We start from the raw sequence: 225636 nt of genomic DNA on the forward strand, positions 1-225636 counted from the left end.
ACGCGCCGCTGCTCGCGTCGGCCGACGTCGGCCTCGTGGTCTCCGAGGGGGCGGGGGCGCTGTCCCTGGAGGCCGCCGACGGCGTGCTCACCCGTGACCCGCTCGGCTCGCTGGCCCCCCTGGTCGTGCTGGCCCGGCGGGCTCGGCGGATCGCGCGGGCGAACCTGGCCTTCGCCGCCACGGTGATCGTGGTCCTGGTCGGGTGGGACCTGATCGGGACGTTGCCGCTGGTCGTCGGCGTCGCCGGGCACGAGCTGTCCACGGTGCTGGTGTGCCTGAACGGGCTGCGGCTGCTCGTCGTCGCGCGCCGGGAGGACCGGCGGGCCCGGGCCGCCGTCGCGCCGGTCGCCGTGGATCCCGAACGGGAGCGCGTCGGGGCCTGACGGGTGCTCCGGCCGGTGCTGCTCAGGCCGGGGCGACCGCCAGCGCGGCCAGCGCCATCCGGCGCAGCACCGCGGCCCGGGCGTCCGCCCCGCGCGGGGACGGCTGCTCGGCCCGTGGTGCGTACGGCGTGGAGTTGAGCAGGCCGAACACCCCGTGGGCGACGGTGCGGGCCTCGGCCGGGGCGACGTCGGGGTGCGCCCGGCGCAGCGTGTCCACCCACAGCTCGACGTAGGTGCGCTGCAGCCGCCGCACGGTGCGGCGCGGCTCCTCGGGCAGGTTCGCCAGGTCCCGGTCCTGCACGACGATCAGCTCCGGCTCGCGGGTCGCGAACGCGACGTGGAAGTCGACGAGGTCGGCCAGCGCGGCACGGGGGTCGTCGTGGTGGACGCGGGCGCGGCCGCCGTCGAGCAGGCGCTCGGAGATGTCGATGAGCAGCTCGGCGAGCAGCGCCTCCTTGCCGGGGAAGTGCCGGTAGAGGGCGGGGCCGCTGACGCCGACCGCGGCGCCCAGGTCGGCGATGCTCACCCCGTGGAAGCCGTGCCGGGCGAACAGCCGGGCCGCCTCGGTGAGGATCTGCTCGCGCCGCGACGGGGCCTCCGTGCGCGCGCCCGCGCCGTCCGCGGGGGAGGGGCCTGCTGCGACCATCGGACGATCGTAGCGTCGTCGGTTAACGGTTGTTAACGCGCCGTGCGGTCCGTCTCAGGCTCCGCACAGGTCGGCGGCGATACCCTCGTGGGCGTGATGAGGACCCTGCGCCGGATGCGCGAGCGTCTCGGCGTGCGCGCCGCGTCCGCCCTCGCGGCGGCGACGGCGGTCGCGATGGTGCTCGTCGTCGCCGGTGTGTCGCTGGTGCTGGTCCTCGAGAGCCAGCTGAAGCGCAACACCGAGGAGGCGCTCCTGGCCAACGCCCAGCAGGTGGCCGAGCGCATCCAGGCCAACTTCGCCGACTACCGCCCCGGCGACCCGGCCAAGGAGAACGCGGTGGTGACCACCGCCCGCCGCACCGACCTGGTGCAGGTCGTCACGGCCTGGAGCGACCGGACCGGAGCACCGGACGACCGGGTCGGGTCGAACGGTGAGGGCCGCAACATCGAGGTGTTCGCCTCGTCGGAGCCGCTGGACGGGCAGCCGAAGCTGGTGGACTGGGTCCTCGCCCCGCACGAGACGCGCTCCCAGATGGACGTGCCGGTCACCTTCCACGACGCGGGCGGCCCGGAGCCGGAGCCCGGCCCGCTCGAGACCGAGAACATGATGGTCGTCGGGCTCGGCGTGCGGGCCTTCGACCGGCCGATCACGATCTACTCCGCCCAGCCGACGGACCAGATGCACAGCGCCGTCGACCTCGTCACCTGGCTCGTCGCGGGCGGGGTCCCGCTGCTGGTGCTGGTCGCGGGCGGCTTCACCTACCTGTTCGCCGGCCGCGCGCTGCGCCCGGTGGAGGACATGCGGTCCCGGGTGGCCGGGATGGGCGACAAGGACCTCTCCCAGCGCGTCGACGAGCCGGTCGCCCGCGACGAGGTCGGCCGTCTCGCTCGCACCATGAACCAGATGCTCGGGCGGATCGAGTCCTCCCAGGCGACCCAGCGCCGCTTCGTCGCCGACGCCAGCCACGAGCTGCGCAGCCCGCTCGCGACCGTGTCGACCGGTCTGGAGCTGCTCGGCGCGGGCATGCCGGAGGCGTCCGCGGACCGGGCCACCGTCGACGTCCTGCGCGGGGAGGCCTCCCGGCTGACCGGGCTGGTCGAGAACCTGCTGTTCCTCGCCCGTGCCGACGAGCGCGGCATCGCGCCGCGCCGCGAGGAGGTCGACCTCGACGAGATCGCCGACGCCGAGCGGGAGCGGCCGTCGGCCGAGACCGCCGTCGCGGTCCGGGTGACCAGTGAGCCCGTCCGGGTGGTCGGCGACCGCGGCCAGCTCGTCCGGGTGCTGCGCAACCTGGTCGACAACGCCAAGCGGCACGCGGCGTCGACGGTCGCGGTGTCGGTCCGGGCCGAGGGCGACCTCGCGGTGATCGAGGTCGACGACGACGGCAACGGCGTCCCCGAGGCCGACCGCGCCCGGGTCTTCGAGCGCTTCGTGCGGCTCGACGAGGCCCGTTCCCGCGGCGACGGCGGCTCCGGGCTCGGCCTGGCGATCGTCGCCGAGCTGGTCGCGGCGCACGGCGGGACCGTGGAGGCGACCTCGTCGCCCGCGCTGGGCGGGGCCCGGTTCCGGGTCACCGTGCCCGCCGTGACGGCGCCGCTGCCCGAGGAGGAGACCTCCGGACCGGCCGACGCCGACCACGCCGGGGCCGGGCTCGACGGCGAGCCGGCCGCGGAGCTGTGCGACGACCGGCCCTCCGGCCCGATCCCGCGGGTGACCACGCGGTCGCCGTGGGCACGGGCCGAGGAGCCCGCCGACTTCGGCCCGGACGCATGGCTGGGGCAGGGCGGCGCCGACCACGGGACACCGGAGCACGTCACGGCGCAGAACGGCACGGCGCAGAACGGCACGGCGCAGAACGGCACGGCGCAGAACGGCACGGCGCAGAACGGCACGGCGCAGAACGGCACGGCGCAGAACGGCACGGCGCAGAACGGCACGGCGCAGAACGGCACGGCGCAGAACGGCACGGCGCAGAACGGCACGGCGCAGAACGGCACGGCGCAGAACGGCACGGCGCAGAACGGCACGGCGCAGAACGGCACGGCGCAGAACGGCACGGCGCAGAACGGCACGGCGCAGAACGGCACGGCGCAGAACGGCACGGCGCCGGTCCGCCCGGTCATGGGCTCCGCGGTCGCTCCCGAGGCCCCGGCCCGCCCGGTGCCCGCGGGCCCCGTGGGGGCGGGCGCGTCGGCGCGCGGGACCGCCGCTCCGGATGGCATGATGCGCACGCCCGGTGACCCGGCCGTCACCCACGGCGCGGGCACGGACGGTCGGACCCCGGACAGCGGTCCGGTGACGACCCCGCCCGACCCGGAGGACCACGTGTCCGCACCACCCGCCCACAGTCGCCTCGACCCGCCGACCGGCCCGCTGCCGATCCGGCCGAACACCGTCGGCAGCCCGTGCGACGAGAACGCCACCCGGCCGTTGCCGGTCGTCACGCCGCGTGGGCAGCGGGGACGTGGCGGCACCGCGGTCGCCGGCCGGGAGACGTCCCGCGACACCCGGGACACCGGGCGCGAGCCCGCCCGGGCCGAGCGGGAGCCGGTCGGGGCGCCGTCGCCGCGGCGGCCGTTCGACCGTCGTCGCTGAGCGGGTCCCCGCAGGTCAGCGGGGCGGCGCGGGCGCGGGCTCGGACATCCGGTAGCCGACGCCGCGCAGCGTCTCGATGCTGTGCGTCCCGAACGGCGCGTCGATCTTGCGGCGCAGGTAGCCGACGTAGACCTCGACGACGTTGACCTCGCCGTCGTAGTGGGCGTCCCAGACCGAGCGCAGGATGTCGGTCTTGGTCACGACCTGCCCGGTGTTCTGCATCAGGTGCTCGAGCACGCCGAACTCGCGCGGGGTCAGCGGGATCTCGGTCTCGCCGCGGTGCACCCGGTGCGTGCCCGGGTCGAGGCTGAGGTCCCCGACCCGCAGCACGGTCGGTGCGGCCTCCCCGGCCCGGCGCAGCAGCGCACGCAGCCGCGCCTGCAACACGACGAACGAGAACGGCTTGGTCAGGTAGTCGTCCGCGCCGAGGTCGAAGGCGTCGGCCTCGTCGTACTCGCCGTCCTTGGCGGTCAGCATGAGCACCGGCGTCCACACGCCGCGGTCGCGCAGGTGCTGCAGGATCCGGTAGCCCGACAGGCCCGGCAGCATGATGTCGAGGATGACCACGTCGTGCCGGCCGGTCAGCGCGAGCTGTAGCCCGGTGGGTCCGTCGTGTGCGATCTCCACCTCGTGCCCCTCCCCGGCGAGGCCGCGGCGGACCAGCTCGGCGAGCGGCTTCTCGTCCTCGACCAGTAGCAGGCGCACGCACCCCAGCGTAGTCCGCGGGATGCCCGCTCTGGACGCCACGTGTTAACAACCGCTAACCTGTTAACGGTCATTAACAGGCAGCGTTACCCGGGAGGTCCGATGACGGCACCGCAGGCCCCACCCGCGCCGGCCCCGGAGGCCCCGCGGCTCGGCACGGCGGTGGATCCGGCCGACCCGCGCGCCGCGGAGAACGACGCCGCTCACCGCGCCCTGGTCGCCGACCTGCGCGACCGGCTGGAGCGGACCCGGCTCGGCGGGCCGGAGCGTTCGCGGGCCCGGCACGTCGAGCGCGGGAAGCTGCTGCCGCGCGACCGGGTGGATGCGCTGGTGGACCCGTCGTCGCCGTTCCTGGAGCTGTCCCCGCTGGCCGCGAACGGCATGTACGACGACCAGGCCCCCGGCGCCGGGATGATCACCGGGGTCGGGCGGGTCGCCGGCCGGGAGGTCGTGGTCGTGGCCAACGACGCGACCGTCAAGGGCGGCACCTACTACCCGATGACGGTCAAGAAGCACCTGCGCGCGCAGGAGGTGGCGCTGCACAACCGGCTGCCGTGCGTGTACCTGGTGGACTCCGGGGGTGCGTACCTGCCCGAGCAGGACGACGTGTTCCCCGACCGCGAGCACTTCGGCCGGATCTTCTACAACCAGGCGCAGATGTCCGGGCAGGGCATCCCGCAGATCGCCGCCGTCCTCGGCTCCTGCACCGCGGGTGGCGCCTACGTCCCCGCGATGAGCGACGAGGCCGTCATCGTCCGCAACCAGGGCACGATCTTCCTGGGCGGCCCGCCGCTGGTGAAGGCCGCGACCGGCGAGGTCGTCACCGCCGAGGAGCTAGGCGGCGGGGACCTGCACGCGAAGGTCTCCGGAGTCACCGACCACCTCGCCGTCGACGACGCCGATGCGCTCGCCCGGGTCCGCGCGATCGTCGCGACGCTCGGCCCGCGTGCCCCGCGGCCGTGGGAGGTGCGCCCCACCGAGGAGCCCGCCGTCGACCCCGCCGGGCTCTACGCCGCGGTGCCCACCGACACCCGCACCCCCTACGACGTGCGTGAGGTCATCGCCCGCGTCGTCGACGGCTCGCGGTTCGCCGAGTTCAAGTCCGAGTACGGCACCACCCTGGTCACCGGGTTCGCCCGGATCCACGGCCACCCCGTCGGGATCGTCGCCAACAACGGGATCCTGTTCTCCGAGTCCGCGACCAAGGGCGCGCACTTCGTCGAGCTGTGCGACCAGCGCGGCATCCCGCTGGTGTTCCTGCAGAACATCTCCGGGTTCATGGTGGGCCGCGAGTACGAGGCGGGCGGCATCGCCCGCAACGGCGCGAAGATGGTCACCGCCGTCGCCTCCACCCGGGTGCCGAAGCTGACCGTCGTCATCGGCGGGTCCTTCGGCGCCGGCAACTACGCGATGTGCGGGCGGGCGTACTCGCCGCGGTTCCTGTTCATGTGGCCCAATGCCCGCATCTCGGTCATGGGCGGCGAGCAGGCCGCCACCGTGCTCGGCACCGTCGGCAACGCCGACCCGGACGCGATCCGCGCCCAGTACGAGGAGCAGGGACACCCCCTCTACTCCACCGCCCGGCTGTGGGACGACGGCGTCATCGACCCCGCCGACACCCGCACCGTCCTCGGGCTGTCCCTGTCCGTCGCCGCCAACGCGCCCCTGGCCGACCCGGCCTTCGGCGTCTTCCGGATGTGAGGGCCCCCATGGGATCGGCACTGTTCGACACCGTCCTGGTCGCGAACCGCGGCGAGATCGCGGTCCGCGTCATCCGCACCCTGCGCTCGCTGGGCGTCCGGTCGGTCGCCGTGTACTCCGACGCCGACGCCGCGGCCCCGCACGTCCGCGCCGCCGACGAGGCCGTCCGGATCGGCCCGGCCGCCGCCGGCGAGTCCTACCTGTCGGTGGAGAACGTGATCGCCGCCGCCCGGGCGACCGGTGCGCAGGCGATCCACCCCGGCTACGGCTTCCTGTCCGAGAACACCGCGTTCGCCGCCGCCTGCGAACAGGCGGGGATCGCCTTCGTCGGGCCGCCGTCGTCGGCGATCGAGGCGATGGGCGACAAGATCCGCGCCAAGCAGACCGTCGCCAAGGCCGGGGTCCCGGTCGTGCCCGGCTCCGACGGCTCCGGCCTCACCGACGACGACCTGGCCTCCGTCGTCGCCGACATCGGCTACCCGGTGCTGCTCAAGCCGTCCGCGGGCGGCGGGGGCAAGGGCATGCGCGAGGTGCACTCCCCGGAGCAGCTGGCCGACGCGATCGCCGGTGCGCGCCGCGAGGCCCGCGGCTCCTTCGGCGACGACACCCTGCTCGTCGAGCGGCTGGTCACCACGCCGCGGCACATCGAGATCCAGGTGATGGCCGACGCGCACGGCGCCGTCGTGCACCTCGGCGAGCGCGAGTGCTCGCTGCAGCGCCGCCACCAGAAGATCATCGAGGAGGCGCCGTCGGCTCTGCTCACCCCCGCGCAGCGCGACGAGATGGGCCGCGCCGCCTGCGAGGCCGCCCGCAGCGTCGGTTACACCGGCGCCGGGACCGTCGAGTTCATCGTGAGCTCGGACCGTCCCGACGAGTTCTTCTTCCTCGAGATGAACACCCGCCTGCAGGTCGAGCACCCGGTCACCGAGGAGGTCACCGGCCTGGACCTGGTCGAGCTGCAGCTGCGCGTCGCCGCGGGGGAGCCGCTGCCGATCACCCAGGACGACGTGGTGCTCACCGGGCACGCGATGGAGGCCCGGGTGTACGCCGAGGCCACCGCGGTGTCCGGCGACGCGCTCACCTTCCTCCCCTCCGGCGGGCCGGTGCTGGACTGGACGCCGCCGCCCGGGGTGCGGGTCGACGCCGGGATCGAGACCGGCACCGTCGTCGGGTCCGACTACGACCCGATGCTGGCCAAGGTCATCGCCCACGGCGCGACCCGCGACGAGGCGCTGCGCCGGCTCGACGCCGCGCTGCGCGACACGGTGCTGCTCGGGCTCGACTCCAACATCGGGTTCCTCCGGGCCCTGCTCGCCGACGACGACGTCCGCGCCGGTGACCTCGACACCGGGCTGATCGCCCGGCGCGGTGCCGCGCTCGTCGACGACGCGGTGCCCGCCGACGTCCTCGGTGCGGTCGCGGGTCTCGGGCTGCTGCGCCGGGAGCCGGCCGGGCCCGTGGTGGACCCCTTCGACGTCCCCGGTGGCTGGCGGGTCGGGGAGCCCGCCTGGACGGTGAGCCGCCTGGTCACCGGTGGCGCCGACGGCGCCGTGGAGGTTCGGGCCCGCGGCCGGGCGGCCGGGTTCGACCTGGCGCTGCCCGGCAGTGGGGACCCGGGCAGCGTGCCCGCGTCCGTCGCACCCGAGGCGGCGGCCGTGCGGTGCCGCACCGTCGCCGTCGCACCGGGGGTCGTGGAGCACACCCAGGACGGCCGCACCCGCCGGTTCGCCGTCGCCGAGGGTGCCGACGGGGTCGTCTGGATCGGCCGTGACGGGCAGGCCTGGGGCGTGCGCGAGCAGGCGCCGACGGAGGCCGCCGCGGCCGCAGGCGGTGCGGGCGGGCCGATCGTCTCGCCGATGCCGGGGACGGTGACGGTCGTCGAGGTCGCCGACGGGGACGCCGTCGTCGCAGGTCAGAAGCTGGTCGTCGTCGAGGCCATGAAGATGGAACACGTGCTCACCGCCCCCGTCGACGGGACGGTGCGCGAGCTGAGGGCCCGGACCGGAGCCACCGTCGCGAAGGACGCGGTGCTGCTCGTGGTCGAGCCCGCCACGCAGGAGGAGCAGGCATGACCACCGCCCAGGACGTCACCACCGCCGAGGAGTACGAGGCGCTGCGCGCCTCGGTCGAGGAGTTCGCGCGCAAGGAGGTCGCGCCCGTCATCGGCGACCTCTACATCCGCGAGGAGTTCCCCTACGACATCACCGCCAAGATGGGCGAGATGGGGTTGTTCGGCCTGCCCGTCCCCGAGTCCTACGGCGGGATGGGCGGCGACTACCACGCCCTCTGCCTGGCCCTGGAGGAGCTCGCCCGGGTCGACTCCTCGGTCGCGATCACCGTGGAGGCCGGCGTCGGGCTCGGTGCCATGCCGATCCTGCGCTTCGGCACCGACGAGCAGAAGGCGCGCTGGCTGCCCGACCTGGCCGCGGGCCGCACGCTCGGCGCGTTCGGCCTCACCGAGCCCGGCGGCGGCTCCGACGCCGGCGCCACCCGCACCACCGCCCGGCTCGACGGCGACGAGTGGGTGATCAACGGGTCGAAGTGCTTCATCACCAACTCCGGCACCGACATCACCTCGGTCGTCACCGTCACCGCCGTCACCGGCGAGAAGCCCGACGGTCGCAAGGAGATCTCGGCGATCCTCGTCCCGGCGGGCACGCCCGGGTTCACGGTGAGCGAGAAGTACTCCAAGGTCGGCTGGAACTGTTCCGACACCCGCGAGCTCTTCTTCGACGACGTCCGCGTCCCCGAGGCGAACCTGCTCGGCGAGCGCGGCCGCGGCTACGCCCAGTTCCTGTCGATCCTCGACGAGGGCCGGGTCGCGATCGCGGCGCTGGCGACCGGGCTGGCCCAGGGCTGCGTCGACGAGTCCGTCCGCTACGCCGGTGAGCGCGAGGCGTTCGGGAACACCATCGGCAGCTACCAGGCGATCCAGTTCAAGATCGCCGAGATGGAGGCCCGCGCGCACACCGCGCGGCTGGCCTGGCAGCACGCCGCGCGGCTGCTCGTCGCGGGGGAGCCGTTCAAGAAGGAGGCGGCGATCGCCAAGCTCGTCTCGTCGAACGCCGCGATGGACAACGCGCGCGACGCCACCCAGATCTTCGGCGGCTACGGCTTCATGAACGAGTACCCGGTCGGGCGGTTCTACCGCGACGCCAAGATCCTCGAGGTCGGCGAGGGCACCTCCGAGGTGCAGAAGATGCTGATCGCGCGGCACCTGGGCCTGTAGCGACGATCCGTTCGGTCCCCGAACGACATTCCCGTCACGCGCGTGACGACCGTGATGCGGTGCCGCGCGCGTGACGGGGGTAGACCGGTGTCATGAGCAACGAGGTCAACCACCAGGTACGGCTCGCCGCACGCCCGCAGGGCACTCCCGGCCCGGAGGTGTGGGAGCACACCACCGAGCCGGTGCCCGAGCCCGGCGAGGGCCGCATCGTCGTCCGGGTCAGCCACATCTCGCTGGACCCGGCGATGCGCGGCTGGATGAACGAGGGGCGTTCGTACGCGCCCCCGGTCGGGATCGGCGAGGTGATGCGCGCGCTCGGCCTCGGTGAGGTCGTCGCCTCCAGGAACACGGACTTCGCCGTCGGCGACACCGTCACCGGTGTGCTCGGCGTGCAGGAGTACGTGGAGAGCGACGGCCGCGGCCTGCAGAAGGTCTCCCCGACCGCGGACGTGCCGCCGGAGCGCTACCTCGCGCTGCTCGGCATGACCGGCATGACCGCCTACTTCGGGCTGTTCGACGTCGGTGCGCTGAAGGAGGGCGACACGGTCGTCGTCTCGGGTGCGGCCGGGGCCGTCGGGTCGGTGGTCGGGCAGCTCGCGAAGGTCAAGGGCGCCCGGGTCGTCGGCATCGCGGGCGGCCCCGAGAAGTGCGCGTGGATCACCGGCGAGCTCGGGTTCGACGCCGCGATCGACTACCGCTCCGAGAACGTGTCGCAGCGCCTGAAGGAGCTCGCCCCCGAGGGCGTGGACGTGTACTTCGACAACGTCGGCGGGGACATCCTCGACGCCGTGCTCGGCAGGCTCGCGATGCACGCCCGCGTCGTCATCTGCGGTGCGATCAGCCAGTACAACGCCGAGGGCGGCATGACCGGCCCGAAGAACTACATGAACCTGCTGGTCAACCGGGCCCGCATGGAGGGTTTCCTGGTCGGCGACTACCTCCCCCGCTGGGGCGAGGCGGGCACGGAGCTCGCCGGCTGGCTCGCAGAGGGCCGCCTGCGCAGCCGTGAGGACGTCGTCGACGGCACCGTCGCGGACTTCCCGGAGGTCTTCCTCAAGCTCTTCCGCGGTGAGAACACCGGCAAGCTCGTGCTCCGGCTGAGCCGGGCCTGACCCCGGCGGGCACCATGGCGGGGTGCGCCTCGCCATGGCCCGGACCGCCGTCGTCGTCTCGGGGGCGGCGATCCTCGTCGTCGAGACCCTCGCGACCCGGCTCGTCGCGCCCTACGTCGGACTGACGCTCGAGTCGACCACCGCCGTGATCGGGGTGGCCCTCGCCGGGATCGCGGCGGGCGCCTCGCTGGGTGGGCGGTGGGCCGACGAGCGCGACCCGGTGGCGGTCGCCGCGCTGATGATGGTCGTCGGCGGGCTGGGCACGCTGGCCGTGCGGCCGGTGGTCCGGCTGCTCGGGCCGCTGCTCGGGGCCGGGCCGTACGCCGCCGTGGTGCTCGTCGCCGCGTCCACCCTGGTCTCGGTGACGGCGCTCGCCGCGGTCACCCCGGCCGTCACCAAGGCCCGGCTGACCGGGCTGGACCGTTCGGGCGAGGTCGTCGGCGGGCTGTCCGCGGCGGGCACACTCGGGTCGCTCGCCGGGACCTTCCTCACCGGGTTCGTGCTGGTCGCGCTCCTGCCGGTGAGCGCGATCCTGCTGGTCACCGCGGCCGCCTGCCTCGTGCTCGGGCTCGTCCTGGCGCCCCGGCGGCGGCGTTCGGACATCGCGAAGGGTGGTGCCGCGGCACTGCTGCTGGCCGTCGCGCTCGTCGCGCTGCCGGGGCGCTGCGACGCCGACACCACCTACTACTGCGCCGCCGTCCGGACCGACCCCGCGGACCCGGCCGGTCGTTATCTGGTGCTCGACGACCTGCGCCACTCCTACGTCCGCCTCGGCGACCCCGCGCACCTGGAGTTCGCCTACACGAAGCGGTTCGCCGCGGCCGTCGACACCGCGTTCGGTCAGGGTCGCCCGGTCGACGCGGTGCACATCGGCGGCGGCGCGCTGACCATGCCGCGCTGGCTCGCCGCGACCCGCCCCGGCAGCACCTCGACCGTGCTGGAGCTGGACCAGGGCGTGATCGACCTCGGCGTCCGCTCCCTGGACGCGGGCGGGATCCCCGGCACCACCGTGCGCACCGGCGACGCCCGGGTGAACCTCGCCGCGCTGCCCGACGACTCCGCCGACCTCGTCGTCGGCGACGCCTTCGGTGCCCGCTCGGTGCCTTGGCACCTGTCCACCGCGGAGTTCCTCGGCGAGGTGGCGCGGGTACTGCGCCCGGGCGGGATCTACGTCCTCAACGTGATCGACCGGTACCCGCTCGACCTGGTGAAGGCCGCCACCGCGACCGTCGGGTCCCGGTTCGCGACGACGATGCTCCTCGCCCTCCCCGACGAGTTCGCCCCCGGCGGCGGCGGGAACGTCGTGGTCGTCGCCTCGGACCGGCCGCTCGACCCGGCCGCTCTCGGCGCCGCCGTCGCCCGCTCCGAACCGGCCGGCACGGTCCTCGACCCGGCCCGCACCGCCGCGTTCACCGCGGGGACGCCGGTCCTGACCGACGACCGCGCCCCGGTGGACCAGCTGATCACCACTGGGCTGACGGGGTAGGACGCCCCCCCGCGCCCCGGGGTGCCGTGCCCCGCCCAGCTCGGCGTCGCGCTGCGCCGAGATGCAGCTCAGCGGGAATTGTGGATCTCCAGCGCCCGCTCAGCTGCATCTCGTCGGTGGAATCGGTCCGGGCTCGGACGACTCGGGGCGTCGCCGAGCAGCCTCGCGGGAGGCCGGCGCACCGGGAGGCGAGGCTCATCGGGAGGTGAGGCCCGGCCGCGCGGGGTCCGGATCACGCTAGGGTCGGCGACGGGGTCCGGTGGGCCCCGTCGGACGATCGAGGGGGAGACGGGCGTGGCGACCTGGGAGGACCTGAAGGCCTACGTCGTGGTCCGGTACGAGATCGTCCGCCAGGGCGCGGACGAGCTGCGGTTCCGGCTGCCGACGACCGAGGACCGGGACCAGCTCGTCGTCGTGAAGCGGGTGCGGGAGGGCGCGGGCCGCCCCGGCGTCGAGGTCACCGACGCGGCGGCCGCGGTCGCCGACCCGGACCAGGAGTGGGTGCAGATCGAGTCCCCGGTCGCGCGGCTCGGCGAGGTCGACCTCGGCCGCGCCCTGGAGCTCGCGGGGCCGTCGGTGGTCGGTGGGCTGGCCGCGGAGGAGGGCGTCGTGGTGTTCCGGCACTCGATCCCGCTCGGCCCGGCCGCGCTCGACGGCTTCGAGTTCCCGTTCCGCCAGGTCGTCCACCTCGCCGACGAGCTGGAGCACGCGCTGACCGGGCGCGACGAGCACTGAATCGGGGCTACCCGGCCTGCGCGACACCCAGTCCGGCGAGGATCTCGCGCAGACCGGTCCGCGCCCGCGGGTCCAGCTGCCGGGCCGGTGCGCGGACCGTGGCGTCGTCGATGATGCCCCTGGCGACCAGCACCTCCTTGTGGACCGCCCAGGCCGGGCCCGGTTGCAGCCCGAAGACGATCAGCGGGAGCAGCCGGGCGAACCCGTCCCGCGCACGGGCGGTCTCCCCGGCCGCCCAGTCGTCGAGGACCGGCCGGAGGAGATCGGTGAACTCGCAGGCCGGCATGGTCCCGACCGCGCCGCCCGCGTACTCGTCGAGACAGAACTGGGCGTTCTGGCCACCGAGCACGGCGAACCCGGGGTCGTCGACGGCGTCCCGGACCGCGGCCACCTTGGGTGCGGTGGGCGGGGCCTCGACCTTCACCGAGGTGATCCCGGGCAGATCGGCGAGCCGGGCGATCATCTCCGGGGACATCGCCACACCGGTGACACCCGGGGCGTCCTGGACCATCACCTCGCAGGCGGTGGCAGCGGCGACCTCACCGTAGAACTCCACGACCTGCTGGGGCGAGGGCTTGACCATGTAGGGCGGCAGCACCATCAGCGCGGTCGCGCCGTCCTGCTCGGCGGCCAGCGCCTGTTCGACGGCGGTCACCGTCGAGGTGGCGTTCACCCCGCACACCACCGGTACGTCGGCGGCGGCGGCGTTGACGGTCTGCACGACGGTGCGGGTGACGGTGCTGCGCTCGTCGGCGGTGAGCGCGAAGGCCTCGCTCGCCATCCCGGACACCGCGACCCCGTCGGCACCGGACTCGAGCTGGAAGCTCACGAGCCTGCGCAGCGAGTCCGGGTCGAGGGCGCCGTCGGCCCGGAAGGGCGTGGCCAGGATGGGCATCAGTCCGCGGGTGGCGGTCATCGTGTCGTCTCCGATGTGGTGTGGGCGGCCACGGCCTCGGTGTCGATCTCGATCCCGAGACCCGGCCCGTCCGGCAGCTGCATGTGGTCGGCGCCCACCTGCAGCGGCGTGCGCAGGATCCGCTGGCCGACCTCGGTGGAGGTGGGCTGGTACTCGAACGCGAGGAGGTCCTCGACGGCGGCGGCGACGTGCAGTCCCGCGGCCAGCGCGATCCCGAGCGCGACCGAGTGGTGCGGCGCGACCGGGACGTGCCGGGCGGCACAGAGCTCGGCGATGCCGATCGCCTCGGTGATACCGGTGCGGCCGATGTCGGGCTGGGCGATCGCGAGCGCGTCCATCGAGAGCCAGTGCGCGAACTCGAACCGGTTGCGCAGGGTCTCGCCGACCGCGATCGGGATCGGCCCGTCGCGCAGGGCGTGGTGGCCGCGATCGTCCTCCGGGGCGAGCGGGGCCTCCAGGAACCAGGCGTCCCGTGCTGCGAGCCCGCGGGCGAGCCGCCGGGCGTCGTGGCGCCGGTAGGCCCAGTGCCCGTCCACGGCCACCCGCAGCGTCGGTGCTGCTGCACGGACCGCGTCCACGGTGGCCAGGTCCCGTTCGACGCCGTGCCCCAGATGGAGCTTGACGGCGCTCGCGCCACGGGACACCCAGTCGCGGGACAGCTCGGCCCTCTCGGCGTCGCCGGCCCGGGGCAGACCGGAGACGTAGGTCGGGATCCGTTGCCGGTAGGCGCCGCCGAGCAGCGTGGCGACCGGTACCTCCAGGAGCCGGCCGGCCAGGTCCCACAGGGCGATGTCGACGGCGGCGAGCGCGTCGGCCTGGTGTCCGACCAGGTGGCCGCGCTCGCGCATCAGCTCGGCGGCGGCCCGGACGACCGGGCGCGGGCTGCGGGCGTCCGCGCCGACGAGCTGTCCGGCCAGGGTCGTGCGGACGACGGCGGCGACGATCTCGGGACCGACCGGTGCGAGCGCCTCACCCCAGCCGGCCGTGCCGTCCTCGGCGGTCAGCCGGACCAGCACAGTCTCGAAGCGGGGTGAGTACAGGCTGCGCCAGGGCGGCCGGACGGCGTAGCCGTCGGCGGGCCCGGTCCCGTCGGGGAGGACGCCGAGATAGGGCTCGTCGTTGTCGATCTTCAGGACGAAGGTGTCCACTGCGGCTATTCGCATCTACTCATCCACTGACTGGTTGACATCATGCACACAGCGGATATCGTACGTCATCGAGAGCGGATGAGTCGATAACGACGTCGATACGGAGGTGGCGATGGCCGGTGAGCAGCAGGCGACCAACCAGAGCGTCGAGAGGGCCGCGGCGGTGCTCGCCGCGTTCTCCGACACCCGGGCACTGAGGGTCGCCGATGTCGCCAACCGGGCTGGCCTCGGCCAGTCGACGACCTCCCGGATGCTCGCGACCCTGGAGGCACTGGCCTACGTCGAGCGGGATGCGGCGGGCACGTACCGGCTGGGTGCCGCACTGATCGAGCTGTCCGCGGCGGCGCTGAACCAGCACCCGGTGTTCCGGGCCGGTCGCCAGCCTGTGCAGGACCTGGCCGGGCGCACCGGGCTCGGGGCGAACCTGTCGGTGCTGCGCGACTGGTCGGTGTTCTACCTCGCCAACTTCGAGGGCCCGGACGCCCCGCGGGCGGCCACCCTGGCCGGTCGGCACAATCCGCTGCACGCCACCGGGATGGGCAAGTGCCTGCTGCTCGGCTCCACACCGGAGCAGCGCCGCGACCTGCTCGGTGAGCTGCAGTCCTTCACCCGCCACACGATCACCGGGCACGACGCGCTGGACGACGACCTGGACCGCACCCGGGAACGCGGCTACGCGACCGAGATCGAGGAGCTCGCCTTCGGTCGGGCCTGCGTCGCTGCCCCGGTGCACGACGCGGACGGCCTGGTCGTGGCGGCCGTCTCGATCTCCGGCTCGCTGTCGGTGATCGACCTGGCCCGGCGGGAGCGCGAGCTCTCGGTCCAGGCGATCGAGACGGCGGACGCGATCAGCGTGACGCTGGGCTACACGAGCCCGGCCGAGGTCGGGACCGTGCCGCCGGTGGGACGGTCGTGAGCGCCGCGGCGCTCACCTCCCGCCGGGGTTTCCTCGGGCTCGCCGCGGCGGCGGCGACGGCGTCTCTGGTGGGATGCGGCCGACCGCAGGCCGGCACCGGCGACCTGGTCCTGGAGTTCCCGTCCTGGCAGGCGGAGGAGGGCAGCTTCGCGCCGTGGTGGCGGGAGCTCGTCGCAGCCTACGAGCAGCGGAACCCGGGGATCCGGATCAACCTCTACCCGATGCCGTTCGACAGCTACGCCGACCAGCTGACGATCCGGTTCGCGGCCAACCAGCGCCCGGACATCCTGCACCTGCCCGCCCGCAATGCCGCCGAGTTCGCCGGGCGCGGCTGGCTGGAGTCACTGCAGACCCGGCTCGACGACACCGACATCGTGTCGTCGTGGACTCCGCTGCAGGAGGAGATGGCCACCGGTGGTGACCACTACGGGGTGCTGCTGCTCGGTTACGGCTACAGCCTCTACTGCAACGAGTCCCTGCTCCGCGCTGCCGGGCACACCGTGCCGCGCACCACCGAGGAGCTGCTCGCGGCGGCCGAGGCGGTGACCGGCGACGGCATCTACGGCTTCGGCGCGACCACCACCCAGAACCCGGACAACTACACCGAGCTGGCGGCCTTCGTCGTCGGCACGGGCGGCAGCCTGTTCGACGGCGACCGGGTCACCGCGACCACCCCCGAGACGATCCGCGGTCTGGACGCCTACCGCCGGGCGGTCGCGCAGGCGCCACGCGGGATCCAGAGCCAGCAGCGCAACGAGCTCTTCCGCACCGGCAAGATCGCGATGCTGCTGGAGGGCCCGTTCTTCGCCTCCGAGCTGGAGGACGCCGAGGAACGGGTGCGGCCGTCCCTCACCGTCGCCCGGGCCCCCTTCGTTCGTACGCCGGGGGGCACCTCGAACAGCATCCACATCCCCGAGGGCACCGACCCCCGGCGGGCCGACGCGGCCTGGGAGCTCATCCGGCTCGCCTGCTCGCCGGAGTGGCAGCGCCGCTACCGGGAGCTGACCGGGAACCCGGTACCGCGCCGCAACCTCGGCGACGAGCCGCCCGCGGGCAGCGAGCTCGCACTCGTCCAGGAGCTCGCCGACGAGGCGATCTCGATCTTTCCCGACAGCGAGGCGCAGCGGGAACGGTTCGGCCGGATCAGCGACATCGTGGCGGCCGCCGCCGTCTCGCTCATCACCGGCCGGGAACCGACCACAGCGATCGCCGGCACGCTGCAGGATCAGCTCGAGGAGGCGGTCCGCCCATGACCTCATCGGCCACCGGAAGCACCACCGCGGACCCACCGGGTCCGCCTGCCGGTCCCGATCGCCGGCCGCGTCCGCTCCAGCGGCGCGCCCGGCGGCGCCGAGGGCTGTTCGCCTACGGCACGCTCGCTCCCACCCTGCTGGTCGTCGCGGTACTGATGGCCTACCCGCTCTACGTCGCCCTCGACCTGAGCCTGCGCGGCGGTCAGATCTCCGACCTGCTGGACCTGAGCGGCAATCCCTACACGCTCGGCAATTACGCCGAGGTGCTGGGCTCGTCCGGGCTGTTCGCCGACGTCGTCCGGTCGGTCGTCTACACGCTCGGGGTGGTGGTGCCGGCCTTCGCGATCGGGCTCGGCCTCGCGCTGCTGCTCAACCGGGCCTTCCCCGGCCGGCGGATCATCCGGCCGCTCGTGCTGCTGCCGTGGGCGGTTCCCGGGGTGGTCGTCGCCGCCGCGTTCAGCTGGATGCTGGACTCGTCCTACGGCGTGGTGAACTACCTGCTGCGCACGGTCGGGCTGATCGACCAGAACGTCGCCTGGCTCGCCGACGGCCGGACCGCGCTCGCCGCGGTGATCGTCCCGACGGTGTGGAAGTACTACCCGTTCTTCACCCTGATCCTGCTCGCGCAGCTGCAGTCGATCCCGGCCGAGCTGTACGAGGCGGCCCGGGTGGACGGTGCCTCGCCGGTGCGGCAGTTCCGGCACATCACCTGGCCGGCGATCGCCGGGGCGTCCACCCTCGCCGTCGTGATCACCGCTATCGGTGTGTTCCGCGAGTTCGACTTCATCTTCCCGCTCACCGGGGGCGGTCCGAACGAGGCCACGCAGACCCTGGCCGTGCGGATCTACACCGAGGCGTTCCAGTACTTCGAGATGGGTACCGCGACCGCACTGGGCATCGTCACGATGGCGATCTGCGGGTTCTTCCTGCTGGCCGGTGGCCGCTCGATCCGACGGGAGTTCTCATGAGTGCCACGGCGCCGGCCGACGGCCGTCGGTGGAGCCTGCTCGCGCTGGCCGTCGTCGTGACCGGTGTGCTGATGTTCCCGGTGTACTGGATGATCATGACGTCGCTGGTCCCCAGCAGCGACCTGCTCGTCGCCGATCCACCGCTGGTGCCACCCGCGGACTCGGCGACGACCGAGGCGTGGACCGGGGTGATCGACGACCAGCCGGTCGGCCGCTGGCTGTGGAACTCGACGGTGACGACGATCGGCGCCGCGACCATCTCGACCGCGGTGAGCACCCTCGGCGGGTACAGCCTGTCCCGGTTCCGGACCGCGGGCCAGCAGGCGATGGGATTCACCCTCCTGTTCAGCCGCATGCTTCCGGGCACCCTGTTGATCATCCCGTTGTTCGTGCTGTTCGCCGGGCTCGGGATGGTGAACAACCTCTGGTCGGTGACACTGGTCAACATCGCGGCCACCGTTCCGTTCACCACCTGGTTGATGAAGGGGTTCGTCGACTCGGTACCCGCCGAGCTCGAGCAGTCCGCGATGATCGACGGCTGCGGCCGGCTGCGCGCGCTCTGGTACGTGGTGGTCCCGCTGCTCAAGCCGGGCATCGCCGCGACCTTCGTCTACGCGTCCATCCTGACCTGGGGCGACTTCCTGTTCGCCCGCACGCTGATGGGCGATCCGCAGGGCTGGACGGTGACCGTCGGTATCGCGACCTTCATCGGTGAGTTCAGCATCGACTGGTCCGGCCTGATGGCGATCGGTCTCATGTCGACGGTTCCGATGGTGCTGCTGTTCATCGTGCTCGAACCGTTCCTGTCCCGCGGGATGACGGCCGGGGCGGTGAAGGGATGAGCGCCGCACAGGACCTGATGACGACCCTGCGCCGGACCGGGCTGCTGGCGATCGTCCGCGGCGCGGACCGCGAGGCGAGCGTGGCCACCGCGCTCGCGCTGGCCGAGGAGGGTGTGCAGGCACTGGAGATCTCGCTGAGCGGCCACGAGCCGCTCGCGGTGATCGAGGAGGTGGCGGCGCGCACGGCGGGCCGGGTCGCGCTCGGCGCCGGCACCGTGCTCACCCCCGGTCAGGTGGACGACGCGGTCGCGGCCGGTGCCCGGTTCGTGGTCACGCCCGCGCTGGCCGGTTCCGTTCCGCACGCCGTCGCGGCCGGGCTGCCGGTGCTCTGCGGCGCGCTCACCCCGACCGAGGTGGCGACCGCGGTCGGGCACGGTGTCACCGCGGTGAAGATCTTCCCGGCATCGACCGTCGGCCCCGGCTACCTGGACGCGCTGGCCGGGCCGTTCCCCGCCCTGGACACCGTGCCGGTCGGCGGGATCGGCAAGGACCAGGCCGTCGAGTACCTCGCCCACGGCGCCTGCGCGGTCGGGGTCGCCGGTCCGCTGTGCGGTGACGCCCCGGACGGCGGTGACCTGGCGGCCCTGCGCCGCCGCGCCCGTGACTTCCTGCGGGCGGTGCAGCCGTGATCGATCTCCTGGTCGCCGGTGAGGTGATGACCGCGGTCCGCTGCGACGGCCCGCTGCGCCTCGGCGGGAGCGCGACGGTGTCGGTGGTCGGCGCCGAGGCGGGCGTCGCGATCGGCGCCGCCCGGCTCGGACACTCCACGGCGCTCGGTGGCCGGGTCGGCGCCGACGAGTCCGGGGCCCTGGTCCGGCGGACGCTGGCCGCCGAGCAGGTGGCCGTCGACGCCGTCGTCACCGATCCGGACGCCACGACCGGGCTGGTGCTCTTCGAGCGCCGCACGCCCGACCTGACCCGGGTCGAGTACCACCGGCGCGGCTCCGCCGGATCCCGGTGGGGCACCACCGACCTCGCTCCGGCGCTCGCGCTCCGGCCACGGGCCGTGCACCTCTCCGGGGTCACCGCGGCCCTGTCCGAGTCCTGTCGCACGGCCTGCGCCGAGCTCGCCCGCCGGGCCCGGCTGCTCGGGGCGGTGGTGTCGGTCGATCTCAACCATCGCCCGGCCCTGTGGCCCGACGACGTGGCGGGCCCGGCACTGGCCGCACTCGCCGGGCAGGCCGACGTCGTGATCGGATCCCCCGAGGAGTTCGCCCTGATCGGCGCCGCGGACCCGGCCGAGCTGCTGGCCGGGACCCCGGGCGAGGTCGTGGTCAAGAACGGCGTGCACGGCGCGACCAGCCACGACGCCGACGGGCCCCGGCACCGGCCCGCGCTGCGGGTCCGGGCGGTGGACCCGGTCGGGGCCGGTGACGCCTTCTGCGCCGGCTGGCTCTCGGCCCTGCTGGACGGCGCCGACCGGACCGAGCGGCTCGACCGGGCGGTCACCGTCGGGGCCTTCGCGGTCACCGCCCGCGGCGACTGGGAGGGACTGCCCCGCCGTGACGAGCTGTCCCTGCTGGACCTGCCCGACGGCGCCGTCGTGCGCTGAGCACCGCCGCCCCGATCTCGCACGAACCCGACGAGGAGACCCCATGGCAGCCGTCAGCTTCGACAAGGCATCCCGGATCTACCCGGGGACCCCGCCGGTGCGCGCGGTCGACACCCTGGACCTGAGCATCGCCGACGGCGAGTTCCTGGTCCTGGTCGGCCCGTCCGGCTCCGGCAAGTCCACCGCGTTGCGGATGCTCGCCGGGTTGGAGGACACCGACGAGGGCGCGATCCACATCGGCGGCCGGGACGTCACCGACGCGGCGCCGAAGGACCGGGACATCGCGATGGTCTTCCAGTCGTACGCGCTCTACCCGCACATGACCGTCGCCGAGAACATGGGGTTCGCGCTGCGCCTGCAGAAGGTGCAGCCGGCGCAGCGCCGCGCCCGGGTGGAGACGGCCGCCGAGCTGCTCGATCTCACCCGCTACCTCGACCGCAGACCACGGGCCCTGTCCGGTGGGCAGCGCCAACGGGTCGCCATGGGCCGGGCCATCGTGCGGGAGCCATCGGTCTTCCTGATGGACGAGCCGCTGTCCAACCTCGATGCCAAGCTGCGGGTCGAGACCCGGGCCAACATCGCCGCGCTCCAGCAGCGGCTGGGCACGACCACCGTCTACGTCACGCACGACCAGACCGAGGCGATGACGATGGGCGACCGGGTCGCCGTGCTGCGCGACGGGCGCCTGCAACAGTGCGCCCCGCCCCGCGAGCTCTACGACCGGCCGGTCAACGCGTTCGTCGCCGGGTTCATCGGGTCACCGGCGATGAACCTGCTGCCCGGCCGGATCGACGACGACGGGATCGTCATCGACACGCACCGGATCGGCGACGCGCTCGGACGGGAACTCGACGGACTCGACGCCGATCGCGCGGTCCGGGTCGGGGTGCGGCCCGAGGGGCTGCGGCTCGCCGGGAACGGCCTGCCGATCGTCGTCGCCCTGGTCGAGGAGCTCGGATCGGACAGCTACCTGCACGGCCGGTACACCGCGGCCGACGGCGGCGACCACCGGCTGACCGTCCGGCTGCCCGCGTCGACGCCGTCGCCGACCATCGGGGCTGTCGTCCGGGTCGCCGTCGATCCCGCTGCGGTCCACCTGTTCCATCCCGGCACGGACGAGCGGCTGGACTGACGACGCAGCTCACCCTTGACCTCAACCGGGGTCGAGGTCGTTGGCTGGGCCGCATGGCCGACTACACGCTCCCGGACCTGCCCTACGACTACTCCGCGCTCGCCCCGCACATCGCGCCCGAGATCATGGAGCTGCACCACTCCAAGCACCACAACACCTACGTCCAGGGCCTCAACACCACCCTCGACAAGCTCGCCGAGGCCCGCGACAAGAACGACTTCGGCGCCGTCGTCGGACTCGAGAAGACCCTCGCGTTCAACCTCGGCGGCCACGTCAACCACTCCGCCTTCTGGAACAACCTCTCCCCCGACGGCGGCGACAAGCCCACCGGCGACCTCGCCACCGCCATCGACGCCGACTTCGGCTCCTTCGACAAGTTCCAGGCCCACTTCACCGCCGCCGCCACCACCATCCAGGGCTCCGGCTGGGCCATCCTCGGTCACGACCGGCTCGGCGACCGCCTGCTCATCCACCAGCTCTACGACCAGCAGTCCCAGCTCCCCGCAGGCCAGACCCCCATCGTCCTGCTCGACATGTGGGAGCACGCCTTCTACCTGCAGTACAAGAACGTCAAGCCCGACTACGTCAAGGCCTGGTGGAACGTCGTCAACTGGGCCGACGCCGCCGAGCGGTTCGCCCGGGCGCGGGCGTGACGGTCGCCGATCCGGCCGGGGGCCTGCGGGCGGCGTTCCGTGGGCACCCCGCCGGGGTCGCCGTGCTCACCACGACCGGGCCCGACGGGCCGGTCGGGATGACGGCGTCGTCGGTCGCCTCGGTCGGGGTGGACCCGCCCGCAGTGTCGTTCTCGACCGCCCGTGACTCGCGGCTGGCCGGTGCGCTCGCCGGGGGCGGGACGGTCGTCGTGCACCTGCTCGACGGCACCGACACCGGTCTCGCGGCGGCGTTCGCGGTCCCGGGCGCGGAGCGGTTCGGAGCGGGTGTCCGGTGGATGGCCCTGCCGACCGGGGAGCCGTGGCTGGTCGACGTGGGCACCGCGCTGCGCTGCCGGGTCCTGTCGGTCTCCGAGGTCGGCGCGTCGCTGCTGGTCGCGGCCGAGGTCGTCGAGCTGCTCGGGCTGCGCCGTCGCGGCCGACCCCTGGTGTGGGTGGGACGGGCCTACCGCGGCGTCCCCGTCGAGGACACGGACGCGGTCACAGCGGCTGCGGATGCACGTCCAGCGCCTGGTCGATGACCGTGCGCAGGCGGTTGAGCAGCTCGTCGGCCTCGCTCCAGGTGACCGCGCCGGTCGCGACGCCGTGGCGCAGCTCCTCGGCGATGGTGCGGGCGAATCCGGTGGACCAGGCGTGACGGGGGTCGATGCTCCGCATGGACGAATTTTGCCCTACGCGACGTGCTGCGTTCACCCCGGGTGCTCGTTTCGTTCACAGTGCGTGTGCGACAGGGTGGGCGAAACCGGTGACGTCCGGCGATGCACACCGCAAGGACGCGGGGCGGTCCGCGGGCCGGCCGGTGACGCATCGGCGACGACGATGGTCCGATCGGCGGGACTCGGCGCACCCGCGGGTGGTCCCGCGGCGCCGTTCCCGGGGGTCGGATCGACGATTCGCCCGGTGTGCGTCACGATGATCGCCCGGCCCCCGGGCGAATCGATCCAGACGGAGTGTGCGCGTGACCACCTCGGAGTACAGCAGCATCACGCCCGGGGACCTGGCCATCGACACGCTCGGCCCGGCCCGCATCACCTCGCCGCTGGCGCCGCTGCTCGACGCCCGCCGCACCACCGAGCACTACGTGGACGCCGGTGACCGGGTCCTGCTCGACGACACCGCCGCCGGGATCCGCGCCCGCGGCGTCGAACCGGAGGAGCTGCCGGGCCTGGAACCGTGCGGGCCGCGCCGGCAGATCTACTTCGACCCGTCGAAGACCCGCGCCGGGATCGTCACCTGCGGCGGTCTGTGCCCGGGGCTCAACGACGTCATCTCCGGCCTGGTCCGCACCCTGACCTACCACTACGGCGTGCGCCGGGTCGTCGGGTTCCGCAACGGCTACCGCGGCTTCGTCTCCTCCTACGGTCACGACGTCGTCGAGCTGAGCCCGGAGTCGGTGCGCGACATCCCGGTCGACGGCGGCACCTTCCTCGGCACCTCACGCGGCCCGCAGGACCCCGAGGAGATCGTCGACTGCCTCGAGCAGATGCACCTCAACGTGCTGTTCGTGATCGGCGGCGACGGCACCATGCGTGGCGCGATGGAGATCGCCAGGGTGGTGGGGGAGCGGGGGCTGCGGATCGCCGTCGTCGGGATCCCGAAGACGATCGACAACGACATCCCGTTCATCGACCAGTCCTTCGGCTTCCAGACGGCGTTCTCCCAGGCCAGCGAGGCCATCCGGTCGGTCACGGTGGAGGCCAAGTCCACCCCCGGCGGCGTCGGCCTGGTCAAGCTGATGGGCCGGCACTCCGGCTTCATCGCCTGCTACGCCTCGCTCGTGCGTTCCGACGCCGACGCCGTCCTGATCCCCGAGGTGCCCTTCGAGCTGGACGGCGAGACCGGTCTGTTGAACCACCTGCGACGACGGGTGTCCCAGCGCGGGCACGCGGTCGTCGTCGTCGCGGAGGGGGCGGGGCAGGAGATGCTGCCGCCGGTCGGGCGCACCGACGCCTCCGGCAACGCGAAGCTCTCCGACGTCGGCCCCTGGCTCAAGGATCGCATCGCCGACTCCTTCGCCGACGCCGGGATGGAGACCACCGTCCGCTACGTCGACCCGAGCTACATCATCCGTAGCGTCCCCGCGAACCCCTATGACAGCGTCTACACCGTCCGGCTGTCCCAGGCGGCGGTGCACGCCGCCATGTCCGGGCGCACCGCGATGGTGGTCGGACGGGTGCGGCGTCGGTTCGTGCACATCCCGATGAGCCTGGCCGTCAGCCGTCGCAACCAGGTGGACCCGCACGGTGACCTGTGGATGGCCGTGCTGGAGTCGACCGGCCAGCCGTGGCGCTTCGGCGAGGACTCCGGCGCGCCGACCCGGGCCCCGCACACCTGACCGACGTCCTAGTTGAGGTGGGCCCGGTGCTTCATCGCCTCGGTGCGCACCTCGTCCAGCACCTCGGCGCCCGAGCGCGACCCGCGCCCCGGACCGTCCACCCAGGACTCCATCAGCCGGGCCGCCTCGTCCCAGCGGGCCTGCGCGGCGAGCACCTCGCCGAGCTCGCGGATGAGCTCCGGGCCCTGGTGGCGCAGGCCCAGCCGCATCCGGAGCACCCACTCCAAGCCGTCGTGGTCGCGGGAGCGGCCGTAGGTCGCCCGCAGGTTCTCCAGCATCCGGGCGAGGATCTGGCGGGTCGAGGTGCGCGGCAGCATGCCCGAGTCGAAGGGCACCTCCGGGCCGGCGCCCGTCGTCGCGCGGAAGAGCTCCTCGCAGCCCGCCGGGTCGAGCCGCCTGCCGCCGCCGAAGGCGTCGACGAGGCGCTGGGTGCCGGGCACCCGCACCAGGAAGTGCCCGGGCATGCCGACGCCCTCCAGCGGCACCCCGGCCCGGCGGCCCACCTCGATCGCGACGACCGACAGGGTGATCGGGATGCCGGTGCGGCGTTCGAGGACGTCGGGCAGGAAGGAGTTGCGCGGGTCGGCGTAGTCGGTGGAGTTGCCGCGGAACCCGGCCTCGGTGAACAGCCGGTGCAGCAGCGACTCGAACCCGGTGACACCCTCGGCGAGCTCGTCGAGCGTCGCGCGGGCCCGTGCGGTGGACACCGCCGCGACCTCCGGATCCGGGGCGGCGCCGGCGGCGATCGCCAGTGCGGCCTCGTCGAGCGGCGGTTCGGGCCCGGTCACCATCCGTAGGAAGCGGGTCACCGGGTCGGCGCGGTCGTGCCGGGTCACCCCGGGACCGTACCGGGATTCACGGGGGCGACATCGTGACGCGCACGACCGTGCCCGTCACCTGACCGGGATCGTCCTCCGCGGTCCACACCTGCAGCACGTCCGACAGCTCCGAGGCCAGCCACATCCCCCGGCCACGGTTCCCGGCGACCGGAGGCGCGGCGAGCCCGGGGAACGCGAGCCGGCACGTCGCGGCGTCGCTCATCTCGGAGACCAGCCCCGCCTCGGTGCGCCACATCCGCAGGACCGGGTGACCCGACCCGTGCTCGACGCCGTTGCTGATCAGCTCGTTGACCGCCAGCACGAGGTCGGAGATCCGGCTGGGCCCCAGCCCGGACAGCTCGGCCTGCCGCTCGACGACGCGCCGCATCGACCCGAGGTCGTCCAGGGTCACCGGCAGCGTCACGATCGCCGGCCCCAGCTCATCCGGCGGGCACTGCGGGTTCTCGGCCAGCAGATCGTGGTCGTCGCGCCGGCAGCCGCTCGGGACCGGGGCGCCGTCGACGAGGAACTCGTCGTGCAGGGCCCCGGCGTGCGCGCGGTCGGGCTCGACGTCGGGGAAGCAGCACAGCAGCTCGACGGGGAGTTCACGCAGGGCGTGCGAGAGGGCGAGATCGAGGCGGGTCCAGTAGGCGGCGTCCGCGCCGGGCAGCTCGACCGGCTGGCCGACCGTGCACACCCCGGACGCGCCGTCGGCCAGCGCCCCGCGCACCGCGCGGCTCCAGCGTCCCGCGACCGTGAACGGCGGGGCCGAGTGCATCCTGTCCGGCGTGCGGAACTCCACCCCGGCGTCGTGGCCGAGGGAGCGGCGCAGCACCGCGGCACACCGCGGGTCGACCACCACGAGCGCACGACGGCCCGCCTCCAGTGCCCCGGCCACCGGTGCGGTGAGGGCGGCGGCCTGGTGTTCGGGATCCCGGTACGGCACGGCCCGGTGGACGAGGCCGTCCGGGTCGGGACGCGAGGTGGTGGTGGCGGTCATCGGCGGTCGGGGGCGGTCGGGGTCATGGGGCGTAGGCCTTCCACGTCGAAGCTGTGCCCATCTGCTCAAGGCGGCTCCTGACGAGGTGACCTTAACCAAGCCGCACCGGTCGTGTGGTGCGGGGCGTGTGTGTTCGACGACGTCGCACCCCCCCGGCGGCCCGCGGTGCGGTAGGGAAAGCTGGAAACGGATCACCCATCACGCACCACGAACGGAGTGACAGATGCGCGTCTTCGACGGAGTGGACGAGCTGCGGGCGGCCAAGGGGACCGAGATCGGGACCTCGCCCTGGCTGACCGTCACGCAGGAGCGGATCGACGGTTTCGCCGACGCCACCGACGACCACCAGTGGATCCACGTCGACGCCGAGCGGGCCGCGTCCGGACCGTTCGGCGCCACGATCGCCCACGGCTTCCTGTCGCTGTCGCTGCTGCCCAAGCTGGTCCAGTCCGTCTACAAGGTGGACGGGGTCAAGATGGGCGTGAACTACGGCCTCAACAAGGTCCGGTTCACCAGCCCGCTGCCGGTGGGCAGCCGGATCCGCGCCCGGGTCGAGCTGACCGACGTCAGCGACGTCTCCGGTGGCGTCCAGCTCACCATCGGCGTGACCGTCGAGGTCGAGGGATCCGAGAAGCCCGCCCTGGTCGCCGAATGGCTGACCCGGCAGTTCGTCTAGGAGGAGAGAACCCATGCGTGATGCGGTGATCTGCGAGCCGCTGCGGACCCCGGTCGGCGGGTTCGGGGGGTCGCTGCGCGACGTCCCGGCCCACACCCTCGCCGCGACCGTGATCCGCGCCCTGATGGAGCGGACCGGGCTGGACCCCGACGTCGTCGAGGACGTCGTGCTGGGCCACTGCTACCCGACGATGGACGCCCCGGCGATCGGACGGGTCGCCGCGCTCGACGCCGGCCTGCCGGTGACCGCGGGCGGCATCCAGATCGACCGCCGCTGCGGCTCGGGCCTGCAGGCCGTGCTCTACGCGGCCGGCCAGGTCCGGACGGGCGCGGCGGAGGTCGTGCTGGCCGGTGGCGCCGAGTCGATGTCGGGCGCGTCGTTCTACTCCACCGGGATGCGCTGGGGTGTCAAGGGCGGCGGGGTGATGCTGAACGATTCGCTGGCGCGCGGCCGCGTCACCGCCGGCGGGAAGAACTTCCCGGTGCCGGGCGGGATGCTGGAGACCGCGGAGAACCTGCGCCGCGACTACGCGATCGGTCGCGCCGAGCAGGACGAGTACGCCGTCCGCTCGCACCACCGGGCCGCGGCCGCGCAGGAGTCCGGGGTGTTCGCCGAGGAGATCGTCCCGGTGACCGTGCCCGGCCGGAAGGGCGACACCGTCGTCGAGCGCGACGAGCACGTCCGCCCCGACTCGACGGTCGAGAAGCTGGCGACGCTGCGCCCGATCCTGGGCAAGGACGACCCGGACGCCACCGTGACCGCGGGCAACGCGTCGGGCCAGAACGACGGCGCCGCGATCTGCGTGGTGACCAGCCCGGAGAAGGCCGCCGAGCTGGGACTGCGCCCGCTGGCGAAGGTCGTGTCCTGGGGCCTGGGCGGGGTCCCGCCCACGACGATGGGCATCGGCCCGGTCCCGGCGACGGCCAAGGCCCTGGACGTGGCCGGGCTGACCCTGGCCGACGTCGACCTGATCGAGCTGAACGAGGCGTTCGCCGCGCAGGTGCTGGCCTGCACGCGGGAGTGGAAGTTCACCGACGCCGACTTCGAGCGCACCAACGTGCACGGCTCGGGGATCTCGATGGGGCACCCGGTCGGTGCCACCGGCGGCCGCATCCTGGCCACCCTCACCCGCGAGATGGCGCGTCGCGACGCCCGTTACGGGCTGGAGACGATGTGCATCGGCGGCGGCCAGGGCCTCGCCGCGGTGTTCGAGAAGGTGTGACCCGTAGCCGGGGCGGCCGTGCACGGCCGCCCCGGCGAGATCGGTCAGTGCCCGGCGTTCTTCGCGCGCTCGTAGGACGCCTTGATCTCGCGCTCGGCGTCGGCCCGGCCGACCCAGGACGCACCCTCGACGCTCTTGCCCGGCTCGAGGGTCTTGTAGATCTCGAAGAAGTGCTGGATCTCCGCCCGGTCGAACTCGGCCAGGTGGTGGATGTCGCGCAGGTGCTCCTGGCGGGGGTCGTCCGAGGGGACGCAGAGGACCTTGTCGTCGCCGCCCTTCTCGTCCTTCATCCGGAACATGCCGATCGCGCGGGAGCGGATGACGCACCCGGGGAAGGTCGGCTCCTGCACCAGGACCAGGGCGTCCAGCGGGTCCCCGTCCTCGCCCAGGGTGTCGTCGATGAACCCGTAGTCGGCGGGGTACTGGGTGGCGGTGAACAGGGTGCGGTCGAGCCGGATACGTCCGGTCTCGTGATCGACCTCGTACTTGTTCCGGCCGCCCTTGGGGATTTCGATGGTGACGTCGAAGTCCACGGTTCGTTGCTCCTTGAAGAGGGTCAGCGGTCTTGTGTCACGGCTCCACCGGATCCGGGGCGGGGCCGCTGGCCCGCCCGCTCCGGCGGTGTCGGTGCTGCCCCCTAGTGTGAGGGACCGGGTGGGCGCGGGTGCACGCCGGTGAGGGCGGAGCGGGCCGATGTGGCCCGCGTCGCACCACCGTGCGGGCAGGTCGGTCGCCGGACGAGCAGGTACAGGAGGGTCCGTGGGACGCAGGCATCGCCGGCCGGAGCGCAGCTACCGGCGGTTCGCCGTGGTCGCGGTCGCGGTGATGGCACTGGCCTCGCTGTTCGGCGCCGTCGCCCTGGCCGGGCCGGACGCCCGCAGCTCGTTCGGGCTCGGCACCACCGCCACCCAGTACCCGCCGGTCCCGATGCCCGCGCTGCGCCCCCTCACGCCGACGGCGCCGGTGCCGAGCGCCGCCGGGATCACCCAGGCCCTGTCCTCCCAGCTCGACGCGCCCGAGCTCGGCGAGGTCACCGGGGTGGTCATGGACTCCGCGGCCCCGCGCGGGGTGAAGCCGATCTGGGAGCGTGACGGCGACCGCGGCATGGTCCCCGGCTCCACGACGAAGCTGCTCACCGCCGCGGCCGCGCTGCTGTCGCTGAACCCGACCGACCGGCTCGCGACCCGGGTCGTGCCCGGTCCGTCCCCGGACTCGGTCGTCCTCGTCGGGTCCGGCGACCCGTCGCTGACCGCGCTGCCCGACGGGCAGGACGGGCTCTACCCGGAGCCCGCGCGGATCGCCGACCTCGCCGAGCAGGTGAAGAAGGCCGTCGGCCGCCCGATCACGACGGTCTACACCGACGCGAGCCTCTGGACGGGCCCGGCCGAGTCCCCGGGCTGGGGGCCCACCGATGTCGCGGACGGCTACGTCGCCCCGATGTCGGCGCTGATGCTCGACGGCGGCCGCACCGACCCGCTGCAGCAGGACGGCCCGCGCAGCACCGACCCCGCCGCGGCCGCCGGGAAGGCGCTGGCCCGCGCGCTCGGCGCCTCCGACGTCCTCGAGGGCGTCGCCGCTGCGAACGCGCCGGTGCTGGGCAGCGTGTCCTCCCCGCCGATCGCGAGCCTGATCGAGTACATGCTCACCGCCTCGGACAACGTCACCGCCGAGGCGATGGCCCGCCAGGTCGCGGTGTCCAAGGACGGCGAGGCCTCGTTCGACGGCGCCTCGAAGGCCGTCACCGAGGCGCTGGTCCAGGCCGGTTACGACGTGTCCGGGCTGGAGCTCGCCGACGGCAGCGGCCTGTCCCGGGACAACCTGATCCCGGCCCGGCTGCTCGGCGCGGTGCTGTCCTCGGCCGCCGCCCAGTCCGACAGCCCGACCGACGTGCAGTTCCTGCGCCCGATCCTCACCGGGCTCCCGGTCGCCGGCGGTGGCGGGACGCTCGCCGACCGGTTCGGCGACCCACGGTCGGTCGCCGGGCGCGGTGTCGTGCGCGCCAAGACCGGCACGCTGTCCGGCGCCTCCAGCCTCGCCGGGGTCGTCACCGACGTCGACGGCAGGCTGCTGGTGTTCGCGCTGCTGTCCAACGGCACCTCGCCCGCCGACGCCCGGCCCGCGCTGGACCGCATCGCGGCGACGCTGTCGCGCTGCGGCTGCCGCGGCTGACCCGGTCTCGCGCACCCGTCGTCGCGGGTAGCGTGGGACGCATGGAGACCGACACGACCGGCCCGGTCACCGGCCGCCCCCGGCCCGACCGCACCGGCGCCGGACTGCCGGTGAACTGGTCCCTGGCCGCGTCGACGGCGGCATCGCTGATGCCCGCCGGGCCCCGCACCACCCCCGCGGTGGCGGGCGCGCTGGTGGAGCGCCTGCGCACCGACTCCGCCCGCGCCGAGGGACACGTCCGCGAGGTCACCGGCCTCGGGGCGGACCTGCCGCTGCTGCCCGCCGACGTGCTGGACCGGCCCGCCTGGGCGCGTGCCGCCGTCGGGGGGATGGAGGCGCTGACCTCCGGCGCCCGGCTGCCCGACTCGCCGTGGCCGCTGCGCACGGTCACCGCGGCGGGCTCGGGAGTGCAGCTCGGCGCGCTGCTCGCCTACATGGGTGCCCGCGTGCTCGGCCAGTACGACCCGTTCGGCGGGCCCGGCGGGGAGGGGCGGCTCATCGTCGTCGCCCCGAACGTCTACGCCGCCTCGCGCTCGCTCGACGTCGACGGCGACCAGTTCGGCCTCTGGGTCTGCCTGCACGAGGCCACCCACCGGCTCCAGTTCACCGCGGTGCCGTGGCTGCGCGACCACTTCGCCGGGCTGGTGACCGAGCTGCTGTCGCTGCAGGAACCGGACACCGCGCGGCTCGCCCGGCTGCCCGACGCGATCCGCGCGCTGCGCGGCGAGGACGGCCGCAAGGCCGACGTGCTCGCGCTGGTCGAGCTTCTGCAGGGCCCCGAGCAGCGGGCCGTGCTCGACCGGCTGCTCGCCCTGTCGACCCTGCTGGAGGGGCACGCCGACCACGTCATGGACGCCGTCGGGCCGGACGTGGTCCCCGACGTCGCGCTCATCCGGCGCCGGTTCACCGAGCGCCGCCGCGGCGGCGGGCTGATCGACCGGATCCTGCGCGCGCTCCTCGGGGTCGAGGCCAAGATGCGCCAGTACGCCGTCGGCGCCGCGTTCTGCCGGGCCGTCGAGCGCGAGGCCGGGATGGCCGGGATCAACCGGGTCTGGGAGTCGCCGGAGACGCTGCCGACCCGCGCCGAGCTGGACGACCCCGCCGCGTGGCTGCGCCGCGTCGCCTGACGGGTCACGGGCTCGCCGCGGCCGGCCGGGTCCGGCGTGCCGTGCGGGCTGCACTGGACCGGCTGCCCGGTGACGTGGCGGCCGCCCCGCCGCTGGTCGCCTGCTCCGGCGGGGCCGACTCCACCGCGCTGGTGCTCGCCGTCCGGGAGGCGGTCGAGGGGCCGGTGCACGCCGCCGTCGTCGACCACGGGCTGCAGGGCGGGTCCGCGGAGCGCTCGGCGGGGCTCGCCACGCTGCTGCGCGGGCTCGGGGTGACGGCGACGGTGCACCCGGTCGTCGTCGGCGCCGCGGGCGGCCCCGAGGCCGCGGCCCGGGCCGCCCGGTACACGGCGCTGCGGGCGGCGCGGCCGACGCCGTCGTCGCCGGTGCTGCTCGGGCACACCCTCGACGACCAGGCCGAGACGGTCCTGCTGGGCCTCGGCCGGGGCTCCGGGGCCCGGTCGCTGTCCGGGATGCGCGAGTGGACCGAGCCGTGGCTGCGCCCGCTGCTCGGGGTGCGCCGGGCCGACACCGTCGCCGCCTGCGCGGCCGCCGGCGTCGCGGCCTGGGCCGACCCGCACAACGCCGACCCCCGCTTCGTCCGCTCCCGGCTGCGCCACGAGGTGCTGCCGCTGCTGGAGGACGTCCTGGGCGGCGGGGTCGCGGCCGCGCTCGCCCGCACCGCGGACCAGCTCCACGACGACGACGCCGCCCTCTCCGTCGCCGCGGCCCGGCTGCTGTCCGCGGCCCGCGTGACCACGGACGGTGAGCGGAATGCACCGGCGGGGGGGACCGGGCCGGGTGATTCCGGCGACAACGGCTCACCACCGGGTACCGCCGCGACCGACCCGACCGGGGCCACGGCGGGGGTCGGGGAGGCCGTCGGCACCGCGCTCGACACCGGTGTACTGGCCGCTGCCGAGCCCGCCGTACGGCGCCGGGTCCTGCGGGAATGGCTCGCCGGAGCGGGCGCGCGGGCCCTCACCGACGCGCAGCTGCGGGCGGCCGACGACCTCGTCGGAGCCTGGCGCGGGCAGGGCGGACCGGCGGTGGGCGGCGGCTTGGTGCTGACCCGCGCCCGTGGCAGGCTCGTGCTGCGCCGCCGCAGCCGGCCGCGTGACCGGGCGTGACCGCGGGTCCGGTGGAGGCGTCGACCGGGCCGTCACACGGTCCGTGCGAGGGGGTCGGGTGTACGACGGGGACATCTCCTCGGTGCTGGTCACCGAGGAGCAGGTGCGCGAGAAGACCGCGGAGCTGGCGCAGCAGGTCGCCGGTGACTACGCCGACCTCGTGCGCGACGGCCGCGAGTCCGACCTCGTGCTGATCGGCGTCCTCAAGGGCGCCGTCATGTTCATGACCGACTTCGCCCGCGCGCTGCCCATCCCGGCCCAGCTCGAGTTCATGGCGGTCAGCTCCTACGGCTCGTCGACCTCGTCGTCGGGTGTCGTGCGGATCCTCAAGGACCTCGACCGCGACATCGCCGGGCGGCACGTTCTGATCGTCGAGGACATCATCGACTCGGGGCTGACCCTGAACTGGCTGCTGGGCAACCTGCAGACCCGCTCGCCCGCGTCGCTGGAGGTCGTGACGCTCCTCCGCAAGCCGGACGCGGTGAAGGTCGACGTCCCGGTCCGGTATGTCGGCTTCGACATCCCGAACGAGTTCGTCGTCGGCTACGGCCTCGACTACGCCGAGCGCTACCGCGACCTGCCCTACATCGGCACGCTCGACCCGTCGGTCTACGCCTGAGCGCGGCTCAGCCGAGCCCGGGCCCGGCGGGTGTGGCCAGCGCGCGCGGGTCCACCCCGGCCGGGGCCGCGGTGAACGCGGGCCCGCCGGCGAGCGTCAGACCGGCCGGACCGTCGGTGCGGGCTGCGTAGTCCAACGCCCTCGCCAGGTCGGTGTACTCGATGCTGGGCAGGTCCTCGGTGGTGGTGAGGCTGGACAGCACGCCGATCGCGCGGCCCTGCGCGTCGAGCAGCGGGCTGCCCGACTCCCCGGCGACGCCGTCCTGCACGGCGAACACCGCGTGCCCCCACCCGCCACCGACCTCGGCGGCGGCCGCACCGGCGCGCACCCCGACCGTGCGGACGCCGCCGGCGCCGGGTGGGTTGGTCAGGCCGTAGACCGGGGTGCCGGCGGGCAGCGGCGCGGTGCGGACCGCGCCGGGACCTCCGAAGAACGGCACCGCGGCACCCACCGACGGGCGGGCGCCCGCGGGCAGCTCGACGAGTGCGAGGTCGTTGTAGGCGCAGACGTCGGGGTCGCGCTCCCCGCGGGCCTGCATGGTGTTCCACGAGCTCCACGCCAGCGTCCCGGTGACCGTGCCGTCGCGGCCGTGCACCAGCACCGGGGTGCCCAGCGGCACCGCGTCGGAGGTGCAGCCGTCGGTCTCGGTCTCGCCGCCGGTGCCGCCGCAGTGCGCGGCCTGCCCGAGGAAGGTGCGCTCGCCCGCGGTGAACACGAACCCGGCCGTGCACAGGCCCGCGCCGGTGGTCTCGGTGACGGTCCCCGGACCGATCGACCCCGGCCCCGCGACGACGGCCGGGTGCGGCACGAGGTCGCCCGCCTCGGCCCGGGCGGTGGTCGCCGGCGGCGCGGGCGCGGTCACGACCGGCGGCGTCGGTGCGGCGGCCACGGGCGCCGGGATGACGGGCACGGCGACGGCCGTCCCCACCGGCACGGTGAACACCGCCAGTGCCGCCGCCGCGGCGAGACCGGCGGCGAGCACCGACACCGTCCGCCGGGGTCCGGCCACCGCGTGCAGCGCCATCCGATCGTCCCTCCCGACCCGCAGACCATCGCCGCTGGACCGGACGGAGCAGGGCGCCGCTGCCCTCCGCCGCCGTCCGGGTACCGAGCGTGCTGCACAGTTGTCCCACACCACGGTGTCGAGGTGTGCGTCGGGACACCCCTGTGGGGGAACCGGGCAGGTCGCCGGTTCGTTCTCGGATCGGCCGCCCGCTCACCGGGCGGTCCGGCCAGGTCCGTCCGGAGCACTCCACCCACCGTGGGGCTATCCTGGCGGGTCAGGGCCCTCCGGCGGGGCGGTACACCGTCCGCCGCCGCTGCCGAGAACCACTCCCGGGAAGGTGAAGGCCACCCAGGCCGACGTTGCATGGACCGCAAGCGCCTGCTCCGCAACCCGCTGATCTGGATCCTCGTCGCACTCCTGATCTATCTCGGGTTCAGCCAGCTGTTCGACGACACCCGCGGATACACCGAGGTCACGACGTCGGTCGCGCTCTCCCAGGTGCAGTCGGGGAACGTCAAGGACGCCCTCGTCGAGGACCGTGAGCAGCAGCTCCGCCTCACGCTGGACCGCCCGATCGAGGTCGACGGCAACGAGACGACCCAGATCCTCACCCAGTACCCCGCGCAGATCTCCGGTCAGATCTTCGACCAGGTCCGCCAGGTCCCCGGGATCGCCGAGTACGACACCGTCGTCCGCCAGGACTCCTTCCTCTCCACGCTGCTGATCACGATGATCCCGCTGGCGCTGGTCCTGATCCTGCTGTTCTGGTTCCTGAACAACGCCCAGGGCGGCGGGAACCGGGTCATGAGCTTCGGCAAGTCCAAGGCCAAGCAGCTGAACAAGGACATGCCGAAGAACACGTTCGCGGACGTGGCGGGCGCCGACGAGGCGGTCGAGGAGCTCTACGAGATCAAGGACTTCCTGCAGAACCCGGGCCGTTACCAGGCCCTGGGCGCGAAGATCCCCAAGGGTGTGCTGCTCTACGGCCCGCCCGGCACCGGCAAGACGCTGCTGGCCCGTGCGGTCGCCGGTGAGGCGGGCGTGCCGTTCTACACGATCTCCGGGTCCGACTTCGTCGAGATGTTCGTCGGTGTCGGTGCCTCCCGGGTGCGCGACCTGTTCGAGCAGGCCAAGCAGAACGCGCCCTGCATCATCTTCGTCGACGAGATCGACGCGGTCGGCCGCCAGCGCGGCGCCGGCCTCGGCGGCGGGCACGACGAGCGCGAGCAGACCCTGAACCAGCTGCTCGTCGAGATGGACGGCTTCGACGCCCGCGGCGGCATCATCCTGATCGCCGCGACGAACCGGCCGGACATCCTGGACCCGGCGCTGCTGCGCCCGGGCCGGTTCGACCGGCAGATCCCGGTCGGCGCCCCCGACCTGGCGGGTCGCCGCGCGATCCTGTCGGTGCACTCCAAGGGCAAGCCCTTCGCCGACGACGTCGACCTCGAGTCGCTGGCCAAACGCACCGTGGGCATGTCCGGCGCCGACCTGGCCAACGTGATCAACGAGGCCGCGCTGCTGACCGCCCGCGAGCACGGGACGCTGATCAACGGCGCCGCGCTGGAGGAGTCGGTCGACCGCGTCGTCGGCGGCCCCCGGCGCAAGTCGAAGATCGTCTCCGAGCGCGAGAAGAAGATCACCGCATACCACGAGGGCGGGCACGCGCTGGCCGCGTGGGCGATGCCGGACCTGGAGCCGGTCTACAAGCTCACGATCCTGCCGCGCGGGCGCACCGGCGGGCACGCGCTCGTCGTCCCGGAGGACGACAAGGGCCTCATGACCCGCGCCGAGATGATCGCGAGGCTGGTGTTCGCGATGGGTGGGCGTTCGGCCGAGGAGCTCGTCTTCCACGAGCCCACGACGGGCGCGTCCTCCGACATCGACCAGGCCACCAAGATCGCCCGCGCGATGGTCACCGAGTACGGCATGAGCGCCAAGCTCGGCGCCGTCCGCTACGGCCGCGAGCAGGGCGACCCGTTCCTCGGTCGCTCGATGGGCAACCAGGCCGACTACTCGCTCGAGGTCGCCCACGAGATCGACGAGGAGGTGCGCAAGCTCATCGAGGCCGCGCACACCGAGGCGTGGGAGATCCTCAACACCTACCGCGACGTGCTCGACAACCTGGTGCTCGAGCTCCTGGACAAGGAGACCCTGAACCGCAAGGACCTCGAGCGGATCTTCGGGTCGGTGGAGAAGCGGCCGCGGATCACCGCGTTCGACGACTTCGGCGTGCGCACGCCCTCGGAGAAGCCGCCGATCAAGACCCGGCGCGAGCTGGCGCACGAGCGCGGTGAGGTCCTGCCGCCCGAGGAGGACGAGCTCACCCCGGCCGAGGTCGGCTCGGGCGTCGCCAACGGCTACGGAGACGCGCCCGGCACCCCCGGCGCCTCCCCGTTCCCGGCGGGCGGCTCGGTCCCGAGCCGCCCGGACGCCCCCAACGACGGCGGCTACGCCCCCGGCGACGGCGGCCCGGGCCACGGCGGCGGCAACGGCGGGAACGGGAACGGGAACGGCTACGGCGCGCCCGGCAACGGGCACGGCGCCCCGGTCCACGGCCACGGCCGGGCCGGGTCCTACGGCGGACCGGGACAGCCCCCGCCGCCCGCCGTCGCCCCGAACTACGGCGCCCCGCCGGACTGGCGGCCCGCGACGACCCCGCAGGGGCAGAGCTGGCCGCCGCCGAACTGGGCGCAGCCGCCGCAGCAGGGCGGGCCGCAGGGCCCCGCCCAGGGCGGTCCCTGGCCCGGTCGCGGACCGGGCGGCGGCAACGGCAACGGCGCTCACGGCAACGGCGCGCCGGGCGGTGCGAACGACCCCGGCGCCGGCGAGCAGCGACGCGGACACGACCCGGAGGCAGGACACTGAGCACGTCGACGACGGACGGACGCTCCGGACCGGTGGAGTCCGCCGCGGTGGCGGCCGGGGTGACTCGGGCCGTACCCGGCGGGATCGACCTGGACCGTGCGGAGCGCGCCGTCCGCGAGCTGCTGATCGCGGTCGGGGAGGACCCGGACCGCGAGGGTCTCAAGGAGACCCCGGCCCGGGTCGCGCGCGCCTACGGCGAGATCTTCGCCGGGCTGTTCGTCGACCCGGACACGGTGCTGGAGAAGACCTTCGACGAGGGCCACGGCGAGCTCGTGCTGGTCAAGGACATCCCGATGTTCTCCACCTGCGAGCACCACCTCGTGCCCTTCCACGGGGTGGCCCACGTCGGCTACATCCCGGCCGTCGACGGCCAGGTCACCGGCCTGTCCAAGCTGGCCCGGGTGGTCGACCTGTACGCCAAGCGACCGCAGGTCCAGGAGCGGCTGACCGCGCAGATCGCCGACGCCCTGGTGCGCAAGCTGAACCCGCGCGCGGTGATCGTCGTGCTGGAGGCCGAGCACCTGTGCATGGCCATGCGCGGCATCCGCAAGCCGGGGTCGCGCACCACCACCTCGGCGGTGCGCGGGCTGTTCAAGAGCTCGGCTACCTCCCGCGCGGAGGCGCTCTCGCTGATCAGGGGGCGGTGACGTGGTCGCCCCCGGTGGAGCGTTGCCGGAGCTCGGCCGCTGCGCGGTCATGGGGATCCTGAACGTCACCCCCGACTCGTTCTCCGACGGCGGCCGCTACGTCGACCGGTCGCACGCCGTCGCGCACGGTGTCGCGATGCGCGACGCCGGGGCCGACCTCGTCGACGTCGGCGGGGAGTCGACCCGGCCCGGCGCGCAGCGGATCGACGCCGCGACCGAGCGGGACCGCGTCCTGCCGGTGGTGCGCGAGCTCGTCGCCGCGGGCGTGCGGGTCAGCGTCGACACGACCCGGTCCGCGGTCGCCGAGGCCTGCGTCGAGGCCGGTGCGGCGATGGTCAACGACGTCTCCGGCGGCCTGGCCGACCCGCGGATGGCCGCGGTCGTCGCCGAGTCGCGGACGCCCTGGGTGATCATGCACTGGCGCGGGCACAGCGCCGGCATGCAGCAGCTCGCGGGCTACGAGGACGTGATCGGCGAGGTCCGGTCCGAGCTCGTCGCCCGGGTCGACCACGCCGTGATGGCCGGGGTCGATCCCGGCCGCATCGTGCTCGACCCCGGTCTCGGGTTCGCCAAGAACGCCTCGCACAACTGGGCGCTGCTGCGCCGGCTCGACGTGTTCGTCGACCTGGGGTTCCCGGTGCTGGTCGGGGCCTCGCGCAAGCGGTTCCTCGGCGAGCTCCTGGCCTCGGCCGAGGGCGAGCCGCGCACCCCGCCGGGCCGCGACATCGCGACCGCCGCGGTCAGCGCGCTCGCCGCCAACGCGGGCGCCTGGGGCGTGCGGGTGCACGACGTCGAGTCCACGATGGACGCCATCGCGGTCGCCGCCGCCTGCCGGCTCGGTGCCTCGCGCCCCCGCACCCCGCGGGAGACCGGGCGGTGAGCGACCGGATCGAGCTACGGGGTCTGCGGGTCCGCGGGAACCACGGCGTGTTCGACCACGAGCGTCGCGACGGCCAGGAGTTCGTCGTCGACCTGGTGGTGCACGCCGACCTCGCGCCCGCCGCCGCCTCGGACGACCTGGCCGACACGCTGCACTACGGCGAGCTCGCCGAGCTGGCTGCGGGCATCGTCGGCGGTCCGGCCCGGGATCTCATCGAGGCCGTCGCCGGGGAGATCGCACAGGCCGTACTGGACTCCGACGCCCGGGTCGCCGCCGTCGAGGTGACGCTGCACAAGCCGTCGGCGCCGATCCCGCTGACCTTCGACGACGTCGCGGTCGTCCTGACCCGGAGCCGGGCGTGACCCGCGCGATCCTGTCCCTCGGCTCCAACCTGGGCGACCGGGCCGCGCACCTGCGCACGGTCGTCGCGGACCTGGGGGCGGCCGTCGTGGCGGTGTCGCCGGTGTTCGAGACGGCGCCGTGGGGCGTGACCGACCAGCCGGACTTCCTCAACGCGGTGCTGGTCGCGGAGGACCCGGAGCTCGATGCGTGGGGCTGGCTGCGCCGGGGGCAGGCACTCGAGGACGCCTCGGGCCGGGTCCGCGAGCAGCGGTGGGGGCCGCGCACCCTCGACGTCGACGTCGTCCAGGTGACCGACGACGGCGCCCCGGTCACCTCGGACGACCCGGAGCTGCTCCTGCCGCACCCGGGCACCCCCGACCGGGCCACCGTGCTGCTGCCGTGGCTGCTCGCCGAGCCCGGGGCCGTCCTGCACGGGCACGGGCCGGTCGCCGACCTGCTGGACCGTCTCGGCCCGGACGGCCGTGCCGGCGTGCACCGCCGCGACGACGTCGTCCTGCGGGACCCGGCATGACCGCGCCCGGACCGGGCGGACGGCGCTCGGGCCGCGGCCCGGACGACGACCCGCGCCCGACCGTGCGCCCGACCCGGGTCCGCGACGTCGCCGCGATCGCCGTGGTCGCGGCCCTGCTCGGCAACATTCTCGTCCAGCTGACCTACGGGTCGCTGCCGACGCTGCCGGTCGCCGCGGCGGTCGTCGTCACGGTCCTCGCCGCCGCCGAGGCCGCGGGCGGGGTCGTGCTGCGGCGCCGGATCGAGCGCCGGAACGGCGCCGTCCCGGTACCGCCGCTCGTCGCGGCCCGGGCGGTGCTGCTCGCCAAGGCCTCCGCGGTCGGCGGCGCGGTGGTCGCCGGGCTGTGGGTGGCCGTGCTGATGCACACGCTGCCGCGGGCCGCGGTCGTGGTGGCGGCGTTCCGGGACAGCGTCGTCGCCGGGATCGGTGTGGTCAGCGCGCTGCTGCTGATCGGCGCCGCGTTCTGGCTGGAGTACTGCTGCCGGGCCCCCGACGACCCGGACGACACCGACGGTGGGATCCGCTCGACCTGAGGCGCGTCCCCCGCGCGGACGGGGCCGGTTCTCTACGCTGGACGGTCATGACGTCCCCGACGCTCGGCCGCCCGTACACACCGGTGCCGGCGCCGTCGGCCAAGCGACGGGGCGTGCTGCTGCCGGTCGTCGGCCTGGTGGTGCTGGCCCTGCTCGCGGTGATCACGATCGGGGTGCTGCAACGCGCGATCGGGACGCCGGGGGTGATCGTCGGGACCCTGGCCGCGCTGCTGCCGGTCGTGCCGGTGGTGGCGGCGTTCCTCTGGGTGGACCGCTGGGAGCCCGAGCCGCCGCGGATGCTGATGGGCGCGTTCCTCTGGGGCGCCGGGTTCGCCGCGCTGGTCGCCCTGCTGATCAACACGAGCGCCTCGGCGGTGCTCGACGCGGCCGCCGGGCGCGGCGCGGGCGACCTGTTCGGCCCGGTCGTGGTCGCCCCGGTCGTGGAGGAGTTCACCAAGGGCCTGTTCCTGGTCGGGCTGCTGCTGTTCCGGCGCCGCGAGTTCGACGGGATCGTCGACGGCGTCGTCTACGCCGGGATCGTCGCCGCCGGGTTCGCGTTCAGCGAGAACATCCTCTACCTCGGCCGCGCGGTGTCCGAGCCGGAGTCGGCCGGCGTGCTCGCGACGCTGTTCGTCCGCGGCGTCGCCTCGCCGTTCGCGCATCCACTGTTCACCTGCATGATCGGCATCGCCGCCGGGATCGCGGTGACCAGCCGCAGCATCGGGGTGCGGGTGCTGGCGATGATCGCCGGCTACGTCGCCGCGGTGGTGCTGCACGCGCTGTGGAACGGCGCGTCGGTGCTGGCCGCGACGCCCGGCGGCTTCTTCCAGATCTACCTGTTCGTGATGGTCCCGATCTTCGTCGGGCTGATCCTGCTCGTGGTGTTCGCCCGTCGCCGCGAGGCGCGGATCGTCGCCGCGCAGCTGCCCGGCTTCGCCGCCGCGGGCTGGATCGCGCCGAGCGAGGTGACCCTGCTGGCCCGGCTGTCCCGGCGGAAGGGCTGGCGCACGCTGGTGCGGCGCCGCTCCGGCCCGGCCGCGGCGAAGGCCGTCGCCGAGTACCAGTCCGCGGTCACCGAGCTGGCGTTCATGCGGAACCGGATCGCGCGCGGCGCGGTGAAGGAGAGCGCCCACGCCCTGCACGACGAGAAGCTGGCCGCGGTGCTGCGGGCCCGTGCCGTCGCCGTCGGGGTGCCGGAGGCGCTGGTCGCGGCCTGGGCGCGGAAGCGTCCGTCGGACTGGGAGCCGCCGCCCCCGGCCGCGCCGGACGGCAGCTTCTCCGGCCAGTTCCGGATCCCGACCTTCCCCGACGGCGGCGGCGCGTCCGCCTCCGCGGGGCCCGCCGTACCGCCGCTCCCGCCCGGCCCGGACACACTCATGACCGCGGCGCCCTGGGGGCGCCCCGAGGGACCACGGATCGCTCCGTGGTCGGGCGCGTCGCGGACGCCGGCCCCGCAGCCCCCGGCTCCGCCGACACCCGCCCAGCACACCCCGGCCCCGCACGCCTCCGCCGCGCCCGAGGGCGGTGCCCGTCCCGCCGGCCCCCGCGGACCCGGGGAGCCCCGGGTGGCCGATGCCCGTTCCGGTGGTCCGGGCGTGGCCGGCCGTCCGGATGCCCCGGCCCGCCGTCCCGGCCCCGCTCAGGGCCCCGGCCCCTCGGGGACGGGGCCCGGGGCGGTCTCCGGCGGCCGGGCGGCGGGCTCGCCGGCGCCCGGGCATCCGCCGTTCGGTGCCCCGGTGTCCGGCCCCGCCGGACCCGCCCCCGGGGGTGGCGACGAGCACCTCACGCGTGCCGTCCGCCGTCCGGACCCACCCGCCGGCGGGACCCACGGCCGCCACCACGACGACCCGTCGGACCCCGGCCCCACCCGCCCGATGCTCCGTCCGGACGACGACCCGGACCACCCCGCGACCCGGTGATCACCGGTTGTGGAGCGCAGCGTCCGCCCGGTGGGCGCCGGACTCCACAACCGGTGATCATCGTCGTACCGGGACGGGTGAGGCCGGTCTCAGGACCACCCGTCGCCACCCGGCGCGCGTCTACCCTCGCGTCCGGCGCGCGGCCACCGGAGGTCGCGCCACCCGCGGATTGCCCGACCGGTACCCCACCAGGACCGGAACGGGAGGAAACGGATTCTCGTGATGGACTCTGCGATCGATGGCGGTCGCCCCGCGCGGCTCGCGGTCGGGGTGGTCTCGGCCGGTCGGGTCGGTGCGGTGCTGGGCGCCGCGCTCGCCCGCGCGGGCCACCACGTCGTCGCCGCCTCCGGGGTCTCGCAGGCCTCGGTGCGCCGGGCGGAGACCCTGCTCCCCGACGTCCCCCTGCTCCCGCCGGACGAGGTCTGCTCGCGCGCCGACCTGGTCCTGCTCGCCGTCCCCGACGACGTGCTGCCCGGCCTGGTCCGTGGCCTCGCCGCCGCCGGGTGCTTCCGCCCGGGCCAGATCGCCGTCCACACGGCGGGGTCGCGCGGCGTCGCGGTGCTGGACCCGGCGACGGAGCAGGGTGTGCTGCCGCTGGCGCTGCACCCGGCGATGACGGTGACCGGCCGCCCCGAGGACGTCGACCGGCTCGCCGCCTGCTGCATCGGCGTCACCGCCCCCGGCGACCCGGAGCACGGCGACCCGCGCGACGCCGTCGGCTGGAGCGTCGCTGAGGCACTCGTGCTGGAGATGTCGGCCGAGCCCGTCCGCATCCCCGAGGCGATGCGCCCGCTCTACCACGCCGCGCTCGCCCACGGCGCCAACCATCTGACCACTCTGGTCGGGGACTGCGTGCAGTTGCTGGAGACCGCCGGCATCCGGCCCGCGGAGCGGCTCGTCGCGCCGCTGCTGTCGGCCGCGCTGGACAACGCGCTGCGCCACGGCGACCGCGCGCTGACCGGACCGGTCGCCCGCGGCGACGCCGGCACCGTCCGGACCCACCTGGAGCACATCGGTGACGCCGACGCCGACCTGGCCGCCGTCTACCGGGCGCTGGCCGGGCGCACCGCCCACCGCGCCGCCGCCGCCGGGCTCCTCGGCCCCGACGGCGTCCGCGACATCGAGACCGCACTGGAGGAGAAGTGAGCACCCCCGGCTCCACCCGGAACGGCTACGGCACCGGCCGGCTGACCGTGCACGCCGACCCCGCGAAGCTCGCCGCGGTCACCCGCGCGCTGCGCGGTGCGGGCCGCAAGGTCGTCCTCATCCCCACGATGGGCGCCCTGCACGAGGGCCACCGCGAGCTGATCCGGCATGCGAAGCGGATCCCCGGCGCCGTCGTCCCGGTCGTGTCGATCTTCGTGAACCCGCTGCAGTTCGGCGCGGGCGAGGACCTCGACCGCTACCCGCGCCCGATCGAGGCCGACCTCGACGCCTGCCGCGAGGAGGGCGTCGAGCTGGTGTTCACCCCGCAGGTCGAGCACATGTACCCGCCGGGCTCGCAGACCCGCGTCACCGCCGGGCCGCTCGGCGACGAGCTGGAGGGTGCCTCCCGGAAGGGCCACTTCGACGGCGTCCTGACCGTCGTGTCCAAGCTGTTCCACATCGTCGGCCCGGACGTCGCGCTGTTCGGCGAGAAGGACTACCAGCAGCTGACGCTGATCCGCCGGATGGTGCGCGACCTGGACTTCCCGACCCGGGTCGTCGGCGTCCCGACCGTCCGCGAGGACGACGGCCTGGCCCTGTCCTCGCGCAACGTCTACCTCGACCCCGGGCAGCGCCGCGCCGCCGCCGTGCTGTCGCGCGCGCTCGCGGCCGGGGCCGCGGTGTCGGTCCGCGGGCACGACGCCGTGCTGGACGCCGCCCGCGCCGAGCTGGCGACCGAGCCGGAGGTCGACGTCGACTACCTCGAGCTGCGCGACACCGACCTCGGACCGGCCCCCGCCCCGGGCGCCGGGGACGGCCGCCTGCTCGTCGCCGCCCGGGTCGGCGCCACCCGTCTGATCGACAACGCCCCCATCGCGTTCTGACCGCGTCCCGAGGAGAACCGCCGTGAACCGCACGATGATGAAGTCCAAGATCCACCGCGCCACCGTGACGCAGGCCGACCTGCACTACGTCGGCTCGGTCACCGTCGACGCCGACCTGATGGCGGCCGCCGACCTGCTCGAGGGCGAGCAGGTCAGCATCGTCGACATCACCAACGGCGCCCGCCTGGAGACCTACGTGATCACCGGCGAGCCCGGCTCCGGGGTGATCGGCATCAACGGCGCCGCCGCGCACCTGGTGCACCCCGGTGACCTGGTCATCCTGATCTCCTACGGCTCCTACGACGAGGCCGAGCTGCGCGACTACAGCCCGCGCGTCGTCTTCGTCGACGCCGACAACCGGATCGCCGACCTGGGCGCCGACCCGGGGCACGCCCCGGAGGGTTCGGGCCTGCTGACCAGCGCGGCCCGCTGAGGACGACACGGTGCTGCTCTGCATCGATGTGGGGAACACCCACGTCTCGCTGGGGCTCTACCCCGACACCGGGACGGGTGCGGAGGCGCTCGACCCGGAGCCGGACCGGCGCTGGCGGCTGCGCACCGACACCAGTGCCACCGCCGACGAGCTGGACCTGACCGTCACCGGGATGCTCGGCGCGCACTTCCCCGAGGTCACCGCGGTCGCCGCGCTGTCCACGGTGCCCGGGCCGTCGCGGGAGCTGCGCACGCTGCTCTCGCGCTGGTCGGACCGGATGCGGACGCTCGTCGTCGGGCCGGGGGTACGGACGGGCGTGCCGCTGCTGGTGGACCACCCGCGCGAGGTGGGCGCGGACCGGGTCGTGAACTCGCTCGCCGCGCACCACCTGTTCGGCACCACCTGCGTCTGCGTCGACCTCGGGACCTGCACGAACATCGACGTGGTCACCGCGAAGGGTGAGTTCCTCGGCGGAGCGCTGGCCCCGGGCATCGACATCGCGATGCAGGCGCTGGCCGAGCGGGCGTCGTCGCTGCGGCCGGTGGACCTGGTCGAGCCGCGCTCGGTGATCGGCCGGACGACGGTCGAGGCCGTCCAGGCCGGGGTGCTCTACGGCGCCGCCGGGCAGGTCGACGGGCTGGTCCGCCGGATCCTCGCCGAGCTGGGCCCGGACGCGCTGCCGGTCACCGTGATCGTCACCGGTGGGCTCGCGGAGCTCGTCCACGGCCGTGCCGACACCGTCACCCACCACGTCCCGGACCTGACGCTGCACGGGCTGCGGCTGACCCACCTGCGCCACCACCGGCCCCGCTGACCGGGCCCGTGGACCGCGCCCGCCGGCCGGGCTCAGAGCGTGCGGGACCGCCGCACGATCGTGCGCATCGGCATGGTGAAGCGGCCGTCGGCGTCGGCGACCTGCCCGGTCAGGAACTCCCGGGCGGCGGCGAACACCGCGTCCCGGTCCTGCGGGGTGCTCCGCAGCGCCCAGGAGTGCGTGGCGATGTCGGCGAGGTGCTCGTCGACGGTGGTCGGGCGGTCCCAGGTGACGCGGTCCTCCCCGTCGTCGACGAACCAGGGGGAGCCCGGGTGCGGCGTCGCGTCGCCGCCACCGGCCGGGTTGTCGGGCACCCGCCGACCGCGCACGGTGAGCTCGCCGAACTCGCGGATCCAGGCGACGTCGTCGTCCCCGCCGTTCCACAGCCCGGCCAGCACCCCGCCGGGCCGCAGCACCCGCGCCATCTCCGGGGCGGCCCGGTCGAGGTCGAACCAGTGCAGCGCCTGCCCGACCAGGACGGCATCGAGGTGGCCGTCGGGCAGCGGGATGCGTTCCGCGGACCCGGTCCGGGCCTCGACGCCGGGGGAGCGCTCGCGCAGCACCGCGAGCATCGCCGGGTCCGGCTCCACTGCGACGACGTCGAGCCCGCGGGCGGTCAGGACGCGCGTCAGCTTCCCGGTCCCCGCGCCCAGGTCGAGCACGCGGGGCCGTTCCGGGGTCCCGGCCAGTGCCGCGTCGACGGCGGCGTCGGGGTAGGCGGGGCGGTGGTCGTCGTAGGCGCGCGCGACGGCACCGAACGTGCGGCCGCGGTCCACCTCGTCGTCGGGCACCTCCGCACGGTAGGCCGGTGGCCGACCACCGCGCGAGGCCTCGCCGCGGAGGTGGGGGGTGACGACGGGCGCTCCCGGGTACCGCCGATAGCCTGACCTGCCGTGAACACTCCCGGCACACCGTCCGACCCGGCGACCGAGGCCGACCTCCCCGAGCAGATGCGGGTGCGCCGGGCCAAGCGCGCGGAGCTGATCGCCGCGGGCACCGACCCGTACCCCGTCGAGGTCCCCCGCACGCACTCGCTGCGCCAGGTCCGCGACGCCCACCCGGACCTGCCCGCGGACACCGCGACGGGCGAGACCGTGGCCGTCGCCGGCCGGGTGATCTTCGTGCGGAACACCGGCAAGCTGTGCTTCGCGACGCTGCGCGAGGGCGACGGCACCGAGCTGCAGGCCATGCTCTCGCTCGACCGGGTCGGGGCGGAGGCGCTGGCCGGCTGGAAGTCCGTCGTCGACATGGGTGACTTCGTCGCGGTGCGCGGTGAGGTCATCACCTCGCGACGGGGCGAGCTCTCGGTGATGGTCGACGAGTGGTCGGTCGCCGCGAAGTCGGTCCGGCCGCTGCCGACCGCGCACAAGGAGCTCTCGGAGGAGAACCGGGTCCGGCAGCGCTACGTCGACCTCATCCTGCGCCCGCAGGCCCGCGAGACCGTGCGCGCGCGGTCCACCGTGCTGCGGACCGTCCGCGAGTCGCTCACCGGCCGCGACTTCATCGAGGTGGAGACGCCGATGCTGCAGAACCTGCACGGCGGTGCCACTGCGCGTCCGTTCGTGACGCACGCGAACGCACTCGACTCCGATCTGTATCTGCGGATCGCACCGGAGCTGTTCCTGAAGCGTTGCGTGGTCGGTGGTATCGAGCGCGTCTTCGAGCTGAACCGGGTGTTCCGGAACGAGGGCATCGACTCCACGCATTCCCCGGAGTTCGCGATGCTGGAGGCCTACCAGGCCTACGCGACCTACGACGACATGGCGGTCCTGACGCGGGAGCTGATCCAGTCCTCGGCGCAGGCGCTGTTCGGTTCCACCACGGTGCGCCACCACGACGGCACCGAGCACGATCTCGGTGGCGAGTGGCGATCGGTGACCATCTACGGATCGGTGTCCGAGGCCGTCGGGCGGGACGTGACGCCGGACACGGAACTGTCGGAACTGCAGCGGATCGCGCACGCCCACGACGTCGACATCACCGATTACCCGACGGCCGCACAGATCGTGCTGGAGTTGTTCGAGAAGCTGGTCGAGCACACCCTGCACGAGCCGACCTTCGTGCGCGACTTCCCGGTCGAGGTGCGGCCGCTGACCCGTGCGCACCGCGACGACCCGCGGCTGTCGGAGTCCTGGGACCTCATCGTCTTCGGCGTGGAGCTGGCCACGGCCTACTCCGAGCTGGTGGACCCGGTCGAGCAGCGGGAACGCCTGCACGCCCAGTCGCTCAAGGCCGCGGCGGGCGACCCGGAGGCCATGCAGCTCGACGAGGACTTCCTGCGCGCCATGGAGTACGGCATGCCGCCCACCGGTGGGATGGGAATGGGTATCGACCGTCTCCTGATGACCCTGACCGGCCTCGGAATCCGCGAGACGATCCTGTTCCCGCTGGTCCGCGGCGAGTCCTGAACCGGTTCCGAACGCACATCCGACGACGTCCCCGGCCGCGAACAGCGACCGGGGGCGTCGTGTTTGGCGGACCCGTACGAGTGGTGTCGAACTCGGTTCGCCGTATTTCGCCGTACCCAGGTCGACGACACGAACATTTCTCGGATACTCTCGGATTCGAGTCGGAACCGGTACCCGGTGGCCTCATATTGCGTCCTGCTATTGCATCGCGCAGTCGCCGATGTCCGCCCCGGTCCCTCATCATGAACGTGTTCGGCCATTCAGGGAGGCTGCGGAGATGGCGCAGATCAAGGAAGTCCGGCTCGTCGACGATCTGACCGGTGACGCGGCGGACGAGACGATCGAGTTCGGTCTCGACGGACGCAACTACGAGATCGACCTGTCCGACGGGAATGCGAAGAAGCTGCGCGACGTGCTCGCCGACTACGTCGCGGCCGCCCGTCGCGCCGGTGGCGCGGCCCGTCGGCGCAGCAGCGGCTCGTCGGGCGGGGCGGCCCGCCGCCCGTCGGTCGACCGCGAGCAGAACCAGGCGATCCGCGAGTGGGCCCGCAACCGCGGGATGAAGGTCTCGGACCGCGGCCGCATCCCGGCCGAGGTGCTCGAGGCCTACCACCAGGAGAACTAAGGTCTGCCTTACCCGGCGGGGCGGGGGAGGGGTACCGTCGCGACGGCCCCTTCCCCTCTCGTCGTTGGGAGGCAGCCTGATGGCCCGCCCCGTCACCGATCTCCGGGTGCTCCGCACCGAACGCCTGAGCCCGCACATGGTGCGCGTCGTCGCCGGTGGCGACGGCCTGGCGGCGTTCCCCGTCACGGAGCACACCGACCGCTACGTCAAGATCCTCTTCCCGCTCCCCGGCGTCGACTACCCCGAGCCGCTGGACATGGACCGGGTGCACGCCGAGCTGCCGCGCGACCGGTGGCCCGCCCAGCGGACCTACACCGTCCGCTCGCTCGATCACGCCGCAGGCGAGCTCGTCATCGACTTCGTCCACCACGGCGACACCGGCCTCGCCGGCCCGTGGGCGGCCGCCGCCCGCCCGGGCGACCGGCTGCGGATGCTCGGCCCGGGCGGCGCCTACGCCCCGGACCCGGACGCCGACTGGCACCTGCTCGTCGGCGACGAGGCCGCGCTGCCCGCGATCTGCGCCGCGCTCGAGCGGATCCCGGCCGGGCGACCGGTCGTCGCCGTCCTGCAGGTGGACGGTCCCGGCGACGAGATCGACGTGCCGACGGGCCCCGGGGTGGACGTGCGGTGGCTGTACCGCATCGACGCCGGGGGCGACCCGGACTCGGAGCAGCTGCCCGCCGTCGTCGCGGGTCTGGAGTTCCTCCCCGGGCGCGTGCACGCCTTCGTGCACGGTGAGGCGATCGCCGTGCGCGAACTCCGCAGGCACCTCACCCGCGAGCGCGGCGTCGCCAAGGACGACCTGTCGATCTCCGGGTACTGGCGCCGCGGGCGCGACGAGGAGGGGTTCCGGCAGTTCAAGGCGGCCGAGCGGGAGCGCGAGGAGGCCGCTGCCGCGACCGGCTGACGTCCGTCGGGAACACGGCAGGTGTCACCCGTGTTACTGCGGGCACGTACCCCGGTGCACGTCAGGTGGAGGCGCCGGGGCCCCTTCGACCGATACAGTGGTATGTGGTCTCCCGTGAGGGTGGCCTGGCGCGGTGTCACGCGAGGGCGCAGTGTCGGTTCGGGCGAGCCCGGACCGTACGGAGATGCTGGTCGCGCCGTCAGTGAGGCGCAGCAGGCAAGGAGTGCGAATTGTTCGAGAGGTTCACCGACCGAGCGCGACGTGTTGTCGTCCTGGCCCAGGAAGAGGCCCGGATGCTCAACCACAACTACATCGGGACCGAGCACATCCTCCTTGGCCTGATCCACGAGGGAGAGGGCGTCGCCGCGAAGGCGCTCGAGTCCCTCGGTATCGCTCTGGAGGGCGTGCGACAGCAGGTCGAGGAGATCATCGGCCAGGGGCAGCAGGCCCCGTCCGGGCACATCCCCTTCACCCCCCGGGCGAAGAAGGTGCTGGAGCTGTCGCTGCGCGAGGCGCTGCAGCTCGGCCACAACTACATCGGGACCGAGCACATCCTGCTCGGCCTCATCCGCGAGGGCGAGGGCGTCGCGGCCCAGGTGCTGGTCAAGCTGGGCGCCGACCTCAACCGTGTCCGTCAGCAGGTGCTCCAGCTGCTGTCCGGCTACCAGGGCAAGGAGCCGCAGGAGAGCGGCACCGGTGGCCGTGGCGAGGGCACGCCGTCCTCGTCGCTGGTGCTGGACCAGTTCGGTCGCAACCTCACCCAGCAGGCCCGTGAGGGCAAGCTGGACCCGGTCATCGGCCGGGAGAAGGAGATCGAGCGGATCATGCAGGTCCTCTCGCGGAGGACCAAGAACAACCCGGTGCTGATCGGCGAGGCCGGCGTCGGCAAGACCGCCGCCGTCGAGGGCCTCGGCCAGGCGATCGTCAAGGGCGAGGTCCCGGAGACGCTGAAGGACAAGCAGCTCTACACCCTCGACCTGGGCTCGCTGGTCGCCGGTTCCCGCTACCGCGGTGACTTCGAGGAGCGCCTCAAGAAGGTGCTCAAGGAGATCCGCACCCGCGGTGACATCATCCTGTTCATCGACGAGATCCACACCCTGGTGGGTGCGGGTGCGGCCGAGGGCGCGATCGACGCCGCCTCGATCCTCAAGCCGATGCTTGCCCGCGGCGAGCTGCAGACCATCGGTGCGACGACGCTCGACGAGTACCGCAAGTACGTCGAGAAGGACCCCGCGCTGGAGCGCCGCTTCCAGCCGATCCAGGTGTCCGAGCCGTCGGTCGAGCACACGATCGAGATCCTTCGTGGTCTGCGTGACCGGTACGAGGCGCACCACCGCGTCACGATCACCGACGACGCACTGGCCTCGGCCGCGACGCTGGCCGACCGCTACATCAACGACCGCTTCCTGCCGGACAAGGCGATCGACCTGATCGACGAGGCCGGCGCCCGGATGCGCATCCGCCGGATGACGGCTCCGCCGGACCTGCGGGAGTTCGACGAGAAGATCGCGAACGTCCGCCGGGACAAGGAGTCGGCGATCGACGCCCAGGACTTCGAGCGGGCCGCGCACCTGCGCGACCAGGAGAAGACCCTGCTCGGCGAGAAGGCCGAGCGCGAGAAGCAGTGGAAGTCGGGCGACCTCGACGTCGTCGCGGAGGTCGACGGTGAGCAGATCGCCGAGGTGCTGGGCAACTGGACCGGCATCCCGGTGTTCAAGCTGACCGAGGAGGAGACGACCCGTCTGCTCAAGATGGAGGACGAGGTCCACAAGCGGATCATCGGCCAGGAGGACGCGGTCCGCTCCGTCTCGCAGGCGATCCGTCGTACCCGCGCCGGCCTGAAGGACCCGAAGCGCCCGTCCGGCTCGTTCATCTTCGCCGGCCCGTCCGGTGTCGGTAAGACCGAGCTGTCCAAGGCGCTCGCCAACTTCCTGTTCGGCGAGGACGACGCCCTCATCCAGATCGACATGGGTGAGTTCCACGACCGCTACACCGCCTCGCGGCTGTTCGGTGCCCCTCCCGGGTACGTCGGCTACGAGGAGGGCGGCCAGCTCACCGAGAAGGTGCGGCGCAAGCCGTTCTCGGTGGTGCTGTTCGACGAGATCGAGAAGGCGCACCAGGAGATCTACAACACGCTCCTGCAGGTGCTCGAGGACGGCCGTCTCACCGACGGCCAGGGCCGCACGGTCGACTTCAAGAACACCGTGCTGATCTTCACCTCGAACCTGGGTACCCAGGACATCTCGAAGGCCGTGGGACTGGGCTTCTCCTCCGGTGGCGACGAGAAGTCGAACTACGAGCGGATGAAGACGAAGGTCAACGACGAGCTGAAGAAGCACTTCAGGCCGGAGTTCCTCAACCGCATCGACGACATCATCGTCTTCCACCAGCTCAACCAGGAACAGATCATCCAGATGGTCGACCTGATGATCGGGCGGGTGGAGAAGCAGCTGGCGAACAAGGACATGGGCATCGAGCTCACCGACAACGCCAAGAAGCTGCTGGCCCACCGCGGGTTCGACCCGGTCCTGGGCGCCCGGCCGCTGCGCCGGACGATCCAGCGGGAGATCGAGGACCAGCTGTCGGAGAAGATCCTGTTCGGCGAGATCGAGGCCGGGCAGATCGTCATCGTCGACGTCGAGGGCCTCGACACCTCCGCGGAGGAGGGCTCCAACGCCTGGTCGGACAAGGCCAAGTTCACCTTCCGCGGTGAGCGCAAGCCGTCCGAGCCGGTGCCGGACACCCCGCCCACCGCGCTGGCCGGCGAGGAGTGAGACAGACCCACGCATGACGGCGGCGGGCCGTCCCGGGAACTCCCGGGGCGGCCCGCCGTTGTCGGTCCGGAGCCCGGTTCCGACCCCGGCCCGGTGGCCCCCAGGGGAACTTTCGAGGCGTAGAGCGCTACGAAGGTTCCCCTGGGAGCGGGCCGGGGGGGTGGTCGGGCAGCGCGACGACCAGGTCGGCCCGGTGCCGGGACGCCTCGACGAGTCGGGCGTTCGGCTCGTCGGTGCGCTCGACCCACACCCGGGCCGCCTCCAGGGTCTTGCCGAAGCGCACGTGCCGCGCGACCAGGCGCTCCAGCCGGAGCGCCTCGTCGGTCTCGTGGAACCACACGGCGTCGAACCCTGCCCGCACCGCCCGCCAGCGGGGGGTGTCGAGGAGCAGGTAGTTGCCCTCGCTGACCACGAGCCGGCACTGCGGGTGCACCGGGACCGACCCGGCGACGGGCTGCTCGATCTCCCGGTCGAACGCCGGGGCGTACACCGGGCCCGCGCCGTCGTCGGGGGTGAGCCGCAGCCGGGCGAGCAGCGCGGCGTAGCCGTCGGCGTCGAAGGTGTCGGGGGCGCCCTTGCGATGACGTCGGCCCAGCCGGTCCAGCTCGACGTCGGCGAGATGGAAGCCGTCCATCGGGACATGGGCGACCCAGCCGGGGCCGAGCCCGTCCGGGGGCGTGGCGGCGAGCGCCCGGACCAGGGCCAGCGCGACGGTCGTCTTCCCGGCCCCGGGGGCCCCCGCGATGCCGAGCACCGCCCGTCGTCGTCCGGCGGCGAGCGCCCGGGCGCGCTCCACCAGCTCGTCGAAGCGGTCGGTCCGTGCCGGGGTGTCCACGAGCGTCATTCTTTCCGCCTGCGGCTAGGTTCTGCGCATGAGCTCGGTGCGCCCGGTCCCCGAGACCCGGCTGATGACCGGCGAGGAGCTCTCCGCCGACGACGCCGCCCACACGCTGCGCCGCTACGGCCTCGGGCACCTGCTGTCCGCGGGCTTCCTGCGCTTCCGCTACGGCGACGGCTTCTCCCACGCCCGCGCGTTCGGCCTGCAGCTGGCGCTCGCCGCCGTCCCGCTGATCATCGCCGGGGTCGGGCTGTCCGCCGCGGCGGGCGCCGAGGGCGCCTCGGAGGTCGTCGCCCGCACGGTGCTGGCGCTGTCCCCCGGGACCAGCGACGAGCTGGTCGCCGAGGCGGTCCGCGGTGCCGGAGCGGGGGAGGCCGACCCGGACGACCCCGGTGAGCAGGCCGAGCGTGACGACACCCCCACCGGGGAACGCGGTGAGCTGGTCCTCGCGCTCGGCCTGCTCACCGCGTTCGCCGCGGCGACCTCGGCGTTCGCGCAGCTGGAGCGGGGCGCGAACCGGATCTACGGCACCGAGCGGGACCGGCCCGCGCTCGCCAAGTACGCGCGTGCCGCGGCGCTGACCGCCACCGCGGGCGTCGCCATGGCGACCGGGCTGCTGCTGATCGTGGCGGGGGAGCCGTTCGGGGACGCGGTGCGCGAGGTGTACCGGTGGGGTGCGGTCGCCGAGACGGTGTGGGACGTCGTGCGCTGGCCGGTCGGGCTCGCGCTGCTCGTCGTCGCGGTGACGGTGCTGCTGCGGTTCGCGCCGCGCCGTCGCCAGCCGGGACTGTCCTGGCTGGGCGCCGGGGCCGCGGTCACGGTGCTGCTGTGGCTGGTCGCGTCCGGACTGCTGGGTCTCTACGTCGCCGTCGCGGACACCTTCGGTGAGACCTACGGGCCGCTGACGGCGGTGATGGCCCTGCTGATCTGGGCGAACATCAGCGGGGTCGCGTTGCTGGCCGGGGTGGCGCTGTCCGCGCAGCTGGAGGCGGTGCGTGCCGGTGAGGAGGACCCGCGGCTGCCCGACTCCGACGACGACGGCATCCCCGACCACACCGACCCGGACTGAGCGCTCAGCCGAGCTCGTCGTGCCGCGGGTCCGACGACGGCAGCAGCGCTCGCAGCCGGTGGCGCAGCTCCTCGTCGTCGGTGCCGTCGCCCCGGCCGGCCCGGACCAGGGTCCACAGCGCGTCCGGGTCGTCGGCCCGCAGCAGCGCCGACCGGACGGCGACGGCGAGCTGCTCGCGGGCCCGGCGGATCTCCGGTGCGTCGGAGGTCGGCAGCAGCGGCCCACGGGCGGCCTCGGCCGCGGCGTCGCGGACCCGACCCTCCCGCAGCGCCGCGCGCAGCCGGAGGAAGTCGGCGTCGACGTCGGCGACGAGCCGGTAGGGCTGGGTCCGCACCGTGTCCTCGCCGACGGCGCGCCGCAGCCGGTGCACCTCGGCGCGCACGGTGATGGCGCGGCCGCCGTCGCCGTAGAGGGCGGCGGCGAGCTGGTCGGCGGTCAGACCCTCCGGGTGCAGCGCCAGCAGCGCGAGGACCTCGGCGTGCCGCAGGCCCAGGCGCGCCGGGCGCCCGTCCCGCCGGGCGACGACGGGGGTACGCGCCCCGAGCAGCGGCAGTGTCAGGGCCGTCCGGACGGGTCCGCCCGGGGGCAGCCGCAGCAGCCAGCCCTCGCCGAGCGGCTCCAGCACCCCCGCGACGGGCCCGCCACCCAGCGGCACCCCGCCGACCGCGACGCCGTCGACGACGACCCGGTCCCCGCCGTCGGGCAGGGCGATCCGCTCCGGGAACTCACTGCCCGGCGACGCGGCCAGCACCCGCCCGTGCGCGGACAACAGCGCGCCCGGGGTGCCGCCGAGTCGGGTCAGGTGCGGCCAGTACTCCTCGCGCAGCCGCCGGTCATGGGCCTCGGCGATGGCCAGCAGCCGGTGCTCGGCCAGCCGCGCGGCCGCGGTGACCAGGGCCAGCGTCGTCGGGTGGAAGCTCTCCTCCGGCCCGGTGACGTCGACGGTGCCCACCACGCGTCCGGTCGCCGGGTCGCGCACCGGGGCGGCCGCGCAGGTCCACGGGTGGTAGGCGCTGACCAGGTGCTCGGCGGAGTGGATGCGGACCGGCGCGGCGCCGGCCAGCGCGGTGCCCATCGCGTTGGTCCCGACGGTGTCCTCGCTCCACCGGGTGCCCTCCACCAGGTCGACCCGCTCGGCCCGGGTCAGCACCGCGCGGGCGCCCTCGCGCCACAGGATCCGGCCCTTCCCGTCGGTCACGATCATCATGTGCCGGGCCTGCTCGGCGGCGTCGGTCAGCGTGTCGCGCAGCACCGGCAGCACGGACGCGAGGGGGTGCGCCGCCCGCCGGTCGGTGAGCTCGGCGCGGTCGTAGTCGTGCGGGGGACGGGCGCGTTCCGGGTCGACCGCCGCGGCCAGCGAGCGGGCCCAGGAGGCGCGGACCTCGGGCCGGACCCCGGCGCCGCGCGCACCGGGGGAGCCGCCGAGCACGGCGTCCCGTGCCTGCTCGTACACCCGGCGATCCGCGTGCTGCGCTGCCACGTCCTCACCATACGGTCAGCTTTGCCTTACCTGAATCGAATCCGCGTCATCGGCACTCACCGGAGGGTCAGGTTCCGCATCTGCGTGCAACTTCCGTGCAACCCCCACCTTCCTAGTGTCGGCGGTCACGCGCAACGTGCGTTCCGCACCGCGCCCTCGGTTCGACGAAGCACCTCAGGGAAGGACCATTCATGGCCGTCTACGCCAACCCCGGTCAGCCGGGCAGCGTCGTCTCCTTCAAGCCGCGCTACGAGCACTTCATCGGCGGCGAGTACGTCGCTCCGGTGAAGGGCCAGTACTTCGAGAACCCCACCCCGATCACCGGTGAGAACTTCACCGAGGTCGCCCGGGGCACCGCGGAGGACGTCGAGAAGGCGCTCGACGCCGCGCACGCCGCCGCACCGGCGTGGGGGAAGACCTCCGCGGGTGAGCGGGCGAACATCCTGAACAAGATCGCCGACCGGGTCGAGGCCAACCTCGAGCTGATCGCCATCGCCGAGTCCTGGGACAACGGCAAGGCCTGCCGCGAGACCCTCGCCGCCGACATCCCGCTCGCCGTCGACCACCTGCGCTACTTCGCCGGTGCGATCCGGGCGCAGGAGGGCACGTCGTCGGAGATCGACGCCGACACCATCGCCTACCACTTCCACGAGCCGCTGGGCGTCGTCGGCCAGATCATCCCGTGGAACTTCCCGATCCTGATGGCGATCTGGAAGCTCGCCCCTGCGCTCGCCGCCGGCAACGCGATCGTCCTGAAGCCCGCCGAGCAGACCCCGGTCTCGATCCACGTGCTGCTCGAGCTGGTCGCCGACCTGCTCCCGCCGGGCGTGCTGAACGTCGTCAACGGCTTCGGCGTCGAGGCAGGCAAGCCGCTGGCGTCGAACAAGCGCATCCGCAAGATCGCCTTCACCGGTGAGACCACCACCGGCCGGCTGATCATGCAGTACGCCTCGGAGAACCTGATCCCGGTCACCCTGGAGCTGGGTGGCAAGAGCCCCAACATCTTCTTCGACGACGTCGCCTCGCAGCAGGACGCCTTCTACGACAAGGCGCTCGAGGGCTTCGCGATGTTCGCCCTCAACCAGGGCGAGGTCTGCACCTGCCCGTCGCGCGCCCTCGTCCAGGGCGGCATCTACGACGAGTTCATCGAGCAGGCCGTCAAGCGCGTCGAGCAGATCAAGCAGGGCAACCCGCTCGACACCGACGTCATGATGGGTGCGCAGGCCTCGAACGACCAGTTCGAGAAGATCCTCTCCTACATCGACATCGGCCGGCAGGAGGGCGCCAAGGTCCTCGCCGGTGGCGAGAAGGCCGAGCTGGGCGGCGACCTCGCGGGCGGCTACTACATCAAGCCGACCGTGTTCGAGGGCAACAACCAGATGCGGATCTTCCAGGAGGAGATCTTCGGCCCGGTCGTGTCGGTCGCGCGTTTCAGCGACTACGACGACGCCATGAAGATCGCCAACGACACGCTCTACGGCCTCGGCGCCGGCGTGTGGAGCCGCGACGCGAACACCACCTACCGCGCGGGCCGCGAGATCCAGGCCGGCCGGGTGTGGGTGAACAACTACCACGCCTACCCGGCGCACGCGGCCTTCGGTGGCTACAAGCAGTCCGGCATCGGGCGCGAGAACCACAAGATGATGCTGGACCACTACCAGCAGACCAAGAACATCCTGCAGAGCTACTCGCCGAACGCGCTGGGCTTCTTCTGATGGGTGAGCCGGACGTCGGCGCCACCCCGACCGAGCGGGTGACGCTGACGCCGGCCGCCGCCGATCTGCTGGTCAGGCTCACCGACCTGCACGGTCCGCTGATGTTCCACCAGTCCGGTGGGTGCTGCGACGGCAGCGCCCCGATGTGCTTCCCGGACGGGGACTTCAGGACCGGCGACTCGGACGTCCACCTGGGAGACCTGCAGGTGGACGGTGTCGGGAAGCCGATCGGCTTCTGGATGTCGGCATCGCAGTACGAGTACTGGAAGCACACGCATCTCACGGTCGATGTCGTCAAAGGACGCGGCAGCGGGTTCTCGGTCGAGGCGCCGGAGGGCGTCCGGTTCCTGATCCGCTCGCGGCTGTTCACCGACGACGAGTACCGGGCGATGCAGGACTGACCACCCCACCACGGCCCGGGACGACCGTCCCGGGCCGTGGTCGTCCCGGCCGAGGAGCACCGATGACGCACACCCTGCGCGGACTGATGGGCCTGCCGGCGGAACCGGCCCCGTTGTCCCGCTCCGCACTCATCATGATCGACCTGCAGAACACCTACACCGAGGGCGTGATGCGGCTGGAGAACGTCGAGCCGGCCCTCGGGGAGGCGGCCGAGCTGCTCGACCGCGCCCGCTCCGCCGGGTCCCGGATCATCCACATCCGGCACGACGCCGGCGAGGGGAGCCCGTACGACGTCACCGCGTCGATCGGCGCCATCCACGACTCGGTCGCCCCGCGCGACGGCGAGGCCGTGGTGACCAAGAACTTCCCCAGCGCGTTCGTCCACACCGGGCTGGCAGAGCTGCTGGAGGGCTACCAGGACCTGGTGCTCGCCGGGTTCATGACGCACATGTGCGTGAACTCCACCGCGCGCAGCGCGTTCTCCGGCGGCTACGTGCCGACCGTCGTCGCGGCGGCCACGGCCACCCGGGCCCTGCCCGGCGTGCACGGCACCGTCCCGGCGTCCGAGGTCCACGACGCGGCGCTGGCCGGCCTCGCCGACCTGCCCGCGATCGTCGTCCCGGACCATAAGGCCGTCCCCTCCTGAGTCCTGCCCCGCCCCGCGGCACGCAGGTGCGCGGGGCGGGTCGGCTCAGAGGGCGGCGTCGATCGCGGCGAGGGTCGCGGCCGCGGGGGCCGCGATGCCGACCCCGCGGCCGTGGCGCACCTGCGGCTCGCGGACGTTGATCCGCACCAGCGCGCCGGTCGCGGCCGAGGCGAGCTCCGAGCGGCGACGCACCGTGGGCAGGGCACCGCCCGCCCCCAGCTCGACGACGACCACACCGGTCCGGTGCGCCGCCAGCCAGTCCACGTGCCGCTGCAGCGCCGTCGCGGCGTGCGCGTCGTCCCAGCCGCCGTCGCCGAACATCAGGATCGCCGGACGGGCGGTGCCGCCGCAGCCCGGGCAGCGGGGCAGCTCGCCGACGGCACGCATGGTGGTCTCGTCGATCGGCACCTCGACGCCGTCGGCGGGCCACACGCCGTGACCGCAGAGCCGCAGGCACTGCAGGTGGTGGATGGAGCCGTGCACCTCGGCGACGTCGTCCGGGGCGAAGCCGGCCCGCTGGAACTGGCCGTCGACGTTCGAGGTGAACACGTTCGAGGGCACCCGGCCGGCCCAGCGGCGCAGCACCGCGAACCCGGGGTGCGGCACGGTGTCCCGGTAGAGGTGCAGGCGGTGGCCGTAGAAGCCCCAGGCCAGCGCCGGGTCGTCGGCGAAGTGCTCCGGGTCGGCGAGCTCCTCGAAACGCAGGCCGAGCCGCGCGTAGGGCGGGTAGGCCCGCCAGAAGCCCTCGCCGCCGCGGAAGTCCGGCAGCCCGGAGTCGACACCCATCCCGGCGCCGGCGGTGATCAGCAGCGCGCCCGCGTCGCGGACCAGGCGGGCCGCCGCGGCGATCTCGTCGGAGAAGGCCGCAGCGACCTCGCGGGCGTCGATCAGGACCCCGCCGCGATCTGCTGCAGGTCGACGACCTCGAACTCCAGCAGTGACGCGCCCTTGGCGACCGGCTGCGGCGAGCGCTGACCGGCGTGCGCCTCGGCGGCCGGGCCCTCGCGCCACGCCTGGAAGTCGGCCTCGGTCTCCCAGCGGGTCACGACGAAGTACCGGTCGTCGCCGGAGACGGGGCGCAGCAGCTCGAACCCGAGGAACCCGGGCTGCCCGTCGACGGCGTGCAGGCGGTTCGCGAACCGCTTCTCCAGCTCGGGGCCCGCGTTCTCCGGGACCTCGATCGCGTTGATCTTCACAATGGCCATGTCCGCCACGTTATCCCTGCCCGGCGTCGTCGATGCGCATGCGCCGGGCGTCGCCGACCAGTTCGGCGAGGCGGGCCTCGTCCACCTGGTCCAGGCGGACGAGCACCAGCGGCCACGGTTCGTGCCCGGGGTCGGTGAAGAACAGGTCGGGCTCGCCGCGCAGCAGGGCCTGCTTCTCCGCCTCGTCGCCGACGTACAGCACCGCGACGTCGGTGCGGATGACCCGCCGACGCCCGGGCACCCGCTCCGGCCAGGACCACACGAAGCCCTTGCCGCGCACCCGGAAGTCGAACCCCTCGCTCGGGTTCTCGACGACGCCGTCGAGGGCGAGCGCGATCCGCCGCACGTCCTGTTCGTCCGCCACGGGGCAAGCCTAGAGTCGGGGCGCACCACAGGGGACGGGCCGCCGCCGTGCAGGTATACGACCAGCCGCGCGGGCTCCGACCCCGGCCGGTACAACCGACCCGGACGGGACCGGACAGATGATGCTCGGCTGGCTCGCCGCGCCCGGGCCGGTCCGGCACCGGACGACCGCGGCCCGGCGGCCGGCGGAGTGGATCGAGCGGGGCCGCGACGGCGGGGACCGACCCGGCCACCGACCCGGACGTCGCCGCCCTCCTGTTCGACGGCTACCTCGGGCCGTCCTGCGCCGGTGTGCGATCCCGGCCGACCGCCGCGGCGCGCTCACCCCCATGGTGGAGGGGCTGGTCGAGCAGGCCCTCGCGGGGCTCAGCCCGCGCTGAGGGCCACCGTCTCCCCGGTGCGCGAGTCGTGCAGCTCGACGGCGGTGATCCGCGCCCGCACCGGCTCGACCGGGTGCAGCAACGCGAACGCCTCGGCGGGCCGCCCGGTCGCCAGCACCACGTGCGGCAGCCAGGATCCCGGCAGGTGCGCGGCGTGCGCGCCCCGCACCCGTCCGGCCAGCGCGTCGTGCGCCGCCGTGTGCACGGCCAGCACCTGGGGGTCGGTGACGGCGGTCAGCGCCAGCACGTCCGGCGCGTCCGGGCCGACCGAGCCGAGACCGGCCAGCCACAGCACCGGCAGCGCGACCAGGCGCAGCTGGGCGGTCAGCTCCCGCACGGCGGGCGGCGGGACCGTGCCCGCCGCGGCGACGGTCACGTGCGGCGTCCCGGCCGCGACCGGGATCCCGGCCGCGGCGAGCCGGTCGCGCAGCGCGGTGAGCGCGGCGGCGCCGTCGTCGTCGAGCCGGAAGCGGACGGTGCTGGGCATCGGTCCCCCGCTCAGACGGGGAGGGCGAAGCGGCCGTCGTCGGTCTGCTCGGCCAGGCCGTCGACCAGCAGCGAGTGCAGGCACCGGTCCCGCTGGCCCGCGTCGGACCAGACGGCGTCCAGCGCGGCCCGCTCGACCGGTCCGGGCGCGGTGCGCAGCACGTCCATGAGCTTGCCGCGTACCTGGCGGTCGGTGCCGGCGAAGCCCTGGACCGGTTTGCGCGGGCCGTCGTAGGCGGGCCTGCCGGCCGCCACCCAGGCGCAGCGGGCCGCGACCGGGCAGTCCGCGCAGCGCGGCGAGCGGGCGGTGCAGACGACCGCGCCCAGCTCCATCAGCCCGGCCGAGACGACGGCGGCCTCGGCGTCGTCGTCGGGCAGCAGTGCGTCCACGTCGGCCAGATCCGCCCGGGTGCGGGCCGGTCCGGCGTCGCCCTGACCGTGCACCGCGCGGGCCACGACCCGGCGGACGTTGGTGTCGACGACGGCGGCGCGCAGCCCGAAGCCGAACGCCGCCACCGCCCGCGCCGTGTAGGAGCCGACACCGGGCAGGGCCTCGAGCGCTTCGACGTCGGAGGGGACGGCGTCGCCGTGCCGGGCGGCGATCGCCGCGGCCGCGTCGTGCAGCCGGATCGCGCGGCGCGGGTAGCCGAGCTTGCCCCAGGCCCGCAGCACGTCCGCGCGCGGCGCGGCGGCCAGCGACGACGGCGCCGGCCAGCGCTCCAGCCAGTCCCGCCAGACCGGTTCGACCCGGGCGACCGGGGTCTGCTGGAGCATGAACTCGCTGACCAGCACGCCCCACGGGGTGGTCTCCGGGCGCCGCCACGGCAGGTCGCGGGCATGCGCCCGGAACCACGGGAAGATCAGGTCGGCCACCACCGTCCCAGTGTCCCGCGCCCCGGCCGGGCCCCCGGCGACGGCCCCGCCGTGATCACGGACCGGGCACCGTCGGCGTCGCCCGCGGCCGTCCCGTGGATCACGGTCCCTACCGCGCCCGCCACCGGGGCGCGCGCCACGACCGGGGTGGTTCCCGTCCGCGGGTGACCGGGCGGGCCCTGTCACCGGACGACGCCGGTCACCGCGGGTCGGTGCGCCACTCGCCCGGGGGTCGGGCGATCCGGGTCATCGACCCCGTCCGGGCCGGCCCGGGGGGCGCGCGGGCGGCCGTTCCGCCACTGCACTCACCCGGTCGGGACGCGCGGGTCGCCCCGCCGGGTGGACCTCGCCGGACATGTCCGTTCCCGGCGCGGCGGCGGCGACTTCGTGTAACCGGAGATCTACCGTCGGTGACATGCACCCGGTGGGTCCCCTGCCGGCGTCGGTCTACTGGCGTCGGCGCGCGTGCGCGGTCGGCGTCGCGCTGCTCGCGCTCTTCGCGCTGCTGTGGCTCACCACCTGGCTGCTGATCCCACGGGGCTCCGACGAGCCCGCCGGGACGGCCGCACGGACGACCCCCCAGTCGTCGCAGACCACACCGGACACAGGGACGGCCGCACCTGCGGCGCCCCCGGGGTCCCCGTCCCCGGCATCCCCAGCCCCGGGGACGGGGGCACCCGCGTCCGTGCCGCTCCCCGACCCCGCCGCGCCCGGACCCCCGCCGGCCGCCGCGACGGGGACGTCCGCCGGGCCCGCGACCCCGAACGCGGGCCCGGCGGACGAGACGGTCCGCCCCGACGACACACCACGCCCGTCCGTCCAGGTGCCGCAGGCCGCACCCTCCCCGCCGACCGGTCCGGTGCCCTGCACCGACGCGATGATCGAGGTGCGCGCCGAGACCGGGCAGCCGACCTACCCCTCCGGCGCGCGGCCCGAGCTGCGGCTGGTCGTCACCAACGTCTCCGGCCAGCCCTGCGTGCGCGACCTCGACGGCGCCCAGCAGGAGATCGCCGTCTGGAGCGGCGACGGGGCGACCAAGCTCTGGTCGTCCAACGACTGCTCCAACCCGTCGTCGGACGACCTGCGCACCCTGGTGCCCGGCCAGCCGGTGGCCTTCGCCGTGACCTGGACCGGGCTCGCCTCGGAGCCCGGCTGTGCGGGCGAGCGCACCCGGGTGGGCCCGGGGGGCTACCGGGTGCTGGCCCGGCTCGACCGGGTCGTGAGCGAGCCCGTCCCGCTGCTCATGAGCTGAGGCTCAGCGGATGCGGGCCATGATCTCGCGCAGCGACGACGCCTCGGTGATCTGCATCCCGGTCCGCCCGACCTCGGCCCCGGTGGGGACGATCGCCCGGGTGAAGCCCAGCCGTGCGGCCTCCGCGAGGCGCCGGTCGACCCCGTGCACCCGGCGCAGCTCGCCGGCCAGCCCGAGCTCGCCCAGCACGACGAGGTCCGCGGGCAGCGCCGCGTCCCGCTTCGCCGAGACGACCGCCAGCGCGATGGCGAGGTCGGCCGCGGGCTCGGTGATCCGCATCCCGCCGACGGTGGCGGTGTAGACCTCGGCGTCGTGCAGCTTGAGCCCGCCCCGCCGTTCGACGACGGCGAGCAGCATCGGCACCCGCGACGAGTCCAGCCCGGTCACCGCACGGCGCGGGCTCGGGATGTTCGCCCCCGCGACGAGCGCCTGCACCTCGGCCAGCAGTGGCCGTCGCCCGTCCATCACGACGGTCACCGCGGTCCCCGGCTGCACCGTGTCGGCGCCCTGGCCGAACCGGCCGAGGAACAGCCCCGAGGGGTCGGCGAGACCGACGATGCCGGAGTCGCGCAGCTCGAAGCAGCCGACCTCGTCGGCCGGACCGAACCGGTTCTTCACCCCGCGGACCATCCGCAGCGCCGAGTGCTTGTCGCCCTCGAAGTGCAGCACCACGTCGACCAGGTGCTCCAGCACCCGCGGGCCCGCGATGCCGCCGTCCTTGGTGACGTGGCCGACGAGCAGCACGGCCAGGCCGCGTTCCTTCGCCAGCGCGGTCAGCCCCACGGTGACGGCGCGGGTCTGGGTCACCCCGCCGGGGCTGCCGTCGACCGAGGCGGTGGACATGGTCTGGATCGAGTCCACCACCAGCAGCGACGGCCGCAGCGCGTCGACATGGCCGAGCACCGACTCGAGGTCGGACTCGGCGGCGAGGTAGAGCTCGTCGTGGACGCCGCCGGTGCGCTCGGCCCGCAACCGGACCTGGCCCGCGGACTCCTCACCGGAGACGTAGAGGACCCGGGACCGGGCCGCGGCCTGTGCGGCGACCTCCAGGAGCAGCGTGGACTTGCCGACGCCCGGCTCACCGGCCAGCAGCACCACCGCGCCCGGGACGAGCCCGCCACCGAGGACCCGGTCCAGCTCGTCGACGCCGGTCGGCCGGGCCCGGGCGGAGTCCAGCTCCACCTCGGCGATCCGCCGGGCCGGGGTGCTGGGCGCCCCGGCGACGACGGTCCGGCCGCCCCCGCCGGTGCGCACCGGCTCGACCTGCTCGAGCGACCCCCAGGCCTGGCAGCCCGGACAGCGCCCCACCCACTGCGCCGTGCGGTGGTCGCACTCGGTGCAGCGGTAGCCGCCCGAGCGGGCGGCGCGGGACCGGGGGGTCAGTTGCCGGCGGCGCCGCCGGCGCCGCTGCCCTCGTTGCCGGGCGCGACGGGGGCGCCCTCACCGGCCGGGACCGGGTTCGGCTGATCCACCGACGGGGCCTCGGCCTGGCCGCCGGTCTCGGAGTTGACGCCGGTCTCGGCGCCGTTGGCGCCCTCCTCGCCGTCGGCGAACGACGCGCGCTCCGGGGCGTGCCCCGGGGAACCCTCGACGGTCGGCACGCCGGTCGGGACGGTGAGGGTCACCGAGCCGGCCTTCTCGAACACGAACGTCATCGGGATCTGCGCGCCGGCCGGGACCGGACGGGTCAGGCCCTCGGCGACGAGCTGCACGCGCTTGGCGTTGGTCGGGGTCAGCTGCAGGTTGCCCGGCGAGACCAGCGCGATGTCCTGCGGCATGGTCGCGTCGCCCTGGATCTGCACCGACGCGGCGGCGGGCGAGGTGACCGACACCAGACGATCGGCGACCGATCCGGTGTTGACCAGGGTGGCGACGAGCGGAGCGGCGCCGCCCTGGCGGTAGAGCGCGTCCGGGCCCGCGGGCGTGGTCGGGTAGGCGACCTGGACGTCACGCAGGTCGACCGAGCCGACCGTGGCGTTGGCGCCGTTGACGGCGGCGACCTGCTCTGCGGTCTGCGCGATCTGCCCGGCTCCACAGCCGCTGATCAGCAGGCCGGTCAGGGCGACGGCGCCGGCGACCCCGGCCAGGGTCCGGGCGGAACGGCGGGTGCGGCTCACGGTCGTCGTGTCCTTCCTTGCCGGTGCCCCGAAGTGCCCCCGGCGCACATGCTGGGTCTGTCGGGAGGCAGCCTAGTCGCGCGCTCCGGCGCGTTGCGCGGTCGGGCACCCGGGTGTGACGACCGCGTCCCCGCCGGACGGTGGGGCGGCAGACCCGGTGGTCCGGGGCGTGACGCGGCGGCGACCGGCACGTGGCCGGGCCGGTCCGGATGGGCGCCACGCCCGCGGAAACACGTTCCTCCGCCGTTGTCAACCCCCTGACCTGCGACGACGGTGAAAGCCGGTCGCCGTCCCGCCCGGGCGACGTGTTAATCTGGACTCAGCGAAAGGGGCCAGAGGACACATGGTTTTCAAGGTCGGAGAGACCGTCGTCTACCCGCACCACGGTGCCGCGCTCATCGAGGCGATCGAGACCCGGACGATCAAGGGCGAGGAAGTGCAGTACCTCGTCCTGAAGGTCCAGCAGGGCGATCTGACGGTGCGCATCCCCGCCGACAACGTCGAGGTGGTCGGTGTTCGTGACGTCGTGGGCCAGGAGGGGCTGGATCGGGTCTTCGAGGTGTTGCGCGCGCCGCACACCGAGGAGCCCACGAACTGGTCGCGCCGGTACAAGGCGAACTGGGAGAAGCTCACGTCCGGTGACGTGAACAAGGTCGCCGAGGTCGTCCGCGACCTCTGGCGGCGGGAGAAGGACCGGGGCCTGTCCGCCGGTGAGAAGCGGATGCTGGCCAAGGCGAGGCAGATACTGGTCAGCGAGCTCGCGCTGGCCGAGGGCACCGACGAGGAGCGGGCCGAGGTCCTGCTCGACGAGGTGCTCGCCACCGCGAACGCCTGACCGGCGTGCACGGACCGTCCTCCGGGGCGGGTGTCGTCGCGGTGCTTCCCGCGGCCGGTTCCGGGGTGCGTCTGGGTGCAGGTGTGCCCAAGGCGTTCGTCGGACTGGCCGGGGTTCCCATGCTGGTACGCGCGGTCGACGGCCTTCTCGCGTCCGACGTCGTCGGGCACGTGGTGGTCGTCGTCCCCGCGGACCAGGTGGACGCCGCCGCCGCCATGCTGCCCGGACGTCCGGCGACCGTCGTCGCCGGCGGTGCCGACCGCACCGCCTCCGTCGCGGCGGGTCTCGCTGCGACCGGGACGGACGCCGAGGTCGTGCTGGTGCACGACGCCGCGCGCCCGCTCACCCCACCCGACGTCGTCCGCCGGGTGGTCGGCGCCGTGCGCGCGGGCGCGCCCGCGGTGATCCCGGTGCTCCCTGTGGCCGACACGGTCAAACGGGTCGACGGCGCAGGGACCGTCGTGTCCACCGTGGACCGTTCCGAGCTGCGTGCGGTGCAGACGCCGCAGGGGTTCCGCGCGGCCGACCTGCGCCGCGCCCACGCGGGCACACCCGACCCCCGCACCGACGACGCCGGGCTGGTCGAGGCGCTCGGCGACCCGGTCACCACCGTCGCCGGGGACCCGCTCGCGTTCAAGATCACCACCGCGTGGGACCTGCGCATCGCCGAACTGCTGCTCGCCGGGGCGGGCCGCGTCACCGAGCACGAGGAACACGCATGAGGGTCGGGATCGGTACCGACGTGCACCCGGTCGAGCCGGGCCGCGACTGCTGGGTCGCGGGTCTGCTGTGGCCCGGGGCCGACGGCTGCGCCGGGCACTCCGACGGCGACGTCGCCGCACACGCCCTGTGCGACGCCCTGCTGTCCGCGGCGGGGCTGGGCGACCTGGGCGCGGTGTTCGGCACCGGCCGTCCGGAGTGGACGGGTGCGAGCGGGGCGACCCTGCTCGCCGAGGTCCGCCGCCTGCTCACCCGCGACGGCTGGACCGTCGGCAACGCCGCCGTCCAGGTGATCGGGAACGACCCGAAGATCGGGAAGCGCCGGGCCGAGGCCGAACGGGTGCTCTCGGAGGTGGTGGGCGGCCCGGTGTCGGTGTCCGGTACGACGACCGACGGGCTGGGGCTGACCGGGCGCGGCGAGGGCCGCGCCTCCGTCGCGACGGCGCTGTTGCTGCCCGCGGGCTAGAGACGCCCGGTCCGTTCCTGGATCTGCTCCGGGGTGAGGTCGTCGGCGTGGGCCGCCACCATCCAGGCGTGGCCGAACGGGTCGGCGAGCCGGCCGCCGCGCTGCCCGTAGTCGTGGTCGGTCACCGGGAACAGCACCCGGCCGCCGTGCTCCACCATCGCCGCGGCGACCGCGTCCGGGTCGTCGACCTCCAGGGCCAGGATCACCGCGCCGGGCCCCGACGGCGCGGGGTCGACGTCGTCGCCGTCCTTGACGGCCCACTCCGCGCCGCCGGCCCGCAGCAGGGCGTGCACCACGGCGCCGGAGCCGTCGGTGTAGCGCTCCACGAGCTCCGCGCCGAACGCGGCGCGGTAGAAGTCGATCGCGGCGTCGGCGTCGGGCACGACCAGCCGCGGGTACATCCGCTGAACAGCCATGCCGGACACCTTGCCGCAGCCCCACCGCGCGTGTAGTGGACGAATCGGAGGCCCGTACCCTGGTGACGTGAGCCTCAGACTTCTCGACTCAGCGACCAGGGAGCAGCGTGCGTTCACGCCGCTGCGGGCCGGAGCAGTGTCGATGTACGTCTGTGGGGCGACGGTGCAGGGCCTGCCGCACATCGGCCACGTCCGCTCGGGCCTGAACTACGACGTGCTGCGCCGCTGGCTGGCCCGGTCCGGGTACGACGTCACGCTGGTCCGCAACGTCACCGACATCGACGACAAGATCCTGCGCAAGGCGCAGGCCGCGGGCCGTCCGTGGTGGGAGTGGGCGGCCACGCACGAGCGGGCCTTCACCGCCGCGTACGACGCGCTGGGCTGCCTGCCGCCGTCGGTGGAGCCCCGGGCGACCGGGCACATCACGCAGATGGTCGAGCTGGTCGAGCGGCTGATCGAGCGCGGCCACGCCTACGCCGCGGGCGGAGACGTGTACTTCGCCGTGCGCACCCTGCCCGACTACGGCGCGCTGTCCGGTCAGCGCGTCGACGACGTCCACCAGGGTGAGGGCGAGGGCGGCGCCAAGCGCGACGCCCTGGACTTCACGCTGTGGAAGGCCGCCAAGCCCGGCGAGCCCAGCTGGCCCACCCCCTGGGGGAACGGGCGTCCCGGCTGGCACCTGGAGTGCTCGGCGATGGCGACCGCCTACCTCGGCCCGGAGTTCGACATCCACGGCGGCGGCCTGGACCTGGTGTTCCCGCACCACGAGAACGAGCGCGCCCAGAGTCACGCGGCCGGGGACGGGTTCGCCCGGTTCTGGCTGCACAACGCCTGGGTGACCATGGGCGGGGAGAAGATGTCGAAGTCGCTGGGGAACACCCTGGCGATCGAGAACCTGCTCGAGCGGGTACGCCCGGCCGAGCTGCGCTACTACCTGGTCGGCCCGCACTACCGATCGGCGATCGAGTACTCCGACGCCGCGCTGGACGAGGCCGTCGCCGCGTACCGGCGGATCGAGTCGTTCGTGCACCGGGTGCGCGAGCGGCACGGCCTGCCCGAGGTCGCCGCCGAGCTGCCCGGTGCGTTCACCGCCGCACTCGACGACGACCTGGGCACCCCGCTCGCGCTCGGCACCGTGCACACCCTGGTGCGCGAGGGCAACACCGCCCTCGACGCCGGGGACGTCACCGGCGCGCTGCGGGCCGCGTCCGCGGTCCGTGCGACGACCGAGGTGCTCGGCCTGGACCCGCTGGCAGCCGGCGGCGTGGCCGAGGAGTCGGGCGACGCCGCCCGGCAGGCACTGGGCACCCTGGTGGAGACGATGCTCGAGCGCCGCCGGGCCGCGCGCGCCGAGCGCGACTTCGCCACCGCGGACCGGCTCCGCGACGAGCTGCTCGCCGCCGGGATCGCCGTCGAGGACGGCGCCGACGGCTCCACCTGGACTCTCAAAGACAACTAGGACTCGTAGAACTCATGGCAGGCAATTCCAAGCGCCGCGGTGCGATCCGTAAGGACGGCACCAAGAAGGGCATGGTCGTCGGATCCGGCGGCCAGCCCCGGCGCGCACTGAAGGGCAAGGGCCCGACCCCGCCCGGCGAGATGCGACCCGGCCACCCGAAGGCGAGGGCGGCCGCGCGCCGCGCCGCCCAGGACCAGCAGCAGCGCCGACGCCCGGTCGCGGGCCGTCGCGGTGACGGGGAGACCCCGGAGACCGTGCTCGGCCGCAACCCGGTCGTCGAGTGCCTGCGGGCCGGCGTCCCGGCGACGGCGCTGCAGGTGGCCACCGGCATGTCCGCCGACGACCGCGTCACCGAGGCCGTCGCGCTGGCTGCGGAGCGGGGCATCTCCATCCTGGAGGTGCCGCGCAACGACCTCGACCGGATCAGCGGCGGAGCGCTGCACCAGGGCCTCGCCCTGCAGGTGCCGCCGTACGCCTACGCCCACCCCGACGAGGTGCTGGAGGCCGCGTCGCACTCCGGGCGCCCGGCACTGGCCGTCGCCCTGGACGGGGTGACCGACCCGCGCAACCTGGGTGCGGTCGTCCGGTCGGTGGGGGCGTTCGGCGGGCACGGCGTCGTCGTGCCGCAGCGGCGCGCCGCGGGCATGACCGCGGTGGCCTGGCGGACCTCGGCGGGCACCGCGGCCCGGGTCCCGGTCGCGCGCGCGACGAACCTGACCCGCACCCTGCAGGAGTACGCCTCCGCAGGGCTGATGGTCGCCGGTCTGGCCGCCGACGGCGACGTCTCCCTCGACGACTTCGACCTGGCCTCCGGGCCGCTGGTGATCGTCACCGGGTCGGAGGGGAAGGGCCTGTCCCGGCTGGTCCGCGAGACCTGCGACGTGACCGTCTCGATCCCCCTGGCCGGTCGCGTGGAGTCCCTGAACGCCTCGGTCGCCACCGGCGTCGTTCTGGCCGAGGTGGCCCGCCGCCGTCGCGTCGGCCGCTGACCCGACGCGTGATCGCCGCGACGCGCGGTGATCCGCTCCCCGCGCGCGTCCGGACGCACGCGACGGGCGGATCACCGCGCGGACAGCGGATCAGGCGCGGACCGGGCCCCGGCCGCGCAGCCGGCCCACCAGCCGGCAGAGCAGGTAGGCGACGAACCCGATGGTCGCCACGTAGGCCGAGATCGGCAGCCCCGGCGCCAGCGACAGGATCGTCCCGCCGACCAGCGCGACCTCCGCGATGACGATCGCGAGGACGGTCGCCAGCAGCGGGTTCGCGGTGACCCGGTTCGCCGCGGCGCCGGGCACGATCAGCACCGACAGCACCAGGATCGCTCCGACGATCGGCACGGCCAGCGCCGTCACCAGGCCGATCAGCACGCCGAACACCAGGGTCAGCGCGCGGACGGGCACACCGCGCGCCAGCGCGACGTCGGGGTCGGTGCTGGCGAACAGCAGCGGCCGGTAGAGCAGCGCCAGGGTCGCGAGCACGACGACGGCGACGACCCCCAGCACCCACAGGTTCTGCTGGTCGACCGACACGATGGAGCCGGTCAGCAGGCCGAACCGGTTGGAGGAGCGGCCGTCGTAGAGGGCCAGGAACAGCACGCCCAGGCCGAGCCCGAACGCCATCACCACGCCGATCGCCGAGTCCCGCTCGCGTTGGCGCAGGCCCAGCACGCCGAAGATCACTGCGGCGACGACGGCGCCCACCACCGCCCCCACCCCGACGGCGACGCCGAGCAGCAGCCCGGCTGCGGCCCCGGTGAAGGCCAGCTCGGCGGTGCCGTGCACGGCGAAGGCCATCCCGCGGCTGACGACCAGCGGGGCGAGCAGCCCGGCGACCAGCCCGAGCACCGCGCAGGCGATGAGCGCGTTGCGGACGAACGGGTAGCCCAGCAACGTGCCGGTGCCGGACAGGTCGAGGATCCGGGCCAGGAACTCGGTCACGCGCCACCCCCGACCGCGACGCCGTGCTCGGCGTGCTCGTCCCGGGGGACCGGGGAGTCCTCGGCCCCGACGACGACCAGCCGGTCGCGGACCCGCAGCACGTCGACGTCGGTGCGGTAGAGCCGCGACAGCGTCTCCGAGGTCATGACCTCGTCGGTGGTGCCGATCGAGAACCGGCCGTCGACGAGGTAGAGGACCCGGTCCACCAGCGGCAGCACCGGGTTGATCTCGTGGGTCACGAACAGCACCGCGGTGCCCGCGGCGCGGCGGCGCTCGTCGATCAGTCGGGTCACGATCCGCTGGTGGGACAGGTCCAGGCTGAGCAGGGGTTCGTCGCACAGCAGCACCGCCGGGTCCCCGACGAGTGCCTGCGCGACCCGCAGCCGCTGCTGCTCGCCGCCGGACAGCCGCCCCACGGGGGCGTCGGCGTACCCGGTGCCGCCGACCTGGGCGAGCGCGCGGTCGACGCGCTCGCGCCGCTCGCGTCGCCGGCCCAGGCCGAGACCGAAGCGGTGCCCGTCGAGCCCGAGGCCGACGAGGTCGCGCCCGCGCAGCGGCAGGTCCGGGTCGAGCGGCTGCTGCTGCGGGACGTAGCCGATCTCCGGGCTGCCGCGCCGCGGGGTGTGCCCGCCGACGGTCACGGTGCCGTCGGAGAGCGGGAGCAGCCCCAGCAGGACGCGCATCAGCGTCGTCTTGCCGGAGCCGTTCGGGCCGAGGACGGCGACGAACTCGCCGGGGGCGACGTCCAGGTCGAGGCCGGACCACAGGGTCCGGGCCCCGAACCGGAGGCCCGCCCCGCGCAGTGACAGCGCGGACTGTTGCGAGGAACCCATGTCAGCGGTTCAGCGCCGCGGAGAGCTCGTCCAGGTTGGCGTTCATCCACTGCACCCAGTCGGTGGTGCCCGCGGGCAGCGTCTCGGACATCTGGACCACCGGGACGCCTCCCTTCTGGGCGGCGTCGCGGACCTGGTCGGTGGTCGGCGAGGTCGTCTGGCTGTTGAGGATCAGCGCGTCGACCGGCGGCTGCGCGGTGAACAGCCCGAGCATCTGCGCGACGACGGCGGCCGGCGGGTCGGTGCCCTCCTCGACGGCCGAGGAGAACTCCTGCGGGGTCGCGTTCGCGATCCCGGCGGCCTGCAGCAGGTAGGCGGGCACCGGCTCGGTGACGGCGACCCGGGCCCCCGGGTGCGCGCGGCCGATCTCGGTGGCCTTCGACGTCAGCTGGGCGACGCCGCCCTCGAGGGTCTGGGCGTTGGTGCGGAAGTACTCCGCGGCGCTCGGGTCGATGCGGCCGAGCTGGTCGGCGAGCTGCTCGGCGACGCGGCCGACCGCGGCCGGGTCGTACCAGACGTGCTCGTTGAACGAGCCGTGCTCGTGCTCCGCCTCGCCCGCGGGCTCGGGAGTGGCCCCGGCGTCGTGGTCGTGGCCGTGGTCGTCGGCGGCGGCCTCCTGGGCCCCCTCGATGCCGGAGACCTCGACGGCGTCGACCAGCGGTGCCGCGTTGCCGGACGCGGCGACGAGATCGGTCATGAACGCGTCGTAGCCGCCGCCGTTCATGACCAGCAGCTGGGCCTCGCCGACGGTCGCCGCGTTCTGCGGGGTCGGCTCGTAGCCGTGCGGGTCGACGTCGGGGGAGCTGATGACCGACTCGACCCTGGCGTAGTTGCCGCCCACGGCGCGGGCGACCGCGCCCCAGGCGTCGGTGGAGGTGACGATCTTCACCTGCGGGGTGTCGGCGCTGGTGGGGGCGTCGACCTGGCCGGAGCCGCAGGCGGTCAGACCCAGGGCGAGTGCGGCCAGCCCGGCCACGAGCGCGGCCGGGCGGAGCGGGGATCGGGACACGGACGGAACTCCCATCAACATATCGGCATACATTTATTGGAAATCATTCTCAGATTCACTCTACCGCTGTACGGGGAGCCGGGAACGCGCGCGGCGTGTGATCCCGTCGTGGCCGGTCGGGGCGGACTTTCACGTGCGTGACCGCGCCGCTACCGTTCGGGGAATGACCGGCCCCCAGCACCCGCGGCGTCCGGCGACGCTCGCGTCGCTGGCCGCCGAGCTCGGGGTCTCCCGGACGACCGTGTCGAACGCCTACAACCGCCCCGACCAGCTGTCCGCGCCGCTGCGCGAGCGTGTCCTGGAGGCGGCCCGGCGGCTCGGCTACCCGGGCCCGGACCCGGTCGCCCGCTCGCTGCGCACCCGGCGCGCCGGAGCGGTGGGCCTGCTGCTCACCGAGGCGCTCAGCTACGCCTTCCGCGACCCGGGCGCCACCGGCTTCCTGGAGGGGCTCGCGCTGGCCTGTGAGAAGGCGGGCACCGGCCTGCTGCTGATCCCGGTCAGCCCCGAGCACTCCGACGTTGACTCCGTCTACCAGGCCGGGGTCGACGGCTTCGTCGTCTACTCGGTCAGTGAGGACGACCCGCACTTCCGGGCCGTCCTGCAGCGCCCGGTGCCGACGGTCGTCTGCGACCAGCCCACCGGGATCACCGGGGTGGACCGCGTCGGCGTCGACGACCGCGCCGGGACCCTCGCGCTCGGGCGGCACCTCGTCGAGCTCGGCCACCGCCGCGTCGGTGTGCTCTGCATGCGCCTGTCCTCGCACCGGCACGACGGCAGGGCCGACGTCGCCCGGCAGGAGGGCAGCTCCTACGCCGTGCAGCGGGAGCGCCTCGCCGGGCTGCGCGCGGCGCTCGCCGAGGCCGGTGTCGACTGGGCCGACGTCCCGGTCATCGAGCGGTTCGAGCACTCCCTCGACGCCGGCGCGGACGGCGCCGCCACCCTGCTGGACTCCCACCCCGGGATCACCGCGCTGGTGTGCACCTCCGACATCCTCGCCCTCGGCGCGCTGCGCGAGGCCCGCGACCGCGGCCTGCGGGTGCCCGAGGACCTCTCGGTCGCCGGGTTCGACGGCGTGCCCGAGGCCGAGCGCGTCGGCCTGACCACGGTCCGCCAGCCGTTCCGCGAGAAGGGCCTCGAGGCCGGACGGCTGCTGCTCGAACGCGGCGACCGCCACGTCCCCGAGCACGTCACGCTCCCGACGGAGCTGATCGTCGGGGCGACCACCCGCGGGCTGCGCCAGTCCGGGGAGTTCTTCTCCGGATGGTGAGCCTGACCGGGCTGCGCCGCTACCCGGTCAAGTCCTGCCGGGGCGCGGACGTCGCCCGCGCGGTCGTCGAACGGGCCGGTCTCGCCGGGGACCGGCGCTGGATGCTGGTCCGCTACGACGGCGCCGTGGTCACCGCGCGCACCCACCCGCGGCTCGTGCTCGTCGCGCCCACCCCCGCCGACGACGGGCTCCGCCTGACCGGACCGGGGCTGCCGCCGTTCACCGTCCCCGTGCCCGACGGCGAGCCGGTGCCGGCCCGCGTGCACCGCTGGGACACCGCCGGCGTCCCGGCCGGCCCGGCGGCCGACGCCTGGTTCTCCGAGCTGCTCGGCGACCCGGTGCGGCTGATCCACCTCGACGACCCGGCCCGACGCCGTCCCGACCCCGACTTCTCCCACGACGAGGACCGCGTCTCCTACGCCGACGGCTACCCGCTGCTGCTCGCCTCCACGGCCTCGCTGCACGCGCTGGACGCGCTGGTCGCCGACGGCCCGGACGCGGCCGAGGCGCCGCTGCCGATGACCCGGTTCCGGCCGAACGCCGTCGTCGACGGCGCACCGGCCTGGGCCGAGGACGGCTGGCGGCGCATCCGGATCGGCGCCGCGGAGTTCCGGGTGGCCAAGGGCTGCGCCCGCTGCGTGCTCACCACCGTCGACCCGGACACGGCCGTCACGGGCCGCGAGCCGATGGCCACCCTGGCCCGGCACCGGCGGTTCGACGGCAAGGTGTGGTTCGGGGTCAACCTGATCCCGGACGACCCGGGCGCGGAGATCGCCGTCGGCGACGAGGTCGAGGTGCTCGCTGCCGTCGACCCGGCCTGCGGTCCGCCGCGCTGACCCGTACCGGCCACGGTTCCTCCCGCCCCGTCGGTATCGTCGGGTTCGGGTCGCCCGTCCGGGTGGCCGGACCGGGGCGAGGGGGAGGTTGCGCTGAACGACGAGCGCGACCCACGTCGCCGTCCGCCACCACCGCCCCCGGGCCCCGCCGGGCGGCGCCCCCCGATGCCGCCTCCCACGCCGCGTCCCGGGGCCGGGACGCCACGTGTCGGGCCGCCCCCGCCTCCCGGACGTCCGCCGGCGGGCGGGCGGCCGGCCCGCGCCGTGCCACCCCCGCCGGCCCCGCGGCCCTCCGCGCCGCCCGACCGCCCCGACGGCCTGCGTCGGGCCCCGCGCCCCGCACCGTCCGACTCCCCGGACGCCCTGCGCCCGATCCCGCGCCCCGTGGCGTCCGACCGCCCGGACGTGCTCCACCCGGCCCAGCGGCCACTGCCCACGCGTCGCGGCGCCCGCCGGACCGGCCCCCCGCCGCGTCGCGGAGCGGCCCCCGTGCCCCGTCCCGAGGAGCCCCGCGCTCCGCGTCGCCCGATCGGGCCGCAGGTCGCGGCGCTGCGGGAACGACTGCGCCGGCTGCGGCCGCAGCGGCCCCCCGGGACCCCGCCGCCGTCGACCCGGGTCCGGCTGCGCAGGCTGCTGCGCTGGGCCCTGGTCGCCCAGGCCGTCCCGCTGGTCCTGGTGCTGCTGTTCACCCTGGTCAACCCGCCGTACACGATGTTCCGGCTGTGGAACTTCGGGCCCACCGTCGCGCAGTGGACCGACGCCGAGCACGTGTCGCGCAACTTCCTGATCGTGGTGATGGGGCAGGAGGACCAGCAGTTCCCGGAGCGCACCCTCGCCGTCGACTACGGGATGCAGTGGGCGCGCGTGCAGGCGTACATGGACGGCACCGACGACCCGTCCGGGTCGACCATCACCCAGCAGACGTCGAAGAACCTGTTCCTGTGGGCCGGGCGCTATCCGCCGCTGGAACCGGTGCGCAAGGCACTGGAGATCCCGCCGGCGGAGACGATGGAGCTCGTCATGTCCAAGCGCCGGATCCTGGAGATCTACGTCAACGTCGCGCAGTTCGCGCCGCGCGTCTACGGCGTCTGCGCCGCCTCCTGGTACTACTTCGGCAAGTCCAGCCGCTCGCTCAGCGTGGACGAGTCCGCGCAGCTCATCGGGCTGCTGCCGTCCCCGCTGCACGTCGAACGCGCCCCCGGCGGCGGCATGCGCTTCCTCGGCGACTCCAACGGCAACGGTGTCGCCGACCCCGGCGAACGCGGTTGGATCAGCGCGAAGGGCTACTGGCACGCCCGCGAGCGCGCCCCGCGCTGGTACAACCAGATGGGTGGGCTCGCCGCCACCGAGGGCCTCGGGATCCCCGGCAACGCCTCCGACCTGCCCGCCGCCGACGACCCGTGCCGCGAGCCCCCGGCCGCGCTGGCCGACCTCGACTGAGCTGCCGCGACCTGGTCAGGACCCGGTCAGGACCTGGTCAGGACCCGCAGCGCAGCGCGGCCAGCCGCTCCAGGACCCCGGCCATCTCCTGCGGGTCGGCGACCCGGAAGCGGGCCGCGGTGTCGCCGTCGCCGACCTTGATGCCGACGTCGCCGTCGCCCAGCACCCGGAACGCGGTCTCGTCGGTGACGTCGTCCCCGGCGAACAGCACCGCGTCCGCGTGCAGGGCCGACCGCAGCGCCTCCACCGCGGAGCCCTTGGTGGTCTCGACGACGGCCAGGTCCAGCACGTCCTTGCCCGCGACGGCGTCGACGCCGTCACCGGCCCACTCGGCGTCGACCCGCTCCAGCAGCGCCGCCCCGGCGGCCGGGTCCATGCCGCGCACGTGCACCGCTCCGCCCGCGGGCTTGGTCTCCAGGCGCGCCCCGGGGGTCCCGTCGACCAGGGTGCGCAGGCCGTCGAGCAGCGCGGTCCGCCGGCGCTCCTGCGCAGGCGTCAGCAGGCCGCCGCGCCCGAGCAGGGCGGCGAGCCCGTCGTCGTACTCGGCGCCGTGGCTGCCCACCAGCCCGACCGGCGGGACGAACCCGGAGACGGTTGCGAGGTCGTCGCGGCCGCGGCCGGACAGCATCACGACGGTCGTCGCGTCGTGCGCCGCGAGGCGCCGGACGGCGTCGGCCGAGGCGGGCAGCGGCCGCGACGCCGACGGGTCGTCGACCAGCGGGGCCAGTACGCCGTCGAAGTCGAGGGCGACGAGCAGCCGCCCCACGCCGGCGAGCTGCTCCACGGCGGCGTCGGGGCTCACTGCTCGACCCGGATGCCGAGCGCCTCCAGGAACCCGGTGGCCCAGCGGTCGACGTCGTGGTCGAGGACCTGGCGGCGCAGCGTGCGCATCCGTTTGCGCCCCTCTTCGGCGTTCATGGTCAGCGCCGCGTAGAGCGCCTCCTTGACGCCGTCGGTGTCGTGCGGGTTGACCAGCAGAGCGCTGGTCAGCTCGATCGCGGCACCGGCGAACTCGGACAGCACGAGACAGCCGCCGTCGTCGGGGCGGCAGGCGACGTACTCCTTGGCGACGAGGTTCATGCCGTCGCGCAGCGGGGTCACGAGCATGACGTCGGCGGCGAGGAAGAACGCGGCGAGCTCCTCGCGCGGCAGCGACCGGTGCAGGTAGTGCACCGCCGGGTGCCCGACGCGGGCGAACTCGCCGTTGATCCGGCCGACGGCCTGCTCGATGTCGGCGCGCATCTGCTGGTAGTGCTCGACCCGCTCCCGCGACGGCGTCGCCAGCTGGATCATCACCGCGTCGTCGACGGACACCCGCTCCTCCTCGAGGAGCTCGTGGAACGCGCGGAGCCGGACGTCGATGCCCTTGGTGTAGTCGAGCCGGTCGACCCCCAGCACGATCTTCTCCGGGCTGCCGAGCTCCGTCCGGATCTCGGCGGCGCGCTTCTCGACCTCGGGGGTCCGGGCCAGCTCGTCGAGCCGGTGCGAGTCGATCGAGATCGGGAACGCGCCGAGCCGGATCCGCCGTCCGCCGTGGTGGAGCACCTCGGGGTCGCGGTCGGGGGAGGCCCCGGCGAGCTCCTGGGCGAGCCAGTGGAAGTTGCGGACGCCGCCGTCGGTGTGGAAGCCGACGAGGTCCGCGCCGAGCAGTCCCTCCATGATCCGGGTCCGCCACGGGAGCTGGCGGAACAGCTCGACCGGCGGGAACGGGATGTGCAGGAAGAAGCCGATCCGCAGGTCCGGGCGCAGCTCGCGCAGCTTCCCCGGGATGAGCTGGAGCTGGTAGTCCTGCACCCAGACCGTCGCGCCCTGCGCGGCGACCTTGGCGACCTCCTCGGCGAAGCGCTGGTTCACCGCGGTGTAGGCCCGCCACCAGTGCCGGTGGAACTGCGGCGGTGCGACGACGTCGTGGTAGAGCGGCCAGAGCGTGCCGTTGGAGAAGCCCTCGTAGTAGTCGGTGACCTCCTGCGCGGTCAGCATCACCGGGAACAGCGACAGGCCGTCCTCGGCGAAGGGCTCGACCTCGGCGTCGGGGACGCCGGGCCAGCCGACCCAAGCACCCTCCCGGGCCCGCAGGGTCGGCTCCAGCGCCGTGACCAGGCCACCCGGGCTGCGACGCCAGGTGGTGCTGCCGTCCGGGTGCCGCTCCAGGTCCACGGGGAGCCTGTTGGCCACCACCACCAGATCCGCTGCGGTCACCGGTTCCCCTGTGGACACATGCCCTCCTCGACGCTCGCCCCGTGGCGACCCTACTTCGGATCGGCCCCGTCGGCCGTGGTGTCGGGCACCGGGGCGCCGACGGCCGCGGCGCCGGTGGGGGAGCTCTCGGCCCCGCCGGGCCGGTCCTCGGGACGGCGGCGCGGGCTGGCCACGAACTGCCCCAGGGCGACGCCCGCGGCCAGCGCCAGACCGACGGCCAGCGCGATCGTGATCGTCACCAATCCCTCGGACGGCCCCTCGATCGCCAGCTGGTAGAAGCCGCGGTAGGCGGCCAGACCGGGCAGCAGCGGGGTGACCCCGGCGAGGGTGACGACCATCGGCGGGGTCTGTGTGCCGCGCCGCAGCAGGCCCGCCGCGAGCCCGACGACCAGGGCCGCGGCCCCGGTCGCGGGTACCTGGCCGAGCCCGGCGTTCTGCGTGAGCAGGCCGTAGACCAGCCAGCTCGACGCGCCGACCGCGCCGGCGATCGGCAACGACCGCAACGGTGCGTACCCGGCGAGCGCGTAGAACGCCGCCGCCAGCGCACCGGCGACCAGCGAGAGCCCGAACTGGCCCGGTCCCGACGGCAGGTCCCCGGACACCTCGATCTGGGTCCCCATCGCGAGCCCGAGCTGCAGGCCGAGCACGACGCCGGTCAGAAGCCCCGCCGACAGCAGTGAGATCTCGACCATGCGGGCGGCCGCGGTCAGGTAGTAGCCGGTCAGGGCGTCCTGCACGGTGGAGACCACGCTCAGCCCGGACAGCAGCACCGTGATGCCCGCGGCGACGATGTAGGACGCCCGGGTGCCCGGCGGGAACACCTCCAGCTGCACCAGGGCGACCGTCGAGGCGGTGACGAGGAAGCCACCGACCACCTGCTGGAAGAACGCTGCGACCCCGCGCCGGGCCAGTACCCGGCCGATCCGGTCGATGATCGCGGTGGTGACGAACGCCGTCGTCGCGGTCAGCGGGCCGCCACCGAGCAGCAGGGCGATCGACGCGGCCAGCGCGGCCCAGCCGAACGTCGCCACCCAGCGGGGGTAGGGGTGCGGGTGCCGCACGACCTCGGAGACCTTCGACGACGCCGCCCGCACGTCGAGCCGACCCGCCTCGACGTCGCGGATGATCGCCTCGGTCTCGGCGAGGCGGGACAGGTCGAGCGTGCGGTAGCGGACCAGCCGCATCGTCGTCACCGGCTGGGCGGCGTTGCCGCGGTGGCAGCACATCGTGATCGAGGTGAACGTGATGTCCACGTCGACCGCCGGCAGACCTGCCAGGTTGGCCAGCCGCAGCATCGTCGCCGTGACCTCGTCGACCGATTCGCCGGAGGACAGCTCGATCTCACCGATCCGCATGCAGAGGTCCAGGACCTCCTGCACACGGGCGTCGTCGGGGACCTGCGGGCCGAGCATGAGCATCGGCACCGTCGACGGACCCGGGGTGAGCAGCCGTTTCGCGTCACGCCGCAGCGCGCCGCGCAGTCGCCGTGCGAACCGGTCGGCCGGCGGCGTCTCCTCGGCCACGATCCCTCCATTCCGTCGTGCGGGTCTGGCGTCGCCCACCAGGCTAGGGGCGGGCCGCCGACCGGCGTCGGGGCGTCGGCCTACCTCACACCGTCCGACGGCCGGGCGGGGTGAGCGGTTGCGACGGAGGGGCGGGTTAGGCTGGGGCCTGCCCGCCGGTGTAGCTCAGTGGTAGAGCAACCGCCTTGTAAGCGGTAGGTCGTCGGTTCGATCCCGACCTCCGGCTCCAGGTCCGATCAGCGGTCCGCTCCGGAACGTCTCCGGCAGGACCGCTCGCACGGCTCCCCGTGGTCGAGGCCGTGCCGGCCGGCCGACAGCGTGACGCAGGGCTATGGACGATTCGCGAGACGCCGGGTGGCAGGACGACCCTCCACTCTCGCCGGCACCGGTCTCCCCCGGTTGCGAGGACCGACCGCTCGGCGATGGTTCACATCACAGCACCGCCGCGTGAGGATCCTGTCCCGATCGTGTCCCACGGCTGTGGAACGGAACGAGACCTTCCGGCAACGGAGGCCTCCTCCGCCGCAGAGGCCCCGGCACACCAGGCGGCCGGGCCCGCGGCACGAAGGGAGACAGGACATGACCACCTCGGACACCCCCACGGCGACGACCCCGGGCCCGGCGGCGTCGGGCGCGCTGTCCTCCGGCCGGGGCAGTACCCGGATCGCCGAGGCAGTCGTCGCCGAGATCGCAGGTCCGGCGGCCCGCGAGGTCCGCGGCGTGTACACCCTCGGCGGCGGAGCGGCCCGCATCGCGTGACGTCCACCCCGGGCCGGCCCTCGCCCCGGCCGCGACCCGGGCGCTGAGCTGCGCTGCCGGAGGGAACTCGCACCCGGGCCCTGCGGCGAGGTCGACGGCCACCTTCCCCGGCCGTCGGACGGACGGCCTGCACGCCCGACGGGATCGCCGCCCTGGTCCGTGCATCCGTTGCCTCCGCCGGACGGGCGGCCGAGATCGTCGTCGTGATCGAGGGCTGCAGGTGCTCTCCGCGGCGCCGCACCGACCGGCTGCCTCTCGTCCGCGTCGACCAGGTGGTGAATCTGCGGGCGATGCGCCCGTCCGCGGTCGGTCCGCCGACGGACCCGGCATCACCCGATCACCGACGACGATGTCGAGGACGACCGAATGAGTGAGCACCATGCCGCTGACGTGCTGGTGGACAGGCCGGGCCCGGGGACCGTGGTGCTGCGGATCGTCGGCGAGGTCGATGCCGCACGCATGCCGGAGCTGCGGCGCACGTCATCGCGCTCGTGCCGGAACCGGTTCTGACCCGGTTGTGCGTGGACCTGGCTGCGATCGCACCTGACACACAGCCGGCGGCGCACGACCGGGCGCCCACCCCCCACACGACCTCGACAGCTCGCGACGACGAGAGAGGAGAGGGCCCATGACCGACCCCCGACCAGTACATCCTGACCACCTCAGTGTCCCACTCGCCGACGCGGTACGGGGCTGTCCGGGCGTCGTCGATCTCCACGGCGGGCCCTTCGGGACCGTCGCCACCCATCTGCCGGGACGGCGAGTCGTGGGTGTCCGCCTCGGCGTCGACCCGGGGAGCGCCGAGCGGACGGGCGCGGACGCTCGACGCTCCACGCATGTCGACGTCCACGTCGTCGGTCGCTACCCCCATCCGATCGCCGAGATCGCCGACCAGGTCAGAGCCGCTGTCCGCTGTGTCATCCCCGACGCGGGAATCACCGTCACCGTCGAGGACTACAGGTGACCCCCGCCCGTTGCGCGCGTGGGCGCACTGCTCCGCCGGGCGGGATGTTCGTGTCTACGCAACGATCGTCCGCATGTCCGTCGCCCCTGTCGCCGGCTCGGGGGCGTCGGCGCACTCGGCACCGCAGCAACGAGTTCCCGAGGCCGACAGGTCGGCGTCGACCATCCCGCCGGAGGTACGGAGCCACGTGGCGCACGACGACAGCCGGCCCCGCCCCGTCCCGGCGCGGCGTGGGCCCCGTCCCGAGCGGCTCGACCACCAGGCCGACGACTGGCTCGTCGGCAAGGCCCAGGAGGGTTCGCTCGACGCCTACGAGGCGCTCGTACGGCGACACCGCGACCGCATCTACCGGATCGCCCTGCGCATGCTCGGCAACCCCGACGACGCCGAGGACGTCGCCCAGGAGGTCGTCATCCAGCTGTGGACGGCGCTGGCCGGATTCGCGGGCACGAGCCTGTTCACCACGTGGCTCTACCGCATCGTGGTGAACCGTTGTCTGGGCACGATCAGGCGTCGCCGTGAGGACACACCCCTGACCGATCCCGACATCGTCAGTTCGCCGGGCGCCGACGCCCAGGTGATGGCCAGGAACAGGCTCTCGGCGATGCTGGCGGCGGTCACCGGTCTCCCACCTGAACAGCGGGCCCCCGTCGTGCTGGTGGACATCGAGCAGCTGGGCTACGACGAGGCCGCCGCCATCCTCGGCGTCTCCGAACCGACCTTGCGCGGCCGTCTGTACCGAGCCCGCCGCCGGCTCGCCGACACCATGCGGGAGTGGGCATGACCGAGCACGACCAGCCCGACCACACCGACCGTCGGGACCGGGACACCCTCACCTGCGGCAGGTCGGTCGACACGCTGCTCACCCAGGTCGCCGACGGCCGCGGTGCCGACCGTGACGTGCACCAGCAGGGCTGCGTGCACTGCCAGGCGGCTCTCGCGGAGTACGACCGGCTGTTGTCACCCCTGCGCGACCTGGCCGCCGAGCAGGTGATCGCGCCCGAGGGGCCGATGGAGGAGGCGCTCGCGCGCATCCGCAGCGCGATCGACGACAGCGACTACGCCACCGTCCGCACTGCCGACGGGCTCACCCGCGTCGCCGCGCGGGTGGTCGTCGCCGCTGCGCGGCACTCCGCCGAAGGTGTTCCCGGTGTCCGCGTCGCCCTGAGCCGTGACCTGTCCGGCCACCGCGACTCGGACTCCGAGGTCACCGCAGGCGTCGCCGGGGCGAGCACGGCCCTGGAGATCACCCTCGCCGCGGACTTCGGACGCCCGCTGCACCAGCTCGCCGACGACGTCCGCCGCGCCGTGGTCGCCACGGTCCGCCACCTCACGGACCTCGAACCCGTCCAGGTCACCGTGCTCATCGACGACGTCTTCACCGAACCCTGAGGATCGCGGTGACGTACGCCGCCCGCCCGATCGCGGGCTCCCCGGTGAGCTGTTCACCGCGAGCGGACGGTCACGTCGTCGTCGCAGGTTCTGCTCACGGGGGTACGGGATCGCGCGAACGGCCCAGCCGAGGAGATACCCCCTTCCACACAGGGGGGCCAGCCGGACTGTGCCGACGCCGGTCACCCGATGTAGTGGAGCCATGACAACACTCGACGCGGCACCGGCTCCCACGAAGAGCGGGCCCGCACCCGTCCTGGACGGGAAGCGCCCGCCGGGGGAGATGTTCCTGGTGGGGCTGTTCGTCGTCCTGCCGACCCTGGCGCTGCTCGCGGCCGTCCCCCTCGCCTGGGGGGCGGGCTTCCTGGGCTGGACCGACGTCGTGCTGGCTGTCGTCTTCTACTACGTGAGCTGCCTCGGCGTCACGGTCGGGTTCCACCGGTACTTCACCCACGGCGCGTTCAAGGCGAAGCGCCCGCTGCGGATCGCGCTGGCGATCGCGGGCAGCCTGTCGCTGCAGGGCAGCGTGCTCGACTGGGTCGGTGACCACCGCCGGCACCACGCGTTCTCCGACAAGGAGGGCGACCCGCACTCGCCGTGGCTCTACGGCACCGGCCCGATGGCCCTGGTCAAGGGCTTCTGGCACGCCCATCTGGGCTGGCTGTTCCAGCGCGACCTGACCAATATGAAGCGGTTCGCCCCGGACCTGCTGGAGGACCGCGACATCGCCCGCGTCGACAAGGCGTTCCCGCTGATCGTCGTCGCGAGCCTGCTCGGCCCGGCACTGCTCGGCGGTCTGATCACGATGTCCTGGTGGGGTGCGCTGACCGCGCTGTTCTGGGCGGGCTTCGTCCGCGTCGCGGTGCTGCACCACGTGACCTGGTCGATCAACTCGATCTGCCACATCTGGGGCGAGCGCCCGTTCGCCGCACGCGACAAGTCCGCCAACGTCTGGTGGCTGGCCGTGCTGTCCTGCGGCGAGTCCTGGCACAACCTGCACCACGCCGACCCGACCTGCGCCCGGCACGGCGTGAAGAAGGGCCAGATCGACATCTCCGCCGTGGTCATCCGCGGTTTCGAGAAGGCGGGCTGGGCGACGAACGTCCGCTGGCCCACCACCCGTCGCCTGGAGCGCCTCGCGGCGAAGTGACGACGGACGACGACGCCGACGGTGGCCCCGTCGGCGTCGCCGCGTGCGAGGATCGCGGTGTGGCCACGACTTTCGCACTGATCTACACCTACACCGACGACACGGAGCTCCGGGACGCCACGCGTCCGGCCCACCGTGACTACCTGCGCCCCCTCGCCGAGGACGGGACGATGCTCGTCGCCGGCGCCTGGGCCCCGGGTGAGGCCCCGGGCGGCCTGCTGATCTTCCGCGTCGAGGACCGGGCCGCCGTGCAGGCGATCGTCGACGCGGACCCGTTCTCCACGGCCGGCGTCGTGGCCCGCGCCGAGATCCGCGAGTGGGCGCCGCCGCTGGGCCCGCTGGCCGGGGCGCTGACCGGGCAGGCGTAGGCACCACTCCCCGCACCACGACGGCGGACGGACCGGGACCACTCCCGGGCCGTCCGCCGTCGGCGTTCCCCACCCCGGTCGGGCAGGAATTCTTGACAACTGTCCAGATTCCCGCCACGGTCGTCGCTGTCCGCAACGGTGCAGATCCGGGGAGCCGCGATGTCGCTGACCTTCTACCTCGACAAGGGCGCCTCCCTCGATCCCGCGGCCCCCTGTCTGACCCTCGACGGCACGACGCTGTCCTACGGCGACGTCGTCGAGCTCTCGCACTCCGTCGCGCGGGCGCTGCGCCGCTCCGGCGTCGCGCCGGGGGACAAGGTCGGCATCCTCTCGGCGAACGACCCGACCGCGTTCTCCTGCGTGTTCGGCATCGCCCGCGCCGGCGCGGTGTGGTGCCCGATCAACCCGCGCAACGCGGCGGGCGAGACCGCCGAACTGCTCGATCTGTTCGACTGCACCACGCTGATCTACCAGCCCTCCTTCGACGGCCTGGTCGCCGAGATCGCCCCGGACCTCCCGCAGCTGACCACCCTCGTGCGTCTCGGTGACCCCGGCCCGGACGGTCGTGCCGAGGCCTTCGACGCCTGGCTCGACGCCGCCCGCGACGACCCGTCCGCCGAGGCGGCACCGCCCGACGAGATCGTGGCGCTGGTCGGCACCGGCGGCACCACCGGGCGTCCCAAGGGCGTGCTGCTGACCGACCGCAACGTCGAGACGATGTCGGCGATCACGCTGATGAGCTATCCGTTCGGCGAGCGGCCCGTGTACCTCGCGCTGGCGCCCCTGACCCACGCCGCGGGCGTCCTGTGCTTCCCGGTGCTGGCTCGCGGCGGCGAGGTCGTGATCATGGCGAAGCCCGACGTCGGCCGGTTCCTGGAGCTGATCGAGGCGCACCGGGTCACGCACACGTTCCTGCCGCCCACGCTGATCTACATGGTCCTCGGCCACGAGGCGCTCGACGCGACGGACCTGTCGTCGCTGCAGTGCTTCTGGTACGGCGCGGCCCCGATGTCGGTGGCCCGGCTGACCGAGGCGCTGGACCGGATCGGGCCGATGGCGCAGCTGTTCGGCCAGTCCGAGGCCCCCATGATGATCTCGACGATGTCGCCCGCCGAGCACCGTCACGCCGACGGGAGCGTCGCCACCGAACGGCTGGCCTCGGCCGGGCGGCCGTCGCCGCTGGTCACCGTCGCGATCCTGGACCAGCAGGGCCACCCGGTCCCGCGTGGTGAGCGCGGCGAGATCTGTGTGCGCGGTTCGCTGGTGATGGCGGGCTACCACCGCAACCCCGAGGCGACCGCGGAGGTGTCGGCGCACGGCTGGCACCACACGGGCGACATCGGCCTGCTCGACGACGACGGGTTCCTGCACATCGTCGACCGGGCCAAGGACATGGTCATCTCCGGTGGGTTCAACGTGTACTCCGCCGAGGTGGAGCAGGCCCTGATGGCGCACGACGCCGTCCGGGACTGCGCGGTCGTCGGGCTGCCCGACGAGAAGTGGGGCGAACGGGTCACCGCGGTGGTCCAGCCCCAGCCCGGTGCCGAGATCGACACCGAGGAACTGGTCGCGTTCGTCAAGGCGCGCATCGGCTCCGTGAAGGCCCCCAAGCAGGTCGAGCTCTGGGCCGATCTTCCGCGCTCGACCGTGGGTAAGGTTCTCAAGAACGAGATCCGCGTCACACTCTCCCGTTAGCGACCCTGTCATGCCGCAAGGAGGCAGCATCACATGAAGCTCGCTCTGTACCTCCCCAACTTCCGCGACCTCGTCACGGTCAAGGAGCTGGAGGACCTCACCGCGCTCGCCGAGGAGCTCGACTTCGACTCGGTCTGGACGCTCGACCGGATCGTCGTCCCCGAGAAGTCCGACCGTCAGGAGCTGCAGTACTCCTTCGGCATGATGGACGGGCTGCCGAACGGGCTGCCGGTGTCCTCGCGCGGTCGGTGGTTCCAGGGCTACCCGCTGATCCCGTGGCTCGCCGCGAAGACCACCAAGGTCCGCATCGGCATGAGCATCATCGACACGCCGTTCCGCTCGCCCGGCGTCCTCGCCGCTGAGCTGGCGACCATCGACCACCTCGCCGGCGGCCGGCTCAACGTCGGTGTCGGCTCCGGCTGGATGCCCGAGGAGTTCGCCGCGGCGAGCGCCACGGACATCTTCCCGAGGCGCCACAAGCACGTGCGCGAGTCGATCGAGATCATGCAGGGCATCTGGGACAAGGGCGCCGACCACTACGAGTTCCACGGCGAGTTCGCCGACTTCGACGCCTGCGGCTTCGGGCACAAGCCGCTGCAGGACCCGCGCCCGCCGATCTTCATGAGCGGCCTCAAGGACCCGCTGCGCTCGGCGCGCCGGATCACCAAGTACGACCTCGACGGCTGGATCGGCATCCAGGACTCGCCCGAGCGCCTCGCCCAGTGGATCACCGCCATCGACGAGCAGTTCGAGGAGATCGGCAGCCCGAAGCGGGCCAAGGACCTGGAGATCTGCTCGATGATCTGGACGGTCATCACCGACGAGGAGGTCGACCAGACCGTCAACGGTGTCGCGTCGAACCTGCTGGTGGGCACCGAGAAGCAGCTCACCGACCGGCTCAAGGCGTACAAGGAGGCGGGCATGACCATGCCGCTGATCTGGCCGCCGTTCGCCGACGTCCCGGTGTCCAAGACGCTCGACGACCTCAAGCGGATCAAGAACGACATCATGCCGAAGGTGCTCGCCTCCTGAGCACCCCGAGCCGGGTGTCCCTCGGCGACCCCGCCGAGGGCTGACCGCGGCACCGCACCGCAGCACCGCGTCGGCGGGTCCACCTCCCGGGTGGGCCCGCCGACGCGCGGGACGCCCCACGGAGGAGACACCGATGACCGACGTCCTCTGGAGCCCGTCGGCGGAGCGCATCGAGCAGTCCGCGCTGCGCGCCTACCTGGACTGGCTGGCCGAGCGGGAGGGCCGTCCGTTCGACGACCACGACGCCCTGCACACGTGGTCGGTCGCCGACGTCGACCGGTTCTGGCGCTCGGTCGTCGACTACTACGACGTCGCGTTCTCGACGCCGTGGGAACAGGTCCGCACCGCGGACGACATGCCGCACACCCGGTGGTTCACCGGGGCCCGGCTGAACTGGGCCGAGCACGCGCTGCGCCGCGGCGCCGACGACGACCCCGCGCTGGTGTGCGTGCAGGAGGGCGGGGCGCCCGCCCGGGAGATCACCCGTGGCGGGCTCCGCCGGTCGGTCGCGGCCGCCGCCGGCTGGCTGCGCCGGGCCGGGGTGCGCCCCGGGGACCGGGTCTGCGCCTACCTGCCCAACACCGAGCACGCCGTGATCGGGCTGCTGGCCGCGGCCGCGGTCGGCGCGGTCTGGTCGTGCTGCTCGCCGGACTTCGGTGCCGAGGGCACCATCGGCCGGCTCGCCCAGCTCGAACCGACCGTGCTCGTCGTCGCCGACGGCTACCACTGGAACGGCCACGAGGTCGACCGCGCCGACGTCGTCGCGCGGCTGCGGGCCGAGCTGCCGACGGTGCGCCACGTCGTGGCCGTCCCCTCCGTGTTCGACCGGCCGGTGCCGGAGGGCGCGACGCCGTGGGCCGAGCTGCTCGCCGTCGACGCCGAGCCGGAGTTCGCGCAGGTCGAGTTCTCGCACCCGCTGTGGGTGCTGTTCACCTCCGGCACCACCGGCCTGCCGAAGGGCCTCGTGCACGGCCACGGCGGCATCACCCTCGAGGGCCTGAAGTGGTCCGGGCTGTACTGCGGCCTGCGGCCCGGCGAGCGCATGTTCACCTACACCTCCACCGGCTGGGCGCTGTGGAACATGCAGCTCGGGGCGCTCACCCAGGGCGCGAGCATCGTGCTCTACGAGGGCAGCCCCGGCCACCCGCCGGGTGCGGTCTGGGAGGTCGCCGCCCGGACCGGCGCCGACGTCGTCCTGATGGGGGCGGCGGTCGTCACGGCGACGGCGAACACCGGGGTGTCCCCGCGCACCGAGCACGACCTGTCCCGGCTGCGGCACGTCATGGTCAGCGGCTCGGCGCTGCCGCCCGCCGGCTACGACTGGCTGTACTCCCACGTCCGCTCGGACATGCGGATCGACTCGACCAGCGGCGGCACCGACGTCTCCGGCTCCTTCGTCGGCGCGAACGAATACTCGCCGGTGCGGGCCGGGCGGATCGGCGGTCGCCTGGCCGGTGTCGACTGCGCGGCCTGGGACGACGACGGGAACCCCGTCGTCGACGAGGTCGGTGACCTGGTGGTCCTCCAGCCGATGCCGTCGATGCCGGTGCACCTGTGGAACGACCCGGACGCCGAGCGCTACACCGACTCCTACTTCGACACCTGGCCCGGCGTGTGGCGGCACGGGGACTGGGTGACCCTGCACGCCGACGGCAGCGTCGCCATCCACGGCCGCTCGGACTCCACGCTCAACCGGCAGGGCGTCCGGCTGGGCAGCGGCGACTTCTACGACGTCCTCGACACGATGGAGGAGATCGACGAGGCGCTGGTCGTCGGCGTCGATCTCCCCGACGACGAGTACTGGCTGGGCCTGTTCGTCGTCCCCGCGCAGGGTCACACCCTCGACGACGACCTGCGGGCCACGATCGTGTCCGCCCTGCGGTCCCGGCTGACGCCGCGGCACGTCCCGGACGAGATCGTCGAGGCGCCCGCGGTGCCGCACACGCTGAGTGGGAAGCGGCTGGAGGTCCCGATCAAGAAGCTGATGGCGGGCCGTCCGCTGGAGAGGGCCGCGAACCTGGCCTCGGTCGACGATCCGGACGCACTGCGCTGGTACGCCCGGTTCGCCGCGGACCGGCGGGCGTAGCGGTGCGCCTCGGCGCGACGCTCGCGCACCTGTCCGACGCGCCGCCGTACCCGGTCGCCGGGTGGGCCCGGCGACTCGCCGGTGCCGGTTTCGCGCACCTGTGGGCGCCGGAGATCATCGGCCGTGGACGGCTGGTGCCCGACCCGTTCGTCGCGCTGGCCGTCGCGGCCGGGGCCACCGACGGCGTCGGCCTGTCGACGGGCACGGTGCAGGTCCCGCTGCACCACCCGGTCGAACTGGCCCACCGGATGCTGTCGCTGCAGGCGGTCTGCGGGGACCGGCTCGCGTTCGGCATCAGCCCCGGCTCCACCCGCGCCGACTACGCCGCCCTCGGCCGCGACCACCGCGGTCGTTTCCGGATGTTCGACGAGAACGTGGTCCGGCTCCGTGACCTGCTGGAACGTGGTGGTGATGCCGACGCCCGGCTCGCCGACCCGCCGGCCACCCGGCCGCCGCTGCTGCTCGGCTCCTGGGGTGCGAACGTGGAGAAGGCCGCCCGCGGCTTCGACGGTTGGCTCGCCTCCGGCTACCGCACCACGCCCGACGAGATGGTCGAGGCCCTCGGCCGCTTCCGGGCCGCCGGGGGGCGACGTGCGGTCGCCTACGCCCTGCCGGTGCCCGCGGGTGCCGACCTCGGTCGCCTCCGCGACGACCTGGAGCGCTACGCCGATGCGGGGTTCGACGACGCCGTCGTGGTGATCGGGTCGGGCGGCCCGGACCCCGACGAGGTCCGGGCGCTGCTGCCATAGCGCGGTGCCCGCTCAGGCCGACGGCCTGCCGCGGCCCACCTCGTCGAGCCTGCGCTCGCGGACCGCCTGCTCGAACGGGGTGTCGCCCCGTGCCCGCCGGTCGCCGAGCTCGGAGTACAGGCGCGCGATGCGGGCGCTGTCGTGGTGCGAGGCCAGCTCGGCGAGACCCGGGTCGACCTCGGCGAGTACCTGCCGGAACCGGTGCTCCGCCAACGGCCCGAGCCGGTCGTAGACCTCGATGAACAGCCGTTGCGCCTCCGGCCGTGCCCACCCCGCCGGGAGCATGACCGCGGGGAGGTCGGGGTCGCGCTCGGGGAAGGTGCGCCACGCCACCCGCAGCTCGGTGCGGATCCGCAGCGCCTCGGCCGGGCCGATCCGGCCCGCGGCGAGGCCGTCGCGCAGCGGTGCGTAGATCCGGACGAACTCCGCGTACTCGGCGGCCAGGCCCTCCACGTCGAACGCCGACGCGGGCCCCCCGCCGTGCGGGCCGCCGGGCACCTCGGTCGCCCGCAGGACGGTCGCCCGACCGATGCCGAGCTCGGCGACGAGGTCGCGGGCGGGCCCGGCGAGGTCGTGCGGCGAGACCCACAGGCCGTCGTACAGGGCGGCGAGCCCGAGTACCCGCAGCCGGGAGCGCAGCGCCGTGCGGATCTCGCGTTCCTGTTCGGGCACCGAGAACGCGACGACGGTCCACCGGCCGTCCCAGGGCGGCGCGGACGCGCCGAAGACCAGCATCCGGTGGGTCCGGTGCACGATGACGTCGCTGGTCCGGGGCGGGATGCCGTAGGCCGTGGTCCGGCCGGCGCGCGAGGTCGTCAGCAGCCCCTTGGCGGCGAGCCGCCGCATCGCCGCACGGGCGTTCTCCCGGCCGATCCCGAACTCGGCGAGCAGCCGGACCAGCGCGGCGGACGGGATGTGCTCGTCACGCCAGTACCAGTAGTCGCCGAGCAGCGAGGTCAGCAGCAGCTGTGGCTCCGCCCGTGTGCGCCCGTCGTCCGGCATCGACATCCCTCCCGCGGGGGAGCGTACGTGTCGCCCGTCGGTCTTCCGCAGAGCGGAAAGGAGGTGTTGTCATAGGCGACACCTCGTGCGACGCTCGTCGCTGTCGACGTCGGCAATGATCGTGAACCGCCGACCGGCCCACACATGGCACGACCCAACGCAGGGAGTACCTCGCCATGCGCCACACCCGCCCACGCCGTCCCCGTGTCCTGGGCCTCGGCGTCCTGTCCGCCTCGGTGCTGCTGCTCGCCGGCTGTGGGATCGGGGGCTCGGGGGACCCCGCGGAGACCCCGCTGCCACCCGGCGCGAACGCCGAGCTGCACGCCGCACTGCCCGACGCGGTCAAGGAGGCGGGTGTCATCCGGTTCGCCGGCGACTCGCATCCGCCGTACCGCACGGTCGCCGGTGACGGCAGCATCACCGGTATCGACCGGGACTTCCAGGACGCCCTGGCCCGGGTGCTCGGCGTTCGTACCGAGACCGTGGTCGTCGACAGCCTCCCGGCCGCGCTGCAGGGGATGCTGGCGGGCCGCTACGACGCCTTCAACGGACCCGTGAAGGTCACCGCCGAGCGCGAGCGGCAGTTCGACACGGTCACCTGGATGACCACCAGGACCTCCTACGTGGTTCCCGCCGACTCGACCCTGGACGTGCAGGCCGCCGACGACCTGTGCGGCCGGCGGGTCGCCGTGACGACCGCGAGCGTCGTGGAGGAGCAGCTGCGGCTGCTCTCCGGGTACTGCACCCGTACCGGCAGGCCGGAGGTCACCTCGATCGGGCTGGCCGACACCAACGCCACCCTGCTCGCCGCCCGGTCCGGCCGGGCGGACGCCGCCGGGATGACCCAGGCGGCCGCGATCGACGTGACCGCACAACAGCAGGGCGTCTACACCTACGTCACGCAGACCGAGGAGCAGGGCGCCACCGTCGACAAGCTCGCGCTCTACGTCCCGAAGTCCGAGGAGCTCGGGCCGGTGATGCAGCGGGCGTTCGAGGAGCTGTTCCGGGACGGCACCTACGCCGGGATCATGTCCCGCTGGGGCCTCGACGACGTGACCGTCCCGGCGCCGGAGCTGAACGCGGGGACCACGCCGTGACCGTCACCGCGCCGCCGTCGACCAGCGGCCCCGGAACGCACGACGTCGCGACCGCCCGTCCCCGGTCCCGCCCGTGGCGCTGGGTCGCCTCGCTGCTGCTGGCGCTGGTCGTCGTCCGCATCGTCGTCTTCCTGGTCGGCAACGAGCGGTTCCAGTGGGACGTCGTCGCCGCGAACCTGTTCGCTCCCGCGGTGCTCCGGGGCCTGGTCACGACCTTGTTGCTGGCGGTCGCCGCGATGGTGATCGGGTCGTTGCTGGGCGGCCTGCTCGCCGCCGCGCAGCTGTCGGACCTGGGGCCGGTCCGCTGGGCCGCCACCGTCTACGTCGGCGTGTTCCGGGGCATCCCGCCGCTGGTCCAGCTGATCTTCTGGTTCAACCTGGCCTACCTGGTGCCGCGGATCTCGATCGGCCTGCCGTTCGGCCCGACCCTGGTGTCCTGGGACGCCAACGACGTCATCACCCCGCTGACCGCGGCGGTCATCGGGCTCTCGCTCGTCCAGTCCGCCTACATGGCCGAGATCGTGCGCGCCGGGATCCTCGGCGTCGACCACGGGCAGCGCGAGGCCGCGGCCGCGATGGGCTTCACCCCGGCCCAGACGTTCTTCCGGATCGTCCTGCCGCAGGCGATGCGGGTCATCATCCCGCCGTCGGGGAGCCAGTTCATCACGGTCGTGAAGGGCACCGCGCTGGTGTCGGTGATCGCGATGAACGACCTGCTCAACGCGGTGCAGATCATCTACAACCAGACCTACGAGATCGTCCCCAACCTGCTCGTGGCCTGCATCTGGTACCTGGCCGTCGTCACGCTGCTCACGGTGGCGCAGCGACGGCTGGAGCGCCGGTTCGCCCGCGGGCACGTCCGGACGGCCGCGGCCGGAGGTGCCTCGTGAGCCCCGTCCTGCACCTGCACCGTGTGACCAAGCGGTTCGGGTCGCACGCCGCGCTCGACGGCGTCGACCTCGACGTGGCCGAGGGGGAGGTCGTCGTCGTGATCGGACCCTCGGGGTCGGGCAAGTCGACGCTGGTCCGCTGCGTCCACCAGCTCGAGTCCCTCGACGCCGGCGGGATGTACCTCGACGGCGAACTCCTCGGCTACGCCGAGCAGCGCGGGGGGCTGCGCCCGCTCAGCCCGAAGGGCGTCGCCGCCCAGCGCCGCCGGATCGGCATGGTGTTCCAGCAGTTCAACCTGTTCCCGCACTTCGACGCGCTGCGCAACGTCACCGAGGCGCCGCGGCGGGTGCACGGCCGGTCTGCCGCCCGGGCCCACGAGGAGGCGGTCGCGCTGCTGGAGCGGGTCGGTCTCGGCGACCGGTTGCACCACTACCCGCGCCAGCTCTCCGGGGGGCAGCAGCAGCGCGTGGCGATCGCCCGTGCGCTGGCGACCCGGCCGCGGATCCTGCTGTTCGACGAGCCCACCTCCGCGCTCGACCCGGAGCTGGTGGAGGAGGTCCTGGGCGTCCTGCGGACGCTGGCCGCCGACGGCCTGACGATGGTCGTGGTCACCCACGAGATGGCCTTCGCCCGCGAGGTCGCGGACCGCGTCGTGTTCATGGAGGCCGGTCGCGTCGTCGAGATCGGGCCGCCCGCGCAGGTCTTCGGGAACCCGTCGAGCGAACGGCTGCGCGCCTTCCTGTCCCGCCACACCCGGGAGGTCCCCGCATGAGCACACCGGTCACCGTCGCCGCGGTCGGGGACCTGATCCTCGACGAGCCCGACCCCGCGTCGTTCCTCGCGCCGGCCGCCGCGCTGCTCCGCGCCGCCGACCTGACTGTCGGCCACGTCGAGGTCCCGCACTCCACGACCACGGCGCAGGTGTCCACCGACGTCCCGGCCCCGCCGGCCGACCCGGCGGCGCTCGGTGCGCTGGCCGACGCCGGGTTCGACGTCGTCACCCTGGCCGGCAACCACGTGTTCGACGCGGGCGAGGTCGGTGTGACCGACACCGTCGCCCACGCACGCCGGGCCGGGCTGCTCACCGCCGGCGCGGGAGCCGACCTCGCCGAGGCCCGCGCGCCCGCCGTCGTCGAGCGCGGCGGCCTGCGGATCGGGGTGCTGTCCTACAACTGTGTGGGTCCGCGCGAGTCCTGGGCGACCTCCCGCAAGGCGGGCTGCGCCCCGGTGCGGGTGCTCACCCACTACGAGCTCGACCACGCCAGCCCGGGCGGGCCGCCGCGCGTCTACACCTTCGCCGACCCCGACTCGCTGGCGGAGATGACCGACGACGTCGCCCGGCTGCGTGCCGAGGTCGACGTCGTGCTGGTCGCGCTGCACAAGGGCGTCGGCCACACCCCGGCGGCGGTCGCGATGTACGAGTCGCCCGTCGCCAGGGCTGCCGTCGACGCCGGTGCCGACGCCGTGTTCGGCCACCACGCGCACATCCTGCGCGGCATCGAGGTCTGGCGCGGGAAGCCCATCTTCCACGGACTCGGCAACTTCGTGACCGTCACCCACGCGCTGACCCCGGCGTCCGGCGGGGACAGCGCCGAGCGGGACGAGTGGGCCCGGCGCCGCACGGAGCTGTACGGCTTCGCCCCCGACCCGGACATGCCCTTCTACCCCTTCCACCCCGAGAGCCGCGACACCGTCGTCGCGACCTGCCGGTTCGACCGCGGCGGGCTCGTCGAGGCGGGGATCGTCCCCTGCCGGATCGACGACGCCGGTCGTCCCGTCCCGCAGGGACCGGACTCCCCCGTCGTGGACTACGTCCGCGACATCACCACCCGTGCCCGGCTGAATGCCCGCCTGGTCCGCCGGGGCGACGACTGGCTCGTCGCCGGGGCGGGCTCGTCCGAGGAGACAGCGTGACCGAGAACGCGACCGCCCAGCCGCTCGCCGGCCGCACCGTCATCGATCTGACCACCGCACTCGCCGGCCCCTACGCCACCCTGCTGCTCGCCGGGCTGGGCGCGACCGTGATCAAGGTGGAGAACCCCGCCACCGGCGGCGACACCTCCCGCAACAACGCCCCCTACCTCGGCCGGGACGGCCTGGCGCTGTCCCGCCTGCACGACGACGACATGTCGGTGTCCATGCTGCTGCGCGGCCGCGGCAAGCTCAGCGTGACGCTGAACCTGAAGGACCCGCGGTCCAAGACGGTGTTCACCGACCTCGTCCGGCACGCCGACGTGCTGGTCGAGAACTACTCCCCGGGGGTCACCTCGCGGCTGGGGATCGACTACGCCGCGGTCCGCGAGATCAACCCGGCTCTGGTGTACACCTCGATCAGCGGGTTCGGCGCCCAGGGCGGTCCGGGGTCGGGCAAGGCGATGGACGCGATCATCCAGGCCCTGTCCGGGGTGATGATGACCGCGGGCGAGCCCGGCGGTGACCCGGTGCGGTTCGGGCTCCCGGTCGGGGACCTGCTCGCCCCGCTGTACGCCGTGGTCGGGACGGTGTCGGCGCTGCTGCAGACCGAGCGCACCGGACAGGGCCAGCACGTCGACGTGTCCATGCTGGGCGCCCTCACCTCGCTCGTGGCCTGCGAACCCTTCGACGCCTACGACGCCGTCGGGCTGGAGCAGCGCACCGGTGCGATGGTCCCGCGGCTCGCCCCGTTCGGCATCCTCCCCGCCGCGGACGGCCACGTCGCGCTCTGCGCGCCCACCGACGCCTTCGCCCGCGGCGTGCTGCGCGCGATGGGGCGCGCGGACCTCGTCGACGACGAGCGCTACCGCACGCGGGACCGCCGGGTGGAGCGCGCCGACGAGCTGCACGCGCTGATCGCCGCCTGGTGCCGGGACCTGCCCCGGGCCGAGGTGATCGCGCGGCTCACCGCCCAGGGCGTGCCCGCGGCGGAGGTGCGCGACCCCCTGGAGGCCGTCCGGGACCCGCTCGTGCGCGAGCGCCGGGAGGTCGTCCCACTCACCCACCCGCGGCACGGCGCGGTGGCCGACCTGTCCGCCACCGGGATGCCCATCGTGTTCTCCGGCTCCGACGTCGGGCTCGACGGCCCCGCGCCGGAACTCGGCCAGCACAACGACCGCGTGTACCGCGAGCTCCTCGGCTACGACGCCGACGACGTCGCCGCACTCACCGCCGACGCCGTCATCTGACCCGGAGGTTCCCATGTCCGCAGCCCTCGCTGCGTTGCCGGCCCCTGCCCGCCCGGAGGCGGGCGACACCCGCCCGGTCGCCGGCCACGTCGGTGCCGACGTGCCGGTCGAGCTGCTCACCGCCGCCGGCTACCGCCCGCTGCGGCTGTCCGGTTCGCCGGAGGAGGACGCCTCGGCCGGACGACGCCTGCTCGGCGGCGGACTCGACCCGGTCGCCCACTCGGTGCTGACCCGGCTGCTCGACGGGGCGTACGGCCCGCTCGACGTGCTCGTCGTCTCGCGGGACTGCGAGGCCTCGCTGCGGCTGTTCTACGTGCTCCGCGAACTGCGCCGGGTCGAGCCGTCGGTCGCGCTGCCCCCGGTGCACCTGGTCGACGTCCTGCACCTGCCGCACCGCACGACGACCCGCTACGTCCTGGCCAAGGTCCGCGGTCTGCGGACCTGGCTGGGCGAGCGCTCCGGGCGCCCCGTCGGTGACGACGCGCTCGCCGCCGCCGTCGTGGCGCACGACCGGGTACGCGGCCTGCTGCGCGCCGTGGGGGACCTGCGCTCCGCCCGCCGGCTCACGGGCACCGAGTTCCTCCGGGTCGTCGACGCGGCCTGCGCCCTGCCCCCCGGCCGCGCCGCGGAGCTGCTGACGACGCTGGTCGAGGAGCTGCCCACGCGCGACCCGCGCCCCGGGCACCCCGTCCACCTCACCGGGTCCTCCCACGACGGGACCTCGGTCTATGCGGCGCTGGAGTCCGCCGGGCTGGTCGTCGTCGGCGAGGACCACGACCGCGGCGACCTGCTCGTCTCCCGTGACGTCGGCGCTCCCGGCCACCCGGCCGGCCTGGAGCTCGCGCTCGCCGAGCGGTACCAGGCCAACGGGCCGTCGGCGGCACGGTCCTCGATCGCGGAACGGGCCACGCACACCGCCGCCCGGCTCCACGCCCGGGGTGCGGCCGGCCTGCTCGGCTACGTCCGCGAGCACGACGACGCGCCGCCCTGGGACTGGCCCGCGCAACGCGCCGCCGCCGGCGTCCCGGCGGCGCTGCTGGAACGCCAGCCCTACGGCCGGATCGACCCGGAGGACCTCGACCGGGCCCTCGCCGACCTGCGCCGACCGGCGGACGCGGCGTGAGCGCCCCGGCCCGGGCGGACCGGCTTCCCAGCGCGGCCGAGGCGACGGCGTACCAGCGCCGGTGGTTCGCGGAGCTGCAGCGCGACCACCTCCCCGGGGCCCCGATGGCCCTGGTCAACGCGGACGCCCCGCAGGAGGTGTTCCGTGCGATGGGGATCCCGTACGTGGTCAACCAGTGGTGGGCGTCGATCGTGTCCGCCAAGCGGCGCACCCAGGAGCACCTGGCCCGCCTGCGCGAGCGCGGCTATCCGGACTACACCGAGCAGTACAGCTCCACCGCGCTCGGCAGCGCCTTCGACCCGGACCCGGCGAGCGCGCCCTGGGGCGGGCTCCCGATGCCCTCGATCGTGCTCGCCGAGACCACCGGCGACGCATCGCGGAAGATCTTCGACGTCTGGGGCTCCCGGCCCGGCGTCACGTTCTTCCCGTTGGAGAGCGCGGCCGCCGACACCGTCCCGGAGCGCTGGTGGGAGCTGATGCCGCACCGCTGGGAGGAGGCGGTCGGGACCGACCGCCTGGACCTCATGGTCGGTGAGCTGGAGGGACTGATCCGGTTCCTGGAGCAGACCACCGGGCGGCGGTTCTCCGAGCGGCGCTTCGCCGAGGTTCTGGCGCTCACCAACGAGCAGGAGGAGTGGAACCGGCGCACCCGGGACCTGATCGCCGCGGCGCGGCCCTGCCCGGTCGCGGTCACCGACTCCATCCCGGCCGTGATGGTGCCCCAGTGGCACCGGGGCACGGTGTGGGCGCGGGACGCGGCCCGCCGCCTGCACGACGAGGTCGCGGACCGGATCGCCGCCGGGTCGGCCGTCGCCGACCACGAGCGCGCACGGCTCATGTGGGTCGGCCGCGGCCTCTGGTTCGACCTGGACCTGTTCCGCCGGATCCAGGAGCGGTACGGCGCGGTCTTCGTGTGGTCGATGTACCTGGCCATCGCCGCCGACGGCTACCTCCGCTACGGCGACGACCCGCTGCGCACCCTCGCTGCCCGGTTCGCGGCGTTCTCCGACCAGCTCTACACGCCACCCTGGTCGGCCGAGTGGTACGTCAAGGAGGCCCGCGCGCACGGTGTCGACGGGGTCGTCCACCTGGTGTCCGACGACGCCCGGGGCAGCTGGGCGACCACCCGGGCACTGCGCGCGGCCGGGATCCCGGTGCTGGAGTTGCACGCCGACAACGTCGACGACCGCGGCACCGGGCCCGGTCACCTCGACGCGGCGGTCGGCGGGTGGCTGCAGGACGAGGTGCTGCCCCGGACCGATGGCTGAGGCGCCGGCCCCCGCGGCGGCGGGCGTCCGCCGCCCGTCCACCCCCGCGGTGCTCGCCGGCGCCCTGGTCGCGCTGTTCACCGGCTCACTCACGAACACGATCATCGGGATCGCGCTGCCCACGATCGCCGGCGAGCTGGGCGGGCAGGACCGTGCCGCCTGGGTCGCCGCGGCCGCACTGCTCACCATGGCCGCGGCGACGCCGGTGTGGGGCAAGCTCGCGGACCGGCGCGGTCCGCGCCCGGTGCTGCTGGCGGCGATCGCGCTGTTCGTCGTCGCGTCGCTGGCGGCCGGCCTCGCCCCGTCCATGGGGTGGCTGATCGCCGGGCGCGCCGTCCAGGGGGCGGCCTCCGGGGGCATCCTCGCCTGCGCGAACGCACTCGTCGCGGTGCTGGTCCCGGCGCGGGAGCGGGGCCGCTACACCGGCTGGTTCGGGCTGTCGTTCGGCACGGCGTCGGTCGCCGGGCCGCTGCTCGGCGGGCTGCTGGTCGGCCCGGGCGGGCCGGGTTGGCGGTGGTGCTTCCTCGGTGTCGTGCCGGTGACGATCGCCGCCGCGGCCCTCGTCCGCCTCGCGCCGGACCGCCGACCGGCGCGTCGCGAGGCGCCGCTGGACCACCTGGGCGCGGTCCTGCTGGCCGTGACCGCGGGCGGGCTCGTACTGCTCCTGTCGGCCGGCGGGGTGGCCTGGCCGTGGACGTCCCCGGCGACCGCGGTGCTCGGCCTCGCCGTCGTGGCGGCCGGTGCGCTCGCGATGCTGCGCGAGCGCCGCGCCGCCGACCCGATCCTGCCGCCGCGGCTGTTCGGCAGCCGCACGTTCACCCTCGCCTGCGCCGCCAGCCTGCTGGTCGGCACGGTCATGTTCGGCGGCATCATCTACCTGCCCCAGTTCCTGCAGGTCGTCCACGGCCACGACGCCATGACCGCGGGTCTGCTGATGCTGCCCCAGGTCGGGACCATGATCGTCGCCTCGGCCGTGGTCGGGCGGCTCGTCGTCCGCAGCGGCCGGTGGAAACGGTATCCCGCGGCGGGGTGCGCGCTGCTCGTCCTGGGCCTGGCCGTGCTCGCGCCGCTGACCCCGGCGACCCCGGCCTGGCAGGTGGTGACCGGGATGGCGCTGCTCGGCGCCGGGACCGGCCTGACCCAGCAGGTGCTGATGCTGGCCGCACAGGACGCCGTGGGCCCCGGTGACGTGGGGGTCGCCGGGTCCTCGGCCACGTTCGCCCGCACGCTCGGCGGCGCCGTCGGCGTCGCCGCGTTCGGTGCGGTGCTCACCGCCCGGCTGCGCACCGACCTGCCCACCGCGCTCGCGGCCGCGGGCCTGCCCACCGGGGACGACGCGGTCCGCCGGCTGCTCGGTACGCCCGCCGAGGTCGCCGCCCTTCCCGCGCCGCTGGCCGAGGCCGTCCGCGCGTCCTACACCCACGGGCTCCAGCTGGTCGTGCTGGCGACCCTGCCGGTCGCGGTGCTGGCCCTGGCCGCCGTGGCCGGGATCCGCGAGACCCCGCTCGGCGAGGCCGCGCCCGACCCCTGAGCCGCACCGCGTACGCCGCACCCACCACCCGTTGCACCACCGACCGCTGCACGGAGGCCCGTCATGCCCGGACGATCCCGCCGCACCCTGCTCGTGTCCGTACTCGTCGCTCTCGGCCTGGTGGCCGCCGTCGCCCTCGCGGTGCTCGTCGTCCCGCGGCCGGGCGGCAATGCCACGGCGTCCTCGCTCGGCTCCTACCGCCCGGACCCCGGATTCACCGAGCAGGTCAGTGAGTCCTTCCTCCTGCCGATGCGCGACGGGACCCGGCTCGCCGTCCGGCTCGACCGGCCCGCGGTGGACGGCCGCCCGGCGCCGGGACCGTTCCCGGTGCTGTGGCAGCACAGCCTGTCGACCGAGCGCAAGCCGGAGGACGGTGCGGGCCCCGCGACGGGCGGGATCCAGACGATGCCCTCGCTCACCGGGCACGGCTACGTCGTCGCCCAGGTCGCCCGGCGCGGCAACGGCCAGTCCTTCGGGGTGCGCCGCGGCTACAACGACCGGCTGGAGGCCGGCGACGCCTACGAGATCACCGAGTGGCTGGCGGCGCAGCCCTGGTCGGACGGCAACGTCGGGGTCTACGGCTGCTCCAACACCGGCGACGCCGCGATGCACGCCCTGACCGTGCGCCCGCCGCACCTGCGTGCGGTGCTCGCGGGGTGCTTCTCCTGGGGCAAGTACGACGCCTGGCGGGTCGGTGGCATCTCCGCGCAGTGGGGCTTCGGCCCGTCGCGCACCGTCGAGCAGGACCTGGCGAACGCGCCGGTCGACGGGGACGAGGACAAGGTGCTGCTGCGCGAGGCGGCGGTCGAGCACCAGAAGGCCGTACCGCTCGCCGACATGTGGCGCGGCATGCCGTACCGGGACAGCTGGACCGCGGCCACGCAGTCGCGCTTCTGGTCCGAGGGCAGCGTCGGCACCTATGACGACGAGATCCGCTCCACCGGCGTGCCGGTCTACGTCATCGGCGGGTGGCGCGACGAGCTGCGCGGCCAGGGTGTCGCCGCGCTGCTGAACGTGCCCGGCTCGCGGTTGCTGATCGGCCCCTGGAAGCACTGCGAGAACGCCGGGTTCGCGCTGGTCGAACAGGCCCACCGGTTCTTCGACCAGCATCTCAAGGGCATCGACACCGGCATCGCCGACGAGCCGCCGGTGCACTGGGCCACCCCCTCGTCGGACACCGCCGACGCGACCGGCCTGGAGTGGGAGTCCGCGCCGAGCTGGCCGCCCGCCGGGATCACCGCACGGCCCGCCGCCCTCGGCGGGGACGGTGTCCTCGGCTCCGCGGCGCACGGCGTCCGGGGCGTCACGGTCGACACGACCGTCGAGTGCCCCACCGATCCCGGTTCCGGGGCGACCATCCAGCCCTGCCACGTCCCCGGGAGCGGGACGAGCTGGACCGGGCCGGTGCTGGACCGCGACACGGTGTTCACCGGCGCGCCGGTCGCCGACCTCACCGTGCGCACCGACCGGGCCGACGGCGACGTGTTCGCCTACCTGGAGGAGATCGGCCCGGACGGGCGCACGACGGTGATCACCGAGGGCCGGCAGCGGATGTCCCTGCGCGCCGAGCACCCGCCCGCCTACGCGCTGCCCGACGGTGTGCCGTGGCACCGCGCGTACGCCGCCGACGCCGCCCCGGTGGAGCCGGGGGAGGCCGTGCGGCTGCACTTCGCGATGCTGCCGACCTCCTACCGCGTGCCGGCGGGGCACCGGGTCCAGGTCACGGTCACCGGCCACGACCCCCGGGCCACCGGCCCCGTTCCCGGTGCCGACGGTGCGCGGATGGAGGTGCTGTCCGGGCCGGGCACGCCGTCGTCGGTGACCCTGCCACAGCGCTGACGGTGCCCCGGTCATCCGGTGACGCGGGCCGACCCGGGCGGCGGGTCGCGGCCGCGTCACCGGACGGCCGGTAGCGGTGCCCGTGTGTCTCAGGCGCGTTCGACGTGTGCGCGCACCGCCGTGCCGTCGTCGGAGAGCCAGCCCTTGCTCCGGGCGTACCCGAGCATCCCGGCCAGGTCGTCCTCCCAGCCCGGGCCGACCCGACCGGCGGCGAGCCTGCGGACGGCGTCCACCCGGACCAGGACGTGCTCGCCGTCGTCGGAGAGCTCGCCGAGCCCGGTGCGGCGCACGGTGTCGGCGAGCTCCCCCTCGGTCGCTCCCTCGGTGACGACGACGTGGAACGCGCGCACGTCGCCCGGATCGACGAGCTCGACCCCGCCGGGGGTGATCCGGAAGTACATCCGACGAGGCTAACCCGTGCGGGCGTGCGATGGCCGGGTCCGTGCCGCCGCGACCGCGGTCAGCCCGCGAGCTTCCCGGCGACGGTGACCACGCGGGTGGCGAGGTGGTCGAGAGCCGCGTTGTCGGCGTCGCCGAGCGGGGCGTCGTTGTCCGCCCCGGTCACGTGCGAGGCGCCGTAGGGGTTGCCGTCGACGAACTTGGTCGGGTCGGTGTACCCGGGCGCGACGACGATCCCGCCGAAGTGGTGGATCGTGTTGTACAGCGCGAGCAGCGTGGACTCCTGGCCGCCGTGCAGGGTCTGGCTGGCGGTGAACCCGGCGTAGACCTTGTCGGCGAGCAGGCCCTGGCCCCACTGCGGGCCGAGCGAGTCGATGAAGGTCTTGAGCTGGCCCGCGATGTTGCCGTAGCGGGTGGGCGAGCCGAACAGGACGGCGTCGGCCCACACGATGTCGTCGGCGGTCGCGGCGGTGACCTCGGGGGCGGCCTCGGCGTGCGCGGCCTGCGCGTCGGTGGCCTCGCGCTCACCGGTGGTCGCCTCGCGGGCGACGCGGCGCAGGCGCACCTCGGCGCCCGCCTTCTCGCCGGCCTGCGCGGCCCGGTGGGCCATCGCGTCGACGGTGCCGGTGGCGGAGTAGTAGACGACGGCGAGCTTGACGGTGCTCATGGTTCCTCCGGTACATGTGAGGGGAGGAGCCCGGTACGGCACTGGACCCGGCTCGGTACCTCCGTCGCGTTCCCGGTGGGGGCGACCGGCATGCGTCCCGGTCACCCCCGTCACGCCGTCGGCGGACTCAGTCCTTCGAACCGCCGAACGCGTCCTTCACGTTGCCCGCGGCGTCCTTCAGCTTCTCGCCGGCGTCCTTCAGCGACGCCTTCGACTGCTCGGCCTTGCCCTCGGCCTGGAGCTCCCGGTCGCCGGTGGCCGCGCCGGCCTTCTCCTTGGCGACGCCCACGGCGTTCTCGGCCTTGTTCTTGACCTTGTCGGTGAACGACATCGACTGCCTCCTCGATGGACTGGTCGTTCGAGGATGTTCGCCCCGCCGTCCTCACGCGGACGTGACACACGTCACTCAGGACGCGATGCGGTCCACCCGGTCGGGCACCGGGCCGATCCGGCCCCGTCCGTCGGTCCGGTGCAGCGCGGCGACGGCGTCGAGGTCGGCCCCGTCGAGGGTGAACCCGGCGAGATCGCGGTTGGCGGCGATGCGCCCCGCGTCGTCGGACTTCGGAACGGCGACGGTGCCCTGCTGCAGGTGCCAGCGCAGGACCACCTGGGCGGGGGTGACGCCGTGCCGGTCGGCGATCCGGGCCAGGACCGGCTCGCCGAGGACCGCGCCGCGGCCCAGCGGGCTCCAGGCGCCGGTGACGATGCCCAGCGCGGCGTGCACCGCGCGCAGCTCCGGCTGCTGGTGGTGCGGGTGCAGCTCGACCTGGTTGAGCGCCGGGAGCCGACCGCCGAGCGAGCGGAGCCTGCGCAGGTGCGACGGTCGGAAGTTCGACACCCCGACCGCGCGGGTGCGGCCCTCGGCCAGCAGCTGCTCCATCGCCTCCCAGGTCGACAGGCAGTGCCCGAGGTCGTCGTTGGGCCAGTGCACGAGCAGCAGGTCGACGTGGTCGAGCCCCAGCCGGTCCAGGCTGCGCCGTGCCGCGCCCAGCGCGTCGGGGCGGTCGCCGTCGACGTTCCAGACCTTGGTGGTCACGAACAGCTCGGAGCGGGGCAGGCCGGAACCGGCCAGCGCGGCGCCGACGCCGGTCTCGTTCTCGTAGACGGCGGCGGTGTCGATGCTGCGGTAGCCCTGCGCGAGCGCCTCGGCGACGGCGGCGTGGGCGTCGCGGGACTCGGACACACCGAACCCGAGACGGGGCATGGCGACGCCCCCGTCCAGGAGCACGGTGTCGTCGGTGTGGGTCACCGGGAGGGTCCTCTCGACTGCGGATGGCGACGGCGGCGTCGGAGGTGGTCACCCCGTCCAGCGTCCGGCCCGGCGCCGGTGTTCCCCGCGGTGGGCCGCCTCACGGCCCGTCCGGGGCCGCCGCGCGCTCGTCGATCCGGGCCTGGATGCCCGCGTCGGAGCAGAACCCGCGACCGTGCCGCTTGAGGCAGAGCAGCCCGAGCAGCCGGCCGGCGTCGTCGACGACGGCGACCCGCCGCCGCCCGGCGTCGGCCATCGCCGCCCAGGTCGACGCCAGGTCGTCGCCGGCGTGGGCCACCCGCCCGCCGAGCGTCCCGAGGGGCGCGGCGGGCTCGTCCGGTCCGGCCCCGGTCAGGTCGGCCCGGTCGACCACCGCGAGCAGCCGTCCCGCGTCGAGGACCAGCAGCGAGTGCACCTTGGGTCGCTCGAATGCCGCCCACGCCTGCGCGACGGTCGTCGCCGGTCCACAGGTCTTGGGGAAGGTGTGCATGGCCGCGGCCACGCGCACCCCGTCCGGTGCGGTGCTCGGTGCGGTGCTCATCGCGTCCCTCCCCTCTCCGCGCGGGTTACCCGGCCTCACTCCGGCCGGAACACGGCGAGTGCCGTGGCCAGCATCGAGTAGTACCCGGTCAGCCACACCAGCGCCGCGAGGGTGTCCCGTCCCAGCACCCGCAGCGCGGTGGCGAAGGCGTCGTCGCCCAGGTCGTGCCGGGTGAGCAGGGCCCGCACGGTGGTCAGCGCGACCCGCTCGGCCTCGTCGAGGCCGTCGGGGACGCCGCCGTCGAGCAGGGCCTGCAGCTGCGCCCCGGACAGTCCGGTGTCGCGGGCGAGGCCCTCGTGCGCGGACCACTCGAAGGCCGACCCGTGGTGCACGGCGACGGCGAGAACGGCCAGCTCGCGCAGCCGGGGCGGGAGGTCGTCGTCGGTGCGCAGGGCCGCGCCGACCTGCTGCACGGCGTCGCCGATGCGCGGGGAGAACAGCATCGTCGTGAACGGGCCGAGTAGGCGGCCGGCGCCGTCGACCAGCGGGACCCGGGCCTGCGCTCCGCGCGGGCCGGTCGCGATGCGGGCGTGCAGCGCGGCGCGCTCGGGGTCCAGCCCGGCCGGGTCCGACGGCGCGGTCCGCGGGTGGACCGGCGGTCGCGGCCTGCCGCGCAGGTCGGCGGGCGTCGTGGCGTCGCTGGTCGTCACCGGTCCAGGTTACGGACGCCGGCGGCGGGCCCCGGGAGTGACGCCGATCTCCTGGACGATCCGTCCAGGTGGACCGGCACCGCGACCGGGTGACCTGCCGCCGCTGTGCAGCTCGTGATGGGCCGGTTGCGCAGATACCGGGATCGACGGTGTCCTCCCTGCACACCAGCGAGAGGCGATGGAGGCGCGGGATGGCTCTGCCCGAGTGGGACGGCGAACTGACCTCGGTCCGGTACGACCGGGGGACGGGCGCGTGGTTCGTGATCGGGGTGCACTCGACCCGTCTCGGCCCGGCGTCGGGCGGGACCCGCGCGATGGTCTACCCCTCGCCCGGCGACGCCGTCGCCGACGCCCGCCGCCTCGCCGGGGCGATGACGCTGAAGATGGCCGTCGCCGGCCTGCCGATGGGCGGCGGCAAGTCGGTGATCGCGCTCCCGGCGCCGCGCGCCGAGCTCGGCGAGGCGACCTGGCGCCGCATCCTCGAGATCCACGCGGCCAACCTGGAGCTGCTCGGCGGGAACTACACCACCGGCCCGGACGTCGGGACCTGCTCGGCCGACATGGACGTGCTGGCCGGCCTGACCCCGCACGTGTTCGGCCGGTCGGTCGCGGCGGGCGGGCCCGGCTCGTCCGGACCGATGACCGCCCTCGGGGTGTTCGCCGCGATCCGCGCGGGAGTCGCGGAGGCCGGGTTCGACGGCATCGACGGGCTGCGGGTGCTGGTCCAGGGGCTCGGCGCCGTCGGCGCCGACGTCGCCCGGCTCGCCGCCGACGCCGGGGCCAAGCTGATCGTCACCGACGTCGACCCGGCCCGCTGCGCCGCGGTCGCCGACGAGCTGGGCGCCGAGGTGGTCGGCACCGGCGCGGTGACCACCCGCGAGTGCGACGTGCTGGTGCCGTGCGCCACCGGCGGTCTGATCACCGCCGAGGTCGCCGAGACCCTCCCCACCGCGGTCGTCGCAGGCGCGGCGAACAACCTGCTCGCCGACCCGTACGCGGCCGAGGTCCTGCGCCGGCGCGGCATCGTCCACGCCCCGGACTTCGTCGCCAACGCCGGCGGCGCCATCCACCTGGTCGGCCGCGAGGTCCTCGGCTGGAGCGCCGACGCCGTCGCCGACCGGACCCGCGCGATCGGCGACACCCTGACCGGCGTCTTCGCCGACGCCCGCACGCACGGCACCACCACGGTCACCGCGGCGCAGGAGCTGGCCGCCCGCACACTGACGGGAGAGCACTGATGGACATCCTCACCGACTCCGAGAAGCTCGCCGACCTCGACGCCGCCGCCCTGCGACGCCTGGTCGGCCTCGTCGAGCACGACGACTCCGCCGACCCGTTCCCGGTCACCGGCTGGGACGCCGTGGTGTGGGCGGTCGGCAACGCCACCCAGGCCGCGCAGCTCTACCAGGTCGTCTACGGCATGGAGCTCGTCGCGTACTCCGGGCCGGAGACCGGCAACCGCGACCACCACTCCTACGTGCTGCGCTCGGGCGCGGTCCGGTTCGAGCTGCGTGGCGCCGTCGACCCGGACAGCCCGGTCGCCGACCACCACCGCCGGCACGGCGACGGCATCGTCGACATCGCCCTCGAGGTCCCCGACGTCGACCGCTGCCTCGCCCACGCCCGCGCCCAGGGGGCCACCGTGCTGGTCGAGCCGCACGACACGGCCGACGAGCACGGCACCGTGCGCTCCGCCGCGATCGCCACCTACGGCGACACCCGGCACACCCTCGTCGACCGGTCCCGCTACACCGGCCCGTACCTGCCCGGCCACGTCGCCCGCAGCTCCTCGGTGGACCGGCCCGCGGACGCGCCGCGCCGGCTGTTCCAGGCGCTCGACCACGTCGTCGGGAACGTCGAGTACGGGCGCATGGACTCCTGGGTGGACTTCTACCACCGGATCATGGGCTTCACGAACATGGCCGAGTTCATCGGCGACGACATCGCCACCGACTACTCGGCGCTGATGAGCAAGGTCGTCGCGTCGGGCAACCACCGGGTGAAGTTCCCGCTCAACGAGCCCAGCCCCGGTCGTCGGAAATCCCAGATCGACGAGTACCTGGACTTCCACCGCGGCCCCGGCGCCCAGCACCTCGCGCTGGCGACGAACGACATCCTCACCACCGTCGACGTGCTGCGCGCCCGGGGTGTCGAGTTCCTCGACACCCCGGACGCCTACTACTCCGACCCGGAGCTGCGGGCCCGGATCGGGTCGGTGCGGGTGCCGATCGCCGAGCTGGCGTCCCGCGGGATCCTCGTCGACCGGGACGAGGACGGCTATCTGCTGCAGATCTTCACCAAGCCGGTCGGGGACCGGCCCACGGTGTTCTTCGAGCTCATCGAGCGGCACGGCTCGCTCGGCTTCGGCAAGGGCAACTTCAAGGCGCTGTTCGAGGCGATCGAGCGGGAGCAGGAGCGGCGCGGCAACGTCTGAGCGGTGCGTGTCCGGGCCGGGTCAGTCCCGGATCCGCCGCCAGGGGCGGTCGGCCTCGATCGCGTACGCCAGCTCCAGCAGCGTCCGTTCGTCGCCGACCGTGCCCTCCAGGTGCACCCCCACCGGCAGCCCGCCGGCCGTCGCCCCGGCGGGCAGCGCGATGGCGGGCGCCCCGGCGACGTTGGCCAGCGGGGTGAACGCCACGTAGTCGAGCAGCCGGGCGGTGAGCTGCTCGATCGGCACCGTCGGCGCGAGCCACCCGATCTCCGGCGGGGTGTGCGCGAGCACCGGGGAGAGCAGCACGTCGTGCCGGGTGAACAGCTCGGCGTGGGTGGCCGCGACCCTGCGCAGGCGGTGCAGGAACACCGGGGTGCGGGCCAGCGCGCGACGGTAGTGGTCGGCCAGGCCGTGGGTCAGGCCGTCGAGACGGTGCGGGGCGAAGGTGCGCCCGTGCAGCAGCCGGCCACCGGTGACCACGGAGAACGCGAGCAGCCCCCAGTAGTCGAGGAAGTCGTCGACGAACCGGGTCCCCACCCCGGTGACGGCGTCGGACACCTCGTGTCCCTGCTTGGCGAGCAGCTCGGCGACGGCGGTGACGGTCTCGCGGGTGTCGGCGTCGACGGCGGCGCCGGTGGGGGACTCCAGCAGCAGCCCGACCCGCAGGCGTCGCCGGGCGGGGCCCTCGACCAGGCCCAGCGGTGGCAGCGCCGGGTTGCGGCGCCCGCGGTCGGCGGCGCCGAGGAACACCGCGGTGTCGCGGACCGAGCGGGACACCACGCCGTCGGCGACGAGGTCGATCGGCATCCGGGCGCCGGTCGCGTTCGGCGCGAGCCGCCCGCGCGACGGCTTGAGCCCGACCAGCCCGCAGGCCGCGGCCGGGATGCGGATCGAGCCGCCGCCGTCGTTGGCGTGGGCCAGCGGCACCACGCCGGCGGCCACGAGCGCGGCCGCCCCGCCCGACGACGCCCCGGCCGAGAAGCGCGGGTCCCACGGGTTGCGGGTCGGCTCGGCGTCGGCGAACTCGGTGGAGGCGTTCAGCCCGTACTCCGGCATCCGGGTCGTGCCCAGCAGGTCCAGCCCGCACGCGAGCAGCTGCCGGGTCACCTCGGCGTGCTCGCGCGACGGGGCGGGGACGAACGCCCGGGTGCCGTGGCCCGCGGGCCAGCCCCGGACCTCGACGTTGTCCTTGACCAGCGTCGGCACCCCGGCCAGCGGACCGTCGGCGTCCCCGGTGACGGGGTCGGCGGTGCGGTCCAGGGCGAGGCCGTGCAGGTGCGGCTCGACCCGGGCGGCGCGCGCGGCGACGGCGGCGCGCAGCTCGGGGGGCGCGACCTCACGGCGGCGCAGCCGCTCGGCGAGGGCGACGGCGTCGTCGTCGCCCAGGGCGTCGTCGGTGAACGCGTGCACGCGTCGGTCCATGTCGGACGATCCTGCACCCCGCCCGCCCGCGCACGACCGGGGACCCGGCCGGGCGCGGGTAGTGTCGCCTCCGTCACCACGGTCACGGAAGGTGTGCGCCATGGGTTCCGACGGAGCCGTCGGCCGATCCGCCCCGGGGGGCGTGCGCGAGCACATCGCCTCGTCCTGGCGGCGTGCGCGGCTGGCGGGCATCGACCCGGACGGCGCCGACCGGCCGGAGGTCACGGAGGTCGATCGGGTCGGCCGGCTCGCCGTCGCCGCGGAGCCGGTGCTGCGGGCGCTGGCGGCCGAGCTCGCCGGTGAGCCGTTCTCGGTGCAGCTCGCCGACCGCGACTGCCGGATCCTCGACATCTGGTGCGACGACCGCACCCTCGCCTCGGCCTTCGACGACATCGGCCTGGTGGTCGGGGCGGCCGCCGACGAGCAGGTGCTGGGGACCAACGGGATCGGCACGGCCGCCGAGACCGGCCGCGGCATCGCGGTCCACGGCGAGGAGCACTTCCTGGCCGGGCTCAAGGGCGTCAGCTGCTTCGGCCACCCGATCCGGCACCCGCTGCGAGGCCGCACCGAGGGCGTCCTCGACATCACCGTCGCCGGCGGGCGTGCGCACCCGCTGTTCGCACCGCTGCTGTCGCGGGCCGCCCGGGACATCGAGGAGCGGATCGTCGAGACCGCCCGCGACGGCGACCGCAGGCTGTTCCTCGCCTTCCAGGAGGCCACCCGTCGGCGCTCGTCGCCGATCGCGGTCCTCGGCTCGGACGTGGTGCTGACCAACCGCAGCGCCGTCACCGTGCTGGGCGAGGGCGGGATGGACCTGCTCGCGACGCTGCGGACCGAGGTCGTCGAGAACGGCCCGCTGACCCGGGTGCTGGAGGCGCCCGACGGCGCCGGGATCCGGGTACGGGCCGAGACCGTCGCGGACACCGCGGACGGGGTGCTGTTCCACCTCGTCCCGGTCCGTGCGGCGCCGCGCGAGCCGGTCCGCCGCACCGCGCGTCCGGTTCCCACCGGGCGCTCGGTGCTGGTCGCGGGTGAGCCCGGGACGGGGCGCAGCACCGAGGCGGCCCGGCTGCTCGGCACCGCCGACCCGGTCGTGCTGGCGGCCACCGACGCCCTCACCGGACCGTCCCGGCACTGGGCGGCCCGGCTGTCCGCGCTGGTCGGGAAGGGGGCGCCCGCGGTCGTCGTCGACGACGTGGACGTCCTGCCCGACGAGCTCTGCACCGTGCTCCGCCCGCTGCTCGACGCCGGCCCGACCCGTCTCGTGCTCACCTGCGGCCCGGTCGAGGAGCTGTCCGTCCCGGCGGCGCGGCTGGTCGCCCGGTGCGCGAGCCGCGTCGAGCTCGCGCCGCTGCGCGAACGCCGCGACGAGCTGCCCGGGCTGGTCGCCGACATCGCCGCACGGGTCCGGCCGGGCCGGGAGCTGATCCTGACCCGGTCCGCGGTCGCGGCGCTGTCCGCGTACGCCTGGCCGGGCAACCTGACCGAGCTGACCCGGGTCGTGACCGAGCTGGCGCACCTGCCCGGGACCCGCCGGATCGACGTCGACGATCTGCCGGAGCACCTGCGGCCCGGTCCGCGGACCACCCGGCTCGGCGGCCGGGAGCGCGCCGAACGGGTCGCGATCCAGCACGCCCTGACGGTCGCGGGCGGCAACAAGCGCGAGGCCGCACGGGCGCTCGGGATCAGCCGCACCACCCTGTACCGCCGGATGCGCGCGCTCGACGTGGCGGAGACGTAGCCCGCCCGGTATGAGCCAGTGCGCACGTGTCCACATGTGGAACACGCCACACCCCCGGGGGTGGGACAGGATCCGGGTCGACACCGACGTCACCAGCGCAGAGGAGCGTGCCCGTGAAGACCACGGCAGCAGTCGTCTACGAGGCCGGCAAGCCGATCGAGATCGAGGAGCTCGAGCTCGACGGGCCGCAGCAGGGTGAGGTCCTCATCCGCTACACCCACGCCGGGCTGTGCCACTCCGACGTCCACATCGCGCACGGCGACCTCGAGGCACGCCTGCCGATGGTCCTCGGGCACGAGGGCGCCGGGATCATCGAGGACGTCGGCCCGGGTGTCACCCGGGTGAAGCCGGGCGACCACGTCGTCTGCTCGTTCATCCCCAACTGCGGGGTCTGCCGCTGGTGCGCGACCGGGCAGCAGGCCATCTGCGACATGGGCGCGACCATCCTCGAGGGCTACCTGCCGGGCGAGCGCTTCCCCTTCACCGGACCGAAGGGCCAGTACGGCGCGATGTGCATGCTGGGCACGTTCTCCCAGTACTCCACGATCCACCAGAACTCGGTGGTGAAGGTCGACGACGACCTCCCGCTGGACAAGGCCGTGCTCGTCGGCTGCGGCGTGCCCACCGGGTGGGGCTCCGCGGTCAACGCGGCGAAGGTCGAGCCGGGCGACACGGTGATCGTCGCCGGCGTCGGCGGCATCGGTATCAACGCCGTCCAGGGCGCCCGCTATGCCGGCGCGAAGAACCTCATCGCCGTCGACCCGCTGGCCAACAAGCGCGAGAAGGCGATGGAGCTCGGCGCCACGCACGCCGTCGCCACCGCCGCCGAGGCCGGTGACCTGGCCCGCGCGATGACCAACGGCAACGGTGCGGACAAGACGATCGTCACCGCGGGCATCGTGACCGAGGAGATCGTCACCGGCGCGTTCGAGAACACCGGCAAGGGCGGCACCGTCGTGCTGACCGGCCTGAACAAGCTCTCGACGACCAATGTCCAGCTGCCGGGCTCGATCCTGACCCTGTTCAAGAAGACGGTGAAGGGCTCGCTGTTCGGCGACTGCAACCCGACCGTCGACATCCCGAAGATCCTCGGCCTCTACCAGAGCGGGGACCTGAAGCTCGACGAGATCATCACGCGGACCTACACCCTCGACCAGGTCAACGAGGGCTACGACGACCTGCTCAACGGCAAGAACGTCCGCGGCGTCCTCGTGCACGAGCACTGATGGGGTCTGTCACGAACCCCGCGGGATCGGCTGCGGCCGGTCCCGCGGGGACCCCCGTCGTCGGCCGCGGCCGGGAGGTCGAGCTCCTCGTCGCGGCGCTGGAGGCCGGCGCCCACGTCGTCCTGGAGGGCCCGCCGGGCACCGGGAAGACGACGCTGCTGCGGTCGGTGGCCGAGGAGGCCGAGCTCCCGTTCGTGTTCGTCGAGGGCAACGCCGAGCTCACCCCGGCCCGGCTGGTCGGGCACTTCGACCCGGCCCAGGTCCTGGAGCGGGGCTACAACCCCGAGACCTTCGTCGACGGCCCGCTGGCCGAGGCGCTGCGCTCCGGGGCGCTGCTCTACGTCGAGGAGATCAACCGGATCCCGGAGGAGACCCTCAACGTCCTCATCACCGTGATGAGCGAGGGCGAGCTGCACGTGCCCCGGCTGGGCCGGATCACCGCGCACGGGGGATTCCGGCTGGTCGCCGCGATGAATCCGTTCGACGCCGTCGGCACCGCCCGGATCTCCTCCGCCGTCTACGACCGGGTCTGCCGGATCGCGATGGGCTACCAGACCGCCGGGGACGAGACCGCGGTCGTCGCGCTGCGCGGCCCCGAGGTCGACGAGCAGTGGCGCGCCAAGGTCGTCTCCCTGGTCCGGCGCACCCGCGAGCACCCGGACGTGCACGTCGGCTCCTCGGTCCGCGGCGCGATCGACATCGTCCGCATCACCACCGCGCTGGCGGCCCGCCGCGGCCGGAAGACCACCGACTGGCGCGCCGGGCTGGACGCGGCGCTGGTCGCGTTGTCCGGCCGCATCCGGCTCGCCGAGTCCGGCTCCCGCAGCGCCGAGGACATCGTCCGCGAGCTGTACACGGCCGAGTTCGGCCGGGAACCCGCCGACGATGCCGACGGGGCCCCGGACGGCGGTGATGCGTCGGGGGGAGCCTGAGCCCGCCACCGGCGGGCGGTCCCCGGCCCGCGGACGGCTCCTCCCGTCCGTCCCGGCCGCGTGCGCGCCCGGAGGACCGTACGGTGGCCCGCAGCTCCCTGGCGGGCCACCCGGGGTTCACCGAGATCTCGCCCGAGGTCGGGGTGCTCGACCCCGACGCGTTCGACGCCGCGCTGGCCGAGCGTCCCGACGAGACGCTGACGCTGCTCGTCGACATGGGCAAGGCCACCGACGAGAAGCTGCGGGCGGCGGCCCGCAGGCTCGCCGGCCGGGTCGTGCTGGAGATCGGCCGCTCCGGCCGGGTCACCCGGCGCGGGATCGGCAGGCTGCGCGCGGTCCCGGCCGACCGCGGCGGTGACCTGGACCTGGACGCCTCGCTGGGCGCGGTCGCCGAGGCCCGCGCGGCGCGGCGACCGGTCGGGCTCGACGAGCTGACCGCGCGCACCTGGGCGCGGCCCGCGCTCGCGTTGTGCCTGGTGGTGGACGCGTCCGGGTCGATGGGCGGGGACCGGCTCGCCGCGGCGGCGCTGACCGCCGCGGCCTGCGCGTTCCGGGCGCCCGGTGACCACGCGGTGCTGTCGTTCGCGGCCGAGACCCGGGTCCTGCGCGACATCGGGTCCACCCGTCCGCCGTCGGCGGTCGTCGACCGGGTGCTGGGCTTGCGCGGGCACGGGGTGACCGCGCTGTCCGGTGCGTTGCGGGCGGCCACCGCGCAGCTGGAACGGACGCGGGCGGAGCGGCGGATCGTCGTGCTGCTCTCGGACTGCCGGGCCACCGACGACCACGACCCGGTCCCGGCGGCGCGGCGGGTCCCGGAGCTGCTGATCCTGGCCCCGGAGTCCGACCACGAGCAGGCGGCCGAGCTGGCCGCGCGCAGCAACGCGCGGTGGGCGCCGGTCGCCGGCCCGTCGGACGCACCGGGGGTGCTGCGGTCCCTCCTGGGTGGCTGAGTTCCGCCCGGGACCCAGCCACCCAGGACGTTCACGGCCCGGGGGACGACGAGCGCGATCGTCACCAGCGACACCAGCGCCTGGACGAGCATCAGCATCGTCGTCCACCGGCTCAGCGGCATCACGTCGGTGGGGCTGAACGCGGTGGCGTTGGTGGAAGACGGGTACAGGTAGTCGGCGAAGCGGGGCTCCCGGTCGGCGTCGTGCGGGAGGCCCTCGAGCAGCCCGGCCGTCATCGCGGACCCGGACCGGCTGATCCCCGGGGCGGGCGCGGCGATCCGGGCCGCGCCGACCGTCACCACGTCACGCGCCCGCGGCGATCGCCTCGGCCCAGGTCGACGTGCTCACCGCGTGGTCCTCTCCCGTGGTCCGGCCGCCCGGGCCGGACGGTGCTCGCCGCGGGTGCCCCGGCGGGTGCCGACACGCCCGAGGTGCCCCGGGACGTCGGGGACTTCGGCGCGAGGGGATCGACGCGGTCAGGACCGGGCGTCGGCGCGACGTCGCGAGCCGGTGGCCCGCACGATCGCGGTCCGCCCGAGGACCAGGGTCAGCCCGACGGCGATCCCGCCGACGACGAGCAGCCAGGGCCGCGACTCCAGGTCGGTGGCGAGCCGGTCCCCGGCCGCATAGCCGATCCCGACGAGCACCGCGGCGCGCACCGCGCTGGTCGGGATGATCCAGGCCAGGAAGCGGCGGTAGCCGACCTTGGACAGCCCGGCGGCCAGGTAGGCCGGGATCGCGCCGATGTCGACGAGCTTGGCGCCGATGACGATCCGCGGCAGGTGCGTGTGGACCTCGCGGGTCAGCACCTCGCGGCGCTCCTCGGTCAGGCCCAGCCGGTTCAGCACGCGGGCGACGGCCGGCCGGTCGCCGTTGCGGCCCAGCGCGTAGAGCGCGGTGTCCCCGACGACGTCGGCGACCAGCGCGGCCAGCCACACCCCCCACCAGGGGAGCTGCCCGGCCCCGGCGAGCGCGGCGGCGGCGACGGTGACGATCGGACCCTCGAGGAACGCCCCGACCCCGATCACGAGGAGCGACCGGACGGGCGCAGCAGGGATCGCGGCCAGCAGTGCGGCCACGGTGTCCGCGAGTCCGAACACGATCGCCTCCCATCAGGTCCTACACCGAATGGTGCCCTGTGTGCCGCACGAGGCGGCGGGCGGCCCGCCGTCGTCGCACGACGCGGGGTCCTCGTCACCGGGCGTGACGGCGTCGTCCGGTGGCGGTGTCGAGTCCCGTGGCCGGGCCGGCCGCCGGGTCTCCCGGGGCGTCGTTGCCCGGCACATCGATCGTCCCACCGTCGACGGGGATCGGCAGGGCCGGAGGACCCGCCACGGCCGTGAGCACGGCCACCGGTAGTACCGGTCCGGTGAGCGCGTCCCCCGTCCGGGTGGTGCAGGTCGGGGGCGGACGGCGGGTGGGCATCCGTTCATCGGGCCGGAGGTCAGGTACCTCCGGGGCCCGACGGATCCGGTGTGGTGTCGGTGAGACAGCTGCCGGGACCCGGGAGGAGCCGTTGCGCGCCGACGGAGAAGCGGGCCGGGGACTCCCGGATCGCGCGGTCGTCGTCGGCGACCAGGACCGTCTGCGGCACGGCACCGATGATGCCGCAGCCGCTCAGCGCGGGGTGGTGATCCCGTAGCGCTGCACCCGCCGGTACGCCGTCGCCCGGCTGATCCCGAGCGTCTCGGCGGCCCGGGTGACGCTCATGCCGTGCTCGGTGAGACAGCGGACCAGCTCGTCGCGTTCCAGCGACTCGATGCGGGTCAGCGATCCGGATCGGGTGGCGAGCAGCTCCGGGGGCAGGTGCCGGACGTCGACGAGGCTGCTGCGGGCCGAGGCGTCGCGCACGGTGCGGCGCAGCTGCTCGACGTTGCCCGGCCAGGAGTAGGTGCGCAGGGCGCGGGCGGCGGCGTCGGTGAAGGCCACCCCGTCGCGGGCGAAGTGCGCGGCCAGCACCGGTACGTCCTCGGGACGGTGCCGCAGCGCCGGCACCTCCACGACCACGTCGAGCAGCCCCGAGAGTGCGTCCGGAACCCCGTCGACGCCGCCGGCGGTGACGGCCAACGTCGCCCCCGGCAGCGACCGCACCAGCGCGGCCAGCCGGGTCGCGACGGGCGTGGGCAGCTCGTGCACCCGGCCCGCGATCACCGCGGTGTCGTCCTTGCCCAGCTCCGGGGACCACAGCGACAGCCAGGACACCGCGTCCTCGGCGGCCGGCGGACGGGCGTGCAGCACGCGGTGCCGCGGGCGGACGGTGCGCAGGGCCGCGGCGAGCAGCGCGGACTTGCCGGCGCCGGGCTCGCCGACCACCCCGACCCGGGCGCCGTCGCGCAGCGCGTCGCGGACCTCGTCGAGCGCGGCGGCCCAGGCCGGGCCGAGCGCCGCGGTCCCGCCGACGGGCTGCGGGGCGACCCGGAAGACCTCGCCGCGCGGCGCGCGCCGGGGGCTCGCGCCGCGCCCGTGCGCCAGCATCAGCGCGGACGTCTGCCCGGCCGCGGTGCGCGCCAGCGCGAGCAGCAGCCCGTCGGAGCGCTGCGACCAGGTGGTGAGGTTGATGCTGCCGAGCAGCGATCCGTCGACCGGGTCGAGGACGGGCGCGGCGGCGCAGGTGTAGCCCCACAGCCCGGTGCAGTAGTGCTCGTCGCCGCGGACCAGCGAGGGGACCCGGTCGGCCAGGGCCAGCCCGAGCCCGGTGGTCCCGGCCTCCCGCTCGCCGAAGGCGAACCCGGGGGCGAGGTAGGTGCGGTCCAGCGCGTCGGTCAGGCCGCGCTCGTCGCAGAGCCGGGAGACGACGATGCCGTCGGCGTCGGTCAGCATCAGCGAGATCGGCTCGCCCGGCAGGCCCTCGTGCAGCCCGGCGAGCACCTCGCCGCCGCACCGGGCGAACAGCGAGCCGTCGTCGACGGCGCCGGTGAACGCCGGGTCGACCGCCTCGGTGGGGGCGCCGTAGGTCTCGCTGCGCGCCCAGGACGCCGAGATCCGGGCCGGAGCCAGTGACTGCCCCATCGCGCGTACCTCCTCGTACCTGCTGCTCACGACCGTGTCATATCCGCGACGCCGTCGCGACGCCGTCTCGTCTCAGGTTGAGACGGTGATCACGACCGCCGGGGCGCCGCCGTTCCTACCTTCGGCCCTCGACGCGGGATCCCCACCGGCCCGCGCAGTCGCGGGGTGTCCACCACCTCGCCGCGACCGAGAGGACAACGATGTACTCGAAGAACGGCGAAACCTATTTCATCGTGGACGCCCACGTGGCGCTGTGGGACGCACGCCCGGAGAACCAGCGCAACATCCACGGCAAGCAGTTCATCGACTGCTTCTACGACTACCACCGCAACCTGAGCCCCGAGTCCGAGGTCTGGCCCTACGAGGACTACCTCTACCAGGGCGGCGAGCGGCTGATGAAGGACCTGTTCACCGACGGCCACGTCGACCATGCCGTCTTCCAGCCCGCCTACCTGGGCGAGTTCTACGACAACGGGTTCGGCCAGACCGAGGAGGCCTTCGCCCTCGCCCAGGCCCACCCGGACAAGCTGACCTACAACCACCACTGGGATCCCCGCAACGGCGAGCAGGGCCTGCGGCAGCTGCGCGAGGACGCGAAGCGCTTCGGCCTGAAGGGCGCGAAGCTCTACACCGCGGAGTGGCACGGCGAGTCCCGCGGCTGGAAGCTCGACGACCACTGGTCCTACAAGTACCTCGAGGCGGCCCAGGAGCTGGGCATCCGCAACATCCACATCCACAAGGGCCCCACCATCCGCCCGCTGGACCGCGACGCGTTCGACGTCGCCGACGTGGACAAGGTCGCCACCGACTTCACCGACCTGAACTTCGTCGTCGAGCACTGCGGCCTGCCGCGCCTCGAGGACTTCTGCTGGATCGCCACCCAGGAACCGAACGTGCACGCCGGCCTGGCTGTCGCGATGCCGTTCATCCACACCCGGCCCAAGTACTTCGGCCAGATCATCGGCGAGCTCCTGTACTGGCTGGGCGAGGACCGCATCCAGTTCTCCAGCGACTACGCGATCTGGACCCCGCGCTGGCTGGTCGAGCGCTTCGTCGACTTCGAGATCCCGGACGAGCTGTCCGAGTACGCGCCGCTGACCACCGCCCAGAAGAAGAAGATCCTGGGTCTCAACGCCGCGGCGATGTACGACATCGAGGTCCCCGCCGAGCTGCAGCTGCGCGACGAGACCCCGACCGAGGTCCCGGTGGCCTCGTGAGCGCCCCCGCCCTCGCCCGCACCTCGCGTACGGACCAGGCGTTCCGGGCGCTCGACGCCGTCGTCGACCCCGAGCTGGACGAGCCGATCACCGACCTGGAGTTCGTCCGTTCCCTCGACGTCGACGGCGACCGGGTCACCGTGCACCTGCGCCTGCCCACCGCGTTCTGCGCGCCGAACTTCGCCTACCTGATGTGCTCGGACGCGAAGGACGTGCTCACCGCGCTGGACTGGACCGGCGAGGTCGTGGTCGAGCTCGACGACCACCACGACTCCGACCTCATCAACGCCGGGCTGGCCGCCGACGCCGGCTACAAGGGCACCTTCCGGCACGAGGCCGAGTCCGACCTCGACGAGCTGCGCGAGACCTTCCGGCGCAAGGCGCACACCGCCGCGATGGAGCGCTCGCTCACCGGGCTGCTGCGGGTCGACCCGGACCGGACGCCCGAGTCGCTGCACGGCGTCACCCTGGCCGACCTGCCCGCGGGCCCGGCCACCGACGCCCTGCTGCGCCGCCGCGCGGCGATCGGCCTGCCCACCGGCGGCGACCGGCCGGTCCTGGTCGGCCACGACGGCGTCCCGTACCCGGCCGAGCAGGTCCCGCTGAAGCTGCGGATGGCCCGCTCGGTGCGGATCTCCATCGAGGGCAACGCCCACTTCTGCCGCGGGCTCCTGAAGACCCGCTACCCCGAGTCCGTGAAGGGATCCGTGTCGTGAGAGCAGTACAGGTGGTCGGCTACCACCGGCCGATGGAGCTGACCGAGGTCCCGAAGCCGGAGGTCGTCGACCCGTTCGACGTCGTCGTCCGGATCGGCGGCGCCGGGGTCTGCCGCACCGACCTGCACGTCCTCGAGGGGCAGTGGGCGGAGAAGTCCCAGGTGACGCTGCCCTACACGATCGGCCACGAGAACGCGGGCTGGGTCGAGTCCGTGGGGTCGGCCGTGACCCACGTCCGTGAGGGCGACGGCGTCATCCTGCACCCGCTCGCCACCTGCGGCCTGTGCCGCGCCTGCCGCTCCGGCGACGACGTGCACTGCACCGCCTCGGCGTTCCCGGGCATCGACACCCACGGCGGCTACGCCGAGTACCTGCGCACCTCGGCGCGCAGCGTCGTCAAGCTGGACCCCTCGCTGCAGCCCGCCGCCGTCGCCGCCCTCGCCGACGCCGGTCTCACCGCCTACCACGCCGCGGCCAAGGCCTCACGCCGGCTGGGTCCGCGCGACACCTGCGTCGTCATCGGGGCGGGCGGGCTCGGCCACATCGGCATCCAGGTGCTGAAGGCGCTGACCCCGGCCCGGCTGGTCGTGCTCGACCGCAACCCGGACGCGGTGAAGCTGGCGCTGGAGATCGGCGCCGACGACGGGATCGTCGCCGACGGCGGGCAGGTCGACGAGGTCCTGTCGCTCACCGGCGGGAACGGCGCCGAGGCCGTCATCGACTTCGTCGGCGAGGGCGGCTCCACCGCCCAGGGCCTGGCGATGACCCGGCGCGCCGGGGACTACCACGTGGTCGGCTACGGCGAGAACGTCGACGTCCCGACGATCGATCTGATCTCGGCCGAGGTGAACGTGGTCGGCAACCTGGTCGGGTCCTACAACGATCTCTGCGACCTGATGGAGCTGGCCGCCCGCGGCCGGGTCACCCTGCACACCAGCACCTACGCCCTGGACGACTTCCAGTCCGCGCTCGACGACCTCGACGCCGGGACGGTCAGGGGCCGCGCCATCCTGGTGCCCTGACCTGCTGTTCTGATCGCGGTCCCGCTCACGACGGCCCGTACCGGCGACGCCCGGTGCGGGCCGTCGCGCGTTCCGCGGAACGCGGTCAGCGGGGGTCGCGACCGTCGAGCCGGGCCTGCACGGCGGCGGTGATCCGGGTCAGCGCGGCCACGTCGTCGTCGGAGAGGGCGTCGAAGACCAGCTCCCGCACGGTCTCCACGTGCCCCGGCGCCGCGGCCTCGATCGCCGCCCGGCCCGCCGCGGTGAGCACGACGTAGTTGCCGCGGCCGTCGTCGTCGCACTCCTCGCGGGCGACCAGGCCGCGCTTCTGCATCCGGGCCAGGTGGTGGGAGAGCCTGCTCTTCTCCCACTCCAGCAGCGTCGCCAGCTCCAGCACCCGGCACCGCTCGTCGGGCCGGTCGGTCAGCGCGACGAGCACGTCGAAGTCGGTGAGCGAGAGCCCCGACCCGGTCTGCAGCCGCCGGTGCAGCTCGCCCTGCAGGCGTGCCTGCATCCGGAGCAGCCCTCGCCAGGCCACCTGCTCGCGCTCGTCCAGCCACCGTGTCACGGCACCATCGTAGCGGAATAGTTGACTCATCATCTATGTTGCCGCAGGATGTAGATGACGGATCAACCAATGAGCCGTCGACGAGCAGAGGAGGAAGCCGTGCAGTTCGGAGTCTTCACGGTCAGCGACGTCACGCCGGACCCGACGACCGGCCGCACGCCGACCGAGGCCCAGCGGATCCAGGACGTCCTGACCATCGCGAAGCACGCGGAGCAGGTCGGGCTCGACGTCTTCGCGATCGGCGAGCACCACAACCCGCCGTTCTTCTCCTCGTCGCCGACCACCACGCTCGGCTACCTCGCCGGCGTCACCGAGACCCTGCAGCTGTCCACCTCGACCACGCTGATCACCACGAACGACCCGGTGAAGATCGCCGAGGACTTCGCGATGCTGCAGCACGTGGCGGGCGGCCGCGTCGACCTCATGCTCGGCCGCGGCAACACCGGCCCGGTCTACCCGTGGTTCGGCCAGGACATCCGGCAGGGCCTGAACCTGGCGGTCGAGAACTACGCGCTGCTGCGCAAGCTGTGGGACACCGAGGTCGTCGACTGGGAGGGGCACTTCCGTACCCCGCTGCAGGGCTTCACCTCGACCCCGCGCCCGCTCGACGGCGTCGCGCCGTTCGTGTGGCACGGCTCGATCCGCAGCCCCGAGATCGCCGAGCAGGCCGCCTACTACGGCGACGGCTTCTTCCACAACCACATCTTCTGGCCGGCGTCGCACACGAAGCGGATGGTCGAGTTCTACCGCACGCGCTGGGAGCACCACGGTCACGGACCGGCCGACCGCGCGATCGTCGGCCTCGGTGGGCAGGTGTTCATGCGCCGCAACAGCCAGGACGCGGTGCGCGAGTTCCGGCCGTACTTCGACAACGCGCCGGTCTACGGGCACGGGCCCTCGCTGGAGGACTTCACCCGCGAGACCCCGCTGACCGTCGGCAGCCCGCAGCAGGTCATCGAGCGGACGCTGGGCTTCCGCGACTACGTCGGTGACTACCAGCGCCAGCTGTTCCTCATCGACCACGCCGGCCTGCCGCTGAAGACCGTGCTGGAGCAGCTCGACCTGCTGGGCGAGGAGGTCGTGCCGGTGCTGCGCAAGGAGTTCGCCGCGCTGCGCGCGCCGGGTGTCCCGGACGCGCCGACCCACGCCTCGCTGGTCGCCGCCCGCGACGCCGCGGGCACCGGCAGCACCGACAGCACCGGGACGCAGGAGAAGGAGGTCGCGTGATGACCACCCGCAGGATCGTCGTGCTCAGCGCCGGGCTGTCGACGCCGTCGTCGACCCGGCTGCTGGCCGACCGCCTCGCCGCCGCGGTCACGGCCGCACTGGCCGACCGGAGCGAGCGGGCCGAGGTGCAGGTCGTGGAGCTGCGCGAGCACGCCCGCGACCTCGCCGACCACCTGGTCGCCGGCTTCCCGAACACCGCGCTGGCGCCGGTGCTGGAGTCGGTGGCCGCGGCGGACGCCGTCGTCGCCGTGACGCCGATCTTCTCGGCGTCCTACAGCGGGCTGTTCAAGACCTTCGTCGACGTCCTGGACCGCGACGCACTCACCGGCACCCCGGTGCTGCTCGCCGCGACCGGCGGCACGGCGCGGCACTCGCTGGCCCTGGAGCACGCGATGCGCCCGCTGTTCGCGTACCTGCGGGCCGCGACGGTCCCGACCGCGGTGTTCGCCGCACCCGAGGACTGGGGCGCGACCGAGGTGGGCACCACACTGGACGGCCGTGTCGGGCGCGCCGCGGGCGAGCTGGCCGACGCCGTCGCCGCCCGGCCGCCGGCCACCCGCACCGACCTGTTCGCCGACGTCCCCGACTTCACCTCACTGCTGAAGGGCTGACCGCCATGACCGACACCGGCACCCCCACCGACATCGCCGCCCTCGACGCCGCCCGCGACCGGATCCGTTCCGCTCACCTGAAGCCGGCGGGGGAGCGGCCGGCCTCGACCGCCCGCGGCCTGCACCACACCGCGCTGGTCAGCTCGGATGTCGAGCGGACCGTGCGCTTCTACCAGGATGTCCTCGGCTTCCCGCTCACCGAGCTGATCGAGAACCGGGACTACCCGGGGTCCTCGCACTTCTTCTTCGACATCGGCAACGGGAACCTGCTCGCGTTCTTCGACTTCCCGGGCCTCGACGTCGGCCCCTACGCCGAGGTCCTCGGCGGGCTGCACCACATGGCGATCAGCGTCGAGCCGCAGCGGTGGGACGAGCTCGTCGCGCGGCTCGCCGAGGCCGGGGTGGAGCACGAGGTGCACTCCGGTGTCTCGGTCTACTTCCGCGACCCCGACGGTGCGCGCATCGAGCTCATCGCCGACCCGCTGGGGGAGATGTACGGCCAGCACGTGCTGTGAGCGGGGTGCTCACCGGCGGACGCTGACGTGGACGTGGTCGTAGTGCCCGCCGGTGGCGTCCTCCGGGTCGTACACCCCGCCGCCGTCGTAGGGCCGGCCCCAGTTCTCCCGGCCCTCCCCGGAGTCCCCGGTGCCGCGGTACCAGATCCGGCCCTGCCAGATCACGTAGCGGACCCGCAGCTCGGCGGCGTTCTCGCGCAGCCAGGTCGCGACGGCCCAGCCGTCCTCCAGGTCCTGGCCGGCGGGGAAGTCGCCGTAGCCGGCCGGGAAGAAGTCGCAGGCCCGGCCGGCGGGGTGGTCGCTCGAGGGGTTCCACGCGTGCTCCGACCAGCAGGTGACCGCCCGGACCGGTGCTGACGGGCCCGGCTCGCCGAACCGGGCCACGGCGGCGTCGTGCAGGCGCAGCGCGGACGGGGTGAGGCAGCCCGAGGTCGTCGGGTCCGGCTGGTCGCACTGCTCCGGCGGCGGCGGATCGACCAGCTCGCGCAGGTCGTCGGGGGTGAACCCGCGGCTTCCGGCGAACCAGGCCAGACCGCCCACGAGCAGGGCCAGCACGAGGAGCACGCCCAGCACCGGGGCGACGCGGGTCTTCACGGGGGCTTCGTCCGTTCTGTCGGAGTGCCTCCCACGGTACGGCGAGGAGTCCGGTGCCCGTCGACGGTCGGCACCACGACACCGCCCGCGAGGAGGCACCGTCGTGACCACGGATCTGCTGGACCGCCCGGACGCCCGCGTCACCTTCGACGTCCGCGGCACCGGCCCGCTGCTCGTGCTCGTCGGCTCGCCGATGGGCGCCGAGGGCTTCGGCCCGCTCGCCGACGCGATGGCCGCCGACCACACCGTCGTCAGGTTCGACCCGCGCGGCACCGGCCGCAGCCCCACCGAGGACCCGGACGCCGACTCCACCGTCGCGCTGCGGGCGGCCCGGCCGGTTTCGTCGCCCGGCTGCGGCAGGTGCCGGCGCGCACCTGACAGCGGCGGCGCCGTTCGGCAGGATGGCGCGGTGATCAGCACGACCGCTGCGGGCGACGCCGTCCGCGCCCGGCCCGACTCGGAGCGTCGCCGCCGGGCCCGGGCCGCCCTGCACGACCTGCTCCCGCAGCTGTCCCGGGAGGCGGTCGCCGCGCTCGGCGCGGTCGAGGCGGCGGGGTTCCTCGCCCGCACCGAACGTTGGTACGCCGATGCGCACCTGCCGCTGGAGGCCCTCTACGGCGCCGTCGCCGACCCGGGCGGGCTGACCGCCCGGCTGGTGCGCGCCGCGCTGGCCGCCGCGGCCGCCCGCCCGCAGGCGCTGCGCGAGCTCGACCGCCGCCGCGAGGTCGACGGCGACTGGTTCCAGGACCCCCGCACCGTCGGCTACGTCGCCTACACCGACCGCTTCGCGGGCACCCTGCGCGGCATCCGCACCCGCCTGGACCACCTGTCCGACCTGGGCGTGCGGTACCTGCACCTGATGCCGCTGCTCAGGCCGCGCGACGGCGAGAACGACGGCGGCTACGCCGTCGCCGACTACACCGCCGTCGACCCGCGGCTGGGCACGATGGACGACCTGGAGTCCCTCGCCGGGGCGCTGCGCGAGCGCGGCATGAGCCTGTGCGTGGACCTCGTCCTCAACCACACCGCCGCCGAGCACCCGTGGGCGCGCGGCTGGCTCGCCGGCGACCCGCGCTACGCCGGCTTCTACACCGCCTACCCGGACCGGGAGATGCCCGACGCCTGGGAGGCGACGATCCCCGACGTCTTCCCCGACCGCGCGCCCGGATCGTTCAGCTGGGTGCCCGGGGCGAACGGCGGCGACGGCGGCTGGGTGTGGACGACGTTCTGGGACTACCAGTGGGACCTGGACTGGACCTGTCCCGAGGTGTTCGCCGCGATGCTCGGCACCGTGTTCACCCTGGCCGGGCGCGGGGTCGAGGTCCTGCGGATGGACGCGGCACCGTTCCTCGGCAAGCGGCTCGGCACGAACTGCCAGAACCAGCCCGAGGCCCACGACGTGCTGCAGGCGCTGCACGCGCTCACCCGGATCGCGGCCCCGGCCGTGGTCTTCAAGGCGGAGGCGATCGTCGCGCCCGACGACCTCGTCGGCTACCTCGGCGCACACGACCGCTACCGCCCCGAGTGCGAGCTGGCCTACCACAACCAGCTCATGGTGATGGTGTGGTCGAGCCTGGCCACCCGCGACGCCCGCCTCGCCGCGCACGCGCTGCGCCGCATGACCCCCGCCCCGCCGACGACGGCGTGGGCGACCTACGTCCGCTGCCACGACGACATCGGCTGGGCCGTCTCCGACGTCGACGCCGCCGCCGTCGGCTGGGACGGCCCGTCGCACCGGCGGTTCCTCAACGACTTCTTCGCCGGACGCTTCCCGGGCAGCTTCGCCCGCGGCGCCCTGTTCCAGGAGGACCCGGACACCGGGGACGCCCGCATCTCCGGTAGCGCCGCCGCGCTCTGCGGCATCGACGACGCCCGCGCCCGCCACGACCCCGCCGCCCTCGACGCGGGAGTGCGACGCCTGCTGCTCGCGCACGCCGTCGTCTACGGCTGGGGCGGCATCCCCCTGCTCTACATGGGCGACGAGCTGGCTTTGGCCAACGACACCGGCTACCGCGCCGACCCCGAGCGCGCCGCGGACAACCGCTGGATGCACCGGCCCCCGATGGACGAGGCCGCGTTCGCCCGCCGCTACGACCCGGACACCGTCGAGGGGCGGGTGTTCGGTGCGCTGACCGGGCTCGCCGCGGTGCGGGCCGAGCTGCCCGCGCTGCACGCGTCGGCGCCGGTGGAGGTGCCCGTGCTCGACGACCCGGCGGTGCTCGGGTGGACGCGGCGGCACCCGCGCGGCGGTCGTTTCGTCGGGCTGGTCAACGTGTCCGACCGGCCCGCCTCGGTCGACGCCGCCCTGGTCACCGGCCTGGACACGGTGCTGTCCTCGGACGGGCCGGTCCGCACCGAGGGCGGGCGGGCCCATCTCCCGCCGCTGTCCTGGGCGTGGCTCGCGGAGCCGTGAGCCACGCCCGGCGCCCTCACCAGCTCCCGAACGGCGTGCCGCCCCCGAACAGCGGTGACGTGCCCAGCGCCGAGCGGAACTCCAGGTACACCACGAGCCCGTAGACCACCCCGGCCAGGAAGACCAGGCAGGACAGCGACACCAGTACGTAGGTGAGGACCCGCAGCACGGTGAGCGCGGTCGGGTCCTTCGCGACCCGCACCGGCGCGGCGGCCGTGGCGGGGGCGGCCGCGCGTGGCGTCGTGGTCACCGGCCCGGTCGCCTCGACGGCCGGTGCGGCCGCCGCCGTGTCGGCGGACCGTCCGGTCGCGCCGAACCGGGCCGCGGCGGCCTCGGCCACCGTCGCCGGACGACGGCCGCCGGACTCCGACGGCGGACGCGGCGCGGGCACTGCCCCGGCGCCGGTCCCGACGGCGGAGCGCTCGACGACCGCGGTCCCGCCGCCCTCGCCGTACCCGGGCCGTTCGTGCCCGGCCCGGTCGTCGCCGGAGTCGTGGCCGGACGTGGCGGCGGCGAGCGGCCCGGCCCCGACGACCTCGTCCCGGGGCAGGTCCTCGTGGTCCGCGACGTGGTCCGGGTCGTCGTACGGGACGGCCGGGCGGACCGGCTCGTCCTCCTCCGGGGCCCGCGTGCGCCCGTACCCGGAGCCGGTGGGGCCGGGGTAGGGCGGGCCGCCGTCGATCGCGGTCCCGCCGCGGGACCCGGGGTCGCCGTACTCGCCGTAGGCGGCCCGGGTCGGGGTGACCGGCTCCTCGGACTGGCGGTGCGCGGCCCGGCCGTACGGGCCGTACCCGCCGTCGTCGGGGTCGTCGCCGCCCGGCTGCGACCCGCCGGCCGGCACGGGGGCGCCGTAGCCCTCGTAGCGCATCGGTGCGGCGTACCCGCCCCGCCCCACGGTCGGCTGCGGACCGGTCCCGCCGTACAGCTCGCCGAAGCCCTCCGGGTCGGTGGGCGTCGCCCGCTCCACCGGCCGCGACGGCCGCAGGTCCGGGTAGCCGCCCTGGTAGGAGTCCTCGGGGAACTCGTGGTCGTCGAACCCGTGCCGCGGTCGCGGCGACGGCCGGGCGCGGTCGGCGTCGGCACCGCGCGGGCCGGGGCTGGGTCGGTGCTGCGGGCCGGTCATGGCAGGACCTCCGGGGTACGGCGTCACGGTCGGCGACACGTGCTGTGTCACCTCTACCGCCGGTCGTACCCACGGCGTTAGCCCTGACGACCTACAGTCACCCGGTCCGGCGAGGTGAAATCACCGGGTGTACACCCCGGTCGGGGAATCGTGGTACCCCTTCGCCCCGACGGCGTCGGCCAGCGGGCTGCGCGGCGGCCCGCCGTCACGCACCCGCGCGACGACGGCGTCGACGTCCCAGACCGGGGTCCAGCCGAGCTCGGCGACCGCCCGGTCCGGGCAGTACACCCGGTCCACCGGCGGGACCGGCCCGCCGCGCCCGGCCAGCAGCGCGGCGAGGGCCGGGGCCCGCCGCTCCAGCACCGCGGCCGGGTCGCGGCCCAGCTCGGCGAGGTCTGACCGGTGGAACGGCGGCGGTGCGCTGACCACGTAGCGGGCGAACCCGAGCTCGGGCGCCCGCCGGGCCGCGGCCAGGTGCGCGGACACGACGTCGGCGACGTCGACCCGCCGGTGGCAGAACTCCACCAGTTTGAGCGTGGTGTCGTCGTGGACGGCGCGGACCTCGTCGCGGTCGTCGGCCTCGGGGAAGAACCGCGAGGTCCGCAGCACCACCACCGGCAGCCCCGGGTCCAGCGCGGCCAGCTCGCACAGGTCCTCGGCGGCGGTCTTCGTGGCGCCGTAGACGTTGCGCACCCGCGGCACCACGGTCTCGTCGATCCAGGTCGCGGGCCCGCCCGGCGCCGGGGTCAGCGCGCGGCCGAACGCGCTGGTCGAGGACGTGAACACCACGCCCCGCACCCCCGCGGCGGCGGACTCCTCCAGCACCGCCAGCGTGCCCGACACGTTCGTGCCGACGAAGTCCTGCCTGCTGTGGGAGCCGACGTGCGGCTTGTGCAGCGTCGCGGTGTGCAGCACGTGGCTGACCCCGCGCAGCGCCGACCGCAGGGCGTCGCGGTCGGTCAGCGACGCGACGACCGCAGTCCACGGCGAGGGCCGCCGGTCCAGACCGACGACGGGCACCCCGTCGCCGGCCAGCGTGCGGACCAGCGCCTCACCGAGGTGGCCGGAACTGCCGGTGACGAGGACGCGCTCCATCCCACCAGTGAACCCGCTCAGGCAAGCAGGTTCCGCAGCTCGGTCACCGCCGTCCGCAGCTCCCGGGCGAAGGCGTGCATCCCCTCGGCCTGGTCGGCCGGGGTGGACAGGTGCACGTGGAAGCGGTCGGGCAGCAGCACGTAGGCCACCCCGATGCAGCGCGAGCTGGTCGAGCCGAACCCGAAGTACCGGATGTTGTCCGACGGCGCGGAGCTGGTCGACAGCCAGTCGTCGCGCATGATCGTCCAGCCGGGGGAGTCGAACACCGCCAGCTGCTCGGTGACGCCCAGCTCCGCCCCGCGACGGCGCCGGATCCAGTCCAGCTCCCACAGGTGCTGCTCGGGCGCGTCGCCCTGCTGGCACTGCTTCGCGCGGGCGCCGTGCGCCGCGGCGGCGGCCCGGAAGGTGTCGACCTTGTCGGCGTCGGAGGCCTGCGGGTCCCCCATGGCGTCGACGAAGGTCACCATCTCCGGCGTGATCACCCGCATCGCCTCGGTGCGTCCGCGCCGGAACTGCCGGGTCGCGATCGACTCGTAGGTGGCCCCGGTGACACCCTTGGCCCGCCGGTGCGCGACCTGGTAGCAGGCCTGCACGAAGGCGTCCGGGGAGCACTTCAGGGCCTTCGCGTCGCGCGCGCCGAAGTCGTCGAAGGCGACGAGCTCGGTGGCGGTGGCGTCGAGGAACGCGGAGAACTCGTCGTGCGCGCGGGCCACGGTGGCGCGCAGGTCGTCGTCGAGGACGAACCGCAGCTCGGCGTGCGACGGGACGCCCTGCGGACGGGCCCCGATCCGCTCGGCGTGCACCTGCAGCGGGTCGGCGAACATCGCGTCGACCAGGGTGAGGACGGTGGTGCCGTCGAGCTCGCAGTGCTCGATGTTGACCCCGGCGGTGCCGTCGGCGAGCACGACGATCGACAGCGCCTTGTCGAACCAACGGTCGCCGGAGTCCCCCGCCAGCAGGGTCCGCGCGGCGGACTCCTCGTCGGCGGGGTCGGTCTCGTCCAGACAGACCGCGAGCAGTGCCCGCTCCACCAGGTCGACGGCCTCGGCGTTGGCCGGATCCAGCCCGGTCAGCCGGTCCCGCACCGCGGCCCACTCGGCCCGGGCCAGGGTCGTCAGCGCGCCGACCGCGTCGCCGGTGGCGGCCCGCTCGGGGTGGGTCTCGCGGATCTCCCGCAGCGCGTCCGCGATCTCCCCGGCGGTGTGCGCCGCCCCGTCCTCGCCGATCACGTCGAGGCGGTGGATCCGGCCGCGGTGCAGCACCACGACGTGCCGCTCGGTGGACGGACCCGGCCAGTCGTCGCTGTAGGGGGTGCGGACGGTGTCCTGGGGGTCGCCCGGGATGCGGGTGGTGGAGAAGATGTGGCGGCTCTGGTCCATCGACTGAGCCACGTCGCGGTTGACCAGCGGCGGGAACGTCCCGGCGTCGAGATCGGCCTTGTGCCCCAGGGCGGCGACGGTGAGCTGCGCGGCCCGCTCGCACGGGTCCGTGGTCGATCCCGGCCCGAACAGGAAGAAGAAGTTCGCGTTGAGCGCGATCCGGTCGCGCCGGCCCAGGTAGCGCGACGGCCAGAACGCGTCCAGCCAGCTGTGGGCGCCGGCGTCGAAGCGCTCGAGATCGGCCTGGAGCACCGACGCGGGGCCGCCCTCGGCGAGCAGCTCTCGGGCGGCGGTCTCGGTGCGGGCGTACTCGTCGGGGGTGAGCAGCGGGGCGCACCACTCCAGGAACCGGTCGACCGAGGCGGACAGGGTCGGGAGCGGCACCTTCGGCAGGTCGTCATCGGCCGCGAACGTGGTGGTCACGGGCGTCAGTCCAGCAGCCCGTCGACACGCACGGTACGCGACCCCCCGTGTTCGGACAGTGTCCTCCCGAACAGCTGGCGGGTGCGGACCGCGCTGCCGACCACCCCGGTGCGCGTGCTGTAGGAGAAGATCGCCGTGTGCCGGGCGGTGTCGCCGCGCACCTCGGTCACCCGGTGCAGCGAGTACCGGCCGCGGAACAGCTGCAGGTCACCGGGGCGCAGCACCAGCCGCCGGACCCGGTCACCGCCCCGCCCCTGCAGGACCTCCGCGACGTCGCCGGTGTTCTCCGACGTCGTGCTGCGGATGTCCGGGCAGTACTCGAATACCCCACCGACCTCCGGGGCGCGGGTGAGCAGGCTGATCGCGATCTCGTTGGTGTCGAAGTGCCACGGGTGCGATCGGCCGTCGCCGACGACGTTGAGGCACAGCCCGGCCAGTGGGTCGGCCAGCTCGTACAGCTCGGACACGCCGGTGCACGCGGCGAGGAACGCGCGGAACGCGGGCTGCGGGTACAGGCGGTGGATCAGCGCGGCGGCCGGGATCCGGTCGCGCGCGACGAAGGCGTTGCCCCGCTCCATCGGTACCCGCGCCGGGTGGTCGGCGGGCAGCGCGGGGTCGGGGTCGGTGTTGTAGACGTTCACCACGGCGGTCTCGTAGTGCGCCAGCGGGGCGACCGCCTCGCCCTCGGTCCGCAGCCGGTCCCGCCACGACGCCCGGACGAACCCGGGGAGCACCGCGCAGCCGTCGGCGGCGAGCTGGGCGCGGGCCCGCCGGACCGCGTCCTCCCACCCGGACGAGCCCGGTTCGTGCACCGGGTAGCGGGTCAGGTCGACCGGGTCGAGCTCCTGCGGGGCCGCGAGTGCGGTCGGCTGCACGGATCAGCTCCTTCGTCCCCGGGCAGCGCCGGTGCCGCCCACGGTGTCACCGTCATCCAAACCCGTTCGAGGCCGCCGGATCAACGGTGAGTGACCGAGCGATCAGTTTCCGTGCGCCGTGGGAGGCTGTTCTTGCGCGGGAGAACCCCGGCGGAGGATGGTTCGTTGATCCGGTCGACGAGCGAGGAGGCTGTCATGGGCGCTATGAGCCCCACCCACTGGTTGATCGTGCTGGTCGTTCTGGTCCTGCTGTTCGGCGCGAAGAAGCTGCCGGAGATGGCGCGGTCGGTCGGCCGGTCCAGCCGCATCCTGAAGAGCGAGATGCGCGGCCTGCGCGACGACGACGGACGCCCCGGGGAGATCGGTCCCGGCGGCGCGACCCGGGCCGACACCGAGGTCCGGGAGCCGGGCACCCGGCAGCCGGAGGGCGCCACCCGTCCGGAGCCCGGCCCCGAGACCCAGCGGGCCTGACGGCCGCCCACAGGACGGACCACGGATGACGGACCAGGCATGACGGACCACGCATGACGGTGCTCGTGACGGGGGCCAGCCGGGGGGTCGGCGCGGCCACCGCCCGGCTCCTGGCCGGCCGCGGCCAGGACGTCCTCGTCGGGCACCGGGCCTCGCCCGAGGACGCCGCGGCGGTGGTCGCGGAGTGCCGGGCCGCCGGGGTGCACGCCGACGCGGTCGCCGCGGACGTCACCCGCACCGAGGGCGTCGAGCAGCTGTTCGACGCGGCGGCCGCCATGCCGTCGCCGCTGACCGGAGTGGTCGCGAACGCCGGTGGCGCCCCCTCGCGGCAGCGCCTGGAGGACATGAGCGACGCACGGATCGACGAGGTCCTCGCGCTCAACCTGCGGGCGGCGCTGCTGTGCTCGCGCGAGGCGGTGCACCGCATGTCCACCCGCTACGGCGGAGCGGGCGGGGTGCTCGTGCACATCACCTCCCGCGCGGCGGTGCTCGGCTCGCCCGACGAGTGGAACGACTACGCGGCGGCGAAGGCCGGGGTCGAGGCCCTCGTCGTCGGGCTCGCGAAGGAGGTCGCCGCGGACGGGATCCGGGTGGCGGCCGTACGGCCGGGCCTGCTCGACACCGACTTCCACGCGCGGGCCGGTGAGCCGGGGCGGATCGAGCGGATGGCGCCGTCGATCCCGATGGGCCGTGCCGGCCACCCCGACGAGGTGGCGACGGCGATCGCCTGGCTCCTGTCGGACGAGGCCAGCTACGTCACCGGCGCCGTGCTGGACGTGTCCGGCGGGCGCTGATCCGTCGGCGGGACCGAACCGGTGGCGGGTGAGGGAGAGCCACCGGCGCGGGTCGGGGCCCGGCCGGCGGTGGGGGAACGGACCGGCTGTGTGGTCGGCGGTCGGCGGCGGCGCTCAGGAGGCGGCGCGGGCCGAACGCCCGAAACCGATCCGTCCGCGGCGGCGGGCGCGACGCCCGGCCCCGGAGGTCTCGGCACACAGCAGGCAGCCGTCCCCGGGTGGGGAGGCCAGCGACGCCGGCAGCACCACGTGCCCGCAGAGCGCGGTGCAGTGTCCGGTTCCGGCGGTGAGCGAGTCGGCCAGCACCGCCTGCGCCACGACGTGGCTGCGGCTGTCGCGGGCGCAGGTGACCGTGACGGTCTGCTCCTCAACCGGCGCGGTCGCCACGGCCACGGGGCGCGTACTGGCGGGTGTCACCGACACGGCAGCTCCTCCGGGCACGATTCGACGGAATAACCATCCTCACCCCGCAGCGGTGCAGATGCAAGTGCATCCGCACGATTGGCCGAACGTGCGGGCGGGTGGTCGCGGAGCGTGGCGAGGGCCACGTCCGTGCCCTCGACGGGTCCGGCCGGTTCGTTCCGGGGCCCGCCGGACGGGCCGGTGATCACGGTGTCTTCCTGGGCGGACACCCGGTCGCATGGTTCCGGATCATTCTGTGGCGCCGGTCACGTCGATCATGGCGTCGAGGTCGGCCGCCGGTCGTCAGCGGCTGCGACCTACGCCGGGCGGCACTAACCTAGTCAGTCATGACCGCTCCCGAACAGGCTCCTCCTCGGGCGTCCACGGCTCCGGACGGGGACGCCGCGACCGGCGCACCCGCCCCGGCGGCCGACGCCGACGGTGACCATTCGTACGAGATCGGCTCCCCGGTCCCGGCCGACGGGGTGGACATGTGGCGGCTGGCGGTGGAGGCGCGGACGCTGGACGCGAACTCCCGTTACGCCTACATCCTGTGGTGCCGCGACTTCGCGCGCACCTCGGTCATCGCCCGGCGCGACGACGGTCGCGCCGTCGGCTACGCGACCGGCTACCTGCGCCCCGAGAACGGCGCCCTGCTCATCTGGCAGGTGTGCGTCGATCCGGTGGCACGCGGTGCGGGGCTCGCCGGCCGGATGCTGGATGCCGTCTGGGACCAGGCGGGCGCCGAGCGGATGGAGACCACCATCACGCCGGACAACGCCTCCTCGATCCGCCTGTTCACGAAGTTCGCGGAGCGCCACGACATGACGATCGAGCGGGAGGACCTCTTCGGTCCGGACCTGCTCGGTGACGAGCACGAGCCGGAGAACCTCTATCTCATCGGCCCGATCGCAGCAGACAAGGGTGGGAACACATGACCGTTTTCGAGGATCTCGAGTCCCAGGTCCGGAGCTACTGCCGCAACTGGCCCGTCGTCTTCGACACGGCGAAGGGCAGCCGTCTGACCGACGTCGACGGCCACTCCTACCTCGACTTCTTCGGTGGCGCGGGCGCCCTGAACTACGGGCACAACCCCGAGGTGCTCAAGAAGCCGCTGATCGAGTACCTGACCCGTGACGGCATCACCCACGGGCTGGACATGTACACCTCGGCCAAGGGCGAGTTCCTGACCACGTTCGAGGACATCATCCTCAAGCCGCGTGGCCTGGAGTACAAGGTGCAGTTCCCCGGCCCGACCGGCGCCAACGCCGTCGAGTCGGCGCTGAAGCTCGCGCGCAAGATCAGCGGCCGGGAGGCGCTGATCAACTTCACGAACGCCTTCCACGGCATGACGCTGGGCGCCCTGTCGGTCACCGGCAACTCGATGAAGCGCGGCGGTGCCGGCATCCCGCTGGTCCACTCGACGCCGATGCCGTTCGACAACTACTTCGACGGCAAGATGCCCGACTTCCTGTGGTTCGAGAAGGTCCTCGACGACACCGGCTCCAGCCTCAACGAGCCGGGCGCGGTCATCGTCGAGACCGTGCAGGGCGAGGGCGGCCTCAACCCGGCGCGCATCGAGTGGCTGCAGGGTCTGCGGGACCTCTGCACCCGCAAGGGCATCCTGATGATCGTCGACGACGTGCAGATGGGCTGCGGCCGGACCGGCCCGTTCTTCTCCTTCGAGATCGCGGGCATCGAGCCCGACATCGTCACGATCTCGAAGTCCATCTCCGGCTACGGCCTCCCGATGGCGCTCGTGCTGATCAAGCCCGAGTACGACCAGTGGGGCCCGGGCGAGCACAACGGCACCTTCCGCGGCAACAACCCCGCGTTCGTCACCGCCACGCACACGCTGCGCAACTGGTGGACCGACGACACGCTGGAGAAGGAGACGCTGCGCAAGGGCGAGAAGGTCGAGGAGGCCTTCAACAAGATCATCGGTGACAACCAGGGCACCGAGATGTTCACCAAGGGTCGTGGGATGGCGCGGGGCATCCAGTTCGAGGGGGAGGGGCTCGCCGAGAAGGTGGCCTCGAAGGCCTTCGAGCAGCGGCTGCTGCTGGAGACCGCCGGTCCGAACGACGAGGTGCTCAAGCTCCTGGCGCCGCTCACGACCACCGACGACGAGCTCGACGAAGGTCTTGCGATCATCGGCGAGTCCGTCAAGACCGTCATCGGGAGCTGATCCACAAACATGATCGTCCGCACCATCGACGAGATCACCGACACCGAGCGTGACGTGGTCTCCGAGGACCAGCAGTGGCGCAGCAAGCGCATCGTCCTGGCCAACGACAAGGTGGGGTTCTCGGTCCACGAGACCACGCTGAAGGCCGGGACGATCAACGACTTCTGGTACGCGAACCACATCGAGGCCGTCTTCATCACCTCCGGTGAGGGCGAGCTGTACGACAAGGACAACGACGTCACGTACCAGCTCAAGCCGGGCTCGATCTACGTGCTGAACGGCAACGAGAAGCACCAGCTCCGCCCGAAGACCGAGATCACCTGCGTGTGTGTGTTCAACCCGCCGGTGACCGGTCGTGAGGTGCACGACGAGAACGGTGTGTACCCGCTGGTCACGGAGGACTGAGGGCTCCGTACCGGGATCGACACCGCGAGGGGTGTTTCCGCTGTGTGACAGCGGGAACGCCCCTCGCGGTCGTTCACACGACGTCCATCCGAAGGGACACCGAACCCACAGCGACTCACAGGAGGGTCCATGACCGCACTGGTCGGCAACGACGAACCGCGTCTCGTGCGTGGAGCCGGGGACCGCTACCCCACGCGCGTCTCGAACACCCCCGCCTTCATCGACCGCGCCGAGCCCACCGTGTGGGGCTCGAAGGCGAGCGCCGGCATGTTCGGCGCCCAGGAGCTGGAGGCGCACGAGCGCGACGGCTTCGTGCAGGTGCCGGGCCTGCTGACGGCCGACGAGATCGTGGAGTACCAGGCCGAGCTGGACCGGCTCGCCCACGATCCCGGGGTCCGCGCCGATGAGCGCTGCATCGTCGAGAAGTCCTCGGACGAGGTCCGCTCGATCTTCGAGGTCCACCGGATCTCCGAGGCGATCGGCCGGCTGGTGCGCGACGAGCGGGTGCTCTCCCGGGCCCGCCAGATCCTCGGCTCCGACGTGTACGTGCACCAGAGCCGGATCAACTACAAGCCCGGGCTCGGTGGCGGGGGGTTCTTCTGGCACTCCGACTTCGAGACCTGGCACGCCGAGGACGGGATGCCCAGCCCGCGTGCGGTCAGCTGCTCGATCTCGCTGACCGACAACCACCCGTTCAACGGCTGCCTGATGATCATGCCGGGGTCGCACCGGACCTTCGTGTCGTGCGTCGGGGAGACCCCGGAGGACTACCACCTGACATCGCTGAAGGAGCAGGAGATCGGCACCCCGGACGCGGAGTCCATCTCCAAGCTGGCCCAGCGGCACGGCATCGCGATGATGACCGGCGAGGCGGGCGGCGCCACGTTCTTCGACTCCAACTGCATGCACGGGTCGGGCGACAACATCACCCCGTACCCGCGGTCGAACATCTTCCTGGTGTTCAACAGCGTCGAGAACGAGTGCGTGGCGCCGTTCTCGGCCCCGCGGCCACGTCCGTCCCACATCGCGGCCCGGGACCGGTCCCCGGTCCGCTGAGCGTCCGCGCTCAGGCGTCCTGGAGGGGTAAGAGCTCCGGACGCTTGGGCCGGTAGCCGTCCCACGTGTGCGTGCCGCGCAGCCGCTTGCGCAGGTACGGCATCACGTGGTGGGTGACCCACCGCAGGTCCTCGGCCTGGCGCGCGGTCCAGGGGGTCGGCCCGCCCTCGGGCTCCGGCCACGGCCCGCGCCAGTCCGGGGCCTGCTCGCCGAGGGTCTCCAGCACCCGCCAGGCGACCCGCTCGTGCGCGTGCGGGACCAGGTGCAGCCGGTCCGGCCCCCAGGCCCGCGGGTCGGCGAGGCACTCCATCGCCCACAGGTCGACGACGCGGCAGCCGTGCCGTTCGGCGGCGGCCCGCATGTCCTCGTTGTAGCAGGCGATCCGGCCGCGCAGCCTGCGGATGAACGGGTGCATCCGGCGCAGGTCGAAGCCGGTGAAGATGAGCACCTCGGCGCCGGTTGCGACCAGCCTGCCGAGCGCGGCGTCGAAGCGGGCGGCGAGGTCGTCGACGTCGCAGGACCAGCCGATGATGTCGTTGCCGCCCGCGCAGAAGGTGATCAGGTCGGGGCGCATCCGTTCGGCGACCGGGAGCTGCTCGGCGACGATCTCGTCGAGGACCTTCCCGCGCACGGCGAGGTTGGCGTAGCCGAAGCCCGGGCGGCGGTGGGCGAGGGTCTCGGCGACGCGGTCGGCCCAGCCGCGGGCCCGGCCGTCGGGGGTGAGGTCGTCGAGACCCTCGGTGAAACTGTCGCCGATCGCGACGTAGCTCCGGTGGTGTGCGTGCGTCTGCTGGTGCATCGGCACGGCCCCCTCTCGTCCCCGGTCCTCCGCGTGCCTTGTCTGTTGTTCACCGCAACGATGTCCGGCGTTACGCCGATGATCACCCTGTTCCGGGCTGTCCGCCAATCGGATCCCGTCGACCCTGCGTGCGGGATAGGGCACCCTCAGCGGGGTGACGTCCGATCGCGCTCCGCACACCGCATCCCGGGAGGACCCGAAGCTCGCCGAACTGCTCGGTGGCCGGGCCGGTGCCGTGGACGCCTCGATACCGGTGGTCGCGTTCGTGCTCGCCTGGGTGGTCGCGGGGGCGGCGGGGTCGGCGTTCCCGATCAACTGGGGGGCCGGCGCGGCGATCGTCGCGGGGGCCGCGGTGGCAGGGTGGCGGCTGTACCGCGGCCGCCGGCCGCGGGCGGTGCTGTTCGGGCTGGCCGGGGTCGTCGTCGCGGCCGGGATCGCGCTGGTGACCGGGCGGGCGTCGGACTTCTTCCTGGTCCAGATCGTGTCCAACGTCGGCAGCGCGCTGGCCTGGGCGATCTCGATCGTCGTGCGGTGGCCGCTGCTGGGGGTCGTCGTCGGCGGGCTGCTGGGACAGCGCACGAGGTGGCGGCGCGACCCGGACCTGCTCCGCGGGTACCAGCGGGCGTCCTGGGCGTGGGTGGCGCAGTACGTCCTACGGCTGTCGGTGTTCCTCCCGTTGTGGGCGGCCGACCAGGTCGTGCTCCTGGGTGTCGCGCGGACCGTGCTGAGCCCGGTGCTGGTCGGGCTGAGCGTGCTCGTGTCGTGGCCGTTGCTGCGTACGGCGCTGCCGGCCGATCACCCGGGCATCCGTCACCCCCGGTGACGGGCTCTGACACCTCGTAGCGCTAGAATCGTGATCTTCCCGTGACCTTTGCTCGGTCGTGTGAAGGTCACCACTTCGGGTGATCGTCCGGCGCAATCGTGGCCTCCCGGACGTTCCCCCGGGGCGAGCCGCCGCACCGACGATCACTGCAAGGAGCCATGCCGCACCAGCGCCCCCCGGAGCCCGGCTTCGGCGACGCCCCTCGTGGCGTCCCGAGCCCGGCCCGTCCTCCCGCCCAGCCGTCCGCTCCCCGACCCGGCACCGGTCGCCCGGTGGCCGCCCCCGACGCCCCGCGGCTGCCCCGTCAGCGCACCGCGAATCCGCCCCGCACGCACGGCGGCCGGGTCCCGCAGCCGCCGTCGGGCACCGTCCGCGGCCGGACCACGCAGACCCCACCCGGTGGCCGTCCGGTGAGCCCGGTCGTGCCCGGGCCGGGCGTGCCGGACGGGACCCCGCCCGGTGGGCGTCCGCGCACCCGGGTGCTGCCGCCCGCGTCGGACACGACCCGTGCGGTCGGCCCCGGCGGTCCGGTGGGCCCGGTCGGCGGCGGACCGAACGGACCCGGTGGGTCCGGGGGCTCGGGCGGGTCCGGTGACGGCTCCGGCGACGCCTCGTCGGACACCACGAAGGCGAGTGGCCTCAAGGCCGACCTCAGCCCGACGAAGATCGCAGCCGGCGCCGGCGCGGCGATCGTCACGGCGGTGCTCGGCTCGTTCCTCGGCGCGGTCGGCACGGTGATCGGCGCGGCGCTCGGCTCGATCATCTCGACGCTGGCCACCACGCTGTTCACCCGCTCGCTCGAGGTCAGCAAGGACAAGGCACTCGAGCTGAAGGACAAGGCGACCCGGCGCGGCAAGGGCGTCGCCGAGGGCACCGCGGTCGCCGCGCAGAACGGTTCCGGCCACGGTCTCGCCGGGCCCACCGGCGAGGAGACGGTGCTGCTGGACCCGTGGCAGGCACCCGGTGGCACCACCCGTGCCGCCGGAGCGGGCCACAGCCGGTTCCGCCGGGTCCGGGTCACCCGCAAGACGGTCATCGTGTCCGCGGTGCTCGGCGTCGTCACCTTCGCGGTGTCGATGTTTCTGATCTCGGGCATCGAGTTCGTGAAGGGCTCGTCGCTGTCCGGCTCGTCCGGGACCTCGGTGAGCAACGTCGTCCGTGGCGGTGCTCCCCCCACCCAGCAGGAGAACGACCGGGGCGACGGCTCCGGGGGCGACTCGTCGACCTCGTCGTCGAGCTCGACCTCCACCGAGGAGTCGGGCACCAGCACGTCGGAGTCGTCGACCGGCACCCGTGACCGGGACTCCGGTCAGGACGGCTCGGGCTCGTCGAACCCGCTGCAGGACGGGCTGAACCGGGTCCTGCCGACCCAGCAGCCGGGCTCCGGCCAGTCGGGCCAGGACTCGGGCGGGCAGGACCCCGGCGGCCAGGGCTCGGGCGACCAGGGTTCCGGCACGCAGAACTGACCTGTGTGCCGCGGCGCCGGATCCCGGCGCCGCGGGGCCGGTCCGAGCGCGGCCGGTTCGAGCGCGGGCGGGGCCCGGCGCGGGCGGGCTCAGCGCAGGCGGGCCCGCAGCGCCGCCGCGGCCGCACGCGGGTCCTCGGCCTCGGTGATCGCCCGGACGACGACGATCCGGTCCGCACCGGCGTCGAGGACCTCGTCCAGGCGGTCGCCGTCGATGCCCCCGATCGCGAACCACGGCCGCGCCGGGGCCCGTCCGGCGACCGTGCGCACCAGGTCCAGGCCGGGGGCCGGACGTCCCGGCTTGGTCGGGGTCGGCCAGCACGGGCCGACGCAGAAGTAGTCCACGCCGTCCTCGTCGGCGGCGGTCAGGGTCTCGGCGGGGCTGTGCGAGGACCGGCCGATGAGCACGTCGTCGCCGACGACCCGGCGCGCCCACGCCACCGGCAGGTCGTCCTGGCCGAGGTGCAGCACGTCGGCGCCCGCGGCGAGCGCGACGTCGGCGCGGTCGTTCACCGCGAGCAGCGCGCCGTGCCGGCGGCAGGCGTCGGCGAGCACCTCCAGTGCGGCGAGCTCGGCGCTCGCCTCCAGCGGCCCGTCGGGCCCGCCCTTGTCCCGCAGCTGGACGATGTCGACCCCGCCGGCGAGCGCGGCGTCGGCGAACTCCGCCAGGTCACCGCGCGCGGTGCGGGCGTCGGTGCACAGGTAGAGACGGGCGTCGGTGAGGCCGTCGAGCCGGGTGCGACGGGTGTCGCCGGTGCCGGGACGGGTATCGGTGTCGGACACGGCTCGCAGGCTACGGCGTAGCCTGGGCCCCGGACGACGACGAACCACGGGAGCCCGGGCAGCGGGCTGAGAGGGGACCCGCGACGCGGTCCCGACCGTCGAACCTGATCCGGGTCATGCCGGCGCAGGGAGTGAGGTGGATCCCATGAGCGCGAGTGCCGGACGGCTGGTCGTCGCGGGTGCGGGGGCCGTCGGCCTGTCCGTCGCCCGCGCGGCGGCTCGCGACGGCTGGTCGGTGACGGTGTTCGACCCGGCCCCCGGTCGCGGCGCGTCCTGGGTGGCCGGCGGGATGCTCGCCCCGGTCACCGAGGCCTGGCCCGGCGAGGAGGATCTCCTCGCCCTCGGGCTGGACTCGGTCGCACGCTGGCCGGAGTTCGCCGCGGCTCTGTCCGCCGACGCCGGCACCGACGCCGGGTTGCACCCGGAGGGCACCGTCGTCGCCGCGACCGGGTCGGGGGACCGCGCCGAGCTGACCGCGCTCGCGGACTACCTGGAGTCCCTCGGCCGGGACGTGCACCGGCTGACCGGTCGCGAGCTGCGCCGGCTCGAACCCGCGCTGGGCCCGGAGGTCCGTGGCGGCCTCTCGGTGCCCGACGACCCGTCGGTGGACAACCGGCGGCTGCTCGCCGCGCTGGCGACCGCGGCCGGGCGGGCCGGGGTCGTCGTCTCCGACCGCGGGGTCGCGCGCGTGCTCGACGACGGCGCCCGTGTCACCGGCGTGCGGCTCGCGGACGGGACCGAGATCGCGGCGGACGCGGTCGTCGTCGCGGCGGGGGCGCACTCGTCGTCGCTGCACCCGGTGCTCGACGGGCTGGTCCGCCCGGTGAAGGGCGAGATCCTGCGGCTGACCCGCCGCGCCGGTGCCCTGCCGCCGCCGTCGCGGACGGTGCGGGCGCTCGTCGACGGGCGCCCGGTGTACGCCGTGCCGCGGACGCTGCCCGGGTACGGCGACCTCGTGATCGGCGCGACGACCGCCGAGAACGGCTTCGACACCGACGTCACCGTCGGTGGGGTGCGCGACCTGCTGCGCGACGCGGAGCGGATCCTGCCCGGCATCGCCGAGTACGCCCTGACCGAGACCGCCGCCGGGCTGCGGCCTGGCAGCCGGGACAACCTGCCGCTGATCGGGCGCACCGGGCCCGACGGGCTGGTCGCGGCCACCGGGCACGGCCGCAACGGGATGCTGCTGGTACCGGTGACCGCGGCGGCCGTCGCGGCGCTGCTGCGCGGCGACGACGTACCGGGACCGGTCCGCGCGGCGGATCCGCGACGGTTCGCCCCGGCCGCCGCCGGGGCACGCGAGGAGGGGAACCACTGATGCGGATCGTGCTGAACGGCGAGCACCGCGACGTCGACGACGGCGCCGACCTCGCCCGGATCCTGGCCGAGGCCGGGCTGCCGGAGCGGGGGATCGCCGTCGCCGTGGACGGGGAGGTCGTGCCGCGCACGTCGTGGGCCGGGCACCGCCCCGCCGACGGCGCGCGGGTCGAGGTACTGACCGCGGTACAGGGAGGATGAGCATGGCAGTGCAGACCGACAAGCTCGCGTTCGGTGACCACCTGTTCGACTCGCGGCTGGTGATGGGCACCGGTGGTGCCGCGAACCTGGAGATCCTGGAGCGGGCGCTGGTCGCGTCCGGCACCGAGCTGACGACGGTGGCGCTGCGCCGTGTCGACGTCGCGGGCGGGACCGGGCTGCTGGACCTGCTGCGCCGCCTCGGGATCGCCGTGCTGCCCAACACTGCCGGCTGCCGGACCGCCGCCGAGGCGGTGCTCACGGCGCGGATGGCGCGCGAGGCGATGGAGACCGACCTGGTCAAGCTGGAGGTCGTCGCCGACGAGACGACGCTGCTGCCCGACCCGGTCGAGCTCCTCGACGCCGCCGAGCAGCTCGTCGACGACGGCTTCACCGTGCTGCCCTACACCAACGACGACCCGGTCCTCGCCCGTCGCCTGGAGCAGGTCGGGTGCGCCGCGGTCATGCCGCTCGGCTCGCCGATCGGGACCGGGCTGGGCATCCGCAACCCGCACAACATCGAGATGATCGTGGCCGCCGCGGGCGTGCCGGTCGTGCTCGACGCCGGGATCGGCACCGCCTCGGAGGCGGCGCTGGCGATGGAGCTGGGCTGCGACGCGGTCCTGCTCGCCACCGCCGTCACCCGTGCCGCCGACCCGGAGCGGATGGCCCGCGCGATGCGCCGCGGGGTGGAGGCGGGCTGGGACGCCCGGCACGCCGGTCGGATCCCGCGCCGCTACCGGGCACAGGCGAGCTCGCCCGACCGGGAGGACTGAGGACCGATGTCCGGGTGCGTTCCGCGGAACGCACCGGACCGGATCGGGAGGGCTCAGGCGGGGGCGACGCCATCGGCGTGCCGCCGGGCCAGGGCGCGGTAGAAGTCCGGGTTGGTCCGCACCCACCAGCGGGCCTGCTCGGTCAGCTCGCCGTGCTCCTTCGCCGCGGAGCCGAGCATCAGCCGGTCGGCGGCCAGCTCGGAGTTCGGCGCGACCGTCGACCCGGCGGCGACCATCGCGCCCTCGCCGATCCGGGCACCGTCCTGCACGGTGCTGCCGTTCCCGACGACCGCGCGCGCCCCGATCACGGCGCCGTGCACCACGCACAGGTGCCCGATCGTGGCGCCCTCGCCGATCTCGGTGACCGGGTCGTCGCCGCCGTGCAGCACCGACCCGTCCTGCACGTTGGCGCCGGCGCGCACGACGATCGGCCCCAGGTCGGCGCGGAGCACGGCATTGTACCAGATCGAGGCGCCCTCCTCGACGCGCACGTCCCCGACGAGCGTCGCGGTCGGAGCGACGAAGGCGTCCGGGTGCACGGTGGGGGAGAGGCCCTCCAGAGCGAACAGCGGCATGAGCGACAGCTTCGCACCCCGTTCCGCCCACCGGCCGCCACACCCGCGCGACCGCGACCGCCGCATCGCTCAGTCGTGCGGACGGGCGTGCAGACCCAGGTCCGACAGCTCCAGCGCGGCCAGCGCCGCGACGACCGCCGGGTCCCCCGACCGCCAGGCCGCCGCCGGGTCCGGCGCGACCCGGACCAGCCGTGACACCGGCACCCGGGACAGCGCCCGCACGGCCAGCAGGTCCGGCGCGGCGGTCCGCGCCGCGACGGCGGCACCGGCCCGCCGGGCGTAGCGCAGCCGCAGCGGCAGCCAGCCGAGCAGCACCGGCAGCAGCATCACCAGCGGGACGACGACCAGCGCCCCCGTCGCGAGGGTGCCGACGGCGTCGCCGAACTCCCGCCCCGCCGCGACGAGCTCGGTGCCCGCCCCCGCGGCCGGATCCAGCGCGCGGGCCAGGTCGGACCCGATGAACGGGATCGAACCGACCGCCCCGGCGACGCCGGTGAAGGTGTCGGAGACCCGTCCGCCCGCGGCGACCAGCGAGTCTCCGGGCCCACGCAGCGCGGACAACCCGTCGTGCACGGCCACGCCGGCGGTGACGGCGAGGACCGTCCACAGCAGCGCGACGACGTCGGCGACGACCTGGCGGGCGATCCGGTCGGGGCGTTCGGCGTACCAGCGCATCGGACCTGTCTACCGGGACCGGAAACCGGTCGTCCCCGCGGCCCGCCCGTGCTCTGCCGGCGGGTGGACCGTTCGCTCTCCCTCGACCGCGCCTCCTGGGACGACCGCGTCCCGCTGCACGCGCAGAGCCCCGACTACGGCGTGGACGCACTCGTCGCCGATCCCACGAGTGGAACCACGGCCTCGGTGAGATCGTCACCGCGCTCCTCGACCAGGGACCGACGCTGTCCGGTCTCACCGAGCACCGGGCCGTCCCCTGGGAGGCCCTGCCCGGCCGGATGGCCGAGGACGACGACGGCGAGTGGCACGTGACCGACGGCCTCCCCGATGTGCCACTGGGTGTCACCGTCCAGGCGACGCGCTGACCGGGCCGGTCACGAAGGCGCAGGCCCGGTCCGGGCGTGGATGCCGGGTGGGCGGGCCGACGTCGCGTTCCGCGGAACGCGGTCCGTCCTCCCGCCCACCGGTTCCGCGCCGGTCTCCGGCGGTCTCCCACCGGCCGGTGCGCTGTGGCCCGCGTCCTCTTCCGGCCGTGTGGGTGCTCGGTCGCCCGGCGGAGGACCTGCGGGGTTCAGGCCGCGGCGGCCGTCGTGCCGGGCGGGAGCAGGGCGTCGAGGATCGGCTCGGGGTCGAGCCGGTCGCCGTACCAGTCCGGGGTGAGGGTGCTGCGATCGATCCGCAGCCGGGCCCGCGTGTTCCGTTCGACGAGGGACTCGGCGCTGCCGTCCAGCGGTCTGCCCGTGGCCTCGACGGCAGTGCCGTCGGGCCGGTGGAACAGCCAGTCCTCGCCGGGTGGGCGCAGGACCAGGTAGCCGTGATCGTGCACCAGCCGGTGGTGGAACGAGCAGAGCAGGACCAGGTTGTCGACGTCCGTCGGCCCGCCCCGCAGCCAGTGCCGGACGTGGTGGGCGTGCAGGTGGCGTGTGTGGTGGCACCCCGGGAACCGGCAGCAACCGCCGCCGTCGGCGGTCAGGGCGGCGATCTGCGCCGGGCTCGCCAGGCGCCTGCTCCGGCCGAGGTACATCCGGTTCGCGGCGCGGTCGGTGAGCAGCACCCGGGCCCGGGCGTCGCAGGCCAGGCGCTCGGCGGTGCTCGCGGCGATCTCGGGGCCGCCGGCGAGGCGCGCGGTGCCGGTCCCCGCGTCGACGACGACCGTCACCCGCGCCGCACCCCGCTCGACCACCGCGGCTCCGGCCGCTCCCGGCCCGCGGACGACCAGGTCCAGCAGGGCGTCGGCCCGCCGGGCGGCCAGGGTGTCGACGACGGCGCCCGGTGTCTGTTCCTCCGTGCGGCGGGCCTGTTCGTGCGGATCGGGCCCGTCCCACCCCGACCGTCGCCCCTCACGTGCGGCCGGATCGTCGGTGTCCTCGTCGCCGGGCGGGGCGGTGTGGCCGGCGGGAGCCGGGCGTGCGGTGGCGACCCCGGCCTCGATCGCGGCGACCAGGAGGGCGCCGTCCTCGGGAGTGAGCCGGGCCCGTACGACCAGGGACCCGTCGACGTCGTGGTGCCAGCTCACCCCGCGCCGGGCGGCGACGTCGCGCGGCGGCGCGCAGCGGCGGCGGACCGCGCGGACGACGGTCTCGACATGGCTCGCGGTCCCGCCGAGCGCCAGGTCCAGGAGCACCTGCTCGGCGTCCGGCCCGGCTGCGACCAGCGGAGGATAGTCCGGCTCGGTGTCCCCGAGCGGCTCCGGAGCGGCGACGGCGACCGGCCGGCTCCCCGTGCCGTCCCACGGACCGGTGTCCCCGCGTCCGGCGGGTGACGTGGTGGCTCTGTCCGTCCTCCCGCCGTCCGACAGGTCGGATCCGGCGCCCGTTCCGGGGCCGTCGACGTCTCCGGCGCTGCGGTCCGTGCCCGTGTCGGACGCGTCTCCCGCTCCCCGGACGGTGTCGTCTGGCCCTCCCCGTGCTGCGCAGTCGACCGATGCCCCGCCGGAGTCGTCGTCGGGGTCGCGACCTGGGCGCCGGAGCGGCTCCGTGGCGGTGGCCGGCGGAGCAGCGGCGGCCATGCGGTCGAGGACCGCGTCGTCCGCGCCGACGAGGCGGGTGACGGCCCGGACCTTGGAGTAGGAGATCCGGCCGGCCGCGAACGCCTCGGTGATCCGGGGCAGCCGGGTCAGTGCGTGCGCGACCCGCAGGTGCTCGGTCGCGGTGCGCAGGCTCATCCCCGCCCGCCAGGTCAGCCAATGGGCGCAGGACCGGACGCCGACGCCGCACCAGCCGCCGCGGTCGTCGAACTCGGCGAGCAGGCGCAGGAACCGGCACTCGGCGGCGGCGATGTGGCCCGCGAGACCGAGGAGTTCGGACTCGAGATCCGGCAGGCTCAGTTCACCGGCGGGCGTGGTCGTGGGGGTGGAGGTCGGCACGGCGCTTTCTCCTTCGTCGAACGTGTGTTCGACAGGAGTGTGCCGGGTGGGCCCGACAGTTCCGGTCCACACCGACGGTGGGATCGGCGCGGACCGGGGCGATCGCGTTCCGCGGAACGCGATCCGGAATCAGCGACGACGCCCCCTCGCCTCGCACACACCCTCCCGCCGTGCCGCCGTGCCGCCGTGCCGCCGTGCCGCCGTGCCGGGCGGAGAGGCGTGGCCGGGGACATCGAGGTCAGAGGAGGCCGAGCTTGGTGGCCGCGTAGACCGCCTCGGCGCGACGCGACACCATCAGCTTGCGCATCAGGTTGCCGACGTGGAACTTGACCGTCGTCTCGGAGATGAACAGCTCGGCGCCGATCGCGCGGTTGGACAGCCCCCGGGCCAGCAGGCGGAGCACGTCCAGCTCACGGTCGGTCAGCCGTTCCCGGTCGGGCATCCCGCCGGACAGCGACCGCACCATCGCCGACGCGGACCGGGCGTCGAACGCGCTCTCTCCGCGGGACACCGCGCGGATGGCACGGACGAGCTCGGTGGTGTCGACGTCCTTCACCACGTAGCCGCGGGCGCCGGCCTGCACCGACTCGACGACGAGGCGGTCCTCGGCGAAGGTCGTCAGCACCAGCACCCCGATGCCGGGGTGGTCGGCGCACAGCTTGCGGCAGACCTCGAGACCGTCGGTCTGCGGGCCGGACGCCAGCTTGAGGTCGAGCAGCACCACCTGCGGCCGGCCGGTCGCGACGGCGGCGAACGCCTCCGGTGCGCTGCCCGCCTCGCCCACGATGCGCAGGTCGTCCTCGCGCTCCAGTACCGCGCGCAGCCCCTGGCGCATGATCGAGTGGTCGTCGACCAGCACGATCCGGATCGGCCGCGCCGCGACTCCCGCGGGACCGGGACCGGTGCGGGTCGCGGCGGTCCCACCGGACCCGTGCATCCCGCCGCCCGGCGCGTTCCCGCCGCCCTGCCCGGGGCCCGCCTGACCGGGGATGCCGTGACCACCGCTGTGACCACCGCCGTGGCCGGGGCCGCGCGCGCCGACACCGGCTCCGCCGCGGGCATCCGGTCCGCCGCCGCTGCGGGCGTCCGTGACGACGCGGCCCCGGGCGGTGCCGCCGGTGACGTACCCGGGACCGCCCGGGGCGGTCCGTGTGCCGCTGCTCATCCGAGCTCCTTCCCCGGCGCCCCGATCGGGACGTCCACCTGCACCTGCAGCCCACCGATCCGCGAGCGGCGGAACCGCAGGGTCCCGCCCATCTCGCGGGCGCGGGCGTCCATGTTCACGAGGCCGCGGTGCTCCCCGGAGGGGCCGCGGACCGACGCCGCACGCAGCGTGCGGCGGATCTGCTCGGGGGAGGCGCCGCCGTCGTCGGAGATCGACAGGCGGACGCGGCCGTCGGCGTAGGCCAGTCGCACCACCGCCCGTGAGGCCGACGCGTGCATCGCCGTGTTGAACAACGCCTCGCCGGCGATCCGGAACAGCGACTGCTCGTGCTCGTGCGGCAGCGGCACCGGGGCCCCGCCGATCGTCACCTCGACCCGCAGCTCGTCGGGCATGTGCACGGTGGACAGCTGCCGCAGCATCGAGGGCAGGTCCTTGTCGGCGTGGTCGTCGTCGTTGAGCGCGTAGATCGCCGACCGCAGCTGCTCGACGGCGCGCCGGGTCAGGTCCTTGGCCGTGTCGAGGTGCTGGAGCAGGACCGGCTCGGTGATCTCCGACCGGCACAGCTCGATGTGCATCCCGGCCGACAGGGCGTACTGGGTGACGCTGTCGTGCAGCTCGCGGGCGATGCGGTGCCGCTCGTTGTCGAGGACCTCCCGCTGGCGGGCCGCCCCGAGCGCCTGCTGGGTGAGCATCAGCTCGTCGTTGCGGACGCGCAGGTCCTCGGCCTGGGCCGCGGTGCGCGCGTGCAGCCGCTCGGCCCGCTCCAGCAGCGCGCAGTTCTGCAGCGCCGACGCCGTCTGACCGGCCAGGATGCGCAGCACCGAGTGGTCGGTGTCGTCGATGTGCCGTTCCGGCGGCGTCCACGCGACGAACCCGCCGACGGTGCGTCCGTCGAGCCGGATGGGGACGTGCAGGTGCCGGGGACGCGGGTCGTCCTCGTGGTGGTGATGATGGCCGTCACCGGCGTGCAGCCGCTCCACGTGCCGGCGCACGCGCTCGGGCACCGACCCCAGGTCGGCCCACTCGACCCCGTCCGGCCCGAGAACGATGTGCCGCGGCGCGGCGTCGGGCAGCTCGCCGTCGACGAGCCCGAGCACCACCCAGTCCGCCGACAGGTGGTCGGCGGCCGCGTCGGCGACCGCGCGGACCAGCGCCTCGGAACCCTCCATCGTGCGGACCAGCGCGGCCGAGATCCGGTCCAGCGCGAGGATGACCCGGCGCAGCCGCTCGGCCCCCTCACGGTACTCCGGGTAGAACGACGGCTTGCCCGTCCGCAGGCCGGTGAGCTGGTCGAGATCGGGGCGGGCCCGGCCCCCGGCGGCCGGCGACGAGGGCGGTGCGGGTGTGCGGCGGCGCGGGAAGCGGGCGGCGGCGGTCACCGCGAGGGCCTCCGTGCGGGCGTCACAGCGCTTCCCGGAACAGGTTCTCGATCTGCTCCACGCTCGCCGTGCGCGGGTTGGTGGTCAGGCAGGCGTCGCCGAGGGTGAGCCGGGACAGCCGCGGGACGTCGGCCTCGCGCACCCCGATCGCGGCGAGCCCGGTCGGGACGCCGACCTCGTCGGCCAGCTTGCGGACCTCGGTCGCGACCATGTCCACGGCCTCGTCGCCGGGCATCCCCGGCCGGGCGGGCAGCCCCATGGCCTGGGCGATCGGGACGAAGCGCGCCGCGTCGGCGTCGGAGGCCGAACCGTTGAACCGGATCACGTGTGGCAGCAGCACCCCGTTGATCAGGCCGTGCGGCAGATCGAGCATGCCGCCGACCTGGTGGCTCATGGCGTGGGTGGCGCCGAGGATCGCGTTCGTGAACGCCAGGCCCGCCTCGAGCGCGGCCTGCGCCATCGCGGTGCGGGGGCCGTCGTCGTGGCGGCGGATCATCGTGGTCGGCAGGTTGGCGTGGACGAGCGCGACCGCGTGCAGCGCGTGGGTGTCGGTCAGCGGGCCGTGGGCCAGCGACACGAACGCCTCGATGCCGTGGGTGAGCGCGTCCAGGCCGGTCGCGGCGTTGAGCCAGTCCGGCATGGTGACGAGCAGCCGCGGGTCGATCACCGAGACGTCCGGGACCAGGGCCCGGCCCATGATGGTGATCTTGGTCAGGCGAGCCGTGTCGGTGATGATGCAGAACTGGGAGACGTCGGCGCCGGTGCCCGAGGTCGACGGCACCATCACCAGCGGCGGGATCGGGTTGGCGATGCGGTCGATGCCCTCGTAGTCGAGGATCGTGCCGCCGTTGGCCGCGAGCAGGGCGACGCCCTTCGCGGCGTCGATCACCGAGCCGCCGCCGACGCCGATCACCACGTCGCAGCCGGAGCTCTCGTAGCGCTCGAACCCGCCCTGGATCTCGTGGTCCTTCGGATTCGGGGTGATCTCGTTCCACAGCTGCGGGCGCAGGCCCGCGGCGCGCAGGTGGCGCAGGAGTTCGGCGGGCCACCCGGCCTCGGTCACCCCCGGGTCGGTGACGACGAACGGCCGGCGCGCACCGAGCCGTAGTGCGGCGTGCGCGGTCTCCGGCAGCGAGTCCGGCCCGAAGACGATCTCCGGGGCGTGGAACTTGGACAGCCGCGGCCGCTCCCGCGGGCGGTGCGCCGCGCGGACGGTGTAGCCCTCGTCGGTGCCGGACGTGCCGGTCTCCCCGTCGAGCACGAGAACGGTCTCCCGTCGCACGGTCCCGCGCGGCCCGTGGTCAGGGGCGACGGAACCGGCGGAACCGGTGAGGACCACGTTGCCCTCCTCCTGCTGCTGCGCGTTGTCGACTCACCACTCGCCGACGGCGAGCGGATCTGTCACGAGCGTGAGGCCCACGGTACAGGGACACCCTGTCCCGCGACCCCCTCGATCGGCGGACGGCGCGCCGATCCGCAGGTCGGAGCCGGGTCGTCGACCGGCTCCGGCCTGGCCGAAAGCGGAGGAGGTCAGGACGCGTGGATGGGCCCCTCGCGTTCGGCCAACCGGATGCCCTCGCCGCCCCAGTGCTGGGCGATCATCTCCGCGGCGATCGACACCGCGGTCTCCTCCGGGGTACGGGCCCCCAGGTCCAGCCCGATCGGCGACGACATCTTCGCGATCTCGGTCTCGGTCACGCCCCGCTCGCGCAGACGCTCGAGGCGGTCGTCGTGGGTGCGCCGCGAGCCCATCGCCCCGATGTAGCCGACCTCGGGCAGCCGCAGCGCGACCTCCAGCAGCGGCACGTCGAACTTCGGGTCGTGGGTGAGCACGCACAGCGCGGTGCGCTGGTCGATCCGGCCCGCGTCGGCCTCGGCCTGCAGGTACCGGTGCGGCCACTCGACCACGACCTCGTTGGCACCCGGGAAGCGGCTCGCGGTCGCGAACACCGGACGGGCGTCGCAGACGGTCACCCGGAAACCGAGGAAGGTGCCCATCCGGGCCACCGCGGCGGCGAAGTCGATCGCCCCGAACACGATCATGCGGGGCGGCGGCGCGAACGACTCGACGAAGATCTGCAGACCCTCCCCGCGTCGCTCGCCGTGGACGCCGTAGGTCAGCGTCGCGTTGCGGCCGGAGTCGAGCAGACCGCGGACGTCGTCGCGCACGGCGTCGTCGATCCGGTCCGAGCCGGTGCCGCCCTCGGTCCGGTCCGGCCAGACGATCAGGCGCCTGCCGAGCAGTTCCGAGGGGCCCGCGACGACCGTGGCCACCGCGACCGGGTCCTCGTCGCGGATCGCCTCGGCGATCCGGCCGAGCTGTGCGTAGGTCTCCGGGGTCACCTTCTCCACGAAGATGTCGAGAATGCCGCCGCAGGTCAGGCCGACGGCGAACGCGTCGTCGTCGGAGACGCCGTAGCGCTGCAGCACCGGTCGTTCCTCGGACAGCACCTGCTGCCCGAGCTCGTAGACCGCGCCCTCGACGCAGCCGCCCGAGACCGAGCCGACGGCCTCGCCCGCCGGGCCGACGAGCATCGATGCCCCCGGCTGGCGCGGTGCGGACCGGAAGGTCCCGACCACCGTCGCGAGCGCGGCCGGCTCACCGTTCTTCCACCAGCCTTCGAGCTGGTCGATCACGTCACGCATTGCGCACCACCTCGAGCAGTTTCTCCAGCGTGTCCAGGCTGTGCCCGGCCAGCAGGTCGTCCAAGTGCGGAAGGGCCGCGACTATTCCCCCCTGGACCGGGGCGTAGCCGTCCTTGCCCGCGTGCGGGTTGACCCAGACCAGCCGGTGGGCCAGCCGGGACAGCTGCTCGGCCTGGGTGCCGAGCAGCTCGGTGCCGCCGCGCTCCCAGCCGTCGGAGAAGACGACCACGACCGCCCGCCGGGCCGCACCGCGGCGTCCCCAGCGGTCGACGAAGGCCTGCAGCACCTCGCCCAGCCGGGTGCCGCCCGACCAGTCCGGGATCGCCCTGCCCGCGGCGCGCAGCGCGTGCTCGGGGTCGCGCAGCCGCAGCTCACGGGTGATGCGGGTGAGCCGGGTGCCCAGGGTGAACGCCTCGACCGAGCGCGGCGAGCGACGGACGACGACGTGGGCGAAGCGCATCAGCGCGTCCGCGTAGGGCTCCATCGACCCCGAGACGTCGATCAACAGCACGACCTTGCGCGGCCGGCGCGAGGTGTCGCGCCGGGCCAGCCGGAAGATCTCGCCCTGGTTGCGCAGCGCCGCGCGCAACGTGCGCTGCGGGTCGGCCTCCCCGTGCCGGTTGCGCCTGCGGCGCCGCGACGCCCGGGTCGGCGGCTCCGGCTTCAGCAGGGTCATCAGCCGGCGCAGGTGCTCGCGCTCGGCGGGGGAGAGCTCCCCGAGGTCGCGGTTGCGCAGGATCTCCGCGCCGGTCGCGGCGGCCTTGATCTGCGGGCCGTCGGTGTCGTCGGAGTCGTCCTCTCCGCCCTCGCTGCCGGGCAGTAGCGCGGCCAGCTTCGGCGGTGCGGGCGGGCGGTCGTCGCGGTTGCTCGACGGGCGGTTGCTGGTCGGCTCGAACCAGGACGGGAACGCCAGGTCGTACCGGACGATGTCGTCGGGGTCGGCGCACAGCGTCAGCCGGCCGGCCCAGTACGCCTGGTCCCGGTCGGTGACCTCCAGGGTGTCGAGCGCCTGCAGGTAGGCGGTCACCCGGTCCTGGGTGACCGGGACCCCCGCCGCGCGCAGGACCTCGGTGAACCCGACGAATCCGGTCAACAGCTCGTCGGTGGTGCCGGTGGGCTCCGCCGCGGGCGGCCGTGGCGGGGCCGCCGGGGACGGGCTCGGGGGGACGGTCATCGCGGCCGGGTCAGGACGCCAGCAGGGTGTCGAGCTGCTTGTGGACCCGGTCGGCGTCCTCCCGGTACTTGAGGACGGCGCCGAGGGTGCGCGCCGCCGACTCCGGATCCAGGTGCCGGGCACCGATCAGCTGCAACGCCCGGGCCCAGTCCAGGGTCTCCGCGACACCCGGGGGCTTGATCAGGTCGGCGTGGCGCAGCTTCTGCACGGCCCGCGCGACCGACGCGGCGAGGCGCTCGGGCACCTCGGGCAGCCTGCTGTGCAGGATCTCGATCTCGCGCTCGATGTTCGGGTGCTCCAGCCAGAGATAGAGGCAGCGCCGCTTGAGCGCGTCGTGCACCTCGCGCGTCCGGTTCGAGGTGAGGACGACGACCGGTGGCGTCGTGGCGCGCACCTCCCCGAGCTCGGGGATGGTCACCGCGTGCTCGGTGAGGACCTCCAGCAGGAAGGCCTCGAACTCGTCGTCGGCGCGGTCGATCTCGTCGATGAGCAGCACCGACGGGCTGGTGCGCAGCGCCTGCAGGATCGGGCGGGACAGCAGGAAGCGCTCGTCGTAGAGGCCGGCCTCGACGGTGTCCGGATCGAACCCGTCGCGCCCGCTCGCGGCCTCCAGGGTGCGCAGGTGCAGCAGCTGGCGGGGGAAGTCCCAGTCGTACAGGGCCTGACCGGCGTCGATTCCGTCGTGACACTGCAGGCGGATGAGCGGTGCGTCCAGCGTGGCGGCCAGTGCCTGGGCCAGCGCGGTCTTGCCGGTCCCCGGCTCGCCCTCGCAGAAGAGCGGACGGTTCATGCGCAGGGCGAGGAAGGCCGCCGTCGCGAGACCGTCGTCGGCGAGGTAGCCGGTCGCGCGCAGCGCGTCGGCGAGCTCGGCCGGGCTCCCGGGGCCGGGTGCAGGTTCGTTCACCGAACCAGCATGCAGGACGAGCGGTGAACGCGGCCACAGCAGGAGGGTCCCTCCTCCCCGCGCGGGCGGGTCCGGGACCTCCCCGTGACGACGAACGAGGCCCCCGGAAGGTTCGAGTTGCTTCCGGATCAGAAATGTTCACGACCACGTGATAGGTCCGTGATGTGACGTCGTTGACCAGTGCGTTTAGGGAGAATCTGATAATTACATCGTTGTCACAGTGATTCCGCTCACGGGCCCCTTCATTGACGAATTCTTTCCGCGCATTCACCTTTCTCGTCGGCCGGTCCACCGGAGCGGCCGCCTGAACGAGTCACACATCCGGACCCGCCGCGCCGAACCACCCCCGTCCCGCGGCTGTCCGGTCCGTCGAGGAAACGGAACGGGACGGGGACGAGAGAGACCACCTCCGCGGGCGTCATGGACGTCGCTCCCCGGTCCCGATCGACGCACCCGCGACGACACGGTGGGCACACCTGTGCCCTGGGGACCTCCTGCGCGGAGTGTGCGTGTCCTCGGGACGGCGCGGTGGGAGCGGAACAATGACCAAGGGACCCAAGGGCCGAAGTCTCCTGCGCATGGCTGCGGCGGGTGTCGTCGCGGTCGGCGCGACGGCTGCGATCGCCGGTACCGCCAACGCCGCCCCGGACAGCGTCTGGGACCAGCTCGCCGAGTGCGAGAGCGGCGGGAACTGGTCGATCAACACGGGTAACGGGTACCACGGTGGGCTGCAGTTCTCGCCGTCCACCTGGTCCGCCTACGGCGGCCAGGGCTCGGCGTACAACGCGAGCCGCGCCGAGCAGATCGCCGTCGCCGAGAAGGTGCTGGCCGCTCAGGGCTGGGGCGCCTGGCCGTCCTGCTCGAAGAAGCTGGGCATCACCGGTCACTCGGCCGACACCAGCAAGCGTGTGAAGGCGTCGGCCCCGGCCGCCTCGGCGCCGAAGAAGAAGGCGGCCGCCCCGGCCGCCGGCGGTTACACGGTGAAGTCGGGCGACACCCTCGGGAAGATCGCCGCCGCGAACGGCACCTCCGTCGCCGCGCTGGCCGCCGCGAACGGCATCGGCAACGTGAACGTGATCAGCGTCGGCCAGGTCCTGAACCTCGGCTGATCCCGACGACCGTCCCCGGACCGCCATCCGGGACGGACGACACGGGGTGCGCGGTGTCCCCAGCACCCGCCCCGGCGGACGACGGCCCGGGTCCTCCTCCCCCCTCGCGGGGAGGCGGACCCGGGCCGTTCCGTCGTTCCGGGGGTGCGCGGCCGGGCTCAGGTCGAGTTGACCCACTCGTCGGAGCCGTCGGCGAACCGCTGGTGCTTCCAGACCGGCAGCAGCCGCTTCACCTCGTCGACGAGCTCGGCGCAGGCGGTGAACGCCTCACGGCGGTGCTCGGCGGCGACGGCGCAGGCGAGGGCGACCTCGCCGATGTCGAGCGGGCCGACCCGGTGGCTGACCGCGAGCGCCCGGACGCCGGGGGAGCGTGCGGCCACCTGCTCGGCGACCTCGGTGACGATCCGGGCGGCCGTCGGGTGCGCGCTGTACTCCAGCCCGTGCACCGACTTCCCGCCGTCGTGGTCGCGCACGACGCCGGCGAAGGTGACGACCGCGCCGGCCGCGGCGTGCTCGACCAGGCGGGCGTGCTCGTCGACGTCGAGCGGCTCCTCGCCGACGGCCGCACGCAGGACCGTCGCGGTCCGCGTGGTCGCGGGATCGGTCATCGGTGGTCTCCTCCGTGCAGCTGGTCGACCGCGTGGTCGAGGACCCCGGCGAGCACGCCGAGGCCGTCCTTCACTCCGCCCGGGGAGCCGGGCAGGTTGACGATCAGGGTGCGGCCCGCGACCCCGGCCAGGCCGCGGGAGAGCACTGCGGTGGGCACCTTCTCCTCCCCGGCGCGGCGGATCGCGTCCGCCAGGCCCGGGATCTCGTGGTCGAGCACGGCCCGGGTGACCTCGGGGGTGGCGTCGGTGGGGGAGATGCCGGTGCCCCCGGTGGTGACGACGACCGCGACCCCGTCGGCGACGGCCGTCCGCAGTGCCTGCCCGACCGGCTCGCCGTCCGGCACGACGACCGGGTCCGGGGTGTCGTAGCCGCGCTCGCGCAGCCAGGCGACGATCGGCGGCCCGCCGCGGTCGGTGTAGACGCCCGCCGCGGCCCGGTTGGACGCGGTGACGACCCGGGCGGTGCGCGCGGCGGTCATGCCCCGCGCTCCCACAGCCCGGTCTTGCCGCCCTCCTTGCGCTCGACGCGCACGGCGTCGAGCACGGCGGCCGGGTCCACGGCCTTGATCATGTCGTGCAGGGTGAGCCCGGCGACGGCGACCGCGGTCAGCGCCTCCATCTCCACCCCGGTGCGGTCGGTGGTGCGGACCTCGGCGCGGATGGCGACCCGGCCGGCGTCGCCGTCGGTGGCCGGGGTCAGGTCCAGCGTCACCCCGCTGATCGCGATCGGGTGGCAGAGCGGGACGAGGTCCGGGGTGCGCTTGGCGCCCATGATCCCGGCGATGCGGGCGGTGGCGAGCGCGTCGCCCTTGGGGAGGCCGTCGGTCTCCAGCAGGTGCACGACCTCGGCCGTGGTGTGCACGGTCCCGGTCGCGACGGCGGCGCGGCGGCCGGGCGGCTTGTCGGAGACGTCGACCATCCGGGCCGCCCCGGCGTCGTCGACGTGGCTGAGCGCGGGGCCGGGCCGGTTGTGCTCGGTGGTCACGACCCCGACAGTACGGGGGGCGCCGGTAGGGCGGCCCCCGCCACTCCGTGTGCACGGGCCGGGGCCCCCGGATGGCCCAGTCGCTGTGATCTGTATCACGTTTGTGGAACCGATCGCACTGTTTGCACGAACGTTTCTCGTTCGTGATCGGGGCTCGTCACCTGCGCAAACGCATTGCCCGAACATCATGTGTCCGGTACGTCCGACGCCACGCCGTGTCGCCGTCGACTTTCGCGTCGTCCTGACGTGACCTACCTTCGATCCCGGCTCGGCCGACTCCCCCATGCGGCCGGGCTCCGGTGCCGCAACGCTCCCTGTCCGGCGGTCCACCGGCCCCCGAGGTATCGGTGTGGGACAGGGCCGATCGACAGACGGATCGGTGGCCGCTCCCCCGGCCGCCGGAACGGGCACCCATTCCCCGGGTGCGGTTCGGGACGCGTCACGCGGGAGAGCCAGCCATGCCTCGTTACCGTGGGAAACACCGCAAACCGAGCACCGCCGGCCGCACGATCGCCCGGACCGCCGTCGCCGGTGCCGTCCTCGGCGCCCCGATGCTGGCGGTCGTGGGCACCGCGAACGCCGCCACCGACTCCACCTGGGACTCCCTCGCACACTGCGAGAGCACCGGGAACTGGGCCGCGAACACCGGCAACGGGTACTACGGCGGCCTGCAGTTCAGCCCGAGCACCTGGAAGGCCTATGGCGGCGGCGAGTACGCCACGTCGGCGCACCAGGCCACCCGGGCCCAGCAGATCGCCGTCGCCGAGAAGGTCCTGGCCGCCCAGGGCTGGAACGCCTGGCCGTCGTGCTCGTCCAAGACCGGCGCGTCCGGGTCCGCCACGCCGCGGACCCTGGAGACCGACTCCGGCACCCGGGCCCCGGAGCGTGTGAAGGCCAGCGCCCCCGCGGCGTCGTCCGGCGGCACCTACACGGTGAAGTCCGGCGACACGCTGGGACAGATCGCGGCCGCGCACGGCATCGCGAACTGGAAGGACCTGCTGTCCAAGAACCCGGGCCTCGGTGCCGGGCACCTGATCACCCCCGGCCAGGTCATCAACACCTGATCCCGGCACGACGACGCCCCGGTCCCTCCGCGAGGGACCGGGGCGCACGTGTGTCGGGGCCGGTGCGGTGGTTCAGGTACCGGCGAGGCGGCGCAGCTGCCCGGGGGTGTCGACGTCGTCCGGGACGGCGACGTCGCCGCACTCGACCAGCTCCACGTCGGAGCGGCCCGCCAGGTAGTCACGGGCGCCGGAGTCCCCGGAGGACAGCGCGACGACCCCGGACCAGTGGTCCCGGCCGAGCAGGACCGGGTGCCCGGGGACGCCGTCGAACGCGGCGCGCCGCAGCGACGACGGCCCGGCGCCGTCGACGACCCGGCGGATCGCCTCCGGCCCGATGCCCGGCAGGTCGACCAGGTGCACCAGCGCCGCGCCGGTGCCGGGCAGGTGGGTCAGCGACCCGAGCCCGCGCCGCAGCGACGCGCCCATGCCCTCGTCCCAGTCCTCGGCGACCACGACACCGACGTCACTGCCGTCGGTGCCGAGGCCGGCGCCGCGCAGCACGTCGGTGACGTCGTCGGCGCGGGCGCCGAGCACGACGGTGACCGGGCCGCACCCACCCGCCTGCAGCGCCTTCACCGCCCGCACCGCGAGCGGCTCACCGTGCAGTCGGACCAGCGCCTTCGGGGTGCCCATGCGGCGCCCGGCGCCGCCCGCGAGCAACAGGCCGGCGACCACGGTCAGCGGTTGATCTCGGTGACCGGGTGCTCGTAGGGCACGCTGGCGACCGGGAACTCGATGTCGCCGAACGGCGACATGTTTCCCTGGACGCTGCCCAGGAGCTCGGTGACCGGGTGGTCGCCCTCGTCGGAGTGCGGCCACTCCGGGTGGATCCGGTCCTGCTTCGCGGGCTTGGCGGCCATCGCGTCCTCCAGCGTCGTCGTCCGGTCCCGGGCGGGACCGCGGCAGTCTCCTGTGCCCAGTATCGCGGACGCGGGCGCGGCTGTCCGCCCCGGTGCGCCCGCGATCGTCCGACTACCCTGGCGATGATGCAGACGTCCCTGGTCGAGTGGTTGCGCGGGCAGGACGACGGGTTCCTCGCCGCGCTGCTGCGCGCGCGTCCGGACCTCGCCGTCCCGCCCCCCGGCGACCTCACCGTGCTCGCGACCCGCGCCTCGATCCGGGCGTCGGTGCAGCGCGCCTGCGAGGACCTGGGCACCGTCGCGCTGACCGTGCTGGACGCGCTGGTGCTGGCGTCGGCCTGGCGGACCCCGGCCGACGCGACGACGCCCGGCGCGGGCCTGCGCGGCTGGCTCGGCGCCGACGTCGACGCGGCCACCGTCGCCGAGGGACTCGCCGCGCTGCGCGACCGCGCGCTGGCCTGGGGCCCGGACGACGCGGTGTCGCTGGTCCCTGCGGCCGCCGACGTCGTCGGGCCGTGGCCCGCCGGGCTCGGCGCCCCCGCCACCGGTGCGGCGGCGGGACCCGAGCTCGACACGCTGCTCGCCGGGGTGGGCGACGACGAGCGCAAGGTCCTCGAGGTGCTCGCCCAGGGCCCGCCGGTCGGCCGCTCCCGCAACGCGAACGGCTCGACCGGGCCGGTCGGGTCACTCGTCGAGAAGGGACTGCTCACGCGCCGCGACGCCGACACCGTCGAGCTGCCCCGCCAGGTCGCGCTCGCCCTGCGCGGCGACCGTCCGATGGGGTCGCTGGACCTGTCCCGGCCGGACGTCCCGCTGCGCGTGCGGGAGACCCCGCTGGTCGACGGCACCGGCGCGGGGGCCGCGCTGGAGTTCCTGCGTCGCACCGACCTGCTGCTGGAGTGGCTGGCGCGGGAGTCGGTGCCGGTGCTGCGCTCGGGCGGGTTCGGCGTGCGCGAGCTCAAGCGTGCGGCGAAGGCGGCCGACACCGACGAGCCGACCGCCGCGCTGGTCCTGGAGATCCTGCACGCCGCGGACCTGGTCGGAGCGACCGAGTCGGTGGCACCCGAGTGGCTGCCGACCACCACGTGGGACGTCTGGGGGACCGGCCCGGAGGAGTCCCGCTGGGCGGTGCTGGCCCAGGCCTGGCTGGAGCTGCCGCGCCTGCCCGGGCTGGTGGGGCGCCGCGACGAGACCGGCAAGCCGATCACCGCCCTGTCCGACGGGCCGCGCCGTCCCCCGGCCGCCCGGGACCGCCGTCGGGTCCTGGACGCGCTCGCCGACCTCTCGCCCGGCACCTCGGTGGGGTCGCCGGAGGACCTGGCGCGGCTGCTGGCCTGGCACGCCCCGCGCCGCGGCGGACGGCTGCGCGACGAGACGGTCGGCTGGACCGTCGCCGAGGCCACCGCGATCGGCGTGGTCGCCCTCGACGCGCTCACCACGGCCGGGCGGGTGCTGCTCGACCCGGCCCTGCGCCCGGACCCGGCGCACCCCACCCGGCACCCCACCGAGCTGGCCGCGACGCTGCACGCGGCGCTGCCCACCCCGGTGGAGGAGATCCTGCTCCAGGCCGACCTGACCGCCGTCGCACCCGGGCGGCTGTCGGCGGACCTCGCGCACGAGCTCGCGATCCTGGCCGAGGTCGAGTCCGCGGGCGGCGCCACGGTGTACCGCTTCACCGAGCGCAGCCTGCGCCGGGCGCTGGACACCGGCCGCACCGCCGACGACGTCCGCGAGATCCTCGAGGCCCGTTCCCGCACCCCGGTCCCGCAGACCCTGACCTATCTCGTGGACGACGTCGCCCGCCGGCACGGCAGGCTGCGCGGCGGCGCGGTCAGCTGCTTCCTGCGCTCCGACGACGAGGTGCTCCTGTCCGAGGTGCTCGCGCACTCCGCGGCCGAGGAGCTGGGGCTGCGCCGGATCGCCCCGACCGTCGTGGTCAGCTCGCTGCCGCTGGCCGAGGTGCTCGACGGGCTGCGGGCGGCCGGCTTCAGCCCGGCCGCGGAGGACGCGGTCGGCGCCGTCGTCGACCTCGGGCCGAAGGGGCGGCGCACCGAGCCGCGGCTGCGTCGCGGCACCCGGGACGCCGGCCGGGTCGTCGACCGGTCCCCGACGGACCGGGCCGAGGAACTCGTCGAGCGGCTGCGGGCGGGGGACCGCCTGGCCGGGGTACGCGACAGTGTCGCCGGGCGGCGTGAACTCACCGGCGCGACCGGGAACCTGGCCTCGCTGCAGGAGGCGGTGCGCGAGGGCCGGACCGTGTGGATCGGCTACGTCGACGCGCACGGCGTCGCCGGGGACCGGGTGCTCGCGCCGGTCTCGGTCGGCGGCGGGTACGTGGAGGGCCGTGACGCGCTCGACGGCGAGCTGCGCCGCATCCAGCTGCACCGGATCACCTCGATCGCCCCGGTGGACGCCGGATCGGAGCAGCCGGCCGGACGCGACTAGCCCCGGACGCGGTACCGCGGCGGCGCCGGCACACGATGTGCCGGCGCCGCCGCGGTGTCCGGGTCGGTCGGGTACGGGTCAGCGCGCGCCGGCGGCCATCCGCTGGTGCATCGCGTGCTGCACCAGCGCGATCAGGGTCTCCTTGGTCGACTGCCGGTGCCGGGCGTCGCACACGACCATCGGGACGGCCGGGTCGATCGACATCGCCTCGCGCACGTCATCGAGGGTGTGCTGCAGCTGCCCGTCGAAGGCGTTGACCCCGACGACGTAGGGCAGGCCACGGTCCTCGAAGAAGTCGATCGCGGCGAAGGAGTCGGCCAGGCGCCGGGTGTCGACGAGGACGACGGCGCCGATCGCGCCGCGGACCAGGTCGTCCCACATGAACCAGAACCGCTGCTGGCCCGGCGTTCCGAACAGGTAGAGCACCAGGTCGGTGTCCAGCGAGACGCGACCGAAGTCCATCGCGACGGTCGTGGACCGCTTGTTGGGGGTGGCGGAGAGGTCGTCGTGCGACGCGCTCGCCTCGGTCATCACCGCCTCGGTGGTCAGCGGCATGATCTCCGAGACCGATCCGACGAAGGTGGTCTTCCCGACGCCGAACCCACCGGCCACCACGATCTTGGCCGACATCGTCGCGGCACGGGCCATCCCGGCCGCGGGCTGGGGCGGCTGTGGCCTAGAGCCGACGGAGTCCACTCAACACCCTTTCCATCAGCGCGAGGTCCGGCGCGTTGCCGGGGGTGCTCGCGGTCTGGTGAACGGTCACCGTGCCGTTCGAGGCCATGTCCCCGAGCAGCACCCGGGCCACGCCCAGGGGGAGCGACAGCAGCGCCGCGACCTCGGCCACCGAGCGGGTCTGCTCGAGCAGCAGGTCGGCGACGGAGCGGTGCTCCATCGGCAGCCGTTCCAGCTGGCTGCGGGCTCGGTTGCTGACCGAGACCAGGGTCTCGACGGCCAGCTCGTAGCCCGACTTGGTCCGTCCCCGCGTCCAGGCGTAGGGCCGGACGAAGGCGGCGCCACCCGCGGACGGGGGCACCGGCGGCGGCGCTGCCACTGGGTCGTGCGCGGGGCCGGGCCCCGTGTTCTGTGCCGGGTACGGCGACGGCCGGTCCGGCCGGTCACCGGTCCGCTGGGCCTCCAGCTCGTCCGGGGTGGGCGGCAGCCCGTAGGCCGCCGATCCGCCGAGGGGGCCGGTCACCTCGGCCGGGTTCGGCGATGGGACCGGGCGCCCGGGGGCCGCGACCTCCGGCTCGACGTCGTCCTCCGGACGGTTGCGCCCCCATCGGCGCTTCTTCGGCTTGCGCTTGGAGTCCAGGCTGAACCCGTTCATGACGTCGGCGAACGTCGGCTCGGGGCCGTGTCCGCCCGGGTCCTGGGTCATCGGATCTCACCCGCTCTGGTCGATCCTGGGATGGGGTGCATGACGGTAACGCGTCCTGAGGGTCCGGAGTCGCGGCCTCAGGGCCCGAACGAACCCTGCAGCTCGGCGCGCAGCTCCGGGGTGAGCAGCTGGCCGACCCGGTCGACCAGCAGCGTCATCTCGTAGCCGACGAGGCCGATGTCGCAGCTCGGCGAGGCGAGCACGGCCAGGCAGGAGCCGTCGCTGATCGACATGAGCAGCACGATCCCGCGGTCCATCTCGACGACGGTCTGCACGACGCCACCGGCGTCGAAGCAGCGCGCGGCGCCCTGGGTCAGGCTGACCAGACCGGATGCGACGGCGGCGAGCTGGTCGGCCCGGTCGCGCGGCAGCCGGTCGGATGCGGTCAGCAGCAGCCCGTCGGTCGACACCACGATGGCGTGCGCGACACCCGGGACGCGCTCCGCGAAGTTGGTGACCAGCCAGCCGAAACGGCTCTGGCTCGGCTGTGCCTGCGGTGCCCTCACTGGTTCTCCTCGGGGTCGGACGAGTTCGGTCGGTCCGCGGCGGGCTCGGGGGTGCCGGTCGCGGTGGTGTCCTGCGGGGCACGGGTGCCCTGCCGGTCGTGCTGGTCCTGCGGGTCGTGCTGCTCGGAGTCGCCGTCGACCGTGTCCGTCGTGCCGGCCAGTGCGTTGCGGCGGACACCGGAGGCGCTCTCCCGGCCCTGACGCACGCCCTGCTGGTAGCTGGCGAGACGGCCACGGACGCTCTCGGCGTCCCTCGGCTCCGCCGGAGCGGGGCTGAGCACGGTCGATCCTGCCGCACTGCCCGGGAGCAGTCGCGCCCGCGGGCGTCGCTTGGGCAGTCCGGCGGTCGTCAGGTCGTCACCGGCGGTCTCCGACTCGTCGCCGTCGGTGGCCTCGCGGGCCTGACGCCAGACGTCGTCGGCGGGGGAGGCGAAGCCCGACGGGGGCGCCGGGGCGTCGGCCGCGGGTGCCGCGGCACCCGCCGGGGCGCCGTCGTTCGGGCCGGCGCCGTCCTGCCAGCGGACCGGCACCGAGCGGTTCGAGCGGAACCAGGCCGAGGCGATGTCGTCGAAGATCGGGGTGGTCTGACCCATGTCGAACCCGGTCTGGGCCCGGGCCGACTCGACCGCCCCGGGGCGCCGGAGCTGACCCCGGTCGCCCTCGACGGGCACCTTCGGTGCGAACAGCGCGTCCTGCGAGGAACCGGCGGCGTTCGCGGCCAGGCCCGCCGGGCCCGCGGCCCGGCCACCCTCCCGCTTCGGCAGCGGTGCGGGCGCCTGCCGGCCCGGCGCCTGCTGCACCGGACGCTCCTGCGGAGCCTCCGGGTGCGGCGCCTGCTGGACCGGCTGCGCCTGCTGGGGGGCGGGCTGCTGCGGTCCGCGGGCCAGTGCCGGGGGCGGGCCCTGGCGGCCGGGCCCACGGGTGGGCAGCGCCGGTCCGGCGCCGCGGGCCGGCATGACCGGGCGTCGCGACGGGGAGGGACGGGACCCGTTGGTGCGGGCCGGGAGCGGCCCGCCCATCGGTGTACGGCCGGACGGGCGGATCGTCGGGAGTGCCGCGGTCTCGGGTTCGGTACCGGCGGAGCCGCCGTCCCCGGATCCGGTTTCCCCGGAGCCGTTGTCCGCGGCTGCGCCGTCCACGGACGCGGTGTCCGCGGGACGGTCGCCGTCGGCGCCGGTCCCGGGGGCGTCCGTGGACGCGGCCGTGCCGGTGGTGTCGTCCTCGGCGGGGTCGGTCGCGGTGCTGCCCGCACCGGTGGCGTCGACCCCGGTGGCGTCGACGTCGGTGTCGTCGGACGGGGTGTGGCCGGACGGGGCGCTCACGTCGGTGCCGGCCGCGTCCGCGGCTCCGGTCCCGTCGTGGGCGTGACCGTCGGTCCTGCGGGCGTCGGTGCGGTCGCCCGGGGCCGGAGGGAACGGCGCGATGCCGTTCGTCCGGGCCGCGAGCGGTGTCTCCTCCGGGGCGGTCCCATCGGTGTCCCGGTCGGTGTCCCCGTCGGTGGCCCGGGAGTCCACGGAGCCGTCGGTGTCCGGGTCGGTCCCGTCCGGACCGTCCTCGGTGACGGCGTCGGCGTCGGTCTTCCCGGAGCCCTCGTCGCCGGCCGGGGTCCGCCGGTGGTCCTCGGGGCCGTCACCGATCGCCCGGTCCAGGACGACGGTGTCGTCCATGTCGCGGTCGGCGCGGGCCCGGGCCGCGGCGGCCGCCGCAGCGGCACCCGCCAGCCCGAGCGCGGCCGCGGCCGACGGGGCTGCGGTGCCGCCGGAGCGGTCCGCGTCACCGTCGGTGTCGGTGTGGTCGGTTCCCTCGGCGGGGACCGCGGCCTCGGTCTCCTCGGTGTCCGTGAGGGATCCGGCGCCGGTGCCCGTGTCGTCGGACGGGCGGTCACCGTCGCCGGACGGGGCCGGGCCGGTGCCCCGGAACGCCTCGGCGCCGTGCGGGGCGTCGCCGTCGGCGGGGCCGGAGCCGGCCTCGTCGGCCGGGGTGAAGACGTCGGCCGGGGTCCGCCCGTCGCGTGCGCCGTCCTGCGACGGCGCGAAGGCCGACAGACCCTGCGGAGCGGACCCGTTCAGGGTCGGGGCCGACCCGTCGGCGGTCTGCTCGCCGGCGTCGCCGGGGGCCGCGTTCTTCGTCAGCGACGACCCCGGACGGCGCGTCGGCAGGCTCGAGGCCGAGCCGTTGCGCGCGGTCGTGGACGAGGGCGTGCCGGCCTCGAAGGTCGGGGTCATCGGGCCGTCGGAGCCCGCGACCATCGACGGCAGCGACCCACCGCGACCGTTCCCGTTCACCGCGACCTGGGAGTCCGGCCGGGGTCCGTCGGGCGCTCCGCCGCCGGTCAGCGCCGGGGCCGGCTGCGGGGCCTGCTGCCCGCCACCCTGGGGCGGCACGCCGCCCCAGCTGCCCGGGTCGCCGTCGCTGCGCTGTTCGGGCAGCTGCGCGGAGGGCACCAGCTGCGGCGGGACGGTCACCGAGGCGCTCAGCCCACCCGAGCCGCCGCCGACGGCCGCCGAGGCGAGCCGGACGCCGACGCGGTGCCGTGCGGCCAGCCGGCCGACCACGAACAGGCCCATCCGCCGGGAGGCCGACACGTCGACCTCGGCCGGGCCGGACAGACGCTGGTTGGCGTCGACCAGCTCGGAGTCGGTCATGCCGACACCGCGGTCGGAGATCTCGACCAGCAGCGACTCGTCGGCTGTGCGGGTCGTCGACATGACGACCTGCGAGTCCGGCGGCGAGAAGTTCGTCGCGTTGTCCAGCAGCTCGGCGAGCAGGTGGACGAGGTCGTTCGCGGCGCGACCGGCGATCGTCGCGTTCGGCGGGGTCTGCACGACGACCCGCTGGTACTGCTCGACCTCCGACACCGCGGCCCGCAGGACGTCGACGACCTGCACCGGCGCAACGTTCCGCTTCGCCAGGTCGGTGCCCGCGAGGACCAGCAGGTTCTCGCTGTTGCGGCGCATACGTGTCGCGAGGTGGTCCAGCTGGAACAGGTTCGACAGCTGGTCCGGGTCCTGCTCGTTGCTCTCCAGCTGTTCGATCAGCTGCAGCTGGCGCTCGACGAGCGCCTGCGAACGGCGGGAGAGGTTGACGAACATCGAGTTGACGTTCTGCTGCAGCGCGGCCTGGTCGGCGGCGAGGCGGATCGCCTGGCCGTGCACGGCGTCGAACGCCCGCGCCACCTGGCCGATCTCGTCGCGGCTGTCCAGCGGGACCGGCTCGACGAGCGCGTTCGGTGCCTGCCCGGAGCGCATGCTCTGCACCGCCGCGGGCAGCTTCTGCTCCGCGACCTCGAGCGCCGAGCTGCGCAGCAGACGCAGCGAACGGACCATCTGACGGCCCAGCAGCAGGATGATGCCCGCGGTCAGCAGGATCGTGAGCATCAGCAGCACGGAGTTGAGGCCCGCGGTGTTGCCCGCCTGCTCGGCGGCCGCGGCCCGGCCGTCGACGAACGCCTGCTCGGCGGCGGCGGTGGACTGGTCCACCGCGGTGACGGACCGGTCGACGGCGGCGTCCCACGCGTTCGGGTCGACCGGCGGCGCGACCCCCGGCGGGACCGAGAGTGCCTGGTCGCGCAGCGCGTTGCGCTCGCCGTTCGCCTGGCCCGCGCCGAAGTTCCCGAAGGACTCGGCCTGCTCCGGGGTCAGCGACGACTGGAAGTCACCGGCCGCGGCCTGGAACGAGGCCTCGGCCCCGGTGACCTGCGCGCGCTGCTGCTCCTCCAGCGTCCCCGCGGCGAGCGCGCCACCGATCACGGTGCGCTCGAGCTGCAGGGCCTCGCGGGCGCTCGACCCGGCGGCGATCGCCGTGGTCAGACCGGCCGTGTCGGCGGTCTGCAGCCGCCCCACCAGCGCCCGGTCCAGCCCCAGCGTGCGCTGGACGACCGCGGTGTAGCGGCCGGTGAGGTCGGCGGCCGCGGTCGGCCCCTCGGCGACCTGCGACCGGATGACCGGCAGCTGACCCAGCGTGGTGTCCGCCTGCCGGCGGGCCGTGGCCAGGTCGGGGGCCTGCTGCTCGGCGGCGTCGAGCCCCGCCGTGGAGGCCTGCAGCGCCTGGTCGGTCGTGGCCTGCGCCCGGTCGACGGCGGCCCGGTCACCGAGCCGGTTCCCCGCCACGAAGCGGACCGCGGCGTCGCGCTCGGTCTGCAGTGCGCCGGTCAGCGTCTCGATCTGGCGGTGCACGTCGACCAGGCCGCTGCCGCGGCCGAGCTCCTCGGCCACGTTGGCCTGGTCGACGACGCGGACGGCGCCGATGGACAGGGCGAGGACCGTGGGCACCAGACCGACGACCGCCAGCTTGGCGACCAGGCTCCAGTTCCGCGGGTCGAGTCGCTCCGACCACGTGCTCGGGCGTTCCGTGCTGGTCACGGTGGTCACGGCGAGATCTCCCTGTCGGTCTCCGGTCCGGGGACGGGCGGCGCGGCGGGCACGAGGTCGGGGAGCATCAGCTGGTCCGGTGCGCCTTTCGGGGTCACGACGGGAACCGCTCGACCACACCACGACCGACACGGGGCGGCGGTTGCCGCGTCCCGGGGGAGTCGGACGGATATGATCGTGCCGGGTCCCGTCTGTGCGTGACGGACGGCTGCCGAGTCTAGCCCCCGGAACCCTCGTCTCCCGAGTGGCGTAGGGCCGGTTGCCTCATGGTCACGTGACGTGACACACGCCGACCGCTCGTCTCCGCTCGGCGTCCGGCGGACCCGTACAGCTCCGTCCCCCGGCCTCGAGAGGATTCGTTCCGTGACCGACGGCCCCCTGATCGTCCAGTCCGACAAGACACTGCTGCTCGAGGTCGACCACCCCGACTCCGCGGCGGCCCGTGCCGCCATCGCGCCCTTCGCCGAGCTGGAGCGGGCACCCGAACACGTCCACACCTACCGGGTCACCCCGCTGGCCCTCTGGAACGCGCGCGCCGCCGGGCACGACGCCGAGCAGGTCGTCGACGCGCTGGTCCGCTGGGCCCGCTACCCGGTCCCGCAGCCGCTCCTGGTCGACGTCGTCGACACGATGGGGCGCTACGGGCGGCTGCAGCTGTCCAACCACCCCGCGCACGGCCTCGTCCTCACCGCGCTGGACCGCGCCGTGCTGGAGGAGATCCTCCGGCAGAAGAAGATCAGCCCGATGCTGGGCGCGCGGCTCGACGACGACACCGTCGTCGTGCACCCGTCCGAGCGCGGGCACCTCAAGCAGGCACTGCTCAAGGTCGGCTGGCCCGCCGAGGACCTCGCCGGGTACGTCGACGGCGAGGCCCACCCCATCGAGCTGGAGCAGGACGGCTGGACGCTGCGGGACTACCAGCGCCACGCGGTCGAGGGGTTCTGGGAGGGCGGCTCCGGGGTGGTCGTGCTGCCCTGCGGCGCGGGCAAGACCCTCGTCGGTGCGGCCGCGATGGCCAAGGCGGGCGCGACGACCCTGATCCTGGTGACCAACACCGTCTCCGGGCGGCAGTGGAAGCGCGAGCTGATCGCGCGGACGTCGCTGACCGAGGAGGAGATCGGCGAGTACTCGGGCGAGAAGAAGGAGATCCGCCCGGTCACCATCGCCACGTACCAGGTCGTCACCCGCAAGACCAAGGGCGAGTACAAGCACCTGGAGCTGTTCGACTCCCGGGACTGGGGCCTGGTCGTCTACGACGAGGTGCACCTCCTCCCGGCGCCGGTCTTCCGGATGACGGCGGACCTGCAGTCCCGCCGCAGGCTCGGCCTCACCGCGACCCTGGTCCGTGAGGACGGCCGCGAGGGCGACGTGTTCTCCCTGATCGGCCCGAAGCGCTACGACGCCCCGTGGCGCGACATCGAGGCGCAGGGCTGGATCGCGCCCGCCGAGTGCATCGAGGTGCGGGTCACGCTGACCGACGCCGAGCGCATGTCCTACGCGACGGCGGACTCCGAGGAGCGCTACCGGACGGCGTCGACGGCGAACACCAAGCTCAACGTCGTGCAGGCGATCCTCGACCGGCACTCCGGGGAGCAGACGCTCGTCATCGGGGCCTACCTGGAGCAGCTCGACGCGCTGGGGGAGAAGCTCGGTGCCCCGGTCATCCAGGGCTCCACCCGCAACAAGGAGCGGGAGAAGCTGTTCGACGCGTTCCGCCGCGGCGAGATCGCGACGCTGGTCGTCTCGAAGGTCGCGAACTTCTCCATCGACCTGCCCGAGGCGACGATCGCGGTGCAGGTCAGCGGCACGTTCGGGTCCCGGCAGGAGGAGGCCCAGCGGCTCGGACGCCTGCTGCGCCCGAAGAACGACGGCCGCCAGGCGCACTTCTACTCGGTGGTGTCCCGCGACACCGTGGACACCGACTACGCCGCGCACCGGCAGCGTTTCCTCGCCGAACAGGGCTACGCCTACCGGATCGTCGACGCCGACGACCTCCTCGGCCCCGCCCTGCCCGACGCCGGCTGAGCCCGCCCCCCCCCGGATCGGGGGCCTCCGTACGGCGCCGATCACGGGCACACTGGTGCGGTCCGCGACGCCCGGGGAGGGCACATGTCGACCGCCCTGTGGATCCTCGTCGGGATCGGGGCATGGCTGGTCCTGGCGGTCGTCGTCGCACTGGTGCTCGGCCGGGTGGTGCGGATGCGGGACCGGCAGGTGCCCGACCCGCCGCACCGGCCGGGCCCGCCGTCCGCGGCCCCGCCGGAGCAGCGCGGCCCGGTCGAGCCGCCGCCCGGCCACCCACCGCCCGGTTCCGGCCCGCCCGGGCCCCGCTCGCCGGGCTGAGCCGCACCGCGACCCCGGGACGCGCGGGGCCGTGCCCCTGAGGCGGGGCGGCCCCGGTTCCGGGTCGGTCTCCGGGCTCGTCCCGAGTCCCGGCGCTCGCCGGGGCGACAGCCTGGAGCCATGGAGAACAACGCGAGCACGACCGGTACGGCACCGACCGGGACCGACGTCCACGACGCCTCGACGGAGGCCGTCGGGGCTGACGACGCCGCGGTGACCGACCGGGTGCCGGTCGCCGCGACGGCCACCGGTCCCGACGCGACCGACCCCGGACCGCTCGGCGCCGCCACCTCCGGCATGCCGGAGGGCGCCGGTACCGCGGGCGCCGGTACCGCGGGCGTCGGTGCAGCGGGACCGGAGGTCCCGCCCACCGGCGCCGGTCCCTCCGACGCGGGCCCGGACGCCGCTGCGGACCCCGGGACCGCCCACCCCGGTCCGGGCGCCGGGGCGCCTTCCACCGCGGGCGCGCCGTACGGCGGAGCCGGGACCCGGACGACGGCGCAGGGGATCGGCGACCGCGTCGCCGCGTTCCGGCTCCGGCGCAGCAGCACCGACCGGATGCTCGGCGGTGTCTGCGGCGGTCTCGCCGCCGACCTGGGAGCGGACGCCGCGCTGCTGCGCATCGCGGTCCTCGTCCTGACCCTGGTCACCGGTGGCGCGGCGGCTCTGGTCTACCTCGCCGCCTGGCTGATCGCACCGGCCGCCTGAGCCGGTGGGGTGGGCGCAGGGCTCCGGCGTCGCGGCTCACGAGGGGGAGCCGCGACGCCGGAGCCCGTCGGTCCGCCCGGCCCGCCCGGCCCGTCAGCCCACCCAGCCCGTCGACACCCGGCCCGACCAGTTCGCCAGCCGCTCGGTCGGCCCCGCCTCCGGGCGGTGCTCCACGACCGGGCCGAACGGCACCGGGCCGCCACGCCGCTCGGCGGGCAGGTACGCGTGGGCGATGGCGAGCGCCGTCGTCGCCAGCTCCCGGTCGGCCTCCGGGTCCTGCCCGGTGGCGACGGCCAGGTCCCACCCGTGCACCAGCGTCTCGTTCAGGTACACGGCCAGCGCGGCCCGCGCCGGGACCTCGCCGAACGGCAGCCGCGCGACCCGGTCGAGCAGTGCCTCGCCGTCCGGGCCGGACCAGACGGCCTGCAGCGCCGCCGCCTCGTCGACGTAGGCCGACACCGGGTCGTCGAGGACGTCGTCGCTGACCAGCGGGGCGGCCATCGGGTCGGTGCCGGTGGCGAGCGCCGCCGGTCTGCGCAGGGTCGTGACCAGGTGCGCGAGCAGGGTGCGGACGTCGAAGTCGTCGCAGGGGGTGGGGTCGGCCATCCGGTCGGCGGGCACGGCCCGGGCGAGACGGGCGACCCAGTCGAGGGCGGCCAGGTAGGCGGGGCGGGGATCGGTGGTGAGCGTCGGGTTCGTCATGGGCGCCAGCGTGCCCGCGATACCCGACATCTCCTGTCGTGATTCCATGACATTCTGCGGGACGTGCGCGCCGACCGGCTCCTGTCCCTGGTGCTCCTGCTGCGCCACCGCGGCCGGACCACCGCCGCCGTGCTCGCGCGCGAGCTGGAGGTCTCCGAGCGCACCGTGCTGCGCGACGTCGAGGCGCTGTCGGCCGCGGGCATCCCGGTCTACGCCGAACGCGGCAGGCACGGCGGCTTCGCACTGCTGCCGGGCTTCACCACCGACCTCACCGGTCTGACCCCGGGGGAGGCGGTCGCGCTGCTCGGCTCCGGCGCGACGTCGACGCCCGGCGCGCTCGGGCTGGGGCCGGAGTTCGCCTCGGCCATGCGCAAGATCGTCGCCGCGCTGCCGGACGCCGCCCGGGAACAGGCCACCGACGCCGCCGGACGGGTGCTGGTCCGGCGCGGCGGCTGGCTGCGCGACACCGACGACGGCGCGACCACCGACGTGCTCACCGCCGTCCAGCGCGCGGTGTTCGGCGGGGTCCGGCTCCGCATCCGCTACCGGACCGGGACCCGGCCGGGCGCGGAGCCCGGGCCCGCCGCCGAACGCGTCGTCGACCCGGTCGGGCTGGTCCAGGCGTCGGGGCGCTGGTACCTGCTGGCGCTGCGCGACGGGGACGACCGCACCTACCGGGTGTCGCGGATCGAGGAGGCCGAGCCGCTGGCCGAGCCCGCGCACCGGCCCGAGGGCGTCGACCTGGAGGAGCTGTGGTTGCGCCGCCGGAAGGACTTCCGGGCGCGGCGGCCCGGGATCCGGGTCCGCCTCGCGCTGCCCGCCGACCGTCGCGACGCGCTGTCCGCCGTCACCGTCGACGAGGAGCGGACACGGGACGGGACGACCGAGGTCGTCGCCGCGTTCGGGGACCTCTTCCACGCCGGGCGGGCGCTGTGGCCGCTGCTGCCGGACGTGCGGGTGCTGGACCCGCCGGAGCTGGTGACGGCGCTGCGGGAGCGGGCACGCGCGGCCGTCGTCGCCCTGGGGTGACGGCGGCCCCCGGACGCGCCGCGGGGGCGGCACCGGCGAACCGGTACCGCCCCCGCGGGGTGGTGCTGTGTGCCTGGTGAGGCAGGACCGATCAGAAGTCCATGCCGCCCATGCCACCGGTCGGGTCGGCGGGGGCGCCGCCGCCCTTCTCCGGCTTGTCGGCGATGACCGCCTCGGTGGTGAGGAACAGGGCCGCGATCGAGGCCGCGTTCTGCAGCGCCGAGCGGGTCACCTTGGCGGGGTCGATGATCCCGGCCTTGATGAGGTCCTTGTACTCGCCGGTGGCGGCGTCGAGGCCCTCACCGGTGGGCAGGTTGCGGACCTTCTCCGCGACGACGCCGCCCTCGAGGCCGGCGTTGACCGCGATCTGCTTGAGCGGGGCCTCCAGCGCGACCTTGACGATGTTCGCGCCGGTGGCCTCGTCACCGTCCAGGCCGAGGCCCTCGAACAGGCCGGCACCGGCCTGGATGAGCGCCACGCCGCCGCCGGCGACGATGCCCTCCTCGACGGCCGCCTTCGCGTTGCGGACGGCGTCCTCGATGCGGTGCTTGCGCTCCTTGAGCTCGACCTCGGTCGCCGCGCCGGCCTTGATGACGGCAACGCCGCCGGCCAGCTTGGCGAGGCGCTCCTGGAGCTTCTCGCGGTCGTAGTCGGAGTCGGTGCGGTCGATCTCGGCGCGGATCTGGTTGACCCGGCCGGCGATCTGGTCGGCGTCACCGGCGCCGTCGACGATGGTGGTCTCGTCCTTGGTCACGACGACCTTGCGGGCGGTGCCCAGCAGGGACAGGTCGGCGGTGTCGAGCTTGAGGCCGACCTTCTCCGAGATGACCTCGCCACCGGTCAGGATGGCCATGTCGGCCAGCATCGCCTCGCGGCGGTCACCGAAGCCCGGGGCCTTGACGGCGACGGACTTGAAGGTGCCGCGGATCTTGTTGACGACCAGGGTGGCCAGGGCCTCGCCCTCGACGTCCTCGGCGATGATGGCGAGCGGCTTGCCCGACTGCATGACCTTCTCCAGCAGCGGGAGCAGGTCCTTGACGGTCGAGATCTTGGAGGAGACGAGGAGGACGTACGGGTCCTCCAGCTCGACCTCCATGCGCTCGGCGTCGGTCACGAAGTAGGGCGAGATGTAGCCCTTGTCGAAGCGCATGCCCTCGGTGAGCTCGAGCTCGAGCCCGAAGGTCTGCGACTCCTCGACCGTGATGACGCCTTCCTTGCCGACCTTGTCCATCGCCTCGGCGATGAGCTCACCGATCTGCGGGTCGGCGGCCGAGATGGAGGCCGTGGCAGCGATCTGCTCCTTGGTCTCGATCTCCTTGGCCGACTTCAGCAGCGCCTGGGAGACGGCCTCGGTGGCCTTCTCGATGCCGCGCTTGAGCGACATCGGGTTCGCGCCGGCGGCCACGTTGCGCAGGCCCTCACGGACCAGCGCCTGGGCCAGCACGGTGGCGGTGGTGGTGCCGTCGCCCGCGATGTCGTCGGTCTTCTTGGCGACCTCCTTCACCAGCTCGGCGCCGATCTTCTCCCAGGAGTCCTCGAGCTCGATCTCCTTGGCGATCGACACACCGTCGTTGGTGATGGTCGGCGCGCCCCACTTCTTCTCGAGCACGACGTTGCGGCCCTTCGGGCCCAGCGTCACCTTGACGGCGTCGGCGAGGGTGTTCATGCCCCGCTCGAGGCCCCGACGGGCCTCCTCGTCGAACGCGATCTGCTTCGCCATGGGGGTGTTGCCCTCCGATAGAGGTGAGTCGAGTGATCGGATGCGGTGCCCGCGACGGACGCCCGGCAACCCTGCGCCGGACTCACCGACCCGACCTTGGCACTCCACGGACACGAGTGCCAGTGGATGCTGAGCCCGTTTCTAGCACTCGCCCGTGGTGAGTGCAAGCGGACCCCGCCGGGCTGCGGGCCGTCCGCGACGGCGGGCAGGATGGGGCCATGAGCACCTGGTCGCAGGCCGGTCCGCGCACCGTCTCCGAGCACGCCGCCGCGGTCGCGGCCCTGCTGCCGCCGACCGGGACCGAGCCGGTCGCGCTGGCCGCCGCGAGCGGCCGGGTGCTGGCCGAGGACCTGACGGCGGGCGTCGCGCTGCCGCCCTTCGACAACTCCGCGATGGACGGCTACGCGGTCCGCGCGGCCGACCTCGCCGGCGCCTCGGCGGAATCGCCGGTGGAGCTCCCGGTCGCGGCCGACATCCCGGCCGGGCGCACCGACGTCCCCGCGCTGGCGCCGGGCACCGTGGCCAGGATCATGACGGGCGCCCCCGTCCCCGAGGGCGCGGACGCGATCGTGCCGGTCGAGCAGACCGACGCCGGTCCCGGCGGCGGGCTCGACCGCGTCCGGATCCACGAGGCGCCGCAGCCGGGCGCGTTCGTCCGCCGGGCCGGTGAGGACGCCGCGTCGGGTGCCGTCGTACTGCGGGCCGGGACGGTGCTGGCCGCGCCCCAGATCGGGCTCGCCGCCGCCGTGGGCCGGGCGGAGCTGCCGGTCCGCCGTCGCCCGCACGTGCTCGTGCTGTCCACCGGCTCGGAGCTCGTCGCCCCGGGTGGCACGCTGGCGCCCGGGCAGATCTACGAGTCCAACGGCACGATGCTCGCCGTCGCGGTCCGGGAGGCGGGCGCGACGGCCGAGCAGCTGTCCTTCGTCCCCGACGACGTCGAGCGGTTCCGTGCGGTGCTCGCGGAGAAGGTCGGCGACGGCGTCGACCTCGTCCTCACCTCCGGCGGCGTGAGCGCCGGCGCCTACGAGGTCGTCAAGGACGCCATGACCGGCCACGGCGTGGAGTTCGGCAAGGTCGCGATGCAGCCCGGCGGTCCGCAGGGCTGCGGCCGGCTCGAGCTGGGCGGGACCGAGGTCGCCACCGTCACCCTGCCCGGGAACCCGGTGAGCTCCCAGGTCTCGTTCGAGGTGTTCGTCCGGCCCGCGCTCCGGGCGGCGGCCGGGCACCCCGCACCGGCGCGGCCGGTGGTGACCGCCCGGCTGTCCGGGACGCTGTCCTCGCCCGCGGGGCGCCGCCAGTTCCGGCGCGGCCTGCTCGACGCCGCCGCCGGGACCGTGTCCGAGGTGGGGTCCACCGGGTCGCACCTGATCGCGGCGCTCGCCCGGGCCGACTGCCTGATCGACCTGCCCGCCGACACCACCTCCGTCGCCGACGGCGAGCAGGTCGCGGTCTGGCTGCTCGACGCCCCGTGACCCGGCGTCCGGTGGTCGCGGCCCGGCGCCGGGCGGTGACACGCGGAGCCGGGCGGGCGGCCAGGGCGTCCGGGCGTCGCGAGCAGGATCGCGCTCTGCGACGGACCCACCACTCGCGCGGACGTGCGGCTGCGCCGAAAGTGTGAGCTGGTTCATAGGCAGTCGGGGCAACGATCTCACCGCGCGCGACGTCCTAGGGGGTGTCCGTTCGGCCGAAAGAGGTAGATCACGGCGGACATCCGTCGTGATCTGGACTGCCGGTCGTCGGAGAGGAATACTTTCCGGTGTGGAGGGGTAGACCCTTTACAGCACAAGACCCACCGCCCGTCGCTGGGGAGCGGACGAGCGGTTCCAAGGCCGGGGTCGTCGTCTCGGGGGACGACGGCCCCGGCCCTTTGTGCTGCCCCCGACCGGCCCGCGGGGTCGCGCACCGCGGGCGGACGGCGTCGGGCACGAACCGACGATCCTGCCACCGGTTCCGTCCCGGCACGGGGACCCCCGGATCCTCGGCGTGTCCCGGTCGTCCCGCCGGACAGCCGTCCGCGGCGCCCGCGTAGCGTTGGTGATCCCCCACCGGAGCATCAGGAGCCGACGACCCACCATGGCCGAAGGAACCGGGACCTCCCCGACCCACATCGCCCGACTGGTCCGGGACGCGATCCCCCCGATGCACCCGGGCGGGCGTCCGATCGTCGCCGGTGTGGCGCTCGCCGCGGCGGGGGTGCGTGCCCTCACCGGCCGCGGCACCCTGCCGGGCCTGCTCGCCACCGCGGCCACCGCGCTGTTCTTCCGCGACCCCGTCCGGACCCCGCCGCTGCGCACCGACGCGGTGCTGGCCCCCGCCGACGGCGCGGTCGCCACCGTGACCGAGACGGTCCCGCCCGCCGAGCTCGACCTGCCGCGGGTCCCGCACACCAGGGTCTCGATCTTCCTGACCGTGCTGGACGTGCACGTCCAGTGGGTCCCGGTGCACGGCCGCGTCGCGCGGGTCCAGTACTCGCCCGGCACGTTCCTGTCCGCGGACCTGGACAAGGCGAGCGAGGACAACGAGCGCAACGCGATCACCGTGGTCCGCGCCGACGGCGTCGGGGTCGGGGTCGTGCAGATCGCCGGTCTGCTGGCCCGCCGGATCGTCTGCGCCCTGCGCGCCGGCGACGAGGTCGCCGCGGGCGAGCGGTTCGGCCTCATCCGGTTCGGCTCGCGCGTGGACACCTACCTCCCGCCCGGGACGACCGCGCTGGTCCGCCCCGGCCAGCGGACCGTGGGCGGGGAGACCGTGCTCGGCCTGGTGGCCGGGCCGGCGGAGCGCTGAGGTCGTGGGGATGTCCCGCCCCGCCGGCGGTTATCCCGCCGGCGTGCGGCTGCTGCCGAACGCGGTCACCGTCCTCAACCTCTGTGCGGGCCTGACCGCGGTCTACTTCGCGCTCCAGTCGCGCTTCGACTTCGCGATCATCGCCGTCTTGGTGGCCGCGCTCTGCGACGCCCTCGACGGAGGCCTGGCCCGGCTGCTCGACGCCTCCAGCCGGATCGGCGCCGAGCTCGACTCGCTGGCCGACCTGGTGTCCTTCGGTGTCGCCCCCGCCCTGGTCATCTACATCTGGGCGTTCGAGGGCACCCGGGCCGGCTGGATGGTGGCCCTGGTGTTCGCGGTGTGCATGGCGCTGCGCCTGGCACGCTTCAACACCCTGATCGACGACGACAGCGCCCCGCCGTTCGCCCGTGAGTTCTTCGTCGGCGTCCCGGCACCCGCGGCCGCGCTGACCGCGGGCATCCCGATCTATCTGTGGCTGCACTTCGGTCAGGGCTGGTGGTCGGAGCGGCCACTGGTCGCGGTGTGGGCGCTGGTCACGGCCGGGCTCATGGTCAGCCGCATCCCGACGTTGTCGCTCAAGACGGTCCGGGTCTCCCCCCGCGCCACCCGATGGCTGCTCGTCGGGGTGGCCGCGGTCGTCGCGATCCTGATCACGATCCCGTTCCTCGGGATCGCCGTCGCCGGACTCGCCTACCTGCTGCTCATGCCCTGGACGGCCTACCGCTACCGCTGGCTGTCGCGCCACCCCGAGGCGTGGGACGTGCCGACCCGCCAGCGCCGCGCCGTCGCCCGCGCGGCCCGGTCCGCCCGTCGGCTCGGTCTGCGCCCGCCGCTGCGCCGCCGGGTCGCCGGCCGTGCCGGTGCGGTGGCCCGCGGTGTCCGGCGCCGGCTCGACCCGGAGGGCGAGGCCCGCCGGGACGGCATGCGCGACACCGGTGCCGTCCGCGACCCGCGCGGTCCGGGCGTCGCCGCCGCGCCCCGCGGTTCCGGCCGCCGCCTCGGCCTGCGTCGTCGCTGACCCGATCCCCCGGAGGACCTCCCGTGCTGGAGCTCGTCGCCCGACTGGCCCCCGCGGCCGCCGACGCCCGCCGCGGCGTCGTCCGGCTGCACCCCGAGGTGCTCGCCGCGCTCGGCCTGCGCTCCTGGGACGCGGTGACCCTCACCGGGGCCCGGGTCACCGCGGCGCTCGCCGTCGCCGGGGAGCGGGGCGATCCGCACGGTCAGGCCCGGTTCGACGACGTCACCCTGTCCAACGCCGGGCTGACCGACGGCGCGACCGTCGTCGTCGCGCCGGCGTCGGTCACCGCGGCCCGCGAGGTGCGCCTGGTCGGGTCCGCGCTGACCACCGCGACGGTCGCCCCGGCGACGCTGCGGCTCGCCCTGACGGGCAAGGTCCTGGTCCGCGGCGACGCCGTGTCCCTGCTCCCGCAGGACATCGCCCCGGCGGCCGGGGCCGACGTCCGCTCGGTGCGCCGTGCGCTGGCCGCGGCCGTCGGCGGGACGTGGACCTCGGAGCTGCTGACCGTCGCGCTCGCCGACCCGGCGGGGCCGGTCACGGTGACGCCGTCGACGGTCGTGGGCTGGCAGGGCGGCCGCGACACCGGCGACCCCGCCCCGGCCGCAGCCGGCGCGCTCCGCATCCCCGGTTCCGGCGTCCCCGGGAACGGCGGCCCGGCCCTCGCGGGACCGGCGGCGCCCGGGCCCGGTGTCCCCGGCCCGGGCGGGGCCGGGCGCGGCTCCGCCGCCCCCTCCGCCGTGGGGGCCACGGGAGCCGCGGCCGGAGCCGACGCGTCCGCCGGACCCGCCGAGCCCGTGTTGCCGCTGGAGGACCTCGCCGCGAACGAGGCCGTCGCCCGCCGCCTGCTGGACTGGTTCGAGCTCATGTTCCGGCGCCCGGAGCTGCTGACCCGGCTCGGCGGCGACGCCCGGCTCGGCGTGCTCGTCTCCGGGCCGGAGGGCGCGGGCAAGGCGACACTGGTGCGCAGCGCGGCCGCGGCGGCGGGCGCCCGGTGCGTCGAGCTCGTGGCCCCGGCGGTCGCCGCCGTCGAGCCGGCCGCCGCGGCCGAGCGGGTCCGGGCGGCGATCGCGCAGGCCCGCACCGGTGGGACCGGCACCGGCGCACCCGCGGTGCTGCTCGTACACGATGCGCACGCCCTGCTCCCCGCCACCGATCCGCCGCCGCTGGCCACGCTGGTGCTCGACGAGCTGCGCGCGGCGACCGCGCCCGGCGGGCCTGCGCTCGTCGTCACCAGTGCCGAGCCGGAGGCCCTGGACCCGCGGCTGCGGGCGCCGGACCTGGTCGACCGCGAGCTGTCGGTCGGCCTGCCCGACGCCGCGACCCGGCGTGCGCTGCTGGAGCGGCTGCTGGCCGACGTACCCCGGGCCGACGACGTCGACCTGGGCGCGGTCGCCGCCCGCACACCGGGCTTCGTCGTCGCCGACCTCGCGGCGGTCCGCCGGGAGGCCGCGGTGAGCGCGGCGCTGCGCGGCACCGGCTCCGATCCCTCCGAGCAGGTCCGTCAGTCCGACCTGCTCGACGCCGTCGGCTCGGTCCGCCCGATCTCGCTGTCCGGCGGCGGCACGCTGGGCAGCGGCGGCCTCACCCTCGACGACGTCGGTGACATGACCGAGGTCAAGGCGGCCCTCACCGAGGCCGTGCTGTGGCCACTGCGCCACCCGGACTCGTTCGCCCGGCTCGGGGTCGACGCCCCGCGCGGGGTGCTGCTCTACGGCCCGCCGGGTGGTGGCAAGACGTTCCTGCTGCGTGCGCTCGCCGGCTCCGGTGACCTCAACGTGTTCGCGGTGAAGGGCGCCGAGCTGCTCGACAAGTACGTCGGCGAGTCCGAGCGCGCGGTCCGCGAGCTGTTCCGCCGGGCGGCCGAGGCCGCCCCCGCACTGATCTTCCTCGACGAGGTCGACGCGCTCGCCCCGCGCCGCGGCGGCTCCACCGACGCCGGGGTGGCCGACCGCGTCGTCGCCGCGCTGCTGACCGAGCTGGACGGCGCGACACCGCTGCGCGAGGTCGTCGTGGTCGGGGCGACGAACCGGCCCGAGCTGATCGACCCGGCGATGCTGCGCCCGGGCCGCCTGGAGCGGCTGGTGTTCGTCCCGCCGCCGGACGCCGCCGCGCGGGCGGACATCCTGCGGGCGGCCGGCCGCGACGTCCCGCTGGCCGACGACGTGGACCTCGACGCGCTCGCGTCCGAACTGGACGGTTATTCGGCCGCGGACTGCGCGGCGCTGCTGCGCGAGTCCGCGCTGACCGCGATGCGCGAGTCCCTCGACGCGGGCGAGGTGACCGCCGCGCACCTGGCGACGGCGCGCCGCGCGGTGCGGGCGTCGCTGGACCCGGCGCAGGTCGCCGAGCTGGAGGCCTACGCCCGTCGCCGCAGCGACGGCTGAGTCCGGCACACGGACGGCCCCGGAACGCCGACGGCCCCGGACGCGGAGGCGTCCGGGGCCGTCGTGCGTATGGCGCGTCAGGCGGCGGAGAAGTCCCGCGTCACGATGACGATGACGCCGGGCGTCGCGTCCTGGATGCCGTCGAAGCGGGGCTCGGAACGGATGCCGAACTTCTTCGCGATCTCCTCGGCGGCGGCCTTCTCGCCGGTGCCCTGCCGGTAGTAGACGGTCGTGGCCGGGATGACCCCCTGGGAGTAGTTCTGCACCTGGGACACGGTCCAACCGCCTGAGCGGAACTCCCCGGCCGCCTTCTCGGCGAGACCGCGGATGGTCGAGTTGTTGTAGATCCGCACGACCGGGCGGGCCGCGACGGCGGACCCCTCACCGGAGGCGGAGCCGGAGCCGCCCTGGCCCGCGGAGCCGGAGCCCGCGGCGGGCGGCGCGGCGACGGCCGGGCCCGCGCCGTCGTACCCGGGGGAGCCCGGCGTGCCGGGCGCTCCGGGGGTGAACGGCGAGGTCTCCCCGGGGGTGCCCGGGGCGGGGGTGTCACCGGTGCCGGGCGCGGCGCCGTCGCCGGTGCCGTCGCCGGTGCCGTCCCCCGGAGCGGGGGCCGGGGCCGGGGCGGGCTCGGCCGACGCCGACGGGGGCGCGGCCTGGTTGCCGCCGTCCTCACCGCCGCCGGTGAGGCCGATCAGGCCGACGACAGCGGCGACCACACCGACGCCGATCAGCGCGATACCGGCGATCTTCAGCGGTGACTGCCCGCCGGACGCGGGTGCGGTCATCGTGACCTCCTGGCTGTCAGGGCTCGAGGCCGAGGCGACGGGCGGCGCGGGTGCGCTGCCTGCTGGAACGCAGCCGGCGCAGACGCTTGACCAGCAGCGGGTCCACCGCCAGCGCCTCGGGCTTGTCGACCAGGGCGTTCAGCACCTGGTAGTAGCGGGTGGCCGACATGTCGAACAGCTCGCGGATCGCCTGTTCCTTGGCGCCCGCGTACTTCCACCACTGGGCCTCGAACGCGAGGATCTCGCGTTCGCGACGGTCGAGCTCGCGGGGGGACGCGGCAGCGGTGCGCCGGTGCGCTCCGCGGCGTTCCGGCAGGGACCCGGCGGACTCCATCACGCTCCTCGAGCGGACGACGATCTCGTGCTGCGGCGGCCCCGCCCGGGCGCCGCGACGACGAACGACACGTCTGTCATTCGCGGTGCGGATTCAACCACAGGGGACCGACGGTCCCGGGCTGCGACGCGCCTGGAGGGCGGGTCGGACGACACCGAAACCGCCCGGCCGGGTCACGTCCGGCGGCGACCGTAGGCTGCTCCGGTGACGGTTCTGCGCATCCGCATGGTCGGCGACCCCGTGCTCCACACCCCCACCCGCCCCGTCGGCACGGTCGACGACACGGTCCGGACGCTGGTCGAGGACATGTTCGAGACGATGGCCGCGGCGAACGGCGTCGGGCTGGCGGCCAACCAGGTGGGAGTGGACCTGCGGCTGTTCGTCTTCGACTGCCCCGACGAGGAGACGCGCACGATGCGGCGCGGTGTCGTGGTCGACCCGGTGCTGGAGACCGACGGGATCCCGGAGGTCATGCCCGACCCGGACGACGACCAGGAGGGCTGCCTGTCGGTACCCGGCGAGAACTTCGCGACCGGCCGGGCGGAGTGGGCCCGGGTCACCGGCACCGACCTCGACGGTGAGCCGGTCTCCTACGAGGGGCGCGGGTTCTTCGCCCGGTGCCTGCAGCACGAGACCGACCACCTCGACGGTCACCTGTACCTGGACCGGCTGATGGGCCGCCACCAGCGCGCGGCGAAGAAGATGCTCAAGCGCAACGGCTGGGGCTCGCCGTCGGACTCGTGGGACCCGTCGGCCGTCGAGGCCGACGACGTCCCGCGGGGCTGAGCCCCGGGGACTACCCCGAGGTCGGACCGGGGTCTCATACCCGGGTACTAGGGGTCGACCTGGGAGAACCGGCCCCGCGGCCGATGTGGGGACCCACCCCGGGCGGGCACCGTGGACGCCATGGTGCTCACGATCCTCGCCGTCGTCCCGGTCCTCGCCGTGCTGCTCGTCATGGCCGCGCAGCCACTGTTCGAGCTGTGGGACGCCCGCGCGTCCGAGCGCGACGCCGCCCGCCCCGGCGCGGGTGTCCCGGCGTCCCCGGACGACGCGGTCGCGCCGCTGCCGGTCGCGCCCGCCGCGTACCCGGAGGCGCTGGGCGACGTCGCCGCGGCGCTGCGGGTCCCGGCGCCGCGACGCCCGCTCGTCCCGGTCGCCCGGCCCGCTGCGCGGGCCTGACTCCCGCTACTCGACCAGCCGGTTCTCCCAGGCCCACGCCGCGATCTCCACCCGGTTGCGGGCGTCCAGCTTGGACCCGATGTTGGCGATGTGGGTCTTCACCGTGGACAGCGAGACGAACAGGTCCCCGGCGATCTCGGAGTTCGTCCGGCCCCGGGCGACCGCCTTCACCACCTCCAGCTCGCGCGGTGAGAGCGTGGCGTGGACGTCGGCGCGGGCCGGTTCCGGCTCGGTGAGCCGCGACAGCAGCCGAACGGTGACCGACGGCGACACCAAGGCGTCGCCCGCCGCGGCGGCCCGGACGGCCTCGACGAGCAGCCGCGGGCCCGCCGTCTTCAGCAGGAACCCGCAGGCGCCCGAGCGCAGCGCGCCGTAGACGTACTCGTCGAGGTCGAAGGTCGTCACCACCACGATCCGCGGGGGGAACGGGTCCGCGGTCAGCGCGCGGGTCGCGGCGATGCCGTCCATCCCGGGCATCCGGACGTCCATGAGCACGACGTCCGGGCGCAGCTCGCGAGCCATGGCGACGGCGTCGGTGCCGGTGGCGGCCTCGCCGACGACCTCGATGCCGTCCTCGGCGGACAGGATCAGCCCGAAGCCGGTGCGCACCATCTCCTGGTCGTCGGCGAGCAGGACGCGGACCGCGGTCATCGACCCGCCCCGGCGGGCACCTCGGCGACGACGATCCACCGGCCGGGCCCGTCCGGCCCGGCGTGCAGCGAGCCGTCGAGGGCCTCCACCCGCTCCCGTATCCCGGCCAGCCCGAACCCGCCCGGGTCGCGCAGCGGGTTCTCGGTCCCGGTCCCGTCGTTGTGCACCACGGTCACCAGTCTCCCGGCCTGCAGGTGGACGCCGACCGACACCGTCGTCGCGCCGGGGGCGTGCCGATGCACGTTGGTCAGTGCCTCGCGCACCACCCGGAACGCGGTCGCCGCGACAGCCGGGCCGAGCCGCGCCGCCCGCACCTCGGGAGCGATCTCCAGCCGGGCCCGGCCGCCGTCGGGGTCGAAGCGGGCGACGACGTCGTCGATGTCGTCGAGGCCGTGCCCGGGGGCGCGCTCGGCGCCGTCCCCGGTGTCGTCCCCGGCGCCGGAGCGCAGCACACCGACCATGCGGCGCATCCCGTCGAGGGCCTCGGCGCCCGCCCGCTCGATCGCCTCCAGAGCCCGCCCCGCCTCCTCCGGGCGGCTGCCCGCCACGACCACCCCGGCCTGCGCCGCCACGACGATCGCGGTGACGTGGTGGGCGACCGTGTCGTGCAGCTCGCGGGCCAGCTCCAGGCGCTCATCGTTGCGGGCCCGGTCGAGCCGGGCGGAGCGGCGCTGCCACAGCTCGCGCGCCGCGGTCGCGACGACCATCGTCCCGGCCCAGCCGACCACGGTCAGGCTGGCGAACACCTCGCGGTCGATGTCCGGCACGCGCAGCAGCGGCATGCCCACGATGAGGCACAGCGACACCACCGCCGTCGCGAGCACGACCCGGACCGGTGCGGTCCGCACGACCGACACCGTGACCACGGCCAGCGCGAACAGTTCGGTCAGCGACACGAATGGGATCCCGCCGGTCACCACCCCCGCGACCGAGCCGCACGCGGACAGCCCGAAGGCGACCACCGCCACCGGGAGCGTCCCGGTCCCCGTCCGGTACCGCAGGAGCACGACGCCCGCCACGAGCAGGCCGTACACCGCACCGCTCGGCACCGCCGCCGGCCCGACGCCCAGGCCCAGCAGGGCGTCGCACCCCGCCCAGAACAGGTAGGCGAGCACCTCGAACCCGGCCAGGAGGGGGCGGCCGCGACGGGGTGCGGATCTCATGGGACACACGGTAGGACGGGCTGCGCCCGGTCGACCTCGGCCGGAAGTACGACGACCCGGACGGGGAACCCCCTACCACGGGCCGATGCCCCGGGCACCCTCCCGGCGGCACCGTGACCGTCATGATCGAGGGGTTGAGGAGTCCGGCCGACGTGCCTGCACGGATCGCTGCCGCGACGGTGAACCTGGTCCGCACCTACGGGACGGGACGGGCCGCGGTCCGCGCGTTGGACGGGATCACGCTGTGGCTTCCCGCCGGCCGGTTCACCGCGGTGATGGGGCCGAGCGGCTCCGGCAAGTCCACGCTGCTGCACTGCCTGGCCGGGCTCGACCGGCCGACGTCGGGGCAGGTGGTGCTGGGCGGGACCGACCTGGGGAGCTTGAACGACACCGCGCTGACCCGGGTGCGCCGCGACCGGATGGGCTTCGTGTTCCAGGACGGCAACCTGCTCGGGCACCTCACGGCCGGGGAGAACATCGACCTCGCCGCCTCGCTGGCCGGACGCAGGCCCAACCACGCGTGGCGGGCCGAGCTCGTCGAGCGGCTCGGCATCGCCGACCGGCTCACCCACCTGCCCTCGGAGCTGTCCGGCGGGCAGCGCCAGCGCGTCGCGGTCGCCCGGGCGCTGCTGGGCCGCCCGGAGATCGTCGTCGCCGACGAGCCGACCGGCGCGCTCGACACCCGCTCCGGACGCGAGCTGCTGGGTCTGCTGCGCGCCTGCGTCGACGACTACGGCCAGACCGTCGTCATGGTCACCCACGACCCACTGGCCGCCGCCGCGTCGGACCAGGTCCTGCTGCTGCGCGACGGCCGCGCCGCCGGCCGGCTGGACCGGCCCACCCCGGACCGGGTGCTGTCCGCGATGGGCGCCCTGACCGGCGCCGACGACCCGGCGACCGCCGACGTCACGATCACCGGCCCGGTGGCGCGGTGAACCCGGCGACCCGCGCGGCCGTCGCCGGCGCCCGGCGCAGCCCGCGACGGCTGCTGCTGACCGGGCTCGCCGTGCTGGTGGCGACGGTGTTCGCCGCCGGCGCGGTGATCCTCACCGCGACCCTGCGCGGCGAGGTCACCGGCAGCCTGTCCTCGGTGCCCGCCGGAGCGGCGTACAGCCTCGAGACCGGCGGTCCGTCCGACGGCGCGGACCCCGCCGCGGTCGTCGACCGGCTGCGGGCGGTTCCCGGGGTCGACGCGGTGTCGGAGTCGCGCTCCGGGCCCTCCTCGGTCGAGGCGGGTGCCGCGAGCGGCAGCTGGACGCTCTCCACCGACCCGATGACCGGGCCGCTGAGCACCCTGGACCCGCTGACGGCGGGCCGGCTGCCGTCGGGGCCCGGTGAGGTGCTGGTCGGCGCGGGCACCGCGGAGCGCACCGGTCTCGCACCCGGCGCGCTCGTCGGCATCGGCGGCCGGACGCTGACCGTCACCGGGGTCGTGCCGCTGCGCTCCGGGAACGGGGACGCACTGGTGGTGCCCGACGGCGACCCGGCCGCGACCGCGCTGTACGGCGGCCGGATCGCCGTCGCGGGCTCCCCGGACCCGGCCGCGCTGGCCGCCGTGCCGGGGGTCGGCGCGGTGGCGACCGCCGACGAGCAGCGCGACGCGGACCTCGCGTCGGCCTCGGCGTCGGCGGACGCGCTGCTGGCGGGGCTGTCAGTGTTCGTGGGGCTCGCGCTGGTCGCCGCGGCGGTGGTCGTGGCCTCCACGTTCCGGATCGTGCTGGCCCGCCGTACCCGGGAGCTGGCGCTGCTGCGGTGCGTCGGGGCGAGCCGCGGGCAGGTGGCGCGCTCGGTGCTGGCCGAGGCGGTGCTGACCGGTGTCGTCGCCGGGGCCGGGGGAGCGGCCCTCGCCGTCGCCGGGGGGTGGGCGGTGTCGGCCGTGGTGGGCGCGACCGGGACGGAGGTCCCGGAGCTCGTGGTGCCGTGGGGACGGCTCGCAGGCTGCGTGCTGCTCGCCGTCGTCGTGACGGTGCTGGCCGCGCTGTCCCCCGCACTGGCCGCCGGGCGGACCCCGCCGGTGGTCGCGCTGGGTGCCGCCGACGCGACCGGCGCCCGCGGCCCGCGGGCCCGGGTCCGGGTGACGCTCGCCGCGCTCGCGCTGCTCGCCGCCGGGTCACTCGCCGCCCTCGCGGTGGAGCTCGGCGATGCGCTGACCGGGACCGCGCTGGCCGCGCTGTCCGGGATGAGCGTGTTCGCCGCGCTCGTGGTGGCGGGCCCGTTCGTGGTGTCCGGTGCGGCGGCACTGCTCGCGCCCCTGGTCGCGCGGTGGGCGCCGGGGCGGATCGCGGTCGGCAACGCCCGGCGTATGTCGCGGCGGACCGCGGCGATGACCACGGTCCTGTCGTTGGGCGTGGGGCTGACCGCCGCGCTGCTGGTCGCGGTGGCCGGGGCGTCCGCCGACGCGCGGGCGTCGATCGACCGCAACTACCCGGCCGACGTCGTCGTGTTCCCCGGGACCGTGGACCGGGACACGGACGCGCTCGCGGCCCGGCTGGACGCGGCCCCGGAGCTGACCGCCCGGGTGTCCGACGGCATCGTGCTCGTCGACCCAGTGCCGGGCGCGGACCCGGTCGCGGTGCGCTCCGCGGTGGCGCGGGGCGCGGGTGACGCGTCGGCCGCCTTCGTCGCGGACATGCGGGAACAGACCGAGAGGGCGGTCGGTGCCATGCGCGGGATCGGACTCGGTCTGGTCGGGGTGACGTTGCTGGTGGCCGTCGTCGGGGTCGGCGTGACCCTGGCGCTGTCGGTCAGCGAACGGACCCGGGAGATCGCGCTGCTGCGCACCCTCGGGCTGTCGCGCGCCGCGTCCCGGCGCGCGGTGGCGGCCGAGGCGGCGCTGGCCGGGGCGGTCGCGGCCGTGCTGGGGGTGGTGATCGGCGGCGCCTACGGGGTACTGGCGCTCGCTGCGACCGGGATCGGTGCACCCACCTCCGGTATCCCGCTGGGGCAGCTCGCCGCGCTGGCCGCGGCCGTCGTTGCGGTCGCGGTGACCGCCTCGGTGGGGCCGGTGCGCCGAGCCGGGCGGATCGAGCCCGCGCACGGCGTCGTCGCGGCGTGAGGGCGCACCCGCGCGCCCGGACCGGGGGGTCGGGCGCGCGGGTGGCCGCGGCGGGTCAGCGCGCGGGCTCCAGGACGAAGACCGGGATGGTCCGGGAGGTCTTCTCCTGGTACTCCGCATAGGGCGGGTACGCCGCGACGGAGCGGTCCCACCACTCCTGGCGCTCGTCCCCGGTGACCTCGCGGGCGACGAAGGTGCCGGTCTGCGTGCCGTCCTGCACCTGGACCTGCGGGTTCGCGACCACGTTGTGGTACCAGGCCGGGTGCTCCGGGGTACCGCCCTTGGACGCGATCATCGCGTAGGAGCCGTCGTGCTCGACGCGCATCACCGGCACGTAGCGCTGCTTGCCGGACTTCGCGCCGGTCGTCGTGACCAGGATGATCGGACGGTCCATGACCGTGACGCCCTCGGTGGTGCCGTTCTCGAGGATCTTCTCGGTCTGCTCGCGGACCCAGTCGGTCGGGGAGAGCTCAGCGTTCTGCGTCATACCGGTGGAGAACCCGATACCTCCTGTGATCATTCCTCGCAGCCGGGTGAGGGGCTGGTGCGGGGCGCCGGACGGTGCCTACGGTGCCGGTGCACGACCAACTGAACACGCGGGAGCTCCGTCGCGCGGGGCTGAGAGGGCGACTCGCCGGTCGCCGACCGCAGAACCGGCCGGGTAATGCCGGCCAGGGAGGACTGTCATGACGACGGCACCAGTGCGCCCGCAGCAGGTCACCACCGGCCCGATCCAGGGGTCGGCCAAGGCCTGGATCTCCGGACCCGACGGCATCACCGTCCCGGTCCGGCGGATCTCGCTCTCCAACGGCGAGCACCACGACGTCTACGACACCTCCGGCCCGTACACCGACTCCGACGCGACCGTCGACCTGTACGCCGGGTTGCCCCGGCTGCGGGAGCCGTGGGTCGGGTCGCGGGAGCCGGGGACCCAGATGTCCTGGGCGCGGGCCGGGATCGTCACCCCGGAGATGGCCTACATCGCCGTCCGCGAGCGGTGCGACGCGGAGCTCGTCCGCGCCGAGGTCGCCCGCGGCCGGGCCGTGATCCCGGCCAACCGCAACCACCCCGAGTGCGAGCCGATGATCATCGGCAAGCGGTTCCTCACCAAGGTCAACGCCAACATCGGCAACTCCGCGGTGACCTCCTCGATCGCCGAGGAGGTGGAGAAGATGGTGTGGGCGACGCGGTGGGGTGCCGACACCGTGATGGACCTGTCGACGGGCCGGGACATCCACGAGACCCGCGAGTGGATCCTGCGCAACTCGCCGGTCCCCATCGGCACCGTCCCGATCTACCAGGCCCTGGAGAAGGTGAACGGCGACCCCGCCGCCCTGAGCTGGGAGGTCTACCGCGACACCGTGCTCGAGCAGTGCGAGCAGGGCGTGGACTACATGACCGTGCACGCCGGCGTGCTGCTGCGCCACGTGCCGCTCACCGCGAAGCGGGTCACCGGGATCGTCTCCCGCGGCGGGTCGATCATGGCCGCGTGGTGCCTGGCGCACCACGCCGAGTCGTTCCTCTACACCCACTTCGACGAGCTGTGCGAGATCCTGCGCCGCTACGACGTCACGTTCTCCCTCGGCGACGGCCTGCGCCCCGGCTCGATCGCCGACGCGAACGACGAGGCCCAGCTCGCCGAGCTCGCCACCCTCGGCGAGCTGACGAGGATCGCCCGCGGCCACGACGTGCAGGTCATGATCGAGGGTCCCGGCCACGTCCCGATGGACAAGATCGTCGAGAACGTGCGGCTGGAGGAGGAGTGGTGCGACGAGGCGCCGTTCTACACCCTCGGCCCGCTGGCCACCGACATCGCGCCCGGCTACGACCACATCACCTCCGCGATCGGCGCAGCCCGCATCGCCGAGGCCGGGACCGCGATGCTCTGCTACGTCACGCCCAAGGAGCACCTGGGACTGCCGAACCGCGACGACGTCAAGGTCGGGGTGATCAGCTACAAGATCGCCGCGCACGCCGCGGACCTGGCCAAGGGCCACCCGCACGCCCAGGCCCGCGACGACGCGCTCTCGCAGGCCCGGTTCGAGTTCCGCTGGCGTGACCAGTTCGCGCTCTCGCTCGACCCGGACACCGCGACCGCCTACCACGACGAGACGTTGCCGGCCGAGCCCGCGAAGACGGCGCACTTCTGCTCGATGTGCGGGCCGAAGTTCTGCTCGATGAAGATCACCCAGGACGTCCGGGACTACGCCGAGGCGCACGGGCTGACCAGTGTGGAGGCGATCGAGGCCGGGATGGCGGAGAAGTCCGGGGAGTTCCGGGACGAGGGCGGCCGGGTCTACCTGCCGATCTCCGCCACGGACTGAGGCCCGGACCGGGACGTGCACCGCCGGGGCCGCGGGGATCCCACCCGCGGCCCCGGCACCGTCTACCGTCGTCGGCGACCACGCACGACGCGGGAGCTCGCGGAGCAGGCGGGCTGAGAGGGCGGCCGGGTCCCACCGGACCGGCGTCGCCGACCGCGTACCGGCCGGGTAATGCCGGCCAGGGAGGACACGTCCATGGAACCCACCGTCGGCACCACACCCCCGCGGGTCATGACGATCGCCGGAACCGACTCCGGCGGCGGCGCGGGCATCGCCGCGGACCTGCGCACCTTCGCCGCCTGCGGGGTGCACGGCTGCCTCGCCGTCTGCGCGGTGACCGTGCAGAACTCGGTGGGCGTCACCGGCGTGCACACGATCCCGGTCGACACGATCGCCGGGCAGATCGCCACGGTCGCCTCCGACATCGGGCTGCAGGCCGCGAAGACCGGGATGCTCGCGAACGCCGAGATCATCGAGACCGTCGCGCGGGCCTGCGACGGATGCGGCATCGGCGCCGGTCTGGCCACGCCGTTCGTCGTCGACCCGGTCGCGGCCTCGATGCACGGGGACCCGCTGCTGGCCGCCGAGGCGCTGGACGCCTACCGGCACACGCTGTTCCCGCGGGCCACGCTGGTCACCCCGAACCTCGACGAGATCCGGCTGCTCGTCGAGCACGACGTCCACGACCGCGCGGGCCAGTACGCCGCGGCGAAGGCGCTGCACGCGCTCGGCCCGCGCGCGGTCCTGGTGAAGGGCGGCCACCTCGCCGAGGACACCGACGGTTGCCTCGACCTGCTCTACGACGGCGAGACCGCCGTCGAGCTGCCCGGCCCGCGCTTCGACACCGGCCACACCCACGGCGGCGGGGACTCCCTGGCCGCCGCGATCGCGTCCGGGCTCGCCCGCGGGATGGAGCTGGAGGCGGCGGTCCGGTTCGGGAAGCGCTACATCGTCGAGGCGGTCCGCCACGCCTACCCGCTGGGTGCCGGGCACGGACCGGTCTCGGCGCTGTGGGCCGGACGGCCGTGGTGGGACGAACGCGACTGACCCTCGCCGGTCCTTGGATACGAGATGGATGCGCTCTCAACAGATCCGAGGTCGGGGACGACCGGCCCCCGGCGTGCCGCAGATGCGGTGATCTGCCCGCGCGTCGCTCCGCGAAGGGTGCCCTGACCTGGGGATCGGGCGCTGTGGTCTGCATCGCACAGGCCGGTCGAGATGTATACGCTCGCGTCCGATGAGCATCTTGGGCACCCGCGTCGTCCGCACCGAGGATCCGGTCTTCCTCACGCGCGGCGCGACCTACACCGACGACCTGACCGAGGAGCGGCTGACCGGGGCGTTGCACCTGACGCTCGTCCGCTCCCCGCTCGCCCACGCGACGATCACGTCGATCGACACCTCGGCGGCGCTCGCGTCGCCCGGCGTCGTCGCCGTCGTCACCGGGGCCGACCTCGACATCGCACCGGCACTGCTGTTCCCGGGCGCGAACAAGGTCATGACCCGCCCGTTCCTCGCGACCGACCGCGTGCGGTTCGTCGGCGAGCCGGTCGCCGCGGTCCTCACCGAGGAGTTCTACCAGGGTGAGGACGCGGCCGAGCTGGTCGACGTCGAGTACGAGCCCCTGGACGTGGTGATCGACCCGCTGGCCGCCGCCCGCGACGAGACGCTGCTGTTCCCCGAGGCCGGGACCAACACCGCGGCCGCCTACGGGCACGACGAGGAGCAGGACGCCTCGTTCTTCGACGGCTGCGAGGTCGTCGTCACCCGGGACCTGGTGAACCAGCGCCTGGCCGCGGCCCCGCTGGAGACCCGGGCCGCGAGCGCCTTCTGGGAGGGCGACCGCGTCACCGTCTACATGTCCAACCAGAACGCCCAGGGCGGCCGCGACGAGATCGCCGGCTGGCTGGGCCTGGACAAGGAGAAGGTGCGGGTCGTCCTGCCGGACGTCGGCGGCGGCTTCGGCGCGAAGATCGGGTCCGACCCCGAGTTCGCCCTCGTCGCGTGGCTCGCCCGGCAGCAGGGACGTCCGGTCCGCTGGAACGAGTCCCGCTCCGAGAACATGACCGGCATGGTGCAGGGCCGGGCCCAGCGCCAGACCGTCACGATCGGCGGCACCCGCGCGGGCAAGGTCACCCACTATCGGCTCGACGTCGTGCAGGACCTCGGCGCCTACCCGCGCCTGGGCACCTTCCTGCCGATGTTCACGCGGATGATGGCGCCCGGCACCTACGACATCGAGCACGTCGACTCCCGCGCGAAGGCCGTGGTCACCAACACGACCTCGGTCGCCGCCTACCGCGGCGCCGGCCGCCCCGAGGCGACCGCCGCGATCGAGCGCGCGATGGACCTGTTCGCGGCCGAGATCGGCAAGGACCCGGCAGAGGTCCGCAAGCTCAACGTCGTCGCCCCGGACCGGTTCCCGTTCCAGACCAAGGGCGGGGTGGAGTACGACTCCGGCGAGTACGCCAAGGCGATCGACCTCGCCCTGGAGAACGCCGGCTACGACCGGCTGCGCGCCGAGCAGAAGGCTCGCCGCGAGTCCGGCGACGCCCGCCAGATCGGCATCGGCGTGTCCTCCTACGTCGAGATCACCGGTGGTGGCGCGTTCGCCGAGGACGCCTCGGTCGAGGTGCACCCGGACGGCTCGGTGACCGTGCTGACCGGCACCTCCCCGCACGGCCAGGGGCACGCGACGGCGTGGGCGATGCTCGCGTCCGACCAGCTCGGCGTCCCGATCGAGAAGATCACCGTCAAGCACGGCGACACCGACCTCGTCCCGCGCGGCGGCGGCACCATGGGGTCGCGGTCGCTGCAGACCGGCGGCGTCGCGGTGCACCAGGCCTCGGCCGAGCTGATCGACCTGGCCAAGCAGCGCGCGGCCGAGCTGCTCGAGGCGGGTGTCGACGACCTGGAGCTCGACCCGGCGAACGCCGCGATCACCGTCAAGGGCGTCCCCGGCGCGAAGTCGGTGACCCTGGCGGAGCTGGCGGCCGCCGAGCAGCTCAAGGTCGACACCACCTGGGACGGCAAGAAGCCGACCTTCCCGTTCGGCGCGCACGTCTGCGTCGTCGAGGTCGACACCGAGTCCGGCAAGGTGACGGTCGAGAAGATCATCGCCGTCGACGACGCGGGCCCCATCCTCAACCCGCTGCTCTGCGACGGGCAGCGGCACGGCGGGATCGCCCAGGGCATCGCGCAGGCGCTGCTCGAGGAGGTCATCTACGACGAGGAGGGCCAGCCGCTCACCGGGACCTTCGCCGACTACGGCATCCCGTCGGCGGCCGAGCTGCCCAGCTTCGACCTGGTCGAGATGACGACCCCGACGCCGGTCAACCCGATGGGCTACAAGGGCATCGGCGAGGCCGGGACGATCGGCTCCACCCCCGCCACCCAGAGCGCGGTCATCGACGCCCTGTCCCACCTCGGCGTCACGCACATCGACATGCCCCTGACCCCGATGCGGGTCTGGGAAGCCATCCAGGAGGCCTCCAAGTGAAGGTCGAGATCACCGTCAACGGTGAGCCCACCAGCGCCGACGTGGAGCCCCGCCAGCTGCTCGCGCACTACCTGCGGGAGACCGTCGGGCTGAAGGCCACCAACATCGGCTGCGACACCACGTCCTGCGGTGCGTGCACCGTGCTGCTCGACGGCGACGCGGTCAAGTCGTGCACCGTGCTGTCGGTGCAGGCCGACCAGCAGTCGGTCACCACCATGGAGGGGCTCGACGGCGCGTCCGAGGGCCGCCCCGAGCACCCGGTCACCGCGGCGTTCCGGTCCGAGCACGGGCTGCAGTGCGGCTTCTGCACCCCGGGCATGGTCATGTCCGCGGTGTCGCTGATCAGCCACGACGACGACCTGGACGAGCGGAAGGTCCGTGAGGGCCTGGAGGGCAACCTCTGCCGCTGCACCGGTTACCACAACATCGTGCGCGCCGTGCTCGTCGCCGCGGGCAAGGACCCGGACGCCGCGCAGAAGGCCGAGGCCGAGTCCGACGCGCTGCGCACCGCGCCCGCCTTCTCCCGTGGGGAGGCCGGCGCATGATCCCCCTCGCGTTCGACTACGCCCGCCCCGACACCCTCGACGACGCCATCGCGCTGCTCGCCGAGAAGGGCGAGGACGCCAGCGTCCTGGCCGGCGGCCACTCCCTGATCCCGGTCATGAAGGTGCGCCTCGGCGCGCCGGAGTTCCTGATCGACATCGGCCGGCTGCCGGAGCTGAGCTACATCCGCGTCGAGGGCGACGAGCTCGCCGTCGGTGCGGCGACCAAGCACCGCGACGTGGTCGACTCGGCCGAGGTCGCGAAGGAGGTCCCGCTGCTCGGGGCCGTCGCCCGCACCGTCGGCGACCCGCAGATCCGGGCGCGGGGCACGCTGGGCGGCACCGTCGCCCACGCCGACCCGGCCGCGGACCTGCCCGCCGCGCTGCTCGCGCTGGACGCCACCGTCGTCCTGCAGGGGCCGCGCGGGAAGCGGACCGTGCCGATCGGCGAGTTCTACACCGGCGTGTTCACCACGGTCCGCGAGCCCGACGAGCTGATCGTCGAGATCCGGATCCCGCGCTGCGGGGACAAGGGCTGGGCGTACGAGAAGTTCACCCGTCGCAGCAACGACTGGGCGATCGTCGCCGTCGCCGTGTCCGACGACCGGATCGGCCTGGTCAACATGGGGTCGACGTCGTTGCGGGCGACCGCGACGGAGCAGGCGCTGAAGGACGGGAAGTCGGTCGCCGAGGCGGCCGCGCTGGCCGCCGAGGGCGCCGAGCCGCCTGCCGACACCCACGGGTCGGTCGCCTACCGCACCCACCTGGTGCAGGTGCTGACCCGGCGCGCGCTCGAGACGGCGCGCGGCCAGGGCTGAGCCACCCCCGGGAGGCCGGGCTCACACGAGCCCGGCCTCCTGGGCGGCGATGGCGGCCTGCGTGCGCGAGCGCAGCCCCAGCTTCGCCAGCACCCGGGAGACGTGCGTCTTCGTCGTCCCCTCCGAGATCACCAGCTCCGCGGACAGCTCCGCGTTCGAGAGTCCGCGGCCGAGTCCGGCGAGCACGTCGGTCTCGCGTGCGGTGAGCCTCTCCAGCCCCGGCACCGACGACGGCCGCGGCGCCCCCGCGTAGCGGCGGATCACCCGCCGGGTCACCTCCGGTGCCAGCACGCCCTCGCCGCGGGCGACCGCCCGGACCCCGTCGGTGAGCCGGGCCGCGTCGACCGACTTGAGCAGGAAACCGCCCGCGCCCGCCGCCAGCGCGCCGTCGACGAGCTCGTCGAGGTCGAACGTGGTCAGCACCAGGACCTGCGCGGAGCCCTCCGTGAGGATCCGCCGGGTGGCCTCGATGCCGTCGATGCCGGGCATCCGGATGTCCATCAGCACCACGTCGGGCCGGTGCTCGGCGGCGGCCCGCACCGCGGCGAGCCCGTCGGCGACCTCGGCGACGACGTCGATGTCCGGTGCCGAGCCGAGGATCAGCACCAGCCCGGTGCGGACGGCCTCCTGGTCGTCGGCGACGACCACCCGGGTGCTCATCGCGGTACCTCCTCGTCGGTGCCGGTGCCGGTGCGGATGTCCGGGGTCGGGTCCGGGTCCGGTGCCGGGCCCAGGGGCAGGTCGGCCCGGACCAGCCAGCCGTCGTGGTCGGGGCCCGCGTGCAGGGTGCCGCCGACGGCCCGGGCGCGCTCGCGCAGCCCGTCGAGCCCGGTGCCGCCGTGCAGCCCCGGGCCCGCCGCGGGACGACGGCCGGGGCCGTTGCGCACCTCGACGAGCAGCCGGCTCGTCGAGTGGCACACCACGGACCCGGACGGGGCCGGGCCGCGTGCCTGGTGTGCCACTCGGCGCGGCGTGCCGGGGGTGCCGGGGGTGACGGCGAGGCGCACCGTCACGTCCGAGCCGGGCGCGTGCTTCGCCGCGTTGGTCAGCGACTCCTGCACGATCCGGTACCCGGCGAGGTCGACCGGGGCGGGCAGCGGGGCCGCACTGCGCCCGTCGCGCAGGACGGGGGACAGGCCGGCGGAGCGGGCCTCGTCGAGCAGGGTGTCGACCTCGGACAGCCGGGCGGGCGCTCCGGGCGGGTCGGCGGTGTCGCCGTCGCGCAGCAGCCCGATCATCGTGCGCATCTCCCCGAGCGCGGCGACGCCGGAGGACCGCACCGTCCCCAGCACCCGCCGGACCAGCGCGGGGTCGGCGCCGGGCTGCAGTGCCGCCTCGGACTGCAGCGCGATCGCCGACAGCCGCCCGGCGACGACGTCGTGCAGGTCGCGGGCCATCCGGGCACGTTCCGCGGCGACGGCGGCGTCCCGCTCCCGGGCCGCCGTCCGCTCCGCCGCGACGGCCCGTTCCCGCTCGACGGCCGCGAGGTCCCGGAACCGGCGCACCTCCAGCCCCCAGACCAGCGGGAGCCCGACCACCAGCGTCAGGTTGAGCACGGCGTAGGTGCCGGTGCGGGTGCCCGCCACGAGCAGCGCGGCGACACCGAGGACGGTGGCGACCCCACCGGCGGCGACGGCCACCGCCCGCGCGGTGCGCCGTGGCGGGAACACCACGGCGCAGTAGAGCAGGTCGGTGAACACGAGCACCGTCCCGATCTCGGTGCGGCCGCCCAGGACGGGGCCCGCGACCAGGGCCGCCGTGCCGACCAGCAGGCCGGCGGGCACCGCGATCCGGCGCACCGCCGACGCGGCGCAGCCCAGCCCCATGACCAGCAGCGACGCCGTCGTCGCCCCGGTGTCCGCGCCCCACCAGGTGATCCCCGCGTCGGGCAGCGCCCAGATCAGCAGCAGCCCGACCACGAACCACACCACGCCGGTACCGGCGTCCCGCAGCACCGACGGTGCGCCGCCGTCGCGGTTCACCAGGTACGTGATCACACCCCATCCCAGCACGCCCGGCGCCCGCGCGGCGTCCGTCGAAGGTGGTACGCGCGGATCGGTCGCACGCCGGACGCGTCACCGCGGCCGGGTCGGCACGATCACCGGCCATGGGGGAGTCCTTGTTCGCCGAGCCGCTGCTGTGGCTGATCGTCGGTGCCGAGATCGGGTTCTGGGTGTTCCTGCCGGCCGGGCTGGGGGCGCGCTACGTGCTGCGCCGCCGGGGCCTGGGGGCGGTGCTGCTGCTGGGGGTGCCGCTGATGGACCTCGTGCTGGTCACCGCCTCGACGGTGGACCTCGCGACCGGCGGCGCACCGTCGCGGGTGCACGGGCTGGCCGCGCTCTACCTCGGGATCACCGTCGCATTCGGGCACTCGCTGGTGCGGTGGGCCGACGTCCGGGGCGCCCACCGCTTCGCGGGCGGCCCGGCACCGGTGCGCCCGCCCCGGGGCGGGGTCGCCCGGACGCGGTACGAGTGGCGCGAGTACGGCAAGGTCGTCGCCGCCTGGGTGGTCACGGCGGCGGTGCTGGTCCTGCTGTCGGTGGCCGGCGGCCGCGCGTTCCCGGCGCCGGGCGCCTGGCCGGAGGACCCGATGTGGTCCTGGCTCGCGACGGCGTCGCTGGCCGCCGGGATCTGGTTCGTCGTGGGGCCGCTGTGGGCGACCGTCTTCCCCGGCAGCAGGGACCGGGAGCGCACCGGTGTCCGGTGACCGCCTCGCCGCCCCGGACGTGCTCCGTGGCCTCGCGATCGCCGGGACCTTCGCGACGAACGTCTGGGTGTTCGCCGACCCGCGCGGGCCGGGCGCGGTGTTCGCCGGGTTCGCCGGGGGCTGGTGGCTCGACACCGCGCTCCGCGCCGTCGCGAACGGGAAGTTCCTCGCGCTGCTCACGCTGCTGTTCGGGATCGGGATGGAGCTGCAGTACCGCTCGGCGGTGCGCCGCGGCCTGCGGTGGCCGGGCCGCCACCTCGCCCGCGCCGCGATCCTGTTCACCGAGGGACTGCTGCACTACGTGCTGGTCTTCGAGTTCGACGTGCTGATGGGCTACGCGACCGCCTCGGTGCTCGTCGCGTGGCTGGTGGGGCGGTCGGCGCGGGTGCGGGTGGCGGCCGCCTGCGTCGCCGGGGCGGTCACGGTGCTGCTGGTGGGCGGTGCGACCGTCGCGACGGCCGGGAGCACCGGCGCAGACGTGCCGCTCCCGCCGTACCCGGCGACCTGGACCGGGCAGGTGGCCGCACGGCTGGCCGACCCGCTGCTGTACCGGGTCGAGCTGGCGCTGATCGTCCCGTCGGCGGTGGTGCTGTTCCTGGCCGGGTCCGCGCTGCTGCGCGCCGGGCTGTTCGACGCCGGTGCGACCACCCTGCGCCGACGGATGATCGGCACCGGGGTGGCCGGCGCGCTGCTCACGGTGCTCACCACGCTGGGCGGTGACCCGTGGTTCCTCGTCGAGCGCTACCTGGTCGCCCCGCTGGTCGCGCTGGGGCTGCTCGGCCTGGTCCCGGAGGTCCTGGCCCGGCTGCGCGGCCCGGCCGGTCCGGTGCGGTGCGGGCTCATCGCGCTCGGCCGGACCGCGATGAGCTGCTACGTCGGCCAGAACGTCGTGGCCGCGGTGCTGTTCGGCGCCTGGGGGCTCGGCGTGGCCGGGGCGCTCGCCGGTGTCGCGGCGCCGCTGCGGACCGGGGCGGTGGTCGGGATGTGGGTCCTCGTCGTCGCCGGGTCGGCCGCGGCGGCGGGGTGGTGGCTGCGCCGCCACGACCGCGGGCCGCTGGAGGCACTCACCCAGGCCCTGCTCAGAGGTCGATCACCAGCCAGCCGCCGTGGTGCTCGGACACCGTGAACGGATGGCCGGTGCGCTCCCCGATCCGGGTCAGGACGCGCTCGTCGAAGACCCGGACGTGACCCCAGGCGGGGTTCGGCTCGTTCTCGAACGGGACGGCGACGACCACCCGTCGCCGGGCCAGGCGCAGCATCTCGACGACGACCTCGTCGCCGTCGGACTCGGACAGGTGCTCGACGAGGTGCACGGCGAACACGGTGTCCGCGCAGCCGTCGGGCAGGGCGACGGCACGCGCGTCGGCGACGTGGGTCTCGACGTCGGCGCCGAGCTGCGGCGCCATCCGGGTCAGCAGCTCGACGGTGCCGCCGGTCAGGTCGGTGGCGGTGACGCGATGGCCGTCGCGGGCCAGCTGCAGCGACAGGAAGCCGAAGCAGCAGCCGAGCTCCAGCACCTCCTCGCCCAGCACGAGGGAACGGGCGCGGGCGTGCACCGGCGCCATCTCGGCGTTGGTGCCGCCGGGCTCGGGCTCACCGGCCAGCGCGTCGAGGGTGTTGCGGTAGAAGGCGAGCCACGCGTCGTCCGGGAGGTCGGGGTCCTTCGCGGCGCTCGCGACGCAGGCGACGAACGCCTCCTCGAAACGCTCGGCCGGCAGGATCCCGGGCTGCACCAGGGTGCGGTCCAGCCAGCCGGCGAGGTCGTTGGAGAGCCGGTCGGTTCCGATCATGGATCGCTCCTGTGCGTGCGGGGGCCCGCTCCACGCTAGGCGGTCACGGGCACGCCGCACCACGTCCGACGGCCGGGGCCCTCCCCGTCCGGACGGTGGGGCGGGCTCCGGTGTCGGTCGGATGCTCAGGCGCCCTGGGCGGCGAGCAGCCGGGCCTTCAGCGCGGCGTCCTTGTTGACCGGGTCGTGGGCGCCGTCCGGGGTCGTCCCCGCGGCGACGGCGATCGCGTTCATGGTGCCGACCATCCGGCACAGGTGGGCGATGCGGCGCTCGTCGGCGTCGACGGGCGGGGCGCCGTCGAGCAGGGCCAGGGTGCGGTTCACCCAGATCACCTCGGCGTGCATCCCGGCCTCCTCGAGCACACCGCGCAGCCGCAGGCCGATCTCGCGGCGGGACAGCCCGTTCCAGCTCTCGAGGGTGCGGGCATCGAGCGGGAACAGCAGGTCCCGGTCGCGCAGGTGGATCAGCTCCAGGGCGTGCGCACGACCGTAGGCGCAGTACATGCACCCGTTCACCAGGGAGATCGTGAGCCCGGCGAGGTGGGTGCGTACGGGGCCCAGCACGCGCAGGGTGACCAGGAAGCGCGGGAAGTTGGCCGCGAACCAGCGCAGCGCGGGCCCGCTGCCCATCGTGGCGACCATCGCCGGGATCACCCCCGGCGTGTAGCCCCACAGCGCGGTGCATACGCGACCGACGATCCGGAGGACCGCTCCGTCACCGTCCGACATCCGGCCCTCCTTTCCGAAGGGGACGCCTGATCGTACTCCGGGCGGCCCCTGCAGCGGCGCGAGATCGGCCGATCGGCCCAGCCGGGGTTATCGGTGCGTCGGGCGGCGGCCCGGTGGGGCGGATAGCGTCCGGTCATGGCTTCCGTACCCGCCGTCGTGGCGCCCCGACCGCTGTCCGTCGACGACCCCGAGTGCCTCGTCGACGCCGAGATCGAGGTCGGTGCGCCCGGCCCGCACGACCTGCTCGTCGACGTCCGCGCCGTCTCGGTGAACCCGGTGGACGGCAAGGTCCGTTCGTCGTTCGACCCGGCCGACGGGCCGAAGGTCCTCTGCTTCGACGCCGCGGGCGTCGTCGTCGAGGTGGGCGACCGGGTGCAGGGGTACGCCCCCGGCGACGAGGTCTACTACGCCGGCGCGATCGACCGGCCCGGCAGCAACGCCCACCGCCAGCTCGTCGACTCCCGCATCGTCGGGCGCAAGCCGTCGACCCTGGACTTCGCCGCCGCGGCCGCGCTGCCGCTGACCTCGATCACCGCGTGGGAGTGCCTGTACGACCACCTGCGCGTCACCGCCGACACCACCGGGACGCTGCTCGTCGTGTCCGCCGCGGGCGGGGTCGGGTCGATGGTCCTGCAGCTCGGCCGGCGCACCGGGCTGACGCTGGTCGGCACCGCCTCCCGCACGGAGTCCGCGGACTGGGCGCGGCAGATGGGTGCGCACGCGGTCGCCGACCACCACGACCTCGTCGGCACGGTGCGCGAGGTCGCCCCGGACGGCGTGCAGTACGTGTTCTCGCCGGTGTCGGCGGGCAACGTCGAGGCCTACGCGGAGCTGATGACCCCGCGCGGGATCGTCGTCGCCGTCGACGAGCCGGAGGGCCTGGACACGCTCCCGCTGAAGACGAAGTCGCAGGCCTGGCACTGGGAGCTGATGTTCACCCGGCCGCTGTCGGAACCGGGCTCGACGGTGCAGCGGGAGATCCTGGACGAGGTGTCCCGGCTCGTGGACGCCGGGGAGCTGCGGACCACCGAGACGCGGCGCCTGCAGGGGCTGACCGCGGCGACGCTGCGGGAGGCGCACCGGCTCATCGAGTCCGGCGGCACCGTCGGGAAGATCGTGGTCGAGCGGTAGTGGACCCCCGGTGGGTGGTGCCGGTGCGGACACCGGCACCACCCACCGACGGGATCAGCGGCCGATCAGCTCGCCGGCCATCTCGTTCGTGGTCGCCTCGAAACCGGACAGGTCCCGGACCACGCGGACGCGGTCGCAGTACTCGGCGTAGGCGGGCAGGTCGCAGCGGCCGAGCCCCCACGAGTACCGCGGCTCCGGGGTCAGCCAGATCGTCTCCCGGGCCCGCCGGGTGATCTCGACGAACGCCTCCATGTTGGGGTCGTTGCCGTTCCCGCGGCCGTCGCCGAGCACCAGCACCGTCGTCCGGCGGGTGACCGCCGAGCCGTGGTCCTCCAGGAACTGGCCGAAGGCCAGGCCGTAGTTGGAGTTGGCGTCGACGTCGAGCTGGTCGCCCCCGAAGATCAGCCCGAGGGCGTGCTCGACGGGGTGGTCGGCGAACAGGTCGGTCACCTCGACCAGGTCGGCCACGAACGCGAACGAGCGGACCTGGCCGAACAGGTCCTGCAGACCGTGCACCAGGTGCAGGGTGAACCGCGCGGTGGCCCGGACCGACAGCGACACGTCGGCCAGCACCACCAGGCGCGGCTTGTCCTCCTGGCGCTGCACGGTGACCGGGGAGAACGGGACGCCGTCGTAGCGCATGTTCTTGCGCATGGTGCGGGCCGAGTCGATCCGGCCCCGGGGTGAGACCCGCCTGCGGTGCGTGAGCGCACCGTGCAGCGACTTGGCCAGCCGCCGCAACGAGTCCTCCAGCTGCATACGCTCGGTCTCGCTCGCCCGGTCGACCTCGGCGACGCGTTCGGCGTCGTCGTGGCCCTCGACGATCCGCTGCTCGATCGCGAGCAGCTTCTCCAGGTGCGCCTTGAGCAGCTCCGGGAGGTTGTCGAGCACTCCGGTGAGGCGCCGGCGCAGCGCAGCGGCGTCGTCCTCGGTGCCCTGCTCCTCCTCCGACAGCCGGTCCTCCTCGGAGTTCAGCCAGCCCAGCAGCGCGTCCTGCTGGGCGACCGAGAGGTCGGCGTCGACCTTGGTGCCCTGCTGCTGGGAGATGTCCCCCGGCTGTCCGCCGCCGGAGAACCGGTCGGTCTCGATCTGCACGCGCTGGCCCTCGGTGGCGTCGCCCGCCTGCTCCTTGGACAGCACGATCTCGTCCGTCATCGAGGCCATGTCGATCTTGTTGGCCTCCTGGTGCAGGTTGTACTGCTCGGCCAGGTCCTCGGGGTCGAAGAACTCCTTGATGTCGACCGGGGCGCCGTGGTCGTGACCCTCCTGAGGGGTCTCCGACGGCTCCTCGGACAGCGTGAAGTTCTCCAGCGGGGTGTCGTCGGACAGATCGCCGTGTCCGTGGCCGTGCCCGTGGCCGGTGTCCGCCTCGCCCACCCTGACCAGGGCGAAGAACAGGTCGAAGACCTCGTCGAAGGTCGCCTCGTCACGCCGGTCCTTGATCAGCGCGATGCGCAGCGCCTCCTTGAGCACCGCCTTGTCGGACAGCACCCCGGGCTGGGCGGCGCAGGCCATCGCGTCGAGCGCCTCGGACACCGAGATGCGCACCGACCGGATCCGCAGCAGCCGGACGAAACGGTGGATGCTCGCTTCCACTCCGGACCCCGATCAGACCGGGCGCTTGCGGGAGCCGCCGAAGGAACGGGTGCCCTGGCCGGGCGAGACCTTCCGGATCGCCGACGGCGGCGGCGCGACCCCGCCGGGCAGGCCGCCGTAGATACCGCCGTGCCGTCCCGCCTGGTCCTTCGCGGCCCGCTTGGCGCGGCCGTCGACGTCGCCGTCGTCGTGGTCGTCGTCCACGCGGGCGGCCGGAGCACTCGGGGTCCGGGCCGCGGGCTCGTCGTGGTCGTGGTCCCCGTCGTGGCCGTGCCCGTGCCCGTGGCCGTGTCCGTGGCCGTGCTCGGTGACCACGGCGTTCGGGTCGACCAGCCGCGGCAGGGCGTCCAGGGCCTTCTTGACGTCCTTGTCGTACTTGACGACGACCGACACGGTGTCGGACAGGATCTGTGAGTTCAGCTCGTCGACCCCCAGCACGGCCAGGGTGCGGGCCCAGTCGATGGTCTCCGAGATCGACGGCGACTTGCGCAGCTCCAGCTCGCGCAGCCCGCGCACGACGTTGACGAGCTCCTCGGCCAGCTGGTCCGACAGCCCGGTCTTCTTCGACCTGACGATCTCCAGCTCGCGGGAGGCCGACGGGTAGTCGAGGAACAGGTGCAGGCAGCGGCGCTTGAGCGCGGCGGCGAGGTCGCGGGTGTTGTTCGAGGTCAGCAGCACGTACGGGCGCTGCTCGGCGACGAAGGTGCCGATCTCGGGCACGGAGATCTGGAACTCGCCCAGGGTCTCCAGCAGGACGGCCTCCAGGGCCTCGTCGGCGCGGTCGACCTCGTCGATCAGCAGCACGACGGGCTGTTCGGAGCGGATGGCCTCCAGCAGCGGGCGCGGGGCGAGGAAGCGCTCGGAGAAGAACACGCTCTCCTGGGACCCGATGCGGTCGACCGCGGAGGCGAGGTCGGGTGCGTCCTCGACGAGCTGCCCGATCTTCTCGCGGAGGATCTGGGTGTACATGAGCTGCTTGCCGTAGTCCCACTCGTACAGGGCCTTGGTCTCGTCCTGGCCCTCGTAGCACTGCAGGCGCAGCAGCCGGCGCCCGGTGGCGACGGCGAGCATCTTCGCCAGCTCGGTCTTGCCGACCCCGGCGGGCCCCTCCAGCAGCAGCGGCTTGTCCAGCCGGGTCAGCAGGAACACCGTCGTGGCCAGGCGGGTGTCGGCGATGTAGCCCTGCTCCCGCAGGGTCTCGATCACCTGGTCGACGGACTCGAACGGACCGGTCGAGGCGACGGCGTCCGCCGCCTCGGTCACAGTGGGGACGACAGCCTCGGACACGCGGATATCTCCTTCGCGGGCCGCACCGGCTCTGGTGCGGAGAGAGCGGGGCCGCAGCCAGCGGGCCCACCCACCCGAGTATCACCTCGGATGGCTGGGCCCGCTGGTGCGACGGTGGACGTACTGACCTGCGGATCAGGTCAGCAGGTCGTCCAGGTCACCGTTGATGGAGTGGTCGACGACCGGGCGGACGGTCTCGAACGTGCACTCCTTCGGGTTGCCCGGGGTGCAGGCGTCGCCGAGGACGTGGTTGGTGATCCGGTCGACGTCGGCCGCGTCACCGACGATGGTGGGCGCGTTCTCGTAGAACTTGGTCGGGCCGGTGCCCAGCCGGTTCTTCGAGTAGGTGTCCTGCTTGACGTCGGCGAACTTCTCCGGGATGCCCACGTCGCGCAGCAGCCGGATGGAGGCGGCGAGCGCGGCGTCGGCGGCCTGCGGCTTGGTCATGCCGCGGGTGTCGACCCCCATCGCCTCGGCGATGTCGGCGAAGCGCTCGTACACGACGGGCATGTTGAACGCCCACACGCGGGGCAGCGCGATGGCGTTGTTCAGGCCGTGGTGGGTGTCGTAGAACGCCGACACCGCGTGGCTGATCGAGTGGATGATGCCGAGGCCACCGGAGTTGAACGCCTGGGCGGCGATGTACTGCGCGTACATCATGCCCTCGCGGCCGGAGAGCTCCTGGCCGTTCCAGACGGCCTTGCGCAGGTTCTGCGAGGTCAGCTTGATCGCGTGCAGCGCGTTGCCCAGCGACGGCTGGAAGTCCAGCCGCGAGACGTAGGGCTCCGAGGCGTGCGCGAGCACGTCGAACCCGCACTGCGCGGTGTAGTCGATCGGGCAGTCGTAGTAGAGCACCGGGTCGTCGATCGCCAGGGTGGTGACCGAGGCGTCGTCGAACGCGACGTACTTGTGCGGGTTGTCGGGGTCGGTCGTGGTGTCGGTGATGACGTAGGCCCACGAGGTCTCCGAGCCGGTGCCGGCCGTGGTGGAGACCGCGATGTGCGGCGGGTTGGCCGGGTTCTCGGACTTGTTGAAGCCCTCGAACTCGTTGACGTTGCGGCCGTCGTGCGCGACCGAGATGCGCGCGCCCTTGCAGGCGTCGTGCGAGGAGCCGCCGCCGATGGAGACGAACGAGTCGCAGTTGTTCTGCTGGTAGAGGCCCACAGCGTCCATGACGTTGTAGTCCTTGGGGTTCGACTCGACCTTGTCGTACAGCACGACCTCGAGGCCGTGGTACTTCATCGACTCGACGATCTTGTGGACGATGTCGGTGCCCCGCAGGCCCGACGTCATGACCAGGGTCTTCTTGAAGCCCAGCTTCAGGGCCTCCGGGCCGATGAGCTCGTGCGACCCCGGACCCATGAGCGCACGGGGGAACGGGTGGAACTCCTTGATGGGGAACGGCTTGAGCAGCTCGTCTACCTGCATGTCAGCCCTTTCTGAGGCAGGTGGATGGGTCGAGACCGCACGCTATGACCCCTGTGGCCGCGGGCACAGGGGTCATCGCCATTACCCCTCGGGAGACCGGGCAGGTTCCCCCTCCGAACGGAGGGGAGCAGGGTGAGGTCGCCCTCGACCCGGTCGCCGGGGAGGGCGTGGCAGTACTGCCAATGTATGGCAACAGGGACAGCTCGGCAACAGTCTGCACGGCCGGGGCCGCGGTAGTGTCGGCTCGCCGACGGTTCGTGCCGGTCCGATAACGGGCGTCACGAGGCAAGAGGGAACCCGGTGGGAATCCGGGACTGCCCCGCAGCGGTGAACGGGAACGACCGCCGTCAACAGCACTGGGAGCGATCCCGGGAAGCGACGGCCAGTAGGAGCGTGCAGTGCGCCCGTGAGTCCGAAGACCTGCCGCCGGTGCGTGCGCCGTCCGGCGTGCGCGGATCCGTGGCCTCGCGGGAGGGCCGGGCGGACGACCGGGCACCGTCGTGCCCGGCGGTCGCAGGCGCCCCGTGCCGGCGACGGGTCCTCCACCGCACTCGCGAGGAGAGAGGGCCGTGAGCATTCCTTCCAGCAGCACCATCGGCAGCACCGTCCTGGGGTACCCCAGGATCGGACCGGACCGGGAGCTCAAGCGGGCGACCGAGTCGTACTGGGCCGGGCGGACCGACGCGTCCGCACTACGCGACGTCGCCGCCGGGCTGCGCCGCGACACCTGGACCGGGCTGCGCGACGCCGGGCTCGGCTCGGTGCCGGGCAACACGTTCTCGTTCTACGACCACGTCGGAGACACCGCGCTGGCGGTCGGGGCGGTGCCGGAGCGCTTCGCCCGCGTCACCGACCCGCTGGAGCGGCTGTTCGCGATGGCCCGCGGCCGCACCGGCGCCCCGGCCTGCGAGATGACCAAGTGGTTCGACACGAACTACCACTACCTGGTCCCCGAGGTCGGCCCGGACACCCGGCTCGCGCCGGGCAGCCGCAAGGCCCTCGACGAGTTCTGCGAGGCCCTGCGCAGCGGGATCACCACCCGTCCGGTGCTGGTCGGGCCGGTGACCTTCCTGCTGCTGTCCAAGCCGGCCGGCGGCGCACCGGCGGGCTTCCGCCCGCTGGACCTGCTCGGACCGCTGGTCGAGGTCTACCGCGACCTGCTCGCCGAGCTCGCCGAGGCGGGAGCGGAGTGGGTGCAGCTCGACGAGCCCGCCTTCGCCGCCGACCGGACGCCGGAGGAGGTCGCGGCGCTGCGCCGGGCCTACGACCGGCTCGCCTCGGCGACCCGGCGGCCCAAGATCCTCGTCGCGTCGTACTTCGGGGAGCTGGGACCCGCCCTGCCCGCGCTCGCCGCCACGGCCGTCGAGGGGCTGGCGCTCGACCTCGTCGCGGGGGCCACCGACCTGGACGCCCTCGATGCGGGAGACCCGGCGGTCCCGGGGCTGGACCGGAAGGTGGTGCTGGCCGGCGTCGTCGACGGGCGCAACGTGTGGCGCACCGACCTGGACCGGGCACTGGCGACGGCGCAGCGGCTGGTCGGCGTGGCGGGGCGGGTCGAGGTCTCGACGTCGTGCTCGTTGCTGCACGTCCCCTACGACCTGACCGCGGAGACGGCTCTGCCCGGCGACGTCGTCGACATGCTGGCGTTCGCCCGGCAGAAGGTCACCGAGGTCGTGCTGCTCGGGCGGGCCCTGCGCGAGGGACCCGACGCGGTCGCGGCGGAGCTCGACGCCGCACGGGCCGTCCGGGAGCGGGTCGCCGCCACCGCGCGCCGCGACGAGCGGGTGCGGTCCCGGCTCGACGCGCTCGGCCCCGACCACTACCGGCGCAGTCACGGCGACGTCCGGGCGACGGTCCAGCGCGCGGCGCTCGGCCTGCCCGTCGTTCCCACGACGACGATCGGTTCTTTCCCGCAGACCGCGCAGATCCGGCGCGACCGGGCCGCGCACCGCTCCGGTGTGATCGACACCGGCACCTACGCCGAGCGGATGCGCCAGGAGATCGTCCGCGTGGTGCGGCTGCAGGAGGACATCGGGCTCGACGTCCTGGTGCACGGTGAGCCCGAGCGCAACGACATGGTCCAGTACTTCGCCGAGCACCTCGACGGCTTCGCCACCACCGAGCACGGCTGGGTGCAGTCCTACGGCTCGCGGTGCGTGCGCCCGCCGATCCTGCACTCGGACGTGTCCCGGCCCCGGCCGATCACGGTGGAGTGGGCGCGGTTCGCCCAGTCGCTGTCCGACGCGCTGGTCAAGGGGATGCTGACCGGCCCGGTGACGATCCTGGCCTGGTCGTTCGTGCGTGACGACCAGCCGCTGGGTGACACCGCCCGGCAGGTGGGGCTGGCCCTGCGCGACGAGGTAGGAGACCTGGAGGCCGCCGGGATCCGGATCATCCAGGTCGACGAGCCCGCGCTGCGCGAGCTGCTGCCCCTGCACGAGCGGGACCGGCCCGGGTACCTGGACTGGGCGGTGGACGCGTTCCGGCTGGCCGTCGGGGCCGTCGCCGACGCCACCCAGATCCACACCCACCTCTGCTATTCCGAGTTCGGCGAGGTGGTGGGGGCGATCGACGGGCTCGACGCCGACGTCACCACCGTCGAGGCGGCCCGGTCGCGGATGGAGGTGCTGGCCGACCTCGGACCGGGGGTCCCGCGCGGGCTCGGCCCGGGCGTCTACGACGTCCACTCACCCGAGGTGCCCGGCACCGACGAGCTGGTCGAGCAGCTCGGCGCGGCCCTGCGCCACATCGGACCGGACCGGCTGTGGGCCAACCCGGACTGCGGGCTGAAGACCCGCGGTGAGGCGGAGACGGTGGCGGCCCTGACCAACCTGGTCGCCGCGGCCCGCCTGGTCCGGGACTCGGCGACGACCGGCTGAGCCCGCGTCGCGACGCCCCGCGGCTCCCCGGCCGCGGGGCGTTGCTCACGCGCCATTGATTGAACAGATGATCAGATGTAGTCATATGGAGTGTTCGCACGAAAGATGGCCGCGCTGCTCGCGGCCGCCGCCCTGGTGCTGACCGGCTGTGGTGCCGGCACCGGCGGCGCCGGGACCCCGGACCCGGCCGGTGAGCTGACCGTGGCCCTGCAGTTCCCGCCGCGCGCCGACTACGCCTTCGACGCCGACGACGGCGCCCGGCTGCAGTCCCTCGGCGTCGCCGAGACCCTGACCACTGTCGACGCCGACGCCCGCCCGGCGCCGATGCTCGCGACGGGCTGGGAGCAGCAGGGCAACGCCTGGCGGGTCACCCTGCGCCAGGACGTGCGGTTCCACGACGGCACCCCGCTCACCCCGGACGCCGTCGTCACGGCGTTGCGCTACGTCGCGGGCGTCGAGGCCCCGCCGCGGGCGATCCGGGGCATCGGCTTCGCCGTCGCCCCCGACGGCGCCGACGCCGTGCGGATCACCACCACCGAGCCCGACCCGGTGATGCCGCTGCGCCTGTCCAGCGGCAACCTCGGCATCCTCGCGCCCGCCGCCTACGCCGACGGCGGGGCGCCGCGCTACCTGCGCACCGGGACCGGCCCGTTCGTGCTGGACTCGGTCAGCGGTGCCGACTCCGCGCAGCTGGTCCGCAACGACGACTACTGGGGCGAGCCGGCGGGTGCCGCCCGGGTCACCGTCCGCTACGTCGAGGACCCGCAGGCCCGTGCGCTGGCGGTCCGGTCCGGCGACGTCCAGTTCGCCGAGGGCCTGCCCCAGGCCCAGCTCGACCAGGTCCGCTCGGCCGGGGCCGAGGTCGTCGAGTACCCCAATGCGCGCACCGTTCTGCTGCAGCTCAACCAGTCCGCGGCGCCGTTCTCGGACCTGCGGGTCCGCCAGGCCGTCACCGCGGCGATCGACCGCCCGGTGCTGGCCGAGCAGGTCCTCGCCGGGGGCGCCGCACCCGCGGCCGACCTGTTCGGCGCGGCCGTGCCCTGGGGCGAGACCGCGCCGCCGCCCGGGGCCGACGTCGCCCGCGCCCGGCAGCTGCTCGCCGAGGCCGGCTACACCGAGCAGAACCCGCTCACCGTGCGGCTGTGGACCTTCCCGAACCGGCCCGAGCTGCCCGCGCTGGCGAACGCGATCCAGGCGATGCTCGGTGCCGCCGGGGTGAAGGTCGACATCACCGTCGGGAACTACGAGGCCCAGGAGCCGAAGGTCCTCGCCGGTGACTACGACATGTTCCTCAACTCGCGCAGCTACCTGTCCGACTTCCCGGACGCGGCGAGCACGCTGACCTCGGACTACACCTGCGACGGCAGCTACGCCGTCGACCAGTACTGCAGCCCCGCCTACGACGCGCTGGTCGACCGGCTCAACTCCACCGAGGACCCGACGGCCCGCCAACAGCTGTTCCGCGAGGCCGCCGCGATGCTGACCCGCGACGCCGTCGGCGTCATGGTCGTGCACCCGCGCAACACCGCCGTGCTGCGCGGCGCCACGGGCTTCGTCCCCGATCCGCTGCAGATCCGCCCGGTGCTGCCGCAGCTCTCCCCGACCACGGGGTGATCGGGCTCCTGCTGCGCCGGCTCGTCGTCGTCGGGCCGGTGCTGCTGGCCGCGTCGGTGCTGGTGTTCGCGCTGCCGCGGCTGGCCGGCGTCGACCCGGCGCGGGCGGTCCTGCGGGCCCGCAGCGCCGAGGCGGTGCCGGACCCGGTGACCGAGGCGCGGCTGCGGTCCTCGCTGGGGCTGGACGCGCCGGTCGCCGAGCAGTACCTGCGCTGGCTGGGCGGGGTGCTGCGCGGCGACCTCGGCCACGGCTACGTCGCCCGGACCCCGGTCGCCGGGCAGATCGCCGACGCCGCGGCGGTCTCCGGGCTGCTCGCGGTGCTCGCGCTCGCCCTCGCGGCGGTCGTCGGCATCCCCGCCGGGGTCTACGCGGCGCGCCGGCCCGGCGGACTGCTCGACCGGTTCCTCGGGCTGGGCACGGTCGCCGGGGTCGCGGTGCCGGAGTTCGTGCTCGCCCCCTGGCTGGTGCTCGTGTTCGCGGTGTGGGCCGGGGCGCTGCCGGCGCTCGGCTGGGGCGACCCCGCCCACCTGGTCCTGCCGGTGCTGACCCTCGCCGCCTACCCGGGGGCCCTGGCCGCGCAGCTCGTCCGCGCCGAGACCGCCGGGGTGCTGACCCGGCCGCACGTGCTCGTCGCCCGGGCCAAGGGCCTCGGTGAGCACCGGGTCCTGTGGCGGCACGGCGCCCGGCTCGCGACGACGTCGGTGACCGCGCTGGCCGGGATGTTCGTCGCCGGGCTGCTGGGCGGCTCGTTGGTGGTCGAGGTCGTGTTCGGCATCCCGGGGCTGGGGCGGCTGCTGCACCGGGCCGTCGTCGCGCAGGACCTGCCGGTGGTGCAGGCGGGCACGCTGCTCGTCGTCGCGGTCGCGGTGGTCGCGGGGGTGCTGGTCGAGGTGCTGGCGACGGCGCTGGACCCGGTGCTGCGCTCGGCGGGGTCACGGTGAGGCCCCGGGTGCGGACGGCGTGGTGGGTCGCGGCCGGGGTGGCCGCCCTGGCCCTGGCCGCGCCGGTGCCGATGCTCGTTCCGGCGGGCCTGCTCTCGGTACTCCTGCCCGACCCCGACGCCGTCGACTTCGCCGGGATGCTCGCCGGGCCGTCCGCGGCGCACCCGCTGGGCACCGACCAGCTGGGCCGGGACCTGCTCGCGCGCACCGTCCACGGCGGACGGCTGACGGTCGGGCTGGCGCTGTCCGCGGTGCTGGTCACCGGGGTGTCCGGGGTGGCCGTCGGGTCGCTCGCCGCGGTCGCGGGCCCGGTCGGGCGGGCGGCGATGCGGGTGGTCGACGTCCTGGCCGCGATCCCGGTGGTGCTGTTCGGGCTGCTCGCCGCGGTCGCGCTGGGTCCGGGTGTCGGGTCGCTGCTGGTGGCGGTCACGGTGATCGCCTGGACCCCGTTCGCCCGGCAGGCCTACCTGCTCGCGCTCGCCGAGCGGCAGCGGGAGTACGTGACGGCGGCGGTCGCCCTGGGCGCAGGGCCCGGGCGGGTCCTGACCCGCCACGTCGCGCGGAACCTCGTCCCGCCGCTGGCCGCGCACGCCTGCGTCCGGTTCGCGAGCACCCTGCTCACCGTCTCCGGGCTGTCCTTCCTCGGGCTCGGCGTCCAGCCGCCGACCGCGGAGTGGGGCGCGATGGTGGCCGAGGGCCGCGAGTACCTGTTCGGCGCGCCGCAGGTGGTGCTCGTGCCCTCGCTGGCGGTCGTGCTGACGGCCGGGACGGCCCTGTGGTGGGGACGCCGGTGGGAACGGGTGGGTGCCCGGTGAGCTCAGGCCGCGTGGATCTGCCCGCCCGCGGGGTCGAGGGGCCTGCCCAGCTCGGGGAACCAGCGGAACGCCTCCGGCCTGCCCTCCCAGTCGCAGCCGGCGCACTCCGGGCCGTCGTGCGGGTGCTCGTCCATGATGCCTCCCGATCGTTGTTGCCATCACTGTGCAACAGTGTGTGTCGGGGTGTGAACCCTCCGGTCGGAGGGGCAGGGTGAGAGCGTGGGCGATGGGGACGACGTGGACGACGTGGCCGGGCTGCTGAGCGGGTACCTGGCCGACCCCTACGCGGGCTGGAGCATGGGGGCGCCCGGCGCGATCGCGGAGTTCGTGCGGACCCCCGACGAGCCCGTCGGGCCGTCCGGGCCGGGTGCGGTCGTCACCGCGCGCGGCGGGATCCGGATCGAGCCGCACCCGTCGACCCGGCCGCTGGCCTACCGCACGCCGGTCGGCCCGCACGAGCACTGGAACCACGCGGTCGCGCTCTGTCTCCCCGCGACCGCGGCCCGCGGGTCCGCGCGGAGGGCCGTCACCGTGCTCGGGCCCGACCGCTCCGCGCTGCGGAGGGCCGACCGCGACGCCGTGCTCGTCGACCTCGGGCTGGGCACGACCACGGTGGACGCCTGCGTGCGCACGGCCGACCCCGAGCTGCTCGGGCTGCTGCACCGTGCTGCGGGCGGTCCGCTCGACGGCGCGCTGACCGCCGCGCTGGTCGAGGCGGGACCGCACCGCGTGTTCACCACCGCGCTCGGCCGGGTCGAGGTGTACGCCGCGATCCCGCCGCCGGAGGGCCGCTCCCCGGACGGGCCGCACACCCACCTGCTCCCGCACGTGCTGCGCGAGGGCCGTACGCACGCGGCGACCGTGCCCGTGCCCGCCGGTCACCTGCCCTGCGCGCACCTCTACCCGGCGCACCCGCTGACCGACCTCACCGGGCGTCCGATCCCGTTCGACCCGACCCGGGCGGCCGCCTTCGACGGCCTGCTGGAGCGGTTCGGGGATCCGGACCAGTGGGCGGTGACCGCCGGGGTGGTCCGGGCGGTCGCGGCGGGGGAGGCGCCCGGGCCGCGTCCGGCGACGGCGCCGGGCCGGGCCGCGCAGGCGGTCGCATTGCGGGTGCTCGCCGTCGCCGGTGGGGCTGACCCGGCCGTGCTCGACGCCTGGCGCGGCCGGACCGGCGCGGACGGGCTCCTCGACCCGAGCGGCGACCGCAACGCCGGCTGACGGCCCTCAGACCTCCGCGGCCGGTTCGGTCGAGCGGGACGTCGGCGATCGCGACGAGCGGCCCGGAGGTGCTGCCGGGCCGGTCACCCGGCCCGGCCCACCCCCTCAGCCCCAGTCCAGCGACCCACCCGTCCGGTACTCGGTCACCCGCGTCTCGAAGAAGTTCTTCTCCTTCCGCAGGTCCATGGCCTCGCTCATCCACGGGAACGGGTTCTCCGGCTCCCCGAACAACGGGGCGAGCCCGATCTGCTCGGCCCGCCGGTCGGCGATGAACCGCAGGTACCGCTCGCAGGACTCGGCGGTCAGCCCGAGCATCCCGCGGGGCATGGTGTCGCGGGCGTAGGCGACCTCCAGCTCACACGCCTCGTGCAGCATCGTCCGGATCTCTGCGGCGAAGTCGGCCGTCCAGAGGTGCGGGTTCTCGATCTTGATCTGGTTGATGCAGTCGATGCCGAAGTTCAGGTGGATCGACTCGTCCCGCAGGATGTACTGGTACTGCTCGGCGATGCCCACCATCTTGTTGCGCCGGCCGAGCGCGAGGATCTGCGCGAACCCGGTGTAGAACCACATGCCCTCGAACACCACGTAGAACGCGACGAGGTCACGCAGGAACGCGCGGTCGTTCTCCGGGGTGCCGGTCCGGAAGTCCGGGTCGGACAGGGCCCGGGTCCAGCGCAGCGCCCAGGCGTCCTTCTCGGTGATCGAGGGGACCTCGCGGTACGCGTTGAACAGCGCCCCCTCGTCGAGCCCGAGCGACTCGCACACGTACTGGAACGTGTGGGTGTGCACGGCCTCCTCGAACGACTGCCGCAGCAGGTACTGCCGGCACTCGGGGTTGGTGAGGTGGCGGTACACCGCGAGCACGATGTTGTTCGCGACCAGCGACTCCGCGGTGGCGAAGAACCCGAGGTTGCGGGTGAGCATGAGGCGCTCGTCGTCGGTGAGCCCGCCGGGGGAGCGCCACAGCGCGATGTCGGCCTGCATGGCGACCTCGGTCGGCATCCAGTGGTTGGCGCAGCCGGCCAGGTACTTCTCCCAGGCCCAGGTGTACTTCAGCGGCAGGAGCTGATTGACGTCGGCGCGCGCGTTGATCATTCGCTTGTCGTCGGCGTCGATCGGGGCGGCGCCGCGGGCGATCTCGCCCAGGCCACTGGCGTTCTCGGTGCTTCCGGTGGGCTGCAGAGTGGTCACTGGCAGGCCTCGCAGTCGGGGTCGTCGACCGAGCAGGCACGGCCCGGATCGAGGTCGGGGGCGGTGGCGGGCACGGCGGTGGCGGGCACGGCGGTGGCGGGCACGGTGGTGGCCGGGACCGCGGGCACCCCGGCCGTGGGCGACGCGGCGGGGGCGGCGGCCGGGGTGCTCGGCACGCCGGTCAGCCGGCCGTCGGTGCCGGTGAGGGTGGACTTCTCCACCGACGTCGCCGCGCGGGTGCGCAGGTAGTAGGTGGTCTTGAGCCCGGAGCGCCAGGCGAGGCGGTAGAGCTCGTCGAGCGCCCGGCCGCTGGGGGCGGCGAGGTAGAGGTTCAGCGACTGCGCTTGGTCCAGCCACTTCTGCCGGCGCGAGGCGGCGGCCACGAGCCAGCGCGGCTCGATCTCGAACGCGGTCGCGTAGAGCTCCTTCAGGTCGGCGGGGACCCGGTCGATCTCGGCCAGCGACCCGTCGAAGTACTTGAGGTCGGCGACCATCACCTCGTCCCACAGCCCGCGGTCCTTGAGGTCGCGGACCAGGTGCGGGTTGATCACCGTGAAGTCGCCGGACATGTTCGACTTCACGTAGAGGTTGAGGTGGATCGGCTCGATCGACTGCCCGACCCCGCAGATGTTCGAGATCGTCGCGGTGGGTGCGATCGCGAGGACGTTGGAGTTGCGCATCCCTTGTGCGACGACCTTCTCCCGCAGCGATGCCCAGTCCAGCGTGGACGACCGGTCGACGTCGAGCTCGCCGTCGCCGCGGGCCGCGGCCAGCAGCTCGAGCGAGTCCAGCGGCAGGATCCCGCGGCTCCACAGCGACCCGTCGAAGCTGGCGTAGCGGCCGCGCTCGACCGCCAGGTCCGACGAGGCGGTGATCGCGTGGAACGACAGCGCCTCCGCGCTGCGGTCGGCGAACTGCACCGCCGCGTCGCTGCCGGGCGCGATGCGCTGGGTGAACAGCGCGTCGGAGAAGCCCATCATGCCCAGGCCGACCGGGCGGTGACGCAGGTTGGACCGGCGGGCTTCGGGAATCGTGTAGAAGTTGATGTCCACCACGTTGTCGAGCATCCGCACCGCGGTGGTCACCGTGCGGCGCAGCTTGTCCGCGTCGAGCCCGTCCGGCGTGACGTGCGCGGCCAGGTTCACCGAGCCGAGGTTGCAGACCGCGACCTCGCCCTCGTCGCCGGCGCGGGTGTTGAGGGTGATCTCGGTGCACAGGTTCGACGAGTGCACCACGCCCGCGTGCTGCTGCGGGCTGCGCAGGTTGCACGGGTCCTTGAACGTGATCCACGGGTGCCCGGTCTCGAACAGCATGGTCAGCATCCGCCGCCACAGCTCGACCGCGCGCACCGTGCGGTGCACCCGCACCTCACCGCGCGCCGCGGCCGCCTCGTAGGCGCGGTAGCGCTCGGCGAACGCGGTGCCGTAGAGGTCGTGCAGGTCGGGGACCTCGTCCGGGGAGAACAGGGTCCACTCGCCGTCGGCCTGCACGCGGCGCAGGAACTCGTCGGGCACCCAGTTCGCGGTGTTCATGTCGTGGGTGCGGCGACGGTCGTCGCCGGTGTTCTTGCGCAGGTCGAGGAACTCCTCGATGTCGACGTGCCACGTCTCCAGGTAGGCGCACGCGGCGCCCTTGCGCTTGCCGCCCTGGTTCACCGCGACGGCGGTGTCCCCGGCGATCTTGAGGAACGGCACCACGCCCTGGGAGACGCCGTTCGTGCCCCGGATGTGCGCGCCGAGCCCCCGGACCGGGGTCCAGTCGTTGCCCAGCCCGCCGGAGTACTTCGCCAGCAGCGCGTTGTTGCGGTAGCCGCCGAAGATCGACTCCAGGTCGTCGTCGACGGTGGTGAGGAAGCACGACGACAGCTGGGGGCGGGTGGTGCCCGAGTTGAACAGCGTCGGGGTCGAGGCCATGAAGTCGAAGCGCGACAGCAGCTCGTAGAACTCGACCGCCCGCGCCTCGCGGTCGACCTCGCGGACCGCCAGCCCCATCGCGACCCGCAGGAAGAACGCCTGCGGCAGCTCGAAGCGCACGCCGCGCTCGTGCAGGAAGTAGCGGTCGTAGAGGGTCTGCAGGCCGAGGAAGCCGATCTGCAGGTCGCGCTCGGGGCGGATCGCGGCGGTGACCCGCTCCAGGTCGAAGGTCGCGAGCTCGGGGTCGACCAGGCCGATCGCGATGGCATGGCGCAGGTAGTCCTTCGTGTAGGCCGCGTACCGCCCGGCCATCGTCGCGTGGTCCGGGGTCTCCCGGGCGCCCGACAGGTGCGACACGGCCTCGGCGCGCAGCCGGTCCAGCAGCAGCCGCGAGGCCACCAGGGAGTACGCGGGCTCGCGCTCGACCAGCGTGCGCGCGGCCAGGACGAGGGCCTGGGCCAGCTCGTCGGCGGTGATGCCGTCGTAGACGGTGCGGTCCAGCTCGGCGAGCACCCTGTCCGGGGTCACGCCCTCGACGCCGGCGCAGGCCTCGTCGAGCACCGCGGCGACGCGGACCCGGTCCAGCGGGGCCCGGCTGCCGTCGGGGTGGGTGACATGCACGACCGGGGCGTCCGCGGCGGCGGTGTCCCCGCCGTCGTGCGCGCGGGCCCGGGCCTGCTGCTCGCGGTAGAGCACGTAGGAGCGGGCGACCTTGTGGTGGCCTCCGCGCATCAGGGCCAGCTCGACCTGGTCCTGGATCTGCTCGACGTGCACGGCGCGCGCCGGGTGCCGGGTCAGCGCCGCGACGACCTGGTCGGTCAGTCCGGCCACGAGGTGGTGCAGCCGCGACGACGCCGCGCCCGAGTCCCCCTCGACCGCCAGGAACGCCTTGGTCGTCGCCACCGAGATCTTCGTGGCGTCGAACCCGGTCTCGGACCCGTCGCGCCGGATGACGCGCAGGGCCGGTGGTGCTGCTGCCGGTGCAGCGGTGGAAGCCGTCACGGGCTCTCTCCTCGCGAGTCGCCGTCCCTCCGGGGCGGGCGCGGTACGAGGAGGCGGTGGGTCGGCGTGTCGTCGGCGGCCCACCGCACCCTGGCGCCGTCCCACGAGGCCCCGGAGCAGCGCGCGCCGGTCGGCACGCGCACCGGCGGCAGGTCTTCGGACTCACGGGCGCACTGCACACACCTACTGGCCGTCGCTTCCCGGGAGAGGTCTCCCAGTGCTGTTGACGGCGGTCGTTCCCGTTCACCGCTGCGGGGCAGTCCCGGATTCCCACCGGGTTCCCTCTTGCCTCACCGGCCCGTGCGGACCGGTGAACCACCAGCGCCCCGGACACTACATCTGGGGTCCGGACACGATCGACCCCCCTATCGGTTCCGGTTTCGACGACCATCGAGTCACGCACGGTGAACGTCGCCGGTCACGGGCCCGGCGGTCCCTTCCGTTCGACGGGTCCGCGCGGATACCGTCGGCCGCACTGTTGCCACCGTTGTGCAGGAGAGTGCGATGACCACCGGGACGGACCTCGACGCCGAGCACTGGCTGCGCCGGTGGGACGCCCAGCAGGAGCGCTACATCCCCGACCGGGAGGCGCTGTTCGCCCTGGCGCTCGACGTCGTCGACCGGCTCGCCGGCACCCCCGCCCGGCTGCTCGACCTCGCCTGTGGGCCCGGGTCGTTCGCGGCCCGCGCGGCGGCGCGCTGGACCGGTGCCGAGGTGGTCGGCGTCGACGTCGACCCGGTCATGCTGGAGCTGGCCCGGCGGACCACCGGCGAGCGCGTCCGCTGGGTCGACGCGGACCTCGCGCGTCCCGGGTGGACCGACGCCGTCGGCGGCGGGCCGTTCGACGCGGCCGTCTCGGCCACCGCCCTGCACTGGCTGCCCGAGCACGCGCTGCCCGGGCTCGCGCAGCGCCTCGCGTCCGTGCTGCGCCCCGGCGGGGTGTTCGTGAACGTCGACACCCTGCTCGCCGACCCCGCCCGGCCGCGCCTGGCCGAGCTGACCCGGACCCTGCGGGTCGAGCGCACCGACCGGGGACTGGCGACCGGTGAGGACTTCCGGACCTGGTGGGACGCGCTCGCCGACGAGCCCGCCCTGGCCGACGGGTTCGCCGAGCGGGAGCGCCGCTTCGCCGACCGGGTCACCGGCGGGTCGTCGCTACCGGCCTGGGAGCAGGCGCTGTCCGGCGCCGGGTTCGCCGAGGTCGGGACGCTCACCCAGACCTTCGACCGGCGGACCCTGGTCGCGATCCGCTGATCACCCGAGCCGGGCGCGCGCGAAGTTCGCCCAGGCGAACGTGTTCGGCCGGGCCGCCTCCAGTCCGGTGAGCCCGGCCGCCACGCCGACGTTCCAGTCCCGCACACCCCACACCAGGGCGCCCGACTCGGCGCGCAGCAGACCGAGGATCCGGGCGAACGCGTCGGTGCGCGCGGCGTCGTCGGTGGTGGCGACGGCGGAGTGGTAGAGGCGGTCGATCTCCGGGCTGCGGTAGCCGGTGAAGTCGTAGGTCGGGGTGCTGGTCAGCATCCGGCGTCCGATGTAGTCCGGGATCGGCAGCGAGCCGGTGCTGTTCTGGGAGAACACGCCCTGCTGCCGGATGGCCCGGAAGTAGCCCGACGACGGCAGCGGCCGTGCCGTGACCCGCAGCCCGACCTCGCCGAGCTGGCGCGCGACGAGTGCGGTGGCGGCGTCGAAGGTCGGGTCGGCGCCGCTGGTCTGCAGCTCGATCGCCGCCCCCTGTGCCCCGGCCTCGGTGACGAGCGCGCGGGCCCGCGCGACGTCCCGTGCCACCGGGCCCACCCCCGCCGGGTGGTAGCGCAGTCCCTGGCCGAACATGTCGTCGCCGACCCGGCCGCGCCCGAGCAGCACGACCCGCACGAGCTCCTCGCGGTCGATGCCCAGCCGCACCGCCTCGCGCAACCGCGGGTCGGAGAACGGTGCCCGGTCCACCCGCATCACCAGGAACTGGCTCGCCGAGGCCGGCGCGGACAGCGCCGAGGCGCGCTGCTCGCCCCCCAGCCGGGCGGCGCCGGTGGGGGTGAGGTCGTGGGCATAGTGCACCTGGCCGGACAGCAGGGCGCCGATCCGGGCGGCCTCGTCGTCGACGGGAAGGAACTCCAGCTCACGTACGCCGGGCGCGCCGTCCCAATGGTCCTCCGACGCGGTGTAGACGGTGGACCCGCCCGGGGTGAACGACGCGAGCCGGAACGGCCCGGTCCCGTTCGGACGGTCGAACGACGTCGTCCCGGCCTTGACGATCTCGGTACCGGGTGCGCCCCAGGCCAGCGGGAACAGCGTGTTCGGCCGGGTCAGCACCAGCTCGACCTCGGTCGGCGACACCGCCCGCGAGGCGGCCGCGTCGAGGTCGCGGAACAGGGTCGCGGCGGTCGCGGTGGTCGCCGGGTCGGTGATGCGGGCCAGGGTGGCGAGCACGTCGTCGGCGGTGAGCGGGGAACCGTCGTGGAAGCGGGCGGCGCGCAGCCGGATCCGCCACCGCCGCCCGGTCGCGTCGCTCTCCCAGGACTCGGCCAGCCGCGGCTCGGGGGTCATGTCCTGCGACCACCCGGTGAGGGTGTCGAAGCACGCCTTGGCCCGGGCCTGGTCGACGTAGAGCGGCAGGACGTGCGGGTCCAGCGACTCGCGCGAGCCGCCGGTCGCGAAGGCGACCCGCAACCGCCGGTCGCCCGTCCCGCCGCCGGAGCAGCCGGTGAGGGCGAGCGCGGCGACGGTGAGCGCGCCGGTCAGCACCCGGCGCCGGGACAGCTCGGGCGCGGTCATCCGGCGGCCCGCCCGGTGTCCGAGGCGCGCAGGCCGGGGGTGAACACGTGCCCGTCGAGGACGGCCGGGCGGGGCGCCGTGCCCGGTCCGCCCGCGCGGACCCAGTCGGCGACGGCGTCGGTCGTCGCAGCGTCCAGGACCGCACGCAGCCACACCGGCCGCGCACCGGCCCGTCGCGCGACCGGAGTGGGTCCGACCACGACGACGTCGGAGTCGGCGCACGGACCGAGGCACTCGCTGGTCCGCAGCCGCGCGTGGCCCTCGATGCCCCGGGTGAGCCGGTCGAGCAGCCCGTCGTGGTGGGGCCGGTCCAGGCCCGGGTGCTTGCGACCGGAGCCGCAGCAGCATCCCCGGCAGACGGTGACGGCGGACAGCGCAGACATGATCCGACCCTACGCGACATATGACGGATTGTTCAGACGTCAAGGATGACAATCAGGTGAGTGCGGCCACCGCCACGCGGGAACCCTCCGGTCCCACACCCCGGACACCAGGAGATCCCCATGAGCCACCACGTCCTCGAGGCCGCCGGCGTCAGCACCCCGGCCACCGTCGTCGAGAAGCTGCACGACGCCGCCCGCGCGAGCACCGCCTGCGCCTCGGCCATGGTCGCCTCCGGTGGCATGGAGACCGAGGTGCTCCTCGCCCTCGACGCCGCCGACCTCTGTACCGCGGCCGCGAGCGTGCTCGGCCGCCGGACCGGGGACAAGGCGGTCGGCGAGGCCGCCGCGTCGGCCGCCGCGCTCGCCTGCGAGGCCAGCTCGGCCGCCTGCGGCGCGCACGCCGACCACCACGAGCACTGCCGGCTGCACGCCGAGGTCACCCGGGAGACCGCGCAGCTGCTGCGCGAGCACGCGGGCGCCTGAGCGCTCCGGCTCAGCCGGCCGGGACCGGCTGCGGTGCCGCGGCCACCCGGCCGTCGACGAGGGTCACGACCCGGTCCGCCGACGCGACGGCGACCGGGTCGTGGCTGATCAGCAGCACCGCGGTGCCGTCCTCGCGGCAGACGCGCCGCAGCTCGGCGAGCAGCAGCGCGCGATGCCCGCCGTCCAGCGCCGAGGTGGCCTCGTCGGCCACCAGTACCGCGGGCCCGGCGAGCAGGGCCCGCGCCACCGAGGCGCGCTGGAGCTGACCGCCGGACAGCCCGCCCGGGCGGCGCGCGGCCGTCGCGGCGGGGACCCCGAGCCGCTCCAGCAGCGCGAGGGCGGCGGCGCGGGCATCGGCCGGGGACCGCCCGCGCAGCAGCACGGCCGGCCGGGCGACCTGGTCGAGGACCGGGCGGTGGTCGAGGAACGCGGACCGGCAGTCCTGGTGGACGTACTGCACGGCGCGCCGGTCGCCCGCCGGGTCACGGCCGCCGACCCGGACGGTCCCCGAGCAGGGGGTCAGCCCGGCCAGGGCCCGGCCGAGCGTCGTCTTGCCCGCCCCCGAGGGCCCGGTCAGCGCGACGAACCCGCCCCGCCCGACGGCGAGGTCCACCCCGGACAGCAGCTGCGCCCCGCCCGCGGCCCGGACCCCCAGACCCGTCACCTCGAGCATCGCCCCGACCGCCGCCGGTGGTGGCGGGGACGCGGTCGGGGCGGGTGCACCGAGCAGCGCGGCGGCCGGGCCGGTGCGCACGACCCGGCCCGCGGCGAGCTCCAGCAGCGTCACCGGGACGGCGGCGGCGAGCCTGCGGACGGCGTCGAGGTCGTGGGTGAGCAGCACGAGCGCCGTGGAGCCGGCGGCCAGCACGGCGAGCCGGTCGAGCACCGCGTCGGTGGTGACCGGGTCCAGTCCGGTGGTCGGCTCGTCGAGGACGACGACGGCCGGCCCGGTCACCAGCGTCTGGGCCAGCGCGACCCGCTGCTGCTGCCCGCCGGAGAGCCGGTGCGGGTGGCGGCGGAGCAGGTGCGGCTCGGCTCCGAGGCCGGCCCGCTCGCAGGCCTCGGTGACCGCCCGGGCCCGGGCGGTCCGGTGCCGTCGACCGCGACCGTGCACGGTCGCGGCGAGCTCGTCGAGGACCGGCCCGACCCGACGCACCGGGTCCAGGACCCGGCCCGGGTGCTGCGGGAGGTGCCCGACCCGACCGGCCCGGCGCGTCCGCAGCTCCCGCGGGGCGACGCCGAGCAGCTCGGCGGGCCCGATCCGTACCGACCCGTCGAGCGCCACCCCGGTGGCGGCCTCGCCGAGTACCGCCAGCCCGAGCGTCGACTTCCCCGCCCCGGACGGCCCGACGACGGCGAGCACCGCACCCGGCGCGAGGTCGAGGTCGACGCCGTCGAGGAGCACCGTCCCGTCGACGGTGCGTGCGGTCAGCCCGCGGACCGACAGCGCGCTCACACGACCGCCCCCGTCCGGTCCGCGAGCCGGTCCACCAGCACGTTCGTCCCCGCGGCGAGCGCCACGAGCAGACCCGCCGGCACCAGCAGCGCGTACGGGGCGAGGAACAGCGACGCCGCGTTCTGCTCGATCACCACCGCCCAGTCGACGGTGTCCGGTGGCAGCCCGACCCCGAGGAAGCTCGCGCTGGTCAGCACGGTCAGCACGAGCACGCCGCGCGTCCCGGCGTCGACGAGCACCGGCCCGGCGACGAACCGCCCGGTCTCGGCGAGATGGATCCGCCACCACCGCTCGCCGTTCTGCGTCATCGTCTCCAGCGCCACCCGCCGCGCGGGGGCCCCGGCGGCCCCCCGGACCACCCGGACGACCGCGGGCAGCTGCAGCAGCGCGGTGGCGACCAGCAGCCAGCCGACACCGCGCCGTCCGGTGCCGGCGAGCACCAGCAGCACCAGCAACGACGGCAGGACCAGCAGTACGTCCAGCGTCCGCTGGGTGAGCAGCACCGCCCACCGGCGCCCGGACGCGGCGAGCACCAGCCCCAGCGGGACCCCGGCCGCGTAGGCCAGCACCAGCGTGCCGACGACGAGCGTGACGACGGTGGTGCCACCGGTGAGCGCGAGCGTCAGCACGTCGCGGCCCAGCGCGTCGGTGCCCAGCGGGTGCCCCGGCCCGGGCGGGAGCAGCGCGCCGGACCCGCCCGGGACCGGGAGCAGCGGCGCGAGGACGGGCCCGGCCACGGCGCACAGCAGCGGCACCCCGGCGAGCAGCGCGGCGACCGCGGTCGTCACCGGCACCCGGCTCACGGCTCGTCCTCCCGTACCGGGCTCAGCCGTGCGGTCGCCGCGTCGGCCACCAGGTTGACCGTGATGGTGACGAGGGCGGCGAGCAGCGCGTAGCCCTGGATCAGCGGGATGTCGCGGTTCTGCACCGCGTCGACCACCCCGGCCCCCACCCCGGGCAACGCGAACAGCGCCTCGACGACGACGACCCCGCCGAGCGTGCCCTCGACGATCCGGGCGAGCTGCTGCACCGACGGCGCGAGCCCGCCGGGGAGCACGTGGCGCAGCAGCACGTCGCGCTCGGGCAGGCCGAGCCGGCGCAGGTGGGTGACGTGCGGTGCCCGATCGGTCTGCAGCACGCCCTGGCGGATCTGGCGTGACAGCCACCCCAGCTGCGCCGCGACCAGCACGACGACCGGCAGCACCAGCACCGCCGGGCTGAGCAGGGACCCGCCGCCCCCGGTCGCGGGGAGCCAGCCGAGCTGCAGCGAGAAGAGCCCGACCAGCAGCAGCCCGGTCGCGAACTGCGGGGCGGCCTGCAGCGCCGACACCGTCGCCGTGGAGACCCGGTCCACGACGCTGCCCGGCCTGCGTCCCGCCGCGGTGCCGACGGCGACCCCCAGCGGGACCATGACGGCGAGCCCCAGCGCGGCGAGCAGCACGGTGCTCCCGAGCCGGTCCGCCACCTCGTCGACGACGGGCCGCCCGGTCACCAGCGAGGTCTTCAGGTCGCCCGTGACGAGCCCGCCGAGCCAGTCGCCGAGCCGCTCCGCGGCCGGGAGGCCGGTACCCAGCTCGGTGCGCAGCCGTTCCACCTGCTCGTCGGTCGCGTCGGGCCCCAGGACGACCTCGGCCGCGTCGCCGGGCAGCAGCGTCGTCAGCGCGAAGATCGCCACGACGGCGGCGAGCAGCTGGGCGGCCGCGACCGCCACCCGTCCGGCGGGGGACCGTCCGCCCCGGGCGTCGACGACGGGCGGGGCCGCGCCGGTGCTCATCCGGCGGCGGCCTTGTCGAAGCGGCCCCACAGGTGGCTGTTGGGCTTGGCGGCCTCGATCCCGGTGACCCCCGCGGCGACACCGACGTTCCAGTCCGACAGCGCCCACACCAGTGCCCCCGACTCGTCGCGCAGCAGGGTCTGGATCCGGGTGAGGTCCGCCCCGCGGGCGCTCTCGTCGGGGTTCGCGACGGCCTCGGCGTAGAGCCGGTCGACCTCGGCGCTCCGGTAGCCGGTGTAGTTCGAGTTGTCGGCGGACGACAGCCGGCGACGCCCGATGAAGTCGGGGATCGGCAGCGCCCCGGTGCGAGTGAACGACGCGACCCCGGAGGTGCGGACGGTGGTGAAGTAGGTCGGGGCGTCGAGCACCCGCGGGGTCGGGGCCAGGCCGATCTCGCGCAGCTGCTCGGCGACGAGTGTGGCCGCGGGCTGGAAGTTCGGGTCGCTGCCCGAGGTCTGCAGCTCGAACGCCAGCCCCTCGGCCCCGGCCTCGCGCAGCAGTGCCCGGGCGCGCCCGACGTCGCGCGGGGCCGCCGTCGCACCGGCCGGGTAGTACTCCAGGTCCGGCCCGCCGAACAGGTCGGCGCCGACCTGCCCGGTGTCGAGCAGGACCACCCGGACCAGCGCCTCGCGGTCGATGCCGAGCCGCACGGCCTCCCGCACCCGTGGGTCGGCGAACGGTGGCCGGTCAACACGCAGGTTGAGGAACTGGGTGGTCGACTGCGGTGCGGTGAGCAGGGTGGCCCGCCCGCCCTGGGCCTCCACCTGGCGGGCACTCGCCGGACGCAGGTCGTGGGCGTAGGCGACCTGGCCGGACAGCAGCGCCCCGAGACGGGCCTGCTCCTCGTCGATGGGGGTGAGCTCCAGCCCCGGGGCGGGCGGGGCGCCGTCCCAGTAGGCGTCGTTGCGGGTGTAGACGGTGGGGCCGCCGGGGGTGAAGGACACGAACCGGAACGGCCCGGTCCCGACCGGTGTGGCGAACCCGGTGGTGCCCGCCGCGACGATCTCGCTGCCGGGCGCGCCCAGCCAGAGCGGGAAGGTGAAGTCCGGCGCGGTGAGGACGACCTCGACCTCGCGCGGTCCGGCGGCCCGGCTCGCGGTGAGGTCGACCCGGGTGAACAGCGACGCGGCCGAGGCGGTCGTGGCGGGGTCGGCGATGCGCCGGAAGGTGAACAGGACGTCGTCGGCGGTCAGCGGGCGGCCGTCGTGCCAGCGGGTGTCACGCAGCCGGATCCGCCAGCGCGTGCCGGCGGCGTCCGGCTCGACGGACTCGGCCAGCCGGGGCTCGGCGGTCATGTCCTGCGACCACCCGGTGAGCGTGTCGAAGGTGGCCCTGGCCCGGACCTGGTCGACGAACTGCGGGACGACGTGCGGGTCGAGCGACTCGCGGGAGCCGCCGCCGGGGAAGGCGGCGCGCAGCCGCTCGGAACCCCCGCCGGTGCCGCCGCCGCAGGCGGCGAGGGCGGGGACCGCGGCGAGCGCGGCGGCGCCGCCCAGGAAGGTGCGTCGGGTCAGCTCCACGGGTGCTCCTCAGGCGGTGGTGGCGGTGCTGGTCGTGACGGCGCGCGGTTCGAGCCTGCCGGTGCGCTGCATCCAGGCGATGACAGCGGCGCCGACGAGCCCGATCGCGAGCAGGACGGCGAACGGGATCCAGCGGCCGGCGCCGTCGGGATGGCGGTCGAGCAGGTTCCCGACGGCGGTGTTGCTCACCGCCACGACGGCGGCGGAGACGAGGTAGTACCAGCCGTAGTAGGTGCCGGCGAGCTGCTCGCTGCCGACCCGGGGCAGCAGCGCGAGCGAGAACGGGTTGGTCATCGCCATGCCGACGGTGAACACGACCGTGCCCGCGAGGACCGGTGTGACCGCGAGCAGCCCGGCCGCGGTCCACTCCCCGGCGGGCGCGGTCGGCACGAACGGCGCCGCGACACCCAGCGGGACGAACCCGGCGCCCATCAGCACGAGCCCGGCGGCCATCGTGCGCCCGTCGGTCCAGCGGGCGCGGCACCACGCGGTGATGCGGACCTGGCCGAGGATGCCGACGAGGGTCGACACGACGAACACCGCGCTGACCGCACCGGCGACGCCGGACACGCGCTGCGCCTCGACCGGCAGCACCAGGTACAGCTGGTTGAACAGGGCGAAGTAGCCGGCCCCGCCGAGCGCGAACAGCAGGAACCGGCCGTTGCCGACGACCTCGCCCCAGCTGCCGAGCAGCCCACGGTCCTGCGGCGGCGCCGGACGGGCGGGCAGGACGAACAGCTGCGCGACGGTCAGGACCGTGAACACGGCGCACGCCACGGCTGCGACGAGGCGGAAGTCCACCGCGAGCAGCGCGGCGCCGAGCAGCGGCCCGAGCAGGGCCCCCGCATGGCCGAACACGTTGAACACGGAGAAGACCTCGGCGCGGCGATCGCCGGCCTCGGCCATCAGGTAGGCGCGCACCGCGGGGTTGAACAGCGCCCCGGCCAGCCCGGTCAGCACCGCGGCGGCGATCAGGCCGGGCAGGGAGTCGGCGACGACGAACAGCCCGAACGCCACGATCCGCAGCGCGCACCCGACGATGATCACCGGACGGCAGCCGATCCGGTCCGCCGCCGAGCCGCCGACCAGGAACATCCCCTGCTGCGACAGGTTGCGCAGGGCGAGGACGAGTCCGATCGTCGCCGCCGCGTAGCCCAGGCTCCCCATGTGGGTGGCCAGGAACGGCAGCACGAGGTAGAAGCCCAGGTTGATGCCGAACTGGTTCACCACGAGCATCCGGCTCGGCGCGGTCAGTTCGCCGAAGGAGCGCAGCACGACGTCCCCCCGTCGGTTGATCACCTGAACGGGATCACATACGTCCCTGCGGACACAAGTGCCACTGATGCGCACCTGCCGATCAGATGCAGCGCGGTCAGCCGAGGCGGGCGCGGTGGAACCGGGCCCAGGTCCCGGTGTCCGGGCGGGCCGGTCCGACGCCGGACAGGTCCGCGGTGACGCCGACGTGCTCGTCCCCGACCGACCAGGCGGTGGCGTCGGTGCGCAGCAGGAGCTGGGCGCGGCGCAGGGCGTCGGTCCGGCGGGCCTCGTCCGGTGCCCGGGCGGCGACGGCGAGCAGCGCCCGCACGTCGGGGCGGCCCCCCGCGGCATCCCCGCTCCCGGTGGCACCGCCGGTCCCTGGACCG

214 protein-coding genes, 1 tRNA gene, 3 pseudogenes and 3 riboswitches (2 of these 221 only partly in view) are annotated in these 225636 nt (G+C 74.5%); of the genes and pseudogenes, 128 read left to right on the top strand and 90 right to left on the bottom strand.

What is annotated here, in order from left to right:
* On the top strand, positions 1-383 hold the end of the coding sequence (locus tag DMP15_RS04200) for a heavy metal translocating P-type ATPase (RefSeq protein ID WP_337825477.1). It extends 1549 nt beyond the left edge of the window; 383 of the gene's 1932 nt are visible here — the last part of the coding sequence; its start codon lies off the left edge, out of view; the stop codon is at positions 381-383.
* A gap of 22 nt (positions 384-405) precedes the next feature.
* Here the strand turns inward: DMP15_RS04200 and DMP15_RS04205 are convergent, their stop codons facing one another.
* Entirely contained in the window at positions 406-1029 is a 624-nt protein-coding gene (locus DMP15_RS04205) for an SACE_7040 family transcriptional regulator (RefSeq protein ID WP_208821612.1), read from the bottom strand.
* Between the two features lie 678 nt (positions 1030-1707).
* On the opposite strand from DMP15_RS04205, the pseudogene DMP15_RS30270 reads away from it, so the two are divergent.
* Positions 1708-2148 (top strand): annotated as a pseudogene (locus DMP15_RS30270) (histidine kinase dimerization/phospho-acceptor domain-containing protein); the annotation flags it as partial.
* A 147-nt stretch (positions 2149-2295) separates the two neighbouring features.
* A pseudogene (locus DMP15_RS30275) lies at positions 2296-2601 on the top strand (ATP-binding protein); the annotation flags it as partial.
* Between the two features lie 270 nt (positions 2602-2871).
* On the opposite strand, the pseudogene DMP15_RS30280 reads toward DMP15_RS30275, so the two are convergent.
* Both DMP15_RS30280 and DMP15_RS04215 read right to left on the bottom strand, forming a co-directional pair.
* Positions 2872-3375, bottom strand: a pseudogene (locus DMP15_RS30280) (pentapeptide repeat-containing protein); the annotation flags it as partial.
* Between the two features lie 264 nt (positions 3376-3639).
* The gene (locus DMP15_RS04215; RefSeq protein WP_062398497.1) at positions 3640-4329 is read right to left on the bottom strand and encodes a response regulator transcription factor; all 690 of its coding nucleotides are present in this window, start codon (positions 4327-4329) and stop codon (positions 3640-3642) included.
* 102 nt (positions 4330-4431) lie between these two features.
* Here DMP15_RS04215 and DMP15_RS04220 point away from each other — a divergent pair, with 102 nt between their 5' ends.
* The 6 genes from DMP15_RS04220 to DMP15_RS04245 all read left to right on the top strand — a co-directional run bounded on the left by DMP15_RS04220 (position 4432) and on the right by DMP15_RS04245 (position 12592).
* A complete protein-coding gene (locus DMP15_RS04220) occupies positions 4432-6030 on the top strand; it encodes a carboxyl transferase domain-containing protein (RefSeq protein WP_226367877.1) in 1599 nt (532 codons plus the stop codon).
* Between the two features lie 8 nt (positions 6031-6038).
* Positions 6039-8102 (top strand): ATP-binding protein, encoded by a 2064-nt coding sequence (locus DMP15_RS04225; RefSeq protein WP_337825478.1) that lies wholly within the window; start codon positions 6039-6041, stop codon positions 8100-8102.
* The gene (locus tag DMP15_RS04230; protein WP_073576789.1) at positions 8099-9259 is read left to right on the top strand and encodes an acyl-CoA dehydrogenase family protein; all 1161 of its coding nucleotides are present in this window, start codon (positions 8099-8101) and stop codon (positions 9257-9259) included. The genes DMP15_RS04225 and DMP15_RS04230 overlap by 4 nt, the downstream gene beginning before the upstream one ends.
* A gap of 92 nt (positions 9260-9351) precedes the next feature.
* A complete protein-coding gene (locus DMP15_RS04235) occupies positions 9352-10371 on the top strand; it encodes an NADP-dependent oxidoreductase (RefSeq protein ID WP_073576788.1) in 1020 nt (339 codons plus the stop codon).
* 22 nt (positions 10372-10393) lie between these two features.
* On the top strand, positions 10394-11857 hold the full coding sequence (locus DMP15_RS04240) for a fused MFS/spermidine synthase (RefSeq protein WP_202416237.1): 1464 nt from the start codon (positions 10394-10396) through the stop codon (positions 11855-11857).
* Positions 11858-12151: 294 nt separating this feature from the next.
* The gene (locus DMP15_RS04245) at positions 12152-12592 is read left to right on the top strand and encodes a hypothetical protein (protein WP_073576786.1); all 441 of its coding nucleotides are present in this window, start codon (positions 12152-12154) and stop codon (positions 12590-12592) included.
* Between the two features lie 7 nt (positions 12593-12599).
* Here DMP15_RS04245 and DMP15_RS04250 read toward each other — a convergent pair whose 3' ends face one another.
* Together DMP15_RS04250 and DMP15_RS04255 are read right to left on the bottom strand one after the other, a co-directional pair.
* Entirely contained in the window at positions 12600-13508 is a 909-nt protein-coding gene (locus DMP15_RS04250) for a dihydrodipicolinate synthase family protein (protein WP_073576785.1), read from the bottom strand.
* On the bottom strand, positions 13505-14671 hold the full coding sequence (locus tag DMP15_RS04255) for a mandelate racemase/muconate lactonizing enzyme family protein (protein ID WP_073576784.1): 1167 nt from the start codon (positions 14669-14671) through the stop codon (positions 13505-13507). Before DMP15_RS04255 ends, DMP15_RS04250 begins: the two co-directional genes overlap by 4 nt.
* Before the next feature lie 97 nt (positions 14672-14768).
* On the opposite strand from DMP15_RS04255, the gene DMP15_RS04260 reads away from it, so the two are divergent.
* From DMP15_RS04260 to DMP15_RS04300, 9 genes are read left to right on the top strand one after another with little or no spacing between them, the layout of a single operon-like run.
* Positions 14769-15572: an IclR family transcriptional regulator gene (locus DMP15_RS04260; protein ID WP_337825479.1), complete on the top strand. Its 804-nt coding sequence runs from the start codon at positions 14769-14771 to the stop codon at positions 15570-15572.
* Positions 15569-16825, top strand: a complete 1257-nt coding sequence (locus tag DMP15_RS04265) for an ABC transporter substrate-binding protein (protein WP_073576783.1) — start codon at positions 15569-15571, stop codon at positions 16823-16825. Before DMP15_RS04260 ends, DMP15_RS04265 begins: the two co-directional genes overlap by 4 nt.
* A complete protein-coding gene (locus tag DMP15_RS04270) occupies positions 16822-17793 on the top strand; it encodes a carbohydrate ABC transporter permease (RefSeq protein WP_073576782.1) in 972 nt (323 codons plus the stop codon). The genes DMP15_RS04265 and DMP15_RS04270 overlap by 4 nt, the downstream gene beginning before the upstream one ends.
* Positions 17790-18635 carry a carbohydrate ABC transporter permease gene (locus DMP15_RS04275; RefSeq protein WP_073576781.1) on the top strand — a complete coding sequence of 282 codons (846 nt, stop codon included), beginning with the start codon at positions 17790-17792 and terminating at the stop codon, positions 18633-18635. Before DMP15_RS04270 ends, DMP15_RS04275 begins: the two co-directional genes overlap by 4 nt.
* Positions 18632-19264, top strand: coding sequence for a bifunctional 4-hydroxy-2-oxoglutarate aldolase/2-dehydro-3-deoxy-phosphogluconate aldolase (locus DMP15_RS04280; protein WP_073576780.1), 633 nt, complete (start codon positions 18632-18634; stop codon positions 19262-19264). Before DMP15_RS04275 ends, DMP15_RS04280 begins: the two co-directional genes overlap by 4 nt.
* Positions 19261-20187, top strand: a complete 927-nt coding sequence (locus tag DMP15_RS04285) for a sugar kinase (protein ID WP_304580164.1) — start codon at positions 19261-19263, stop codon at positions 20185-20187. Before DMP15_RS04280 ends, DMP15_RS04285 begins: the two co-directional genes overlap by 4 nt.
* A gap of 43 nt (positions 20188-20230) precedes the next feature.
* Entirely contained in the window at positions 20231-21319 is a 1089-nt protein-coding gene (locus tag DMP15_RS04290) for an ABC transporter ATP-binding protein (protein ID WP_073576779.1), read from the top strand.
* Positions 21320-21372: 53 nt separating this feature from the next.
* Positions 21373-21972: a superoxide dismutase gene (locus DMP15_RS04295; protein WP_073576778.1), complete on the top strand. Its 600-nt coding sequence runs from the start codon at positions 21373-21375 to the stop codon at positions 21970-21972.
* The gene (locus DMP15_RS04300) at positions 21969-22511 is read left to right on the top strand and encodes a flavin reductase family protein (RefSeq protein ID WP_337825480.1); all 543 of its coding nucleotides are present in this window, start codon (positions 21969-21971) and stop codon (positions 22509-22511) included. The genes DMP15_RS04295 and DMP15_RS04300 overlap by 4 nt, the downstream gene beginning before the upstream one ends.
* On the opposite strand, the gene DMP15_RS04305 is transcribed toward DMP15_RS04300, so the two are convergent.
* Positions 22471-22647, bottom strand: coding sequence for a hypothetical protein (locus DMP15_RS04305; RefSeq protein WP_157818365.1), 177 nt, complete (start codon positions 22645-22647; stop codon positions 22471-22473). The genes DMP15_RS04300 and DMP15_RS04305 overlap by 41 nt on opposite strands.
* A 301-nt stretch (positions 22648-22948) precedes the next feature.
* Here DMP15_RS04305 and DMP15_RS04310 point away from each other — a divergent pair, with 301 nt between their 5' ends.
* Positions 22949-24325 carry an ATP-dependent 6-phosphofructokinase gene (locus DMP15_RS04310; protein WP_073576776.1) on the top strand — a complete coding sequence of 459 codons (1377 nt, stop codon included), beginning with the start codon at positions 22949-22951 and terminating at the stop codon, positions 24323-24325.
* Between the two features lie 8 nt (positions 24326-24333).
* Here the strand turns inward: DMP15_RS04310 and DMP15_RS04315 are convergent, their stop codons facing one another.
* Both DMP15_RS04315 and DMP15_RS04320 read right to left on the bottom strand, forming a co-directional pair.
* Positions 24334-25161, bottom strand: coding sequence for a SirB1 family protein (locus tag DMP15_RS04315; protein WP_073576775.1), 828 nt, complete (start codon positions 25159-25161; stop codon positions 24334-24336).
* 19 nt (positions 25162-25180) lie between these two features.
* The gene (locus DMP15_RS04320) at positions 25181-26143 is read right to left on the bottom strand and encodes an ATP-binding protein (protein ID WP_073576774.1); all 963 of its coding nucleotides are present in this window, start codon (positions 26141-26143) and stop codon (positions 25181-25183) included.
* A gap of 223 nt (positions 26144-26366) precedes the next feature.
* Between DMP15_RS04320 and DMP15_RS04325 the strand changes: the two genes are divergently transcribed.
* Positions 26367-26819, top strand: a complete 453-nt coding sequence (locus tag DMP15_RS04325; protein WP_073576773.1) for a MaoC family dehydratase — start codon at positions 26367-26369, stop codon at positions 26817-26819.
* A 13-nt stretch (positions 26820-26832) separates the two neighbouring features.
* The gene (locus DMP15_RS04330; RefSeq protein WP_337825481.1) at positions 26833-28041 is read left to right on the top strand and encodes an acetyl-CoA C-acetyltransferase; all 1209 of its coding nucleotides are present in this window, start codon (positions 26833-26835) and stop codon (positions 28039-28041) included.
* A gap of 44 nt (positions 28042-28085) precedes the next feature.
* On the opposite strand, the gene DMP15_RS04335 is transcribed toward DMP15_RS04330, so the two are convergent.
* Positions 28086-28574, bottom strand: a complete 489-nt coding sequence (locus tag DMP15_RS04335) for an inorganic diphosphatase (protein ID WP_073576771.1) — start codon at positions 28572-28574, stop codon at positions 28086-28088.
* A 226-nt stretch (positions 28575-28800) separates the two neighbouring features.
* Here DMP15_RS04335 and dacB point away from each other — a divergent pair, with 226 nt between their 5' ends.
* The 4 genes from dacB to hpt all read left to right on the top strand — a co-directional run bounded on the left by dacB (position 28801) and on the right by hpt (position 33065).
* On the top strand, positions 28801-30210 hold the full coding sequence (gene dacB, locus DMP15_RS04340; RefSeq protein WP_167410003.1) for a D-alanyl-D-alanine carboxypeptidase/D-alanyl-D-alanine endopeptidase: 1410 nt from the start codon (positions 28801-28803) through the stop codon (positions 30208-30210).
* 149 nt (positions 30211-30359) lie between these two features.
* Complete coding sequence (locus tag DMP15_RS04345; RefSeq protein ID WP_237453441.1) at positions 30360-31337, top strand: zinc-dependent metalloprotease; 978 nt, start codon at positions 30360-30362, stop codon at positions 31335-31337.
* Positions 31334-32446 carry a tRNA lysidine(34) synthetase TilS gene (tilS, locus tag DMP15_RS04350; RefSeq protein ID WP_337826671.1) on the top strand — a complete coding sequence of 371 codons (1113 nt, stop codon included), beginning with the start codon at positions 31334-31336 and terminating at the stop codon, positions 32444-32446. The genes DMP15_RS04345 and tilS overlap by 4 nt, the downstream gene beginning before the upstream one ends.
* Before the next feature lie 58 nt (positions 32447-32504).
* The gene (hpt, locus tag DMP15_RS04355) at positions 32505-33065 is read left to right on the top strand and encodes a hypoxanthine phosphoribosyltransferase (protein WP_073576928.1); all 561 of its coding nucleotides are present in this window, start codon (positions 32505-32507) and stop codon (positions 33063-33065) included.
* A 7-nt stretch (positions 33066-33072) separates the two neighbouring features.
* Here the strand turns inward: hpt and DMP15_RS04360 are convergent, their stop codons facing one another.
* Complete coding sequence (locus tag DMP15_RS04360) at positions 33073-34089, bottom strand: serine protease (protein WP_337825482.1); 1017 nt, start codon at positions 34087-34089, stop codon at positions 33073-33075.
* Positions 34090-34434: 345 nt separating this feature from the next.
* On the opposite strand from DMP15_RS04360, the gene ftsH reads away from it, so the two are divergent.
* From ftsH to DMP15_RS04415, 11 genes are all read left to right on the top strand, one after another.
* Complete coding sequence (ftsH, locus tag DMP15_RS04365) at positions 34435-36939, top strand: ATP-dependent zinc metalloprotease FtsH (RefSeq protein ID WP_337825483.1); 2505 nt, start codon at positions 34435-34437, stop codon at positions 36937-36939.
* Between the two features lie 32 nt (positions 36940-36971).
* A complete protein-coding gene (folE, locus tag DMP15_RS04370) occupies positions 36972-37586 on the top strand; it encodes a GTP cyclohydrolase I FolE (RefSeq protein ID WP_374210252.1) in 615 nt (204 codons plus the stop codon).
* A 49-nt stretch (positions 37587-37635) separates the two neighbouring features.
* Positions 37636-38466 carry a dihydropteroate synthase gene (gene folP, locus DMP15_RS04375; protein ID WP_073576927.1) on the top strand — a complete coding sequence of 277 codons (831 nt, stop codon included), beginning with the start codon at positions 37636-37638 and terminating at the stop codon, positions 38464-38466.
* Positions 38463-38828 carry a dihydroneopterin aldolase gene (folB, locus tag DMP15_RS04380; protein WP_073576766.1) on the top strand — a complete coding sequence of 122 codons (366 nt, stop codon included), beginning with the start codon at positions 38463-38465 and terminating at the stop codon, positions 38826-38828. The genes folP and folB overlap by 4 nt, the downstream gene beginning before the upstream one ends.
* Positions 38825-39340 carry a 2-amino-4-hydroxy-6-hydroxymethyldihydropteridine diphosphokinase gene (gene folK / locus DMP15_RS04385; RefSeq protein WP_337825484.1) on the top strand — a complete coding sequence of 172 codons (516 nt, stop codon included), beginning with the start codon at positions 38825-38827 and terminating at the stop codon, positions 39338-39340. The genes folB and folK overlap by 4 nt, the downstream gene beginning before the upstream one ends.
* Positions 39337-39873, top strand: coding sequence for a DUF3180 domain-containing protein (locus DMP15_RS04390; protein WP_073576764.1), 537 nt, complete (start codon positions 39337-39339; stop codon positions 39871-39873). The genes folK and DMP15_RS04390 overlap by 4 nt, the downstream gene beginning before the upstream one ends.
* 47 nt (positions 39874-39920) lie before the next feature.
* Positions 39921-41792 carry a PrsW family glutamic-type intramembrane protease gene (locus DMP15_RS04395; RefSeq protein WP_337825485.1) on the top strand — a complete coding sequence of 624 codons (1872 nt, stop codon included), beginning with the start codon at positions 39921-39923 and terminating at the stop codon, positions 41790-41792.
* A 222-nt stretch (positions 41793-42014) separates the two neighbouring features.
* Complete coding sequence (locus tag DMP15_RS04400) at positions 42015-42938, top strand: Rossmann-like and DUF2520 domain-containing protein (RefSeq protein WP_062398462.1); 924 nt, start codon at positions 42015-42017, stop codon at positions 42936-42938.
* On the top strand, positions 42935-43822 hold the full coding sequence (panC, locus tag DMP15_RS04405; protein ID WP_161151818.1) for a pantoate--beta-alanine ligase: 888 nt from the start codon (positions 42935-42937) through the stop codon (positions 43820-43822). Before DMP15_RS04400 ends, panC begins: the two co-directional genes overlap by 4 nt.
* 22 nt (positions 43823-43844) lie before the next feature.
* Complete coding sequence (panD, locus tag DMP15_RS04410; protein ID WP_073576761.1) at positions 43845-44255, top strand: aspartate 1-decarboxylase; 411 nt, start codon at positions 43845-43847, stop codon at positions 44253-44255.
* Positions 44256-44265: 10 nt separating this feature from the next.
* On the top strand, positions 44266-45069 hold the full coding sequence (locus DMP15_RS04415; protein WP_337825486.1) for a type III pantothenate kinase: 804 nt from the start codon (positions 44266-44268) through the stop codon (positions 45067-45069).
* Between the two features lie 32 nt (positions 45070-45101).
* On the opposite strand, the gene DMP15_RS04420 is transcribed toward DMP15_RS04415, so the two are convergent.
* A complete protein-coding gene (locus tag DMP15_RS04420; RefSeq protein WP_337825487.1) occupies positions 45102-45860 on the bottom strand; it encodes a class I SAM-dependent methyltransferase in 759 nt (252 codons plus the stop codon).
* A gap of 159 nt (positions 45861-46019) precedes the next feature.
* Here DMP15_RS04420 and lysS point away from each other — a divergent pair, with 159 nt between their 5' ends.
* The 4 genes from lysS to DMP15_RS04440 all read left to right on the top strand — a co-directional run bounded on the left by lysS (position 46020) and on the right by DMP15_RS04440 (position 51783).
* Positions 46020-47477, top strand: coding sequence for a lysine--tRNA ligase (gene lysS, locus DMP15_RS04425; RefSeq protein WP_073576925.1), 1458 nt, complete (start codon positions 46020-46022; stop codon positions 47475-47477).
* Between the two features lie 277 nt (positions 47478-47754).
* Positions 47755-48102 carry a histone-like nucleoid-structuring protein Lsr2 gene (locus DMP15_RS04430; protein WP_073576759.1) on the top strand — a complete coding sequence of 116 codons (348 nt, stop codon included), beginning with the start codon at positions 47755-47757 and terminating at the stop codon, positions 48100-48102.
* A gap of 79 nt (positions 48103-48181) precedes the next feature.
* Positions 48182-49009 carry a siderophore-interacting protein gene (locus DMP15_RS04435; protein ID WP_073576758.1) on the top strand — a complete coding sequence of 276 codons (828 nt, stop codon included), beginning with the start codon at positions 48182-48184 and terminating at the stop codon, positions 49007-49009.
* Between the two features lie 230 nt (positions 49010-49239).
* Positions 49240-51783, top strand: a complete 2544-nt coding sequence (locus tag DMP15_RS04440) for an ATP-dependent Clp protease ATP-binding subunit (protein ID WP_073576757.1) — start codon at positions 49240-49242, stop codon at positions 51781-51783.
* A gap of 127 nt (positions 51784-51910) precedes the next feature.
* Here DMP15_RS04440 and DMP15_RS04445 read toward each other — a convergent pair whose 3' ends face one another.
* Positions 51911-52627, bottom strand: coding sequence for a nucleoside/nucleotide kinase family protein (locus tag DMP15_RS04445; RefSeq protein ID WP_073576756.1), 717 nt, complete (start codon positions 52625-52627; stop codon positions 51911-51913).
* A 28-nt stretch (positions 52628-52655) separates the two neighbouring features.
* On the opposite strand from DMP15_RS04445, the gene DMP15_RS04450 reads away from it, so the two are divergent.
* Positions 52656-53690: a YihY/virulence factor BrkB family protein gene (locus tag DMP15_RS04450; protein ID WP_073576755.1), complete on the top strand. Its 1035-nt coding sequence runs from the start codon at positions 52656-52658 to the stop codon at positions 53688-53690.
* A gap of 4 nt (positions 53691-53694) precedes the next feature.
* Here the strand turns inward: DMP15_RS04450 and DMP15_RS04455 are convergent, their stop codons facing one another.
* Positions 53695-55170, bottom strand: a complete 1476-nt coding sequence (locus DMP15_RS04455; protein ID WP_337825488.1) for a helix-turn-helix domain-containing protein — start codon at positions 55168-55170, stop codon at positions 53695-53697.
* 191 nt (positions 55171-55361) lie between these two features.
* Between DMP15_RS04455 and exaC the strand changes: the two genes are divergently transcribed.
* The 3 genes from exaC to DMP15_RS04470 all read left to right on the top strand — a co-directional run bounded on the left by exaC (position 55362) and on the right by DMP15_RS04470 (position 57933).
* Complete coding sequence (gene exaC, locus DMP15_RS04460) at positions 55362-56885, top strand: acetaldehyde dehydrogenase ExaC (protein WP_073576753.1); 1524 nt, start codon at positions 55362-55364, stop codon at positions 56883-56885.
* Positions 56885-57286: a DUF779 domain-containing protein gene (locus DMP15_RS04465; protein WP_073576752.1), complete on the top strand. Its 402-nt coding sequence runs from the start codon at positions 56885-56887 to the stop codon at positions 57284-57286. The genes exaC and DMP15_RS04465 overlap by 1 nt, the downstream gene beginning before the upstream one ends.
* Before the next feature lie 62 nt (positions 57287-57348).
* Positions 57349-57933: a cysteine hydrolase family protein gene (locus DMP15_RS04470; RefSeq protein WP_073576751.1), complete on the top strand. Its 585-nt coding sequence runs from the start codon at positions 57349-57351 to the stop codon at positions 57931-57933.
* Between the two features lie 45 nt (positions 57934-57978).
* Here the strand turns inward: DMP15_RS04470 and DMP15_RS04475 are convergent, their stop codons facing one another.
* From DMP15_RS04475 to DMP15_RS04495, 5 genes are all read right to left on the bottom strand, one after another.
* Positions 57979-58719 carry an SIR2 family NAD-dependent protein deacylase gene (locus DMP15_RS04475; RefSeq protein ID WP_174565891.1) on the bottom strand — a complete coding sequence of 247 codons (741 nt, stop codon included), beginning with the start codon at positions 58717-58719 and terminating at the stop codon, positions 57979-57981.
* 101 nt (positions 58720-58820) lie between these two features.
* Positions 58821-59138, bottom strand: a complete 318-nt coding sequence (locus DMP15_RS04480; RefSeq protein ID WP_073576923.1) for an antibiotic biosynthesis monooxygenase family protein — start codon at positions 59136-59138, stop codon at positions 58821-58823.
* A gap of 10 nt (positions 59139-59148) precedes the next feature.
* Positions 59149-59502: an MmcQ/YjbR family DNA-binding protein gene (locus DMP15_RS04485; protein ID WP_073576750.1), complete on the bottom strand. Its 354-nt coding sequence runs from the start codon at positions 59500-59502 to the stop codon at positions 59149-59151.
* 365 nt (positions 59503-59867) lie between these two features.
* The gene (locus DMP15_RS04490) at positions 59868-60368 is read right to left on the bottom strand and encodes a 2'-5' RNA ligase family protein (protein WP_337825489.1); all 501 of its coding nucleotides are present in this window, start codon (positions 60366-60368) and stop codon (positions 59868-59870) included.
* An 11-nt stretch (positions 60369-60379) separates the two neighbouring features.
* Complete coding sequence (locus DMP15_RS04495) at positions 60380-61243, bottom strand: A/G-specific adenine glycosylase (protein ID WP_253068496.1); 864 nt, start codon at positions 61241-61243, stop codon at positions 60380-60382.
* A gap of 412 nt (positions 61244-61655) precedes the next feature.
* On the opposite strand from DMP15_RS04495, the gene DMP15_RS04500 reads away from it, so the two are divergent.
* Positions 61656-62492 carry a hypothetical protein gene (locus tag DMP15_RS04500; RefSeq protein WP_073576746.1) on the top strand — a complete coding sequence of 279 codons (837 nt, stop codon included), beginning with the start codon at positions 61656-61658 and terminating at the stop codon, positions 62490-62492.
* 3 nt (positions 62493-62495) lie between these two features.
* Here DMP15_RS04500 and radA read toward each other — a convergent pair whose 3' ends face one another.
* Both radA and DMP15_RS04510 read right to left on the bottom strand, forming a co-directional pair.
* Entirely contained in the window at positions 62496-63875 is a 1380-nt protein-coding gene (gene radA / locus DMP15_RS04505; protein WP_073576745.1) for a DNA repair protein RadA, read from the bottom strand.
* On the bottom strand, positions 63872-64609 hold the full coding sequence (locus tag DMP15_RS04510) for a copper chaperone PCu(A)C (RefSeq protein ID WP_073576744.1): 738 nt from the start codon (positions 64607-64609) through the stop codon (positions 63872-63874). Before DMP15_RS04510 ends, radA begins: the two co-directional genes overlap by 4 nt.
* A 343-nt stretch (positions 64610-64952) precedes the next feature.
* Between DMP15_RS04510 and DMP15_RS04515 the strand changes: the two genes are divergently transcribed.
* From DMP15_RS04515 to ispF, 3 genes are read left to right on the top strand one after another with little or no spacing between them, the layout of a single operon-like run.
* Entirely contained in the window at positions 64953-65444 is a 492-nt protein-coding gene (locus tag DMP15_RS04515) for a CarD family transcriptional regulator (RefSeq protein WP_020625956.1), read from the top strand.
* A 5-nt stretch (positions 65445-65449) separates the two neighbouring features.
* Positions 65450-66166, top strand: a complete 717-nt coding sequence (gene ispD / locus DMP15_RS04520; RefSeq protein ID WP_073576743.1) for a 2-C-methyl-D-erythritol 4-phosphate cytidylyltransferase — start codon at positions 65450-65452, stop codon at positions 66164-66166.
* Positions 66163-66630, top strand: a complete 468-nt coding sequence (gene ispF, locus DMP15_RS04525) for a 2-C-methyl-D-erythritol 2,4-cyclodiphosphate synthase (RefSeq protein ID WP_073576742.1) — start codon at positions 66163-66165, stop codon at positions 66628-66630. Before ispD ends, ispF begins: the two co-directional genes overlap by 4 nt.
* Here the strand turns inward: ispF and DMP15_RS04530 are convergent.
* Positions 66627-67046, bottom strand: coding sequence for a VOC family protein (locus DMP15_RS04530; protein ID WP_073576741.1), 420 nt, complete (start codon positions 67044-67046; stop codon positions 66627-66629). The two genes, ispF and DMP15_RS04530, sit on opposite strands and share 4 nt — an antisense overlap.
* 67 nt (positions 67047-67113) lie before the next feature.
* Between DMP15_RS04530 and cysS the strand changes: the two genes are divergently transcribed.
* Together cysS and rlmB are read left to right on the top strand one after the other, a co-directional pair.
* A complete protein-coding gene (gene cysS / locus DMP15_RS04535; protein ID WP_073576740.1) occupies positions 67114-68505 on the top strand; it encodes a cysteine--tRNA ligase in 1392 nt (463 codons plus the stop codon).
* A 14-nt stretch (positions 68506-68519) separates the two neighbouring features.
* A complete protein-coding gene (gene rlmB / locus DMP15_RS04540; RefSeq protein WP_073576739.1) occupies positions 68520-69494 on the top strand; it encodes a 23S rRNA (guanosine(2251)-2'-O)-methyltransferase RlmB in 975 nt (324 codons plus the stop codon).
* A gap of 90 nt (positions 69495-69584) precedes the next feature.
* Here rlmB and DMP15_RS04545 read toward each other — a convergent pair whose 3' ends face one another.
* Genes DMP15_RS04545 through DMP15_RS04555 form a run of 3 tightly spaced genes read right to left on the bottom strand, consistent with a single transcriptional unit; the run spans position 69585 to position 72284 of the window.
* On the bottom strand, positions 69585-70430 hold the full coding sequence (locus DMP15_RS04545) for a metal ABC transporter permease (protein WP_073576922.1): 846 nt from the start codon (positions 70428-70430) through the stop codon (positions 69585-69587).
* Between the two features lie 8 nt (positions 70431-70438).
* On the bottom strand, positions 70439-71275 hold the full coding sequence (locus DMP15_RS04550; RefSeq protein ID WP_073576738.1) for a metal ABC transporter ATP-binding protein: 837 nt from the start codon (positions 71273-71275) through the stop codon (positions 70439-70441).
* A gap of 1 nt (position 71276) precedes the next feature.
* On the bottom strand, positions 71277-72284 hold the full coding sequence (locus tag DMP15_RS04555; protein WP_304580163.1) for a metal ABC transporter solute-binding protein, Zn/Mn family: 1008 nt from the start codon (positions 72282-72284) through the stop codon (positions 71277-71279).
* A gap of 163 nt (positions 72285-72447) precedes the next feature.
* Between DMP15_RS04555 and DMP15_RS04560 the strand changes: the two genes are divergently transcribed.
* The 3 genes from DMP15_RS04560 (at position 72448) to DMP15_RS04570 (ending at position 75827) form a co-directional block, all read left to right on the top strand.
* Positions 72448-73551: a LacI family DNA-binding transcriptional regulator gene (locus tag DMP15_RS04560; protein WP_073576736.1), complete on the top strand. Its 1104-nt coding sequence runs from the start codon at positions 72448-72450 to the stop codon at positions 73549-73551.
* Complete coding sequence (locus tag DMP15_RS04565; RefSeq protein ID WP_073576735.1) at positions 73545-74387, top strand: MOSC domain-containing protein; 843 nt, start codon at positions 73545-73547, stop codon at positions 74385-74387. Before DMP15_RS04560 ends, DMP15_RS04565 begins: the two co-directional genes overlap by 7 nt.
* 489 nt (positions 74388-74876) lie before the next feature.
* Positions 74877-75827: a transglycosylase domain-containing protein gene (locus tag DMP15_RS04570; protein WP_217266915.1), complete on the top strand. Its 951-nt coding sequence runs from the start codon at positions 74877-74879 to the stop codon at positions 75825-75827.
* A gap of 37 nt (positions 75828-75864) precedes the next feature.
* Here the strand turns inward: DMP15_RS04570 and otsB are convergent, their stop codons facing one another.
* Genes otsB through DMP15_RS04585 form a run of 3 tightly spaced genes read right to left on the bottom strand, consistent with a single transcriptional unit; the run spans position 75865 to position 79549 of the window.
* Positions 75865-76629, bottom strand: a complete 765-nt coding sequence (gene otsB / locus DMP15_RS04575; protein ID WP_073576734.1) for a trehalose-phosphatase — start codon at positions 76627-76629, stop codon at positions 75865-75867.
* Positions 76626-78044, bottom strand: coding sequence for an alpha,alpha-trehalose-phosphate synthase (UDP-forming) (locus DMP15_RS04580; protein ID WP_443217622.1), 1419 nt, complete (start codon positions 78042-78044; stop codon positions 76626-76628). Before DMP15_RS04580 ends, otsB begins: the two co-directional genes overlap by 4 nt.
* Before the next feature lie 32 nt (positions 78045-78076).
* Complete coding sequence (locus DMP15_RS04585) at positions 78077-79549, bottom strand: threonine/serine ThrE exporter family protein (RefSeq protein ID WP_100878895.1); 1473 nt, start codon at positions 79547-79549, stop codon at positions 78077-78079.
* 154 nt (positions 79550-79703) lie between these two features.
* Between DMP15_RS04585 and DMP15_RS04590 the strand changes: the two genes are divergently transcribed.
* The 12 genes from DMP15_RS04590 to DMP15_RS04645 all read left to right on the top strand — a co-directional run bounded on the left by DMP15_RS04590 (position 79704) and on the right by DMP15_RS04645 (position 89744).
* Positions 79704-79778, top strand: a tRNA-Thr gene (locus DMP15_RS04590).
* Positions 79779-80128: 350 nt separating this feature from the next.
* Positions 80129-80308, top strand: a complete 180-nt coding sequence (locus tag DMP15_RS04595) for an Asp23/Gls24 family envelope stress response protein (RefSeq protein ID WP_073576731.1) — start codon at positions 80129-80131, stop codon at positions 80306-80308.
* A 366-nt stretch (positions 80309-80674) separates the two neighbouring features.
* Positions 80675-80818, top strand: a complete 144-nt coding sequence (locus DMP15_RS04600) for a hypothetical protein (protein ID WP_161151993.1) — start codon at positions 80675-80677, stop codon at positions 80816-80818.
* Between the two features lie 118 nt (positions 80819-80936).
* Complete coding sequence (locus tag DMP15_RS04605) at positions 80937-81272, top strand: Asp23/Gls24 family envelope stress response protein (RefSeq protein WP_073576730.1); 336 nt, start codon at positions 80937-80939, stop codon at positions 81270-81272.
* A gap of 73 nt (positions 81273-81345) precedes the next feature.
* A complete protein-coding gene (locus DMP15_RS04610) occupies positions 81346-82056 on the top strand; it encodes an RNA polymerase sigma factor (RefSeq protein WP_083658818.1) in 711 nt (236 codons plus the stop codon).
* Positions 82053-82664, top strand: coding sequence for an Asp23/Gls24 family envelope stress response protein (locus DMP15_RS04615; protein ID WP_139282895.1), 612 nt, complete (start codon positions 82053-82055; stop codon positions 82662-82664). The genes DMP15_RS04610 and DMP15_RS04615 overlap by 4 nt, the downstream gene beginning before the upstream one ends.
* 202 nt (positions 82665-82866) lie before the next feature.
* Positions 82867-83814, top strand: a complete 948-nt coding sequence (locus tag DMP15_RS04620) for an acyl-CoA desaturase (protein WP_073576728.1) — start codon at positions 82867-82869, stop codon at positions 83812-83814.
* Between the two features lie 59 nt (positions 83815-83873).
* On the top strand, positions 83874-84182 hold the full coding sequence (locus tag DMP15_RS04625; RefSeq protein WP_073576920.1) for a YciI family protein: 309 nt from the start codon (positions 83874-83876) through the stop codon (positions 84180-84182).
* A gap of 159 nt (positions 84183-84341) precedes the next feature.
* Positions 84342-85877, top strand: a complete 1536-nt coding sequence (locus DMP15_RS04630) for an acyl-CoA synthetase (protein ID WP_073576919.1) — start codon at positions 84342-84344, stop codon at positions 85875-85877.
* Positions 85878-85910: 33 nt separating this feature from the next.
* On the top strand, positions 85911-86909 hold the full coding sequence (locus DMP15_RS04635) for an LLM class flavin-dependent oxidoreductase (RefSeq protein WP_073576727.1): 999 nt from the start codon (positions 85911-85913) through the stop codon (positions 86907-86909).
* Positions 86910-87042: 133 nt separating this feature from the next.
* On the top strand, positions 87043-88995 hold the full coding sequence (locus DMP15_RS04640; protein WP_073576726.1) for an acetoacetate--CoA ligase: 1953 nt from the start codon (positions 87043-87045) through the stop codon (positions 88993-88995).
* 2 nt (positions 88996-88997) lie between these two features.
* The gene (locus DMP15_RS04645) at positions 88998-89744 is read left to right on the top strand and encodes an LLM class flavin-dependent oxidoreductase (RefSeq protein WP_100878890.1); all 747 of its coding nucleotides are present in this window, start codon (positions 88998-89000) and stop codon (positions 89742-89744) included.
* Between the two features lie 12 nt (positions 89745-89756).
* Here the strand turns inward: DMP15_RS04645 and DMP15_RS04650 are convergent, their stop codons facing one another.
* Positions 89757-90752 (bottom strand): PaaX family transcriptional regulator, encoded by a 996-nt coding sequence (locus DMP15_RS04650; RefSeq protein WP_073576724.1) that lies wholly within the window; start codon positions 90750-90752, stop codon positions 89757-89759.
* 170 nt (positions 90753-90922) lie between these two features.
* Between DMP15_RS04650 and DMP15_RS04655 the strand changes: the two genes are divergently transcribed.
* From DMP15_RS04655 to DMP15_RS04695, 9 genes are all read left to right on the top strand, one after another.
* The gene (locus tag DMP15_RS04655) at positions 90923-91843 is read left to right on the top strand and encodes a transporter substrate-binding domain-containing protein (RefSeq protein WP_073576723.1); all 921 of its coding nucleotides are present in this window, start codon (positions 90923-90925) and stop codon (positions 91841-91843) included.
* Positions 91840-92733: an amino acid ABC transporter permease gene (locus tag DMP15_RS04660; protein WP_073576722.1), complete on the top strand. Its 894-nt coding sequence runs from the start codon at positions 91840-91842 to the stop codon at positions 92731-92733. Before DMP15_RS04655 ends, DMP15_RS04660 begins: the two co-directional genes overlap by 4 nt.
* Positions 92730-93506 carry an amino acid ABC transporter ATP-binding protein gene (locus DMP15_RS04665; protein WP_100878889.1) on the top strand — a complete coding sequence of 259 codons (777 nt, stop codon included), beginning with the start codon at positions 92730-92732 and terminating at the stop codon, positions 93504-93506. The genes DMP15_RS04660 and DMP15_RS04665 overlap by 4 nt, the downstream gene beginning before the upstream one ends.
* Positions 93503-94648: a CapA family protein gene (locus DMP15_RS04670; RefSeq protein ID WP_073576720.1), complete on the top strand. Its 1146-nt coding sequence runs from the start codon at positions 93503-93505 to the stop codon at positions 94646-94648. The genes DMP15_RS04665 and DMP15_RS04670 overlap by 4 nt, the downstream gene beginning before the upstream one ends.
* Complete coding sequence (locus DMP15_RS04675; RefSeq protein ID WP_073576719.1) at positions 94645-95895, top strand: CaiB/BaiF CoA transferase family protein; 1251 nt, start codon at positions 94645-94647, stop codon at positions 95893-95895. The genes DMP15_RS04670 and DMP15_RS04675 overlap by 4 nt, the downstream gene beginning before the upstream one ends.
* 13 nt (positions 95896-95908) lie before the next feature.
* The gene (locus DMP15_RS04680) at positions 95909-97018 is read left to right on the top strand and encodes a 2-hydroxyacyl-CoA dehydratase family protein (protein WP_073576718.1); all 1110 of its coding nucleotides are present in this window, start codon (positions 95909-95911) and stop codon (positions 97016-97018) included.
* The gene (locus tag DMP15_RS04685) at positions 97015-98286 is read left to right on the top strand and encodes a 2-hydroxyacyl-CoA dehydratase family protein (protein WP_073576717.1); all 1272 of its coding nucleotides are present in this window, start codon (positions 97015-97017) and stop codon (positions 98284-98286) included. The genes DMP15_RS04680 and DMP15_RS04685 overlap by 4 nt, the downstream gene beginning before the upstream one ends.
* On the top strand, positions 98279-99817 hold the full coding sequence (locus DMP15_RS04690) for an MFS transporter (RefSeq protein WP_073576716.1): 1539 nt from the start codon (positions 98279-98281) through the stop codon (positions 99815-99817). The genes DMP15_RS04685 and DMP15_RS04690 overlap by 8 nt, the downstream gene beginning before the upstream one ends.
* A gap of 63 nt (positions 99818-99880) precedes the next feature.
* Positions 99881-101656 (top strand): CocE/NonD family hydrolase, encoded by a 1776-nt coding sequence (locus tag DMP15_RS04695; protein WP_100878888.1) that lies wholly within the window; start codon positions 99881-99883, stop codon positions 101654-101656.
* Positions 101657-101745: 89 nt separating this feature from the next.
* Here the strand turns inward: DMP15_RS04695 and DMP15_RS04700 are convergent, their stop codons facing one another.
* The 6 genes from DMP15_RS04700 to DMP15_RS04725 all read right to left on the bottom strand — a co-directional run bounded on the left by DMP15_RS04700 (position 101746) and on the right by DMP15_RS04725 (position 105162).
* Positions 101746-102057, bottom strand: a complete 312-nt coding sequence (locus DMP15_RS04700; RefSeq protein WP_073576714.1) for a hypothetical protein — start codon at positions 102055-102057, stop codon at positions 101746-101748.
* A 59-nt stretch (positions 102058-102116) separates the two neighbouring features.
* Positions 102117-102722 (bottom strand): NAD(P)H-dependent oxidoreductase, encoded by a 606-nt coding sequence (locus DMP15_RS04705; RefSeq protein WP_073576713.1) that lies wholly within the window; start codon positions 102720-102722, stop codon positions 102117-102119.
* Positions 102723-102849: 127 nt separating this feature from the next.
* Entirely contained in the window at positions 102850-103053 is a 204-nt protein-coding gene (locus DMP15_RS04710) for a CsbD family protein (RefSeq protein WP_073576712.1), read from the bottom strand.
* A gap of 75 nt (positions 103054-103128) precedes the next feature.
* Entirely contained in the window at positions 103129-103926 is a 798-nt protein-coding gene (locus DMP15_RS04715; RefSeq protein ID WP_073576918.1) for an aldo/keto reductase, read from the bottom strand.
* Between the two features lie 145 nt (positions 103927-104071).
* Complete coding sequence (locus DMP15_RS04720; RefSeq protein ID WP_073576711.1) at positions 104072-104512, bottom strand: CBS domain-containing protein; 441 nt, start codon at positions 104510-104512, stop codon at positions 104072-104074.
* A 35-nt stretch (positions 104513-104547) separates the two neighbouring features.
* Positions 104548-105162: a carboxymuconolactone decarboxylase family protein gene (locus tag DMP15_RS04725; RefSeq protein WP_083658817.1), complete on the bottom strand. Its 615-nt coding sequence runs from the start codon at positions 105160-105162 to the stop codon at positions 104548-104550.
* Between the two features lie 191 nt (positions 105163-105353).
* On the opposite strand from DMP15_RS04725, the gene DMP15_RS04730 reads away from it, so the two are divergent.
* Both DMP15_RS04730 and hppD read left to right on the top strand, forming a co-directional pair.
* Complete coding sequence (locus tag DMP15_RS04730; protein WP_073576710.1) at positions 105354-106400, top strand: Glu/Leu/Phe/Val dehydrogenase dimerization domain-containing protein; 1047 nt, start codon at positions 105354-105356, stop codon at positions 106398-106400.
* Positions 106400-107596 carry a 4-hydroxyphenylpyruvate dioxygenase gene (hppD, locus tag DMP15_RS04735; RefSeq protein WP_100878887.1) on the top strand — a complete coding sequence of 399 codons (1197 nt, stop codon included), beginning with the start codon at positions 106400-106402 and terminating at the stop codon, positions 107594-107596. The genes DMP15_RS04730 and hppD overlap by 1 nt, the downstream gene beginning before the upstream one ends.
* A gap of 21 nt (positions 107597-107617) precedes the next feature.
* Here hppD and DMP15_RS04740 read toward each other — a convergent pair whose 3' ends face one another.
* Positions 107618-109015, bottom strand: a complete 1398-nt coding sequence (locus DMP15_RS04740; protein WP_100878886.1) for an amidase — start codon at positions 109013-109015, stop codon at positions 107618-107620.
* 100 nt (positions 109016-109115) lie between these two features.
* Here DMP15_RS04740 and DMP15_RS04745 point away from each other — a divergent pair, with 100 nt between their 5' ends.
* The 4 genes from DMP15_RS04745 (at position 109116) to DMP15_RS04760 (ending at position 113864) form a co-directional block, all read left to right on the top strand.
* Positions 109116-110756 (top strand): sigma-54-dependent Fis family transcriptional regulator, encoded by a 1641-nt coding sequence (locus DMP15_RS04745; protein WP_157818362.1) that lies wholly within the window; start codon positions 109116-109118, stop codon positions 110754-110756.
* Positions 110757-110869: 113 nt separating this feature from the next.
* Positions 110870-111982, top strand: a complete 1113-nt coding sequence (locus DMP15_RS04750) for an NDMA-dependent alcohol dehydrogenase (protein WP_073576706.1) — start codon at positions 110870-110872, stop codon at positions 111980-111982.
* Positions 111982-112914, top strand: coding sequence for an AAA family ATPase (locus DMP15_RS04755; protein WP_337825491.1), 933 nt, complete (start codon positions 111982-111984; stop codon positions 112912-112914). Before DMP15_RS04750 ends, DMP15_RS04755 begins: the two co-directional genes overlap by 1 nt.
* Before the next feature lie 83 nt (positions 112915-112997).
* Complete coding sequence (locus tag DMP15_RS04760) at positions 112998-113864, top strand: vWA domain-containing protein (protein ID WP_304580160.1); 867 nt, start codon at positions 112998-113000, stop codon at positions 113862-113864.
* Between the two features lie 476 nt (positions 113865-114340).
* Here DMP15_RS04760 and DMP15_RS04770 read toward each other — a convergent pair whose 3' ends face one another.
* From DMP15_RS04770 to DMP15_RS04780, 3 genes are all read right to left on the bottom strand, one after another.
* On the bottom strand, positions 114341-114964 hold the full coding sequence (locus DMP15_RS04770; RefSeq protein ID WP_073576704.1) for a DedA family protein: 624 nt from the start codon (positions 114962-114964) through the stop codon (positions 114341-114343).
* Between the two features lie 344 nt (positions 114965-115308).
* A complete protein-coding gene (locus tag DMP15_RS04775; RefSeq protein ID WP_337825492.1) occupies positions 115309-115458 on the bottom strand; it encodes a hypothetical protein in 150 nt (49 codons plus the stop codon).
* A gap of 23 nt (positions 115459-115481) precedes the next feature.
* Positions 115482-116903 carry a helix-turn-helix domain-containing protein gene (locus DMP15_RS04780; RefSeq protein WP_301549026.1) on the bottom strand — a complete coding sequence of 474 codons (1422 nt, stop codon included), beginning with the start codon at positions 116901-116903 and terminating at the stop codon, positions 115482-115484.
* A gap of 170 nt (positions 116904-117073) precedes the next feature.
* Here DMP15_RS04780 and DMP15_RS04785 point away from each other — a divergent pair, with 170 nt between their 5' ends.
* The 3 genes from DMP15_RS04785 to DMP15_RS04795 are packed head-to-tail and all read left to right on the top strand — an operon-like array spanning position 117074 to position 119828.
* On the top strand, positions 117074-118090 hold the full coding sequence (locus DMP15_RS04785) for an amidohydrolase family protein (RefSeq protein WP_337825493.1): 1017 nt from the start codon (positions 117074-117076) through the stop codon (positions 118088-118090).
* Positions 118087-118806, top strand: a complete 720-nt coding sequence (locus tag DMP15_RS04790; protein WP_073576700.1) for an iron-sulfur cluster assembly protein — start codon at positions 118087-118089, stop codon at positions 118804-118806. The genes DMP15_RS04785 and DMP15_RS04790 overlap by 4 nt, the downstream gene beginning before the upstream one ends.
* On the top strand, positions 118803-119828 hold the full coding sequence (locus DMP15_RS04795) for an NAD(P)-dependent alcohol dehydrogenase (RefSeq protein WP_337825494.1): 1026 nt from the start codon (positions 118803-118805) through the stop codon (positions 119826-119828). The genes DMP15_RS04790 and DMP15_RS04795 overlap by 4 nt, the downstream gene beginning before the upstream one ends.
* A gap of 85 nt (positions 119829-119913) precedes the next feature.
* Here the strand turns inward: DMP15_RS04795 and DMP15_RS04800 are convergent, their stop codons facing one another.
* A complete protein-coding gene (locus DMP15_RS04800; RefSeq protein ID WP_179761676.1) occupies positions 119914-120375 on the bottom strand; it encodes a MarR family winged helix-turn-helix transcriptional regulator in 462 nt (153 codons plus the stop codon).
* A gap of 99 nt (positions 120376-120474) precedes the next feature.
* Here DMP15_RS04800 and DMP15_RS04805 point away from each other — a divergent pair, with 99 nt between their 5' ends.
* The 3 genes from DMP15_RS04805 to DMP15_RS04815 are packed head-to-tail and all read left to right on the top strand — an operon-like array spanning position 120475 to position 122728.
* Complete coding sequence (locus DMP15_RS04805; protein WP_100878880.1) at positions 120475-121602, top strand: LLM class flavin-dependent oxidoreductase; 1128 nt, start codon at positions 120475-120477, stop codon at positions 121600-121602.
* Positions 121602-122213, top strand: coding sequence for a CE1759 family FMN reductase (locus DMP15_RS04810; protein ID WP_337825495.1), 612 nt, complete (start codon positions 121602-121604; stop codon positions 122211-122213). The genes DMP15_RS04805 and DMP15_RS04810 overlap by 1 nt, the downstream gene beginning before the upstream one ends.
* A 5-nt stretch (positions 122214-122218) precedes the next feature.
* Positions 122219-122728 carry a VOC family protein gene (locus DMP15_RS04815; RefSeq protein ID WP_073576695.1) on the top strand — a complete coding sequence of 170 codons (510 nt, stop codon included), beginning with the start codon at positions 122219-122221 and terminating at the stop codon, positions 122726-122728.
* A gap of 9 nt (positions 122729-122737) precedes the next feature.
* On the opposite strand, the gene DMP15_RS04820 is transcribed toward DMP15_RS04815, so the two are convergent.
* Complete coding sequence (locus DMP15_RS04820) at positions 122738-123322, bottom strand: hypothetical protein (protein WP_179761678.1); 585 nt, start codon at positions 123320-123322, stop codon at positions 122738-122740.
* A 103-nt stretch (positions 123323-123425) separates the two neighbouring features.
* Here DMP15_RS04820 and DMP15_RS04825 point away from each other — a divergent pair, with 103 nt between their 5' ends.
* Entirely contained in the window at positions 123426-125735 is a 2310-nt protein-coding gene (locus DMP15_RS04825) for an alpha-amylase family protein (RefSeq protein WP_337825496.1), read from the top strand.
* 16 nt (positions 125736-125751) lie between these two features.
* Here DMP15_RS04825 and DMP15_RS04830 read toward each other — a convergent pair whose 3' ends face one another.
* The 4 genes from DMP15_RS04830 to DMP15_RS04845 all read right to left on the bottom strand — a co-directional run bounded on the left by DMP15_RS04830 (position 125752) and on the right by DMP15_RS04845 (position 130630).
* A complete protein-coding gene (locus DMP15_RS04830) occupies positions 125752-126858 on the bottom strand; it encodes a hypothetical protein (RefSeq protein WP_073576693.1) in 1107 nt (368 codons plus the stop codon).
* Between the two features lie 120 nt (positions 126859-126978).
* Positions 126979-127953, bottom strand: coding sequence for an NAD-dependent epimerase/dehydratase family protein (locus DMP15_RS04835; protein ID WP_073576692.1), 975 nt, complete (start codon positions 127951-127953; stop codon positions 126979-126981).
* 17 nt (positions 127954-127970) lie between these two features.
* A complete protein-coding gene (locus DMP15_RS04840; protein ID WP_073576691.1) occupies positions 127971-129755 on the bottom strand; it encodes a choline/carnitine O-acyltransferase in 1785 nt (594 codons plus the stop codon).
* A 5-nt stretch (positions 129756-129760) separates the two neighbouring features.
* On the bottom strand, positions 129761-130630 hold the full coding sequence (locus DMP15_RS04845) for a HalD/BesD family halogenase (protein ID WP_073576690.1): 870 nt from the start codon (positions 130628-130630) through the stop codon (positions 129761-129763).
* 204 nt (positions 130631-130834) lie between these two features.
* On the opposite strand from DMP15_RS04845, the gene tatA reads away from it, so the two are divergent.
* Both tatA and DMP15_RS04855 read left to right on the top strand, forming a co-directional pair.
* A complete protein-coding gene (gene tatA, locus DMP15_RS04850; protein WP_253068826.1) occupies positions 130835-131101 on the top strand; it encodes a Sec-independent protein translocase subunit TatA in 267 nt (88 codons plus the stop codon).
* 53 nt (positions 131102-131154) lie between these two features.
* The gene (locus DMP15_RS04855; RefSeq protein WP_073576688.1) at positions 131155-131895 is read left to right on the top strand and encodes an SDR family oxidoreductase; all 741 of its coding nucleotides are present in this window, start codon (positions 131155-131157) and stop codon (positions 131893-131895) included.
* A gap of 114 nt (positions 131896-132009) precedes the next feature.
* On the opposite strand, the gene DMP15_RS04860 is transcribed toward DMP15_RS04855, so the two are convergent.
* Positions 132010-132318 carry a hypothetical protein gene (locus DMP15_RS04860; protein ID WP_139282894.1) on the bottom strand — a complete coding sequence of 103 codons (309 nt, stop codon included), beginning with the start codon at positions 132316-132318 and terminating at the stop codon, positions 132010-132012.
* Between the two features lie 326 nt (positions 132319-132644).
* Here DMP15_RS04860 and ectA point away from each other — a divergent pair, with 326 nt between their 5' ends.
* The 4 genes from ectA (at position 132645) to thpD (ending at position 135946) form a co-directional block, all read left to right on the top strand.
* A complete protein-coding gene (gene ectA, locus DMP15_RS04865; protein ID WP_083658816.1) occupies positions 132645-133235 on the top strand; it encodes a diaminobutyrate acetyltransferase in 591 nt (196 codons plus the stop codon).
* Complete coding sequence (ectB, locus tag DMP15_RS04870) at positions 133232-134485, top strand: diaminobutyrate--2-oxoglutarate transaminase (RefSeq protein WP_073576686.1); 1254 nt, start codon at positions 133232-133234, stop codon at positions 134483-134485. The genes ectA and ectB overlap by 4 nt, the downstream gene beginning before the upstream one ends.
* Positions 134486-134494: 9 nt before the next feature.
* The gene (locus tag DMP15_RS04875; RefSeq protein ID WP_062398314.1) at positions 134495-134890 is read left to right on the top strand and encodes an ectoine synthase; all 396 of its coding nucleotides are present in this window, start codon (positions 134495-134497) and stop codon (positions 134888-134890) included.
* Between the two features lie 129 nt (positions 134891-135019).
* Complete coding sequence (gene thpD / locus DMP15_RS04880; RefSeq protein ID WP_073576685.1) at positions 135020-135946, top strand: ectoine hydroxylase; 927 nt, start codon at positions 135020-135022, stop codon at positions 135944-135946.
* A 10-nt stretch (positions 135947-135956) separates the two neighbouring features.
* Here thpD and DMP15_RS04885 read toward each other — a convergent pair whose 3' ends face one another.
* Positions 135957-136745 carry an SGNH/GDSL hydrolase family protein gene (locus DMP15_RS04885; RefSeq protein WP_073576913.1) on the bottom strand — a complete coding sequence of 263 codons (789 nt, stop codon included), beginning with the start codon at positions 136743-136745 and terminating at the stop codon, positions 135957-135959.
* 154 nt (positions 136746-136899) lie between these two features.
* Here DMP15_RS04885 and DMP15_RS04890 point away from each other — a divergent pair, with 154 nt between their 5' ends.
* On the top strand, positions 136900-137568 hold the full coding sequence (locus DMP15_RS04890; RefSeq protein ID WP_073576684.1) for a DUF3159 domain-containing protein: 669 nt from the start codon (positions 136900-136902) through the stop codon (positions 137566-137568).
* A 272-nt stretch (positions 137569-137840) separates the two neighbouring features.
* Entirely contained in the window at positions 137841-139034 is a 1194-nt protein-coding gene (locus DMP15_RS04895; protein WP_337825497.1) for a hypothetical protein, read from the top strand.
* Between the two features lie 89 nt (positions 139035-139123).
* On the opposite strand, the gene thiE is transcribed toward DMP15_RS04895, so the two are convergent.
* The gene (gene thiE / locus DMP15_RS04900) at positions 139124-139816 is read right to left on the bottom strand and encodes a thiamine phosphate synthase (RefSeq protein ID WP_073576682.1); all 693 of its coding nucleotides are present in this window, start codon (positions 139814-139816) and stop codon (positions 139124-139126) included.
* A 39-nt stretch (positions 139817-139855) separates the two neighbouring features.
* A riboswitch (TPP riboswitch) is annotated at positions 139856-139964 on the top strand.
* Between thiE and thiO the strand changes: the two genes are divergently transcribed.
* The 3 genes from thiO to DMP15_RS04915 all read left to right on the top strand — a co-directional run bounded on the left by thiO (position 139962) and on the right by DMP15_RS04915 (position 142107).
* Positions 139962-141134, top strand: a complete 1173-nt coding sequence (gene thiO / locus DMP15_RS04905) for a glycine oxidase ThiO (protein ID WP_073576681.1) — start codon at positions 139962-139964, stop codon at positions 141132-141134. Its footprint overlaps the riboswitch before it by 3 nt.
* The gene (gene thiS, locus DMP15_RS04910; protein ID WP_062398305.1) at positions 141134-141334 is read left to right on the top strand and encodes a sulfur carrier protein ThiS; all 201 of its coding nucleotides are present in this window, start codon (positions 141134-141136) and stop codon (positions 141332-141334) included. Before thiO ends, thiS begins: the two co-directional genes overlap by 1 nt.
* A gap of 2 nt (positions 141335-141336) precedes the next feature.
* Positions 141337-142107, top strand: a complete 771-nt coding sequence (locus DMP15_RS04915; RefSeq protein ID WP_139282893.1) for a thiazole synthase — start codon at positions 141337-141339, stop codon at positions 142105-142107.
* A 53-nt stretch (positions 142108-142160) separates the two neighbouring features.
* Here the strand turns inward: DMP15_RS04915 and DMP15_RS04920 are convergent, their stop codons facing one another.
* The 9 genes from DMP15_RS04920 to DMP15_RS04960 form a co-directional block, all read right to left on the bottom strand.
* Positions 142161-142682, bottom strand: coding sequence for a gamma carbonic anhydrase family protein (locus DMP15_RS04920; protein WP_073576912.1), 522 nt, complete (start codon positions 142680-142682; stop codon positions 142161-142163).
* 69 nt (positions 142683-142751) lie between these two features.
* Positions 142752-143357 (bottom strand): hypothetical protein, encoded by a 606-nt coding sequence (locus DMP15_RS04925; RefSeq protein ID WP_073576679.1) that lies wholly within the window; start codon positions 143355-143357, stop codon positions 142752-142754.
* 571 nt (positions 143358-143928) lie between these two features.
* Positions 143929-145722: an HNH endonuclease signature motif containing protein gene (locus DMP15_RS04930; protein ID WP_073576678.1), complete on the bottom strand. Its 1794-nt coding sequence runs from the start codon at positions 145720-145722 to the stop codon at positions 143929-143931.
* Positions 145723-145960: 238 nt separating this feature from the next.
* Positions 145961-146887, bottom strand: coding sequence for a MadR family response regulator transcription factor (locus DMP15_RS04935; RefSeq protein ID WP_308292854.1), 927 nt, complete (start codon positions 146885-146887; stop codon positions 145961-145963).
* Positions 146884-148266 (bottom strand): MadS family sensor histidine kinase, encoded by a 1383-nt coding sequence (locus DMP15_RS04940; RefSeq protein WP_083658814.1) that lies wholly within the window; start codon positions 148264-148266, stop codon positions 146884-146886. The genes DMP15_RS04935 and DMP15_RS04940 overlap by 4 nt, the downstream gene beginning before the upstream one ends.
* Positions 148267-148288: 22 nt before the next feature.
* Positions 148289-149605 carry an iron-containing alcohol dehydrogenase gene (locus DMP15_RS04945; RefSeq protein WP_100878859.1) on the bottom strand — a complete coding sequence of 439 codons (1317 nt, stop codon included), beginning with the start codon at positions 149603-149605 and terminating at the stop codon, positions 148289-148291.
* Between the two features lie 191 nt (positions 149606-149796).
* Positions 149797-150912 (bottom strand): XdhC family protein, encoded by a 1116-nt coding sequence (locus DMP15_RS04950; RefSeq protein ID WP_073576677.1) that lies wholly within the window; start codon positions 150910-150912, stop codon positions 149797-149799.
* A complete protein-coding gene (locus DMP15_RS04955; RefSeq protein ID WP_083658813.1) occupies positions 150905-152086 on the bottom strand; it encodes a vWA domain-containing protein in 1182 nt (393 codons plus the stop codon). Before DMP15_RS04955 ends, DMP15_RS04950 begins: the two co-directional genes overlap by 8 nt.
* Positions 152087-152096: 10 nt before the next feature.
* The gene (locus tag DMP15_RS04960; RefSeq protein ID WP_073576676.1) at positions 152097-152990 is read right to left on the bottom strand and encodes an AAA family ATPase; all 894 of its coding nucleotides are present in this window, start codon (positions 152988-152990) and stop codon (positions 152097-152099) included.
* A gap of 578 nt (positions 152991-153568) precedes the next feature.
* Between DMP15_RS04960 and DMP15_RS04965 the strand changes: the two genes are divergently transcribed.
* Positions 153569-154099 carry a LysM peptidoglycan-binding domain-containing protein gene (locus DMP15_RS04965; protein WP_237453539.1) on the top strand — a complete coding sequence of 177 codons (531 nt, stop codon included), beginning with the start codon at positions 153569-153571 and terminating at the stop codon, positions 154097-154099.
* 158 nt (positions 154100-154257) lie between these two features.
* Here DMP15_RS04965 and DMP15_RS04970 read toward each other — a convergent pair whose 3' ends face one another.
* From DMP15_RS04970 to moaC, 3 genes are read right to left on the bottom strand one after another with little or no spacing between them, the layout of a single operon-like run.
* A complete protein-coding gene (locus tag DMP15_RS04970; RefSeq protein ID WP_073576674.1) occupies positions 154258-154707 on the bottom strand; it encodes a molybdenum cofactor biosynthesis protein MoaE in 450 nt (149 codons plus the stop codon).
* Complete coding sequence (locus tag DMP15_RS04975) at positions 154704-155186, bottom strand: MogA/MoaB family molybdenum cofactor biosynthesis protein (protein WP_073576673.1); 483 nt, start codon at positions 155184-155186, stop codon at positions 154704-154706. The genes DMP15_RS04970 and DMP15_RS04975 overlap by 4 nt, the downstream gene beginning before the upstream one ends.
* Entirely contained in the window at positions 155183-155692 is a 510-nt protein-coding gene (gene moaC / locus DMP15_RS04980; RefSeq protein ID WP_073576672.1) for a cyclic pyranopterin monophosphate synthase MoaC, read from the bottom strand. Before moaC ends, DMP15_RS04975 begins: the two co-directional genes overlap by 4 nt.
* A 458-nt stretch (positions 155693-156150) precedes the next feature.
* On the opposite strand from moaC, the gene DMP15_RS04985 reads away from it, so the two are divergent.
* Entirely contained in the window at positions 156151-156756 is a 606-nt protein-coding gene (locus DMP15_RS04985) for a LysM peptidoglycan-binding domain-containing protein (protein ID WP_073576671.1), read from the top strand.
* A gap of 72 nt (positions 156757-156828) precedes the next feature.
* Here DMP15_RS04985 and DMP15_RS04990 read toward each other — a convergent pair whose 3' ends face one another.
* Together DMP15_RS04990 and DMP15_RS04995 are read right to left on the bottom strand one after the other, a co-directional pair.
* A complete protein-coding gene (locus DMP15_RS04990) occupies positions 156829-157431 on the bottom strand; it encodes a nucleotidyltransferase family protein (protein WP_073576670.1) in 603 nt (200 codons plus the stop codon).
* A 2-nt stretch (positions 157432-157433) separates the two neighbouring features.
* Positions 157434-157616, bottom strand: a complete 183-nt coding sequence (locus DMP15_RS04995) for a hypothetical protein (RefSeq protein WP_073576669.1) — start codon at positions 157614-157616, stop codon at positions 157434-157436.
* Positions 157617-157742: 126 nt separating this feature from the next.
* Here DMP15_RS04995 and DMP15_RS05000 point away from each other — a divergent pair, with 126 nt between their 5' ends.
* Positions 157743-160061 carry a helicase-associated domain-containing protein gene (locus tag DMP15_RS05000; RefSeq protein WP_337825498.1) on the top strand — a complete coding sequence of 773 codons (2319 nt, stop codon included), beginning with the start codon at positions 157743-157745 and terminating at the stop codon, positions 160059-160061.
* A 78-nt stretch (positions 160062-160139) separates the two neighbouring features.
* Here the strand turns inward: DMP15_RS05000 and DMP15_RS05005 are convergent, their stop codons facing one another.
* From DMP15_RS05005 to DMP15_RS05020, 4 genes are all read right to left on the bottom strand, one after another.
* Positions 160140-160709 (bottom strand): GTP-binding protein, encoded by a 570-nt coding sequence (locus DMP15_RS05005; RefSeq protein ID WP_100878854.1) that lies wholly within the window; start codon positions 160707-160709, stop codon positions 160140-160142.
* Between the two features lie 28 nt (positions 160710-160737).
* The gene (locus DMP15_RS05010) at positions 160738-161442 is read right to left on the bottom strand and encodes a DUF742 domain-containing protein (protein WP_202416244.1); all 705 of its coding nucleotides are present in this window, start codon (positions 161440-161442) and stop codon (positions 160738-160740) included.
* A 77-nt stretch (positions 161443-161519) separates the two neighbouring features.
* Entirely contained in the window at positions 161520-161948 is a 429-nt protein-coding gene (locus DMP15_RS05015) for a roadblock/LC7 domain-containing protein (protein WP_020623626.1), read from the bottom strand.
* Positions 161945-166318, bottom strand: a complete 4374-nt coding sequence (locus tag DMP15_RS05020; RefSeq protein WP_073576666.1) for a nitrate- and nitrite sensing domain-containing protein — start codon at positions 166316-166318, stop codon at positions 161945-161947. Before DMP15_RS05020 ends, DMP15_RS05015 begins: the two co-directional genes overlap by 4 nt.
* A 363-nt stretch (positions 166319-166681) precedes the next feature.
* Here DMP15_RS05020 and DMP15_RS05025 point away from each other — a divergent pair, with 363 nt between their 5' ends.
* The 3 genes from DMP15_RS05025 to DMP15_RS05035 all read left to right on the top strand — a co-directional run bounded on the left by DMP15_RS05025 (position 166682) and on the right by DMP15_RS05035 (position 169369).
* On the top strand, positions 166682-168343 hold the full coding sequence (locus DMP15_RS05025; RefSeq protein ID WP_073576665.1) for a DNA repair helicase XPB: 1662 nt from the start codon (positions 166682-166684) through the stop codon (positions 168341-168343).
* Between the two features lie 84 nt (positions 168344-168427).
* The gene (locus tag DMP15_RS05030) at positions 168428-168661 is read left to right on the top strand and encodes a hypothetical protein (RefSeq protein ID WP_073576664.1); all 234 of its coding nucleotides are present in this window, start codon (positions 168428-168430) and stop codon (positions 168659-168661) included.
* 120 nt (positions 168662-168781) lie between these two features.
* The gene (locus DMP15_RS05035; RefSeq protein ID WP_337825499.1) at positions 168782-169369 is read left to right on the top strand and encodes a PspC domain-containing protein; all 588 of its coding nucleotides are present in this window, start codon (positions 168782-168784) and stop codon (positions 169367-169369) included.
* 93 nt (positions 169370-169462) lie between these two features.
* On the opposite strand, the gene DMP15_RS05040 is transcribed toward DMP15_RS05035, so the two are convergent.
* Positions 169463-170071 (bottom strand): TIGR03086 family metal-binding protein, encoded by a 609-nt coding sequence (locus DMP15_RS05040; protein ID WP_073576905.1) that lies wholly within the window; start codon positions 170069-170071, stop codon positions 169463-169465.
* Between the two features lie 63 nt (positions 170072-170134).
* Between DMP15_RS05040 and DMP15_RS05045 the strand changes: the two genes are divergently transcribed.
* Entirely contained in the window at positions 170135-171100 is a 966-nt protein-coding gene (locus DMP15_RS05045; RefSeq protein WP_073576663.1) for a helix-turn-helix transcriptional regulator, read from the top strand.
* A gap of 91 nt (positions 171101-171191) precedes the next feature.
* Here the strand turns inward: DMP15_RS05045 and groL are convergent, their stop codons facing one another.
* Positions 171192-172820: a chaperonin GroEL gene (gene groL / locus DMP15_RS05050; protein WP_020622657.1), complete on the bottom strand. Its 1629-nt coding sequence runs from the start codon at positions 172818-172820 to the stop codon at positions 171192-171194.
* A gap of 218 nt (positions 172821-173038) precedes the next feature.
* On the opposite strand from groL, the gene moeA reads away from it, so the two are divergent.
* From moeA to DMP15_RS05070, 4 genes are all read left to right on the top strand, one after another.
* A complete protein-coding gene (moeA, locus tag DMP15_RS05055; RefSeq protein WP_073576662.1) occupies positions 173039-174292 on the top strand; it encodes a molybdopterin molybdotransferase MoeA in 1254 nt (417 codons plus the stop codon).
* A 601-nt stretch (positions 174293-174893) separates the two neighbouring features.
* Complete coding sequence (locus DMP15_RS05060; RefSeq protein ID WP_073576661.1) at positions 174894-175604, top strand: phosphatidylserine decarboxylase; 711 nt, start codon at positions 174894-174896, stop codon at positions 175602-175604.
* Between the two features lie 10 nt (positions 175605-175614).
* Positions 175615-176622 carry a CDP-diacylglycerol--serine O-phosphatidyltransferase gene (gene pssA / locus DMP15_RS05065; protein WP_073576660.1) on the top strand — a complete coding sequence of 336 codons (1008 nt, stop codon included), beginning with the start codon at positions 175615-175617 and terminating at the stop codon, positions 176620-176622.
* A 23-nt stretch (positions 176623-176645) separates the two neighbouring features.
* Positions 176646-179006 (top strand): AAA family ATPase, encoded by a 2361-nt coding sequence (locus DMP15_RS05070; protein WP_337825500.1) that lies wholly within the window; start codon positions 176646-176648, stop codon positions 179004-179006.
* Between the two features lie 77 nt (positions 179007-179083).
* On the opposite strand, the gene DMP15_RS05075 is transcribed toward DMP15_RS05070, so the two are convergent.
* Positions 179084-179791: a LytR C-terminal domain-containing protein gene (locus DMP15_RS05075; protein WP_073576659.1), complete on the bottom strand. Its 708-nt coding sequence runs from the start codon at positions 179789-179791 to the stop codon at positions 179084-179086.
* Positions 179792-179807: 16 nt separating this feature from the next.
* A complete protein-coding gene (locus tag DMP15_RS05080; RefSeq protein WP_100878847.1) occupies positions 179808-180125 on the bottom strand; it encodes a DUF3263 domain-containing protein in 318 nt (105 codons plus the stop codon).
* Positions 180126-180329: 204 nt separating this feature from the next.
* Between DMP15_RS05080 and DMP15_RS05085 the strand changes: the two genes are divergently transcribed.
* The gene (locus DMP15_RS05085; RefSeq protein ID WP_073576658.1) at positions 180330-180911 is read left to right on the top strand and encodes a peptide deformylase; all 582 of its coding nucleotides are present in this window, start codon (positions 180330-180332) and stop codon (positions 180909-180911) included.
* Positions 180912-181031: 120 nt separating this feature from the next.
* Positions 181032-181307 (top strand): hypothetical protein, encoded by a 276-nt coding sequence (locus DMP15_RS05090; protein WP_139282892.1) that lies wholly within the window; start codon positions 181032-181034, stop codon positions 181305-181307.
* 6 nt (positions 181308-181313) lie between these two features.
* On the opposite strand, the gene DMP15_RS05095 is transcribed toward DMP15_RS05090, so the two are convergent.
* Positions 181314-181958: a response regulator gene (locus DMP15_RS05095; RefSeq protein ID WP_073576656.1), complete on the bottom strand. Its 645-nt coding sequence runs from the start codon at positions 181956-181958 to the stop codon at positions 181314-181316.
* Positions 181955-183121: a sensor histidine kinase gene (locus tag DMP15_RS05100; RefSeq protein ID WP_337825501.1), complete on the bottom strand. Its 1167-nt coding sequence runs from the start codon at positions 183119-183121 to the stop codon at positions 181955-181957. The genes DMP15_RS05095 and DMP15_RS05100 overlap by 4 nt, the downstream gene beginning before the upstream one ends.
* 122 nt (positions 183122-183243) lie before the next feature.
* Between DMP15_RS05100 and DMP15_RS05105 the strand changes: the two genes are divergently transcribed.
* Complete coding sequence (locus DMP15_RS05105; protein ID WP_100880706.1) at positions 183244-184056, top strand: ABC transporter ATP-binding protein; 813 nt, start codon at positions 183244-183246, stop codon at positions 184054-184056.
* Entirely contained in the window at positions 184053-186176 is a 2124-nt protein-coding gene (locus tag DMP15_RS05110; RefSeq protein ID WP_337825502.1) for an FtsX-like permease family protein, read from the top strand. The genes DMP15_RS05105 and DMP15_RS05110 overlap by 4 nt, the downstream gene beginning before the upstream one ends.
* Before the next feature lie 55 nt (positions 186177-186231).
* Here DMP15_RS05110 and DMP15_RS05115 read toward each other — a convergent pair whose 3' ends face one another.
* Positions 186232-186663, bottom strand: a complete 432-nt coding sequence (locus DMP15_RS05115; RefSeq protein WP_073576653.1) for a nitroreductase family deazaflavin-dependent oxidoreductase — start codon at positions 186661-186663, stop codon at positions 186232-186234.
* Between the two features lie 199 nt (positions 186664-186862).
* On the opposite strand from DMP15_RS05115, the gene thiC reads away from it, so the two are divergent.
* The 5 genes from thiC to DMP15_RS05140 all read left to right on the top strand — a co-directional run bounded on the left by thiC (position 186863) and on the right by DMP15_RS05140 (position 193359).
* Complete coding sequence (thiC, locus tag DMP15_RS05120; RefSeq protein ID WP_073576652.1) at positions 186863-188500, top strand: phosphomethylpyrimidine synthase ThiC; 1638 nt, start codon at positions 186863-186865, stop codon at positions 188498-188500.
* A 195-nt stretch (positions 188501-188695) separates the two neighbouring features.
* The gene (gene thiD / locus DMP15_RS05125) at positions 188696-189547 is read left to right on the top strand and encodes a bifunctional hydroxymethylpyrimidine kinase/phosphomethylpyrimidine kinase (protein ID WP_174565890.1); all 852 of its coding nucleotides are present in this window, start codon (positions 188696-188698) and stop codon (positions 189545-189547) included.
* Positions 189548-189737: 190 nt separating this feature from the next.
* Positions 189738-191999, top strand: a complete 2262-nt coding sequence (locus DMP15_RS05130) for a xanthine dehydrogenase family protein molybdopterin-binding subunit (RefSeq protein ID WP_073576650.1) — start codon at positions 189738-189740, stop codon at positions 191997-191999.
* Complete coding sequence (locus tag DMP15_RS05135) at positions 191996-192544, top strand: (2Fe-2S)-binding protein (RefSeq protein WP_073576649.1); 549 nt, start codon at positions 191996-191998, stop codon at positions 192542-192544. The genes DMP15_RS05130 and DMP15_RS05135 overlap by 4 nt, the downstream gene beginning before the upstream one ends.
* The gene (locus tag DMP15_RS05140; protein ID WP_073576648.1) at positions 192541-193359 is read left to right on the top strand and encodes an FAD binding domain-containing protein; all 819 of its coding nucleotides are present in this window, start codon (positions 192541-192543) and stop codon (positions 193357-193359) included. The genes DMP15_RS05135 and DMP15_RS05140 overlap by 4 nt, the downstream gene beginning before the upstream one ends.
* Positions 193360-193380: 21 nt before the next feature.
* Here the strand turns inward: DMP15_RS05140 and DMP15_RS05145 are convergent, their stop codons facing one another.
* Positions 193381-194019, bottom strand: a complete 639-nt coding sequence (locus DMP15_RS05145) for a response regulator transcription factor (RefSeq protein ID WP_073576647.1) — start codon at positions 194017-194019, stop codon at positions 193381-193383.
* The gene (locus DMP15_RS05150; RefSeq protein ID WP_073576646.1) at positions 194016-195356 is read right to left on the bottom strand and encodes a sensor histidine kinase; all 1341 of its coding nucleotides are present in this window, start codon (positions 195354-195356) and stop codon (positions 194016-194018) included. Before DMP15_RS05150 ends, DMP15_RS05145 begins: the two co-directional genes overlap by 4 nt.
* A 110-nt stretch (positions 195357-195466) precedes the next feature.
* Here DMP15_RS05150 and DMP15_RS05155 point away from each other — a divergent pair, with 110 nt between their 5' ends.
* Positions 195467-196066 (top strand): hypothetical protein, encoded by a 600-nt coding sequence (locus tag DMP15_RS05155; protein ID WP_073576645.1) that lies wholly within the window; start codon positions 195467-195469, stop codon positions 196064-196066.
* Positions 196056-197192, top strand: coding sequence for a DUF418 domain-containing protein (locus tag DMP15_RS05160; RefSeq protein WP_161152659.1), 1137 nt, complete (start codon positions 196056-196058; stop codon positions 197190-197192). Before DMP15_RS05155 ends, DMP15_RS05160 begins: the two co-directional genes overlap by 11 nt.
* Here DMP15_RS05160 and mftM read toward each other — a convergent pair.
* Both mftM and DMP15_RS05170 read right to left on the bottom strand, forming a co-directional pair.
* Positions 197146-197856 carry a mycofactocin oligosaccharide methyltransferase MftM gene (mftM, locus tag DMP15_RS05165; RefSeq protein WP_073576643.1) on the bottom strand — a complete coding sequence of 237 codons (711 nt, stop codon included), beginning with the start codon at positions 197854-197856 and terminating at the stop codon, positions 197146-197148. The genes DMP15_RS05160 and mftM overlap by 47 nt on opposite strands.
* Before the next feature lie 125 nt (positions 197857-197981).
* A complete protein-coding gene (locus DMP15_RS05170; protein WP_161152660.1) occupies positions 197982-198584 on the bottom strand; it encodes a hypothetical protein in 603 nt (200 codons plus the stop codon).
* Between the two features lie 135 nt (positions 198585-198719).
* On the opposite strand from DMP15_RS05170, the gene DMP15_RS05175 reads away from it, so the two are divergent.
* A complete protein-coding gene (locus DMP15_RS05175; protein ID WP_337825503.1) occupies positions 198720-199715 on the top strand; it encodes a zinc-binding alcohol dehydrogenase family protein in 996 nt (331 codons plus the stop codon).
* Between the two features lie 54 nt (positions 199716-199769).
* Here DMP15_RS05175 and DMP15_RS05180 read toward each other — a convergent pair whose 3' ends face one another.
* The 3 genes from DMP15_RS05180 to mdo form a co-directional block, all read right to left on the bottom strand.
* Positions 199770-201311, bottom strand: coding sequence for a VWA domain-containing protein (locus DMP15_RS05180; protein WP_073576640.1), 1542 nt, complete (start codon positions 201309-201311; stop codon positions 199770-199772).
* 12 nt (positions 201312-201323) lie between these two features.
* A complete protein-coding gene (locus DMP15_RS05185) occupies positions 201324-202598 on the bottom strand; it encodes an AAA family ATPase (RefSeq protein ID WP_083658811.1) in 1275 nt (424 codons plus the stop codon).
* A 135-nt stretch (positions 202599-202733) separates the two neighbouring features.
* Entirely contained in the window at positions 202734-204026 is a 1293-nt protein-coding gene (mdo, locus tag DMP15_RS05190; protein WP_073576638.1) for an NDMA-dependent methanol dehydrogenase, read from the bottom strand.
* Between the two features lie 234 nt (positions 204027-204260).
* A riboswitch (cobalamin riboswitch) is annotated at positions 204261-204468 on the top strand.
* A gap of 127 nt (positions 204469-204595) precedes the next feature.
* On the opposite strand from mdo, the gene metE reads away from it, so the two are divergent.
* The 4 genes from metE (at position 204596) to DMP15_RS05210 (ending at position 210275) form a co-directional block, all read left to right on the top strand.
* Positions 204596-206905, top strand: a complete 2310-nt coding sequence (metE, locus tag DMP15_RS05195) for a 5-methyltetrahydropteroyltriglutamate--homocysteine S-methyltransferase (RefSeq protein ID WP_083658810.1) — start codon at positions 204596-204598, stop codon at positions 206903-206905.
* A 90-nt stretch (positions 206906-206995) separates the two neighbouring features.
* Complete coding sequence (locus DMP15_RS05200; RefSeq protein WP_337825504.1) at positions 206996-208519, top strand: ABC transporter substrate-binding protein; 1524 nt, start codon at positions 206996-206998, stop codon at positions 208517-208519.
* On the top strand, positions 208516-209460 hold the full coding sequence (locus tag DMP15_RS05205; RefSeq protein ID WP_337825505.1) for an ABC transporter permease: 945 nt from the start codon (positions 208516-208518) through the stop codon (positions 209458-209460). Before DMP15_RS05200 ends, DMP15_RS05205 begins: the two co-directional genes overlap by 4 nt.
* An 8-nt stretch (positions 209461-209468) precedes the next feature.
* Complete coding sequence (locus tag DMP15_RS05210; RefSeq protein ID WP_157818357.1) at positions 209469-210275, top strand: ABC transporter permease; 807 nt, start codon at positions 209469-209471, stop codon at positions 210273-210275.
* A 2-nt stretch (positions 210276-210277) separates the two neighbouring features.
* On the opposite strand, the gene DMP15_RS05215 is transcribed toward DMP15_RS05210, so the two are convergent.
* Positions 210278-210409, bottom strand: a complete 132-nt coding sequence (locus DMP15_RS05215; protein WP_255497432.1) for a hypothetical protein — start codon at positions 210407-210409, stop codon at positions 210278-210280.
* 85 nt (positions 210410-210494) lie between these two features.
* Between DMP15_RS05215 and DMP15_RS05220 the strand changes: the two genes are divergently transcribed.
* Positions 210495-211496, top strand: a complete 1002-nt coding sequence (locus DMP15_RS05220) for a DUF6925 family protein (protein WP_337825506.1) — start codon at positions 210495-210497, stop codon at positions 211494-211496.
* A 105-nt stretch (positions 211497-211601) separates the two neighbouring features.
* Here the strand turns inward: DMP15_RS05220 and DMP15_RS05225 are convergent, their stop codons facing one another.
* Together DMP15_RS05225 and DMP15_RS05230 are read right to left on the bottom strand one after the other, a co-directional pair.
* On the bottom strand, positions 211602-212678 hold the full coding sequence (locus DMP15_RS05225) for a ribonucleotide-diphosphate reductase subunit beta (RefSeq protein WP_337826672.1): 1077 nt from the start codon (positions 212676-212678) through the stop codon (positions 211602-211604).
* A gap of 5 nt (positions 212679-212683) precedes the next feature.
* Positions 212684-215602, bottom strand: a complete 2919-nt coding sequence (locus DMP15_RS05230) for a ribonucleoside-diphosphate reductase subunit alpha (RefSeq protein WP_337825507.1) — start codon at positions 215600-215602, stop codon at positions 212684-212686.
* Positions 215603-215732: 130 nt separating this feature from the next.
* A riboswitch (cobalamin riboswitch) is annotated at positions 215733-215937 on the bottom strand.
* 169 nt (positions 215938-216106) lie between these two features.
* On the opposite strand from DMP15_RS05230, the gene DMP15_RS05235 reads away from it, so the two are divergent.
* Complete coding sequence (locus DMP15_RS05235) at positions 216107-216856, top strand: class I SAM-dependent methyltransferase (RefSeq protein ID WP_073576631.1); 750 nt, start codon at positions 216107-216109, stop codon at positions 216854-216856.
* On the opposite strand, the gene DMP15_RS05240 is transcribed toward DMP15_RS05235, so the two are convergent.
* Both DMP15_RS05240 and DMP15_RS05245 read right to left on the bottom strand, forming a co-directional pair.
* Complete coding sequence (locus DMP15_RS05240) at positions 216857-218377, bottom strand: ABC transporter substrate-binding protein (protein ID WP_337825508.1); 1521 nt, start codon at positions 218375-218377, stop codon at positions 216857-216859.
* The gene (locus DMP15_RS05245; RefSeq protein WP_073576629.1) at positions 218374-218760 is read right to left on the bottom strand and encodes a hypothetical protein; all 387 of its coding nucleotides are present in this window, start codon (positions 218758-218760) and stop codon (positions 218374-218376) included. The genes DMP15_RS05240 and DMP15_RS05245 overlap by 4 nt, the downstream gene beginning before the upstream one ends.
* A gap of 120 nt (positions 218761-218880) precedes the next feature.
* Between DMP15_RS05245 and DMP15_RS05250 the strand changes: the two genes are divergently transcribed.
* Positions 218881-219243, top strand: a complete 363-nt coding sequence (locus DMP15_RS05250) for a hypothetical protein (RefSeq protein ID WP_073576628.1) — start codon at positions 218881-218883, stop codon at positions 219241-219243.
* A 10-nt stretch (positions 219244-219253) separates the two neighbouring features.
* Here the strand turns inward: DMP15_RS05250 and DMP15_RS05255 are convergent, their stop codons facing one another.
* From DMP15_RS05255 to DMP15_RS05280, 6 genes are all read right to left on the bottom strand, one after another.
* Entirely contained in the window at positions 219254-220699 is a 1446-nt protein-coding gene (locus DMP15_RS05255) for an ABC transporter ATP-binding protein (RefSeq protein ID WP_073576627.1), read from the bottom strand.
* The gene (locus DMP15_RS05260; RefSeq protein ID WP_251782896.1) at positions 220696-221502 is read right to left on the bottom strand and encodes an ABC transporter permease subunit; all 807 of its coding nucleotides are present in this window, start codon (positions 221500-221502) and stop codon (positions 220696-220698) included. The genes DMP15_RS05255 and DMP15_RS05260 overlap by 4 nt, the downstream gene beginning before the upstream one ends.
* Complete coding sequence (locus DMP15_RS05265; protein ID WP_073576626.1) at positions 221499-222473, bottom strand: ABC transporter permease; 975 nt, start codon at positions 222471-222473, stop codon at positions 221499-221501. The genes DMP15_RS05260 and DMP15_RS05265 overlap by 4 nt, the downstream gene beginning before the upstream one ends.
* On the bottom strand, positions 222470-223993 hold the full coding sequence (locus tag DMP15_RS05270; protein WP_073576625.1) for an ABC transporter substrate-binding protein: 1524 nt from the start codon (positions 223991-223993) through the stop codon (positions 222470-222472). The genes DMP15_RS05265 and DMP15_RS05270 overlap by 4 nt, the downstream gene beginning before the upstream one ends.
* A gap of 9 nt (positions 223994-224002) precedes the next feature.
* Positions 224003-225292 carry an MFS transporter gene (locus tag DMP15_RS05275; RefSeq protein ID WP_217266913.1) on the bottom strand — a complete coding sequence of 430 codons (1290 nt, stop codon included), beginning with the start codon at positions 225290-225292 and terminating at the stop codon, positions 224003-224005.
* A 73-nt stretch (positions 225293-225365) separates the two neighbouring features.
* On the bottom strand, positions 225366-225636 hold the final stretch of the coding sequence (locus tag DMP15_RS05280; RefSeq protein WP_073576624.1) for an ABC transporter substrate-binding protein. It continues 1298 nt past the right edge of the window; only the last 271 of its 1569 coding nucleotides appear in the window; the start codon falls outside the window, past its right edge; it ends in the stop codon at positions 225366-225368.

Origin of the sequence: Pseudonocardia sp. UM4_GMWB1 (genome assembly GCF_017312155.1) — a bacterium.
Lineage (GTDB): Bacteria > Actinomycetota > Actinomycetes > Mycobacteriales > Pseudonocardiaceae > Pseudonocardia > Pseudonocardia alni.

Bases quoted from the DNA above. Each gene is read 5' to 3' on its own strand.
- DMP15_RS04835 (WP_073576692.1), bottom strand. From the start codon at position 127,953: ATGGAGCGCGTCCTCGTCACCGGCAGTTCCGGCCACCTCGGTGAGGCG.
- DMP15_RS04915 (WP_139282893.1), top strand. From the start codon at position 141,337: ATGGCAGTGCAGACCGACAAGCTCGCGTTCGGTGACCACCTGTTCGAC.
- DMP15_RS04970 (WP_073576674.1), bottom strand. From the start codon at position 154,707: ATGACCGATCCCGCGACCACGCGGACCGCGACGGTCCTGCGTGCGGCC.
- DMP15_RS04390 (WP_073576764.1), top strand. From the start codon at position 39,337: ATGACCGCGCCCGGACCGGGCGGACGGCGCTCGGGCCGCGGCCCGGAC.
- DMP15_RS04400 (WP_062398462.1), top strand. From the start codon at position 42,015: ATGGACTCTGCGATCGATGGCGGTCGCCCCGCGCGGCTCGCGGTCGGG.
- DMP15_RS05005 (WP_100878854.1), bottom strand. From the start codon at position 160,709: ATGGCCCGTGCCGCGACGATGTCGGCCAAGATCGTGGTGGCCGGTGGG.
- DMP15_RS04490 (WP_337825489.1), bottom strand. From the start codon at position 60,368: ATGCCCAGCACCGTCCGCTTCCGGCTCGACGACGACGGCGCCGCCGCG.
- DMP15_RS04810 (WP_337825495.1), top strand. From the start codon at position 121,602: ATGACCACCCGCAGGATCGTCGTGCTCAGCGCCGGGCTGTCGACGCCG.
- DMP15_RS04595 (WP_073576731.1), top strand. From the start codon at position 80,129: ATGACCACCTCGGACACCCCCACGGCGACGACCCCGGGCCCGGCGGCG.
- thiD (WP_174565890.1), top strand. From the start codon at position 188,696: ATGGAACCCACCGTCGGCACCACACCCCCGCGGGTCATGACGATCGCC.
- DMP15_RS05080 (WP_100878847.1), bottom strand. From the start codon at position 180,125: ATGGAGTCCGCCGGGTCCCTGCCGGAACGCCGCGGAGCGCACCGGCGC.
- thiO (WP_073576681.1), top strand. From the start codon at position 139,962: ATGAGCGCGAGTGCCGGACGGCTGGTCGTCGCGGGTGCGGGGGCCGTC.
- DMP15_RS04500 (WP_073576746.1), top strand. From the start codon at position 61,656: ATGCACCCGGTGGGTCCCCTGCCGGCGTCGGTCTACTGGCGTCGGCGC.
- DMP15_RS05265 (WP_073576626.1), bottom strand. From the start codon at position 222,473: ATGAGCACCGGCGCGGCCCCGCCCGTCGTCGACGCCCGGGGCGGACGG.
- DMP15_RS04295 (WP_073576778.1), top strand. From the start codon at position 21,373: ATGGCCGACTACACGCTCCCGGACCTGCCCTACGACTACTCCGCGCTC.
- DMP15_RS05240 (WP_337825508.1), bottom strand. From the start codon at position 218,377: ATGACCGCGCCCGAGCTGTCCCGGCGCCGGGTGCTGACCGGCGCGCTC.
- DMP15_RS04710 (WP_073576712.1), bottom strand. From the start codon at position 103,053: ATGTCGTTCACCGACAAGGTCAAGAACAAGGCCGAGAACGCCGTGGGC.
- DMP15_RS04610 (WP_083658818.1), top strand. From the start codon at position 81,346: ATGTCCGTCGCCCCTGTCGCCGGCTCGGGGGCGTCGGCGCACTCGGCA.
- DMP15_RS04965 (WP_237453539.1), top strand. From the start codon at position 153,569: ATGGCTGCGGCGGGTGTCGTCGCGGTCGGCGCGACGGCTGCGATCGCC.
- DMP15_RS05155 (WP_073576645.1), top strand. From the start codon at position 195,467: ATGGGGGAGTCCTTGTTCGCCGAGCCGCTGCTGTGGCTGATCGTCGGT.
- DMP15_RS04565 (WP_073576735.1), top strand. From the start codon at position 73,545: ATGGTGAGCCTGACCGGGCTGCGCCGCTACCCGGTCAAGTCCTGCCGG.
- mftM (WP_073576643.1), bottom strand. From the start codon at position 197,856: ATGATCGGAACCGACCGGCTCTCCAACGACCTCGCCGGCTGGCTGGAC.
- DMP15_RS05170 (WP_161152660.1), bottom strand. From the start codon at position 198,584: ATGTCGGACGGTGACGGAGCGGTCCTCCGGATCGTCGGTCGCGTATGC.
- DMP15_RS05175 (WP_337825503.1), top strand. From the start codon at position 198,720: ATGGCTTCCGTACCCGCCGTCGTGGCGCCCCGACCGCTGTCCGTCGAC.
- DMP15_RS04605 (WP_073576730.1), top strand. From the start codon at position 80,937: ATGACCGACCCCCGACCAGTACATCCTGACCACCTCAGTGTCCCACTC.
- DMP15_RS05060 (WP_073576661.1), top strand. From the start codon at position 174,894: ATGGCCGAAGGAACCGGGACCTCCCCGACCCACATCGCCCGACTGGTC.
- DMP15_RS04205 (WP_208821612.1), bottom strand. From the start codon at position 1,029: ATGGTCGCAGCAGGCCCCTCCCCCGCGGACGGCGCGGGCGCGCGCACG.
- DMP15_RS04465 (WP_073576752.1), top strand. From the start codon at position 56,885: ATGGGTGAGCCGGACGTCGGCGCCACCCCGACCGAGCGGGTGACGCTG.
- tatA (WP_253068826.1), top strand. From the start codon at position 130,835: ATGAGCCCCACCCACTGGTTGATCGTGCTGGTCGTTCTGGTCCTGCTG.
- DMP15_RS04730 (WP_073576710.1), top strand. From the start codon at position 105,354: ATGGCTCTGCCCGAGTGGGACGGCGAACTGACCTCGGTCCGGTACGAC.
- DMP15_RS04600 (WP_161151993.1), top strand. From the start codon at position 80,675: ATGAGTGAGCACCATGCCGCTGACGTGCTGGTGGACAGGCCGGGCCCG.
- DMP15_RS04270 (WP_073576782.1), top strand. From the start codon at position 16,822: ATGACCTCATCGGCCACCGGAAGCACCACCGCGGACCCACCGGGTCCG.
- thiC (WP_073576652.1), top strand. From the start codon at position 186,863: ATGACGACGGCACCAGTGCGCCCGCAGCAGGTCACCACCGGCCCGATC.
- DMP15_RS04615 (WP_139282895.1), top strand. From the start codon at position 82,053: ATGACCGAGCACGACCAGCCCGACCACACCGACCGTCGGGACCGGGAC.
- DMP15_RS04975 (WP_073576673.1), bottom strand. From the start codon at position 155,186: ATGACCGCCGCGCGCACCGCCCGGGTCGTCACCGCGTCCAACCGGGCC.
- DMP15_RS04650 (WP_073576724.1), bottom strand. From the start codon at position 90,752: ATGTCGATGCCGGACGACGGGCGCACACGGGCGGAGCCACAGCTGCTG.
- DMP15_RS04220 (WP_226367877.1), top strand. From the start codon at position 4,432: ATGACGGCACCGCAGGCCCCACCCGCGCCGGCCCCGGAGGCCCCGCGG.
- DMP15_RS04700 (WP_073576714.1), bottom strand. From the start codon at position 102,057: ATGTACTTCCGGATCACCCCCGGCGGGGTCGAGCTCGTCGATCCGGGC.
- DMP15_RS04715 (WP_073576918.1), bottom strand. From the start codon at position 103,926: ATGCCCCGTCTCGGGTTCGGTGTGTCCGAGTCCCGCGACGCCCACGCC.
- DMP15_RS04655 (WP_073576723.1), top strand. From the start codon at position 90,923: ATGCGCCACACCCGCCCACGCCGTCCCCGTGTCCTGGGCCTCGGCGTC.
- DMP15_RS04885 (WP_073576913.1), bottom strand. From the start codon at position 136,745: ATGCACCAGCAGACGCACGCACACCACCGGAGCTACGTCGCGATCGGC.
- DMP15_RS05100 (WP_337825501.1), bottom strand. From the start codon at position 183,121: ATGAGATCCGCACCCCGTCGCGGCCGCCCCCTCCTGGCCGGGTTCGAG.
- DMP15_RS05090 (WP_139282892.1), top strand. From the start codon at position 181,032: ATGGTGCTCACGATCCTCGCCGTCGTCCCGGTCCTCGCCGTGCTGCTC.
- DMP15_RS04830 (WP_073576693.1), bottom strand. From the start codon at position 126,858: ATGACCGGCCCGCAGCACCGACCCAGCCCCGGCCCGCGCGGTGCCGAC.
- DMP15_RS04855 (WP_073576688.1), top strand. From the start codon at position 131,155: ATGACGGTGCTCGTGACGGGGGCCAGCCGGGGGGTCGGCGCGGCCACC.
- DMP15_RS04230 (WP_073576789.1), top strand. From the start codon at position 8,099: ATGACCACCGCCCAGGACGTCACCACCGCCGAGGAGTACGAGGCGCTG.
- DMP15_RS04305 (WP_157818365.1), bottom strand. From the start codon at position 22,647: ATGCGGAGCATCGACCCCCGTCACGCCTGGTCCACCGGATTCGCCCGC.
- DMP15_RS04260 (WP_337825479.1), top strand. From the start codon at position 14,769: ATGGCCGGTGAGCAGCAGGCGACCAACCAGAGCGTCGAGAGGGCCGCG.
- DMP15_RS05000 (WP_337825498.1), top strand. From the start codon at position 157,743: ATGCAGACGTCCCTGGTCGAGTGGTTGCGCGGGCAGGACGACGGGTTC.
- folP (WP_073576927.1), top strand. From the start codon at position 37,636: ATGGGGATCCTGAACGTCACCCCCGACTCGTTCTCCGACGGCGGCCGC.
- DMP15_RS04875 (WP_062398314.1), top strand. From the start codon at position 134,495: ATGATCGTCCGCACCATCGACGAGATCACCGACACCGAGCGTGACGTG.
- ectA (WP_083658816.1), top strand. From the start codon at position 132,645: ATGACCGCTCCCGAACAGGCTCCTCCTCGGGCGTCCACGGCTCCGGAC.
- DMP15_RS04815 (WP_073576695.1), top strand. From the start codon at position 122,219: ATGACCGACACCGGCACCCCCACCGACATCGCCGCCCTCGACGCCGCC.
- DMP15_RS05075 (WP_073576659.1), bottom strand. From the start codon at position 179,791: ATGACCGCACCCGCGTCCGGCGGGCAGTCACCGCTGAAGATCGCCGGT.
- lysS (WP_073576925.1), top strand. From the start codon at position 46,020: ATGCGGGTGCGCCGGGCCAAGCGCGCGGAGCTGATCGCCGCGGGCACC.
- DMP15_RS04470 (WP_073576751.1), top strand. From the start codon at position 57,349: ATGACGCACACCCTGCGCGGACTGATGGGCCTGCCGGCGGAACCGGCC.
- DMP15_RS04515 (WP_020625956.1), top strand. From the start codon at position 64,953: ATGGTTTTCAAGGTCGGAGAGACCGTCGTCTACCCGCACCACGGTGCC.
- thiS (WP_062398305.1), top strand. From the start codon at position 141,134: ATGCGGATCGTGCTGAACGGCGAGCACCGCGACGTCGACGACGGCGCC.
- DMP15_RS05140 (WP_073576648.1), top strand. From the start codon at position 192,541: ATGATCCCCCTCGCGTTCGACTACGCCCGCCCCGACACCCTCGACGAC.
- DMP15_RS04360 (WP_337825482.1), bottom strand. From the start codon at position 34,089: ATGGCGCTGCACGCGGTGGCCGGACCCCGGCGGACGGTGTCGGTGCTC.
- DMP15_RS04630 (WP_073576919.1), top strand. From the start codon at position 84,342: ATGTCGCTGACCTTCTACCTCGACAAGGGCGCCTCCCTCGATCCCGCG.
- groL (WP_020622657.1), bottom strand. From the start codon at position 172,820: ATGGCGAAGCAGATCGCGTTCGACGAGGAGGCCCGTCGGGGCCTCGAG.
- DMP15_RS04620 (WP_073576728.1), top strand. From the start codon at position 82,867: ATGACAACACTCGACGCGGCACCGGCTCCCACGAAGAGCGGGCCCGCA.
- DMP15_RS04275 (WP_073576781.1), top strand. From the start codon at position 17,790: ATGAGTGCCACGGCGCCGGCCGACGGCCGTCGGTGGAGCCTGCTCGCG.
- DMP15_RS04690 (WP_073576716.1), top strand. From the start codon at position 98,279: ATGGCTGAGGCGCCGGCCCCCGCGGCGGCGGGCGTCCGCCGCCCGTCC.
- DMP15_RS04225 (WP_337825478.1), top strand. From the start codon at position 6,039: ATGGGATCGGCACTGTTCGACACCGTCCTGGTCGCGAACCGCGGCGAG.
- DMP15_RS04785 (WP_337825493.1), top strand. From the start codon at position 117,074: ATGTACTCGAAGAACGGCGAAACCTATTTCATCGTGGACGCCCACGTG.
- DMP15_RS04345 (WP_237453441.1), top strand. From the start codon at position 30,360: ATGCCCGCCGGGCCCCGCACCACCCCCGCGGTGGCGGGCGCGCTGGTG.
- rlmB (WP_073576739.1), top strand. From the start codon at position 68,520: ATGGCAGGCAATTCCAAGCGCCGCGGTGCGATCCGTAAGGACGGCACC.
- DMP15_RS04640 (WP_073576726.1), top strand. From the start codon at position 87,043: ATGACCGACGTCCTCTGGAGCCCGTCGGCGGAGCGCATCGAGCAGTCC.
- DMP15_RS05250 (WP_073576628.1), top strand. From the start codon at position 218,881: ATGAGCCACCACGTCCTCGAGGCCGCCGGCGTCAGCACCCCGGCCACC.
- ectB (WP_073576686.1), top strand. From the start codon at position 133,232: ATGACCGTTTTCGAGGATCTCGAGTCCCAGGTCCGGAGCTACTGCCGC.
- DMP15_RS04755 (WP_337825491.1), top strand. From the start codon at position 111,982: ATGGGGTCTGTCACGAACCCCGCGGGATCGGCTGCGGCCGGTCCCGCG.
- DMP15_RS04395 (WP_337825485.1), top strand. From the start codon at position 39,921: ATGACGTCCCCGACGCTCGGCCGCCCGTACACACCGGTGCCGGCGCCG.
- pssA (WP_073576660.1), top strand. From the start codon at position 175,615: ATGTCCCGCCCCGCCGGCGGTTATCCCGCCGGCGTGCGGCTGCTGCCG.
- DMP15_RS04925 (WP_073576679.1), bottom strand. From the start codon at position 143,357: ATGCGCTGGTACGCCGAACGCCCCGACCGGATCGCCCGCCAGGTCGTC.
- DMP15_RS04430 (WP_073576759.1), top strand. From the start codon at position 47,755: ATGGCGCAGATCAAGGAAGTCCGGCTCGTCGACGATCTGACCGGTGAC.
- DMP15_RS04330 (WP_337825481.1), top strand. From the start codon at position 26,833: ATGCGTGATGCGGTGATCTGCGAGCCGCTGCGGACCCCGGTCGGCGGG.
- DMP15_RS04445 (WP_073576756.1), bottom strand. From the start codon at position 52,627: ATGACGCTCGTGGACACCCCGGCACGGACCGACCGCTTCGACGAGCTG.
- DMP15_RS04935 (WP_308292854.1), bottom strand. From the start codon at position 146,887: ATGAGCAGCGGCACACGGACCGCCCCGGGCGGTCCCGGGTACGTCACC.
- ispF (WP_073576742.1), top strand. From the start codon at position 66,163: ATGAGGGTCGGGATCGGTACCGACGTGCACCCGGTCGAGCCGGGCCGC.
- DMP15_RS04235 (WP_073576788.1), top strand. From the start codon at position 9,352: ATGAGCAACGAGGTCAACCACCAGGTACGGCTCGCCGCACGCCCGCAG.
- DMP15_RS04670 (WP_073576720.1), top strand. From the start codon at position 93,503: ATGAGCACACCGGTCACCGTCGCCGCGGTCGGGGACCTGATCCTCGAC.
- hppD (WP_100878887.1), top strand. From the start codon at position 106,400: ATGGACATCCTCACCGACTCCGAGAAGCTCGCCGACCTCGACGCCGCC.
- DMP15_RS04740 (WP_100878886.1), bottom strand. From the start codon at position 109,015: ATGGACCGACGCGTGCACGCGTTCACCGACGACGCCCTGGGCGACGAC.
- DMP15_RS05105 (WP_100880706.1), top strand. From the start codon at position 183,244: ATGATCGAGGGGTTGAGGAGTCCGGCCGACGTGCCTGCACGGATCGCT.
- DMP15_RS05030 (WP_073576664.1), top strand. From the start codon at position 168,428: ATGTCGACCGCCCTGTGGATCCTCGTCGGGATCGGGGCATGGCTGGTC.
- DMP15_RS05115 (WP_073576653.1), bottom strand. From the start codon at position 186,663: ATGACGCAGAACGCTGAGCTCTCCCCGACCGACTGGGTCCGCGAGCAG.
- DMP15_RS04255 (WP_073576784.1), bottom strand. From the start codon at position 14,671: ATGCGAATAGCCGCAGTGGACACCTTCGTCCTGAAGATCGACAACGAC.
- DMP15_RS04530 (WP_073576741.1), bottom strand. From the start codon at position 67,046: ATGGCTGTTCAGCGGATGTACCCGCGGCTGGTCGTGCCCGACGCCGAC.
- DMP15_RS05145 (WP_073576647.1), bottom strand. From the start codon at position 194,019: ATGAGCACCCGGGTGGTCGTCGCCGACGACCAGGAGGCCGTCCGCACC.
- exaC (WP_073576753.1), top strand. From the start codon at position 55,362: ATGGCCGTCTACGCCAACCCCGGTCAGCCGGGCAGCGTCGTCTCCTTC.
- mdo (WP_073576638.1), bottom strand. From the start codon at position 204,026: ATGCAGGTAGACGAGCTGCTCAAGCCGTTCCCCATCAAGGAGTTCCAC.
- DMP15_RS04705 (WP_073576713.1), bottom strand. From the start codon at position 102,722: ATGAGCACCGTCAAGCTCGCCGTCGTCTACTACTCCGCCACCGGCACC.
- DMP15_RS04985 (WP_073576671.1), top strand. From the start codon at position 156,151: ATGCCTCGTTACCGTGGGAAACACCGCAAACCGAGCACCGCCGGCCGC.
- DMP15_RS04435 (WP_073576758.1), top strand. From the start codon at position 48,182: ATGGCCCGCCCCGTCACCGATCTCCGGGTGCTCCGCACCGAACGCCTG.
- ftsH (WP_337825483.1), top strand. From the start codon at position 34,435: ATGGACCGCAAGCGCCTGCTCCGCAACCCGCTGATCTGGATCCTCGTC.
- DMP15_RS05245 (WP_073576629.1), bottom strand. From the start codon at position 218,760: ATGTCTGCGCTGTCCGCCGTCACCGTCTGCCGGGGATGCTGCTGCGGC.
- DMP15_RS04680 (WP_073576718.1), top strand. From the start codon at position 95,909: ATGTCCGCAGCCCTCGCTGCGTTGCCGGCCCCTGCCCGCCCGGAGGCG.
- DMP15_RS04250 (WP_073576785.1), bottom strand. From the start codon at position 13,508: ATGACCGCCACCCGCGGACTGATGCCCATCCTGGCCACGCCCTTCCGG.
- DMP15_RS04550 (WP_073576738.1), bottom strand. From the start codon at position 71,275: ATGGGTTCCTCGCAACAGTCCGCGCTGTCACTGCGCGGGGCGGGCCTC.
- DMP15_RS04995 (WP_073576669.1), bottom strand. From the start codon at position 157,616: ATGGCCGCCAAGCCCGCGAAGCAGGACCGGATCCACCCGGAGTGGCCG.
- DMP15_RS05235 (WP_073576631.1), top strand. From the start codon at position 216,107: ATGACCACCGGGACGGACCTCGACGCCGAGCACTGGCTGCGCCGGTGG.
- DMP15_RS04955 (WP_083658813.1), bottom strand. From the start codon at position 152,086: ATGACCGTCCCCCCGAGCCCGTCCCCGGCGGCCCCGCCACGGCCGCCC.
- DMP15_RS04480 (WP_073576923.1), bottom strand. From the start codon at position 59,138: ATGGCCATTGTGAAGATCAACGCGATCGAGGTCCCGGAGAACGCGGGC.
- DMP15_RS04475 (WP_174565891.1), bottom strand. From the start codon at position 58,719: ATGGGTGTCGACTCCGGGCTGCCGGACTTCCGCGGCGGCGAGGGCTTC.
- DMP15_RS04450 (WP_073576755.1), top strand. From the start codon at position 52,656: ATGAGCTCGGTGCGCCCGGTCCCCGAGACCCGGCTGATGACCGGCGAG.
- DMP15_RS04560 (WP_073576736.1), top strand. From the start codon at position 72,448: ATGACCGGCCCCCAGCACCCGCGGCGTCCGGCGACGCTCGCGTCGCTG.
- DMP15_RS04920 (WP_073576912.1), bottom strand. From the start codon at position 142,682: ATGCCGCTGTTCGCTCTGGAGGGCCTCTCCCCCACCGTGCACCCGGAC.
- DMP15_RS05095 (WP_073576656.1), bottom strand. From the start codon at position 181,958: ATGACCGCGGTCCGCGTCCTGCTCGCCGACGACCAGGAGATGGTGCGC.
- DMP15_RS04950 (WP_073576677.1), bottom strand. From the start codon at position 150,912: ATGCGTGACGTGATCGACCAGCTCGAAGGCTGGTGGAAGAACGGTGAG.
- DMP15_RS05035 (WP_337825499.1), top strand. From the start codon at position 168,782: ATGGAGAACAACGCGAGCACGACCGGTACGGCACCGACCGGGACCGAC.
- DMP15_RS04280 (WP_073576780.1), top strand. From the start codon at position 18,632: ATGAGCGCCGCACAGGACCTGATGACGACCCTGCGCCGGACCGGGCTG.
- DMP15_RS05040 (WP_073576905.1), bottom strand. From the start codon at position 170,071: ATGACGAACCCGACGCTCACCACCGATCCCCGCCCCGCCTACCTGGCC.
- DMP15_RS05010 (WP_202416244.1), bottom strand. From the start codon at position 161,442: ATGACCCAGGACCCGGGCGGACACGGCCCCGAGCCGACGTTCGCCGAC.
- DMP15_RS05130 (WP_073576650.1), top strand. From the start codon at position 189,738: ATGAGCATCTTGGGCACCCGCGTCGTCCGCACCGAGGATCCGGTCTTC.
- DMP15_RS04290 (WP_073576779.1), top strand. From the start codon at position 20,231: ATGGCAGCCGTCAGCTTCGACAAGGCATCCCGGATCTACCCGGGGACC.
- moeA (WP_073576662.1), top strand. From the start codon at position 173,039: ATGAGCACCTGGTCGCAGGCCGGTCCGCGCACCGTCTCCGAGCACGCC.
- DMP15_RS04695 (WP_100878888.1), top strand. From the start codon at position 99,881: ATGCCCGGACGATCCCGCCGCACCCTGCTCGTGTCCGTACTCGTCGCT.
- thpD (WP_073576685.1), top strand. From the start codon at position 135,020: ATGACCGCACTGGTCGGCAACGACGAACCGCGTCTCGTGCGTGGAGCC.
- DMP15_RS05215 (WP_255497432.1), bottom strand. From the start codon at position 210,409: ATGGACGAGCACCCGCACGACGGCCCGGAGTGCGCCGGCTGCGACTGG.
- DMP15_RS04720 (WP_073576711.1), bottom strand. From the start codon at position 104,512: ATGAGCACCGCACCGAGCACCGCACCGGACGGGGTGCGCGTGGCCGCG.
- DMP15_RS04320 (WP_073576774.1), bottom strand. From the start codon at position 26,143: ATGACCGCCACCACCACCTCGCGTCCCGACCCGGACGGCCTCGTCCAC.
- DMP15_RS04635 (WP_073576727.1), top strand. From the start codon at position 85,911: ATGAAGCTCGCTCTGTACCTCCCCAACTTCCGCGACCTCGTCACGGTC.
- DMP15_RS04325 (WP_073576773.1), top strand. From the start codon at position 26,367: ATGCGCGTCTTCGACGGAGTGGACGAGCTGCGGGCGGCCAAGGGGACC.
- DMP15_RS04745 (WP_157818362.1), top strand. From the start codon at position 109,116: ATGGGTTCCGACGGAGCCGTCGGCCGATCCGCCCCGGGGGGCGTGCGC.